This is a genomic window from Wolbachia endosymbiont (group B) of Lycaena phlaeas, from assembly GCF_947251875.1.
Taxonomy (GTDB): Bacteria; Pseudomonadota; Alphaproteobacteria; order Rickettsiales; family Anaplasmataceae; genus Wolbachia.
Genome location: NZ_OX366392.1, coordinates 288,358 through 519,043, shown reverse-complemented (window position 1 = coordinate 519,043; position 230,686 = coordinate 288,358). Strand labels below are relative to the sequence as shown.

The 230,686-nt window shown below is 33.8% G+C and carries 174 protein-coding genes, 2 tRNA genes and 25 pseudogenes (2 of these 201 running past the window's edge); 106 read left to right on the top strand and 95 right to left on the bottom strand.

Annotation, left to right across the window (positions count from 1 at the left end; translation table 11 throughout):
* The 11 genes from OPR37_RS02345 to OPR37_RS02295 form a co-directional block, all read right to left on the bottom strand.
* Positions 1 to 897: the 5' portion of a phage portal protein gene (locus tag OPR37_RS02345; protein WP_264377057.1), read on the bottom strand. It extends 510 nt beyond the left edge of the window; only the first 897 of its 1,407 coding nucleotides appear in the window; its start codon is at positions 895 to 897; the stop codon falls past the left edge of the window.
* Between the two features lie 128 nt (positions 898 to 1,025).
* Positions 1,026 to 1,223: a type II toxin-antitoxin system RelE family toxin gene (locus OPR37_RS02340; RefSeq protein ID WP_237350101.1), complete on the bottom strand. Its 198-nt coding sequence runs from the start codon at positions 1,221 to 1,223 to the stop codon at positions 1,026 to 1,028.
* Positions 1,224 to 1,316: 93 nt separating this feature from the next.
* The gene (locus OPR37_RS02335; RefSeq protein ID WP_265016894.1) at positions 1,317 to 1,502 is read right to left on the bottom strand and encodes a hypothetical protein; all 186 of its coding nucleotides are present in this window, start codon (positions 1,500 to 1,502) and stop codon (positions 1,317 to 1,319) included.
* Between the two features lie 39 nt (positions 1,503 to 1,541).
* Entirely contained in the window at positions 1,542 to 1,775 is a 234-nt protein-coding gene (locus tag OPR37_RS02330; RefSeq protein WP_143688830.1) for a gpW family head-tail joining protein, read from the bottom strand.
* Position 1,776: 1 nt separating this feature from the next.
* On the bottom strand, positions 1,777 to 3,606 hold the full coding sequence (locus tag OPR37_RS02325) for a phage terminase large subunit family protein (protein WP_264377056.1): 1,830 nt from the start codon (positions 3,604 to 3,606) through the stop codon (positions 1,777 to 1,779).
* The gene (locus OPR37_RS02320; protein WP_264377055.1) at positions 3,603 to 5,075 is read right to left on the bottom strand and encodes an ankyrin repeat domain-containing protein; all 1,473 of its coding nucleotides are present in this window, start codon (positions 5,073 to 5,075) and stop codon (positions 3,603 to 3,605) included. The genes OPR37_RS02325 and OPR37_RS02320 overlap by 4 nt, the downstream gene beginning before the upstream one ends.
* Before the next feature lie 3 nt (positions 5,076 to 5,078).
* The gene (locus OPR37_RS02315) at positions 5,079 to 5,558 is read right to left on the bottom strand and encodes a hypothetical protein (RefSeq protein ID WP_114517343.1); all 480 of its coding nucleotides are present in this window, start codon (positions 5,556 to 5,558) and stop codon (positions 5,079 to 5,081) included.
* 29 nt (positions 5,559 to 5,587) lie between these two features.
* Positions 5,588 to 6,799, bottom strand: coding sequence for a DNA modification methylase (locus tag OPR37_RS02310; RefSeq protein ID WP_265016893.1), 1,212 nt, complete (start codon positions 6,797 to 6,799; stop codon positions 5,588 to 5,590).
* A gap of 120 nt (positions 6,800 to 6,919) precedes the next feature.
* Positions 6,920 to 7,369 (bottom strand): crossover junction endodeoxyribonuclease RuvC, encoded by a 450-nt coding sequence (locus OPR37_RS02305; RefSeq protein WP_026097221.1) that lies wholly within the window; start codon positions 7,367 to 7,369, stop codon positions 6,920 to 6,922.
* A gap of 938 nt (positions 7,370 to 8,307) precedes the next feature.
* On the bottom strand, positions 8,308 to 9,726 hold the full coding sequence (locus OPR37_RS02300; protein WP_264704355.1) for an AAA family ATPase: 1,419 nt from the start codon (positions 9,724 to 9,726) through the stop codon (positions 8,308 to 8,310).
* Between the two features lie 886 nt (positions 9,727 to 10,612).
* Complete coding sequence (locus tag OPR37_RS02295; protein ID WP_265016892.1) at positions 10,613 to 12,682, bottom strand: AAA family ATPase; 2,070 nt, start codon at positions 12,680 to 12,682, stop codon at positions 10,613 to 10,615.
* A gap of 230 nt (positions 12,683 to 12,912) precedes the next feature.
* Here OPR37_RS02295 and OPR37_RS02290 point away from each other — a divergent pair, with 230 nt between their 5' ends.
* Genes OPR37_RS02290 through OPR37_RS02270 form a run of 5 tightly spaced genes read left to right on the top strand, consistent with a single transcriptional unit; the run spans position 12,913 to position 15,845 of the window.
* Positions 12,913 to 13,407 carry an RNA polymerase sigma factor gene (locus tag OPR37_RS02290; RefSeq protein ID WP_265016891.1) on the top strand — a complete coding sequence of 165 codons (495 nt, stop codon included), beginning with the start codon at positions 12,913 to 12,915 and terminating at the stop codon, positions 13,405 to 13,407.
* 54 nt (positions 13,408 to 13,461) lie between these two features.
* Positions 13,462 to 14,271, top strand: a complete 810-nt coding sequence (locus OPR37_RS02285; RefSeq protein ID WP_265016890.1) for an ATP-binding protein — start codon at positions 13,462 to 13,464, stop codon at positions 14,269 to 14,271.
* Between the two features lie 23 nt (positions 14,272 to 14,294).
* Positions 14,295 to 15,101 (top strand): helicase RepA family protein, encoded by an 807-nt coding sequence (locus OPR37_RS02280; RefSeq protein WP_265016889.1) that lies wholly within the window; start codon positions 14,295 to 14,297, stop codon positions 15,099 to 15,101.
* Between the two features lie 32 nt (positions 15,102 to 15,133).
* Entirely contained in the window at positions 15,134 to 15,631 is a 498-nt protein-coding gene (locus tag OPR37_RS02275) for a hypothetical protein (RefSeq protein WP_265016888.1), read from the top strand.
* 49 nt (positions 15,632 to 15,680) lie between these two features.
* Positions 15,681 to 15,845: a hypothetical protein gene (locus tag OPR37_RS02270; protein WP_265016887.1), complete on the top strand. Its 165-nt coding sequence runs from the start codon at positions 15,681 to 15,683 to the stop codon at positions 15,843 to 15,845.
* 97 nt (positions 15,846 to 15,942) lie between these two features.
* On the opposite strand, the gene OPR37_RS02265 is transcribed toward OPR37_RS02270, so the two are convergent.
* Together OPR37_RS02265 and OPR37_RS02260 are read right to left on the bottom strand one after the other, a co-directional pair.
* Positions 15,943 to 17,013, bottom strand: a complete 1,071-nt coding sequence (locus tag OPR37_RS02265; RefSeq protein ID WP_265016886.1) for a hypothetical protein — start codon at positions 17,011 to 17,013, stop codon at positions 15,943 to 15,945.
* The gene (locus OPR37_RS02260; protein ID WP_264375672.1) at positions 16,973 to 18,208 is read right to left on the bottom strand and encodes a hypothetical protein; all 1,236 of its coding nucleotides are present in this window, start codon (positions 18,206 to 18,208) and stop codon (positions 16,973 to 16,975) included. The genes OPR37_RS02265 and OPR37_RS02260 overlap by 41 nt, the downstream gene beginning before the upstream one ends.
* A gap of 146 nt (positions 18,209 to 18,354) precedes the next feature.
* Between OPR37_RS02260 and OPR37_RS02255 the strand changes: the two genes are divergently transcribed.
* The 14 genes and pseudogenes from OPR37_RS02255 (at position 18,355) to OPR37_RS02190 (ending at position 30,783) form a co-directional block, all read left to right on the top strand.
* Positions 18,355 to 19,038: a hypothetical protein gene (locus tag OPR37_RS02255; RefSeq protein ID WP_265016885.1), complete on the top strand. Its 684-nt coding sequence runs from the start codon at positions 18,355 to 18,357 to the stop codon at positions 19,036 to 19,038.
* A 16-nt stretch (positions 19,039 to 19,054) separates the two neighbouring features.
* Positions 19,055 to 20,980: a DUF4815 domain-containing protein gene (locus tag OPR37_RS02250; protein ID WP_265016884.1), complete on the top strand. Its 1,926-nt coding sequence runs from the start codon at positions 19,055 to 19,057 to the stop codon at positions 20,978 to 20,980.
* Positions 20,981 to 20,994: 14 nt separating this feature from the next.
* Complete coding sequence (locus OPR37_RS02245) at positions 20,995 to 22,179, top strand: hypothetical protein (RefSeq protein ID WP_265016883.1); 1,185 nt, start codon at positions 20,995 to 20,997, stop codon at positions 22,177 to 22,179.
* Positions 22,180 to 22,183: 4 nt separating this feature from the next.
* A complete protein-coding gene (locus tag OPR37_RS02240; RefSeq protein ID WP_265016882.1) occupies positions 22,184 to 22,378 on the top strand; it encodes a hypothetical protein in 195 nt (64 codons plus the stop codon).
* A complete protein-coding gene (locus OPR37_RS02235; protein WP_265016881.1) occupies positions 22,375 to 23,751 on the top strand; it encodes a hypothetical protein in 1,377 nt (458 codons plus the stop codon). Before OPR37_RS02240 ends, OPR37_RS02235 begins: the two co-directional genes overlap by 4 nt.
* A 316-nt stretch (positions 23,752 to 24,067) precedes the next feature.
* A pseudogene (locus OPR37_RS02230) lies at positions 24,068 to 25,252 on the top strand (phage tail sheath subtilisin-like domain-containing protein).
* Positions 25,253 to 25,263: 11 nt separating this feature from the next.
* Complete coding sequence (locus tag OPR37_RS02225) at positions 25,264 to 25,770, top strand: phage major tail tube protein (protein ID WP_264707795.1); 507 nt, start codon at positions 25,264 to 25,266, stop codon at positions 25,768 to 25,770.
* Positions 25,771 to 25,806: 36 nt separating this feature from the next.
* A complete protein-coding gene (locus OPR37_RS02220; protein ID WP_264374861.1) occupies positions 25,807 to 26,061 on the top strand; it encodes a phage tail assembly protein in 255 nt (84 codons plus the stop codon).
* A gap of 115 nt (positions 26,062 to 26,176) precedes the next feature.
* Positions 26,177 to 28,438 carry a phage tail tape measure protein gene (locus OPR37_RS02215; RefSeq protein WP_265016880.1) on the top strand — a complete coding sequence of 754 codons (2,262 nt, stop codon included), beginning with the start codon at positions 26,177 to 26,179 and terminating at the stop codon, positions 28,436 to 28,438.
* On the top strand, positions 28,438 to 28,794 hold the full coding sequence (locus OPR37_RS02210; RefSeq protein WP_265016879.1) for a phage tail protein: 357 nt from the start codon (positions 28,438 to 28,440) through the stop codon (positions 28,792 to 28,794). The genes OPR37_RS02215 and OPR37_RS02210 overlap by 1 nt, the downstream gene beginning before the upstream one ends.
* Complete coding sequence (locus OPR37_RS02205; RefSeq protein WP_265016878.1) at positions 28,791 to 29,000, top strand: tail protein X; 210 nt, start codon at positions 28,791 to 28,793, stop codon at positions 28,998 to 29,000. The genes OPR37_RS02210 and OPR37_RS02205 overlap by 4 nt, the downstream gene beginning before the upstream one ends.
* Positions 29,001 to 29,936: a contractile injection system protein, VgrG/Pvc8 family gene (locus tag OPR37_RS02200; RefSeq protein WP_265016877.1), complete on the top strand. Its 936-nt coding sequence runs from the start codon at positions 29,001 to 29,003 to the stop codon at positions 29,934 to 29,936. It begins immediately after the preceding gene.
* A 55-nt stretch (positions 29,937 to 29,991) separates the two neighbouring features.
* Positions 29,992 to 30,516, top strand: a complete 525-nt coding sequence (locus OPR37_RS02195; protein WP_265016914.1) for an ankyrin repeat domain-containing protein — start codon at positions 29,992 to 29,994, stop codon at positions 30,514 to 30,516.
* A gap of 48 nt (positions 30,517 to 30,564) precedes the next feature.
* Positions 30,565 to 30,783, top strand: a complete 219-nt coding sequence (locus OPR37_RS02190) for a hypothetical protein (protein ID WP_265016876.1) — start codon at positions 30,565 to 30,567, stop codon at positions 30,781 to 30,783.
* Here the strand turns inward: OPR37_RS02190 and OPR37_RS02185 are convergent.
* Positions 30,774 to 31,280 (bottom strand): annotated as a pseudogene (locus OPR37_RS02185) (phospholipase D family nuclease); the annotation flags it as partial. The gene OPR37_RS02190 and the pseudogene OPR37_RS02185 overlap by 10 nt on opposite strands.
* On the opposite strand from OPR37_RS02185, the gene OPR37_RS02180 reads away from it, so the two are divergent.
* Entirely contained in the window at positions 31,279 to 32,193 is a 915-nt protein-coding gene (locus OPR37_RS02180) for a patatin-like phospholipase family protein (RefSeq protein WP_265016875.1), read from the top strand. The pseudogene OPR37_RS02185 and the gene OPR37_RS02180 overlap by 2 nt on opposite strands.
* Positions 32,194 to 32,613: 420 nt before the next feature.
* Here the strand turns inward: OPR37_RS02180 and OPR37_RS02175 are convergent, their stop codons facing one another.
* The 6 genes from OPR37_RS02175 to wmk (OPR37_RS02150) all read right to left on the bottom strand — a co-directional run bounded on the left by OPR37_RS02175 (position 32,614) and on the right by wmk (OPR37_RS02150) (position 38,922).
* A complete protein-coding gene (locus tag OPR37_RS02175; RefSeq protein ID WP_143688889.1) occupies positions 32,614 to 33,513 on the bottom strand; it encodes a DMT family transporter in 900 nt (299 codons plus the stop codon).
* A gap of 447 nt (positions 33,514 to 33,960) precedes the next feature.
* Positions 33,961 to 34,854, bottom strand: coding sequence for a WO male-killing family protein Wmk (gene wmk, locus OPR37_RS02170; protein WP_262986400.1), 894 nt, complete (start codon positions 34,852 to 34,854; stop codon positions 33,961 to 33,963).
* Between the two features lie 49 nt (positions 34,855 to 34,903).
* Positions 34,904 to 35,830 (bottom strand): WO male-killing family protein Wmk, encoded by a 927-nt coding sequence (gene wmk, locus OPR37_RS02165; RefSeq protein ID WP_264376254.1) that lies wholly within the window; start codon positions 35,828 to 35,830, stop codon positions 34,904 to 34,906.
* Positions 35,831 to 35,908: 78 nt separating this feature from the next.
* Positions 35,909 to 37,084: a hypothetical protein gene (locus OPR37_RS02160; protein WP_264376255.1), complete on the bottom strand. Its 1,176-nt coding sequence runs from the start codon at positions 37,082 to 37,084 to the stop codon at positions 35,909 to 35,911.
* Between the two features lie 99 nt (positions 37,085 to 37,183).
* Entirely contained in the window at positions 37,184 to 37,846 is a 663-nt protein-coding gene (locus OPR37_RS02155) for a JAB domain-containing protein (RefSeq protein WP_264376256.1), read from the bottom strand.
* Positions 37,847 to 38,010: 164 nt separating this feature from the next.
* Positions 38,011 to 38,922, bottom strand: a complete 912-nt coding sequence (gene wmk, locus OPR37_RS02150; RefSeq protein WP_264376942.1) for a WO male-killing family protein Wmk — start codon at positions 38,920 to 38,922, stop codon at positions 38,011 to 38,013.
* Between the two features lie 89 nt (positions 38,923 to 39,011).
* Here wmk (OPR37_RS02150) and OPR37_RS02145 point away from each other — a divergent pair, with 89 nt between their 5' ends.
* From OPR37_RS02145 to OPR37_RS02115, 7 genes and pseudogenes are all read left to right on the top strand, one after another.
* Complete coding sequence (locus tag OPR37_RS02145; RefSeq protein WP_265016874.1) at positions 39,012 to 39,944, top strand: Rpn family recombination-promoting nuclease/putative transposase; 933 nt, start codon at positions 39,012 to 39,014, stop codon at positions 39,942 to 39,944.
* Between the two features lie 115 nt (positions 39,945 to 40,059).
* On the top strand, positions 40,060 to 41,535 hold the full coding sequence (locus OPR37_RS02140; RefSeq protein ID WP_019236549.1) for a hypothetical protein: 1,476 nt from the start codon (positions 40,060 to 40,062) through the stop codon (positions 41,533 to 41,535).
* A 53-nt stretch (positions 41,536 to 41,588) separates the two neighbouring features.
* Positions 41,589 to 45,113 carry a C48 family peptidase gene (locus tag OPR37_RS02135; protein ID WP_320157417.1) on the top strand — a complete coding sequence of 1,175 codons (3,525 nt, stop codon included), beginning with the start codon at positions 41,589 to 41,591 and terminating at the stop codon, positions 45,111 to 45,113.
* A 1,084-nt stretch (positions 45,114 to 46,197) separates the two neighbouring features.
* Positions 46,198 to 48,813, top strand: a complete 2,616-nt coding sequence (locus OPR37_RS02130) for a TomO hydrophobic C-terminal domain-containing protein (protein ID WP_264684979.1) — start codon at positions 46,198 to 46,200, stop codon at positions 48,811 to 48,813.
* Positions 48,814 to 48,959: 146 nt separating this feature from the next.
* Positions 48,960 to 49,660, top strand: a pseudogene (locus OPR37_RS02125) (IS6 family transposase).
* Positions 49,661 to 49,833: 173 nt separating this feature from the next.
* Positions 49,834 to 50,427 (top strand): hypothetical protein, encoded by a 594-nt coding sequence (locus tag OPR37_RS02120; protein WP_264684980.1) that lies wholly within the window; start codon positions 49,834 to 49,836, stop codon positions 50,425 to 50,427.
* Entirely contained in the window at positions 50,355 to 51,104 is a 750-nt protein-coding gene (locus OPR37_RS02115) for an ankyrin repeat domain-containing protein (protein WP_406717930.1), read from the top strand. Before OPR37_RS02120 ends, OPR37_RS02115 begins: the two co-directional genes overlap by 73 nt.
* Positions 51,105 to 51,237: 133 nt before the next feature.
* On the opposite strand, the gene OPR37_RS02110 is transcribed toward OPR37_RS02115, so the two are convergent.
* On the bottom strand, positions 51,238 to 51,996 hold the full coding sequence (locus tag OPR37_RS02110; RefSeq protein WP_007302888.1) for a cell division protein FtsQ/DivIB: 759 nt from the start codon (positions 51,994 to 51,996) through the stop codon (positions 51,238 to 51,240).
* Entirely contained in the window at positions 51,977 to 52,930 is a 954-nt protein-coding gene (locus OPR37_RS02105; protein WP_012481821.1) for a D-alanine--D-alanine ligase, read from the bottom strand. Before OPR37_RS02105 ends, OPR37_RS02110 begins: the two co-directional genes overlap by 20 nt.
* 564 nt (positions 52,931 to 53,494) lie before the next feature.
* On the opposite strand from OPR37_RS02105, the gene OPR37_RS02100 reads away from it, so the two are divergent.
* Positions 53,495 to 53,761, top strand: a complete 267-nt coding sequence (locus OPR37_RS02100) for a hypothetical protein (protein ID WP_007302779.1) — start codon at positions 53,495 to 53,497, stop codon at positions 53,759 to 53,761.
* Positions 53,762 to 53,790: 29 nt separating this feature from the next.
* On the opposite strand, the gene OPR37_RS02095 is transcribed toward OPR37_RS02100, so the two are convergent.
* Positions 53,791 to 54,168, bottom strand: a complete 378-nt coding sequence (locus OPR37_RS02095) for a ferredoxin family protein (protein WP_254229739.1) — start codon at positions 54,166 to 54,168, stop codon at positions 53,791 to 53,793.
* 61 nt (positions 54,169 to 54,229) lie between these two features.
* On the opposite strand from OPR37_RS02095, the gene dprA reads away from it, so the two are divergent.
* The 3 genes from dprA (at position 54,230) to OPR37_RS02080 (ending at position 56,632) form a co-directional block, all read left to right on the top strand.
* Positions 54,230 to 55,315, top strand: a complete 1,086-nt coding sequence (gene dprA, locus OPR37_RS02090; protein WP_264684982.1) for a DNA-processing protein DprA — start codon at positions 54,230 to 54,232, stop codon at positions 55,313 to 55,315.
* Positions 55,316 to 55,580: 265 nt separating this feature from the next.
* The gene (locus OPR37_RS02085) at positions 55,581 to 55,721 is read left to right on the top strand and encodes a hypothetical protein (RefSeq protein WP_019078789.1); all 141 of its coding nucleotides are present in this window, start codon (positions 55,581 to 55,583) and stop codon (positions 55,719 to 55,721) included.
* A gap of 662 nt (positions 55,722 to 56,383) precedes the next feature.
* Positions 56,384 to 56,632 carry a transposase gene (locus tag OPR37_RS02080; protein WP_265016873.1) on the top strand — a complete coding sequence of 83 codons (249 nt, stop codon included), beginning with the start codon at positions 56,384 to 56,386 and terminating at the stop codon, positions 56,630 to 56,632.
* On the opposite strand, the pseudogene OPR37_RS02075 reads toward OPR37_RS02080, so the two are convergent.
* A pseudogene (locus OPR37_RS02075) lies at positions 56,604 to 57,048 on the bottom strand (transposase); the annotation flags it as partial. The gene OPR37_RS02080 and the pseudogene OPR37_RS02075 overlap by 29 nt on opposite strands.
* Before the next feature lie 251 nt (positions 57,049 to 57,299).
* On the opposite strand from OPR37_RS02075, the pseudogene tnpA reads away from it, so the two are divergent.
* Positions 57,300 to 57,718: pseudogene (gene tnpA, locus OPR37_RS02070) on the top strand (IS200/IS605 family transposase).
* On the opposite strand, the pseudogene OPR37_RS06280 reads toward tnpA, so the two are convergent.
* A pseudogene (locus tag OPR37_RS06280) lies at positions 57,715 to 58,676 on the bottom strand (IS5 family transposase). The pseudogenes tnpA and OPR37_RS06280 sit on opposite strands and share 4 nt — an antisense overlap.
* Positions 58,677 to 58,759: 83 nt before the next feature.
* Here OPR37_RS06280 and OPR37_RS02055 point away from each other — a divergent pair.
* Positions 58,760 to 59,140, top strand: a pseudogene (locus OPR37_RS02055) (transposase); the annotation flags it as partial.
* A gap of 67 nt (positions 59,141 to 59,207) precedes the next feature.
* Here OPR37_RS02055 and OPR37_RS02050 read toward each other — a convergent pair.
* A complete protein-coding gene (locus tag OPR37_RS02050; RefSeq protein WP_019078870.1) occupies positions 59,208 to 60,188 on the bottom strand; it encodes an IS481 family transposase in 981 nt (326 codons plus the stop codon).
* A 62-nt stretch (positions 60,189 to 60,250) separates the two neighbouring features.
* Positions 60,251 to 60,457 (bottom strand): annotated as a pseudogene (locus OPR37_RS02045) (phage tail protein); the annotation flags it as partial.
* A gap of 221 nt (positions 60,458 to 60,678) precedes the next feature.
* Here OPR37_RS02045 and OPR37_RS02040 point away from each other — a divergent pair.
* Positions 60,679 to 61,623 (top strand): IS110 family RNA-guided transposase, encoded by a 945-nt coding sequence (locus tag OPR37_RS02040; protein ID WP_264336326.1) that lies wholly within the window; start codon positions 60,679 to 60,681, stop codon positions 61,621 to 61,623.
* Between the two features lie 81 nt (positions 61,624 to 61,704).
* Here the strand turns inward: OPR37_RS02040 and OPR37_RS02035 are convergent, their stop codons facing one another.
* The 6 genes from OPR37_RS02035 to OPR37_RS02010 form a co-directional block, all read right to left on the bottom strand.
* A complete protein-coding gene (locus OPR37_RS02035; protein ID WP_265016872.1) occupies positions 61,705 to 62,664 on the bottom strand; it encodes a phage tail protein in 960 nt (319 codons plus the stop codon).
* Positions 62,665 to 62,768: 104 nt separating this feature from the next.
* On the bottom strand, positions 62,769 to 63,518 hold the full coding sequence (locus OPR37_RS02030) for a hypothetical protein (RefSeq protein ID WP_019236525.1): 750 nt from the start codon (positions 63,516 to 63,518) through the stop codon (positions 62,769 to 62,771).
* Between the two features lie 162 nt (positions 63,519 to 63,680).
* Positions 63,681 to 64,472, bottom strand: coding sequence for a baseplate assembly protein (locus OPR37_RS02025; protein WP_265016871.1), 792 nt, complete (start codon positions 64,470 to 64,472; stop codon positions 63,681 to 63,683).
* A 2-nt stretch (positions 64,473 to 64,474) separates the two neighbouring features.
* Entirely contained in the window at positions 64,475 to 64,810 is a 336-nt protein-coding gene (locus tag OPR37_RS02020) for a GPW/gp25 family protein (RefSeq protein WP_096097272.1), read from the bottom strand.
* A 7-nt stretch (positions 64,811 to 64,817) separates the two neighbouring features.
* Positions 64,818 to 65,855, bottom strand: coding sequence for a PDDEXK nuclease domain-containing protein (locus tag OPR37_RS02015; protein ID WP_265016870.1), 1,038 nt, complete (start codon positions 65,853 to 65,855; stop codon positions 64,818 to 64,820).
* Positions 65,856 to 65,892: 37 nt separating this feature from the next.
* Positions 65,893 to 66,147, bottom strand: coding sequence for a PAAR domain-containing protein (locus OPR37_RS02010; protein ID WP_230609252.1), 255 nt, complete (start codon positions 66,145 to 66,147; stop codon positions 65,893 to 65,895).
* Between the two features lie 134 nt (positions 66,148 to 66,281).
* On the opposite strand from OPR37_RS02010, the gene OPR37_RS02005 reads away from it, so the two are divergent.
* Positions 66,282 to 67,262: an IS481 family transposase gene (locus OPR37_RS02005; protein ID WP_019078870.1), complete on the top strand. Its 981-nt coding sequence runs from the start codon at positions 66,282 to 66,284 to the stop codon at positions 67,260 to 67,262.
* 54 nt (positions 67,263 to 67,316) lie between these two features.
* Here OPR37_RS02005 and OPR37_RS02000 read toward each other — a convergent pair.
* A pseudogene (locus tag OPR37_RS02000) lies at positions 67,317 to 68,441 on the bottom strand (IS4 family transposase); the annotation flags it as partial.
* Positions 68,442 to 68,521: 80 nt separating this feature from the next.
* Here OPR37_RS02000 and OPR37_RS01995 point away from each other — a divergent pair.
* A pseudogene (locus OPR37_RS01995) lies at positions 68,522 to 69,380 on the top strand (IS256 family transposase); the annotation flags it as partial.
* 192 nt (positions 69,381 to 69,572) lie between these two features.
* Here OPR37_RS01995 and OPR37_RS01990 read toward each other — a convergent pair.
* A complete protein-coding gene (locus OPR37_RS01990; protein WP_264376892.1) occupies positions 69,573 to 71,807 on the bottom strand; it encodes a coiled-coil domain-containing protein in 2,235 nt (744 codons plus the stop codon).
* A gap of 972 nt (positions 71,808 to 72,779) precedes the next feature.
* Between OPR37_RS01990 and OPR37_RS01985 the strand changes: the two genes are divergently transcribed.
* The gene (locus OPR37_RS01985) at positions 72,780 to 78,689 is read left to right on the top strand and encodes an ankyrin repeat domain-containing protein (protein WP_265016869.1); all 5,910 of its coding nucleotides are present in this window, start codon (positions 72,780 to 72,782) and stop codon (positions 78,687 to 78,689) included.
* Positions 78,690 to 78,952: 263 nt separating this feature from the next.
* Entirely contained in the window at positions 78,953 to 86,737 is a 7,785-nt protein-coding gene (locus tag OPR37_RS01980; protein WP_264684975.1) for a tetratricopeptide repeat protein, read from the top strand.
* Here the strand turns inward: OPR37_RS01980 and OPR37_RS01975 are convergent.
* Positions 86,731 to 87,540, bottom strand: a pseudogene (locus OPR37_RS01975) (IS982 family transposase). The gene OPR37_RS01980 and the pseudogene OPR37_RS01975 overlap by 7 nt on opposite strands.
* Positions 87,541 to 87,637: 97 nt before the next feature.
* On the opposite strand from OPR37_RS01975, the pseudogene OPR37_RS01970 reads away from it, so the two are divergent.
* A pseudogene (locus tag OPR37_RS01970) lies at positions 87,638 to 87,811 on the top strand (transposase); the annotation flags it as partial.
* A 510-nt stretch (positions 87,812 to 88,321) separates the two neighbouring features.
* On the opposite strand, the gene OPR37_RS01965 reads toward OPR37_RS01970, so the two are convergent.
* Together OPR37_RS01965 and OPR37_RS06275 are read right to left on the bottom strand one after the other, a co-directional pair.
* Positions 88,322 to 88,591 carry a hypothetical protein gene (locus tag OPR37_RS01965; protein WP_019236515.1) on the bottom strand — a complete coding sequence of 90 codons (270 nt, stop codon included), beginning with the start codon at positions 88,589 to 88,591 and terminating at the stop codon, positions 88,322 to 88,324.
* Between the two features lie 241 nt (positions 88,592 to 88,832).
* Positions 88,833 to 89,741, bottom strand: a pseudogene (locus OPR37_RS06275) (IS5 family transposase).
* A 192-nt stretch (positions 89,742 to 89,933) separates the two neighbouring features.
* On the opposite strand from OPR37_RS06275, the pseudogene OPR37_RS01950 reads away from it, so the two are divergent.
* The 5 genes and pseudogenes from OPR37_RS01950 to OPR37_RS01930 all read left to right on the top strand — a co-directional run bounded on the left by OPR37_RS01950 (position 89,934) and on the right by OPR37_RS01930 (position 99,422).
* Positions 89,934 to 90,428: pseudogene (locus OPR37_RS01950) on the top strand (ankyrin repeat domain-containing protein).
* 90 nt (positions 90,429 to 90,518) lie between these two features.
* Positions 90,519 to 93,080: an ATP-dependent chaperone ClpB gene (gene clpB / locus OPR37_RS01945; RefSeq protein ID WP_149168911.1), complete on the top strand. Its 2,562-nt coding sequence runs from the start codon at positions 90,519 to 90,521 to the stop codon at positions 93,078 to 93,080.
* 27 nt (positions 93,081 to 93,107) lie between these two features.
* Complete coding sequence (locus OPR37_RS01940) at positions 93,108 to 97,778, top strand: NAD-glutamate dehydrogenase (RefSeq protein ID WP_264684977.1); 4,671 nt, start codon at positions 93,108 to 93,110, stop codon at positions 97,776 to 97,778.
* A 5-nt stretch (positions 97,779 to 97,783) separates the two neighbouring features.
* Positions 97,784 to 98,074, top strand: coding sequence for a Sec-independent protein translocase subunit TatB (gene tatB / locus OPR37_RS01935; RefSeq protein WP_007302915.1), 291 nt, complete (start codon positions 97,784 to 97,786; stop codon positions 98,072 to 98,074).
* Positions 98,046 to 99,422 (top strand): PleD family two-component system response regulator, encoded by a 1,377-nt coding sequence (locus OPR37_RS01930; protein WP_007302914.1) that lies wholly within the window; start codon positions 98,046 to 98,048, stop codon positions 99,420 to 99,422. Before tatB ends, OPR37_RS01930 begins: the two co-directional genes overlap by 29 nt.
* Positions 99,423 to 99,444: 22 nt before the next feature.
* Here the strand turns inward: OPR37_RS01930 and recO are convergent, their stop codons facing one another.
* Complete coding sequence (gene recO, locus OPR37_RS01925) at positions 99,445 to 100,173, bottom strand: DNA repair protein RecO (RefSeq protein ID WP_019236521.1); 729 nt, start codon at positions 100,171 to 100,173, stop codon at positions 99,445 to 99,447.
* A 196-nt stretch (positions 100,174 to 100,369) separates the two neighbouring features.
* Here recO and OPR37_RS01920 point away from each other — a divergent pair, with 196 nt between their 5' ends.
* A complete protein-coding gene (locus tag OPR37_RS01920) occupies positions 100,370 to 100,918 on the top strand; it encodes a hypothetical protein (RefSeq protein WP_052265027.1) in 549 nt (182 codons plus the stop codon).
* Between the two features lie 49 nt (positions 100,919 to 100,967).
* Positions 100,968 to 101,061: pseudogene (locus OPR37_RS01915) on the top strand (IS200/IS605-like element ISW1 family transposase); the annotation flags it as partial.
* Between the two features lie 103 nt (positions 101,062 to 101,164).
* Here OPR37_RS01915 and OPR37_RS01910 read toward each other — a convergent pair.
* A pseudogene (locus OPR37_RS01910) lies at positions 101,165 to 102,012 on the bottom strand (IS256 family transposase); the annotation flags it as partial.
* 80 nt (positions 102,013 to 102,092) lie between these two features.
* Between OPR37_RS01910 and OPR37_RS01905 the strand changes: the two are divergent.
* The 5 genes and pseudogenes from OPR37_RS01905 to secA all read left to right on the top strand — a co-directional run.
* Positions 102,093 to 102,896: pseudogene (locus OPR37_RS01905) on the top strand (IS4 family transposase); the annotation flags it as partial.
* Between the two features lie 62 nt (positions 102,897 to 102,958).
* Positions 102,959 to 103,787 (top strand): annotated as a pseudogene (locus OPR37_RS01900) (IS630 family transposase).
* 41 nt (positions 103,788 to 103,828) lie between these two features.
* Positions 103,829 to 104,630, top strand: a pseudogene (gene tnpC, locus OPR37_RS01895) (IS66 family transposase); the annotation flags it as partial.
* Between the two features lie 661 nt (positions 104,631 to 105,291).
* Positions 105,292 to 105,992, top strand: a pseudogene (locus OPR37_RS01890) (IS6 family transposase).
* Positions 105,993 to 106,153: 161 nt separating this feature from the next.
* Complete coding sequence (secA, locus tag OPR37_RS01885) at positions 106,154 to 108,805, top strand: preprotein translocase subunit SecA (RefSeq protein WP_264376958.1); 2,652 nt, start codon at positions 106,154 to 106,156, stop codon at positions 108,803 to 108,805.
* 105 nt (positions 108,806 to 108,910) lie between these two features.
* Here the strand turns inward: secA and OPR37_RS01880 are convergent.
* Both OPR37_RS01880 and ligA read right to left on the bottom strand, forming a co-directional pair.
* A pseudogene (locus OPR37_RS01880) lies at positions 108,911 to 109,611 on the bottom strand (IS6 family transposase).
* Positions 109,612 to 109,792: 181 nt separating this feature from the next.
* Complete coding sequence (ligA, locus tag OPR37_RS01875) at positions 109,793 to 111,748, bottom strand: NAD-dependent DNA ligase LigA (protein WP_265016868.1); 1,956 nt, start codon at positions 111,746 to 111,748, stop codon at positions 109,793 to 109,795.
* Between the two features lie 154 nt (positions 111,749 to 111,902).
* Here ligA and OPR37_RS01870 point away from each other — a divergent pair, with 154 nt between their 5' ends.
* Entirely contained in the window at positions 111,903 to 112,703 is an 801-nt protein-coding gene (locus tag OPR37_RS01870) for a hypothetical protein (RefSeq protein ID WP_264684970.1), read from the top strand.
* A 352-nt stretch (positions 112,704 to 113,055) separates the two neighbouring features.
* Here OPR37_RS01870 and pyrE read toward each other — a convergent pair whose 3' ends face one another.
* The 4 genes from pyrE to hemC form a co-directional block, all read right to left on the bottom strand.
* Complete coding sequence (gene pyrE / locus OPR37_RS01865) at positions 113,056 to 113,646, bottom strand: orotate phosphoribosyltransferase (RefSeq protein WP_264684969.1); 591 nt, start codon at positions 113,644 to 113,646, stop codon at positions 113,056 to 113,058.
* 1 nt (position 113,647) lies between these two features.
* Positions 113,648 to 114,826 carry a dicarboxylate/amino acid:cation symporter gene (locus OPR37_RS01860; RefSeq protein WP_264684968.1) on the bottom strand — a complete coding sequence of 393 codons (1,179 nt, stop codon included), beginning with the start codon at positions 114,824 to 114,826 and terminating at the stop codon, positions 113,648 to 113,650.
* Between the two features lie 68 nt (positions 114,827 to 114,894).
* A complete protein-coding gene (gene murB / locus OPR37_RS01855; protein WP_213863766.1) occupies positions 114,895 to 115,779 on the bottom strand; it encodes a UDP-N-acetylmuramate dehydrogenase in 885 nt (294 codons plus the stop codon).
* Positions 115,770 to 116,648 (bottom strand): hydroxymethylbilane synthase, encoded by an 879-nt coding sequence (gene hemC, locus OPR37_RS01850; RefSeq protein ID WP_213863767.1) that lies wholly within the window; start codon positions 116,646 to 116,648, stop codon positions 115,770 to 115,772. Before hemC ends, murB begins: the two co-directional genes overlap by 10 nt.
* A gap of 119 nt (positions 116,649 to 116,767) precedes the next feature.
* Between hemC and OPR37_RS01845 the strand changes: the two genes are divergently transcribed.
* Together OPR37_RS01845 and secD are read left to right on the top strand one after the other, a co-directional pair.
* Positions 116,768 to 117,142: a hypothetical protein gene (locus OPR37_RS01845; protein ID WP_007301917.1), complete on the top strand. Its 375-nt coding sequence runs from the start codon at positions 116,768 to 116,770 to the stop codon at positions 117,140 to 117,142.
* A 72-nt stretch (positions 117,143 to 117,214) separates the two neighbouring features.
* Positions 117,215 to 118,729: a protein translocase subunit SecD gene (gene secD / locus OPR37_RS01840; RefSeq protein ID WP_012481842.1), complete on the top strand. Its 1,515-nt coding sequence runs from the start codon at positions 117,215 to 117,217 to the stop codon at positions 118,727 to 118,729.
* A 279-nt stretch (positions 118,730 to 119,008) separates the two neighbouring features.
* On the opposite strand, the gene OPR37_RS01835 is transcribed toward secD, so the two are convergent.
* The 3 genes from OPR37_RS01835 to OPR37_RS01825 all read right to left on the bottom strand — a co-directional run bounded on the left by OPR37_RS01835 (position 119,009) and on the right by OPR37_RS01825 (position 121,983).
* Positions 119,009 to 119,923 (bottom strand): outer membrane protein, encoded by a 915-nt coding sequence (locus tag OPR37_RS01835; RefSeq protein WP_052265030.1) that lies wholly within the window; start codon positions 119,921 to 119,923, stop codon positions 119,009 to 119,011.
* Positions 119,924 to 119,982: 59 nt separating this feature from the next.
* Positions 119,983 to 121,209, bottom strand: coding sequence for a tRNA (N(6)-L-threonylcarbamoyladenosine(37)-C(2))-methylthiotransferase MtaB (mtaB, locus tag OPR37_RS01830; RefSeq protein ID WP_007301920.1), 1,227 nt, complete (start codon positions 121,207 to 121,209; stop codon positions 119,983 to 119,985).
* 219 nt (positions 121,210 to 121,428) lie between these two features.
* A complete protein-coding gene (locus OPR37_RS01825) occupies positions 121,429 to 121,983 on the bottom strand; it encodes a hypothetical protein (RefSeq protein ID WP_265016867.1) in 555 nt (184 codons plus the stop codon).
* 363 nt (positions 121,984 to 122,346) lie between these two features.
* On the opposite strand from OPR37_RS01825, the gene OPR37_RS01820 reads away from it, so the two are divergent.
* Entirely contained in the window at positions 122,347 to 122,595 is a 249-nt protein-coding gene (locus OPR37_RS01820; RefSeq protein ID WP_007301923.1) for a hypothetical protein, read from the top strand.
* Positions 122,596 to 122,967: 372 nt separating this feature from the next.
* Here OPR37_RS01820 and OPR37_RS01815 read toward each other — a convergent pair whose 3' ends face one another.
* Positions 122,968 to 123,921, bottom strand: a complete 954-nt coding sequence (locus tag OPR37_RS01815) for a hypothetical protein (RefSeq protein ID WP_264684967.1) — start codon at positions 123,919 to 123,921, stop codon at positions 122,968 to 122,970.
* Between the two features lie 144 nt (positions 123,922 to 124,065).
* Here OPR37_RS01815 and recG point away from each other — a divergent pair, with 144 nt between their 5' ends.
* Positions 124,066 to 126,105: an ATP-dependent DNA helicase RecG gene (gene recG / locus OPR37_RS01810; RefSeq protein WP_052265032.1), complete on the top strand. Its 2,040-nt coding sequence runs from the start codon at positions 124,066 to 124,068 to the stop codon at positions 126,103 to 126,105.
* 329 nt (positions 126,106 to 126,434) lie between these two features.
* The gene (locus OPR37_RS01805; protein ID WP_007301926.1) at positions 126,435 to 126,623 is read left to right on the top strand and encodes a hypothetical protein; all 189 of its coding nucleotides are present in this window, start codon (positions 126,435 to 126,437) and stop codon (positions 126,621 to 126,623) included.
* Between the two features lie 212 nt (positions 126,624 to 126,835).
* Here the strand turns inward: OPR37_RS01805 and ykgO are convergent, their stop codons facing one another.
* Positions 126,836 to 126,964, bottom strand: coding sequence for a type B 50S ribosomal protein L36 (ykgO, locus tag OPR37_RS01800; RefSeq protein ID WP_006015378.1), 129 nt, complete (start codon positions 126,962 to 126,964; stop codon positions 126,836 to 126,838).
* 61 nt (positions 126,965 to 127,025) lie between these two features.
* Positions 127,026 to 127,844 carry a pyruvate, water dikinase regulatory protein gene (locus OPR37_RS01795; RefSeq protein WP_265016866.1) on the bottom strand — a complete coding sequence of 273 codons (819 nt, stop codon included), beginning with the start codon at positions 127,842 to 127,844 and terminating at the stop codon, positions 127,026 to 127,028.
* 142 nt (positions 127,845 to 127,986) lie between these two features.
* Here OPR37_RS01795 and ccmC point away from each other — a divergent pair, with 142 nt between their 5' ends.
* The 4 genes from ccmC (at position 127,987) to guaA (ending at position 133,398) form a co-directional block, all read left to right on the top strand.
* Positions 127,987 to 128,697: a heme ABC transporter permease CcmC gene (ccmC, locus tag OPR37_RS01790; RefSeq protein ID WP_265016865.1), complete on the top strand. Its 711-nt coding sequence runs from the start codon at positions 127,987 to 127,989 to the stop codon at positions 128,695 to 128,697.
* A 300-nt stretch (positions 128,698 to 128,997) separates the two neighbouring features.
* On the top strand, positions 128,998 to 129,594 hold the full coding sequence (locus OPR37_RS01785; protein WP_264684966.1) for a hypothetical protein: 597 nt from the start codon (positions 128,998 to 129,000) through the stop codon (positions 129,592 to 129,594).
* A 562-nt stretch (positions 129,595 to 130,156) separates the two neighbouring features.
* On the top strand, positions 130,157 to 131,608 hold the full coding sequence (locus tag OPR37_RS01780) for a type II secretion system protein GspD (protein ID WP_264684965.1): 1,452 nt from the start codon (positions 130,157 to 130,159) through the stop codon (positions 131,606 to 131,608).
* A gap of 227 nt (positions 131,609 to 131,835) precedes the next feature.
* Positions 131,836 to 133,398: a glutamine-hydrolyzing GMP synthase gene (guaA, locus tag OPR37_RS01775; protein WP_149168946.1), complete on the top strand. Its 1,563-nt coding sequence runs from the start codon at positions 131,836 to 131,838 to the stop codon at positions 133,396 to 133,398.
* A 220-nt stretch (positions 133,399 to 133,618) separates the two neighbouring features.
* On the opposite strand, the gene OPR37_RS01770 is transcribed toward guaA, so the two are convergent.
* The gene (locus OPR37_RS01770; protein WP_026097226.1) at positions 133,619 to 134,311 is read right to left on the bottom strand and encodes a TerC family protein; all 693 of its coding nucleotides are present in this window, start codon (positions 134,309 to 134,311) and stop codon (positions 133,619 to 133,621) included.
* 282 nt (positions 134,312 to 134,593) lie between these two features.
* Between OPR37_RS01770 and OPR37_RS01765 the strand changes: the two genes are divergently transcribed.
* The 4 genes from OPR37_RS01765 (at position 134,594) to lepA (ending at position 138,956) form a co-directional block, all read left to right on the top strand.
* Positions 134,594 to 135,970, top strand: a complete 1,377-nt coding sequence (locus OPR37_RS01765; protein ID WP_052264917.1) for a malonyl-CoA decarboxylase — start codon at positions 134,594 to 134,596, stop codon at positions 135,968 to 135,970.
* Between the two features lie 156 nt (positions 135,971 to 136,126).
* Complete coding sequence (locus tag OPR37_RS01760) at positions 136,127 to 136,543, top strand: hypothetical protein (RefSeq protein WP_264684964.1); 417 nt, start codon at positions 136,127 to 136,129, stop codon at positions 136,541 to 136,543.
* Positions 136,488 to 137,078: a hypothetical protein gene (locus OPR37_RS01755; protein WP_265016864.1), complete on the top strand. Its 591-nt coding sequence runs from the start codon at positions 136,488 to 136,490 to the stop codon at positions 137,076 to 137,078. The genes OPR37_RS01760 and OPR37_RS01755 overlap by 56 nt, the downstream gene beginning before the upstream one ends.
* An 81-nt stretch (positions 137,079 to 137,159) precedes the next feature.
* Complete coding sequence (lepA, locus tag OPR37_RS01750) at positions 137,160 to 138,956, top strand: translation elongation factor 4 (protein ID WP_007301936.1); 1,797 nt, start codon at positions 137,160 to 137,162, stop codon at positions 138,954 to 138,956.
* 239 nt (positions 138,957 to 139,195) lie between these two features.
* On the opposite strand, the gene OPR37_RS01745 is transcribed toward lepA, so the two are convergent.
* A complete protein-coding gene (locus tag OPR37_RS01745) occupies positions 139,196 to 140,068 on the bottom strand; it encodes a hypothetical protein (RefSeq protein ID WP_007301937.1) in 873 nt (290 codons plus the stop codon).
* A gap of 95 nt (positions 140,069 to 140,163) precedes the next feature.
* The gene (locus tag OPR37_RS01740; protein ID WP_006015443.1) at positions 140,164 to 140,535 is read right to left on the bottom strand and encodes a glutaredoxin; all 372 of its coding nucleotides are present in this window, start codon (positions 140,533 to 140,535) and stop codon (positions 140,164 to 140,166) included.
* Between the two features lie 68 nt (positions 140,536 to 140,603).
* Here OPR37_RS01740 and ribF point away from each other — a divergent pair, with 68 nt between their 5' ends.
* Genes ribF through OPR37_RS01720 form a run of 4 tightly spaced genes read left to right on the top strand, consistent with a single transcriptional unit; the run spans position 140,604 to position 144,651 of the window.
* Positions 140,604 to 141,536, top strand: coding sequence for a riboflavin biosynthesis protein RibF (ribF, locus tag OPR37_RS01735; protein ID WP_019236620.1), 933 nt, complete (start codon positions 140,604 to 140,606; stop codon positions 141,534 to 141,536).
* On the top strand, positions 141,533 to 142,009 hold the full coding sequence (gene lspA / locus OPR37_RS01730; RefSeq protein ID WP_265016863.1) for a signal peptidase II: 477 nt from the start codon (positions 141,533 to 141,535) through the stop codon (positions 142,007 to 142,009). The genes ribF and lspA overlap by 4 nt, the downstream gene beginning before the upstream one ends.
* Before the next feature lie 4 nt (positions 142,010 to 142,013).
* On the top strand, positions 142,014 to 143,342 hold the full coding sequence (locus OPR37_RS01725; protein WP_026097227.1) for a M16 family metallopeptidase: 1,329 nt from the start codon (positions 142,014 to 142,016) through the stop codon (positions 143,340 to 143,342).
* Complete coding sequence (locus OPR37_RS01720) at positions 143,329 to 144,651, top strand: M16 family metallopeptidase (protein WP_213863774.1); 1,323 nt, start codon at positions 143,329 to 143,331, stop codon at positions 144,649 to 144,651. The genes OPR37_RS01725 and OPR37_RS01720 overlap by 14 nt, the downstream gene beginning before the upstream one ends.
* Here the strand turns inward: OPR37_RS01720 and purN are convergent.
* Positions 144,645 to 145,211 carry a phosphoribosylglycinamide formyltransferase gene (gene purN / locus OPR37_RS01715; RefSeq protein ID WP_007301943.1) on the bottom strand — a complete coding sequence of 189 codons (567 nt, stop codon included), beginning with the start codon at positions 145,209 to 145,211 and terminating at the stop codon, positions 144,645 to 144,647. The genes OPR37_RS01720 and purN overlap by 7 nt on opposite strands.
* Positions 145,212 to 145,477: 266 nt before the next feature.
* Here purN and OPR37_RS01710 point away from each other — a divergent pair, with 266 nt between their 5' ends.
* Positions 145,478 to 145,894, top strand: coding sequence for a hypothetical protein (locus tag OPR37_RS01710; protein WP_007301944.1), 417 nt, complete (start codon positions 145,478 to 145,480; stop codon positions 145,892 to 145,894).
* Here OPR37_RS01710 and OPR37_RS01705 read toward each other — a convergent pair.
* Positions 145,887 to 146,408 carry a Na+/H+ antiporter subunit E gene (locus tag OPR37_RS01705; protein ID WP_052264653.1) on the bottom strand — a complete coding sequence of 174 codons (522 nt, stop codon included), beginning with the start codon at positions 146,406 to 146,408 and terminating at the stop codon, positions 145,887 to 145,889. The two genes, OPR37_RS01710 and OPR37_RS01705, sit on opposite strands and share 8 nt — an antisense overlap.
* A gap of 103 nt (positions 146,409 to 146,511) precedes the next feature.
* Here OPR37_RS01705 and OPR37_RS01700 point away from each other — a divergent pair, with 103 nt between their 5' ends.
* The 3 genes from OPR37_RS01700 (at position 146,512) to lgt (ending at position 148,759) form a co-directional block, all read left to right on the top strand.
* On the top strand, positions 146,512 to 147,423 hold the full coding sequence (locus tag OPR37_RS01700; RefSeq protein WP_007301945.1) for an ankyrin repeat domain-containing protein: 912 nt from the start codon (positions 146,512 to 146,514) through the stop codon (positions 147,421 to 147,423).
* A gap of 88 nt (positions 147,424 to 147,511) precedes the next feature.
* Positions 147,512 to 147,961: an SsrA-binding protein SmpB gene (gene smpB / locus OPR37_RS01695; protein ID WP_007301946.1), complete on the top strand. Its 450-nt coding sequence runs from the start codon at positions 147,512 to 147,514 to the stop codon at positions 147,959 to 147,961.
* A gap of 6 nt (positions 147,962 to 147,967) precedes the next feature.
* Complete coding sequence (gene lgt, locus OPR37_RS01690; protein ID WP_007301947.1) at positions 147,968 to 148,759, top strand: prolipoprotein diacylglyceryl transferase; 792 nt, start codon at positions 147,968 to 147,970, stop codon at positions 148,757 to 148,759.
* A gap of 214 nt (positions 148,760 to 148,973) precedes the next feature.
* Here the strand turns inward: lgt and OPR37_RS01685 are convergent, their stop codons facing one another.
* From OPR37_RS01685 to OPR37_RS01670, 4 genes are all read right to left on the bottom strand, one after another.
* The gene (locus tag OPR37_RS01685) at positions 148,974 to 149,516 is read right to left on the bottom strand and encodes a hypothetical protein (protein ID WP_007301948.1); all 543 of its coding nucleotides are present in this window, start codon (positions 149,514 to 149,516) and stop codon (positions 148,974 to 148,976) included.
* A gap of 84 nt (positions 149,517 to 149,600) precedes the next feature.
* Positions 149,601 to 150,128, bottom strand: coding sequence for a phospholipase D family nuclease (locus OPR37_RS01680; protein ID WP_007301949.1), 528 nt, complete (start codon positions 150,126 to 150,128; stop codon positions 149,601 to 149,603).
* A gap of 40 nt (positions 150,129 to 150,168) precedes the next feature.
* Positions 150,169 to 151,656, bottom strand: coding sequence for a UbiD family decarboxylase (locus tag OPR37_RS01675; protein WP_052264652.1), 1,488 nt, complete (start codon positions 151,654 to 151,656; stop codon positions 150,169 to 150,171).
* Between the two features lie 47 nt (positions 151,657 to 151,703).
* The gene (locus tag OPR37_RS01670; RefSeq protein ID WP_007301951.1) at positions 151,704 to 153,587 is read right to left on the bottom strand and encodes a DUF3857 domain-containing protein; all 1,884 of its coding nucleotides are present in this window, start codon (positions 153,585 to 153,587) and stop codon (positions 151,704 to 151,706) included.
* 339 nt (positions 153,588 to 153,926) lie between these two features.
* Between OPR37_RS01670 and OPR37_RS01665 the strand changes: the two genes are divergently transcribed.
* The 3 genes from OPR37_RS01665 to OPR37_RS01655 all read left to right on the top strand — a co-directional run bounded on the left by OPR37_RS01665 (position 153,927) and on the right by OPR37_RS01655 (position 156,732).
* A complete protein-coding gene (locus OPR37_RS01665; RefSeq protein ID WP_149168950.1) occupies positions 153,927 to 154,667 on the top strand; it encodes a DsbA family protein in 741 nt (246 codons plus the stop codon).
* Between the two features lie 191 nt (positions 154,668 to 154,858).
* Positions 154,859 to 156,085 (top strand): OTU domain-containing protein, encoded by a 1,227-nt coding sequence (locus OPR37_RS01660; RefSeq protein ID WP_264684962.1) that lies wholly within the window; start codon positions 154,859 to 154,861, stop codon positions 156,083 to 156,085.
* A gap of 53 nt (positions 156,086 to 156,138) precedes the next feature.
* Positions 156,139 to 156,732, top strand: a complete 594-nt coding sequence (locus OPR37_RS01655) for a TIGR02217 family protein (protein ID WP_213863777.1) — start codon at positions 156,139 to 156,141, stop codon at positions 156,730 to 156,732.
* A 73-nt stretch (positions 156,733 to 156,805) separates the two neighbouring features.
* Here the strand turns inward: OPR37_RS01655 and OPR37_RS01650 are convergent, their stop codons facing one another.
* Both OPR37_RS01650 and OPR37_RS01645 read right to left on the bottom strand, forming a co-directional pair.
* Positions 156,806 to 157,579, bottom strand: a complete 774-nt coding sequence (locus OPR37_RS01650; protein WP_213863778.1) for a hypothetical protein — start codon at positions 157,577 to 157,579, stop codon at positions 156,806 to 156,808.
* A 194-nt stretch (positions 157,580 to 157,773) separates the two neighbouring features.
* Positions 157,774 to 160,443 carry a 2-oxoglutarate dehydrogenase E1 component gene (locus tag OPR37_RS01645; protein ID WP_007301957.1) on the bottom strand — a complete coding sequence of 890 codons (2,670 nt, stop codon included), beginning with the start codon at positions 160,441 to 160,443 and terminating at the stop codon, positions 157,774 to 157,776.
* A gap of 392 nt (positions 160,444 to 160,835) precedes the next feature.
* Between OPR37_RS01645 and OPR37_RS01640 the strand changes: the two genes are divergently transcribed.
* Complete coding sequence (locus OPR37_RS01640) at positions 160,836 to 162,203, top strand: hypothetical protein (RefSeq protein ID WP_007301958.1); 1,368 nt, start codon at positions 160,836 to 160,838, stop codon at positions 162,201 to 162,203.
* Positions 162,204 to 162,210: 7 nt separating this feature from the next.
* Here OPR37_RS01640 and trpS read toward each other — a convergent pair whose 3' ends face one another.
* From trpS to OPR37_RS01615, 5 genes are all read right to left on the bottom strand, one after another.
* Positions 162,211 to 163,209, bottom strand: coding sequence for a tryptophan--tRNA ligase (gene trpS, locus OPR37_RS01635; protein WP_019236630.1), 999 nt, complete (start codon positions 163,207 to 163,209; stop codon positions 162,211 to 162,213).
* 15 nt (positions 163,210 to 163,224) lie between these two features.
* On the bottom strand, positions 163,225 to 163,785 hold the full coding sequence (locus OPR37_RS01630; RefSeq protein WP_007301960.1) for a nucleotide exchange factor GrpE: 561 nt from the start codon (positions 163,783 to 163,785) through the stop codon (positions 163,225 to 163,227).
* Between the two features lie 62 nt (positions 163,786 to 163,847).
* On the bottom strand, positions 163,848 to 164,834 hold the full coding sequence (locus OPR37_RS01625) for a polyprenyl synthetase family protein (protein ID WP_214303271.1): 987 nt from the start codon (positions 164,832 to 164,834) through the stop codon (positions 163,848 to 163,850).
* A 10-nt stretch (positions 164,835 to 164,844) separates the two neighbouring features.
* Positions 164,845 to 165,159, bottom strand: coding sequence for a 30S ribosomal protein S16 (rpsP, locus tag OPR37_RS01620; RefSeq protein ID WP_006015540.1), 315 nt, complete (start codon positions 165,157 to 165,159; stop codon positions 164,845 to 164,847).
* A gap of 134 nt (positions 165,160 to 165,293) precedes the next feature.
* On the bottom strand, positions 165,294 to 167,093 hold the full coding sequence (locus tag OPR37_RS01615; RefSeq protein WP_052264647.1) for a peptidylprolyl isomerase: 1,800 nt from the start codon (positions 167,091 to 167,093) through the stop codon (positions 165,294 to 165,296).
* A gap of 189 nt (positions 167,094 to 167,282) precedes the next feature.
* Between OPR37_RS01615 and OPR37_RS01610 the strand changes: the two are divergent.
* The 3 genes and pseudogenes from OPR37_RS01610 to rho all read left to right on the top strand — a co-directional run bounded on the left by OPR37_RS01610 (position 167,283) and on the right by rho (position 170,365).
* Positions 167,283 to 168,055 (top strand): annotated as a pseudogene (locus OPR37_RS01610) (IS5 family transposase).
* 103 nt (positions 168,056 to 168,158) lie between these two features.
* A complete protein-coding gene (locus OPR37_RS01605; RefSeq protein ID WP_007301964.1) occupies positions 168,159 to 168,764 on the top strand; it encodes a cell cycle transcriptional regulator TrcR in 606 nt (201 codons plus the stop codon).
* A gap of 194 nt (positions 168,765 to 168,958) precedes the next feature.
* Positions 168,959 to 170,365, top strand: a complete 1,407-nt coding sequence (gene rho, locus OPR37_RS01600; protein ID WP_264684961.1) for a transcription termination factor Rho — start codon at positions 168,959 to 168,961, stop codon at positions 170,363 to 170,365.
* A gap of 265 nt (positions 170,366 to 170,630) precedes the next feature.
* On the opposite strand, the gene guaB is transcribed toward rho, so the two are convergent.
* Positions 170,631 to 172,118, bottom strand: a complete 1,488-nt coding sequence (gene guaB, locus OPR37_RS01595; protein WP_213863782.1) for an IMP dehydrogenase — start codon at positions 172,116 to 172,118, stop codon at positions 170,631 to 170,633.
* A 123-nt stretch (positions 172,119 to 172,241) separates the two neighbouring features.
* Positions 172,242 to 173,036: a 16S rRNA (adenine(1518)-N(6)/adenine(1519)-N(6))-dimethyltransferase RsmA gene (rsmA, locus tag OPR37_RS01590; RefSeq protein ID WP_019236635.1), complete on the bottom strand. Its 795-nt coding sequence runs from the start codon at positions 173,034 to 173,036 to the stop codon at positions 172,242 to 172,244.
* A gap of 77 nt (positions 173,037 to 173,113) precedes the next feature.
* On the opposite strand from rsmA, the gene OPR37_RS01585 reads away from it, so the two are divergent.
* The 6 genes from OPR37_RS01585 (at position 173,114) to OPR37_RS01560 (ending at position 178,444) form a co-directional block, all read left to right on the top strand.
* Positions 173,114 to 173,186, top strand: a tRNA-Thr gene (locus OPR37_RS01585).
* Positions 173,187 to 173,210: 24 nt separating this feature from the next.
* A complete protein-coding gene (locus OPR37_RS01580; protein ID WP_264684960.1) occupies positions 173,211 to 173,921 on the top strand; it encodes a triosephosphate isomerase in 711 nt (236 codons plus the stop codon).
* A gap of 150 nt (positions 173,922 to 174,071) precedes the next feature.
* Complete coding sequence (gene murD, locus OPR37_RS01575) at positions 174,072 to 175,604, top strand: UDP-N-acetylmuramoyl-L-alanine--D-glutamate ligase (RefSeq protein ID WP_264684959.1); 1,533 nt, start codon at positions 174,072 to 174,074, stop codon at positions 175,602 to 175,604.
* An 18-nt stretch (positions 175,605 to 175,622) separates the two neighbouring features.
* A complete protein-coding gene (locus tag OPR37_RS01570) occupies positions 175,623 to 176,213 on the top strand; it encodes a COQ9 family protein (RefSeq protein ID WP_052264643.1) in 591 nt (196 codons plus the stop codon).
* Between the two features lie 301 nt (positions 176,214 to 176,514).
* Positions 176,515 to 176,994, top strand: a complete 480-nt coding sequence (locus OPR37_RS01565; RefSeq protein WP_250147192.1) for a helix-turn-helix domain-containing protein — start codon at positions 176,515 to 176,517, stop codon at positions 176,992 to 176,994.
* A gap of 109 nt (positions 176,995 to 177,103) precedes the next feature.
* Positions 177,104 to 178,444 (top strand): ankyrin repeat domain-containing protein, encoded by a 1,341-nt coding sequence (locus OPR37_RS01560; protein WP_010406927.1) that lies wholly within the window; start codon positions 177,104 to 177,106, stop codon positions 178,442 to 178,444.
* A gap of 914 nt (positions 178,445 to 179,358) precedes the next feature.
* Here OPR37_RS01560 and OPR37_RS01555 read toward each other — a convergent pair.
* A complete protein-coding gene (locus OPR37_RS01555) occupies positions 179,359 to 180,387 on the bottom strand; it encodes a class I SAM-dependent methyltransferase (RefSeq protein ID WP_029237556.1) in 1,029 nt (342 codons plus the stop codon).
* Positions 180,388 to 180,469: 82 nt separating this feature from the next.
* On the opposite strand from OPR37_RS01555, the gene OPR37_RS01550 reads away from it, so the two are divergent.
* Positions 180,470 to 180,862, top strand: coding sequence for a hypothetical protein (locus OPR37_RS01550; RefSeq protein WP_264374965.1), 393 nt, complete (start codon positions 180,470 to 180,472; stop codon positions 180,860 to 180,862).
* Complete coding sequence (locus tag OPR37_RS01545) at positions 180,863 to 181,144, top strand: DUF2610 domain-containing protein (RefSeq protein ID WP_007302102.1); 282 nt, start codon at positions 180,863 to 180,865, stop codon at positions 181,142 to 181,144.
* On the opposite strand, the gene dapD is transcribed toward OPR37_RS01545, so the two are convergent.
* Positions 181,145 to 181,987: a 2,3,4,5-tetrahydropyridine-2,6-dicarboxylate N-succinyltransferase gene (gene dapD / locus OPR37_RS01540; protein WP_264684957.1), complete on the bottom strand. Its 843-nt coding sequence runs from the start codon at positions 181,985 to 181,987 to the stop codon at positions 181,145 to 181,147. It abuts the gene before it with no gap.
* A gap of 38 nt (positions 181,988 to 182,025) precedes the next feature.
* Here dapD and OPR37_RS01535 point away from each other — a divergent pair, with 38 nt between their 5' ends.
* Together OPR37_RS01535 and sdhA are read left to right on the top strand one after the other, a co-directional pair.
* Positions 182,026 to 182,436, top strand: coding sequence for a zinc-ribbon domain-containing protein (locus OPR37_RS01535; protein WP_007302100.1), 411 nt, complete (start codon positions 182,026 to 182,028; stop codon positions 182,434 to 182,436).
* A gap of 208 nt (positions 182,437 to 182,644) precedes the next feature.
* Positions 182,645 to 184,444 (top strand): succinate dehydrogenase flavoprotein subunit, encoded by a 1,800-nt coding sequence (gene sdhA, locus OPR37_RS01530; protein WP_012481881.1) that lies wholly within the window; start codon positions 182,645 to 182,647, stop codon positions 184,442 to 184,444.
* Here sdhA and OPR37_RS01525 read toward each other — a convergent pair.
* The 4 genes from OPR37_RS01525 to OPR37_RS01510 all read right to left on the bottom strand — a co-directional run bounded on the left by OPR37_RS01525 (position 184,416) and on the right by OPR37_RS01510 (position 190,077).
* Positions 184,416 to 186,464, bottom strand: coding sequence for an ankyrin repeat domain-containing protein (locus tag OPR37_RS01525; RefSeq protein WP_213864019.1), 2,049 nt, complete (start codon positions 186,462 to 186,464; stop codon positions 184,416 to 184,418). The two genes, sdhA and OPR37_RS01525, sit on opposite strands and share 29 nt — an antisense overlap.
* A gap of 244 nt (positions 186,465 to 186,708) precedes the next feature.
* Positions 186,709 to 187,317 carry a guanylate kinase gene (gene gmk, locus OPR37_RS01520; protein ID WP_007302097.1) on the bottom strand — a complete coding sequence of 203 codons (609 nt, stop codon included), beginning with the start codon at positions 187,315 to 187,317 and terminating at the stop codon, positions 186,709 to 186,711.
* Positions 187,318 to 187,352: 35 nt separating this feature from the next.
* A complete protein-coding gene (locus tag OPR37_RS01515; protein WP_012481880.1) occupies positions 187,353 to 189,119 on the bottom strand; it encodes a pentapeptide repeat-containing protein in 1,767 nt (588 codons plus the stop codon).
* Entirely contained in the window at positions 189,103 to 190,077 is a 975-nt protein-coding gene (locus OPR37_RS01510; RefSeq protein WP_264684956.1) for an ankyrin repeat domain-containing protein, read from the bottom strand. Before OPR37_RS01510 ends, OPR37_RS01515 begins: the two co-directional genes overlap by 17 nt.
* A gap of 195 nt (positions 190,078 to 190,272) precedes the next feature.
* On the opposite strand from OPR37_RS01510, the gene OPR37_RS01505 reads away from it, so the two are divergent.
* Positions 190,273 to 190,467, top strand: a complete 195-nt coding sequence (locus OPR37_RS01505) for an ankyrin repeat domain-containing protein (RefSeq protein ID WP_264684955.1) — start codon at positions 190,273 to 190,275, stop codon at positions 190,465 to 190,467.
* Positions 190,464 to 191,453: an ankyrin repeat domain-containing protein gene (locus tag OPR37_RS01500; protein ID WP_264684954.1), complete on the top strand. Its 990-nt coding sequence runs from the start codon at positions 190,464 to 190,466 to the stop codon at positions 191,451 to 191,453. Before OPR37_RS01505 ends, OPR37_RS01500 begins: the two co-directional genes overlap by 4 nt.
* A 494-nt stretch (positions 191,454 to 191,947) precedes the next feature.
* Here the strand turns inward: OPR37_RS01500 and OPR37_RS01495 are convergent, their stop codons facing one another.
* The 5 genes from OPR37_RS01495 to rpmE form a co-directional block, all read right to left on the bottom strand.
* Positions 191,948 to 192,835, bottom strand: coding sequence for an aspartate carbamoyltransferase catalytic subunit (locus OPR37_RS01495; RefSeq protein ID WP_149168670.1), 888 nt, complete (start codon positions 192,833 to 192,835; stop codon positions 191,948 to 191,950).
* Positions 192,836 to 192,915: 80 nt separating this feature from the next.
* Positions 192,916 to 193,932 (bottom strand): Fe(3+) ABC transporter substrate-binding protein, encoded by a 1,017-nt coding sequence (locus OPR37_RS01490; protein ID WP_007302093.1) that lies wholly within the window; start codon positions 193,930 to 193,932, stop codon positions 192,916 to 192,918.
* A 123-nt stretch (positions 193,933 to 194,055) separates the two neighbouring features.
* The gene (locus tag OPR37_RS01485) at positions 194,056 to 195,207 is read right to left on the bottom strand and encodes a hypothetical protein (protein ID WP_063630573.1); all 1,152 of its coding nucleotides are present in this window, start codon (positions 195,205 to 195,207) and stop codon (positions 194,056 to 194,058) included.
* A gap of 83 nt (positions 195,208 to 195,290) precedes the next feature.
* Positions 195,291 to 196,076, bottom strand: a complete 786-nt coding sequence (locus OPR37_RS01480; RefSeq protein WP_017531835.1) for an NAD kinase — start codon at positions 196,074 to 196,076, stop codon at positions 195,291 to 195,293.
* Between the two features lie 21 nt (positions 196,077 to 196,097).
* Positions 196,098 to 196,310 carry a 50S ribosomal protein L31 gene (gene rpmE / locus OPR37_RS01475; protein WP_006013575.1) on the bottom strand — a complete coding sequence of 71 codons (213 nt, stop codon included), beginning with the start codon at positions 196,308 to 196,310 and terminating at the stop codon, positions 196,098 to 196,100.
* Between the two features lie 125 nt (positions 196,311 to 196,435).
* Here rpmE and fabD point away from each other — a divergent pair, with 125 nt between their 5' ends.
* Entirely contained in the window at positions 196,436 to 197,401 is a 966-nt protein-coding gene (fabD, locus tag OPR37_RS01470) for an ACP S-malonyltransferase (RefSeq protein WP_012481879.1), read from the top strand.
* A gap of 55 nt (positions 197,402 to 197,456) precedes the next feature.
* Positions 197,457 to 198,203, top strand: a complete 747-nt coding sequence (locus OPR37_RS01465) for a hypothetical protein (RefSeq protein WP_007302088.1) — start codon at positions 197,457 to 197,459, stop codon at positions 198,201 to 198,203.
* Here the strand turns inward: OPR37_RS01465 and gpmI are convergent.
* Positions 198,198 to 199,706, bottom strand: a complete 1,509-nt coding sequence (gene gpmI / locus OPR37_RS01460; protein WP_007302087.1) for a 2,3-bisphosphoglycerate-independent phosphoglycerate mutase — start codon at positions 199,704 to 199,706, stop codon at positions 198,198 to 198,200. The genes OPR37_RS01465 and gpmI overlap by 6 nt on opposite strands.
* A gap of 195 nt (positions 199,707 to 199,901) precedes the next feature.
* On the opposite strand from gpmI, the gene OPR37_RS01455 reads away from it, so the two are divergent.
* Positions 199,902 to 200,639: a leucine-rich repeat domain-containing protein gene (locus tag OPR37_RS01455; protein WP_213864013.1), complete on the top strand. Its 738-nt coding sequence runs from the start codon at positions 199,902 to 199,904 to the stop codon at positions 200,637 to 200,639.
* A gap of 87 nt (positions 200,640 to 200,726) precedes the next feature.
* Here OPR37_RS01455 and OPR37_RS01450 read toward each other — a convergent pair.
* A tRNA-Asn gene (locus OPR37_RS01450) sits at positions 200,727 to 200,798 on the bottom strand.
* A 203-nt stretch (positions 200,799 to 201,001) separates the two neighbouring features.
* Positions 201,002 to 203,641 (bottom strand): alanine--tRNA ligase, encoded by a 2,640-nt coding sequence (gene alaS / locus OPR37_RS01445; protein ID WP_096097200.1) that lies wholly within the window; start codon positions 203,639 to 203,641, stop codon positions 201,002 to 201,004.
* 218 nt (positions 203,642 to 203,859) lie between these two features.
* Here alaS and OPR37_RS01440 point away from each other — a divergent pair, with 218 nt between their 5' ends.
* The 6 genes from OPR37_RS01440 to fmt all read left to right on the top strand — a co-directional run bounded on the left by OPR37_RS01440 (position 203,860) and on the right by fmt (position 208,121).
* Positions 203,860 to 204,816 carry a hypothetical protein gene (locus OPR37_RS01440; protein WP_264684953.1) on the top strand — a complete coding sequence of 319 codons (957 nt, stop codon included), beginning with the start codon at positions 203,860 to 203,862 and terminating at the stop codon, positions 204,814 to 204,816.
* Between the two features lie 289 nt (positions 204,817 to 205,105).
* Positions 205,106 to 205,855, top strand: a complete 750-nt coding sequence (locus OPR37_RS01435; RefSeq protein WP_007302083.1) for a hypothetical protein — start codon at positions 205,106 to 205,108, stop codon at positions 205,853 to 205,855.
* Positions 205,856 to 206,066: 211 nt separating this feature from the next.
* On the top strand, positions 206,067 to 206,510 hold the full coding sequence (locus OPR37_RS01430) for a PAS domain-containing protein (RefSeq protein ID WP_019236701.1): 444 nt from the start codon (positions 206,067 to 206,069) through the stop codon (positions 206,508 to 206,510).
* 98 nt (positions 206,511 to 206,608) lie between these two features.
* Positions 206,609 to 206,815: a 50S ribosomal protein L35 gene (gene rpmI / locus OPR37_RS01425; protein ID WP_006013548.1), complete on the top strand. Its 207-nt coding sequence runs from the start codon at positions 206,609 to 206,611 to the stop codon at positions 206,813 to 206,815.
* Positions 206,816 to 206,836: 21 nt separating this feature from the next.
* On the top strand, positions 206,837 to 207,202 hold the full coding sequence (rplT, locus tag OPR37_RS01420) for a 50S ribosomal protein L20 (protein WP_007302081.1): 366 nt from the start codon (positions 206,837 to 206,839) through the stop codon (positions 207,200 to 207,202).
* Between the two features lie 19 nt (positions 207,203 to 207,221).
* Complete coding sequence (fmt, locus tag OPR37_RS01415; protein ID WP_096097199.1) at positions 207,222 to 208,121, top strand: methionyl-tRNA formyltransferase; 900 nt, start codon at positions 207,222 to 207,224, stop codon at positions 208,119 to 208,121.
* A gap of 87 nt (positions 208,122 to 208,208) precedes the next feature.
* Here the strand turns inward: fmt and OPR37_RS06270 are convergent.
* Positions 208,209 to 208,349 (bottom strand): annotated as a pseudogene (locus OPR37_RS06270) (WPE palindromic element domain-containing protein); the annotation flags it as partial.
* Between the two features lie 152 nt (positions 208,350 to 208,501).
* On the opposite strand from OPR37_RS06270, the gene purH reads away from it, so the two are divergent.
* The gene (purH, locus tag OPR37_RS01405) at positions 208,502 to 210,022 is read left to right on the top strand and encodes a bifunctional phosphoribosylaminoimidazolecarboxamide formyltransferase/IMP cyclohydrolase (RefSeq protein ID WP_007301976.1); all 1,521 of its coding nucleotides are present in this window, start codon (positions 208,502 to 208,504) and stop codon (positions 210,020 to 210,022) included.
* Between the two features lie 476 nt (positions 210,023 to 210,498).
* A pseudogene (locus OPR37_RS06265) lies at positions 210,499 to 211,384 on the top strand (IS5 family transposase).
* 141 nt (positions 211,385 to 211,525) lie between these two features.
* Here the strand turns inward: OPR37_RS06265 and nth are convergent.
* The 3 genes from nth to icd form a co-directional block, all read right to left on the bottom strand.
* Complete coding sequence (gene nth, locus OPR37_RS01390; RefSeq protein WP_007301977.1) at positions 211,526 to 212,164, bottom strand: endonuclease III; 639 nt, start codon at positions 212,162 to 212,164, stop codon at positions 211,526 to 211,528.
* Positions 212,165 to 212,185: 21 nt separating this feature from the next.
* Positions 212,186 to 213,487 (bottom strand): molecular chaperone DnaJ, encoded by a 1,302-nt coding sequence (locus OPR37_RS01385; RefSeq protein WP_213864012.1) that lies wholly within the window; start codon positions 213,485 to 213,487, stop codon positions 212,186 to 212,188.
* An 82-nt stretch (positions 213,488 to 213,569) separates the two neighbouring features.
* Positions 213,570 to 214,988: an isocitrate dehydrogenase gene (gene icd / locus OPR37_RS01380; RefSeq protein WP_264684952.1), complete on the bottom strand. Its 1,419-nt coding sequence runs from the start codon at positions 214,986 to 214,988 to the stop codon at positions 213,570 to 213,572.
* A gap of 137 nt (positions 214,989 to 215,125) precedes the next feature.
* On the opposite strand from icd, the gene OPR37_RS01375 reads away from it, so the two are divergent.
* A complete protein-coding gene (locus OPR37_RS01375) occupies positions 215,126 to 215,617 on the top strand; it encodes an RDD family protein (RefSeq protein ID WP_026097229.1) in 492 nt (163 codons plus the stop codon).
* 74 nt (positions 215,618 to 215,691) lie between these two features.
* On the opposite strand, the pseudogene OPR37_RS06260 reads toward OPR37_RS01375, so the two are convergent.
* From OPR37_RS06260 to serS, 3 genes and pseudogenes are all read right to left on the bottom strand, one after another.
* A pseudogene (locus tag OPR37_RS06260) lies at positions 215,692 to 215,757 on the bottom strand (WPE palindromic element domain-containing protein); the annotation flags it as partial.
* A gap of 183 nt (positions 215,758 to 215,940) precedes the next feature.
* A complete protein-coding gene (purD, locus tag OPR37_RS01370; RefSeq protein WP_213864009.1) occupies positions 215,941 to 217,212 on the bottom strand; it encodes a phosphoribosylamine--glycine ligase in 1,272 nt (423 codons plus the stop codon).
* 33 nt (positions 217,213 to 217,245) lie between these two features.
* Positions 217,246 to 218,526: a serine--tRNA ligase gene (serS, locus tag OPR37_RS01365; protein ID WP_264685027.1), complete on the bottom strand. Its 1,281-nt coding sequence runs from the start codon at positions 218,524 to 218,526 to the stop codon at positions 217,246 to 217,248.
* Positions 218,527 to 218,653: 127 nt separating this feature from the next.
* Between serS and OPR37_RS01360 the strand changes: the two genes are divergently transcribed.
* Positions 218,654 to 220,141 carry a hypothetical protein gene (locus OPR37_RS01360; RefSeq protein ID WP_213864008.1) on the top strand — a complete coding sequence of 496 codons (1,488 nt, stop codon included), beginning with the start codon at positions 218,654 to 218,656 and terminating at the stop codon, positions 220,139 to 220,141.
* 12 nt (positions 220,142 to 220,153) lie between these two features.
* Positions 220,154 to 221,104 (top strand): tRNA dihydrouridine synthase DusB, encoded by a 951-nt coding sequence (dusB, locus tag OPR37_RS01355; protein WP_010402373.1) that lies wholly within the window; start codon positions 220,154 to 220,156, stop codon positions 221,102 to 221,104.
* Positions 221,105 to 221,138: 34 nt separating this feature from the next.
* On the opposite strand, the gene OPR37_RS01350 is transcribed toward dusB, so the two are convergent.
* The 4 genes in view from OPR37_RS01350 to rplA are tightly spaced (at most 58 nt apart) and all read right to left on the bottom strand, a layout consistent with a single transcriptional unit that may run on beyond the window.
* Positions 221,139 to 229,658, bottom strand: coding sequence for a DNA-directed RNA polymerase subunit beta/beta' (locus OPR37_RS01350; RefSeq protein ID WP_082241855.1), 8,520 nt, complete (start codon positions 229,656 to 229,658; stop codon positions 221,139 to 221,141).
* A gap of 58 nt (positions 229,659 to 229,716) precedes the next feature.
* The gene (rplL, locus tag OPR37_RS01345; RefSeq protein ID WP_007301986.1) at positions 229,717 to 230,118 is read right to left on the bottom strand and encodes a 50S ribosomal protein L7/L12; all 402 of its coding nucleotides are present in this window, start codon (positions 230,116 to 230,118) and stop codon (positions 229,717 to 229,719) included.
* A gap of 26 nt (positions 230,119 to 230,144) precedes the next feature.
* Positions 230,145 to 230,663 (bottom strand): 50S ribosomal protein L10, encoded by a 519-nt coding sequence (gene rplJ, locus OPR37_RS01340; protein ID WP_007301987.1) that lies wholly within the window; start codon positions 230,661 to 230,663, stop codon positions 230,145 to 230,147.
* Between the two features lie 12 nt (positions 230,664 to 230,675).
* A protein-coding gene (gene rplA / locus OPR37_RS01335) for a 50S ribosomal protein L1 (RefSeq protein WP_007301988.1) crosses the window boundary here: on the bottom strand, positions 230,676 to 230,686 show its end. It continues 643 nt past the right edge of the window; the window shows 11 of its 654 coding nt (coding positions 644-654); its start codon lies beyond the right edge, outside the window — the gene reads right to left on this strand; its stop codon occupies positions 230,676 to 230,678.

Here is a 230,686-nt window from a genome sequence, read left to right as displayed (position 1 = left end):
TGAAAATTTTATATCTTCTCCTGGGTCTAAAAGCTGCATTGTTCCAGGTTCCAGTCCAGATAGTGCTACTCCTTGCTCATTACTTTCACCTTCTCCTAAAATATTTGCCTCAGGATCAAGTCTTGTGATAAACCCTGCAAACATCGCTGCTGTTTTCTTTCTTACCAGCTCTGCATCATCGTATTGATCAAGTTCATAGAGCTTTAGCAGTATACTTGAAAGCCATGGCTCTCCTCTAATTTGCCCAGGTCTTAATGGTCTATAGATATGTAAAACATCGTTTGCTGGTACTCTCACTGATTCTCCAAATGAGCCTTCTCCTGGATGTTCTCTAAATAAGTAATATGCTTCTCTTTGCCCAAGTCTATTGAACTCAATCCCGTTTCTTATTACATTACCATTTGCTAAAGTTTTATTTGTTTTATTGTCTAAATGTTCAGACTCAAGTACTTGCAATTGCAACGGCACACAAAGACCATCTTCTCGTTTTCTTGTTCTTAATCTTACAAAACATTCTCCTCCCTCTATCATACTTCTGCATACTAGAGCTTGTAATCCATAAAAATCACTTATTCCACAGCTATCTGCTTCATCTGTCCATCTTAGCCATAATTCTTGCACCTTCTTTCGAAATTCTCCATCTTTTGATTGTGGTTTTATTCCTGTTCCAATAGAGTTACTTACTATCGTATCAATTATATTTGCAGCGTAAGGATTTTTTCTCACCATATCACGTGATCTACTACGTAAAGTTTCAAGGCTTTGAGACAGCAAATTGTTTATACTTCCTAACTCTGGTTGAAAGTGAAAAAATCTTCTTCCTGAGCCTGCTGCATCCCACGCTGAGCTTTTGATTTTTGGCTTACTAAATAGTTGTTTGAACGATTTTAATAGCATTTTGCCTCTTTGATTATGCAGCAGTTTGTTGCGCAATTTGACATTAAAAAATTACAGCAAGCTGCTGGAGAGTCTGGCTGTTAACACTTTATAAATTATGCATGAGGCTCTTGCACAAATACCAACGCTTATTCTGGGCTGCGTTCATAAATGTCCTTCCGATGTCCCATTGCAGTAATAGTTACTGTGTGTTTTGAGTAATTTATCCTATAAATTACACGATAATCACTTACTCGTATCCTAAAATACCCTTTGAATTCATGCGATAATGCTTTACCTATTGCTTTAGGGTTGGTTGCAAGACGACTATCTACAGCTCTTCTCACTCTAGATCTTATCGTTGGTGGTAATGCAAGAAAGTCTTCCTCAAGAACTTTTTTTGAATAGATAATATCGTATCTCAGCTTGTATCTCCACCTTTAGACTGTTTTTGCAGATAATATTCTATTCCAATCTACATCCTCACTTCTAATTTCTTCATCACCTCTAGCATCACGCTCAAGAGAAAGCTTAGCCAACTTTATATCTACTTCATCTATTTCATCATCTTCTTCAGATAATTTACTTGCTTCAATAACATTAAGCCTTTCTTGACTTTGATCCATATTTTAACTAGAAAATACCAATTTTAAACTATAACATTTTTACACAATTTTGTCAATTCCCTTACTTGTCGCAATCACAATTCTTCTCTTCGGTCTCACACCTGCAACTTTCAGTTCAGCCTTAATACGTTGCCGTAGATTCAGCAGGTCATTTATCTGAACTTCAGCATATCTCACCACATGGTCACCATATGCAATTGATACTACTCGCTCTCCGCTTTGCAGTTTTTTTATCGCTTCTTCGACTTGACTTAAATATTCCTGATTGTACATTTTACTTCTCATTCAACCATTTACTTTGTCTCACTTTTTTAGGCTTTTTACTTTCCATTTTTCCACTCAAACTATTCCACTTACTCTCTGGCCATCTGTCTATTCCCAGTGCTATCGATGCTGCTCTTGCATAAATCCTACAGTCTAATACTTCATTTCTTTCTCTTACCTTTTGCCACTCCTGTTTGGTGTATCCTTTTACTACCTTGCTGACTAATTGCTCTGCCGTTAGCTGCTTAAAATATTCAGGTGCATACTCCGGAAAATGACAATATCCAGGTAGAGCTTTTCCCTCTTCTTCTTTCAAAATATTAAGTAATTGAAAAAGCTCTGACTTTAATATCGATACTCCCACTGGCCAGAGCTTTATTCCTCTCTTTAGCTTTTGACCACCAACTGTTATATCTACTCTACTTGGGCTGCTAAGTGGTACTAGTGCTTTATTTACACCTTTGACTGCCATTACTCTTCCAGATCCTTGATGACCTCTTACCCAGTTGTATACTTCTTGCGTTGCATATCCAGCATCTACCGCCATCATGCTTATCATATATTCAAGCCCATTTTTACCGATAAAATGATGACTCAGAAGCTCCGAAAGTTTTCCCCATACTTCTCCTCCTCCTGTATCTCCTTCAAATACTCGGTAGTCTATTGACCAACTTTCACGGCTTTTTCCCCATGCTACAACTTCTACTTCTAAACGATCTTTTTGGACATCAACTCCTGCTGTGAGAACTACTTCGCCTTTTGGTACTGTGCCAATTTGAAAAAATTCTCTTCTGTTAAATAATTGCTTCCAGTCTGGTACTTCTCCTTTATCTACCCAAGTTTCTCCAAGCGTAGTATTTATCCAAACCTTCAGTAATTGTTCACTTTCTTTGGCATGGAGAAAATCTTCTACTGCTTGTTGCCAACTATACCAGCCAACTGGACTATAAAGACTTGAAAGATGAAATCCTTTTTTCTCACCTTTTACTCTATTAGTAGGTCTCCATTCTCCACGATCTAGCATCTCTGTCTTTTGATGATTTTCTATCTTTTCACCACATTCTATACATATATAGTGTGCTGTTCTTGAGTCGTTATTTTCCCATTTCATTTGTGACCATTTTAGAACTTGATAGTAATTACAATGCGGACATGGTACAAAAAAATATCTCTTATCTGTTGCTTCAAATTCTTTCTCAATTCTGCTTATTCCATGAATCGTTGGCGTTGATACTAAAAAAATCTTTCGCCGTGCAAATGTATTAGTACGGGCTATGCTGAGTAAAACTGGATCTCCTTCACCTCCCGAATCTCCTGGATAGGCATCTATCTCATCAAGAAAGAGATATTTTACTGGCATGGACCTGAGACCTACACTGCTATTTGCTCCGGTTATTACTACTATTCCACCTGGAAATTCCTTACTTTGTACAGTATTCCCTGAATCTCTTGATCTTGGGTCTTTTACTTTACTTTTTAAACATGGTGTACTTTCAATCAGTGGCGCAAATCTTCCTTTTGACCAACGCTTTCCCATTTCAACTGTTGGCTGTACTACTAACATTGGACCTGGTGTTTGATCTATGATATAGCCTATCCAATTGTTACCAGCTTCTGTTCCACCAATCTGCGCTCCTTTCATGAATACTATTTTCTCCGCTGGAGAAGATGGAGATAGTGAATCCATGATTTCTTTTAAATAAGGAGTTCTTTCCGTTCTCCATTTACCTGGCTCTGATGCTGCAGTTGGCGCTAAAACTCGATACTCATTCGCCCACTCTGATACTTTAAGGTGCGGATCTGGCCTTAAACCTTCAGAAAAAGATGTAGCGTATATCATATTGCTAGCTCTTCACCATCATTAGATGATACTTCAACATCACTTAAAATAGAACTGCACTCACTTGTTTTCTCACTTTCGAGTTCAATAAACATTTTCTTTTCAAGTGCTTCTTCTATATACTTCTGAATTAAATTACTCATTATTATTGCAGCTATGAGCGCAACTATTCCCACCATTACCGCAGCTATAATGTTAGCCACTATCGCTATTGCGCATATTGTTATAGTGACACAGATGATATTGGTATATTTCTTTATTTTTTTGTCTGCTATTTTCCTTTCTTCAAAATATTTATTGCTCAATAAATGAAATGTTGGAAAGTTCTTCTGTCTTCCAAATAACACTATTTCTTTCTCTTTACTCAGTAGTTCTATTAATTTTGCATTGTTCGTTATTATTGCATACTGAAAAACATCCGTGGCATCTGCTCCTCTCTTTAGCAACAACTTTACTACGTTAAAGTGACCATGCTTTGCAGCAACATAAATTCCCGTTTTTCCACTCTCATCTACAGCATCTATTTCAACTCCTTCACCAAGAATACCGTCTATTAGGTCTTCATATCCTTTTCTGGCAGCTAAATGAAGCAAACTGTTTTTATCAGCTCCGTATCTATTACTTGCTAAAATCTTTACTATATCTAATCTATTTGCTTCTTTTGCATAACAAAATGGTGTCTTGCCATTATCATCCTTAATTAAAGGATCTATATCCTCTCGGGTTAGTAATACTTCTACTGTTTTAAGTCTTTCAGCGTAATGTAGTGGTGTTTTATTTTCATAGTCTTGTAAATTAACTCCAGCATTAGGAACATTTATTAAGCATCTTACAATATCTAAACATAAGTCTCTTTCGTCGTAATTACTGCTACTTATAGCTACGTGCAAAGGAGATAATTTCATTGCATTTCTGCCGCTACCAGCTATATTGACATTCGCACCAAGATTTGAAAGTAATTTTACTACTTCTAGCTTCTTGTTGTTTACTGCATAATGCATTGCTGCATGATTTCTCACGTCAAGAACATCTTTATCCGCATTTCCTTCTCTAATTAAAATTTCTACTATTTCTTCATGTCCAGCTCCTGCCGCTAAGTGTAATGGTGTATGTAGTAAAGCATTCTGCTCATTAACATTAACTCCTTTGTTGAGTAAAAACCTTACAGCATTTGCTTCATTCAACATCGCAGCTAAATGAAGTAAGCTATCTTTCTCCAATCCATATTTGTGATTGATTAGTGCTTGTAATATCTCTTCTCTTGCACAAGAGAGCGCACTTTTACCATCATCATCAGTGATCAGTGGATTAATATTTTTCCTGTTCAGTAAGAGTGCAACCATACCAAACTCGTTAATTTCTACTGCATAATGCAGCGGTGTCTTTCCATTTAATCCTCTAACATTTACATCCACTCCTTGCTGATTAATGAGACACTTTATTAATTCTAAACTTAAGTTAGCAGACATTATTTAAAACTTAATATTAGATAATTCTTGTAATGAGTTTGTAATCTCTTCAGTTAGCGCCATATGAATCTTTTCAGTGTCACTCAGTGATGCAAGTAGTGCTGAAACTCTATTTGGAATATTAAGCAAATTATTACGGACAACTCTTGCTACGTTAAATGCATCGCGCTTTACTTCCTCTACTGCTACAAGTTCTCCTATCTCAGCCTTAGCTTTCGCCTCAAGTAGTTTACCTCGTTCCATTTCATTTTTTATTCGAGTTTTTAGCAACATCGTGGAAAGGTTACTTGTATTTTCGTTTTCTGGATTTTTCCTCCTCAGTGGCTGACTTGGATCTCTTATTGCCGCTACTGCTTCATTTGCTTGTTCTCTATTGATCAAACCATCCTCCAACTCAACTATTCCTTTTTTTACTAAATAACAGACATATTGCTTTGAAACTCCTAGTTCTTTTGCCCATTCCGTTTGTGTGATTTTTTCCACTCTTTTCCTCCTCTCTTTATTGCTCCTTTTTACGAATTTTCTTCTTGAATTTCTGCAAAAGTTTTACCAGTACTGGCTAAAAGGGCATCTCTTCCGGTATATATTTGCCAACGTTTTATGGTTACATCTACAAATTTTGAATCTAACTCTATTGTCCTACAAATTCTTCCTGTTCTCTCACATGCAATCAGTGTACTTCCAGAGCCGCTAAATGGATCAAGAACTATGTCTCCTGATCTGCTGCTGTTTACTATCGCTCTCTCCATTAGCTCTACTGGCTTCATCGTTGGGTGCAGTGAGTTATGTGTTGGCTTATCATAAAACCACAGGTCACTTTGATTTCTACCTCCATGCCACTCACGTTTATTGCCGCTTTTCCATCCATAGAGCATTGCTTCGTATTGTCTTTGATAATCTGATCTGCCTAGCGTAAAATGATTCTTTGCCCAAATGATAAATGTTGACCATTTTCCTCCTGCCTCCTCAAATACTTTTTGCAACGTTGAAAACTCTGATGATGATATGCAGATGTAAATTGCACCTTTCGTATATGCTAAAATGTGGGAACAGATATCGTAGAGAAAAAGTTCGTACTTTTCACCTTGATTATCGTTTAATATTTTTTTATCTTGGCTACCACCATAATCAACGTTATATGGAGGATCACAAACAGTAATGTCTGCCATTTTATCATCTAACAGCGCTTTATATGATTCAACTACAGAGCTATCACCACAATAGATTCGATGATCACCTAAAATCCAAAGATCACCTGGTTTTGTTATTTCTACCCTTTTTTCATCACCAACCAAGTCAGAAAAATCTTCTTTTTCACTATCTAAATCATCAAGGAAATGTTGAACTTTTTCTAATTCAAATCCTGTCATTTTAAGGTCAAACTGCAAATCTTCTAATTCTTGAATTTCCACCTTCAAAAGATCATCGTCCCACTTTGCCCAATTAGCTGATTGATTTGCCAGTAATCGAAAAGCTTTGGTTTGTGGTTCATTTAGATTATCACTTAAGACCACTGGTATACTTTCCATACCAAGTTTTCTTGCTGCTTTAAGTCTTAAATGACCATCAACCACAGTTCCATCGCTTTTTGCAACTATTGGTATACGAAAGCCAAATTCCCTGATTGAAGCACACATTCTATTTACTACGTCATCATTTTTACGAGGATTACGCTCATATTCAACTAGGTTTCGAGTAGGATAGTAGTGGATTGCTAAATTCATATAATTGCTATACTAATTAAAAAGTTAATATTCAAAATATCTCTGACGCTAAAGAAGGCCTGGGGTCAGCACCACCAAACCCGCCATTATGGCCGAAAGGACCCACTTTTTATGAGCTTATTAATATCTTTCCATAACATAGAACATCAAAGCTAAAGCATCTGCTTGATTATCATCTCTAGGTGAAAAACCTTTTTCACGTATCGCTTCAATAACTTCACTCTTACTTGCATTGCCTTTGCCTGTTATAAAGCGTTTTATAGTCTTAACAGGAACACTCTGATAGGGAATATGATTCTCTTCACACCAAGCAGAGAGAACTGCAAGAAAACCACCATAACAATGCGCTGCATCAGTTCCAAGGTGTCTTCTCACTTCCTCAAAATAAACTGTTTCAATACTTGGAAATTTTTCTTTCATTTCATTCAACCACTTACGAAAATTTAGAAATACCATGCCACCTCCACTGAAACGACTACCATGAAAACTTTTGCTTCCACTTTCAATTACTCCATCTGTTAGAATTGCCCAGCCTGTTTGTTTGCCGAGGTCCAGTGTTAGGATTGACATACTACTTTCTAAAATTAAAAGGACTTATCTATAGCTTGCAGACAAATAAAGTCTTTTGTGGTATAAATTCTTTATATGAAAATGAGTTCTTTAAAGTTGAAAAATCTATTGCTTTTATCATAAAACCACTAAAACATTGACTATAAGTAGCACTGATTCCAAAATATCGTTTGGTTCCTGCAAAATACACTAGCAATTCATAGGTTTTTGTAGTCCAACAACGAGAATTATGTGCTACTGCAGAAAGTTGTTTTCTTGTTATATATATTCACCAAAATTACGAAAACTGTTCACTTTTTTTTGCAAAGGATAAAAACCTTGTTAAACTTGTCTGCAGGTTTGTTTTATAACAGTAGAATTACTAAGGATAGCTTTTATTTGAGTTTAAAGGCTATTATAGACGTTCTTTGGTGAGCAGTGATAGTTTTTTCCCTAAAGCCATATCTAGCTTTAAAACACAGTTTTTGCCTTATTTAAAAAAATATAAATTCTCAATTACGTAAAAGCCTAGATTTCTTTTGCTTTCTGTTTTCCAACTTTTCTGTTTGAAGCACATCTACACTCAATGCCCCTATACTAAATATATACCGGATTTCTTACTACTTTTTCCGGGATTTTTTGAAAAAAAGTTAAAATAATTTTAAATTACCAAAAGAATTAAAGAGAGCCTAAACTTTAAGAACCCACTAAACGTAAGTCCGACCTCCTAGACACCTTACTATTTGAGTTGAGAGGAGACTACACGAGCTTTTGATCCCCCTATCTAGATCATCAATAACTCTATAATAGCCCTTTAAATGGTTTAAAGAATTATGTTGCAGTAGAGAGATTGTTTTGGCTCCATCCCCTTTTTGTAAAGCTAAAGATACTAATGTTAGCAAACTCTATGAATTTAAGAATAACTGTAGAAACTACCATTGTTTAAGTCAGGAAAAATATTACTTACAATTTAATAATTTTCCAAAATCAATTATGTTTGAAAAGTAATCACTATCTATAACATCATCACTTACATCATTGACGTGGATAAGGACTGGACGACATGAAAAGCCTTTTGGACGATTTAGTGCATCTATTTTCTTTTGTACCTCTTGTATTATTGAATGACCAATTTTATCTTTTGAAAATTTGATTTCGCAAATGTAGAGAGTATTAAACTTTGTTTGAATCATATAATCAATTTGACAGCCTGCGCTATTACGCGTTCTTTTCTGAAAAAATGGATTTTCGCTTATTATTCCATCAATTCCTAAGATATTATGTATACTCTTTCTATTGTTCAGCACCAAATTTTCAAATTGAAGCCCAATAATTGTATACCACTCTGGTAAGAACCCTATAGAATAGGTGTCACGACTAATTTTCCCTAGATCTTTTTCGATATATTTTAGATAAAACCTTAAATAATTATCTTGAAGTCTGTATCTCCTGAGTCGTGAATCAGTACCAGTTTTTATACTCCAAGTATGATCTTTTGCAATAAAACCAGCAAGCTCAAGCTCATGTAGATACTCAGAAATGCGTCCATGTCTTACGATATTTAAAGTAGCACAAATTTCTTCTTGTTCTTTAGCTCCAGTAGAAAGAGCTCTGACTATTTGCTTATAAAAAGCCGTTTTTCGCATGAATAAATCTGAGAATATTTGATTAAATTCTTCAACTAAAAACCCACCTTTTGTAAAACAAAGCCTTTTAATATTTTCTTCAGCGCTATGTTTAAAATTTACCTCCTCTAAATACTTTGGAATTCCGCCAGTTACTGCAAGCACCTTAAATTTTTCATATGCTGAAATATTTTTTGGCCAAAATTCGTTGCAATCAGAAAGTGATAATTCTCCGAGTGTTAAAGTCAACGATATTCTCCCTACGAAACCAGTACTACTAAGTATATTTTTCTCGATCCAGGATGAAGCTGATCCACAAACAACAAAAATTAGCTTGTTATTATTTTTTAGCTGCGTATCCCAAAAATTTTTTATTTTTCCTAAAAAGGTTGGATCTTTTGAGCCCATCCAAGAAATTTCATCAAACAGCACTAATGTTTTTCCTGATAGTAGACGTTCACCAACTGCCCATAGTAAATCGCTCCAGTCATCATACCTAGCAAAAGATGTATTAAATTGTCTAGCAACTTGTCTAGAAAATTCATTAAGTTGGTAGGACATTGTAGTATGCTTTTCTGGTGGCAAACCTATAAAGGAGTAATATTGTTCAAAATACTTACCAAACTCTTGAATTAAACGACTTTTTCCTATACGACGCCTTCCTTTGACTACTACAAAAGATGCAGTATTTTTTTCTGTAAGCTCCAGTAGTTGTTTTAACTCAGTTTGCCTACCAATAAATGATGGAGACATAAAATACGAAATATAAATCTTTGTCTCCGTTATACTAGATAAAATTGGAGACGTAAATAAATAAATTTAGATCTTTGTCTCCATCTTGAACTATTGAGAGGGTTTTGTAGCTTATGTTTATGGCAGCAACTTTTTTCCTTTAGCTTCATCTACAAATTATTTATAGAGATTACCTAAAGACTCAACTTAAGAATTTTAGATAAAAGTCGTTATATCTCAATAAGACCTCCAAAACCAGCTCTTGTTTCACCTAAATTACAAAAACTTTTCACTTTTTTGAAAAAAATGTTTTACAACGAATAAAAAGCGTGATAGGGTACAATAAGGGTTTTTTTATAACAAGTAAAACTTTAAAGCAAGAAATAATTTAGAAATGCCTCATAATCGAGTTTTAAGCTACCCTACGTGAGTAACTTAGGTCTTGGTGGTATAATTGTACCCTGAGGTTGTAGAATCGCTTTAAAATCCAATTACGGTTCATTTGTTTTTTCTGAGCATTGTCTTTCATTTCTTTTATCAGATAATTTTGAAAGAAAGCTTTATACGTATCCATAGCTTATTATTGTAGACTGGTTAGTAACCGAACAGAGTAGTATGTTTTAAAGTCATACTACTATATTATTATTATATAATAATAGGAAATTTTGGAAACTGGAGACTGGTCAAAACTCCTCAATACTCCTAAGCTTTTTGCTACCTAAACCAGATTACAGCTCAGAAATCTGTCAACCATTAAACCATTGAAAATCTAGCATTTTTTTACTACCAGAAAGTACCAGATCTCATAAACTGCACCAGATTCTGCCAAGACTGAAGAGTTCTGGAGTCTGAAATAATCAATATACTTCGTAAGTAACCTTATTACTGTAAATGATATAGAAGAGATCTAATTATAGTAAAGCCAAATGTTTGAATCTTCAACTGGCATAATACTGCCATATTCTGGCGATTTATAATCGGTTGGTAAAATCTTCTCATATACTGTAATATCCTTATTTAGTTGGTTTGTAACTTTCTTTTCCATATCTTCAACACAAAGTATCCCATACTTACTTCTTTCAGCATTTTTATCATTCCTGTTAAACTTAATGTAACCTTTTGCAGCAAGAACATCAATGCGTTCACGAATGGAGTTTTTACTACCAAGACCTGCTTTATTTTCAAATACCTCACAGAATGTATTGATTGTATATACTTTCCCTCTATTTCTCGCCTCGTCGTAAATTAATTGCAGTATAATATCATATCTACGAGAACGCTCTGCATCTAATTTTTGTCCATAATCTTTATGTATCAGTCTCTGTGACTCATAATCAAGTATTTGCCAGCAGTTATCGATTTTATCAACACATTTTGATAGAATAGCATGACCATTACGTAATTCAAACATCAGTTGACGACTACTTTGCCGTTCATCTGGCTTAAACATTATCATTCCTGTAGTATAAAAGCTTCTTAACGAACCAGCACCACTGAAACTCTGAAAAGGATCTTCTTCTAATGATTTCTTTTGCATCTTCTTCGTGTGATGTACTAAAATGACTCCTGCATTCGGATTAACTAACGCTCTCAATTTTTCAACTCTTTCTTGCAGGAAAAATAGCATAGCATTGTTATCATTTTCACTACTGTTCTCGCCAGCATCAAAAACGTTACGTAGTGGATCAATAGCTATAACATCAACGATATTTGAACCAAATGATTTCTTTATTTCACCAAGAACTTCATCTATACTATCATCATTCAAGAGTAGCTTTGTTTGAGGTGTAATGACTAAGTTATCCAAAGCAATCTCAAGCAGTTCTTCATTGATTTTTAGTTGCTGTAGACGTTCACGCATATAGTGATAGCCAATTTCAGTTTGAAGATAAAAGATCCTCAAAGGCCTTTTAGGTACCATATCAAGAAATTGAACTCCTGCTGCCATGTAAATTAGCCAAGAAATTAAAAAGTCACTTTTTCCTACTTTAGGTGCTCCAGCAAACACTAAAAGTCCACTTGGAGTTAAAATTCGAGGAGCAACTATATCTTCTGGCATCGGTGATTTATCGTTAAAGTATTGCCTTGCAGAAAATGAAATCAAACTTTTTGTACTTAGAGTATTAGTAGTAAGTGCAGTTGAAGCTAAAAATTCTTTAACATTTATTCCTTCCTCTACACAATCAGCAGCATCCCAGCCTTTTGTTTTATTTTGTGGAATATTAAGAACAACAAGTGATTCAACTCCGATTTCTAAAAGCTTTTTTTCAGCATTTTTAGCATATTTCTTACCTGCTTCATCATTATCTGGCCATATAATAATGTGTTTACCTTTTAGCGGAGTCCAATCAGTTTTCTCAATAGGTGCATTTGCTCCAGACATCGCTGTTGTTGCAGTTATTCCTTTCTCTATCAGCACTTCTGCACATTTTTCCCCTTCCACCAGAACAATTTTATCAGACTTTAAGATTCCTGGAATGTTGTAGATTGGCCTTATCTCTGGTGCTGCAAACTTAGATTGTTTGACATCAAAAGGCTTGTATATTTTTTTCTTTCCAGGAGGATCAGAACGATAAACTTTTACAATCACCTGACCATTTTCATCATAATAATTCCAACTTTGGGTAATAAATTTCTCGAAGTCTTCATCAACATATTCTCTGTATTTTTTATTATTTCCGAGCCATTCACTTATTGAAGCCATTACCTCAGGAAACTCTGTCCTTGCATTCTTTCTATGCACAGCTGCCCAAAGGTCGATAATGTCACCACCTTCTCCAATTGCAAAATCATTCCATAATCCTGCTCTACTGCCACTTAGTTCTACTCTTAAACTTTGTCCTTTGTTACCATGCACATCACCTATTCGAAATTCATCACCATGGAAGGTACCATTGGGGAAAAGGTAAGAAAGACAAGATCTTAAATTCAACAATAGTTGTGCTTTAATCTCTGGAACATTGTATGAAACACTCATAATTAACCTTTAAATTCGGAGCCTTGTTCTATATATTCACCGGATTTACAAAAACTGTTCAGTTCGTAGGTGCATTGTCTGATCAAAGTTTTGAGTGTCTGAGGTTTGAAAAAAGATTCCAGGTTTTCAGAGGGTAAAAAACTCATGATTGTCTGAAGTATTTTTTTTATGTCCTACAATATTTACTAAGAAAGTTTCATCCTTAAGTCTTTCATTTAAGGATACATCTTATGAAATCTCGAAACTCTTATTCAGGTATTGATCCTAAAGTTGTTAATTTAATAAAATTTTACGCAAAACATTATAAGTCGCTTACTGATCAAGATATTGAAGACATAGAACAGGACCTCTTCTATGAGTTTCTTTCATGCATAGATCAGTATGATAAAACTAAGGGCAGTCTTTCAACTTTTGCTAAGCAAGTTGTTAAAAATCGTATTAATAATCTAGTCCGTAAACACTCACGTACTACTCCTAAACTTGAAAATAATGTGCAACAGGAAAGTTACTGTTTTGAAGATGAAGCGATACTACGTATTGATGTTGAGCAAATTATTTCAGAATTACCAAAGAAATGGCAAGTTTTATGTGAACAATTAAAACACCACAGCATTGCTGAAGTTGCAGATATGAACAATATATCACGGACTACTTTGTATAACATACTCAAGAAAATGCGATCTAAATTTGCACCTGTTTGCAGAAAAAAGCATAAGAAAAATTGAACAGTTTTTTGAAATTTGGTGAATTTATATATAGTGGCAAATTAAGGTAAAAACATGAAAATAATAAACAGCAAAGAAAGAGCAAAAATGGTCACAGGTGTGAAGATAGTAATCTTTGGACCTTATGGGATTGGCAAGACCAGTCTGCTTAAAACCCTCGATGAATCAACAACACTTTGCCTTGATTTTGAAGCAGGACTTCTAGCTGTACAAGACTGGAAAGGAGATTCAACTGAGATTCGTACTTGGAGTCAAGCTCGTGATATTGCTTGCCTAATTGGTGGTCCGAACCCTGCACTAAAATCTGATCAGGCGTATAGTCAGAAACACTATGAGCATGTCTGTAGCAAGCACAAAGATCTTCTTTCTGAAATTTCTAAATATCGCTCTATTTTTATTGATAGTATAACTGTTGCATCACGTTTATGTCTTTTATGGGCAAGAATGCAACCTGAGTGTTTTTCTGATAGATCGGGAAAAGAAGACAAAAGAGCTGCCTATGGATTACTTGCGCAAGAAATGATAGCCTGGCTCAATCAGTTTCAACATATCAGAGACAAAGACATCATCATAGTTGGCACATTAGGTCAATATCTTGATGACTGCAATCGTTCAATTTGGCTACCTCAATGTGAAGGGGCTAAAACTGCTAGTGAGATTCCAGGGATAGTTGATGAAGTAATCAGTATGGTTGGAATCAAAAAAGATGATGGCACGGAGAAACGTTCATTTGTCTGTCAGACCATTAATTCCTGGGGATACCCTGCTAAAGATCGAAGTGGCTGCCTCAATATGGTTGAAGAACCGCATCTGGGAAAATTACTTACGAAAATTAAAGCCAAAACTTTGGCTCCTATTGTTTAATTAAAAATTGGAGAATAATTATTATGGAACAAAGCTTTTTCAATATCGGTCAAAAAATCCCTTTCTTCAGCGTAAAGGAGTATTTAAGTGATCAAACGCCAATACCAGAAGATATAATCTCACCAAGAATTTTAACGAAAAGAGGTCTATTGGTACTGGGCGGCCCACCTAAAATTGGCAAAAGCGATTTTCTAATTTCATGGCTCGTCTACATGGCTGCTGGTAGATCATTTCTTGGTATGACACCAAGTAGACCTTTGAAAATCTTCTACATGCAAACTGAAATTGAATATGAATATATGAAAGAACGTTTGCAACAACTTCAACTTGATAAAGAACTCTTGAATGTAGCTGCTAACAACTTAATTATCACGCCAAGAGTACAATTATCTTTCAGCAGTGAAGAAATAGATGAAATTAAAAATACTGTCAAAGAACGTTTTAAGCCTGATATTATTGCGATTGATCCTCTTCGTAACATTTTTAACTCAAGTGAATATGGCAATGAAAACGACAATAGCGCTATGTTATTCTTCTTGCAAAAAACACTTGAGAGATTGAGAAATATTATTAATCCAGATTCGGGCATAATACTCACCCACCATACAAAAAAACTGTCTAAAAAGATGCTAGAAGAGGATCCATTTCAAGGGTTAAGCGGTGCTGGATCTTTACGTGGATTTTATAGCACTGGCATGGTGATGTTTGCTCACGATGAAGAAAGCACTACCCGTCAAATAGTGTTTGAGCTGCGAAATGGTGAACGTGTGGCAAGCAAGCTTGTCGATAAGATAAATGGTCGTTGGAAACTTGTAGACCAATGGAGTTGATTCTTTTTTTTACTTAATTTATAGGGAACAATATGCTAACAGATTTTTTAACTGATTTTAATAACGCGAAACTGCAAAGCAGTTTAATACCGAAAGGTATAACAGTCAAGGTAAAAATGGCAATAAAGCCTGGAGGTTATGAGAATTGGTTCACGAAAAGCTACACTACTGGCAGCATCTATTTAAACGCTGAATTTACTGTCACTGAAGGTCCATATGCAAAACGCAAGATTTTTCAGATTATAGGTGTCAAAAGTGGCAAAGCAAGCGTTGAAGGAGAAGATGTTTGGGGAGAATCTGGACGTTCTATGCTTAGAAGTATTTTAGAGTCAGCACGGAACATTCATTCAAATGACAGTTCAGAAAAAGCAGTTATTGCTAGAAAAGTCAACTCTATAGCTGATTTTAATGGGTTAGAGTTTACTGCAAAAGTTGGTATTGAAGCTGATAATAGGTATGGAAACAGGAATAGAATTGATACGATCATTACTCCTGATGAACCTCAGAGGGATGACTGGATACCTTTCTAAGCGAATAAAGAACCATATTTTTATCATAAATTATTGAAGGGCACCTTTTATGAATAGATCTCTAGAAGAAATAAAAGCGTTAGTAATTGATAGAATTGAAGAATACCTACTCTATTTACTACCTGGCGGTGAGTTTTACATTGGAGATTCACGTGGAGATAAAATAATAGTTGAGACAACAGGAGAAAGAGCAGGAGATTGTAGCCAAAATTAAAGGAGACGTAGTTGAATTTTTTACTTTCATTGCAGGTAAGCGCTGAACCGGTATATTTTAGAGAAGTATCCTTCTGCGTTTTCTGTCCAACATTAGCTTAGCTAGCACTTAAGTTAATGGTAGATGGATTAAGCCGATAGCCTGACCAGTTACATGCTTGTATCACATCATCGCGTTTTATATTTAGTCCCAAGGTGCTAGCTAGCTTTTCTGCTATTGTTTTTTGCATTCTGTTAAGAGGTCTGCGTACTTGCTGTTCTGGGTCTTCAATACCTAAACTATCTGCTATTTGAATGATACTAAGAAATTTATATTCTTTAACTGCTTCCAAGTCACGCAAAAATTGTTTAAGTAATACTCTAAAGATGCGGATGCTCGAAATTGCTTGTTTGCCTATAATTTCAATGTCATTAACATAAATAGTATTATCTTCAACTTTTAATCGCAGTATCTTTTTTTCTGGAAGAGTTGTTTCTTGCAGTGGAACATAAGGGAATGCTTGAAAAGAAACATTAGGTAATAGCTCTGGTACTCCTTTTTCAACTGCTTCGCTTAGTATTTGATTTAGAGTTTGATGTTTACAAATTAAATCAGCCATGGAAACAGTGTATAGGCTTAACAATATTTTTAAGTCTTCCTTTCCAAAAGTTATAAGAACGGCAACATTAGTTCTTAACCTATCTACAGTTAAATATGACTTATCAGTACATAAAGTTGGTATGATAATGCTTACTATTTTACTTTTAAAGCTTATATGATATATCCCATTTGCTGCCTTTTCCCATATGAGCCCTGTCAATAATTTTTCAAACCAATTTATAATTTTTTCCGTATTAAGTTTAATTGAAAGCACAAGATAACGCTGTTTTTTATAAGTATTAGGAAAAATATCACGACCACAATCCTCGCAAGCTAGATCATCATACTCTTCATCAAAATCATGAGAAATGATAACCTCGTTTTTGCAATAAGGATTTTGTATATTTGGAAAATCAAGATCTAAATCATTAGCGCAAATAACGAAGTAATGCTTCTCAAGTTTAACAAAATCAATCTGGTTGAGATACTCTGCAGCATCTATATAGTTCTCATCAGGATCTACCCAGGACCTATTTACTAACATAGTATCAATATCTTGAGAGTGTTTTCGACAAAACGGTAATTCCATAGCTATCTCTAATTAAAGACTTAAAATCATCTCGTTCTTTTCTATTGAGAACATATTCTGAGTAATCAATTTCTATATAATTTGCGTATTGCGTGTCTGTCTGAAAGGATAAAGTAACTTTTTTACTTTTGAACAATACTTTGATATGCTGAACAAGCGAAACATCATGCAGTACACTACCAACCGAAGGCTCTATCTTCTGCAACCACTCTTCAATATTATCCGTGTTTAACGTAAGATTAGTTTTAGATTTAGATGGACCAAATTTCAATTCAAATAGGCGAATATCAGGTACATGTTGTTTTACACAGTCATTCAAAAAAGTACTCACTTGTGCTGTTGTATTTTGGTGGCGCATGTTAGTAAATGAACATTCTCGTTGAAAATAACAGCTTGCTATTCTATTTGCTATTTTTAATCCTTGATCAAAACTTTGAATAGATAGATTTACTTGGTTAGCATTTAAAGCAAAGTCAATAATAATTCTACTAGGTTTATAACCGTGTATTACCTTATTTGAACTCATTACCAAATCTTCATCTTTACTAGCACGTCGTATAAATAAGTAAATACTATTTTGGTAGTAAAAGAGTTCTTGAAACTGACTTTCAAAACTATCATTTTCGAATAGATCATGCTGTTTTAATATTTCCTGTATCGTACTTTTTGATAAAAAATCCTTAAATGAAGTGGACTTTTGTCTTGGAGGATTTTTTAATACGAAAGGTAAAAAACCTTTTTTCTGCACTTGATTAAAGCAGAAAATTTGTTTCAGTAAGTTATGATTAATTATAAAGAGAGTAAACAACAAGGACTTTTTGTCATATTTGTTATTTTGCAACAGAAATGATTTCAGAAGATCTTGGCTTAATACAGACTGTGCTACTTCAGCTATAGTTGTTTCTGATTTTGCACGACTAAAACGATTGACTAAGTAATAATCAAACAGAGATTCAGAAATTTTAATAAGCATCTTACGCTTTTGCTGAGTTGAAATATCATCGGATTTTTCGTAGTCTTTAAATAATTGCCTATTTTGCTTATTCTGAAAATAGTGGTTAAAAATCACACTTAATTGTCTACCAGAAAGAGAATTAAGCCAACTTTCACGTAAACTTGGATTTTGAAAGTCCTTAAGCAGAAAGGATACTGGCATTTCTAAATTATTTTCCCAAAATTCCTCACTAGCTATCATATATCTAAAAGTAAATATATTATGTCTAAAATAGATTAAAGATTAGTCAACAAAAATTTATTATGAAATAAAAGAAGAATTTTCCTAAAAAAACTGAACAGTTTTTGTAATTTTGGTGAATATATATACAGGGGTCAAACTTTAAAATGTCAATACTCACACAATCAGGAAGAGCAGCAATAGCAGCAAGTATAAAAGAGCAGTCTATCCACCTTGCTTGGGGAACAGGTGATACGAGCTGGGAAAGTAGCCATCAGGTCGAAAAAGTTTTTATTGAGGGTGAAATAGCTCTAGATCACCACACTATTAAAGACGTAAGGGTTTTTACAGGACAAACAGTGTATAAATCCAGTATTGACTATATAGTTGATAGCAGTAGTGGTGTAATAAAACGTACGGAAAATAGCTCTATCACGGCAAATAGTGCAGTTACTATAGAGTATACTGAAAGCACACCACCAGAGCTGATAACTTCTGAAAAACTGCTCAATGAGCTTGGTAGACGTACTGCAGACGAAGTTCTCTTCTGCACAGGTGATGAGAATGGAGAACTTGTAACTCCTTCTGGAAGGTTTAGGTCCTCAAATGTACCAACCAATAATTTGTACCTTAAATTTACTTTCGATTTCACGGACGCAGCAAATCAAGTGATAAGGGAATTAGGGGTTATGGTTGGTACTAAAATAAAAGAAGGATTACCTGAAGGACAGAGATATTTTGAACCAAAAGACGTGGAAAATCCTGGAATTTTGTTAGTTTTAGAATACACCGTACCACTTATCAGAACATCTGCAACTCGGGAAACTTTTTCATTTGTTGTAACTTTTTGAATTTTTCTAGCATAAAATGACTTTAAACGCCTATTACAATCGCTTTAATCCTGACAAAGAATACGAAAAAAGCTTATTTCTTGCTGGAAGAGGTTTACAGTCTGCAGAACTAAACGAGACTCAGGAGTATGCTCTCTCTAAGCTTAAAGGCATAGGTGATGCAATATTTCGTGATGGTGATGTTATAACAGGAAGCAATTGTATTATAGATAGAGAAACTGGTAAAGTTACACTTGAATCAGGAAAAATCTATCTTCGTGGAGCGGTTAGAAAAGTTGAAAAAGAAGAATTTGTTATTCCACTGAGTACCACAGTTCGCATAGGTGTTTATTATGTAGAATCTACGATTACAGAACTTGAGGATGAAAACCTTCGTGATCCTGCTGTTGGTACACGTAATTATCAAGAAGTAGGCGCTGCAAGGCTTAAAGTTTCCACCACTTGGAGTTATCAAGCTGAGGGTGTGACTACTAATGCTTCAGGAGAATTTTATCCAATTTATAACATTGAAAATGGAGTATTAATAGAAAATTCACCGCCACCACAAGCAAACATAGTAACTACAGCTCTTGCTCGTTATGATAAAGAAGCAAATGGTTCCTACGTCGTAAATGGTCTTGAAGTAATGTTCCTGCAAAAGGAAGAGGGGGAAGGAGGAAAAAAAATATTTGTAATTAATGAGGGCAAAGCTCATGTTGATGGTTATGAAATTGAGTTACCTCACAGTATTCGTGTTTCCTTTGATGAAGATCCGGATATAAAATCAGTTGAATCAGAACCACATACTTTTCAGCCAAATAGCCAAAGAGTAATGGAACTGAAGGTTAATGATTTTCCAATAAGTGAAATTAAAAAAGTAGATATAACTGTTCAAAAAACCATTACTGTTACTCACGGTTCATATTCTGGAGCTATTGATCCGATACCTGACTCTGCAGTACTTGAGATTATTCAAGTTAAACAAGGCAATGTTATTTATGAAAATAGTATAGATTACAAACTAAACGCAGGAAACGTTGATTGGTCATTACCTGGTAAAGAACCAGCTCCTGGGAGTAGTTATCAAATAACCTATCGCTGCCGCACTCATATAAGCCCTGAAGATATAAGCGAAGAGGGATGTAAAGTAAAAGGAGCAGTTGATAACAGCTTGGTTCTGATTGATTACACCTGGAAAATGCCACGCTATGATTTAATTACTATCGATAGCAAAGGAGCAGTAAGGAGAATAAAAGGTATAGCTCACCCTTGGCGACCATCAATGCCTAAAGCACCTAGCGGACAACTTTTGCTCTGCTACATTCATCAGACATGGAAAAACGGAGAAGGGGTAAAAATAGTGAATAATGCTATTCATGCTGTACCGATGAATGAGCTTGAAGCAATGAAAAAAGGAATAAATGATCTTTATGCTCTTGTTGCACAGGAACGTCTACGCAGTGATGCAAATTCAAGAGAACCTACCACCAAAAAAGGAGTATTTGTTGACCCATTCTTTGATGATGATATGCGTGATCAAGGAATTTCGCAGTTTGCAGCAATAGTAAATAGAGAGCTAGTTCTGCCAATAGATGTAGAAGTTGCAGATATTGAAAAAGGTGGGGAAAGATATCTTTTGCCTTATAAACTTGAACCGGTACTGGAGCAGCTTTTACAGACTAAAGGAGAAAAGATTAATCCATATCAAGCTTTTGATCCAGTCCCGGCACAAATTACTCTAAATAAAAACATTGACCACTGGACGGAGGTTACCACGAATTGGAAAAGTCCAGTAACTAGAGAATTTAATACTAGAGAAACAACAGAGCTGCTGTCAAGTACTTCATATGAAGCTGAATTTATGAGAGAAGCAGTACAGAATTTTGAGATCGAAGGTTTTGAGCCAAGTGAGAAGCTTAAAGAAATAAAATTTGACGGAATAAACATTCAACCTATAACTTAAAATTGGAAAACCAAATGTTAACAGCCAACAACCAGGGAAAATTAAAGGGAAAGATAAAAATCCCAGCAAATATTCCAGCAGGTACTAAATTAGTACAGTTTTATGGGGATAAAGGAAGCTATGGAGAGGCAACTTATACTGGTAAAAAAACAATTACCATAGAAGAAAGAAGAAGAGTTATTGCAGCAAGAAGAATTGATCCTTTAGCCCAGACATTTACACTAAATGAAAGCAGACACATAGGAGGTGTAGAGCTATGGTTCACAAATAGCGGCAAAAAACGTGTTGTTGTGCAGATTAGAGAAACAGCAGTGGGAATGCCCTCGCAGACTGTCATTGCTGAAAGTTATATTGAGCCAAAAGATATAAAGATAGATGGCACAGCAACATGTATAGAATGGCCACCAGTGTTTTGCCATGCAGGAGAGGAGTATGCAATAGTACTGCTTACTGATGATCCTGGTACTGCAGTAAAGATAGCAGAACTTGGCAAATATGATGCAGTAAATAGCCGTTGGGTAACAAGTCAGCCATATCAAGTAGGAGTATTACTGTCATCAAGCAATGCAAGCACCTGGACTCCACATCAAAATTTAGATTTAACGTTTCGACTACTAGCTGCAAAATTTAGCGAAAATTCTCACGTTATTGATCTTGGCAAAGTCACTAGCCGCAATACTTCAGATTTAATTGTTTTGACGAACGTCGAAAAAGTAGCATTTGATACCAATGTGGAATTTATCTTAACAGATGAAGAGGGAAAAGAGAACTTTTTGTCTGATAATTTGCCACTTGCACTGCGTGAAAGACTATCTGGAGAGCTAACAGTAAAGGCAAGCCTAAAAGGAGGGCGAGAAAAAAGTCCAGTGCTATATCCTGGGTTACAGCTAGTTATGGGTAATATAGGGGAAAAAGGAGATTATGTTACAAGAAGTATTACAGCAGGAACTAACACTAAGATAACAATTACCTATGATGCGCTAATACCTGGCACTGCAGATGTTAAAGCATATGTACAAAAAAACGTGGATTGGCAATTAGTAAATTTAACATCAGGAAAACCAATTGGAGAAAATTGGGTGGAGAGAACTCATGTACTGACAAACTTTAATGGCAATGAGACAAGGATAAAATTAGTTTTAAGTGGAACGGTTGTCTATCGTCCTAAAGTCAAAAATCTACGAATCATTGTTACATAGAAGAATGTCAGATGATAAAACAAGTAGAGGGTATTCACTACCTCATCCAGAAAATATTGCTGTGCAAGATGTTGTTCGTATCCGTACCACAATTAAGAAAATAGATGAAGATATCGCTAAAAGAGAGAATGAGCACAATAAGCTTAAAAAAGCATTTGAACGACTGAATTTTGAGACTTTTTTGAATTTTTGGGAATGAAAGAAGCAATATACCAAAGGATAAAGGATTTAGCAGTAAGTAGCACAGCTGATCAACTGGCATATCTTGCAAAATCGCTGGAATTGATAGCAGATAAAAAAGCTATTTCCAACGTTGTGCAGATGACTGAAGTAAAAGGAATAATTGATGCACTACAAAAAAGACTTAAGGATTTAGCAGAAAACAGTACTCCAGATCAATTAGCATATCTTGCTAAAGCATTGGAATCAATAGTCGACAAAAGTGCAGTTTCTGAAATTGTACAGATGACTGATGGTAAGCTAAAAGAACTTCTTGATAGTGCAAAAAAACACTTAACTGATCTGGATAATAAAAAAGCTAGTTCTTTAGCAGTGATCTCTGAATCAGAGAAGCAGTTATTAAAGAGAATTGATGAAAAAGGAACAACAAATTTATCGCTACTTGATACGAGAAAGAATGCCAATATTGCAGCAATAAACAGTGTTGGCAATGATCGTAAAGATGGTCTTAAAGGTTTAGTGAATAACTTCCGTACTGTTAATGATGTACCAAGTGGCTCATCAATCATGAAAGAAGTAAGAAATCGTCACATGATTGAACCTGGAGCATTACCTTTTTTATTTGGTGTACTAAATAGAAAAAATAATTACTTTGGTCACGGAACTTTTACAACTGAGCTTGGTCAGTGGAGTAGTGATATAACAAAAACAGACTATATGTTACAACTACTAGCAGGTACTCACACATATGATACAAGCTATGTTAGTTTTTATCGGCCAAGACAATTGTGCTTTTTAGAGGGAAGCAAAGGTACATTTATCTATGGAGAATCATACCCAAGATTCATGTATGATGGATTTTCTGAGCAATTTAATATGCTGAAATACCCTTATGCTGCATTGGGAGTAATATTCGTAAAAAACACAAGCAATGTAGATATAAGTAAAACTATAAACTTTGTTGGATCTGCAATGTGGTATAAAGATGAAGTTAATTATGGAGGAGCAGGATTATTTATAGGTACACCTGATAAAACTAATACAAGGAAGTCAGAGATTTCGAGAATTACTTGGACACGTATTTACCAGCATGAAATTAGCAGTTCTGAATTTATTGGATCAGGTAACATAGTCATTCCAGCAGGAAAAACTGTTACAGTGTTACTTTATACGTCATCTAATCTTCATTCAGAAGGTGAAAGAGTTGGTGAGACACCTGAGTTCTTTGCAAGTGAGCATGCGTATAGCACAATCTATGGTCAATTTATACAGTGGGGAATTTATAACATACGTAGCAATTTTCTCACCACAGGACTTGAGGTGGACGTAGAGAGAACACTAAGAGCTTGGCAATGTCCAGGGTTAGATGCAACATATAAACTTTGGCATTAAAAAAATATATAAGTTGAAACCAAAATACTTGTATCTTTCACTACGTAAGATATAGAGCTTAAAAACAAGCCATAGGCACCAAAGAATTTTTATTGGTAAAAAAAGTTACTATTTAACAAAAGAGTATTAAACGAAGTGAAAAGAATATTCAAGAAGACTTATTACAAAATGCGTAGTTTTCTATATTTTCTAGTTTTTGTCTTTATTTTAATAAATATACTAAATCTTAAAAAGTAGTAATCAAAAGAAAATCAAAGAGTTTTCTTAACAATTTTAAAAAGCAAGTGAAGAATTCTTTAGAAAGTTTATAATAGCTATGACAGAACAATTTTTACATGGGGTAAATGTTATTGAGGTTACCTCAGGGACAAGATCAGTGCGTACAGCTAAATCATCAGTGATAGGTGTAATTGGTACTGCACCTGAAGCCGATGAGCAAAAATTTCCGCTAAATAAACCAGTGTTAATTGCAGGAAGCTTAAAAGAAGCGGTAAAACTTGGCAAAAAGGGGACTCTTTTTTCAGCAGTAAATGGAGTATTTTCCCAAATTGGTGCAACAGTAGTAGTTATTCGAGTTAAAGAAAGTGAAAACAGCGATTCAAAGCTCAAAGAAAGTGAAACTATCCAAAATATAATTGGCGGTGTTGATAAAGAGACTGGAGAGTATCAAGGGATAGAGGCATTCCTCAGTAGTGAAAGCATAGTTCATGTTGCTCCAAGAATATTAATTGCACCTCAATTTACTCACTAACTACCAGAAGATGGCAAAAATCCAGTGGTTGCAGCATTAATTCCTATAGCAGAAAAGCTGAGAAGCATAATAGTAGCAGATGGACCAAATACTAATGATGAAGAAGCAATAAAATGGCGAAAGAGCATCGGCAGCTCAAGAGTTTACGTGGTTGACCCTTGGGTTAAGTTATTTATTGAAGGAAAAGAAGAAATCTTGCCAGCAAGCCCATTTGTAGCTGGTTTAATAGCTAAAATAGATAGCGAACAAGGATTCTGGCATTCACCTTCAAATAAAGAAATAAACGGTATTGTTGGAACAAGCAGGCCTATTGATTTTACGCTCGGTAATACAAATTGCAGAGCAAACCACTTAAATGAAAATGAAGTAACAACGATAATTCATCAAAATGGCTACAGGCTTTGGGGAAATAGAACATGTTCAAACGATTCGAAATGGGCTTTTTTGTCAGTGAGAAGAACGGCTGATTTAATCAATGATAGTTTACTTCGAGCTCATTTATGGGCAGTTGATCGAAATATTACCAAAACTTATATAGATGATGTGATTGAGGGGGTGAATTCCTATCTGGCAAGTTTAAAAGCACAAGGGGCGATTATTAGCGGAAAATGTTATGCAACTCCAGAACTCAACACACCGGCAAACATTGCAAGCGGGAAAGTATATTTTGACTTTGAGTTTACACCACCATATCCGGCTGAGCAAATAACATTCAAATCTCATCTCATAAATAATAGTGTAATAAGTTAGGAGAAAGCAAAGTGTTACCGAAAATACTGAGAAATTTTAACGTATTCGTTGATGGTCGTGGTTATGCAGGAAAAATAGATGAAATAACCTTGCCAAAACTTACCATAAAAACAGAGGAATACAGAGCTGGTGGTATGGATATTCCAATAAATATTGATATGGGCATGGAGAAGCTTGAAGCAGATTTCACTTTTTCTGAATACGATACAGAACTCTTTCGGCTATTTGGCTTGATAAATGGAAACTCGGTTTCTTTAACGCTTCGTGGAGGAATGCAAGGAAGTGGTAGCAATGATATTGAAGGAGTAATTATCAACCTCAGAGGAATATTCAAAGAATTTGATTTTGGTAACTGGAAACCTGCTGAAAAAGCAACGCTGAAGTGTACTGTAGCTGCTCATTACTATAAACTTACCATAGGTGGTAATGAACTGATAGAGATCGATGCTGAAAATATGATTAGAAAGATAAATGGTGTTGATCAGATGGCCTTGCTACAAACGGTTTTAGGAATATGAAAACTTATTTGAAATTTTATTTTTTTAGAGGAAAATATGAAAACAATTACACTTAGTGAATCAATAACAGTTGATAGTATCTCTGTCTCAGAGTTATCGATGCGTGAACCTAAAGTAAGAGATTTACTTGCTATAGAACGCATAGAAGGGGAAGCTTTGAAAGAAGTAGCTTTAATTGCTAATCTAGCATCTGTCCCAAAAGAAGCAGTTGAAGATTTATGTATTAAAGATTATGTAGAAATACAAAAGGTGCTAAAAGATTTTTTGTCGCCGCTGGAACAGAGAACTTAAAGTATAATGTACTACTACTCAGTTCTATTTCAGCTAGTGGAATTGAGCAGATTACTAATATGGATGTAAATGAATTTTTATCCTGGATAGAAATAAGTAAAGGAGTAGCAAAAAAATGTCAATGCTTTCAATAAAGATCGGTGCAACATTAGATGGCAGTTTTAATAGTGCAATGAAAGGTAGTGCAGCAAAGCTTTCTAAGTTGGGTGATAGTATAAAGCAGCTTGATTCGTCAATGAAATCTGTTTCCAAATTTAAGCAACTAAATCATGATGCCCTTGAAGCTATGAAGAATTGGAAGGAAGCGGAGAAGAAAGCAAAAGAATCAGCTGCAGCAATTGCTAAAGAAAAGAAGGAAAAAAAAGAACCAAGCAAAGCACTGAAAAATGAATTTGAAAAATTGAAAGCATCGGCATCAAGGGCAAAAGAGTCTTATATCAAAAAGAGAGATGCACTTCACACATTAAATGAAGAAATAAGGAAAAGTGGAAAGGATATTAAATCTTTAGTGAGGGATCAAACTAAACTTGGTTCATCTGTTGAAGTACTCAAAGGAAAATACAGTAAATTAGGATCTATAATACAAAAACAGCAAAATGCTTTGGCAAAAAAAGCGCATTATAGATCACAAGTAATGGAGACTATAGGACTAGGACTTTCACTTGCAACGCCAATTAAAGTTGCTATTGACTTTGAAAGTGCTATGGCTGATGTTAAGAAGGTAGTAAACTTTACTCAGAACACAAATGAGGCCGAAGAATTTGCTCAAAAATTAAAGAAGTTATCTCGTGAAATACCGCTATCAGCTGCAGAGTTAGCACAAATAGCTGCAAGTGGTGGTCAGCTTGGTATCGACAAAGATAAGCTACTTGAATTTACCACAACAGTAGCTAAAATGGCCACAGCATTTGACATGTCTGCTGAACAAGCTGGTGATTCTATTGCCAAACTCGCTAACATTTATGGAATCGCAGTAGAGAAGATGGAAGAAGTTGGTGATGTTATAAATTACCTATCAGATAATACTGCAGCTAAGGCGAACGATATGATTGAAGCACTCGCTAGAGTGGGTGGTAATGCAAAACAATTTGGTTTAGATATTAATCAGACAAGTAGTTTAGTAAATGCCTTCGTTAGTTTAGGTAAACAACCTGAAAAAGCAGCAACTGCTGTCAATGCTCTGCTTTCTAAACTTCAAACTGCTGAAGGGCAAGGAAAAGAGTTCAAAGCAGCATTGGAATCGATAGGTATCACTGCAGAGGAAATGTCACAAAAGGTTGCTGAAAACGGGCAAAACGCTCTACTTCATTTTTTTGAAATTTTAGAAAAAGTAGGACAGGAACGTTCACAAATCCTTCTCAATCTCTTTGGTCAAGAATATCAAGATGATATTGCATTGATAGTTGGGAGTTTGGAAGAATATAAAAAAGCAATAGATTTTGTGGCTGATAAAGAAAAGTATAATAAATCTATGCAAAAGGAATTTAATAACCGTGCAAGTACTACAGCAAATAATTTGCAGCTACTTAAAAATACAATAGCAGAGCTAGGAATGAACTTAGGGTCAGTTATGCTACCTCCTTTAAATTGGATAAGTAAGATTTTGAGGTCAATATCTACAGGTATAGCTTGGTTCGCAGAGAAGTGTCCAATTTTAACTACAGGAGTTATGAGCATAATTTCAGCTCTTATTATTGGCAAGATTGCAGTGGTAGGTTTTGGTTATGCATTTGCATTGGCTGGAGGTGGAATACTAACTTTTAAGGCTATTTTGCAGGGAACACTTTTGCCAGTATTAACTTCGTTATCAGCGCGAGTAATTCCAGCAGTAATCATGGGACTGAAAGCTTTAACGCTAACCAATCCTATAGGAGCTGCTATTGCTGGACTATCAGTTGGTGCAGCGCTTGTAATTGCTAATTGGCAAAAGGTAAAGGACTTTTTTTCAAGTCTCTGGAAATCAATTACAAAATCTATAGAAAATTGGATTGGTATAGGAAAATTTTTTAATGATAGTCTAATAAAAGCATTAGAGAAACCAGTAGAAGCAAAAATAGGCAGTGCAACTAGTGAAAATAATGTTTTTAGTAAAGGAAATCCTTTATTGAATAATAATGCTTTTAGTAGAATTTCGAATAGTAGAACGAATATTGAAAGTGTGATTACAGAAAAAAGTTCTGTAGCAGATAATTCAGAGAAAGTTTTAAAAGACTGTGAAAAGTGTGAACAAAAAATTTTCAATCAAACTTTTACATTTAATATAAGTATAAAAGCAGAACCTAACCAAGATGTACGTAGTCTTGCTGATGCAGTGATAAAAAGAATAAGAGAAAAATCTCGTGATGTTTTATTTGATTCAATAGAGCCAATTTACTAATGCTATCACTTGGTCAACATAAGCTTTCTCCAACAAGTGTAAGGTATAGTAAAGAAAATCGTTGGAGTACTATTGAGTCTATTGGTAAAATACCTTCATTACAAAATATTGGCCAAGGTATAGAAAATATAGACTTAGAAGGAATAATTTATTTCCATAATCTTAATGATTTAAATCGATTAAAAAGTATGAAAGAAGCTGAGAAAAATCAGGAACCAAGTATCTTAGTAGACAATTTAGGGAATGTTTTAGGAAGATTTGTTATTGTGCGGTTAGAAGAAAAGCAAACGTCGTATTTTCCCTGTGGATTGCCAAAAAAGGTTGAATTTAGCTTAAGTTTAAGGCGTTATGCATGACAGTATATTATGTAGTCCGAGAAAATGAAATGTTAGATTACATATGTTTTAAACACTATGGATATAGCTCTGGAGCAGTAGAAATAGTATTGGAGGAAAACCCTGGACTTGCGGAGTATGGAAGTTTTTTGTCTGCAGGATTAAAAATTAAGTTACCTACAATACAAAAGCAATTGGAAAAATCTAAAGTAAAGGTATGGGAATAAATGAAACCTGAATTTAGCATTGAAGGAATAAAAGATCATGTAATATCGGTGCATCTTACTGATGAATCTGGTACTATAGATGATGTCGCAGAGGTGTGTGTTGATTATGGTGATGAAAATGTAGAAGTTCCAAATGAATTGAACATATCACTAGGTTATAAGGAAACTGGAGTCTTTCCGATGGGTGTCTATACAGTCAACGAAGTTACTATACAAGGCCCACCTAAGACCCTACTAATCAAAGCTCATGCAACAAATCTGAGAATATCTTTGAAGGCAAAAGTATCAAGAGAATGGCACAAAATTACCATAGAAAACTTAGTAAAAGAAATAGCCCAAAAACATGGATATGGATACAAAGTCGCTGAGGAATTTAAGAATGTATTAATACCCCACATTAATCAGGTAGATGAAAGTGATATAAGTCTGTTAACAAAGATCGCAACAGAGCGTGAAGCAATGGCAAAATTAGCTGGTGGGTATATATTATTTATTTCAAAAAACATGGCAAAATCAGCAACAGGAAAAGCTTTAGGAACGACGACTATTAGACCTCAAGACACGATAAATTGGAAAGTGCATTTTACCGTACGCGATAAATACAATTCAGTAGTAGCAAAATGGCATAGCTATGAAAAAGGTGAAACTATTAAAGAAATTGTTGGTAGCGGCGAGCCAAGTTATATTATGCTAGAAATCTATCCAAACGCAGAGTCAGCGCTGAGTGCAGCAAATGCCAAGTTGAAACAATTGAAGCGTAACAATGAAACTTTAGATATAACTATGCCTGGTAATCCTCAGATTTTTGCAGAAGCTAAACTTAATCTTACAGGCTTTAACCAAGAAGTAGATGGTGAATGGATAGTTAACAGAGCGGAGCATACTTTAAATACCTCAGGTTACCTTACTGTGTTGTCAGCATCTTTGAGTAAGTAATGTTAATAAAAAATGAGTAATAATCTGTTTAATATGAAGAAACTGTATGTCAAGTATGAATAAACTGAAGTGTAATGAAAAAGATAAATTACATTTTGTGTGGTTTATACTGTTAATAGTATGCGTTGTTATTACTTATTGCTACCAAAAATCCAAAGCTACAGATAATTACAAAAGAGTGTTACAGATCGCGTCTGAAAATTGTAATCTAGATGTAGTAAAGTTTTCAGTAAAGAACCTATTGAGCATTAACACACAAATTCCTAGATTAACGGCGCTACATTGTGCAGCAGAAGGAAAATGTCTAGAATTAGTAAAATTTCTAGTGAATGAAGGAGTTGATATAAATGATACAGGTAGATATAAAGGATGGACAGTATTACATTCTGCCGCATACGGAGGCAATTTAGAGATAGTTAAGTTCTTATTAGAAAGAGGTGCTAATCCTAATATTAGAGATACAGATGGAAAAAACCCTCGGGATGTAGCTGTAATAGAATCAAGGCACAACAAAGATAAACCTTACAGAGAAATTATTAAGCTACTTGCAAATGCAGAGGAACAGCATAAATCAAAATAGTAGTTACTAAAGTAGCTATCCACAATAAACTCACATTTTTAAATCATTATGCAAAATCAAAAAATCCCAATTACAGTAATTATCACGTTATTAATCCAAACCGTAGCATTCATATGGTGGTTATCCAAGTTAGACTCAAGGGTACAATTTCACGATAAACTTATTGAATATGGTTTAATGGAAAAAGTGTTAGTACTTGAGGAAAGGGTAAAAAATCTTTCTGAGGAATTAGATGAATTCAAAGATAACTTAAAGTCTGGTGTATAATGCTTAGACTGCGATTGGCGATTTTTCCAATTTTTGACGTATTGTTCAACTAGTGGAGAATCTCCTGTTATGATCAGTAGGTTTTCAGCATTTCTTTGCTGAGCGGCATCTGAAAAGTTAAATGATCCGGTTATGATTTTTTGCTCATCAATAATAATTACCTTGCTATGAGCAATAGCGGGTTTAAAGTCAATCCATATCGGGATTTTGTGCTCAAATAATTCGTTAATTACACTATGTTTTGAACTAGTTTGTGATTCGTCGAAAATAACCTTAACATCAACACCCCGTTTCTTAGCTTCGATTAGCGACTTTGCAATAGGTTTAGAAGTAAATGAATATGCCTGAACCAACACAGAACTTTTAGCATGATCCACGGAATCAATTATTAGGTTGGTGCAATTTTCTCTAGGAGTAAAACATACAGTAGTACTAGGACAAGAAACACAACCTGATAAAAGAGAACAAATTAATAAAATTATTAAATATCTAAACATGATTAAATATATCCTTTCAGTTGATGGCGGAGGCATAAGGGGCATAATACCAGCCATCATTCTAGCAGAAATAGAAAAAAGAACAAGAAAGAGAGTAGCTGAAATCTTTGATCTTATGGCAGGAACCTCAACTGGTGGAATTGTTATAGCAGGATTATGTAAAAAAGATAAACCTCAATATTCTACTAATGATTTAGTCGAGTTCTATCGGGAATATGGACCATATATTTTTAAGTCTTCATTTTTTAGGCGATCAATACTATCTTGGTTTAACTGCGCACAATATCCACATAAAAATATTGAATTTGTACTGGATAAATATTTTGGTGATGATACTTTACAAAGCACCTTAAATAAGGTACTGATTGCAAGTTACGATATTCACAATAATTGCCCATTTTTCTTCAAAAGCTGGAAAGAAGGTAATATTAAGCTGAAAGATGCACTCAGAGCTGCAACGGCTGCACCTACTTATTTCATACCAAAACATCTAAAAATTGACCAGATAAACAGAGTATTAGTGGATGGCGGGGTGTTTGCCAATAATCCAGCGGCTTGTGCATATGCAAGTGGTAAGAGGTTATTTCCAAATGATGATATTCTACTGTTATCGATAGGTACTGGCAGAACAGATAGAAGCATAGAGTATGCCAATTCAAAGAGATTTGGAAAAATAGGCTGGATAAAACCTTTGTTAAATGTGATGTTTGCCTCTGGACTGGACTGCGTAAATTATCAGATGAATCAAGTAATAGGCAATAGATACGTAAGAATACAATCGCAATTGAAGCTAGCGTCGGCTGACATGGATAACATTACATCAAAAAATATCAAATTTCTTCAACAGGAGGCAAAGGCAATGATAGAGGACAATCAGAAAGTGATAGAAAAATTCTGTGATATTTTATCTTGATACGTAGAAATGCCAAAAAAGTTCTGTAACAAGGGATATCTCTTCTCCAAAAAAATGTTTTAAAAAGCTAAGCCAAAAACACTACTTAGAAAAAATGATTTACTGATATTTGCCATACTCGTTAAGTTAAGAAGTGGCATAAAAAAAAGAGAAACGGTAAAAATTATTTTAGATATTAAATGATAAAATTAGTAATTTATAGACTATTTAAAAAAAATTATCTCATTTCAGATCAAAACTTCTCAAAAAAATAAATAAGATACCTACTTAAAATGGTTGCTATATTGGGTTTATTCTTTTAACTTAACCCGTATGCTTTTTTGGACATTTCTGAAATATTCAAAAATTTCAAATTCAAGTTTATATGATAGCGATAGTTCAAAACTTTAAACGGATAATTAAAATTACCTTCTTATATCTTTATTTGTTACTACCCAAAAGTATTACACTATTTTTCTTAATTGCCTTACCTTCCGAATAAGCTATAAATAAGGTTGATGGTATTAATATCAAAGTACCATATAAAGCACTTTTATCAGGTAATTCATTAAATATAACGTATGCTACTATTGCAGAAATTATTAGCTCTATGTATCTATACGGTGCAAGTGCAGTAGCATCAGTAAGAGCAAAAGCTTTTAACATGAAGAACAGAATTAGGTTTGAACTTATTCCTAAAATCAGCAGTAATATTAATTCTGACAAGGAAGGCATATGCCAATAAAATAACAAAGATGGAGTGGAAAAAACTGTTGTTGTTAGAGCTGAGTAAAATAATATACTTATTATTGACTCCTTCATTACAAGCTTCTTATTAAGTACATCCAGTGTAGCGAAGATTAATGCGGATACAATAAAAATAAGAATTTTAGGATTAAAATCCTCACTATAAGCTTTAGTAGTAATAGCAATACCAATAAAACCAATGACAGCTACTACCCATCTTTGCCAAATTATATTTTCTTCCAGCAAAGGAATTGCAAGAAGCATAACAAATAATGGTATTGAGAAACCTATAATTGTTGCAGTTACTATTGGGCAAATAGTCAACCCGTAGGTCCATAAGGTCATTCCACAAAACAACAATGCACCTCTAGTTATTTGAATAGATATTCGACTTGTTTTACAAACTCCTATTCCATAGTAAAATATAAAAGGTATAAGAGTAATAGTGCTAAATAAAAAACGGAAAAAGATTATCTCAAAACTTTGAAGGTGTAAACCGAGACACTTTGATATAGTATCATTAACTACACTACTAAGTAAACTGAGTATAAACCAGGTAACTCCAAGCAAATAAGCTCTTAGTCTGTGATCCATAAAACTCCAAATTTAATATTTTATGAGATAACTTTACTGTACAAAAGATCAATAATAGAAAAGGTTTCTTCTATCTACTGTTTAACCATATTCATAAATATTTAGTAGAAATAATTTGAGAAGTGTTATATAAAATGCAGCTTTATTGCATAATTTTAATAAACAGAAATGCTAACTAATTTTTTTGTAATATATGATAATACTTGCGAATACTATCACATTATCAGGAAAAGTAATAGGGAGTACTGACGGCTGTGCCAACTAGCTCCTCTGCTAGCATTAGCAATATGTGTTTTCAGCATCAATTTTAAAAGCATTAAATTTGAAGTTTATCAAACAACACGAATTAGCAGCAAAACTTTATGAAAATGCTTCAGTTGAGTCAGCTAAACAAGGATTTAGAATGGTTAATATATTGACTATTTTTACTTGTATCTTAAACACAATTCAATTTTCACACTCATCGGCAGTTAGGCCACTTGCTCGCAAAATAACATCAGTAGAAACACCCGCCTTCACTAGATTTTTCGCAACCTTGATCTTTTCTGTTTTTTTAACTTTCTCTTTGCTATTCTTCATATCCCTAGATAAAAATTTCTTCACTAATTCTTGCTCTTCAGTTTTTCTTAGTAAATTAAGTAGTTCACTATCTTCATTTGTTTTAGGCAGCAGAACTTTAATATTCACTGATAATCCTTCTGCTATTTGATATAATTTGTCAAATGATATGGCAGTGTATCCTATTTCATACTCGTGTATTTCCTTGAGTGTTAAACCAACTTTGTTTGCTAAATCTTTCTGAGTATACCTTTTTATCAATCTCCATTCTCTTATTCTTTGCCCTATTCTGTAGTATATAGAATCAGTGCAGACTTCTTTCTCTGTATTATCATACTCGTAAATAGATAAGCCGGTTGCTTGGGAAATTATGTCAACTGAAACCCCTTCTTTCACTAGATTTTTTGCTATTTCCAACCTTGCCTCTTCTTGATTAATTTTTTCGCTAATATGAACAAACCTGACTAATGAAGGTACTATTTTGCCTAACTTTTGATTCTCGTATATTTTCGTTAGATAGAGTATTTCCTCGTCTTCATAGCTGTCTTCCCTTACTATTACTGGTTCAGGTAATAAATCTACAACGTCAACTGATAATACTCTTGCTATTATATATAGTACTTCAATTGGAATAGGAATATACCCATCTTCATAGCTGTTTACTTCTTGGTATGTTAAACCTATTTGACTTACTAATCCTATTTGAGTATGCCCTCGCATTAACCTACAATTTTCTATTCTTTGCCCTATTCCGTAACTAACATTGCTTGCAGAAACAAACATTTATCCTCCATTTAAGAAAAAAACTTTATTGCTATAATTTTTTTACGAGCTATCCATCTAAAACCATATCAATAGATAAACCTACCGCTTGCAAAATAGTATCAATAGAAATTCCCCCTTTTACTAGATCCTTTGCAACTTTAATCCTTTCTATCTCTCTCACTTTCTCCTCACAAATACGTATCCCTTCAAACAAAGATTTTATTAGTGCATGACGTAGTTCTTGGCTCTCAATTTCTTTGTATTCTTTAATCAAATTCGGTAGCTCATTTTCCACTTTACTACCTTCATCTTCCTCTGTTAGTAGATCTGTAATACTAATCGATAATGTTTCTGCTATCTCATATAATTTTCCCAGTGGAGTAGCTACGCGTCCTTGTTCATAGTTGCTTATTTCGTCACGTGTTGTACTCATTTTCTCCGCTAAATCCTTTTGAGTATACTCTCTCACTAGTCTCCATTCCTTTATCTTTTTGCCTATTTGGTAGTAGATAGAACCAACTTTTTCTTCAACACATTCATCAGCAGACAGACCAATTGTTTTTGCAACAATATCAACAGAAACTCCTGCTTTAACCAGACTCTTTGCAATTTTTATTTTTTCCGATTTTCTACTACTTTTCTCACTAACTTGGACAAATTTGGTTAGCAAACAAAACATCTTACGTAACTCCTGATCGTTAATCTTTTTATATTCTCTTACTAGATTTAATATTTCTCCTTCCTCATTTTTAAAGCCGATTTTCTCCTTTGATGCAGGAATGAGATCGGTAATACTTACTGACAATGCATCTGCTATAGCGTACAGCCTTTCGATTGAAATTCTACGGTTCCCTTTTTCATATTGCAGTATTACCCAGTACTTTACACCAATTTTCTCTGCTAAATCTTTCTGAGTGTACCCTCGCTCTAACCTCCAATTTTTTACTTTTTGCCCTACCTCACAGTCTAGACTTTTTTCCACGCAAAAAACCATATATATAATATTTTCTACTATAGCTCAGATATAACGGTAGAAAAAACCTCTGGAACCTTAAAGTTTGCTGTAGACGCATTAAAGTTCCCTAAAGGTTTCTTTACTACCTCCACATACCCTATTTACCCATGAAGACAATACTTCATCATTGCTAATCTCTTTTATAGCATACTTTTCACTCCATATGCCACATCTAGTGAAACTACCTTTTTCTACTGCTTCTTTAACCGTTATTCCAGCAAAAAGACAATTTTTTCCTATTTCTTCGCCTCTTTTTTCTAACTCAGCCCACATTTCCTTATTTGCTATTCTCACTTGCACCTGATTTGCATCTTGGTACAATATGATATTTAGCTTGCCAGCGCTTGTAGGAAATTCTAATACAATAGAGCTTCCATCTGACATATCGGTATAGTTTCTTATACCTCCCTTCTCACTTTTAACCTCAACTGCATTATTACCAATTTTTAAAATATTACTTCCTAACTCTCTCAGTATTTTTGCTACCTCTACCTTGCTATTATCAGAAAATTCTATATACGATGTTGTATTGTCTATCTCGATATCTATTAATTCTCCTTCTTGAACAGCACTTTCGCCAGCCTTCTCTAGTTCTTCTAGCTGCCTATCTATCTGTGGCTGAACTTCTGGTTGTAGCTCATTATAGATTTCACCTATCAATTTATTCTCCAATAAAGTATCATGAAACTCTGCACCGTTTAGCATTAATTTACGTATTAGCTTTTTACGATCAGCCTTATCAAATTTATGAAAATGTGTGCCCAATATTACATACTCAGCAAAGCTCCATTCCCCATCATTACATGCATTTAGCCTTCCTCCAGATGCTAATACTTGGTCTATGGCTTTATGCAATTCATTTACGCTTTTTGCCTCTACTACAGAACTCTTAAACCAGCTTAACTTTTCACTTTCGCTTGCATTTGGCTTTATTTTTTTCAAAGCTGAAGTAAATGGATTTAAATATTCTGCTTGATCGTTTAAAGGTTTTGTACCATATATATAATCAAGCCCTTTTCCATAGTTGATTTGAACGTCTCTATTAGAGGAGGGCACTTCTCCAGGTTTTTTAGCCTTATTAATTTTGCTTACAAAAGTAGGCTGCTGGCTAGTACGACCAATTCCTACAATAGCATTTAACATCTCACCTTTTGATAATTTATCAAGATCAATGTTTAATTCGTAAGTACCTCCCTTTTTATCATTAAAAGGTACAATTATCTTATTACCCATATTAGCCTCCGCTATTAAATATACTTTTTAAGTGTATAGTTGTTATACACTCTACTACTCATTATAAATTATAGTGAGTAGATTTACAAATACTTTCTACTATAACAATCCGTTTTCTCGAAAGCTGAAATAGCCTCCACTTGTGATGATAATATGGTCAAACAATTTTATGCTTACAGTACTACATGCTGCTGCTAAGCTCTTTGTTACTGCTTGATCTTCTTCTGAAGGTTCTAAACTTCCCCCAGGATGGTTGTGTGACATTATTACTAATGTTGCATTCTTTATTAATGCTTTTCTTATAATTTCCTTTATGTATACTGGTGCTTTTTCCATTTCACCAATATAGGATTCTTCTCCGATTAGTTGGCGCCTTTTATTCAAGTACAGTATTTTTACACATTCCCTCTCTGCATGACCTATACTTACGTTCAAGTATTCTACTAGCCCTTGTAAGTCCATGATTGGTTCTCCCTTGAGCTTTTCTCTCAGTACCCTTTCTAGTGTTTCCTTAACGCACATAATCATTGCTACTGCAGAATCAGTTACTCCTTCTATGACTTTCAGGTCATCCATTTCTCGACCTAAAATCCTTCCTACTCCTGCATAAGTATTCACCAGATTTTTAGCAATTTCTTGAGCTTGTGGCCTTTCATGTACTGCACTTAAAAATGTTTCCATTATTTCACGATCAAGTAGTGCTTTGCCTTTGCTTTCTAATATTCTGAATTCGATTTCTTCTTTATTCTTATTATTATTCATATAATTTACCCTTCACTAACAACAAACTTTTTTTTAATATTTACTGCTTTATCAGCATTGGCATAGAGCCATAGCTTCCGAGTGAAGTCAAATCAATTTTTCAATCTTTTTTACTTATTTTTTCATCAAAAAGTAAAGATATTAATAGATACTGATTTTTTATTTTAAATTTGTTGAATTTCGTCTAAAGAGATGCCTACTGTTTTTAAAATAATATTGATAGAAATTCCTTCCTTAACTAAATCCTTTGCAATTTTCATCTTTTCTGCTCTTTTCACTTTCTCTTCGCAAATTTGTATGCTTTCAAACAGAGATTTCATTAGTGCATGACGTAGTTCTTGGCTTTCAATTTTTTTGTATTCTTCAATTAAATTAGGTACCACTTTATCATCTGCATCCTCTGTTAGTTCAAGTAGGTCCATGATATTAATCGATAACGCCTTTGCTATCTCATATAATCTTCCCAGTGGAACAGCAGTTCTTCCTTGTTCATAGTTGCTTATTTCATCACGTGTTGTACTCATTTTCTTTGCTAAATCCTTCTGAGTATATTCCCGCACTAGTCTCCATTCTTTTATCTTCTTTCCTATTTTGCAGTATATAGAACCTATTTTTTCTTCAACACATTCATCAGCAGAGAGGCCAATTGCTTGTGAAACAATATCAACAGAAATCCCTGCTTTAACCAGGCCCTTTGCAATTTTTACTTTCTCTGCTTTTTTACTACTTTTCTCACCAACTCGGGTAAATTTTGTTAGCAAGTAAAACACCTTGCGCAACTCTTGATCATTAATCGTTTTATATTTTCTTACTAGATTTAATATTTCCTCTCCCTTATCTTCAAAACAGATTTTTTCATTTGATACAGGAATAAGATCCGTAATATTAATTGATAACACCTTTGCTATAGCGCACAACTTTTCAATCGAAATTTTTCGTGTTCCTTTTTCATATTGTAGTACTATTTGATATGTTACGCCGATTTTTCCCGCTAAATCTTTTTGAGTATAGCCTCGCTTTAACCTCCAGCTCCTTACTTTTTGCGCTATTTTGTACCTTATCGAGATATTTGTCATAGATATTATACAAGTTAACATAAATCAAAATTGTTGAACATTTCTTCAAAATTGTGTATAATTATTAATGTTTTCTAGGTTAACCCGTCATGGCTCTTTCGAAGTTTCTCGATCCAAAAAATGATATATCGTTCAAGCGCATCTTTGGCACTGAAAAAAACAAGGACATTCTTATTCACTTCCTTAATGATATCCTTGGCTTCACTGGCAAAAGTACAATAAAGGATATAGAGTTCTTAAGTACTATTCAAGACCCTGATATTGCTTCTAAAAAACAAAGCATTGTTGATGTTCTTTGTAGGGATGAAAATGGGCTGCAAGTCATAGTCGAAATGCAGGTCGCTAAAACTAAGGGCTTTGAAAAACGTGCCCAATATTACGCAGCTAAAGCTTACTCAAGACAAGCTAGTAAGGGTGATCAATATCATGACCTTAAGGAAATTATCTTTATTGCTATAGCAGATTGTATTTTATTTCCTGATAAGTCTGAGTACAAATCAAAGCATACTATTCGTGATGAAGATACTAATGAACATGATCTAAAAGATTTTTACTTTATATTTATTGAGTTACCTAAATTTACAAAAACCAAGGAAGATCAGCTTTCAAGTATAGTCGAGAAATGGATCTACTTCTTTAGATATGCAGACGAAACTAGTGAAGAAGAGCTAGAGAGAATAATAGGAAGTGATCTAATAATTAAAAGAGCTTATGAAGAACTAAATAGATTCAACTGGTCAGAAAAAGAATTTATTGCCTATGAACAAGAGATCAAACGTATTCGTGATGAACAGGCTGTCCTTGCTCAAAAGCTCGATGATGCTAAACATGAAGGCATCCAAATTGGAGAAGAGAAGGGCAAGAAAGAAGGCATCCAAATCGGCCATGAAAAAGGCAGAAAAGCAGAGAAAATTGAGGTTGCAAAGAATCTACTTAAAGCAGGAGTTTCTATTGACATTATAACTCAAACTACTGGTCTTTCTGTTGATTATATTGAGAAAATTCAAGAAAAGAAGTTTTAGCCATAACGTTTTTTTATTAAACCCTCTATTCTGGTAATTTTAATATTGCAATCCATTCTAATTTCTGTATAATGCCTTTTTTACATGACACTGTTAATACTTAATAGGGGGGATAATGCCAACACAGAAAGAGCTTCGGGCTACGATGTCCAAAAAATTACAGGAAGCTATTAAACATCCAGATCCAGCAGTTGTTGCCGGGAGGAAGTCAGCTATCAAGAGATGGGTGGGAGTCCTTCAAGATAACTTTATGGAGCACATAAAATACTTTAAGGGTGATAAGTTGAAGTTTTTGCACAATGTATTTCAAGATGAAGGTTGCTGGTCAGGTGTAAGGTTGGATAATGCTGCTTTAGGTCAAAGGTTTACTGAAGAAAAAATAGGTGGAATAGATAATCCACTTCGCAAATATGAGATGGCTTGTAGTTACTGTGTAGTGGATAAAATTCATCCTCTCTTTCAAAAAAGATTTGAATCTTATAGGAACAAGTTTCCTCCTGGTGCATTTGATGGTAAAACTGAAACTGAATTTGGCAAATACGTACGAAACTCGTTACTAGATAGCATAAAGAGGAAAGGTCCTGTATTTGATTTCTGGATCGATAGAGAATCTGGGGAATTAAAGAAGTATGATGCAGTAGAAGGTTTTGACAGTGCTGTAAAACTTAAGTGGAGTGAAGGGGTAGAGTATTTTTATAATCATTTAAAAGAAGAAGATAAGGAAAAGAAGCTCACAGAAGCTATTCTTGCTCTTTCTCGCGTTCAATCTGTTGAGAAAGACGCCCCTATTTTAGATTTTTGTGTAAATAAGATAGTCGATAAAGATACTCTTTTACAGAAATTATCACAGAAAGATAAAGGAGTATATTCCCTTTTTGCTGAATTAATAGAGTCATGTTTTTTTGATACGGTTCATGATTTGGTACAGTGCTGGTGTTATAAAGAAGTTTCAGCAAGAGGAGACTGTTCGGACAAAATATTCTCACAGCGAGACTATGAGCTTTTTCTTTCCTCTCTTTCAGATGTGATGTTGAAAAATCCTGAATCAAATGTTCAAGCTAGATCTCTTATTATGGAATTTTGGGAATGTGGTAGCTTGTATCAATACAGAAAAGCTGCTGTTAATACTTCTAATTATACAGTTCCTACAAGTGGTGTATTTGCAGAGTTAATAGTCAATTGGAGACGAGAAGACATTTATAAGACTGATGAAGAAAAAGAAATAGAGAAAAAAGAAATATTAGATATGATGTCATTTGCCAAAGATTGCTTTCCTGAAAAGTTTGAGCTCTTTAAAAAACTAATAATAAGAGACCTTAGATTATGCGGTAGGGAAGGTAAAAGAGTAAATGTAGATTACGGTCTGTTTGCAGAAGAATTATTCTCTGAGTTAGAGAAAACAATTTTACCACCTGGTCCTGTAGGTGATGGTCCTTGCAGTAATTTGCGATCACGATCTAAAGCTCATGGTAGTAAGAAAACAACTTTGCCAGTTGATGATAGTCCGCAGTCTGAGCTTGGAACTCCTAGTGTAAGTGGTGTTTCTTCTTATAAGAAAAAAAGCGTCTTTACGCTTAGTGGTAATAAGTAATCCACTTATGAACTCTTGGTGTTTCTGGTCGTAGTAAATAAGGGGTATTTTGTATGAGTAATGGTGATGGACTTATTAGGAGTTTGGTGGATGGAGATCTTGAAGGATTCAGACAAGGATTTGAATCTTTTTTAGATCAATGTCCATCTTTCTTGTATCATGTAAGTGCAGGTCGTTTCCTTCCTGTATTCTTTTTTAGTATGTTTTCTACTGCACATGATGCTAATATCTTAAATGCAAATGAGAGAGTCTATTTTCGTTTTGATAACCATGGTGTTAATCCACGTAATGGTGAAAATCGAAATACGGCAAACCTAAAAGTTGCTGTTTATCGTGACGGACAGCAAGTTGTCAGATGCTACAGTATTTCTGATCGTCCTAATAGTGATGGGTTGAGGTTCAGTACAAGGGAGAGAAATGCTCTAGTACAAGAGATTAGACGGCAAAATCCAAATTTAAGGGAAGAAGACCTAAATTTTGAGCAATACAAAGTATGCATGCACGGAAAGGGCAAGAGTCAGGGAGAGGCAATTGCAACGGTATTCGAGGTAATTCGTGAAAAAGATCGTCAAGGTAGGGAGAAATTTGCCAAATATTCAGCATCTGAAATCAATCTTATTAGACGGCTCTTAGGAGATCACAGACTAACAATTAAGGAAATAGAAGGAAGACAACTCAATCAAAATCAGCGTAGACAACTTGGTAGGTTGGTCAATTTTGCGCAAGTAGCACAGGGTCAACAAGGAATTGATAATTTTATGGAAATGCTAGCGAGTGATAGAAGACAAGATGTAAGAGATAGAATACGCAGAGAAATTTTGCCATACATAACTGACATCTATAATAATTACAGACAAGTACTGGAAAATAATATTGAAAATCGCAATCAAAGATTTGAGGGTCACGGGTTTTTATTAGGTTTCTTAGCAAATTTTAGTCATCGCTACACAATAGGCATCGATCTTGATTTATCTCCTAGAAACACACATGTTGCATTTCTTGTACGTCATCAAGCAGAAAGAGAAAATATTCCTATTGTTATTAATCTTGCTATATTTGACACACCGTCAGATGTTACATTAAACTGTGCCATAGGCTACGCTGGAAGGTTACACACTTCTTCATTTATACCTATCCATACTGAATCAAGAAATACTGTCTGTGTTGGATTAAATTTTAATTTAGATCTAGATCCTTTTAGTGTTGATACAGTAGAACTTCAACAGGATAGATTTCCTTTAGTACAAAGATTATTTGAGTGTTTGGAGAATGAAGGCATTAGAGAAAATGTTAGAGATTTCTTGCTTCACCATCTTCCTGCTGAAATACCAAGAAATGCAGAGAATTATAATAGAATATTTGATTGCATAACTGGCTTTGCTTTTGGAAGTAGTGCTTTTGATAGGCACCCTTTAGAACTAGAAGAGGAAGACGAAGCACCTATAACAAAGTACATATTTAGACATGGTGATGAGGGTTTAAGATGTTTAACTATGGTCTTTCATGCTGAAGGTTCTGATATAGTTATACTTCATATTAGAGCTCACGATGCGCAACAACAAGGAGCCATCAATTTACAGACTCTTAATGTTAATGGAAATGATGTTCATGTGTGGGAAGTTTCATGCACACTTAATAATCAACTTGAACTAGATATTGATCTACCAAATGACCTTGGTTTATATCACGATTACCAAAATAATAATGCAAATAATTTTCTTGCTGGTGATCTTGTACAAGTGCCCAATACTGAAAATGTACATAATACTTTAAATCAAGTTGTGAATGATGGCTGGAAAAATATAGCTCAGCATAGAGGATTATTTCAAGAGATCTCTGGAGCATTGATGCCGCTTGTGGATACAATAAATGTTAATAGTGAGGATAAGTTCCGTTCTATACTACATGGTACATTTTATGCTAGTGATAATCCTTATAAAGTGCTTGCTATGTATAAAGTTGGTCAAACATATAGTTTAAAAAGGGGGCAGGAAGAAGAAGGAGAAAGGGTAATACTCACAAGAATTACAGAACAGAGATTAGATCTTTTATTATTAAGACAACCTAGAGAGAATGACCTAGATACTCACCCAATTGGATATGTGTTAAGACTTGCTAATAATGCAGAAGAAGTAGGACAACAGCAAAATGATGCGAGACAAGAAATCGGAAGACTTAAGAAACAACACAGAGGATTTATACCTATTACTTCTGGAAATGAGGTGGTTTTGTTTCCTATTGTGTTTAATAGAGATGCACGCGAAGCAGGTAATCTTATACTTTTCCCAGAAGGGATAGGAAGAGAAGAGTATGTACACAAGCTTGATCGTCATGTTCGCGGTTCAAGACCAGGAGGATTAGTGGGACCTGAAAGTGTTATTGATGAGAATCCACCAGAAGGTCTATTATCAGATCAGACTCGTGAAAACTTTAGGCGTTTTTACGAAGAAAAAGCACCAGGACAAAATTCGATTTTTTTGCTTGATATAGGCGACAATCTACATGTTCCGTTTAGTTACTTGCAAGGTACTAGAGCACAGGTAATAGAAACATTAAAGTCAAGAATAAGGGGAGGTGGTACTCCTACAGCACAAGGAATATTACAACAAATAAATGCTATCCTTCGTAGAAACAACGCTCGTGAGATAGAAGATGTGCATGATCTACTTGCACTAGACTTTGCAACAGATAATCAAAATTATCGTTATTGGCTACAAACTCATGACATGTTTTTCGCTGCACAACAATATACTTTCTATGATGATCGATCTAATCCAACTAATAATCGTCATGATTTTACAATAACTTCAGTAGGAGTCGATGGAAATCAAAATGATCCAACAGGTAGGGGCTTATTAAGTAGTCACATAGCTAACTTTAAACAAAAAGTAGATTCGGGTGAAAAAGATAGATTAATTGCTATTATTAATGTAGGTAATCGTCATTGGGTTACATTAGTTATTGTACACCAAAATGGAAATTATTATGGGTATTATGCTGATTCACTTGGTCCAGATAGTGGTATTGACAATAATATTCGAGGAGCTTTAAGAGAATGTGATATTAACGATGATAATGTCCATAATGTTTCCGTTCATCAGCAAACAGATGGCCATAATTGTGGCATATGGGTATACGAAAATGCTAGGGATATTAACCAAGCTATTGATCAAGCTTTACAGGGAAATAATAACTTTGGAGAGAAAGGTGAGGGTATTATAGGTTATATACGTGGTCTTCTTAGTGTAGGCATTGGAAATGACACTAGACAATCTCAAAGAAATGAACAATACTTTAAAAATCGGAGAAGAAATATTTCACAATTATTCCAAAATGATCCTCTATCTTCTCCTAGGGGTAGACTGATTCAAGATCATCCAGGAATTCAACATGAAATTGATCCATTACTATTACAATTTTTAGGACTCCAATACCCACAGCGTGGAGGTGGAGGAGCATTACAATTAGGCGGAGAAAGAGTGATATCAATTGATTTTGGTAACCCGCAGTCTGCATTAGATAAAATTGATGGAGTGAGTAGAGTTTATAACCATAGCAATAGTAGAGGTAGTAGGTAGAAGTTAATAGGTGGATGAAGTTTTCTTTACTCTATATTTACGCATTGGTTGTAATCGGTCTTCTAGGTTGTTTCTGCATATTTTATCTTACTATTACCCACAAATATAAATGTTTGTTGCGTAGCTCTTAATGGCATAACTTTTGCTTGAAATAACTGTTTATATGGTGCAATTTACAGCTTTTAGTTGCTAAAATTATAACTCTTAGTTTAATAATTTTAATCCAATAAGCTTTCAGGTTAATAAAATTAAATTATTTGAGTAAATACAATACTATGTTTTTATTTGTGGGTAATAGTAAGATATTTTATGGTGGTGTTTATTAACAATAATATAGAAGACTATTATTAAGACTCTTGTCCGTAAAGCACCTTCATTTGCTCCTCTCATGAGAGTGATATTTCCTTCAAATCAGCTAGTTTTAGATGCTGAGGTTGTGTGCCGTTTAAAATGGCTTCCTTAATTTTGGGTATCAAATAATTTAAACGTAAGACCCATTGTAAAAGATAAGATTTAATTTGAAAGAAAAATTGATGTGGTTAAAACTTGACCTTGCGCAGTATAGGAATATTTTTTATAAAAAGAACAATATCGATTTGAAATGTAAAATTATCATAAATTTTTCTTTTTATTCTCAAATGAATTACTATTAATTCAGTAAACTATATTATTAATATCTCAAGTAAATCAACCATTTTCAGCGCTCAAAACCAAGTGCGGTGAGAACAAGTTTTTTTGGTATGGATTGGACTACCACTTGTTCTATGCGAACTTTTTTATATGGTAATTTTATTATACGCTAAAACCATCTGTACTCGCTCACTTTCGCTAAATCTACATACGAACTAGTTTGTTTAGCTTTGTTGCAAAAATCTTATACCTTTATTTTCACAACGCTGCTTTTATTTAAGCTGTTCTCACAAAGGTAGGTAGTTTTTTACGATTTTGGAAGGGGTAAATAAATAAATTCGTTGTAATGCTATAAAGTCTAGTATTTTCTATAAATTTTCACTTAATTTTTTAAAAAATTGACAATTATTATAATATATGATAAATTTAATGTAATATGTTAAGGAATATAAAAATGACAATTAATTTTAGCCAATATGTTGAAGGTGAAAAACTTTCATTATCATCTCCTTCACATAAGACGATAGAAGAAAGGACATGGACGAAAGAAAAAAAAGAAGAGGCTCAAGAAGAGTTAAGAAAAAAAGAAGAGCAGTATCACGAATCCTTAAGTGAACTGATAAATTTTTTACAAAGCAACAACTATATTACAGAGCTTGAATTCAAAGGTAGTTTTTCATTTTACAGTCCCATAAAAACTTTAGCTCAATCTTCATGCTTACAGAATCTTAGAAAGCTTGTTCTACCTAGAAATCTTCATGCTAGAGATCTAAAAGCTTTGGCTCAATCTCCACATCTACAGAACATAAGAAAGCTTGATCTACCTTTTAGTCATATTGATGCTGAAGGTGTAAAAGCTTTGGCTCAATCTCCACATCTACAGAATCTCAGAGAGCTTAATCTATCTTTTCAGGATATGAACGTTGAAAATGTAAAAGCTTTGGTTCAGTCTCCATATCTAAAGAATCTTGAAAAGCTTAGTATAGAAAACATTATTATTGATTGTAAAACAATTGAAGCTATAGCTGAACTTTGTGATCCTAGAATCGAGCTTGATGTATTATACAGTGATCCATATCAGAAATTTTATCACTTCTTATTAAATAGAAAATGTTTTACTATGGATGAAAAGGACATAAAAGAAATGATTATGGACTTAGCTCCACGTACTGGTAGTGGAAGGATTATAACACATATATTAAAAAATCCTGATAAATATCCTTTTTTAATTAATTCAAGAGATGAGCAAGAACACACACTAGCTCATTTTTATACTCATAATCCTGAAATGCAAAACTTTTTATTTGAACGTGGTATGATCCCTGAAAAAGTAGTCAATCAGGAAAGAGAGGATGAACGTATTGCACAAGATAATCAATCTGTTCATGCAAGTCCAATAGTTAAACGGACAAAATTTTTCACTAAAAAACTGGTTGAATCCACAAAAGCCAATAAAGAACAGTTAAAACAAGCAGCGGCTTCTTACGTAGAAAGTATAGAGCTACTCAAACAATATCAGAATAATCCAATAAGACTAAGGCTTCTTAGTTTAACTGATAATGAAAAAAGAAGTGTAATGGAGAAAACATTACACAATAGTGATTCTACACCAAATGATAAAGAATTTATTAAGACTGTCATTGATAAAGCTGAACAAGTACTAGTAGATAAGTATTTAGAAAAGAACGAACAAGGTGAATATGCCGGAATATACTCTACATCGAGAATGCAGTATGATTACGCAAGGGATGATGCAAAGATTACTATACCTGAATCTATAGGGTATATAAAACTGCTTATTGATAATTTTCCTATTCCACTAAAAGAAAAAAAAGAATTGCTAGTTACTCTTGCGGAGCAGAACCCAGAATTGGTGAAACAAAAGTTGTCTAGTATAAAATCAGAGCTTGAAAATGATAATATTTCTCAAGAACAAATAACTAATAGAGCAAAGTTTCATAAATTATTAGATAATGTGAATGATGATAAAGTGAATAAACTATTTGAGGAAATTAGTGGCTTAGATATAGAAAAGGTCTGGAGAGAGCAAAAAGAATTTGTTCTTCTAAGACAAATATATATAGCAGCAACAACGTATGGTGACAATAGCAGTGCTTGCATTCAAGGCACATGGAGCCAAATTATTAGTAGTATAAACGAAATTAGCTCCGAAATCGTGATACAATATAATCACTATTTAGAAGAAGAACAAAGACTAGAAGCACAAAAAGATGTTATTAAAGAAAAAAATATTAAGCCATTTCTAGAAGGTTTAGCTGATAAGCTAATTCAATATGTGGAACTTCACCCAGAATTGAAAGGAACCTTAGAAGAGTTTGCTGTAAGCGATGTGGATATTGGTAATCCTGAAAAAATTACCTTTGAACAGCAAAAAATTTTAGCAGAGATAAATAAGTACTTTAGCGAAAATATTAAAAATGTTTTGCCTAATTACAATAGAAATATACCAAATAATGATGAATACAAACTTATCATCGAGAAACTGTCAGAGGTAAAAGAAATGCAAGATTTTGCACAAGAGCCATCTAATCAGCAGGAGAATACCATAAGAGAAACGGAAGCTCAAATTGATGAGAATAGTGAGGATAAGTTTTTTGATGCAGAAAATTATAATAAAAGTCGTGCAACTATTAGAGAAAGCGACACAGATGAAGAATTTAAAGATGTTAATGAGTCAATTTTTCTAGAGGAAAATAATACACAATTAGTTCCAGAAAGATTACACTCAGAAACTTCAGTTGTAGCAACAGATCAAACAAATGGTATTCAAAATAATAATCAACAGCCAGGTAATTTAAATAATGATGCTTCACGAAGTAAAGAAAAAAATAAACGGCCTACTGTATGTGCTTTCACATTAGCAATAGCTGGAATTATTTCAGGAATAGCTATTGCAGTTTACTTAGAAATGCTAGCAGTGGGCGTAGCAGTTGGAGCTTGTTGCTTAGTTGTTGCCGCAATCATACACTATTGTAATAAGCCTTTAAAGTCACTTGAGAATAGCAATGATGAAGCTGTAGTGAATCAAATAACAGTGAAAAATATATAACTTAAGGTAAGAAATATGGTTCTGTCGCATCTATAAATTGTGGTACAAGAAGATCGTTAGGTTCTGTCGCATCTATAAATCCTGGTATGTAACATTTGTAGGAAAGTAGAAAAGAAGTGATATGATCATCTAAAAAAAAAGCAAAGATGTTTCGTATTAGTTCAAAATTATTGCCATATTTCAAAGGATTTAGCTTTTCAGCAGAGATAATAATGTTATCTGTATATATGAAATGTAGATTCTCTTTGAGCTATCGAGATTTGGAAGAAATGCTGAGTATAAGGGGAGCAAAAATTGATCATGCTACGTTACAAAGGTGGGTTATCAGATTTGTGCCACTGATAGATGAAGCGGTAAGGAAAAGGAAGAAGCAGGTTGGCAGTAGCTGGAGAATGGACGAGACCTACGTTAAATTAAACGGCAAATGGGTTTATCTATACAGAGCACTATTGGTAATACTGTAGACTTTCTGTTGTGTGCTCGTAGAGACAAGTCTGCGGCACTTGCGTTCTTTCGTAAAGCCTTTAGAGAGAATAACCTTCCTGAGAAAGTAGTAATTGATAAAAGCGGCAGTAATACTGCTGCTCTTGATGATTTGAATACAGAAATTTCTGAAGATTGTAGAATCATGGTTTTTCAAATAAAATATCTAAATAATATTGTCGAACAAGATCATAGATTTATCAAAAAACGAATAAAGCCAATGCTTGGTTTTAAGAGCTTCCACTCCGCAAAGATTACCATTACCGGCATAGAAAATATTCGTATGATTCAAAAAAGACAAATTATCGGGGCTAATGATAATGTTTCTACTTTTGAGAATTTTGCTATGCTAATTGCTCTATAACTCCCATAATCCCAGTTTAACGATCTTCTTGTACCACAATTTATAGATGCGACAGAACCGAAGATAATGTAAATATTGAGCAAGAAAAATCGAGTCCTGAGGAATGGAGAAAGAAGGCACTAGAGTTAATAGAGAAAGGAAACATAGAGCAAGCAGAACTTATAGCAACAAAATTGCAAAAGGAAGGAAAAAGAGAATATGCTGAAGAGGTTACGAATGCGTTGAAAGCTAATAGAGATCATGAAGAGAATCAGGCCTTAGATAAAAACAAGCGTGCAAATTCAGTGTTAGAGAGTGATATAAGTTCTAGGTCTTCACAAAGCTCAGAACATGAAGGAAAAGATGATGATATTATCAAGCTTCAGAATGAAAATAATCAAAATAAAAAGAAGAAAGCTAAAAAATATCATCAAGTTCAAAAGGTAAAACCACAGCTTTCTTTAGAAGATAGTACTAATAGAAAACACAATAGCAAAAAGCCTCATAATGAAAAGCGTGAACAGAACCAAGGTAATGATCAGGAGAAGGAACCATTAAAGAAAAATAAGGAGTTAATGAGTGTAATATGTAGAGACAATATAAACCAATTTAAAAAAATGGATATATCCCAATATAGTGAACTAGAAATATTCATTTTAGCTTTTTCTAAAGCTAGTTTTAAAATAGTTAAATATTTAGTTAAGGAAAAAAATCTATTATTGATGCTAGGAATAAGAAAGGTTTTACTTTTTTACATCTTGCAGTACGCATGGGTCATTTGGATATAGTTAAATTTCTTGTGAAGGATTGTGAATTTGATGTTAATGCTAAGTCTAAGGAAGATGTGACTCCTTTACATTTTGCAGCAAAAAATGGTCACGTAGATATAGTTAAACTTCTTCTCAAGAACAAGGCTGATGTTAATGTTAAAACTAAGGAAGGTAGTACTCCTTTGTTATTCGCACTAGATTGTAGACATTTCGAAGTGGCTGACCTTCTGCTTGCTGATCCAAATATTAATGTTGGTTCTATAAAAGCTGCATCTATTAACAAGGAAAATAAAGAAGGCAAAGAAAAATTTTATCAAAAATTGCGACAGGATTATAATTTGTTTCAAAAGGTAAAAGAAGCATCAAATGAAAAGGATAAGGGTAAGCTAGATGAATTGCTTGTAGAGATAGAAGAATTACTGGAATCAAAAAATAAACATGGTTTCAAACCAAGCTTAAACTACTCTCCAGATGGTAATAATGAAAATACGACTATTGAAATTGCTATTCAAGCTGGTGGAAAGTTATTAGATCTTTTATATGCTTATGCTAAGAAGAATATAGGTACAGACACTGAAATATTTAAACGACTCAAACATGCTAAAGAAAACTCTCAGTCTAAGAGAGATCTTTGTGATGTTTCTGTTTTAAAACATTCTACTCCAGATCAAGGCTTTTTGTTTAGTAATGGTTAATGCTTCCTTCTATAATGCAAAACCCATACTCACCCAACCTAATCAATTACTTGCAATCTGGATTCCAGTTTTAAGCTACTCGGATGACAGAGAAAGGGCTACTTGCATGAAATGAAAAGGAGCACCGAGCAGATCACTTCTTCACAAAGATCTTATCAGCAACACGCATATCAATTATGCTCCAATTGCTAAAAGTAAAGTCGGTTGTATTTTGCAAGTGGCTTAAATAATCCCATGCGCTATAAGGATTATCTTCAGGCAATTTTACTGTGGAACTGTCATCGAGTATGATATTCCATCTTCTATTTCCTACATAAATACAAGAAGAAATATGATCACTTAATTGAGTTTTTCTCTCTAGTATATCTTTAATGAATTTTAGATTTGATAACGAATTTTGTCCTTTAATTACAACGAGGTTATCTATCGGGTAGTCATTTACGATCACTTTACCTTCAGAATCAATTACTGAAGTTCTGTTATCATCTTTCCAAAGAGCGAAAGGTGTATGTTCATCTACATCAATGTGTAAGGTATTAGGTAAAATTCTATAAATTTTTACATATTTTATCCATTTGCTTACAGATTGTATATTATCTGTTAGTTTTGAGAGTGATACATACATGATAGGTTGCGTTCTATCTACTAAACTTAGAATGTCCTTTTCATTTGTAAATTTGTTTCCAGTAACAGTTACTTTGTCGATTAAAAATCCATTGCTAAGTAATAAGCTCGATAAGCGATTGTTACACCAAGTAAAGTAGTAATTGAATCGATTTGTTATTTTATCAAGTGAACTATAAAGTACTAATGTGAGAAAAAGTGCAGTGATAATAACAAGAGCGCACTTGCGCAAAAAACTTCTTTGGCTTCTAGTAACATTGTTCAACATCGGCTTGATCTCTAATATTCCTGTGGTGTAAACTGTCTTCGACAATAATTTTGACTAATTCATTAAAATCAATTCCTCTTGTCAATTTTGCAATTTCTGGTACTAACGACAATTCAGTAAAGCCAGGATGTGTATTAACCTCAAGCATTTTTAAAGTGTTATTTTGGGGATTATAACGGAAGTCTGAGCGGGAAACAGTTTTACATCCTAAAAATTGATGAACTTTTAACGCGTGTTCCAAGGTTATTCTATATATGTTGTTAGGAATTTCAGCAGGAAATATATGTTCTGCAAATCCATCTGTATACTTTGCTTCATAATCATAGAATTTATTTTTCGGTCGTATTTCCATAGTGCCAATTGCTTCATTCAGTAATACAGCAGTATGTAACTCTATACCCGGTATGTATTCTTCTATGATCATCTTTTCCATTATAGTAGAACTATTATTTTTCAGCTCTAAGTAATCCTCATGTGAGAAAATCATGTGTACTCCAATGCTTGAGCCTTCGTTAATCGGTTTTAAGACGTACGGATAATCAACTTTAATATTATTTTTTAGCACATCTTCTCGACTAATTACATAGCCTCTTGGAGTGTCGATATTAAGAGAATGGAATATATGCTTTGACATCACTTTATTCATAGCAACAGCCGAAGCCATAACTTCTGAGTGTGTATATTTTATACCTAAAATCTCCAGTAAACCTTGAATACAGCCATCTTCACCATAAGGTCCATGTAGGGCAATAAAAGCAAGAGCGGGATTAGTTTTTTTAAGCTTTTGAGCAATGTTGCTATCAACATCTATTTCTATTGCATTATATGAAAGGCTATCAAGCGCCTTCTTTACTGCTTTTCCGCTCATAAGCGATATTTCTCTTTCGCAAGAAAATCCACCACTTAAAATTGCTATATTTGGAACCATAAGCACCCTAATATTTTGCTATATATCATATATAAAAGATACTTTTATCTTCAATAGAAAAAACGCTTTGAAAAATTCCACAGCTGTACAGATATTGAAACTTGCAGATGGTGTCATGCAAACTGGTTCCTTTATGATCAGACACCAGATTGCAAGTAAAACTGGAAGATCTTTTTCAGTAATATTCTTTAAAAATTTAATTTTGTAATCCACTTGATTTCCACTTTACATCTTTGTAATCAACTGTTTCTACACCTTCAATGTCATATTGATCAGCAACTACAGATAGTTCCATTTCATGATCTATTAAATAGTCTTTCTGCTAATTCTTGAGTGGGCTGCTTAGTAAACTCAACTAGCTTAGCAAAATGCTGTAAGGTTTTTTTACTGAAAGATACATTAGCGTTTGCCGTAAGTTTTACCAAAGTTCATGAGTAATTGTACAATATTTTCCTGAAATTTTCAATAAAGTAAACTTATCTGGAAAGTAATTATGCTGATATAAATATTACAATTTTATTAACACATAAATGCTACCGTGGCGTTAGTTTTTTAATTTAGGAGTATATTATGGTTATACCTACACAAAACTCGAATTCATTAACGTTTCAGGCACGTAACCTATCTCATATTTGCCACAAAAACTGTGAAGAGGCGTTCAATGAAACAGACAAACCTCTATGCAAGGCTAGATGTGACGTTTTCTTTCCAGTGCCTGAACCTCGTTCACAAATTAGTGAGAAATTAATAGATATTGCAAACAATCTCCGTTTTGAGAGTGCACAATTATCGTCTATGGCAGATGAAATAGACGCTTACAATTCAATGTCTATTTAATCAAAAAAATGTAAGTCTATTTTTGTACTCTATGACCCTAAATTTTCATCAAAATAAGCTGTCTTATCCTTTTTTTCTTTATACTCTTCTGCTGTATCTAGGGGTTGCTTTTTAGCTGTAATGTTTGGCCATTTTTGCGAATATTCTACGTTTATATTGTAAAATGATTTAAAGATTTTTTGTTCATTATTCAGTAAGCCTTCATCTAGCTCTAGAATATCTTTTATGGAATCATCAGTTACAATTGCATCTACTGGACATTCAGGTATACACACTCCACAATCAATACACTCATCTGGGTTAATCACGAGCATATTTTTACCTTCATAAAAGCAGTCAACTGGACATACTTCCACACAGTCTGTATATTTACATTTTATGCATTTATCTGTAACAAAATGCGTCATAAAACACTGTATATTTACATTATCTTGGGTACACTAAATTGATAAGAAATTCAAGCCTTTTATGAAGATAAATAAATTAAATAACGAAGAATTAGAAATATGGCTAAGCTTGGCTAGAACTGTGGGACCAGTAAAGTTCTTTAGTATACTTAGAGCATGTGGGTCGCTATATGAAGTGCTTAAATATCTTAATAAGTTGACTAACAAGGATTATGGAATTCAAAATGCACGAGAAGAAATTAAGAATGCAGAAAAAATTGGAGCTAAAATAACACCAGCATGTGATCCAGATTACCCTGACATTTTAAGGAATATCTCTGGTTTTCCTCCTGTAATAACTACACTTGGTGATGTATCATTATTAAGTCGTGAGATAATTGCAATAATCGGTGGACGTAATTCTTCAATGAATGGAAGAAATTTTGCCAATAAGTTGGCACTCGATTTAAGCCAAGCTGGTTTCATCATAATTTCTGGGCTTGCAAGAGGGATTGATACTGCAGCAAACAGTGTAATATACAAAAATTACCCCACTATTGCTGTTACAGCAAGCGGAATTGACGTAGTATACCCAAGAGAAAATTTTGATCTATACAAAAAAATTACTGAAAATGGCGGATTAGTAATGATTGAGCTTCCATTTGCTACTAAACCAAAACCTCAGTATTTTCCTCAAAGGAATCGAATTATATCTGGTCTATCGCTGGGTGTTGTAGTGATTGAAGCATCGAAACGTTCTGGCTCTCTAATAACAGCAGATTTTGCTTTAAATCAAGGGAGAGAGGTATTTGCAGTTTCTGGTTTCCCTCTAGATTCACGCTGTAGTGGTAGTAATTATTTAATTAAAAACGGTGCTAAGCTTATCGAATCCGCTGATGACATAATAGAGAGTATTAGGTTTAGTTTACCTCCGCAGCAAAAAAACCTATTTAATGTTGAGCACTATGCTGTTAACCAAAAACAAGAAAAATTGCAACAGGCAAAATATGTTATAGTTGATCATATTAACTCTGTACCTGTTGATATAGATGAACTTATATTAGCAAGCGGACTTTCTGCCAACATAGCTCTAATGGCTCTTTTAGAACTAGAGTTGGAAAACAAAATAGAGCGTTCTCCGGGGAATAAAATATCATTAATTTTCTAGATTGCTTTAGTTATAAGTCCACAACCGTACAAACATTATGGTTTGAGTCCACCAAGAAAGATGTCATTCCAGCGTGTGACGCTGGCTTTCCGTAATCTCACTAAAAACGTTGTATTTTTACATAACTTTTATACTTACTAACTTAATATATAATCAGAATTCCTAGATTCCAGACTCATGCATCAATAGACCTGCTGCAAAAGGTAATGATAAAATGATGGGAGAGAGGTAGAAGAGGAATAAGCAGATAGAGTAAGGTAAAAAAATGAGCTTTAGTTACTACAATATAAAGAAACACCCAAGAAATTTTCGTAATATAACAGGCTTAACTGTAGAAGAATTTGAAAAGTTGATAGAAAAAGTGGGGAACGTTCAAAAAAGTGTGTCAAGCCGAAAAGAAAAGTAATAAATTGATATAAAAAATGAAGGTTTGAAATGAGTCAAGCAAATAGAACTACCGGATTAGTAGACTATAAAGAACTAGAATCAAATATTTTATCATCTATAGCTAACCCAAGAAAGGTTTAGCTATATGGCAAAATTGGTTATAATGGTATAATAAGTAATGAGAAAGAAGAAGATGCCAAGTCCATATAGTGAGGATCTGAAAGAACGTGTTTTCAAAGTAGTCGATAAAAAAACAATGACGATAAAAAAATCAGTCAAATATTCAAAGTGAGCATAAAAACAATATATTTGTGGAGGAAAAGGAAAGAAGAAACAGAAACCATCTTCAGGCTATCACAAAGGATATGGCCATAAGATTAAAGATATGGATAGATTTATCAAATTTCTGGATGGATATTAGAATTGAAAAGATAATTGAAGAATTTTGTAATATGTGTAGAAGCACAGTATATAACTACCTTAGCAAAGTAAACTATACATATAAAAAAACTTTTCTTTATCGAGAAAGAGAAACGCAAAGAGTTCATAAAAAAAGTAGAAGAAAGAAAACTTGATATACATAGATGAGTCTGGAATAGAGGACAATGAATTTTATGAATATGGGTAGTCTCAAAGAGTCAAGAGGTTATTTGCCCAGGGTTTAAAAGAAAGAGGGTAAGCATGATTGGAGCACTGAATGAAGGAAAAGTTAAAGCACCATGGATAATTGATGGCTACTGCAACAGCGAGATTTTTGATGCTTATGTAGAAAATGTACTTGTTCCTGTATTTAAACCTGGACAGACTATTGTTCTCGACAATGCGAGCTTTTATAAATCTGCAAGGACGAAAAATTTGATAGAAAAAGGGAATGTTCAAAAAAGTGTGTCAAACCGAATTTTTAGTTCAACTCAATTTTTAATCTACTAGGGAAAAAAATATAGAGTTGAGATATAGATAATGCCCAATCATGTACAGGCATCGTCCATTTTTCCTCCACCTTTCTTATAGCACAATATACCAGCTTGTACAAGGCATTTATGCTGGTGAATGCGCCCTTGTTCTTGGTAAATTTCCTAATTTGCCTGTGTAGCCCCTCGATGGGATTAGTGGTATAAATTAGCCTTCTAACAGGACCTGAATACTTGAAGTAACCGGATAAACTTTCCCAATTGTTCTGCCAAGATTTCACAACTAATGGATACTTTTCGCTCCATTTTTCCTCTAGCTCAAGCAAATAATTTTCTGCAATTTCTTTACTTGTAGCACGGTATATTTTTTTCAAATCATTCATGAAAACTTTTGCTCGATACGTATTTCAGAGAGTTCCTTATTTGATGCACTAGGGAATGTTCAAAAAAGTGTGTCAAATCGAAAAAAAGTAATAAATTGATATAAAAAAATGGAGGTTTGAAAATGAGTGGCTTTGTTGCATAGCTCCTGATAAGGTAGGTAGGTACAGTAAATTCATGCAGCTAATTCGAACTTAGCCATACCTATATCAGTAAATTTATTGTCCCAAATTTGGGAGAAAAACCCTGGACTTGAAGTCCATCCTTTTAAGAATATAATTTTAAGGTGAAAAATCTGAAAGAATGTGGAATATTATAGAAAAAGCAGTCACTCTGTATATATATCACATAGTGTGGATAACAAAATATCGATATCCAGTACTAGTTGGAGATATTGGACAGAAAGCTAAAGAAGTTGTACAAGAAGTATGTGCAAATAATCAAGTAGAAATTATCAGAGGTAGAGTTGCGTCAAGTCATGTACACGTATACGTTTCTGTACCCCCATACTTAAGTATTAGTAAGTTAGTGCAGTTAATAAAAGGAAAAAGTTCCAGAAAAATCCAGCAAAACTTTCCAGAGCTAAAAAAGAGATATTGGGTTGTGGGCAGTAGGCTACTTTGTCAGGACTAGCGGAAATGTAACTGACGAAATGATAAAAAATTATATTGAAAATCACTCTAAAAAAGAAGATAAATTTGGTGACTTTCAAGTCGAAAGTTAGCATTCTATGCTCTCTCTCAATCTTTGGATTTTAATCCATAGTGGTTGAATAAGCAAATAGCACTTAATTAGTAATTCTTTTTCACGATTTATTTCAGATTTATTCTTGAGACTAAACCCAAACGTTTTTTTCAACCTATAGAAAAAACATTCAACAAAGGATCTTAGTCCATATTTTGTTTCTTGTGTCCATTTCTTTATACCGTTCTCATAGTTTTCACATAATTTAATCACATTAATGTTGCTATTTCTTTCTAATTGATAATCAATTTTCTCATAGATTTTCGCACCTTTTATTGGTCGAATGATTGGTTTTATATTATGTCCTTTACACACTTTATACATACTAGCTTTATCATAAGCTGCATCTGCGCGAACAGATGAAATATTATATTTATCTACTGTTCCCTTTAACATATCGCATGATAATCAAGTGTAGTACCATTAGTGTACTTCATATCTATAACTTTTTTATTATTTATACTTAAAATAATATGTAACTTTCTTACTTGATCATATCCATTATATTTTCTTACTTTTGCATTTTCTTTATTACGTTGATGGGTGTTGTTATAGATACAAATACTGGTGCTATCTATAGCTATTTCAATGTTTTCCATACCATTTTTATCAATTCTACAATCATCAATTTTCAAGTTAAGCTTTTTGAATCTTCTAGAAGCTTGAGTATAGCTAATGACTTTGAGGTCTTTTCCCATTTGCTCTATACAACCTTTTACGAAACCAACTGCTTGTCTTAAGCCAATCCTAAAAAAATGGACTACTATATGTATCAAAATTACAACTTTATCACTATAAATGTTATTGCCACCTGCAACTTTTGGACTATTTTCATACCAATTTTCTATGGCTTGATTAACAAAATGAAAAACATTTCCTCTTTTTTGAAGAAATTTGTTATATTCGTAGCAGTTACTGACCTTCATTTTGACTGGCATATTGGTGGTTAAATACCTGTTTTATAATGATTTCTGTCAGTAACTTCCAGTTTTTTTTACTTGAGCCATGCAACAAAGCCAAAATGAGTCAGAAAATAGTAAACAGAACTAACGGATTGGTAGATTATAAAGAGTTGGAAACAAATATCCTGTCGTCTATACGAGAAGGAAGACCGTTGACAGGAAAGGAGGGAGCATTAACGCCATTTATAAAAAGGCTGCTTGAAGCTAGTCTAGAGGGTGAAATAGAACATCATTTATCTGCTGGAAGTGAAGAAAACAATCGTAGAAACGGGAGGAATGGCAAGACTTTGAAGACAAGCGCAGGTTCATTTGAACTATTGACACCAAGAGACAGAGAAGGAAGTTTTGAACCACAAATAGTGAAAAAAAGGCAAACAAGCTTACATCCGGAACTTGAAGCAAAGGTTTTAAGCACATACGCTAGTGGCATGGGGTATAGGGCTTACTTGTGTGATTCATATAGGTCATAACAACTGATTTGTCAGATTAAGTCTGAATTTTAAATAGTTAAGTAACGTTGTGTTTTTGAATTGACTTTAATCTTTGATCATGCTTGTAATTTTGCATGACAAAAGGCTCCTTTGACGGAATGTAATTTTTTTGCACTTCACTTAAACAAGGAATTGTACTTTCTAGCTCTTTATATTTTTCCCATGGAGTTTTCCCTTGAAGAGAGCTATGAGGACGTTGTCTATTATAATGGTTTTCCCAATCTCTGAGTTTAATTTGTAGGTCAGGATCCTTGATGTTAACACTACTGTAAAATTCATCTAAATCTGTACGCTGAGCTCTTTCCACTTTACCGTTTAAATGCGGGGAAAATGGCTTGATAGGACGAAATTTGATTTTCCATTTTTTCAAATATTCTTGCACCCCATAAGCAAAAAATTCCTGTCCTCTATCGGTTTGAATTCTTTGACAATGAAATGGCATTTTTTCTCTTAGTTGTTCAAGAAAATCTAGAGTGTTTTCTGCAGTACGTCTTGGGTACAATGTAACAACTTTATAACGTGTACAATCATCTATAGCGGTATACTGATAAAGTCCAGAAGCTATTTTGCATACATCCATCTGTATACGCTCTCCTGGTACTTTACAGTTGTAACGCTTTATTTGTTTGCGGTAATGACGTTTAATACGTAAAAGACTTACATCATATTTTTTGAAAACTTTGTGTATAGTAGCCAATGAAAAAGAGAGATCATGTAAACGTTTCAATTCAGTTTGAATACGTCTTGCTCCTAATTTTCTAGTTTTTCTTAAGTGGAGAATAAGTTGATCACTAGATATATTGGTTTTTTGTAAAGGTGAGGTTTTAGGCCTGCTACTAAGATTTTCTAATCCTTTTTCACCAAACTCCTTGTAACGTTTACACCATTTGCGTAAGGTAAAGCGTGAAATATTATAGTGCTGACATACTCTTCCTGCATGACCTAATTTTTTATATAGGTTTACCCAATTCAGGCGTAGCTTAACTTTAGAGTCCATTTACTTGCGGCTTTTATTGTTGATATACTTCCCACCATAATTGTAATAAGGTATATAAACTATCACAAGTACAAATTTCTATTTGATCTTACATTTTTATTGTAATAACCTATATGAATCACACAGCTAAACCTTTCTAAAATTGGCTTGTGTTTTAAATTCCAACGTTGCCCTGAAAGTTTATCGTTTCCCAATACAAATTTATTTCCTCTTTCTTCTACGCTACTAACTGGAAAGCACGTATTTATGTCTCCTAAATCACAACTGTTGTAAGTTAAAAATATGATATAAAGGAGATAAGAGGGAAGATAACCCTACTCACTATAGGAATAGAGTTATCACGGGCGTGTGCGACCGACCAACTGTTGGTATTATAACCGTTCGGATCAAGGTACACTAGCCCATCTCTCGATACGTTTGAATAGTTGCATGGGACATATGTATGCACCCGTTTACAATCTTAAATTAATTAAAACTAATCGAGGTTATTATGATTACATCTTATCAAAATTTTATTGGCATTGATATTGGAAAATTTAAAAATGTTGTTGCAGTTCACAAACAGAAGAACGCTGTCGAATTCGACAATGATACTGCTGGCTGGCAACAATTGTTTCAAGATTTTTCAAATATCTTACCTAATTCTTTAGTAACTCTGGAAAACACTGGAAAATATGAGCTTGGCTTAGCACATTTTCTTGTTGATAAAGATATTGCTGTACATCGAGCTAATACTCGCAAAGTAAAAAGCTTTGTTCTATCTCATGGAACTTTAGCAAAGTCTGATCAATCAGATGCAAGAGCCCTTGCTCAGTATGGGTTTGAACGCTATAGTACTCTATCTCTATTTGCACCTATGTCAAAAGAACAAACAACCTTAGTTGCACTTTGTCAACGTCGTGATGACATTACAAAAATGAGAGCTCAAGAGAAATCTAGGCTTGCAGCACCTGAAAACGACCATATAAAAGAAAGCTGTCAGAAAACTATTGAATTCTTTAATAGCCAGATAGATGAGCTCAACAATACCATACAAAAAATTATTGATGAGAATCCAGAGTTACAAAAGCGCCAAAAAATCCTTAAAACAGTTCCAGGAATAGGTGCAAAATTATCTCAAGATTTTCTGTGTCTAATGCCAGAACTTGGTTATGTAAGTAGGGGAGAAATTGCAAGTCTTGCTGGAGTTGCACCTCATCCGAAAGAAAGTGGTAAAACTATTGGTTATCGCAGAATAAGTGGTGGCAGAAGCAACGTTCGTGAAAAGCTTTTTACAGCTGCGATGTCTGCTTCAAGGTCTAAGTCTGCGCTTGGTGCCTTCTATTCAAGGCTTGTTGGTAAAGGTAAAAAGAAGATGGTGGCTATGACAGCTCTAATGCGTAAAATCATAGTAATTGCCAATGCGAGGCTTAAAGAAGCAGTCAATGTGAATTAAAAAAATCTGCATAGAAAATAGGTTAACGAATATGTGGATAAATACGTCTACACACATTTAAAGTATTTATACACATATTCGTTAACCATAAGATCTAAGCAGTAACTGTTGTTTGATACAAAATTTTTCTATGATTAAGTTAGGGTTTTTATTGTCAAAAATGCACTTTTTACTCGAATAAAAAACAAAATTACAAACAAAAGTTGTAATGAAACTAAATTCAAAAAATTTTAAAAAACATAGTTGATCTGATAATACTATCTGCGCTTTTGCAAATTTAATCGATGGTAATAAACTCTGTGGTAATGGATATAGTGCTTTTAAGTTGTACCACAAATGATCTCTTTCATAGATGCCTTTATAATCCCTTGTGTGAGGCTCGGTTTCTCCAAGGATTGCTACATCTAGGCGATATATATCATTGCTTAAAGCTCGTTCATAATGATCGCGTAGATAGTTTTCTATAATCCTAATAACTGGACCACTAGACCTGAAAAAATTTACTCTTCCAAACGATAATACTGGTCCATCTTTTTCAATTTTTATCCCTGAGTAATCCGATAACAAATTTCCAAAAAAGCTTTCATCTAATATAAACCTATCAACGTTATAGTGATCATTGAAAATCCTCATTAGCCGCGATCTTGCTGGTAACGATAGTTTTGCAAGTTCTACTACTGCATCTACAAAAAAGTCATTTGGAACATCTTTTATTCCTATCTGTAATTCAAAAAAGTGCTTGCCAGATGGCTCCTCAATAATTGTAATATCTTCTATATTCGCCCACTTTAGTGCTATTTTGAGTGATGCTGGAGTTCCTCTCAGTCTTTGAAATTTTACTCCTTCTACTACGGCTTTTCTTTTATCCTTTATCCAACGTAGAATTTCCCCCAATTCATATTCCTCAATCAACCACGGCAGTATTTCATCTTTGAGACTAAATTTAAATTCCCTGATGCAACTTGGATTAACTTTGTAGTCGATTGCTTCTACTAGCACTTTTTCTTGCTTTGTTGCGTTTGGCGGTAATAAACTTTTCATTTGCTTTTTCTTGCTCTAACTCTTTTGCTTATATGATACATAAGTAAACAAGAGATAGTTCTGACCTTGGTACGGAAATTTCCTCATTAAAAGTGTATCTGTTACTAAATTTGCTTAACGTAAAAACTGCTTGCCGTTACATTAGACATACTACTTCCAGGCTCATTGAGAGATACTCTGTTTTTTTTATTATCTTCTATTCTATGATTTCTACCACCGAGAGATACAATACCTTTGTTGGCAATGCAAATTATCATATCACCATCAGATTTTGTGAATATCTCTTTCTCCTCGCTTCTAGTATAGTTATGGCTATCATGCAACGCTTTTGCAATACTGTAAATGAGCTTCATATCACCATATGATACTTTTTCAATGCCAGCTCGTGTCAATGCTTTTAGGTCTGAACATATCCTGCTTGCAATTTGGTTAATAATAGCTTTTCTGCCATGCAACCCTCTTTGAATTTCCACAATATCAATCTCAATAATAGCTGTTCTGTCTTCCTTACTAAGCTTGATGTTGGGATGTTCTCTTTGCAGATCGTCAATTTCTTTCTGCTTCAGTTTACTTGAAAAGCACCTGGGTATTGAAAACGCAACAAATCCAGATCCAACTTTCAAGATCTTCATGCCCAACTCTGCACTGCTTCTTAACATTTCTGCGTGTAAACAAACCCTTGGATGGCCATCCACCACTTCTTTTAATGCAACTCTTGCATCTCTTTTAACCTTATCTGATGAATTACACCAATTACATGGATTAAACACATAAACTATTGCATGTAATGGCAAAAGTAGTGCTCTGCCTACAGCCCCGCAAAAGTTTGCATTTGATTGTTGTTCCTGTGCCATTAAAATACCCCCTAATGTTACCTATTTAAGTTTTGTATCCTCCACACATACAATATAATCTGAGGTAATATCGTGTCAATTGATTTACTGCTAATGTAATATATTCAAAAATATTATGAACTTCTTAAAAGTGCTTGCTAGTAAAAGAATACGTTTCAAATCCTATATTTCCTCTAATTTAACATGACTAAGAACTGCACACTCATTACCTAGCACCACAACATTCTCTCTTGGCTCGATTAATTCTACGTTTTCTACACCCTCTACAAATAAATTTGCTATTATCCAAGATTTTGTAACATTCCATCCCAATCTTTTGCTTGCTTCAAACTTCTTGATGAACTGCTTCTTGATTTCCTCCTTTGATATCACAGGACTTATGCTCATTCTGCTGTGAATATCTATTTCCGTAATATTGCAACCAACTACTGTTACTGTATCTGTTAAAACCCTTATATCATCTCTAGTAACCTGCTTTTTTACAATTTCTAGTAGCTCTTCTGACAATATGCCAGTTTGTGTTGATAAGATTGAAATTTGTACTTTTCCTGGTATAGGTGATTCTACTAGTGCATCTTTTACTCTACTATCTGCTGACAGTGCATGATATTTATAATATTCCTTACTTCCTCCTGTTGACCAACCTGCTATTTTTGCTTTTACCCTCTTTCTAAATCTTTCATCCTCTTCTTCTTTTTCTCTCTCTACTACATAAAATTCAGCCAAATTATCAAGATCTTCTCCCTTTGCAAATTTCAGTAAATTACTCTTTACTGCTTCGTTCATCCTTTGTCTGAGCAAAAGTTCTCGCCATGCTGCTACCTCCAGAATCTTTATCGCTGGATCACTTTCCACCAATCCTGTAAAGCTTGCATCCCGACTCACTAACTCTTCTTTCATTCTGAAAAATATTTCCTCAAAGTTCAGTGGTTCGATAATATTTGGCTGCTGCATTTTTAAACAACTACTCCATTAATATTTATGAACTTACCTTCTGAAAGATAGACACCTTCTAAATTCAATGTTACTCTCCCTTCTTTTACTTCTGTTATCTTCACTTTCTCTAATTTAAACCTTCTCTCCCATTTTTCCAAAGCTTCTGCAGTTGCTGCATATATCTCAAGTGTTAAATCTCTATTTATTGGCTTATCCACCAATTCAAATAATCTTGACCCATAATCTCTCCTCATTATTCTACTGTTAATAGGAGTGGTCAGTATATCAATTATCGATTGCTTTAAGTGCTCTATTCCCTCTAATTCTTTCCCTGTTTTAGCATCCATTCCTTTCATATATTTTTCATGGATTTGACTTAATACTTGCATGTTTTTCACGTGCTATAGAAATAGCCTTTCTCAACTTCTTTTCAAGAATTTCTTTAGAAGGAAGCTGTGTTAAATACTGTGCAACATGAATATTAGAGCCTTCGAGTTCAAGATATTCTATATCCTCTTGATCCTTATCAGCACATAAAATAATCCCTAACGGTTTTTCTTCACCTGCTTTTCGTTCATTTTTATCTAACCAATTTAAATACCATTCCATCTGTCCTTTATAGGCTGGTTCAAAGCGACCTATTTTTAGTTCTATTGCTATAAGGCGTTTTAATCCTCTGTGAAAAAATAGCAGGTCCAAATACCTGTCAGTTGTTTTAGTACTCATCCTTTTTTGACGTGTTACAAAACAAAAATCATTTCCAAACTCTTGTAAAAATTTTGTCAATTCATCCAAGATTGTATTTTCTAGATCAGTCTCACTATAACTTGATGGCAATTCCATGAAGCTAAGGAAGTATGGGTCATGAAAAATGAATTCTGGTGCTAACATATTTTCTTCACGTAAATTTTTTATACTCCTTCTTATGAAATCTTCAGGTTTTTTTGCTAGTGCTGTACGTTCATACAACATAGTATCGATTTTACTACGTAGTGCCCTAACACTCCACCTTTCAATACGACACATTTCTATATAATAATTACGCTTCAGCTCATCAGAAATTGCAATAATTTCTACAAAATGTGACCAACTCAATTGTTGTGACAGTGTCGCGACAATCTCTTGATCAGGAAAGAATTTAGAAAGTTGTACCATACGAAATAATGACGCTCTATCAAATCCACGTCCATATTTAATCTGAAGTTCTTTTGCAAGTTGAGAGATGATTTGCTTCCCATAATCTGCACGTTTGTGCTTTAGGATATCTTGATCAATTCTGGAGCCAATTTCCCAGTTTAACAATACTAGAGTAGAGTTGAATTGAACAGAAAGATAATTCTTTGCTCTATCTATTAAATCACTAATGTCTCCTAATAGGCTAGTAGTTATACCCATGTTCATAACCTTACTTTTGGTAAGTATAACAGATGGTTTATTTTTATCCTGAAAAAACATTATTACTTCCACTTATTACCTTGAAACCACAAGATACTGAATCCCCAACTCTTCCCACTCCAAACCCATTTGCAAACACTGTTTTTGATCCTTCAGTTAATACTCTACCTTCTGTAAAATTATCTCCTTTCCGGCAAACTGGCTTACCATTTACAAAAACATTGTTACTGCCACTAACGCAAAAATGTAGTGTTGCTTCTGCACAATAATCTCCTACTCGCACAACCGATTTATTCATCAATTAAGGTGTGTGATTCATATAGGTTATTACAATAAAAATGTAAGATCAAATAGAAATTTGTACTTGTGATAGTTTATATACCTTATTACAATTATGGTGGGAAGTATATCAACAATAAAAGCCGCAAGTAAATGGACTCTAAAGTTAAGCTACGCCTGAATTGGGTAAACCTATATAAAAAATTAGGTCATGCAGGAAGAGTATGTCAGCACTATAATATTTCACGCTTTACCTTACGCAAATGGTGTAAACGTTACAAGGAGTTTGGTGAAAAAGGATTAGAAAATCTTAGTAGCAGGCCTAAAACCTCACCTTTACAAAAAACCAATATATCTAGTGATCAACTTATTCTCCACTTAAGAAAAACTAGAAAATTAGGAGCAAGACGTATTCAAACTGAATTGAAACGTTTACATGATCTCTCTTTTTCATTGGCTACTATACACAAAGTTTTCAAAAAATATGATGTAAGTCTTTTACGTATTAAACGTCATTACCGCAAACAAATAAAGCGTTACAACTGTAAAGTACCAGGAGAGCGTATACAGATGGATGTATGCAAAATAGCTTCTGGACTTTATCAGTATACCGCTATAGATGATTGTACACGTTATAAAGTTGTTACATTGTACCCAAGACGTACTGCAGAAAACACTCTAGATTTTCTTGAACAACTAAGAGAAAAAATGCCATTTCATTGTCAAAGAATTCAAACCGATAGAGGACAGGAATTTTTTGCTTATGGGGTGCAAGAATATTTGAAAAAATGGAAAATCAAATTTCGTCCTATCAAGCCATTTTCCCCGCATTTAAACGGTAAAGTGGAAAGAGCTCAGCGTACAGATTTAGATGAATTTTACAGTAGTGTTAACATCAAGGATCCTGACCTACAAATTAAACTCAGAGATTGGGAAAACCATTATAATAGACAACGTCCTCATAGCTCTCTTCAAGGGAAAACTCCATGGGAAAAATATAAAGAGCTAGAAAGTACAATTCCTTGTTTAAGTGAAGTGCAAAAAAATTACATTCCGTCAAAGGAGCCTTTTGTCATGCAAAATTACAAGCATGATCAAAGATTAAAGTCAATTCAAAAACACAACGTTACTTAACTATTTAAAATTCAGACTTAATCTGACAAATCAGTTGTTATGACCTATATGAATCACACAACTCATGACTGTTAGATATCGCATTAATCTTTCTGCTGTTACCAGTCTACATTCTTCAACTTTAAGGCCAGATTTTAAAATTTTATGTAAGACTTCTATTTTCCACCTAAGACAATACCAATTAACTTTTTCAATAGCTTCATCAAAAGTATTAACTGAAAGATTCGTTAAAAGCATCCACTCTAGTGGTGTTGATTCAGGAGGAGGATTTTTCTCAATAACTTGAACTACATAGAGCGGTAGGTCAGGTAGCTCTTCTTTATGTCTTAATCTTATATTGCCTCTATCTGGGTTCATAGTAAATTTTCCAAATCTAACTTCTAAAGATGCTATCCTTTTTGGCTTGTTATCTCTAGCCGGAATTTCAACTTCTACTTTTCCAGTACAAGGAACCCTTTCTATAAATTGCCATAATTTTTCTTCTCGAGAATACCTAGATGTTTTATTTACGTTTCGGTTTCTACAAGCTCTTATCAAAACCGCTGAATTAAGACGGTAAGCAAGCTCAAAAAAATCATAAATATCTGCTTCTCTATCACATACCGTTATAGTTTCTGTTTGAGTTGAATCTATAATTTCATTTGTTTTCTTTAAACTTTCTAGCCACTTTATGCTTTCTTTATCTTCAATACTAACGTTTCTACAACGTCTTCTTTTTTCTAGCTCTTGGTCTTCTTTAGATATAGATGGTCTCGAGTAAAGCTTTTGGTCTAGTATTCCTAATGTCAAGCCTTCTGTACTAATCGCAAAAGCTGTGTGCATCATAATACCTTTACTTTGTTTTTTTGAAACAACTGCCAATCCTCTTATTTTTTCATGTCCCATATATGAAATGCAACTTGTATCCTGAATCACAAGAATCCTTTTATGAGTTTTTGTTCTTTCAACAGTTTTTGCAATATGCGATGTTAAGATATCACTTCCTTTTACATTCTCATTTTGAAAAAAACGATAAGCTGCTTTTGCTTCTGACCAACTTCCACATGCTTGATTGATTGAACTTTCAGGTAAACTTATTAAACTATCAGCAATATTTACTAATCGATCTGTCAGTCTTTTATCTCCAAGTGCAGCATCCCCCAATTCATTTCTAGCCCATTCATTACCCTTGTTTGCCATTTTTATACCCTCAATATTCACAAACTTTAATATTCTAATCCTTTATTTATAAGTCCATTTACATTTGTGGGTAATAGTAAGGGTATAGGGACATAGCATCGCATGTAGAGGAGATGTATGACCACAAAATATCTGCAGCAGAAATATCCAATATCACCGACAAATTACTGCCGTTAATCAATGAATGGCGCAGTCGTCCACTGCAATCTGTATATCCAATAGTATTCATGGATGGCATGTTTTTCAAAGTCAAGGAGGACGGGCATTGCGTAAGTAAATGCATGTATAATATATTAGGCATAGATCAAAATGGCAGAAAAGAAGTACTAGGCTTTTATTTAGCCGAAAGTGAAGTTCTGGTTAGGAGTGTTAAATGACCTAAAAGAGAGAGGGGTAGAGGATATTCTGATTGCATGTGTTGATGGTCTAAAAAGTTTTCCTGCGGCTATAAATAGTGTATTTCCCAAAGCAGAAGTACAAATATGTATAGTGCATCAGATAAGAAATTCATTGAAATATGTATCCAGCAAAGATGTGAAAATTTTCATGAATGATTTGAAAAAAATATATCGTGCTTCAAGTAAAGAAATCGCTGAAAATTATTTGCTTGAGCTGGAAGAAAAATGGGGTGAAAAATATCCTTTGGTCATAAAATCGTGGCAAAACAATTGGGAAAATTTGTCTGGTTATTTTAAGTATTCTGGCCCTGTTAGAAGGCTAATTTATACCACCAATCCAATTGAGGGGTTGCATAGACGAATCAGGAAATTCATTAAAACCAAGGGCTCATTTACCAGTACAAATGCCTTGTATAAGTTGGTATATTGTGCTATAAAAAAAGTGGAGCAAAAGTGGATTATGGCTCTCCCTAATTGGGCTTTAACTATGTCTCAACTTGACATCTTCTTTCCCAACAGATTGAAAATTGAGTTGAACTAAAAATGCGGCTTGACACGCTTTTTTGAACATTCCCGATTAAGTCTAAACTATTACAGATAAATTAATCTTTTCTTCATCATTTATTTTAACAGTTACAAGCTTATTTTTACCATCACAAAAAGCACCTCCCGGCTCTAAATTAAAACGCATCTTCATCCCCCTTATTTTTATATCTACAATGTACAGCAACTATCATAATCCCCGACCATAAGCTCTTGCATTTACTCTGAGTAATTGATTTTTATTCACCCCCTCTAGAAAGCTAGATGGATTTTCCATTGTACACTCTGACTGTTTAATAGTCTTACCTGACTCTTTAAAAACACTACTATTTCTTTCGAAATATCCATTTTCTATAGCTGTCAAAACACTTTTTCCCCCTAACAGACAACTCTGCCCTAAACTTGATTTATTCTCTAACTTGTTAAATCTTACTTCATCGACAAGCCTCACCTCTATTTTATTACTATCTTTCTCACTAGGACATAGATGAATACTGATTTCTCCTACTTCGGTAGTAAAAGACATTCTAATGCTATCTCCTGATACGTCTGTGTAATTTCTACTTCCTCCTATATTTTCAACTCTAATTATACTTTTTCCAACTTGAAGTACACCAATGTTTAGATTTAAATCTTTAGCTTTTTGATTATTGAATATCTTTGCAACTTCAATAGTACTATTTTGTGGGTAATCTATACAAAAATATCCATTATCTATTTCTAGTTCAAAGTCATGTTTATCAATTTGCTCATTTTTACTTATAATACTTTCAAGTGCTAACTCCTTCAGCTTTGAAAGGTTTGCTTTTCGCTGACCTAAGGTATCTTTATCTGAACAAATTACGTTTACTACATCTCCATGCTCTTCATCGCTAAATCTGTTTAAAGATGCACCTTCTGATATTATCTGAAATATTTTTTTCTTGTGTAAAAACTCATAAATTCGAGTAGTGTCAGCAGATAAATATAGCTTTGGGAATGTGTCAGCTATACGATCTATCAAGGACATATCAGATTTATATGGAAAAGTGAACATTATTCCTTGTTTCAGTGCTTCGTTTATAACTTTATCAAGTTCTTTTTCGCACTCCTCATAATCTTCTTCGCTACCAGAGTAACCTAAAGTGTCCAGATAATCATGGATCTTATTTATTTTTTGCCAAATACTTTCATACTTTTCTTCTTCTCTTGTATTCGGTTTTACTTTCGCTAAAGAAAAAGAATCTTTTTGACGAATTAAAACAAAAGTATCTTTTTCTTTATGAATTATGGCTTCATCATAGAATAGTTGACTGTAACGCCTACCAAAACTTTCATCATAATCAGGGCAAGGGCTAACATTGTCACTTTCACTATCCGTTTCGTTCCATACTTCAATTGGGAAATCATTATTTTCAAGGTTTTCATCTTCACTTGTTCGGCAATTTTCTGTTTTTCCATATAGCCAGGTTGATTTCTGGTCATCGCTACTTTCATCGTCAGCTTCATTCCATACTCCAATCTCGAAATCAGTATTTTCAAGGTTTTTATCTTCACTTGTTCGATAATTTTCTGCTTCTCTATCTGGTAAGGTTGATTCTTGGTCATTATTATCAATAATATGTTTAATTTTCACTTCAGGTACAAACTGAAGCTTTGCTATTTCTTCTCTTACGTTTTCTTTGTTTATTTCATCTGCAAGAGACACTTCATTACTAATATAGAAATTTTTCTGTTTTAAACTTTCGTTTTCCTTCTGCAGTCTATTGAATTCTGCAAATAGTTCTTTATACTCTGATAAATAAATACAAAATTGATCTCTTACATCATTAAGCTCCTTCTCTTTTTCTAATATCTGATTTTCATAATCACCTTTCAAATCCTCTATACTGTTTATCAGCACTGTACTTTCTTTTCTTACTCTATTTAACTCATCTTCAGTCAAAACCAGTTTTTGCTGTAATTCTTCATTTATTTTGTCTGTTAACTGAATTTCATTCTTTGCCTCTTTTAATTGATTATTTAAGTTCTTAATTATATCACTTTTGTTCTGAGTTTCTAATAATAATATTTCTACTTTCTGTTTTAGCTGTTCGATGTCTTGATCATTTTCAGTTAAATTTCTCGTCCTTCTTTGTAATTCAACTTCAAGCCTTTTAATTTTCCCTTCTAGGGTTTGCATTTCTCTGGTAAGTTCACTTACTTCTTCGTAATACTCTTCTACTCTTTTCTTATAGTGTTTTTGTAACTCTACATTTTTTTTAAGATCAAAATTTTCTTGTTGTAGATTTTCTATTTTACTTTTCAAACTATCTATTGCTTGATTTTCTTCATTGCTAATCTCAAATACCTCTTCAGGAAAATCTTCAAATTCACAAGATGAATTGCCTTCAAGGTCGTTACTACCAAATAAATTATATTGTACTACCTGCTTTAAACTAAACATACCTATACCCCCTACTAAAATAAACAAGTAATATATTGTATGCGCTATATATCATAAATACAATCAATTTGAATATAATCTATTTACTAATTCGTATTGTGAATTTTTATAGAGTAGGTTTAGGTGTAAAATATTATAATACCATTAAAGCAGGTGAATAAAGCACAGTCTTTTTGAGAGGATAAATTTAATGAAAAGACCATACTAATTAGTGTTATAAGGAATTGAATTATTTACTTTCTCCAAAAAACATAAAAAGATCGTATATTTGTGAGAACAATTTAAGCAAAAGCTGCGTTATGAAAATAGAAGCTTGAAATTTTTGCAACAAAGCCAAGTAAATTGGTTCGCATGTAAATATGGCTGAAGTAGGCTAATATAGCTGCTTTTACTATATAATAAATTGATATAAAGAAAAGTTCGCACGGATCTAGCGGTAGTCCAACGCATCCCAAAACAAACTCTTCTCTCACTAGCTAGTTTTGGGTTCTGGAAATGGCTGTGTCGTTTAGGTTTTTAGTGATGTGTGAGATTAAGTGGGTATTAATTTATTTAAAAGTAGAAAGGATCAGTTAGTACATTAAAGTAAAAAAATAGAAGTATTTTTGCAAGCACTGGCTTTAGTTTTAAAAAAATATTAAAACATGAAAAAAGTTCTTGTTCTGCTAGATTTCTTTAGCTATAGTCGAGTTTAACATAATAAATACATGGGGTATTGAGTCAGATGCATTGTATTATGTACATCATTCAGAAAGCAATCCTGGCTTTTTTAAGAATATATCTAGTTTAGTAAGAAATCAAAAGAAAAGCACACTGTTACTCAGCAATCAAAGTTACTTGAAATTAACTTAAGGTTTCTACAGCAAATTGTTTTGGTACAGCTGTATAAGAATCAAATGTTGAAACCAATCTTTAGAAAAGAGGTTTACGACAAAATCATCAAAATATGAATATTAAAATATAGGGGGCTTTATGTTAGGTAAAGAAAATACAAAGGAACAAGTAATAGATAATCAATCTAGGTTAATAAGAATGCAAAAAGAAGACACACTACTATCTAGCAGTCAGCAAATATTAAAGCTGCCAGAAGGTTTTACAATAGGAAAAGCAATTGGAGGAGGAGATTGTTTCTTTGATGCAGTTGCACAGGGACTTAGACAGCTTAGGCCTGGCATGGAATTTACTGTTAAGTCTTTACGTCAGGTTTGTAAGAAGCTAACTTTAAATGATCAACAATTAAGAAAGCAAGTTATACAGGATGCTAGAAAGCTTGAGGGTTATGGAGTAATACTTCCGCAGCCTGGTATTAATGATGATGAATTATGGAGTGCTTACTTGGATAGCATAGAATATACTGTTGAAGATATAGAAAAAATGAAGAGCACAAATCTACCCTTGCATCAAGCATTAACTGGCTCAAAGTATGGAAGTACATTACAAGCTCCTATATGGGGTAGGGTTGAGATTGAGGGAAGGCTAATTTGTAAAAAGTATAATGTCAAGCTACATGTTATAGAGAGCAATCCATGGTATACTAATGATAATCAACAAGAGCCTTTTTTGCATCAATTAATAGATGATTCAGGTTTAAGAAATATAGGTGGATATGATAAAGTTGATTATAACGATGGTAGTATCTTGCATATAATAAATGGAGGATATTCTCATTTTGAGCCAATACTCAGAAAGGAAGTTCAGCAACCATTACCTTATTCTGACCTAACTCAAGTTCAGAGTATGTTGAAAGAACTGTCCTTGGAGCAAATATATGAAGAACTTATTAATACTATAGAGGACTGTAGTCTTTTAGAAATGGAAAAGCTTGAAAAGCTAAAAGTTTTTTTTAGAGCACATCCAAGGTTGGATGTTAATTGTCAGGTTAATCAACGTGGTGATACACTGTTACATATTGCTGTTTGTAATGACGAGTTAGAAATTATCAGGTTTCTATTGAGAAAAAGAGCTAACGCTAATATTTTAAACATGGAGGGTAAGACTTCCATAGACATCGCTAGAAGTAATAACAGGAAGGGTATTGCTAAGATACTGCAACCACTTGTTTCGTATAAAAGAATTGATGTCCCAGGAGATGGTAGTTGCCTATTTTGGTCTGTTGCTTTAGCTTATTTAACTCCTGTAAAATTTGACAATAATAAATTCTGCAAGAGATTTTACCAATTATTTGGAGACGGCCATGATGTACAAACAATCCAAAGGCTAATCCAAGGTGATGTACATATTTGCCAAAATGATATGCTAAGGTGGTTAGTAGAGAAAATATTTCGTGAAAGAGTTGTTGAAAAAATGCGTTCGTTTCAAGAGGAATTGAAAGACGAGATTAGTATGATAGACTTTTTTGAGAGTAAAAATGAAGGTTATATAACAAATGGTAGCTTTAAAGAAAAATTTCTTTCTGATTTTGGCTCTGAAATTGAAGTTAAGCAGCAGTATGGAATCGAGTCTAGTAAACTCCAGCCTAGCCACTTCAATAGTAATGCAGTAGATGACATTTGTATTGAGCTTGAGAAGATACATAACCCTAAAAAGGTTCGTAAATTTCAATTTGAAGCATATTTAGAATGTATGAGGAGTCCTAAAGCTTGGGGTGGTACATATGAGATAAAAGCAATGTCCCAGCTATTAGAAACTGCAATAACAGTATGTAAGGAAAATTCATCCGAAACTTATGGTAAACAAAGAGAATGTCATAATAATGAAATACGCTTGTTTTATAAAAATAGGAATCACTGTCAATTTTACCAAACAGAATATTCAGATTTAGTAAAGTTTGTTCAGAGCTTTGTACAATCATTTGAAATGAAGCTTATTATATATTCTACATTTGGAGAGATGATAAGAAGGAAAAAAGAAGTGCTTCCACAAGAAGTAATTAACAAAGATTTCGTACGAAGCATCTTTGGATTTTCAGTATGTAGAGGTGTAAGGACAATAGGTGGTGAGAGAGCATATAGGAGCAGAAGTTTTTCTTGTCTATCAGATTTAATAGAAATGTTTGACAGTTGTAAGCTCATTTTTAGGAAAGTGTTAGTAGATGCTGGGTGTGATATTTTTCAAAGCTTTGAAGCACAACTTGAGAAAATTGGTTTTGATCAAGTTTCAAGTGTAGTAGAGGATATTGTGGATAAGATAATTCAATATTATATTCAAAAAGAATATGATAGGAGTGTAGATGGTGCAAGCATAGTTGAAGCTCTTGTTCTAGATAAATATTCACAGAAAATACATGGTAAAGTGGCACAGTATGGAAAGAGGAGTTATAATATCATAGATCTGTATGAAAATATTGGAATTGTAACGGGGAAAGAAGACTCTCTTATCTATTATGAAAAAAGAGATAAATCTAGTCAGTATGGTTATCGTCGTCTTTTTATATGTGAGAAGTTGAGAAAAGTGTATGATGAAGTAAAAACTACAAGTACGGAATTTGAGGATTACGTATATACTTTAGATCAACAAAGCTTTGTAAACACTGTGGAAGAGGTGTTCTCTATTGTTAATGAAGAGATTCAAATACCAAGTAGAGGAAAATGGAATAATCTTGTCGAACAGGTTAGATCACACATTGAGAAAGAAGCAGAGTCTTTATTTAAGGAAATTAAGTTTCTTCATAGAAAAAGAAAAACAAGCCTACTCTGTCGTCAAGAATCTTTAATCACAGCAGAAAAAAGAAAGCCCATTAGTGCTCGAGATACGGCAGCAAGCATAAAGCGGCTAAAAAAATCTGAAAAAAATCTTGAATATATGTCTTTAGTAAAAGACAGTCTAGTAAAGTTACAAGATTTAGCTTATTATTCTAAGCTAGAAAAAATATTTAAAAGCCATACTGAGGAAATTTTTCAAGAGTATAAGAAATCCTTTGAATTACATTATAATGACACAAAAAAAACTGATGGATTTCAGCTTAGTATAAAGGGAATTAATCAATCTTTCTTTTCTATAAAAAGATTTAAATCTAAATTGAAGAAACAGAAGCTTAAAGATGTGTGTCCCGCAGTAGATGACTTTACAGGAAGGCAAGAGCAAGTAAAAAGGATATGTCAAGAACTGCAAAAGGAAAAAGGAGCAGTGGTAGTAATAACTGGTAAATATGGCATGGGCAAAACTCAACTGGCTAGAAAGTGTGCTGAGGAAAGTAGAGAAAGTTATAGCCATATCTATGAGATAGAAGACAGTAACATGTTACCTATAGAGAGGCGTTTTTCTTCTTTAACCAAAAGGAAATTAGGTATATATATGGAAGAAAAAAAATCACTAATAGGAAGTAAAAAATGTCTAATTATTTGTCATAATGCTAAAAGAGAAGACATAGAAGAGGTTCTAGAGGTAGAGGATCGAGTAGGTTTTGATTTTTTATTCACTTTTCCTGATCAGCCTTGTAAAGGCGTAGTAGAAGTCGCTTTGGATGCTTTTGAAGAAGATCAAGCTGTACAACTTACTAAAAGAATTTTAGGAATAGTAGATAAATCACAAGACGAACAAATAAAAGTATTTGTAAAAAGGCTTGAAGGTTTTCCATTAGCTATAAAGCTAGCAGCAGCTTATATTAGAAATAGTAAGTTAAGTAATTCAAAAGAAGCATTTGGAATTCATGAATATTTAATAAAATATGAAGATCTTGATCAGGTAATTCCAAAAAATAATAAGCAGGACAAATATGATAGGGTTTTATTAGTAACAACAGGCATTTCCATGGAGGTAATGGAAAAGAAAAATGGTGGAGTACCTTTTAGGTGTTTGAAAGTTATGGCTCATTTGGGTAATAGCTACATTGACCCTGATATGTTTTTAGTTTTGGTTGAACTAGAGTCTACTTTCAAATTGATGGAAAATTATTCTCTGCTTGATATAGAAATGATAGGCAGAAAAAAAATGTATGTTATACATGAATCGATAAAAGAAGCCATACGTTCGCAAATCGCTGAAGATCAAAAGGAGGATATACTGCTAACTGCTGTGGAAATATTTGAAGATGAATTTAGCAATTTGTTGGAAAAAACTGATACTTTGCATCTTATAGCCTTAGTCGATTACCTTGGAAACTATAACACTTTTAAAGAAGAAGAGCCTTTTGTGATTAGATCTATCACACGTTTACATTTAGAGGGCGAGTATAAGGAAGTTGTCAGGCTTTCAACAAGAATATTGCCGATTATTGAATCTTCAACGGAAAATTCTTTAAAAATTAGATATTTACGTGCCCTTGCGTTAGTTGCATTAGAAGATTGTTCAGGGTTAAAAGAGCTTTTTGAACTCAGAAAAAGCAGCTACAGGGGTTATTTTGAGCAAATGCTTCTAGATCATTTTATAGTTATTACTTACACCATAGAGGAGAAGTATGATTGTGCATTAGATTATTTACGAAGTTGTGCTTCTCTACTTTCTGTCAGTGATAACTTATCAAGTAGATTGGCAACTCTATCAATTGATTTGGCTAGAGTATTTGTAATGAAGGAAGAGTATCTATGTGCATTTACAGTATTGTACTACGTTGAACATTTTAAAGTAGAATTTAATTCTACGGGAAAAGATAATTTCTATCAAGATTTTTTTAAAAACCATGACTTATTGTATTTTTCATACCTCAAATACACCCGGACCTTAGGAAAACTTTATAGCATTCAAGATGAAAAATACTTCTATCTTACAACAACATCGCCACATATCAACTTACATAAATTGAATTCATCGATTTTACAAGAATGTTTATTTGATATTCTAAAATACCAAAAGCAAAGTCCTTTCATACTTAGAAGTCCTTTTATTGAAAAAATGATAAGTATGAAAGATAAAAGAAATCTATTAGATGAAGTGTTAACGGAGTTCAACAACTTGATTAGCTCAGGTGAGTTGTATGAAAGCAATCATATAGGTTTTTATAAAAATCTTATACAATTATCTGTTGGGTATGCCTATCTTGGAAAAAAAGGGGCATCACAAGAACTTAAAAACATGCAAGAGTTACAGGAGAGAAGAATAGGGTTAAATCATCTTGGTACTACACAAAAAATGTCTACTGAAAGTGAAAGAAAAAAATGTTTAGAAAAGGAAATAGAGAAAAAATCATTTCTTCCACAATCCAAAGTAATTGATTTTGCTGTTGGTAATACTTTATATGAAGATAGTGTAAATCTATATTGTAGAAACAGTATAAGCTTTTTACACTATGTTGTCACTGCTAGCTCAGATATTATTGAATACCTTACAGATAAATGGGCTAATATGAATCTAAAATTCAGTAGTCTCTTAAATATTATTCCTAGCCTTTTAGAGCGAGGAGCTTGCATAAATCTACAAGATAAGCGTGGTAGGGGGGTTCTGCACTATGCTGTTATTGCTGGTCACCTAAATATTGTTAAATACTTTGTAGAAAAAGGAGCTAATGTAAATCTACAGGATAGAAATGGTGTTAGTCCTCTAGAATACGCTGTTATCGCTGGTCGCTTAGATATTATTGAATACCTTTTAGAGCAAGGGGCTACTATGAATCTAGAATACAAAGATCTTTTGCGTTATTGTATTGCTATTCATGACCAAAATGTTAAAGCGCAATCAATTATGTCCTCAGGCCCTTGTTCTTCAGACTTAAAAGTGCAATCACATAGAAAACAACAGAAGACAACTATACATTTAGGTAAGTCTAAGAAAAGAAGATTAGAAAATACAAGTGCAATATCTAAGGAAAATACGCCGAATATACAACTGCTTCAAGATAACGTATCAGACACATCAATGCAATTTGAAGATCTTGATCATAGAATGCAAGGTGACATTTGTAATAAGTTAGAGGAAAAAGTTAATAGTCAATTGGAAAATAGTGACTCACAGCAGTTAGTTGACAATAGGTACTGGTGCATGCAATAAAATGAAGGAGCATAAGTGATAAGGTATCCGTACCTTCATTTAACAGAATGGCGCTAGATCAACACATTCCAAGAAAAACACTTCTCACGTCTCTTGATTTTGAGCGCTGGAAATGGTTATTTTATTGTCCCAAACTTGGGACAATAAAATAGCCTAAAGATACAATATCTATAAAAGTTACTTGTATTATCGATTTCATTTACTAATATATAATAAAATCTAATATGATCTTAAATTTAAATATAAAATAAGTAATTAACTTTATGGTGAAGGTAATAGATTATCTCAGGACAGATTCACAAGCAGTTAAGTTAGATAGGGAAGAAAAATCTTTTCAATTTAAAAATAGAATAAGACGTCAATATAACCCTAATGATATTAATATTGCCAAGTTGTTTCTTGCGATACGTGAGCATAGAACGGATAATCCTCAGCTAAATAAGATTAGTGAAATTGAAGGGTTACTTACTCAAGTAGAAAATATTAATGATATTGATCTCAATGATGGTGGTAATACACCACTACATGTTGCTGTAAGCAAAAATCATCAAGACATTGTTGAACTTCTTTTGAATGTGTCTGGTATAGACCCAAATATTAAAAATAATCAAGGTAAAACTCCACTAGATATTGCTAAGCAACAAAATAAGGGAGAGATTATTAGGACTCTAGAAGAACATTTAAAAAAATTTTCTGATCAAGTAAAAGGACTTTCTGCACAGGAGGAGGAAGTACATGAAAAGCTAAGAAAGTTTGTTGAAGATTTTGTTTTTATTTATGAACGCTCTTTATCAGAGTACTATAAGAGACTAGAAAATCAAAGAGGAAAGCAAGGTAAATGGGCTGATTTTGTTAATATGATAATATATATAGGAAAAGGTGGAACAGAACAAGGAGAAGCGGAATCAAAAGTAATTCCTCTTATTGGAATTAACATTCTTCGAGCAACAATATCCAGCATTGGTAGTAGTTATAATAGAGCAGAGCTTAAAAAGCTGATAGATCAATTGTATATATTTAAAAAGGATCCAATCAAAGTCAGGGAAGAGTTAGTAAAATCTGGTATTGAAATCTTTCAAAGTTTTGAGAGCCAATTTATACAAGTAACAGCAGAAGGAAGTTGGCGGAGAGCAATGACAAAATTAGCAGAAGATGCTGTGAATAGAGTGGTTGATTACTATAGAAAAAATACTGAAAAAGAGCTTTGTGCTTCCTCAATTACTGAGGGTATTATTTTTGGAAAATCAAAAAGATATAAACAAACCTACACTGGTGTTCCTCATATTAAGCTAGGACATACTTTAGAAAGTAAAAATTCATGGAATACTGCAGAAATATTTGATAAAGCGGGATTAGTAACGATAAAGAGCGATGGTCGTGCTGATAAATACTATAGGAGAATAGACGGAAAGAGTGATACTAGCAAATATGGCTATCGTCTTCTTTTGAAGTGGGAGTTGGAAAATAAAATAAAAAAATTCATGAAAGAATACAGTGAAGAAAATCCTCCCAGAGAAGAGTATAGGTATGTTTTAAAGTCAGATGGGAAAACAAATGAAGAATGGGAAGATGAATTATTGAATGAGATTAATAAGCAAGATCCGAAGTTAGTCGAAGAGAGGTTACTAAGCAAATTCAAAGGAGAAATGGAACAGGAAGCTGAAAAAAACTTCAATGAATTAGAGGATTATATAGGTAAGAATTTTAATGAGTTATCAGGTTACATAGAAAGTAATCAAAATGAGATTAAGGGAGTCTTTGATGAATTAATGAGTCAATATCAGGAAGCCAGTAGGCAACGTCACAAGATAGCAGATTCTATTGTAGAAGGAAGGAAAGAAAGTGAAAAAAGTTTCGAGAAAATAGATAAAAAGCTTGATAAGATATATGATGCAGTTGTAGCAAGAGAGCAAGTAAGAAAGCCTATTTGGTTTAATGTGAAAAAGCCAGTAATTTTGTTTGCTGGAAGAAGGGAAGAGTTAATTGACCTACATAATAAGATACAACTTAATTCAGAAAAAGTAACAGTAATATCACAAATAACCTCAATTAGCGGTTTAGGAGGAATAGGAAAAACTGAGTTAGCTAGACAATATGTTCAAGAATATAGTAAAGATTGTTATGACAACGTTATATGGATCAATGCTGAAAGTGAGATAGCTCTTGTTGAATCATTTACTCGATTAGCGAAGGATAAGCTAAAAATTGATACAAAAGATGCAAATGGAAAAGAAAAGGATATAAGATCTATCGTAGAAGAAGTTTACAATTTTTTTAGTAATAGTAAAAGCTTGTTTATTTTTGATGATGCCGAGAAAAGTAATTATTTGAATAAGTTTTTACCAATTCATGATTCATTACCGGGTGGTAATGGACCTTATATTTTAATTACTTCTCGTAATCGAGAGTGGGAAAGGGGGATAGAAGTTATTAATCTGAACGAATTAAAGTCAGAAGAAGCGATAGAATTTGTAAAAAAGGGCTTGATTATAGAAGATGAATCTCAAAATGAAAAGATAAAAGCTTTGGTAGAGAAATTACAACACTTTCCTTTAGCTATACAGCAAGCAATATCATATATTGAAGATCAAAGAGTTACTAGAAAATTTGATATAGATGATTACCTAAAGGAATATGAGAAAAAAGCGAAAGATTTGCTTAATTATGAAGGATTTAGAGGAATTGATAATAACTATGCAAAAACAACTTTCACAGCTTGGAAGATTACAACCGATAAGATAGCAAGCAATGAAAAGTATGGAAAATTAGCTTTAAGGATTCTTGATGTTATGTCTTATCTTGCACCTGACAATATTAGTAGAGAATTCTTTTTAGATTTGACAGGAAATAATGAAGAGGAATTAAGGTCTGCTGTTCGTTTACTTATAAAATATTCTATGGTTAATGGTGAACAAGAGCAAGGTGTGTTGAGTATTCATAAATTAGTTCAAGAAGTGACAAAAATAGCGTTAGAAGAAGAGGGTAAAAGCGAAGAAGTTATGAAAGAGACTTTCGAGCTACTCAGAGCAAGTTTCCCTTATGGTAGTGATAAACTAGAAGACTATTTAAAAAAACGAGAATTATTACCGCACTTAGAGGCATTTTTATCACGTATAGATAGTTGGTTAAAAAAGAACCCTCAAGATAAAGAAAAAATAGAAAAGGATTATCTTGAAAATTTGTTGACATGGATGAGTGATGGGTATTTTAATTTGGGTAATCCCAAAAGAGAAAAGGAGTTGCTAGAAAGGGTTTTGCCTATTTTAGAAAAGCATTACGGAGAAGATCATTTTGAAGTATTTAAAAGACTAGTAAATCTAAGCAACAGTTATCTAGTTTTAGGTGATTACCAAAGAGCAAAAGATTTGCTAGAAAGAGCTTTAAAAATTGAAAAGCAAGATTATGAAGAAGAGCGTTTTCAATTAGTTAGAACACTGGTAAATCTGAGTATCAGCTATCGAGCTTTAGATGATTATCAGACAGCGAAAGAGTTACTAGAAAGGGCCTTTCCCATTTTAGGGAATCATTATCGGGAGGATCATTCTTCATTAGCTCAAGTACTAATAAACCTGAGTATTGCTTATGGATCTTTAGGTGATTATGAAAGAGCGAAAAAGTCAATAGAAAGAGTATTCTCTATTTTAGGTGACAATTATGAAGAAGAGCACTTTGAGTCAGCTAAAATGTTAGTAAATCTTAGTATTGCTTGTAGAGGTTTTGGTGATTATCAGACAGCAAAAGAGTTACTAGAAAGGGCACTACCTATTTTAGAAAATTATTATGGAGAAGATCATTTTCAGGTAGCTATAGCTAAAACAAATCAAGGTATCACTTATATAGCTTTAGATGATTATGGAAGAGCAGAAGAGTTGCTAGAAAGAGCTTTGCCTATTTTAGAGAAGCATTATGGAGAAAATCATGTTGAAGTAGCTAAAATATTAGTAAATTTAAGTACCATCTATAGATACTTTGATAATTATCAAGGAGCAAAAGAGTTGCTAGAGAGAGCTTTACCTATTTTAGAGAAGCACTATGGGGAAGAGCATTTTGAAATAGGTATGATTCTGGAAAGTTTAGGCACTGATTATATAGCCTTAGGTGATAATCAGGAAGCAAAAGAGGTGCTAGAAAGAGCTTTATCTATTTTAGAGAAATATCATGAAAGAGATCATGTTGAAGTAAGTAAAATATTAGTAAATTTGAGTATCGCCTATAGAGGTTTAGGTGATACTCAGGGAGTAAAAAAGTTGCTAGAAAGGGCTTTACCTATTTTAGAGAAGCATTATGGAGAAAATCATTTTGAAGTAGCTATAACCTTAGAAGATTTAGCTATTGCCGATGGAGCTTTAGGTAATGTTCAGAGAGCAAAAGATTTACTAGAAAGGGCTTCTGCAATATATCAAAGGAGTAAAGTTGAAGAATGTTTGCCGAGTACGAGTTCATTAAGGAACAGAAGAGAAGCAAAAATTGGGAAATGTGAACTGTCTTGGGAAGACGTAGATGAATTCAATACAGAAAAAGATGAGAAAAGAGATTTTAGTAAAATTAAAATAGATAGTAAAAAGTTTATTGACTATATAAAAGATATACCAGAAGAAAAACGTTCTCAGCTAATTGAGCTAGCAGATAAAGTGCAAGTTAAGGGTAGGTTTAGCAATTTGGTCAATAGGCTTACCAGTAATCAGAAGGTCATGAATCATTTAAATAGAGTAAAGAAAATCTCTAGCATAACTATGCATGGAATGATAGCTAAAAATATTTTAGCTGACTTTTTAAACAGAGATTATCAAGGTGTAGCGATTAATGTTGGCTTTATTGCCGGTGGTCAAGGGTTTGCTAAAGTTGCTGAAGTTGCATCTCGTAAAGGATTAAATTTGCTCTCAGAAGAAAAGGTATTACTTGGTAGGTCTTTAAGAGTTGCATCACCTTTTCTTGCTCGAGGTACTTCTGCCTTTATTATTTATGATTTAGTAAATCAGGTAAAAGCATTTAAAAATGGTACAGAAGGAGCATTGGTTGGCGTAGTAGGAGATAGCATTTACCTGGGAGTTGACGCTGCAGAGATTGGGATTGAAGTTGCTGAAGGTTTTGAAGTATTAGAAGGAGTTTCATCTATTACTGGACCTATTGGAGCAGGAGTCGGCACTGCAGTATTTATTTACACTGATATTTATATGGCAGTAAAGAGAGTTGATAAAACTGATGAAATTATTCACTTAACTAGAGGAGAAAAATTTATTGAAGGTTTACGTGTATTTATAGGTATGCAACCTGAACAATATATAGAAGAGTTAATGGAAGAAAAACAACTTTATAACCAATTAGTTAAGCAAGGATTTGAGTATTTAAAGGAGTATAGTGATATTCAAAGCTATGTATTCCCTACTGGTAAATCAGTTGTGAATTCTTGTCGTACAGTGCCACACCAAGTAAGGCAGTGTGGTGGTGCTGGATTTGGAGAATTATGCATGAGAAGAATTAATGTTACACTTTACACTGAAGAATGCAAAGTTAAGTTTAAGATAGACTTAGACAGTAAAGTACTGCTTGATGGAAAAGGAATCGATATAAAATGGAGTAGAGCAAGGCCGAATAATCCAAGTGGTGGAAAATTGTTTTGTTTCTCGCAGGGAAATGACGAACCTGCTCCAAATTATGGGTCATATTTATGCGAAAATGCGATTGGTTTATCTAATAACAAGATAGAAGGATATAATCTAATTAATTTAGGAGAAGGTGAAGATTATGCCAGGGGATTTAAGGATAGTCCGAACGTATTTGTAGTGAATGATGGGTCTAAAGAATATTATGGGGGAAATAAGAATGATATCTTTGTTTTACAGGGAGATCTGATAGAAGGGTCCTTGTACGGAGAAGATGGAATTGATACCTTAGATCTGACTGGATTTGCTCAAGAAGCTGTGAGTGTGAATGTGTATTTAAATACAAATATTGGCACTATTGTGTACAACAGATATGGTTATTCTGGATTTCAAATTAATTCAGTAGAAAGAGTGCTTGGTAGAAAAGCTAAGGCAGATCATATATTTAGTGCATGTGAAACTAAATTCTTGGATGGTAATGGTGGTAAGGAAGATCAACTTGATTATTTGGAAATAAAAGATAATAACTGTGTCTATGATATACAAGTAATAGTTAGAAATTACACTGAAGTAAATAATCTAGCACTCAAAGGTAACTTTAACTATATTGTACCATTTCAAAAAGGTAGTGCATCTGTTAAATTACTTGCTAATTTCGAAAATAACCATAGGTTTATATTCGACTACTTGCTTGCTGATATTCAGAGTATTGATATTAAAGATCACAATAGTATAAAGTTCGATTTTTCCTCAAAAGTTGCAAATAGTAACTTTAGTATATCTATCTCATATAACATAATGAACAATATAATCTATCAATTAAAAGACAGTGCTGAAATAAAAGTAGGTAAGGAAAGAAACTTGTATGCAATACAGAATACTAATAAAACTATTGATGAAATTATAGAAAGTTACCCAGCTATAGCAAATAAACTCAATATGACTATCGCTGTTCAAGATGGTGATGAATCTATACTTGTTGGCTATGGGAAGTGTGAGGTAATTTACAATAATCCAATCTATAACAGTCACTTAATTGGAAATGGTGGTAAAAACATATACGTAATTACTATAGCCTCAGGTGAGCAAAGATATGAACATAATATTTTTTCTATGCCACAAATAAACATCTACAATCCTGATCAAGCAAGTTCTATAGATACGTTAGATTTACGTAACGTGATAAAAATAATACAAGATGATTTGAAAATACATATTAATCTGCCAAGAATTTTTCAAGATGGAAATGATTTGCTAGTTAGGTTAGAAGCAGAAATGGGACAAAGTTTTTTATTAGAAGTGCTAACAGTAAGATTAAAAGACGGTTTGGATTGGTATGAAAATCTTCATATTATCTCAGATAGTGCGCCTATGAAAATAAGTTCTGAATTAGAATTAAAGCCACTACCTTTGATCTTTGAAAAGGATAAAGAAATTATTGTGGTAACGGGTCAAGATGTGGAGAAAGATGCTGAGCTTATCACGCCTAGAAAAGGAGGAAACAATACGTTTGTTCGTAGTAATGGTCATGATCTAATAATAACTAATGCTTTTGATTCGACTATTACTAAAGATGATTTTTGCAGTATTACACTTAGTAAATTCTATAAAACACCTAAGATGAAAACGTTATCAATAAAATTTACTGATAAAGAGATAGTGTTAAAAGATTATGAGAAAGAAATAAGTACAGCAAGAGACGTTAATGTTGTGAAAAAAGAATATAAGGATCAAGTGTACGATGATGTGTTTACAGAAGTCATGTTATCTGATCAACCTCATAGACATAGGCAGCACATTAGAAACCGTAGAATGGTGAGTAGCAGTGCAAAACCATCTTCGTGGATAAATCATTTATTTGGTTGGGTAAAAAGCTCTGTGAGTGGGTTATTAGATTCGAGAGCTGCTCTACCTGAAACTTCAGCAAATTATTCTAATACATCTGGTACTAGCCAATTTAGTAGTGAAGTTTGTATCAGTAACAATTTTGGTTTAGGATTCTTCTTATTACAAAGTTTCCTAGATAAAAAATATCCTCTTCCTAAGTTTTGTTCTGCTACTCATGAAGAAGTGCTGGCTGATACACTTAATATAATGGAAGAATTTAAAAAGACACTTAAAAAAACAGCTAAACAATCTGGTGTATCAGTGAAAGGTTTTGACTTTTTTAAAGTGTATTCAGATATAGCAGGTCATGTAAGGAACGAAAGATATTCTAAAATACCAAGTACATTATATTCAGCCGCAGAAGAAGCCTATCCGGAAAATGAGAAGTTTTTGAGTATTTTAAAAGGCAATATTGAAAAGATGTTTGATAAGCAGCAGATAGTTAATGGTGGATATCAACCTAATGACATTGCTGATAATAAACCTAGAAGCTATTTTAATAACACAACAGTGGACAAAAAGCTACAAACCCCAGTTATGGATTATCCGAGTCAATAAAGCTTAGAAATAGAGGACTTTTTCGACTGCATGGAATACGAAACTAATGTTGAAAAAGTATGTACCAAAAAATTTATGGGGGATCTGTGCCGAAGCTCAAATTTATTTTTCAAACAACCAAAAACTGTCTCAATAATCAATTTTTCTCAATAGAATCTTCTCTTTTAAAGAAATCAGTGCGTTTTTCATGCCTTTTTTCACTTGAGTGACGAGTTTTAGACCTCTATCGAAGAGTTTCTCAAAGAGGTCCTTCTTCTTTATCTCTGAACAAAAGTCCTGTCAATTTTTTAGTCAAATTTGGTGTAGGTTTTCTGTCGTCAACGCTGCCTTTAGTTAGCGTAATAACTTGAACTTCGACTATTTCATTGATTACCAGATGCAATTTAAAACCGAACATAGGTAGTCTTTCCTATATTTGCCAACTCTTTGAAAACTTTATTTTTTGCGATCCTTTTTGTGTGGCAAACAGCGATTGCAGTTGTATCAATATAGAGTGATTTTTGCTTGCTCGCAGAACCACTGCAAAAGCATTGCCAAATACCATAAAACCCTGAGTTTTAGAGCAACAAATCTATGATACGAAGGGAGTTTTGAAAACTCAGAACTGTACAATAATTTAAGATAACTCAAGTAAAAAAACTTGAAATTTTTGCACAGCGATTGTGGTAAAGTAAGATTATAGTAAGTATTTCTGGCACGGTAATTTCAGGTATTCTTTTTGTTTTTTTGCCACTTGATAGAAGCTTTTCTGAAAGTTTTTCATCAGCAATGTGACAAAAATCTTCTATAAAACAGTAAAATATCTTTCTTCATGGATAACCTCTTAATTTTTGCTAAAATACCTGAGTTTACCCTATTCCTCTCTTTATTAATTCTACTTTCTAATCCATAACTGGGGTTAATAAGATTACTGAACTTGCTAAAGGAGTTGGTGCAGAAATTTTATATCTACCTCCTTATTCTCCAGATTTTAACAAAATTGAGCATAATTGGTTTGCTATAGAAAATAGAATTAGGAAAAACATTCCTCTATTCACATCTTTTCGTCATGCTGTCGATTCTTACTTCTTATGATTTTTTTGGACTATTATGGGAAGGGCTATATTTTAACAGTTTTAAAGCTGAAATAAAGAATATAGGTGTAACCACCGAAAAAGACTTTTTCTTATCAAAAAAACACCGTAAAACCCCATCCTTCAGGGCGGGGATATAAGGCGGAAGCGGGTGTTGACACCGAATATGCACAAAAGCATAATAGATTTAGCGGCAGGGCATGCCGTGTTGTGCCTGTGGAGGGGATAGTGCATTTAGCCTCCCGATGAAGCAGGAACCCACCGAGATGATTCAGACTTCGGTCTGAACGTGGTAGGAATCCTTGCCCTTTAGGGCGGGGAGGATGTCAACACACGAAGGCACCTCCCCTTCCTTTTTAATAAAAAATATCTATATACCTATTATAATATACGTAAATGTATATTATGCAAAATATAAGCAAGGTTATGCGCTGCTTAAACTTCTCTAATTAGTGACACTCAACTATAAGAGTAGCTTGCATAGCAAAGAAGATACTAAGTATCTTCTTTTTTATAGTTTCATTAGATTTAGATCTGATGACAACTCAGATAAATCGTTCAGCCCTTCCTGGAGCTGAGACGTAATAGAATTTAATTGATCACTAAATTTTACATCCTGTTCAAAGCTCCAATCACTTTCCCTACATTTACTAATGCATGCACTACGTAGTTCGTTATTATCCTGATGACTTTTAGGACATGCGCGTATGCAATGGTAATATTGTTCATACGCTTCTTCTCTAGTATTATACGCAGCAGCACTTTTTGTATTACTTTTCATAATATTCTCCTTAATTAAAAAACTAGTATAATATTAACATGTAACTATGAATTTTATACTAAATATAGTACATCTTCTTTTCAGAACAACATAAAAAATCAAACTACCCATACCCTCTCCTAGCATTTGGTTAACCAGCAATCATTTATCGCTCTGCCGTAAGAAGTGTAGCCACTGCCAAGTATAGCCCTTCCCAGGTTTTGTTGAATGGCAAGGAATAAGGAGGAGTAATGAAAGGAATTTACGAGGCAAATTTGAAAATAGGCATACCTATATCAGTAAAGTTATTAATAAAATAGCATTTTAAAAGCACCTCTTGAGAGCGATTTACCTCAGATTTATTCTTAAAACTAAATCCAAATGTTTTTTTGAGCCTCAGGAAAAAACTCTCGATACGTGAACGTATTTCATACCTTGTCTTCTTTTTCCAGTGGGTAAGTTTTCCTTATACTAATGTTGTTGTTTCTTTCTGATAGATAATCTATATTGCTGCAGATTTTTGCATTTTTTCTTGGCTTTATGATGGGTTTCAAATTGTATTGATTGCACAACTTATATAAATTATCTGTATCATAAGTTCCATCTGCACGCAGAGACTTAATCTTATAGATATCACCCATTTCCTTTAGTATTTTAGATGCTATCATGTGAAAGAAAATTAGTATATCGAACTGCTATTGCCTTTTTGCTGTTTACGTCCAAAGCAACATATAGCTTTCTTATTTGATCTGTACCATTATACTTCCTTATCTTGGCGTTATCTTTGTTATGTTGAGTACTGTTACTATAAATATGCATTACAGTACTATCTATAGCAATTTCAATATTCTCTATGTCATTTTTATCTGTTCTGTGGTCACATAGTTTCAAATTAAGTTTGACGAGAAGCTTGTGAATACTTGGAGATTCTTCACTATACTTTGTAAATATCCTTTTATAAATCCAACTGCTTGCCTTAAGCCTATTCCAAATAGATTAACGACTATACGTACTGCAATAACAACCTTATCGCTATAAATCTCCAGGAATTTTTTCTGAACTTTCGTACCAGTTTTCTATAGCTTCATCGATAAAATGAAAGACATTTCCTCTTTTTTCTAAAAATTGATTATACTCTTTAATGATTACTGACCTTCATCTTCTTTGGCATATACTCTACACAATGTTCATTTCTTAATAAAGTAACCACTTTCTTTAGATTTTCTCCCTTTTTTCTCCCATCTCTACTCGCTATGCAACAAAGCCAACTCAGGTTACCTTACTATGTTGTCATCATCTTTGAGTAAGTAATGTTAATAAAAAATGAGTAAATGATCTATTTAATATTAAAAAGATGTTGAATATGGATAAATTGAGTCAAGATACAAAAAAAAAGCTGCATTTTTGGTGGCTTATAACATTAATAGTATGTATTATTGCTACCTATTACTACATGAAGTCAAAAGCTGCAGATAATTATAAAACGATATTACGCATTGCTTCTCAAAATTGTAACTTAGAAACTGTAAAATTCTCAGTAAAAAATTTATTAGATACTGATACACACATGCCTAAGTTAACTGCGTTACATTATGCTGCAGAAGGGGATATTTAGAGATAGTTAGGTTTTTAATAGATGAGGGAGTTAACGTAAACATTATTAACAAGTATGTAAGCACAGCACTACATAATATTGCATATTATGGTGATTTAAGGATTATCAAATTTTTGCTAGAAAAAGGCGCTAATCCTAACATTATAAACGATGATGGAAAAACCTAGAAATGTAGCTGTGTTAAGGTCAAGGCATAACAAAGATAAGCCCTACGATCAAATATTCAACCACTATGGATTTTAATCCATAGTGGTTGAATGCTGAATGACTTTAAGTTTAAAATTGAGAAAGTAGTTGTTATATATATCAGCAAGTATGAGTTAAATTTGTATTATGGACTTGAATAAATTTACCGAAAAAGCAAAAAGCCTAATCCAGAGCGCTCAAATGAAAGCATTGGGAGCTGGGCATCAGATTTTTATGCCTGAACATTTACTTAAAGTAATGCTTGAAGATGAGTCAGGTTTAGTTCAGGATTTGATAGGCACCTGTGGTGGAAATGTTCAGAATATTTCTGATGCTGTGAGTAGTACAATTAAAAAGTTTCCAGTGGTTGGAGGACCAGGTAGTGTTGGACTTCAGCTTTCAAGAGAGGTAGCAAAAGTTTTTGATGATTCAATTGGTATTGCGAGGAGAAATAAAGACACATTTGTTACTGTTGAGCGGTTGTTGCAGGGCCTTGCTGCACAAAAAGATGAAATTGTAGGTAAAATTTTAGCAGAAGGTGGTGTAACACCGCAAAAATTAAATTCAGTTATTGCAGAAATGAGAAAAGGTGGCAGTGCAGACTCTCCAAATAGCGAGGAAAAATTAAATGCGGCAAAGAGGTATACAAAAGATATTACAGAGCTTGCTATGCAAGGTAAGCTTGATCCTGTAATTGGTCGTGATGAGGAAATCAGAAGAACTATGCAGGTATCGTTGAGGCGAACAAAAAATAATCCAGTACTGATAGGTGAACCTGGTGTTGGAAAAACTGCAATAGTTGAAGGTTTAGCAAACAGAATTGTTGCAAATGATGTACCACTTGGTTTGCGTGATGCAAAAGTTTTAGCTTTGGATCTTGGTGCATTAATTGCTGGAACAAAATTTAGAGGGGAGTTTGAAGAGAGACTAAAAGCAGTGATTAATGAGATTTTAAAAGCAGAGGGCAAAGTTATTTTGTTTATAGATGAGCTTCATACTTTAGTGGGAGCAGGAGCGACAAGTGGTGCGATGGATGCTTCAAATTTGCTCAAGCCTGCTCTTGCGCGTGGAGAAATTCGCTGTATAGGGGCTACAACTTTGGATGAGTATCGTCAACATATAGAGAAAGACCCTGCGCTTGCAAGGCGTTTTCAGCCTGTGTTTATTTCTCAACCGACTGAGACTGATACTATTTCAATACTGAGGGGTTTGAAGGAGAGGTATGAGGTGCACCATGGTATTAGAATCACAGATGGTGCAATAATCGCTGCTGCAACGCTTTCTAATAGATATATAACAGATAGGTTTTTACCTGATAAAGCGATCGATTTAATTGATGAAGCAGCAAGTAGGGTTAGAATTGAAATGGACAGCAAGCCTGAGGTTGTTGATGAGCTTGAAAGAAAGATTATACAGCTGAAAATTGAGTCAGAGGCTTTGAAAAAAGAAAGTGATGAAAACTCTAAGCAACGTTTAAAAAAGATAAATGAGGAAATTGAGAGTCTAAACAGTAAATTTGCTGACTTAAGCAGTAAATGGCAGATGGAAAAGAATAAAATAGCTAAAATACAAGAAACTGCTGAAAAATTGGATAATGCGAGGAAAGAGCTAGAATTGGCTCAGCGGAATGGAAATTTAGGAAGGGCAGGGGAATTGATGTATGGTGTGATTCCTCAACTTGAAAATGAGTTAAAAAATCAGGAAAAAGTTACTGATAGTTTCCTAAAGAAAGAAGTTACTGAGAGTGATATTGCAAATATTGTTTCAAAATGGACAGGCATTCCAGTTGATAACATGATGCATAGTGAAAAGGAAAAGCTCCTTAACATGGAAAATGAAATAGGAAAAAGAGTAATAGGGCAGAGAGATGCAATTGAAGCGATAAGTAATGCAGTAAGGCGCTCCCGTTCTGGTGTTCAGGATACTAATCGACCTTTTGGTTCATTTTTATTCTTAGGTCCAACCGGAGTTGGAAAAACAGAGTTAGCAAAATCTCTTGCCGAATTTTTGTTTGATGATCAATCAGCACTTCTACGCTTTGATATGTCAGAGTATATGGAAAAACACTCCGTTTCAAAGTTAATTGGTGCGCCTCCAGGATATGTTGGTTATGAACAAGGTGGCAGATTAACCGAAGCAGTAAGGAGAAGACCATATCAGGTAATTTTGTTTGATGAGATAGAAAAGGCAAATCCAGATATATTTAATATACTACTGCAGATTTTGGATGAAGGTAGACTAACCGATAGCCATGGCAAATTAATTGATTTTCGTAATACCATACTAATTTTAACTTCTAACCTTGGAGCTGAGATGATGCTAAGAGGAGCTACCGAATCTGTGAAAGATGAGGTGATGAAAATAGTTAAGTCAGCGTTTCGTCCAGAATTTTTAAATAGACTGGATGAAATTATTATATTCCACAGCTTAACCAAAGATGACATTGATAAAATTATAGATGTTCAATTCTCTTATTTACAAAAGATGCTTGCTAAGCGTAAACTGAGTATTAGTTTATCGCAAGAAGCTAAAGGACTAATAGCACAAACTGGATATGACCCTGAATATGGAGCGCGGCCTCTGAAAAGGGTAATACAAGAATGCATTCAAAATAATCTAGCTAAGTTAGTTTTATCTGGGGAAATAGTAGAAGGAGATGAGCTAATAGTGTATACTTCTGGTAACGAAATCTTAGTTAAAAAGATCTAGATTCGCTGTGTATTTTTGTTTTGAAAAATGTGTATAAATCATAATGTTAATGTTGAGTCTTTATTTAAGCTAGTTGATCAAGGGAATAAAAAAGAGAAAGAAAAAATTAAAGAGTTTATACAGTACTTTTATAATTTTGTTTATAATAGTGACCTAAAAGTCAACGATAAATTTCTTTTATACATTGCAGAAGATGCATACAACTTCATTCTTAAAAAAGAAAAAGAAGAAAGTAAATTGGCAGTAAGTAATGTAAATGATATTTCAGGAATAGAAGGCAATTTCACTATAATTAAAATCACAAATTATGACATGCCCTTTTTAGTGGATTCTGTCATTTCCACTATTAAGTCAAACGGTTTAACTATATGCTATTATAGTAACAGCATAATTAATGTTCAAAGAAAAAATAGCCTAATAGATAAAATTCATCTTTTAGAAGAAAGTAATGGAATCAAAGAGTCAGTAATATATGTAATTATTAAAGGCATAAGCGGTAGCTTTGTTGATACACTAGAAGAATCTCTACGAAAGACGCTAAAAGCAGTTAACTGCGTTGTAAAGGACTGGCAATTGATGCTCAAGAAGCTTCTTGAGCATCCGGCATTGGATGCTGGAGGCAGAGATTTTCTAGCTTGGTTGAAAAATAACAATTTTGTATTTTTAGGTTATCAAGAATACATTACTAATAAAGAAGGGAAGCTTGCTCTAAGTGGTAAGGAGAGCCTCGGGTTAATGAGAGCAAGTGAAGAGTACCAAAATTCATCAATTTTTTCTGAAAGCTTGAATTCTTTATACATACTAAGATCAGACCTAATCTCAATAGTTCATCGGCGTACCTATATGAATTGTATAGGAGTGAAAGAATTTAATGATCAGGGTGATGTAATAAGGGAACAGCATTTTTTTGGGCTATTTACTTCTATAGCAGAAGTGCAAGATATTCGAACTATTCCGGTAATAAAGGATAAGGTTACAACAATAGAAAAAAAGGCAGGATTTGTTCCTGGTGGCCATAACAATAAAGCTTTAATTTCCATTTTACAGGCATTTTCTTGTGACGAATTATTCCAATCAAATGAAGACGAGTTATTTGAAATTTGCACCTCGATCATGTCTCTTGCGATTAGACCAAGAGTCAAATTATTTTTGAGAAAGGTAGGGAACTTTATTAGTTGCATAGTATTGATACCGATGCGTTATGCTAGTGCAAGACTAATGTTTAAGATACGCGATATATTGAAAGATGAAACGAATGCAGAAAGTTCAGATATTTATAACAATCACATTATCAATGAATATGATTTGATGAAATTACACGTGGTGCTAAGAACCAAAAGCGCTAGCATTTTTGATGATGAAGTTTTGCGTATCGAAAACAAGTTAAGAAACATTACAGAAAAGTGGGAAGATCGTTTTATAGACAATTTATATAATACTTTTAGCACTGTTGAGGATATATTTATCCGCTATTGCAAGGCATTTCCGATAAGTTATCAAGAGAATTTTGAACCTCATGATGCGTATTATGATATGAAAAAATTGGAGATAGTGAGAAAGAAAAAAGTCAGCGAAGTTGATTTGAGGCTTACTCGTGACAATCTCAACTATCAATTGAAGGTTTACACTCCAAGCAACGGAGGCCTTGAATTGTCAAAGATATTAAAGGTTACTAAGAATTTAGGGGCTAAGATTCTATCTCATAATGGTTATTATATAGAAATCAACGGTGGAATATGGATACATCATTTTGTGTTGTCAAGAGTTGATGAATTAATAGACAACATTACTTTAAAAGAGCAGTTTGAGGTAACACTTGTAAAAGTGTTCAGCAAGGAAATAAAAAATGACTATTTTAACAGCTTGATCATTATTGCTGGGCTCAAGTGGAAGGAAGTGCTTCTGATTAGAGCGCTAAGCGCCTACCTAAAGCAGACATCATTTAGCTATAACCCAGAATATATCCAGAAAGTAGTATCAGAGTATCCAAAAGTAGTAAGGTATTTAGTAGAATTATTTCATTCAAGATTTGATACTAAAATAGATATTGATAGGGCAGAAACTACTAGCATTTTGATAGAAAAAATTGAAGAACTACTAAAAGAGATCAGCAACGTTTCAAATGATTACGTTTTGCGTTCGATATTTAACTTGATAATGGCAATTTTGAGAACCAGTTATTATCAAGATGATAAGCCATACTTATCTATCAAATTTGATTCAAGTAAAATAAATGGTTTACCTGACCCGCGCCCATACCGTGAATTGTATGTTTATTCAAACCTTTTTGAGGGAATACATCTAAGAGGAGGGAAGTTGGCTCGTGGTGGTTTGAGATGGTCGGATAGAACGGAAGATTTTCGCACTGAAGTTTTGGGACTCATGAAAGCCCAGATGACAAAAAATGCGGTCATTGTACCTGTTGGCGCAAAGGGTGGGTTTGTAATAAAGCAAGTTTATAAAGACAAAAACATTTCAAGGGAGAAAGGTGTTGAATGCTATAAGAATTTCATCAGAGGAATGCTTGATATTACTGATAATGTAGTTGATGGCAAAATAACTCCACCAGAAAATGTGATTAGGTATGACGAAGATGATCCATATTTGGTAGTTGCAGCAGATAAAGGCACTGCTTCATTTTCTGATTATGCAAACGAAATATCCTCTGAATGTAACTTTTGGCTCGAAGATGCATTTGCATCTGGTGGATCAGCAGGTTATGACCACAAAAAGATGGGTATTACAGCAAGAGGTGCATGGATTGCAGCACAACGCCATTTTTGGAGAATGAATAAGGATATTTACCAGGATACAACTGTTATTGGAATTGGAGATATGGCTGGCGATCTATTTGGGAACGGCATGCTGCTTTCAAGAAATATGAGTTTAATTGGAGCATTTAATCATATGCATATTTTTGTTGATCCAAATCCTGATGCGGAAAAGAGTTTCGTGGAGCGTAAACGGCTCTTTGAATTACCGTTTTCCACTTGGATGGATTACAATAGAGATTTGATTTCTCATGGTGGCGGGGTATTTGAACGTAGTAGCAAACAAGTAGAAATTTCTCAAGAAATGAAAAAGTGCTTTGATATAACGGAAGATACATTATCTCCAAATGATTTGATTCGATATTTGCTCAAGGCAAAAGTGGATTTCATATGGAATGGAGGAATTGGCACCTTTGTTAAGGCAAAAAGTGAAAGCCATGGCATGGTTGGCGATAAAGCAAATGATGAATTAAGAGTAAACGGTCATGATATTAGAGCTTCTATGTTTATAGAGGGTGGCAACCTTGGTTGCACGCAGCTTGGAAGGGTAGAATACGCTAAAATAGGTGGGTATATCAATGCAGATTTTATTGATAATTCAGCAGGAGTAATATGTTCTGATCTTGAAGTTAACATCAAGATTGCTTTTGTTGCAATTATGAAAGAAGGGGGAATTTCCTTGGAAAAAAGGAATGAAATACTGGCTAGCATGATAGATGAAGTTGCATCTAAGGTACTTGAAAACCATAACAGGATTGAAACAAAAGCATTGCTTCTTGAGTGCTTGCAAGCTAAAGAAAAGTTGGAGCAGCACCATAAATTATTACTCAGTTTAGAGAAATTTGGGCTGCTAAACCGAGATGTAGAATTTCTTCCAGCTGAAGAAGAGGTAGCAAGAATGTTAACTGATGGAGAAGGTTTCTGTTCTCCTCAGCTTTCTGTTCTGATGTCTTATGCAAGAACAGCAATAAAAAATGAAGTTATACACTCTGAGCTACCTGAAAAAGATTTTTTGTGCCGTGATTACTTACTAAATTACTTTCCACAAAGGATGGTAACAGAGTTCAAGGATTCCATATTGAAACACCAACTTTGTAGGGAAATTATTTCTACTTGCATTACAAACGATGTAGTAAATAGGATGGGCTGTATATTTATTAATAATTTGGTTGAGAGTACTGGAATTAAAGTACATGAAGCAGTTAACATATATATCGTTGTTAATCACCTATATAATTTAAGTAGCCTTTGGCAGAAAATTGATGAATTGGATGGAAAAATTGATGTTGATTCATATTTGCAAGTAGTGAGAAGTGTGCAAAAATTTATTGGTAGGGTATCATTTTGGTTAGTAAAAAATCTTGGTAAGCTTAATCTTGTAGAACTAGATGGTGTTACAAAATTTAGGGGTGCAATTGAAACTTTAGGCCATGATATTTTAGATGATCGCCTGTTAAAGATCTATAATCATGGATTAACCTCTTTGGTAGAGCTTAACATAAATAAAGATCTAGCAAAAAAGGTTGCTGATTTACGTATTCTTATTTATGCGCTGGACGTTATATCTATTGCTGAACAGACATCTTTATCAATCTTTGAAGCTGGTAGAATATACTTTAAATTAAAGTCGCTGCTAAGGTTTGATATGATTAGAACAATTGCTGTCAAGATTAAAAGCCATTCTTCTTATTGGGATCGCAGCTTAATTAATGATTTATTAGATGATTTAAGCAATTATCATCATAAGCTAGCTGTTAAAGTTATAAAAGCTACTGATAATCATATAGATAAGGTTCAAACTTGGGCTCTTAATGATAAGGATTATATAGAGCGTTACAATAGCTTTTTAGATGAGATGGTTGCTTCTAAACTTGATTTAAGTAAATTAATACTCATAATCAGGAGAATTAAAGTACTTGCTTCATAGGAAAAATGTTTAATATAGGTCTTTCAGAAATTTTAGTTGTAGCTTTAGTGAGTATAATTGTTTTTGATAAAAGTAAAGTACCTGTATTTCTTAATCTTATTAAAAATATATATAGGTATTTCTGGGTTGTAAAATCAAGAGTTAGGAAATTGTTGAAGGATACCGGAATTAAAGAATTATATGAAGGGCATAACGTTGAAAAAGTCAATTACATAATTGGTGAAGATGGCAAGCTTTATCCTACTTACAATGTAGATAGTACAAAAAATGACAGCAAAAATCCTAGTAGTAGATGATATACCATCTAATGTTAAGCTTTTGGAGGCTCAGCTAAAAGCAGAGTACTATACAGTTATTGTAGCTTATGATGGCGAGGAGGCGATAGATTTAGTAGCGGAACAGCAGCCAGATATTATCTTACTTGATGTCATGATGCCAAAAATGAGTGGTTTTGAGGTTTGTAAGAAGCTAAAGAATGATCCCTTAACGACTTATATTCCAATCATTATGGTAACTGCGCTGCATGACACTCATGATAGAGTGGAAGGAATTAATGCTGGTGCGGATGACTTTCTAACTAAGCCGATAGATGAAACTGCTTTATCTGCAAGAATTAAGTCTCTTGTGCGCTTAAAGATGATAATAGATGAGTTGTGCTTGAGAGGAGAAACTAATGCTGAGATTGGTGGAGTAGCAGAAAGCAGTATTATGGATTATTCTAATCAGATTTTTGATGCTAACATACTTGTTGTAGATGAGGACACCTTTCAAGCAGAGCAGATACACAATGTTCTAAAGCAACGCTTCAGATCAATTAAAATACTGCACGATCCAAAAGAAGCATTAAAGGTTGGTATTAAGGATAATTACGACCTGATTATTTCTGACATGCAGTTTTCAAAAACTGACGGCCTACGGTTGTGTTCTAAGTTTCGTAGTAAAGTAGAAACACGTTATACACCAATTCTGATCCTTTCTGAAGATTATGATAAAAGCAATTTAGTAAAGGCACTTGATGTAGGTGCTAATGATTATTTAACAGTACCTTTAGATGAGAGTGAATTAATAGCTAGGGTTAATTTGCAAGTGAAACGCAAAAGGTATCAAGATGCCTTGAGAATGAATTTATTTAATAATGTAGAAATGTCTATAAAGGATCCATTAACTAACTGTTATAATAGAAGATATTTTGATGCACACTTAAGAAATATTGTTAAGGATTCTGTGGAAAAAGATAGAAGTTTATCTCTTATGATACTTGATATAGATTATTTTAAGATGGTGAATGATAACTTTGGGCATAATGCTGGAGATGAACTTTTAAAGGAAATACAGAAAAGAATTTCTGAAAATATCAGAGTGACAGATTTATTAGCTAGGTTTGGTGGTGAGGAATTTGTTGTTGTAATGCCAGATACCAATGTATCAGATGCGTATACTATTGCAGAGAGAATAAGGAAAATTATTGCCAAAGAACCTTTTATACTTGTGGGTAAAAATACAACCCATAATGTAACTGTGAGCATTGGAATTTCAGCAATGCAAAGATCTGACCTTGATGATGTTAAAAAATTTATAGTACGTGCTGACAAATATTTATATAAAGCAAAAAACAGTGGTAGAAATAGAGTGGTTACTGGTTGAAGTTCTTTCAAATAAGTAGTAACTAAGATTCAAATGATAGCATAAAATTTCTCAACTCCGGAAATTTCGCATTTAACTGCAGAAATAGATATTTATTTAAAAAATACCCTGTAATTTTTAACCCTAGTCTGAATTCTTGATATGAGTAGCTATTTTGTAGGTTGTTATTGTATACATCATGCAACATCTGTGGAAAAGGTAGTAATTTATCTGCATAACAGTCACCTACTTTTTTTGACACTGCTCTACCAGTTTTTGGAGAAATAAATTGTAGATTTTCTTTCACACCTGTTACAGCACATTTTGATAGGTCTAACTTAAATCCAAGTTGCGTAAGAAGCAGAAGCTCTAAGTTAAGGTAATGACTTTGCCAAAACTGGCTATTATGTTTTATTACATCGATGAAGTGTCTCAAATTATCATATAACTTGATGCAGGATTCACTTTCTGGAAGCACTTTTTCTAATATAGACGAGAAAGAAACAATAGCAATGCTTTTTAACCTATCTTGAAAGAAATGATGAAATGGAGATTCAATCAATTCGCACTTTAAAAAACCTAGATTTTCAGGTAGCTTAGCACTCCATTCTGCATGTAATAGATTACTTATTTGAAACTTATAATTGCTATTGTTTGTTAACCTAGTTAATCCTCTGCACTTTCCATGATTTTTTGTAAATAGAGAAAGAATTAAATTTTTATCACCGTATTTTTTAACAGCTATAATAACACCTTCATCTTTCCATCTCATTCAGAGTATATTGACCATATGATATTATAGAGATAATAAAATTAGTGTAGCAAATTTGAGTTTAAGTCAACTGAAATATATTGACTTTATGTGCAATATTAGCTTTAAACCAGTAAAACAAGCTGCTTAACATATGCGCCCTCTCTATTTTAATTATACTCTTCTTTTGTTTCTATGTTGTTTTTTGCTTTTTTCAATGAAAGCCCAAACGGATGATTCGTCAGTTATTCCTATACCACAAAGAAAAAAAGAATTAGTTGAGTTAGTACAACCGAGGCAAATTATTGAAATACAGGAAATTGATGAGGGTATTCCAATTCCCAAAAGAAAAAAGGGTGTAGAAAGAAAACTAAGAGAAGACATCAAAGAGGTGAAAAATGAAATAAGAGATAAGAAAAATATTGAGAACAAAGATGATGAATTGGCTGTAACAGAAATTATTAATTCTATAAGGGATAAACTGACAGAGTGTTGGAGCATTCCTGAGAGCATAGTTTATAAAGAAAATTTTAGTATAAAAATTAACTTATTATTATCCAGTAAAGGCGAGATCGTTGTAGCCAACGTAGCAGATAGTAGTTCTTATCAAAATAATCCTCTTTTTAGATCAGCAGCAGATAATGCAATGCGTGCAGTATATAAATGTAGCCCGTTAATTGGCTTACCTGCTGAGCAGCATCACATTTGGCGCGAAGTCACGTTAGATTTTATTGTCCCAAATTTAGGAGAAAAACACTGGACTTAAAGTCCATCCTTTTAAGAATATAATTTTAAGGTGAAAAATCTCAAAGAATGTGGAATATTATAGAAAAAGCAGTCACTCTGTATATATATCACATAGTGTGGATAACAAAATATCGATATCCAGTATTAGTTGGAGATATTGGATGGCTTTGTTGCATGGCTACCAATGAGAAGGTGTGATGTAAGGGACTTACGAGGCAAATTCGAATAGGCGGGAATGTTCAAAAAAGTGTGTCAAGCCGCATTTTTAGTTCAACTCAATTTTCAATCTGTTGGGAAAGAAGATGTCAAGTTGAGACATAGTTAAAGCCCAATTAGGGAGAGCCATAATCCACTTTTTTTATAGCACAATATACCAACTTATACAAGGCATTTGTACTGGTAAATGAGCCCTTGGTTTTAATGAATTTCCTGATTCGTCTATGCAACCCCTCAATTGGATTGGTGGTATAAATTAGCCTTCTAACAGGGCCAGAATACTTAAAATAACCAGACAAATTTTCCCAATTGTTTTGCCACGATTTTATGACCAAAGGATATTTTTCACCCCATTTTTCTTCCAGCTCAAGCAAATAATTTTCAGCGATTTCTTTACTTGAAGCACGATATATTTTTTTCAAATCATTCATGAAAATTTTCACATCTTTGCTGGATACATATTTCAATGAATTTCTTATCTGATGCACTATACATATTTGTACTTCTGCTTTGGGAAATACACTATTTATAGCCGCAGGAAAACTTTTTAGACCATCAACACATGCAATCAGAATATCCTCTACCCCTCTCTCTTTTAGGTCATTTAACACTCCTAACCAGAACTTCACTTTCGGCTAAATAAAAGCCTAGTACTTCTTTTCTGCCATTTTGATCTATGCCTAATATATTATACATGCATTTACTTACGCAATGCCCGTCCTCCTTGACTTTGAAAAACATGCCATCCATGAATACTATTGGATATACAGATTGCAGTGGACGACTGCGCCATTCATTGATTAACGGCAGTAATTTGTCGGTGATATTGGATATTTCTGCTGCAGATATTTTGTGGTCATACATCTCCTCTACATGCGATGCTATGTCCCTATACCCTTACTATTACCCACAAATGTAAATGGACTTATAAATAAAGGATTAGAATATTAAAGTTTGTGAATATTGAGGGTATAAAAATGGCAAACAAGGGTAATGAATGGGCTAGAAATGAATTGGGGGATGCTGCACTTGGAGATAAAAGACTGACAGATCGATTAGTAAATATTGCTGATAGTTTAATAAGTTTACCTGAAAGTTCAATCAATCAAGCATGTGGAAGTTGGTCAGAAGCAAAAGCAGCTTATCGTTTTTTTCAAAATGAGAATGTAAAAGGAAGTGATATCTTAACATCGCATATTGCAAAAACTGTTGAAAGAACAAAAACTCATAAAAGGATTCTTGTGATTCAGGATACAAGTTGCATTTCATATATGGGACATGAAAAAATAAGAGGATTGGCAGTTGTTTCAAAAAAACAAAGTAAAGGTATTATGATGCACACAGCTTTTGCGATTAGTACAGAAGGCTTGACATTAGGAATACTAGACCAAAAGCTTTACTCGAGACCATCTATATCTAAAGAAGACCAAGAGCTAGAAAAAAGAAGACGTTGTAGAAACGTTAGTATTGAAGATAAAGAAAGCATAAAGTGGCTAGAAAGTTTAAAGAAAACAAATGAAATTATAGATTCAACTCAAACAGAAACTATAACGGTATGTGATAGAGAAGCAGATATTTATGATTTTTTTGAGCTTGCTTACCGTCTTAATTCAGCGGTTTTGATAAGAGCTTGTAGAAACCGAAACATAAATAAAACATCTAGGTATTCTCGAGAAGAAAAATTATGGCAATTTATAGAAAGGGTTCCTTGTACTGGAAAAGTAGAAGTTGAAATTCCGGCTAGAGATAACAAGCCAAAAAGGATAGCATCTTTAGAAGTTATAGCACTTCTCATAATAGTCCAAAAAAGGTAAGATATGGATTTATAGTAGTGATGGTAAGCATGCCAGCAGCATATAGTTATGACTTAAGAAAAAAGGTAATGGAAGCATTGGATGAAGGAGAGAGTGGAGAAACTGTTGCCAAGAGATTTAAGATTGGAGAAACAACTTTATATGAGTGGAAGAAAAGACGTGAGAAAACGGGAGATTTTCAATCAAAAAAGCTTGGAAGCGTGGCATAAAATTACCGACTGGAATGCATTTGCCGAATTTGCAAATGAGCAAGGTGGCAAAACTCAGTCAGAGATGCTGGGGCAATATTAGTAGACAAACAATTCATCGAGCACTTAAAAATATAGGATTCACAAGAAAAAAAAGACCTACGGATATAAAGAAAGAAATGAAGAAAAGCGAGCTCAATTTTCAAAGGTTATAGCAACAAAAGAACCTAAAGAATTAGTGTATATAGATGAGTCTGGCATTGATAACACTGAACCTATGGGTATTGCCAGAAAGGACAGCGGTTTTATGCCCTAAAATCTGGAAAGAAAACTCAACGAATTAGCATGGTTGCAGCCTTAAGTGGAAGAAAAATAATTGCTCCGTTAACCTTTAAAGGCCACTGCAATATGGATATCTTTAATAAATGGTTTGAGCAGTTTCTGACACCGATTTTGGAACCTGGACAAACTGTTATCCTTGATAATGCTACTTTTCATAAGTCTAATAAGATTTGCTAAAGGAGTTGGTGCAGAAATTTTATATCTTCCTCCATATTCTCCAGATTTCAACAAAATTGAGCATTATTGGTTTGCTATAAAAAACAGAGCCAGGAAAAACATTCCTCTATTCGAATCCTTTCGTCGTGCTGTTGATTCTGCCTTCCTATGACCTGTTCGGACTATTATGAGAAATGTTATAACCCCAGCATTAACATGAGTATAAGTGTTGGTAGTGTGTCCAACAGCGAAGCAAGGGTCTCATCAAAATGTAAAGAAGTCTATGAACAAATAGAGGAAGAAATGAAAGCAAGCGAAATTTTGCATATTGATGAAATCAGTCACTACAACAAAGGCAAGTTGGGATGGTGCTGGATGTTTGCCAACAATAACGCAAGTCTTATGAAGTTAGCAGATACAAGAGGAATGAGGTTTTTAAAGAATAGTGCATTTTGTGATTACAAAAATCGTGTAATTACCGACAGATATGCAGTTTACAACTACTTCAGTGATGAAAAACGACAAATTTGTTGGGCTCACTTGTTGAGAAATTTCGAGAGGTTATCTCATAGCTGGAATAGTGAAGTAATGAGACTTGGCAATTGTTTAAAAGATGCAGCTAATGGATTATTTGCATTAAAAAATGCTTTGTCAGAAAATGAAATTAGTATTTCAAAGTTCACTAAGCAATCTAAAGAGTTGCGAAGATTTATGCAGTACTGCATGATAAAAATATCTTATATACTTGAAGCAAAAGGAGCTTCACGAACGGTAAAGGGTATTATAAAATCCGAGCCAATGATGTGGACATTTTTGGATGACCCAAAGAATATTCCATTAACGAATAATCATGTTGAACGACAAATACGGCGTTATGTTGTCTATCGTAAGAATTCATATTTTGCACAGTCAGAGCGAGGGAATAGATTCCTTGAGCGGATAATTTCTCTGTATCTCACTTGGAGACAAAAAAAAGTTAAATCCATTTCAAAACCTTTTATCTATTGTCTCTTAAGCCGCACCTCTGAACGGATACCCGTAATTGGGTTTTAAAGCGATTCTACAACCTCAGGGTACAACTATTACCACCAAGACCCAAGTTACTCACATAGGGTAGCTTAAAACTCGATTATGAGGTACTTCTAAAGTATCTTTTACCTTAAACTTTCACTTACTAGAAAGAGCCCTGTTCAATTTTATTATGTTTTTTATTCCTTGTAAAATATTTTTTCAAAAAAGTGAACAGTTTTTGTAATTTCGGTGAAACAAGAGCTGGTTTTGGAGGTCTTATTGAAATATAACGACTTTTATCTAAAATTCTTAAGTTGAGTTTTTAGGTAATCTGTATAAATAATTTGTAGATGAAGCTAAAGGAAAAAAGTTTTGCCATAAACATAAGCTACAAAACCCTCTCAATAATTCAAGATGGAGACAAAGATCTAAATTTATTTATTTACGTCTCTAATTTTATCTCGTATAATGGAGACAAAGATTTATATTTTGTGTTTTATGTCTCCATTATTTATTGGTAGAAAAACTGAGTTAAAACAACTACTGGAGCTTACAGAAAAAAATACTGCATCTTTTGTGGTTCTGTCGCATCTATAAATCCTGGTATGTAACATTTGTAGGAAAGTAGAAAAGAAGTGATATGATCATCTAAAAAAAAAGCAAAGATGTTTCGTATTAGTTCAAAATTATTGCCATATTTCAAAGGATTTAGCTTTTCAGCAGAGATAATAATGTTATCTGTATATATGAAATGTAGATTCTCTTTGAGCTATCGAGATTTGGAAGAAATGCTGAGTATAAGGGGAGCAAAAATTGATCATGCTACGTTACAAAGGTGGGTTATCAGATTTGTGCCACTGATAGATGAAGCGGTAAGGAAAAGGAAGAAGCAGGTTGGCAGTAGCTGGAGAATGGACGAGACCTACGTTAAATTAAACGGCAAATGGGTTTATCTATACAGAGCACTATTGGTAATACTGTAGACTTTCTGTTGTGTGCTCGTAGAGACAAGTCTGCGGCACTTGCGTTCTTTCGTAAAGCCTTTAGAGAGAATAACCTTCCTGAGAAAGTAGTAATTGATAAAAGCGGCAGTAATACTGCTGCTCTTGATGATTTGAATACAGAAATTTCTGAAGATTGTAGAATCATGGTTTTTCAAATAAAATATCTAAATAATATTGTCGAACAAGATCATAGATTTATCAAAAAACGAATAAAGCCAATGCTTGGTTTTAAGAGCTTCCACTCCGCAAAGATTACCATTACCGGCATAGAAAATATTCGTATGATTCAAAAAAGACAAATTATCGGGGCTAATGATAATGTTTCTACTTTTGAGAATTTTGCTATGCTAATTGCTCTATAACTCCCATAATCCCAGTTTAACGATCTTCTTGTACCACAATTTATAGATGCGACAGAACCGAATCTTTTCCTTAGTTTGTAAATAAAGATTTTCTGAATCTAATTGCCGCAGGTTACGTTTAGTAATATAATCTCATATTAAATAAAACTTTACCTAAGTTTATGCCAGACTCTACGTTAGTTTTAACAACTATTCTTATATTCTTCATCTTTACGTTGTCACTTTTTTTTATAAAAAGGATATTTGGATCAACGAACAAGAAGATAATAAAATCCTTCAGAAAAATTGCTCAGCAGATTAATGCGCTAGAGCAAGAAATGCAGAGCTTATCTGATGAGGATCTTGCTAGTAAAACTGCGGAATTAAAACAAGAACTGAAAAATGGAAAAACACTAAATGACCTTCTCGTACCTGCATTTGCGGTTGTACGAGAAGCATCACGAAGATTCCTTAACATGAGGCATTTCGACGTTCAGCTAATTGGTGGCATGGTTCTCCATAATGGCATGATATCAGAAATGAAAACAGGAGAAGGAAAGACACTCGTCGCAACTTTAGCTGCATATCTAAATTCTTTAGAAGGAAAAGGTGTGCACATCGTAACTGTTAACGACTATCTTGCAAAACGAGATACAGAGTGGATGAGTAAATTATATAATTCTCTTGGAGTTTCTGTTGCATTTATTACAAATAATTTGACAGACGACGAGAGAAAAAAGGCTTATAGCGCAGATATCGTATACTCAACAAATAATGAACTTGCCTTTGATTATCTACGAGATAATATGAAATTTTCTCAAGAAGATATGGTTCAGAGAGGCTTCAATTACGCGATAGTAGACGAAGTAGACTCTATACTGATTGATGAAGCGCGTACTCCGCTCATTATTTCTGGCCCACTTGAGGAAAATAATCAGATATATAAGCATATCAATAAAATAGTAATCAAATTAGTTGATTCTGACTATGAAGTCGATGAAAAGAGTAGAGCAGTGTTCCTCACTGAAAATGGCATTTCACGAGTGGAGGAATTACTAAAATCGTATAACATCATTCCTGAAAATTCCTCGCTCTATGATACTAGCAATATTATACTGACTCATTATATAGATCAAGCACTTCGTGCACATAAGCTGTTTACTGCTGATAAAGATTATATAGTGAAAAACGGTAAGGTGGTAATTATTGATGAGTTTACTGGGCGCATGATGGAAGGTAGGAGATATTCTGATGGTCTTCACCAGGCATTGGAGGCAAAGGAGAATCTTGAAATTCAGCATGAAAGTCAAACTTTAGCATCAGTCACATTTCAGAACTACTTTCGTATGTACAACAAACTTTCTGGTATGACAGGAACAGCAGTAACAGAGGCAGAGGAGTTTCATGATATATATAGATTAAATGTAGTAAAAATTCCAACTAATGTGTCTGTTAAAAGAATAGATGTTGACGATGAAATTTATGGCACAGAAAAAGAAAAATTTAGTGCTGTATTGAAGTTCATAGAAGAATGCCACAAACGCCTACAACCAGTCCTTGTTGGTACGGTAAGTATTGAAAACTCTGAAAAACTTTCTGCGCTTTTGCAAAGCTATTCTCTTAAGCATTCAGTACTAAATGCTCGTTATCATGAACAAGAAGCGTACATAATAGCGCAAGCTGGAATACCAGGCAGCATTACTATAGCAACAAACATGGCAGGACGTGGAACTGATATTCAGCTTGGTGGAAATGTTGAAATGATTGCAAAAATAGAGCTCGAGAAAATAAAAAATGCTGATGAAAGAGAAAAAAAATATCAAGAAATAGTCGAAAGAGTAAAAAAAGATAAGGAAATTGCTATAAAAGCTGGTGGCTTATGTGTTATCGGAACCGAAAGGCATGAAAGCAGGAGAATAGATGATCAACTGCGTGGCCGTTCTGGTCGTCAGGGTGACCCTGGACTTTCTAAGTTCTTTCTATCACTTGAAGATGATTTAATGAGAATATTTGGCTCTGATAGAATGAGGAATTTTTTACAAAAAGTGGGACTAAAGAACAATGAAGCTATTCATCACCCATGGATTAATAAAGCACTTGAGAAAGCACAGAAGAAAGTTGAAGTTAGAAATTATGATGTGCGGAAGTCTTTGCTAAAGTTTGATGATGTAATTAACAATCAACGTAAGGTTATTTTTAAGCAGAGAAATCATATTTTAAACAATGAAATCAATGATTTAGTTGAAGTATATAGTGAAGTAAATGAGGATATAATAGAAGGTATAGTACAAAGTGGTTATTACGAAGATTATGTTGAAGATATTGCAAAAGAATTCCACATAAGATACGGGATAACGCTTAATCTAGCAGAGTTTTTGAATAAACAAGAAGCCTTGGATTATATAAATGACAAAATACAAGAATTTTTTACTGAGAAAGAAAAATATTTCAATAGTCAACAAACTACAGATTTGTGGAATACGATAGTGAAACAAGTGATGATCATGACACTTGATCATTTATGGAGGGAGCACCTTTCGGTCTTAGAGAGCCTAAGACAAAGCATAAATTTGCGTGCCATGGGGCAAAAAGACCCACTGAATGAATTTAAACGCGAAGCTTTCTTAATGTTTGAGTCGATGCTTGAAAAGTGGAGGGAGCTTACCATTCACCGCCTAGCGCACTTTAAGTTGCTAGACAATCAAGAAATAGGCAATAGGTCACGCTCTACTAAAAATAGCAGACTTCCAAAAGTTTCAAGAAATGACAAGTGCCCTTGTAACTCTGGAAAAAAATACAAACACTGTCACGGTGCAGTTGCCGTAGTGAATTAGTTGTTGCAAGCACATTATAGCTGCTATAGCTAACCGAAGTCAGATCGGTTCTGTCGCATCTATAAATTGTGGTACAAGAAGATCGTTAAACTGGGATTATGGGAGTTATAGAGCAATTAGCATAGCAAAATTCTCAAAAGTAGAAACATTATCATTAGCCCCGATAATTTGTCTTTTTTGAATCATACGAATATTTTCTATGCCGGTAATGGTAATCTTTGCGGAGTGGAAGCTCTTAAAACCAAGCATTGGCTTTATTCGTTTTTTGATAAATCTATGATCTTGTTCGACAATATTATTTAGATATTTTATTTGAAAAACCATGATTCTACAATCTTCAGAAATTTCTGTATTCAAATCATCAAGAGCAGCAGTATTACTGCCGCTTTTATCAATTACTACTTTCTCAGGAAGGTTATTCTCTCTAAAGGCTTTACGAAAGAACGCAAGTGCCGCAGACTTGTCTCTACGAGCACACAACAGAAAGTCTACAGTATTACCAATAGTGCTCTGTATAGATAAACCCATTTGCCGTTTAATTTAACGTAGGTCTCGTCCATTCTCCAGCTACTGCCAACCTGCTTCTTCCTTTTCCTTACCGCTTCATCTATCAGTGGCACAAATCTGATAACCCACCTTTGTAACGTAGCATGATCAATTTTTGCTCCCCTTATACTCAGCATTTCTTCCAAATCTCGATAGCTCAAAGAGAATCTACATTTCATATATACAGATAACATTATTATCTCTGCTGAAAAGCTAAATCCTTTGAAATATGGCAATAATTTTGAACTAATACGAAACATCTTTGCTTTTTTTTTAGATGATCATATCACTTCTTTTCTACTTTCCTACAAATGTTACATACCAGGATTTATAGATGCGACAGAACCCAATTTATAGATGCGACAGAACCTTAAATAAGAGTCTGATATTAGTTTTCAATTCTTCTATCAGTTAATTCATTCCCGTCAGATTAAGTTGTGTTTAGCACAATCTGTTCCACTGTTCTTCATCTAAAATTTCCACACCCAATTCCATTGCTTTTTTATATTTTGAACCTGGATCTTCTCCTGCAATTAAATAGTCAGTTTTAGTAGAAAGGCTTGAACTGATCTTTGCCCCTAAAACTTTAGCTCTTACTTTTGCCTCCCCTCTGCTCATAGCACGTAGCTTACCAGTAAACACTATAATTTTGTTATTCAAAAAAGAATCGCTAGAGTTGGAGCTCACGGGAAGAATTTGCAGATATGCAGTAAGATCATTTAACATTTTAATGTTACGTTCCTGAGAAAAAAAAGATTTTAAAGATTCAGCTACTTTTTCTCCTATACCATCTATACCTACCAACTCAACATCATTTGATGACATCGAATTATACCAGTTATCATAAGATACATAATAATTTGCGAGCAATTCTGCTGCAACTTGGCCGATAAATCTGATACCCAAAGAAAATATGAACCTATCTAGAGTGATTACTCTTCTGTTTTGTATAGCACTTAATAGATTAGCTATTGACTTCTCGCCCCAACCATGATGCTCTTTTAAGGAAAACTCTTTTAATCTTTCCTCTAAAATAAAAATGTCTGGAATTTGTCTTATTAGGCTAAGATCATAAAAAAACTTTATTTGTTTTTCACCAAGGCCAACAATGTCAAATGCATCTTTTGACACAAAATGTTTTAGTTTTTCTACTATTTGAGCCTTGCAATTAAATTCTTCAGGACATCTTACTGCCACTCCTTCAATCTGCACTTTACTACCACATTCAGGACATATGTCAGGAAAAACAAATTCAGGCATATTTGTATGACGAGAACCTTCATCTACTTTGACAATTTGAGGAATTACATCTCCAGCTCTTTTAATTGTTACAACATCTCCTTCTCTTATATCTTTACGTTTTATCTCATCTTGGTTATGTAGACTTGCTCTGCTAACTAGCACTCCGCCAATATTAACTGGTACCAAATCTGCAACTGGAGTTAAAACCCCCGTTCTACCCACCTGTATAAATATTTTATTTAACTTTGTCTTCGCATAAATCGCAGAAAACTTATATGCAAGCGCTGAGCGTGGCGCTCTGTGTGTACTTCCCAGACGACTTTGTAGCACCAAATCATTCACTTTATAGACTATCCCATCGATATCATAATCCAAGTTATAACGACAATCATAGATCTCGTTATAGAACTTTAGCATTCCATTCAAACTACTTGTTAAGGAACGATGCTCATTTACGCAAAAACCAAGTTTCTCAAGTTTTTCTAGTATCTCACTTTGACTTTTCTCTATTCCACCAATTAAAGAATAAGCAAAATATCTAAGAGGCCTTTTTGCTGTAATGTTCGCATTCAATTGCTTTAAAGAACCAGCAGCTGCATTTCGAGGATTAGCGAATTCATTATTTTCATTTAACTTTAAAAAGTCGCTGTTACTGATATATATTTCACCCCTTACTTCTAGTCTTCCTTGCACATCTTGTAAAAACTTAGGAAAGCCTTTTATTGTTGCAACATTGTGAGTTACATCCTCTCCTACAAAACCGTCACCTCGAGTTGCAGCTTTAACAAATTTCCCATCTTCATAAATTGCAGAAAATGACAATCCATCAATTTTTGGCTCACATAATATCTCTATTTCATCTGCAATTAAAAATCTCTTTATTTTAGACAAAAATTTTTCTACACCTTGTTCATCATAAGCATTCTCAAGAGAAAGCATAGGTTCTTGATGTTCCACCTTAGAAAATCTCTCATCAGGCGGAGCACCAACACTATCTTGTGTTGCATAAGCTTCTGGCTCTATTGCAGCTAACTTTTTTTTCAGTTCATCATATTCAGCATCACTTATCTCTGGCTTACTTTTTTGATAATATAAGATATTATGATAATTAATTTGATTTTGCAGTTTTTCTCTCATCTTTTCCAAGTCAGTCATGATACCAATATAATGCTCTTTGCCGTCAAGTCATGAATTTTTTCAAAAGGTACTATAAATTTATACTACTGCCCTGAAAAGCAATACTAATATTAATATAATTTTTATACTTGTATATTAATGTTAGTATAGTTTTTAAATTAAGGAGTACATTATGAAAGAATACAATTACAAAAATTGGAACGATCAACCAAGTTACGACACACAGAATACAGTATGGAAAGTACACAGGAACCAGCCACAAAATTCAGAAGGTCAATTGAGTTCTGAAACTTTAGCATATGGTGTGAGTGGTAAATTAGGAGAATGGTTGGGCATAGATAAAGCAGCAAAAAAAGCAGCAGAACAAGTAATATCTAAAATGGGTAACGATTTAAAACTAGAAGCTAGAAAAGCAGCTCAAGATGAAGTAAAAAAAATAGAAGGAAAAATGCTAACTTTAGCTGAAGAGAAAGCTAACAAAATAGCTACCGAAAAAGCTAATCAAATAGAAAAAAAAATATCGACTTCAATTGATAAAACAGTAAAGTCAGTAGAAGCAAATGCTGAAAAAGCAGCAAAAAATGCAGCTGAAAAAGCAGTGAAAAAAGTAGGACCAGAAGTTGCAGATTTGCTAAAGCCAGAAATAAAAACTCAGGTAGAAGAAGAAGTAAAAAAATATACTGAAGAAAAGATTGAAAGCCTTATCAAACCTGAGATCACAAGCAAAATAGGTGATTTTCTCACTGAACAAAGTGAAGAATCAAGCAAATTTCTAGAATATGAAATGAATAAGTTAATCGAAAATGCACATAGGGATTTGGATACAAGAATAGACAAGATTGAATGCGAACTCATAGAAGCAAAATCTGAGGTTTTAAAAACTGCTGCAAATAGTTTCAATGAGAGTGCAGAATTATTGTCTCTTATGGCAAAAAATGAAACATGTGCAAACCAAGATTTAGTGTATTTTTAGTTATAACAGGGTTTTTATGGGCAAAATTCATAAAAACCTTAGCTAAATCAAGAGAAAAGTATTTGTCAAGTTGCATGGCTACTGTGCAAAATATTGAAGCAAAAAGGTTTCATCCCAGTGCTTCCTACCTTGTCATCCCAGTGCTCAGACACTGGGATCCATTGTTCCTTTCTGGATTCCATCGTCACGCGCTGGAATGACACCTATTATTGTTTTACTTTATATCTTTATTTGTCTATCTTATTTTGCCATTCTGCTGAACGAATACAGGGAAAATAAACTGTAATATCTAACTTTGGTGAAAAAAATATAACACGTAAAAGTTACTGAACCACTTGAGCCATATATAGAATTACTTTGTTAAATATTCTCTACTTCCAGGTTTCATTATAGGTAATTGTTTTAATTCACTTGGCAGTTCTTTCTCGCTATAGTTTTGAATGTTTAGTTCAATCAAAGATATAACAGAAAAAGGTAGTTTTGTCTCACTACTTCTCTTTATCAAAGAAGCTTCAGCAACAACTTTACCTCCCTTCTCTTCTCCACATTTTACTGCTTCAAGTGAAGATTTACCTGTGGTAATCACATCTTCAATTAGTAAGATTTTCTCACCTTGTTTAATCTCAAATCCACGGCGTAATTCAAATTTACCATTAACACGTTCGCAAAATATTGTTCGGATTCCAAGCTGTCTACCAATCTCATAACCCACAATTATTCCACCAATTGCAGGAGATAGTATTAAGTCTATGGGTTCAACAAGCTCTTTTCTTATTTTATTTGCCAATAGCTCACAAACCTTCATTGCTCTGCTTGGATTTTCAAAAATTTTAGCGCATTGTATGTAAGTGTTGCTGTGCAGCCCTGACGAGAGTACAAAATGTCCGTGCAAAACCGCACCAGCCTCTTCAAACTCTTTTATTATCGGATTGTCTAGTATCATTCTAAGTTTTACATTCTTTATTAATTATCTGCGTTACACAGACATCAGACCAAACATTTATTGCAGTTTCAAACATATCAATGATTGTATAAATAGGTAAAATCAGCCCCATAATGTACAAAGGAACGTTCATTGATACCAAATAACTAGTTGCCATAAAATAGCACCCCATCGGCACTCCAGCGTTGCCAATTGCAGCTCCTGTAGCTAAGAAAATCCATATGAACATCTCACTTAAGGAAAATGTGTGCCCATTCATCTCCGCAACAAACATCACTGTGATTAAAATAAATGCAGCACACGCATTCATATTGATAGTTGTACATATTGGTAGAATAAAAGATGACAATTTCTTTGGCACTTTTAGCTGATTTTGCACACAGTCTATGGTTGTCGGTAGTGTCGCACTGGATGATTTAGAAAAAAATGCCAGTATGAGTGCCGGCATAACACCTTTCATCGTTTGAATTGGTGATATACCTTTATACCACATGAGTAGTGGCAAAATCACAAATGCTTGCACGAAATTTGCAGACATTATGCAAGCAAAATACCAAAAAAGACTATGGAATTCGCTGCCACCTTTTAACTCGTATAAAAAACATGTGATAAAAGACCATACAGCAAGAGGAATAAACTTTAACAACCCTTGAGCAATTTTAAGAAGTGTATCAAACAGTGCAGAGAATATTTGGTGTAATATATCCTGTTTTTCTTTTGAGAGCGAAATAATAGCTCCACCCATCAAAAAAGCAATCAATATGCTGCCAATAACGTTATTTTCAAGAAAAACTTGCACAAAATTTGATGGAATGAGTGATTTTAAGTATGAGAAGTAATTGTGGTTGCTGTCACTCACACTTTCTATTGTGTTACTTATGAAATTTTTTCTTACTGGATCTATGAATAAATAGAAAGATAGCGCAACAAATGCAGCTATAATGGTTGTAAGCAGCGTATAAAACAGCGTCTTCTTAAGTAATACTTTAATTTCAATTGAGTCTTTAAGCCCTGAAATTGTGGATACGATAGATAGAAAAACCAAAGGTAAACTGATTAATTTCAACAAACTGATGAATATATCACTAAATAGCTTTGCTACTTCAAATATCACTTCATTATTTAAATAGTAAGCGACAACTGCAAACAGTATAGAAAAGAATATTGCAAGTTTGCGCATTGAAAATAAAACCTCAAAATAATATTATACAATAATTTTTGGAATTAGGTTAAGATAATCAGCAGCAGCTATCTACCTAACACTCTTATCTCCCACTCAAGTTCAATGTTAAATTTATCTTTTACTGCATCTTGTACTCTGTTGCCAAGGTTTTCTAAGTCAAGTGCAGTTGCATTATTGTAATTGAGTAGAAAATTACAATGTTTCTTAGAAATTTTAGCTCTACCGTTACTTAATCCTCGGCAGCCAGACTCATCAATCAGTTTCCATGCCTTGCAGCCTATTGGATTTTTGAATATACAACCAGCAGTTTTTCCTCTTACTGGTTGACTTTTATTTTTTTTATCAATAACTTCTTTCAATCTTTGCAATATAAGCTCATACTCTGAACTTACTCCTTTAAATTCAGCTTCAATAAAAATCCACCTGCCTTTTAGACTATGTCCACGATAAAAATATCCCATTTCTTCGCTGGAGAATTCATATAAATTTCCATCTTCTAGATTCACTGCCCTTATAAATTTTACAACACTCGCAATATCACTACCATATGCACCTGCATTCATCTCTACCCCACCGCCAACTGTTCCTGGAATTCCAGCAAGAAACTCAAGCCCACTAATTTGCTGTTCTCCGGCAAAGTATGCAAGGTTACTAAGCAGTGCAGCACCACCTGCAACTATGGAGCTATTATCTTTACATTTAATATACGCAAATTCCTTACCTAATTTCACCGTTATTCCTCGAATGCCACTATCTTGCACTATTATGTTGGATGTTGCACCGATAACGCTAATTGGTAACTCCGCATCTTTTATCAAGCACATTAGATCTTCAATGTCACGTGGCTTAAATAGTACATCAGCTTGGCCACCAACATTTAACCAAGTCATTTTAGACATTAAAACATTATAACGGTAGATTCCACATACTTTAGGTAAGCTTATAAGCATTTTGATTTTAACTCTAATCCTGCATCCATACCCATTTTTTCTGCATCTTCTACAAACGAAGTGCGTTCAGTAAAGTATATAACTCTCTCGCCCGCTAACATACAATAAAGATGTAGCATGTTTTCACTCACATATTCTGCTAAAGCTGCAAGCGGCGTAAAGCATGAACCATTTACTGTCTTCATGAAACTGCGCTCTGATTTTGCCCTTATAAAAGACATATTATTATTAATTTTCTCTAAAAGATCGATAACTTTTATATCATTCTTTCGGCATTGAATGCAAATTGCCCCCTGCCCTACTGCGCTTAACATGACTTTTGGTGGCAATACCTCTGTAATTAAGTAATATTTTTTTAATCTTATCAGCCCTGCTTCAGCTAAAATCATTCCATCAAAATTCTGATTTTGCAGTCTAGTTGTCACATTTCCACGCAGTGGCACTACATTTAAGTCTGGCCTGAGATTTAACAGCTGAACTTTTCTTCTTATTGAAGAAGTTGCAATTGTAGCCTGCTGTGGCAAAGTTTTTAGGCTCTTATATTTATGAGAAATAAATACATCACATGGACTTAGCCTCTCTAAAACACAAGGAATTGTTAAGTCCTTCGAGAAAAACGCAGGTACATCTTTTAGCGAATGAACCGCCATATCTATATTATTTTTGAGTAATTCAGCCTCAATCTCCCTGAGGAACAGTCCTTTACCTCCTATTTCAGCAAGATTTACATTAACATACTTATCACCAGAAGTTTTGATTTTAATGATCTCAACGGATAGATTAGGAAAAGACTCTAATAATCTTTGTTTTGCTTCCAAAGCTTGGATGAGCGCAAGGTCGCTTCCTCTCGTACCTATTTTAACTAGCATATATCCTTCATATTATATGTCTATATTCTATGCCCATTTTTTATTATCTCCAATTTAGTTATTGAACATTTTACAATTAGCCCTTAGTATCACGAACATTTAGTAATCTAGGAGTATGTATGTTTGATATTTTAAAAGATTCTAATGGCAGATTTAATAAAAAGAATATTTTACCTCTTGTATGTACTACTGTCGCTATTATTCTAACAGCATTAAGTGCAGTAGTAGCAATTCCCAGATTTTCCTCTCATCCTTCTCTATCTAGTCCTCTCGGTTGGAAAGATCCAAGTTATAGTGAATTTCTTGCTATTCACATACCAGCTACCATAGTTACTTTCTCAATACTTGGTTTATGCATTTACCTTCCGATTGATAGCATTAGAAAAAATAAACAAATAGAGAATCTTAAAGCTACCTCTGAACCTCATTCATGGATTTATAATGATATTTTAGAAAAACAAACGCAGACCATCAATTATAGATCAGGGCTTTAGGCGGTCCTAATCTTTTAGGTGCTTGTGATTAGCAACTATTCGGTCTACAATGCACTAATATAGTTTAAATTTATGCCAAACAAGATAATAGTTAAATCTCTTTCAGTGTTACTAATTTTTTTGCTGTCCTTATATATAATACTGCCAAATTTTATTGATAATAAGTTCTTTACCTCAAAAAAGAGAATAAATTTAGGGCTTGACCTGAAAGGTGGATCATCTCTGCTTCTAAATGTAGACTTAGATTTTTACTTCAAAGAGAAACTAAGCATGCTAACCGATGAAATAAAAGAAGGTCTGTTAACACAAAAGATTGAATTTAGCGCAAAAAACGATAAACAAGTGGTTGTAACTTTAAATAATATTGATGATTACAAAAAAGTTTCAACGTTAATACATAAAATAAACCCAAATTTAGAATTGAGTAGAAAAAATACTGCAATTTTCATTTCATATAAACCGCATTATAAGAATTCATTAATCAATGAAGTAGTTTCAGAGTCAATAGTTAATGTTCAAAGACGCTTAGATAAGCTTGGTACTAAGGAAGTAAGTGTGCAAAAACAAGGACAAAATAAGATATTAGTCCAAGTTCCTGGAGTAGAAGACACTCAGCAGATAAAATCTCTGCTTGGCAAAACAGCCAAGCTGGCCTTCCATTTGGCAAACACCAATGTAGCTAAAATGCAAGATATCGATCATGACACTACGATTATGCTCAAGGATTCTTTGGGTAATTCCTACCCGATATTCCGCAAAACTGAAATAGGCGGTGATTCATTAGTTAACGCATCAGTTAGATTTGGCAATTTAGGTAAACCAACAGTACATTTCAAATTCGACAGCATAGCAAGTAAAAAATTTGCAAAAATTACTAAAGAAAATGTAGGAAAGCCTTTTGCAATTGTTTTAGATAACACAGTCTTAACTGTACCAACAATACGTGAACCTATTCTAAATGGAGAGGGAGAAATTAGCGGTAATTTCACTGAAAAACAAGCGAGTGAACTTGCAATACTTTTAAAATCAGGTGCACTACCTGCACCACTTAAAATAATTGAAGAAAAAAACATTGGTCCAAGCCTTGGAGAAGAGTCAATAAAAGCAGGAGAAATTGCAGCAATAATCTCTATCATAGCCGTTGGTTTATCTATAATCATTACTTACGGCAAATTAGGCTTATTAGCGTCTGTTGCACTCGTTTTTAATGTAATCTCTATACTACTCATTCTTACCTTACTTGAAGCAACTCTTACTCTCCCTGGAATTGCTGGAATTGCGCTAACTGTTGGCATGTCAGTGGATGCAAATGTTTTAATATTTGAACGCATCCGCGAAGAAATAAGAGCAGGAAAAAGAACAGCTCGTGCCATTGAAGAAGGATTTAAAAACGCAATAAAAACAATTCTTGATTCAAACCTCACTACACTAATTGCTTCAGGAATAATGTTCATTATTGGTAGCGGAGCAATTAGAGGATTTTCTATCACTTTATCGATAGGAGTTTTATGCTCGATGTTTTCTGCAATTATAGTCACAAAACTTCTGATAGAATTGTGCATCAACCCACAAAAGCTAGTACTTTAGTATCTGTTCAGCAGAGTGACAAAATAAGATAGACGAGAAAAGACAACTAAATGGTTGTCATGAAAGTAGCTATCCAGTCTTTTCGTCGTCAAAAACGTTGTAACATGCTCACCAATTTAGTGAGCATAAAACCAATATATTTGTGGAAGAAAAGGAAAAAAGAAACAGAAACCATCTTCAGGCTATCACAAAGGATATGGCCATAAGATTAAAGATATGGATAGATTTATCAAATTTCTGAATGGAAATCAGGATATTAGAATTGAAAAGATATTATTACTAAAAATTAAACATCAAACCAACTTCAATATTATGAGTGGATATATCGTCTGCAATAGGTGTTGGAATATTAAAGTAACGATAGCCGAGAAAGGTTTTAACTTCTGGAATTACTGAGTAATCAACACCAAGCTTTATTTGATAAACAAGCCAAGGAACATTCAGTGGCATTAAATTTTTAGATGATTTATCAATCCTTTTTAATCTAAAAACTGTTGATCCTATACCAAGACCAATATACGGAGCAAATTGAGTATTTTGAACATTAGGGTTATAGTAAAAATTTAATAAGAATGCAGATACACTTGCTGATTTATCAAATACCGGAGGAGAGTTACTATCTTCAATATTGACTTTAGAATACATGGTCTCAAAATCAACTCGGCCATTTTCTCCAGCATAGTAACCTACAGATATGCTGCTAAGCCACTGAAAATCAATTTTACCGTTAAATTTTTTTATGTTTTTAATTTCATCTCCTAAGAATAGGTCTAAAAGAAAACCACCATAACGGCCCTCAGCTAAAGCAAGAATTCTTTTTCCTATTGCACGTATACCCTCCACAAATACTTCTGAGCTATCAGAATATATCTTACCACCATTAGCACTAACATAGAAATCAAGTTTTTTTGATTTTTCCTTTGTAGGTTCAGCTTGATCTGCAATACTTGGCCATATATTTTTCTGATTAGCTACTTGGAAAACAGAAGGTGAACTACTTTCAAGTTCTTGACATTTTATTGGCACTTCTTTTTCAGTAACTTCTTCAGAATGTATCACACTTTCATTATTGTCCGTTTCTAATTTTAAGGGCTGCACTTGCTCAATGTGTGTATTGTTACTGATATAAGTAATAAAAAAATAGACACACGGAACGAAGATGAAAAATAAAGCAATAGATATTCTAATTATCATAAATGAATTATCACTTATAGTATAACTACTATATCATATATTCCTTTAATGTACAAAAATTAAGAAATAATATTTCCAATTAAACAATTATTTTCTATTCCTTTAACATGAGCTTTCACAATACTTTTAGCTTGAACTCTTGATGTAAGTTTTATTAATGCAAAATTTTCTGTTCTACCAATATTATTCTGCTCAACCAAAACGCTTTGCTCAGTGCCGAGCAAAGATTGATAAAAACTGCTCATCATTTCTTTATTTATTTCTCTTAGATGCTTTACTCGTTCTTTACGTACATTCTCTGATATTTGTGGCATCCGTGCAGCAGGTGTGTTTTTCCGCTCTGAATATGGAAAAGCATGTAGATAAACTACATTTATTTTTTTCAGTAAATCAACTGTATCCTGAAACATTTCATCAGTTTCTGTTGGAAATCCAGCAATAATATCAGCGCCAAATGCTATATTAGGTCTTAAGCTCTTCATTTTATGACAAAATTCTATCACTTGTTCTCTATTGTGACGACGTTTCATTCTCTTTAGTATTAAATTATTACCAGACTGTAGACTCAAGTGTAAGTGAGGCATAAGTCTTGACTCATTAGCTATTAAATCCATTAGTTCATCATCAACTTCAGCAACATCAATAGAGGAAAGTCTTAGTCTCTTTAACTGTGGTATATCCTTTAAAACTCTCCTAACCATCGAACCAAGTGATTGCTTACCAAACAAATCTGTACCAAAGTCAGTAATATCAACACCTGTAAACACCACTTCTTGATACCCATTTTCTATAAAAATCTTAATTTGCTCTATAATATTGTTTACTGGCACAGATCGATTATTTCCTCTTGCCTCAGTAATTGAGCAAAATGTACAACTATGATTACAACCATTTTGAATTTCAATAAATGCCCTTGATTTATCTTCAAATCCATTAATGAGAATAGGTTCTACTTGGTTATCACTGACTAAGATTTCATCATTATTTAGTAGATAATTTTCAGCTCTTAGCTTGTCTTGATTACCTAGCACTTTACTTACACCAGGAATATCACTATATGATTTAGGATCTAATTGAACGGCACAGCCAACTACGATAATTTCTTTACTTGGGTCGTTTTTATAGATCTTACGTATTTTTTGCTTCACTTGGCGTTCTGCTTCGTTTGTCACTGCACAGCTATGCACTACAACAACATTTTCTCTCTTTGCTTTTTTTAATGCTTCTTTGATTAACTCACTCTCGTAGAAATTTAGACGACAACCAAATGTTATTACTTCATTCATGCTTTTGCTTTAATAGATCTAAATTATATCAAATATCCAAGCAAAATGACTATTTTTTTGGTAGATATTATAATTTAAGCATAACCTCTAGAGTTGAAAATCACAGGAAGAATTTGTAGATATACAGTAAGATCATTTAGCATTAAAAAAAGCTTAAGGCCAATGATGTTAACCTCAAGCGAATATAAACCAAAAAACATTTTGCTAAACCTTGAAGCTCTACCATGCAAATTCATCTATATCATTTGGTACATAAGTGTCAGAATAAGTTTCATCCAAACTTTCTGCTTTCCATGGAAGCCATGAAGAAGGTTTTATCTTCTCTAAAACTTTACCTGGTATTGATGTTATCTCTTGCTTTACGTCTTCTTTTAATTTTTCTATTTGTAACCGAGCAAAATCTTCCACGCGAACCATGAGTTTATCTGTTAGCTCTTTTATCATGTCTTGATTTTGTTCTGCAACTTTCTTTGTAATAGGTACGACAATTTTACTTATAATCTCCGTTCCTAATGGAACAACGATTTGCTTTGCAACCTGATCACTAACAGGTTTAATAAGGTAATCTGCTATACTCTTTGCTGTATCTCCAGTCAGATTTGTTACTTTTTTTAAACTATCACCAATAATACCATAGTTTTTTTGGTACATCATATCTTCATCAGCAACTTCATATCTTCCTAAATCATCATACATTCCCATTTGTTGGTGAGACAATCCATTTGCATCAGATACATATCCGTATTTATTAAGTGAATTGGAATTAGACCGCATAACATTCTCCTAATTATTTATATATGCCTATTTTAGTATGAAACAACTAACAAAACATTAACTTTTAAGAACTCTTCTCAATTAATACATCAATAAAGGTAAGACCATATAATTTTCTCCTTTCTTGATACTATTCTCCTCCGAACTTAGTTCACACAGTTATTCAGACACTTCTGAATTTACCACCCCAAATTCCACTGCTTTTTTATATTTTGACTAGGTCTTCTCCTACAATTAGATAATCAGTACTCTTATCTGAAATGTACCATATAACTACACCAAGCTACAAATATGACACAAGAGTTTAGATTATTTTAGTTATTCTCTTGTATAAGATACTCTTTATATCAAAAAGAGGACCATATGAGTGAAGCAACTTTTTCTGAAAAAAATCAGCTTTCTAGAGAAGACATAGCAGAGTTAACAGAACTTATGTGTCTTGAACGAAGTGAAGTAAGTGAAAGTGGAACAGGGCTATTAGAACTTATAGCTGAACAGGAGCAAATACTTGAGGATTTAGGAATAGAATCAAAAGAGCTTTTATGTTCTCAGCATACAGGAATGTATGAGAACCTTAGTCAGCCCTATTCTACGGATCTCGAGGTTTTATAGCAGATATATAGATTATCATTATTATTGATACCTACTCAAGAGTTGCTATGGCAAACAGAGAAAACTGCAATTACTGCCGCTAATCTTTTTAATATATCTTTCTTTGATGGTGCTATTATCGCGCATTTTGACTGATATGGGCTATGATAAACCAGAAAATCACAGCTATATTTAGGAATTGAGACAAGGCCTCATTTAGGTAAATATTGCTATGCAGACTTTTCTTGATAGCAAGCATATTGCTTTTTAGAAAAATATTAGTAGCATCAAACATAGAGATTGATATTAGTTTTTCTGTCAGATTAAGTTGCGTCTAGTACAACTGACTATGCAAATAAGCTAACAGAACTTGAGATATTTTAATTGTTAGTTTTAGAGTGTATTTTCGTGTTCATTGCTATGAATGGGTGGCTGCACACTTTCCAGATGGCTATTCACTTCGATTGAATCGCCTAAATCATGTTCTATTTTTAATTTAAATCCTAACTTCTCGCAGAATTTATAGAAATATTCTTTAATAATATCAAATAAACTTATGCCATCAGTTTTATAATCTCTCAATTTTCGAGGCACAGTAAGTGACAATTTGCCATCTTTATATATCACATCATCTTTCCCATCTTGAGATTCAAGTGTAAATTCCAGTGAGCTGGATAGATCACATACCTTATCACCGAATTGACCATTACTCTCGTGGAAGAATATAGGTAGTTTCATATCAGACCTAATACTCACATTATTTTGGTTAACATAATCAATATTTATAACTTTTTCAGGGGAAGATACTATAAGTGAATATTGTTCAAGCGCAATTTGAGATTCTATAGATACAATAGCTTCATACCCTGCCTGATTACAATTGGTAACCAATTCCTCTAAGATAGAGTCACTTGGAACCTGAGCGTTGGCATATTCAAATATTTCCTTAAAAACTTCTTTTGCAAATGCACGATAACTCTTGTTTTTATCTCCTTCTTTCGGTAATAGATGCGTGTGTTCTTTGCCTAAATCGTAAAATCTTTTAATCTCTTCTTTATATTGATCAGTTTTTTTATCACTAGGGATTTCCGGATCTTCACAATATTCTTCCCAAATCTTATCAAATCCTTCCTTATTTCTGTTTACCAGCGCTTTAATTAAGATTTTGTCTATATTTCTGTCTTTAATAACAAAGTCCATTCTGTCAAAATCTTTATATATAGCTTCACCAGAATTTGCTGCTTTATTATCTCTTGGAGCTCTTAACTTACTGAAATCAAACTTTTCTGCCTGAGCTTTTAGTGTAACGACTGGATTTTCATTTTTTTCCTGTGTAGAGTTGTTCATTGTTAATACTTTGATATGAATTGCTGATAGTATAATAATACATAAAAATAGTTAATATGTCAATAATATACTTAACATAGACAGTCATAATAGGGTGACAGGATTTTAGTAAGGCTCTATTATGAATAAACGGTTTTACACAGTATGAATGTTGATGAGCAGTCAAGTGTGCTGACTTTTCTAAATAGTAAAATTGAGAATATACCAAAGTTTCATTCCGCAATATTGCCTAAACTTTGCGGTGGAGACAGAGTAATGGACTTGCTGTTTTATAGGCCGCTCAGTTATGTGGATAGAAGTAAATCACTACCTGATGCTCAAGTAGGAGAATTTACAACTTTTATGGCAAAAGTGTATGAGCACCAGCGCCCCACTGTTAGAGGTAGGCCATATAAAATAATCGTTGAAAGTGAAAGTCAGTATTTATTTATAGTTTTTTTTAATTACTCAGTTAAATATTTGTATAAATTATTTCCAGTTGGAACAGATATAGTAATCAGTGGTAAACTTGAAAAGTTTGCCGAACATTGGCAAATTACTCACCCAGATTATATGTTATCTGATATCAATCAATTTAAAGAAATAGCCTGCATAGAGCCAGTTTACCAATTATGTCGCGGTATTACTAACAAGAGCATTAGAAACATAATAAGTTCTAATCTAAAAGATTTGCCTGATTTGCCAGAGTGGATAGATGAAACATTAATCAAGCAAAAGAAATGGCTGAATTGGAAAGAAAGCATCATAAGATTGCACAGACCGAGCTCACTCGCAGAAGCAGAAGTTTGCAGAGAAAGACTTGCTTATGATGAGCTATTTGCGTACCAGTTGGCACTAAAGCTTGCAAGGGAAAATCATGTAAAAAAAGAGGGAAAAGAATTTATAATATTGAGTAAATACAAAGAGCAGGTCTTAAATGAATTACCGTTCCAATTAACAAATGATCAAATTCGAGCGATAGATGAAATCTCAGAAAGACAAAAATCCAGATACCGCATGGTAAGTCTGCTGCAAGGTGACGTTGGGAGTGGCAAAACTGTAGTTGCACTCTTTGCGATGCTGAATGTGGTAGAAAATAACATGCAAGCAGCTCTAATGGCACCAACTACTATCTTGGCTGAGCAACATTATAATTGGATCGAAGAAGCTCTATCTTGTACTGATATAAAAGTTGCTTTGCTTACCGGTAAAACTGCGCGCAAGGAAAGAAAGATTATTATGAACGAACTTGCAAGTGGTATTTTAAATATAGTAATTGGTACTCATGCATTATTTCAAGCTAACGTTACATTTAAAAATTTAGGACTCGCAGTCATAGACGAACAACAGCGATTTGGAGTGATACAGAGGAATCGGTTGGTAGGAAAAGGAGAAAATACCGATATACTTTTTGTTACTGCAACTCCCATTCCAAGAACCTTGCAGCAAGCTATGTATGGTGATGTTGAATGTTCTATTTTAAGGGAAAAACCAAAATCTAGATTGCCAATAAAAACCGTTATTATGAACGTTAAAAAAGTATCAGATATTATTCAAAGACTGAAAAATGCTATAAATAGAGGCGAAAAAGCATATTGGATTTGTCCATACATAGAAGAAAACGAAGAACTCAATATTGCCGCAGCAGAAATGCGCTTTCAGGAACTACAAAAGACATTTTTTGATAGAGTCGGAATAATACACGGAAAACTAACTCAAGAGCAGAAAGATCAAGTGATGTTTTCCTTCAAGAGAAATGAATTTTCTCTGCTTGTTGCAACCACTGTGATAGAAGTTGGCATAGATGTACCAGATGCAACTATTATGATTATAGAGAATGCAGAGCAGTTCGGGTTATCGCAATTACATCAGTTAAGAGGTAGAGTAGGACGAGGAAATAAACCGTCTTTTTGTGTACTGTTATATGACAATCTCAGTAAAAGTTCGTATTCAAAGTTAAAGATTATGTGTGAGTCACAAGATGGATTTTATATTGCTGAAAAGGATATGATGCTGAGGGGTAGCGGAGATATTCTAGGCACAAAACAATCAGGGTGCATGGAGTTTAAATTTGCTGATTTATATGAGGACAGAGAATTGCTCAACCTTGCATATAATAGTGCAAAAGGTACAATAGCTAATTTTGAATTACTGCTTGATATATTTGAATATAGAAGTAGACTACATTTTTCAAAATTTCAGTAATCTTCCAAGCCATAACCTTCATGAGTAGAAATTCCTTGACAGACGGGAGTATTTAACAAACCATATGCGTCAAGTTAAGGAAAAATAAGAGTGAAGAAGAAGTTTTTACCATAAGAATAAATTGTGCAGAGTTAATAGCAGGCCCTGTAAACAAAATGTTAGCAGGTCAAATTAATCAAGGGCAGGAAGTATAAAAATGGAAAAAAAGCGGTAACTTAGCCTAATGACAATAAATATATATATAGAAGGTACCGTTTTAAAGAGCACAAAAGGAATACACAGTAAAAGCGAGAAGAAGTTGAGAATATGTATGGAAGCAGTGTGGAGAAGTGGCTGCCAATGATCAAAAATTTACCACAATTACAGAAGTATACACAAGAGGTTTAAAAGGTGATGCAAAAAGGGAATTTTGGCAAAATGACTTAAGTATGCACAACAAGATTTGCATAATTGATGATCAGATGTCATTCATGCTCAGCCTATATATAGAAAAAATTCTCAAGCTCAAGAGGGCTTAGGGTGGAACTAAAATTCATGGACTTGTTGACGCACGTAATTAATTTCTTTTTTTTAAGTTAATTAATGTTAACAAGCCACGTCTGCCTGTAATCATGTTAATACCAAAATATAATGTAAGAGAAGAAATGGGCAGTGCTATGCAACAGTTTTTGTTTCTTTCTAACCATGCTTCCATATGAAAAACATATGACATAAAAAGGAAAACAAAAAGCTAAGAACCTTGACGCGCTTTACATCTTGGCTTTACCTTATTTATAATATAAACCTTACCACCCCTTTTCACAACTTTACAATTTTTATCTCTGTTACGATGAGATTTTAGCGATCCTTTAACTTTCATATCTACAGTAAGAATAGAATTACCTTACATTATTATCACTTACAGCGAGTTAGTCAATTGATTAAATTTTATTAAAATATTGTATAATTGTTGCTGATACTTCTTCGATCGACCTTTGCGTAACATCAATAATTGGCCAGTTATTTTGCTTAAAGAACTCCTCTGCTTCTTTAATTTCCTTTTCTACTTTTCTAGGGTCAGCATATATATTATTACCTTCATTATTAATTGAAGTCAGTCTATTTTTGCGTATTTCTATTAGCCTTCTTACGTCTATTGTTACTCCTATAGTCAGTTTATTTCTTAATTTTGCTAAGTCGACGTAAAAGGGTATCTCGCTAACAAAAGGAACATTTGCAACTTTATAGCCTCGGTAAGCTAAATACATACTGGTGGGAGATTTTGATGTGCGTGAAATTCCAACCAAAATTATATCGGCTTTATCAATATCTTGAATATTTTGTCCATCATCATGATTAATGGTATAGTTTATTGCCTCAATGCGCTGAAAATACTCGTTATTTATTTCAGTATACAGGTCAAGTTTTTCATCCTTTTCAATTTCAAGATAGGATGAGATTTCTCTAATAATATGTGATAATATTGCTCGATATGGAATTTTTAACTTGATACAATTATCTTTTAGATATTTTCTGAGCCCATCATCAGTAATAGTGCATATAACAAAGTTATGCTCATCACTTTTTCTCTCAATTTCCTCCAGAATTTTATCGATCTGCTCTTCTCCTTTTACAAAAGACCAAACATATTCGATAGTTTCTACAGAACGAAAATGTTTCAGGGCTGATTTTGCAACTGATATAACAGTTTCACCACTTGAATCTGACACTAAGTGTAGGTTAAGCTTTTTAAGGGTCATCAACGTTATACTAAAAATAATAGCAAGCAATCTGCTACTGAAATTGTGCTAATTTATTATACTACGTAAATATAGAAAAACTATCTTGTTGATAAAACTCAAACTAATTGATAAATTCTTAACACAATTATTCTCAAAACAAATGTTTTTATTAAAGCCTACAAATTTCACTTCTTTTACTAAAAAAGCTCTACCTTGGCTTGGGGTTATTTGTTTCGCATGTTTTTTAATTGGAATGTTCTTAGCATTATTCTTCTCCCCAGGAGATTATAAACAAGGAGAAATCGTACGAATTATGTATCTTCATGTGCCTTCTGCATGGCTTGCTCTTGGAATATACGGACTCATTGCATCACTCAGTTTCATTTCATTGGTGTGGAACAATAGCGTTGCTAGTGTTTTGGCACATGCTGCTGCTCCTGCAGGGACAGTCTTTTCGGCAATATGCTTAATCACAGGTAGCGTCTGGGGAAAAGGAACATGGGGTACTTGGTGGGTATGGGATGCAAGGCTTACTTCAATGCTGATTTTGTTCTTTCTGTATGTTGGTTATCTTTCATTGTGGAGCGCTTTTGATAATCAAGCAAGAGCAGAGAAATCATCAGCAGTATTTGCCATTTTTAGTGCTATAAATATTCCCATAGTAAAATTTTCTGTGAATTTATGGTCTACTCTTCATCAGCCAGCAAGTATTTTTAGAAAAGGTGGAGTAGCAATAGAAGGTTCTTTACTGCTGCCACTCATTGCAATGTTTATATTTTGTACCACACTTTTTTTAGTAGTGTGGATACTTAATGCCCTTCATTTAATTAATTTGCAGAAGATAAAGAGAGAAATCAGCATGCAATATTAGGTATATAGTTCCAGAGTGTAATGTTGTGAACAGCTACGGAAATTAAAATGTAGAGCAATCATCAGCAGAGACTGAGTGGTATAAAAAATAGCTGAAGAATGTAAAAAAGGAAGTGGTACGGGCGAACCTGTTACCGATGAAGGAGAGAATGAAAATGGAGAAATTACATCTCGAAAAGTAACCTCAGATTGTTCCAAGTATGAAAATTGTGGGCCGTATTCTCATTTTTATAAAGTTGATAATAAGATAGGTTGTCAAGGTTTTAGTTCATCTGATTTACTAAAGGAATTATATCCTGAGATGTACAGTAATCCTAAGATTGCAAAATATATAGAAGAGGGAGCAAATGGTAATTATGGTGCAGTAAATTTTAAATTTGCCTTTACAGAGGATCTTAATTCAATATCCTGGCTTGGTAATATAGAATGTGAAAAATGTGTGGATGATCAAATAGAGTTAGCGTGTCAAGAAGAAGAGATTAAGAGTTTCTGTTACCCGAACGTTTACCATAGTAATCCAGAATTCAACAAAAGCTTTTTTTCCAGAGGAGCATGTCCTAATCTCTTTAGAGAGTCCAGTGAAACAAGTGTTGTAAAAGCAAAACAAGTTGCACCATTGATACTTGTTAATACCTTAGGACAAATGATAGATAAAGAGGGTAATAACACTAAAGTATACTATGATGCATTGAAGCGTTATCTAAATGATGATAGTAAAATCAAGGATTGTGGAGATAATCAAAAGTGTAAGGATTATATTCCAATTATGGAGAAAGTTGCATGGAATAGTGATAAGGAAGTACTATTAAAAACTGCTGTTAATAATACGCAAGAAGCAAATCCTTACTATTATGGAAATGAGGATAATTCTACTTTCGTTGAATTTGGTTCTATATAAGGCTGAATTTGTCTAATTCTTTCTACACTAGACACAATTTAGTCGTATCTGAACAAATACATAATCTATATAAAGAGGACGTAGGTACCATTTGTCCTTTTAAGGCATTTATGTCAATGATATGCGTAATCCATGATTTTAAACATGATGATCCTCCTAAGTAATACAAAAAAACTCAGAAAAATGTATATAGCTATGATAGAAGTTATCTATACCAATATACTTTAACTAGAGATTATAAATTAATGAAGTTGAAAAGTCTGCAGACGAAGATAGATTTCGAGCTCTAGAATATCTTCACTATCAAAATAACAAAGCTGTCAAAATTTGTCAAGTAATTTTTATCGCAACTGTACAAACATTGCACAGGACAAATTTAAAATGCTGTCTGTTCAGACGCATGTGAAACCAGTGCTTCTTTTCATCCCACTTCCATGCGGCTAAACCCTTTTCATAATCTCCTATCTATCATTTCTTAAACCACTCCCCTGAACGGATACAATTAAATACATTTTTAACATTTTTATAGAAAACTATTAGTATAGATTTGTATGCTGCCCTCATGGCTATTTTAAAATGTTTAATACTCCTTTTCATTATTTCTTGTACACATCTACCTAACAAGCAAAATTCTGTTAATATAGACAATTATAAGCACGATTATTCGTTGCAACAATATAATACTCCTTTGAAGAATAACGAACCAGCAATACCAGAAATGATACCTTTACCGGTAGAGTTTCCCGATCTTACAACCAGTAATCAGTTTCTTTCGATTAATGTTGATGAAAAAGTACCAGTAAAGGATTTACTGATTGAGATAGGAAAACTTTCTGACATTAACTTAGACATAGATCCCAAAATATCAGGTAATATTACTTTAAAGCTAAAAGATAAGAACATAAACGAAGTAATTCAGAATATAGCCAACAGCGCCAAATTGCGTTACTCAATGAATAATGGTGTAATTAGAATTGAACAAGATTTGCCATATGCACAAAATTATTACGTAGACTTCATCAATATTCAACACTCTGCTCAAAGCAATTTTGTCGTTAGTGGCAATGTTACAAGCAGCGATGCTGACAGGAATGTTAGAAAGTCTCAATATAGCAGTGACTTATGGAGTTCATTAGAAAAAGGCTTAAATGCAATAATGGATGTTAATGGAGTGGATGATGGTGAATTTCTTTCATCCAACAGAGAAGCTGGTGTCATTATTCTAAATGCTAGAAAAGATATTCACAAAGCTGTTGAAGAATATATTAATAAAGTTAAGAAATTGGCGTCTTCTCAAGTAATGATCGAGGCCAAAATAGTTGAAGTTGTATTAGACGATAAATACCTTTCTGGTATCAACTTAAATGATTTGCATAATGAAACAAAATCTATAACAAATCAAGATAGTTCCATTACTAGCCTGGTAATGAACTCTGATTTAGAAAATTTAGTAAAAACTTTAGACAAGTTTGGCACTTCAACCGTAATTTCAAGCCCTAGAGTACATGCTATAAATAATCAGCAAGCAATGATTTCATTTACTAAAAACCATATCTATTTTACTTCCGATATACAGAAAGATACCGGAAACTCCAATCATGCCTTAATTACCAAGATGAATAGCACTCCAATAGGTGTGGTGTTAATAATCCACCCAAGCATTAACATTGATACTAACGAAATATTTATGGATATACACCCAACCTTATCAAGAATTAACAATTACACTAAAGACCCAAATATAGAATATGTCGCACAACAGAATAAAATGAAATTAAATAGTGACATTCCAATTATTGAAACCAGAGAAATGCACTCTACGTTAAAAATTAAGAGCGGCGAAGTTATGGTAATTGGTGGGCTTATAGAGCATAGAAAAGATAACCAAAACTTATTGCATCAAAAGTCAAAAAAACTGGCTAAGACAGTAGAAACCGTCATCTTCCTGAAAGCAACAATCGTACCAACACTTGGTTTATTAGATATAAAAGATAGGAATTTATATATATATTAAACGTATCCGTTCAGGCAATGGCATCAACTTAAGGAAAGATGTTGGAGTTGCTATTATGATAAGAAGAGAGTATCAGAATGATAATTAAGACAGCTTAATCATAAATCTGTTGCAGTAAATTTAAGTTACTTTAGTCATATATTAAAGTTTTTAAACAGGTCTTAGTTTACTTACTTTATTGTTTTCTTTATTATCAAATATTGCTTTAAATAATATGGAGGAGCACATTGTCAGCAATTGCCGTTATTGATTTTGGTTCACAGTTTACACAGCTTATTGCAAGACAAATCAGGGAAATGGGCGTTTACTGTGAAATATTTCCAAGCAATATCGATTTCGAAACAGTATCAAAATTCAATGGATTTATTTTTTCTGGAGGACCGCAATCTGTAAATGACAATTGCTCTGAAGTAAGTGAAGTAGCACATAAAATTATAAAACTTAACGAAACAATAAACACTCCTATACTTGGAATATGTTATGGACAGCAACTCATTTGTCATTATTTCGGGGCAAAGGTAAGAAAAGAATTCAATCAGGAATTTGGCAAAACTAAAATCAAGATACTAAAAGAATCCCCAATTATAAAGGATACTTGGGACGTTAATTCCGAAGTCGATGTGCTAATGAACCATGCAGACAGTGTCGAAACTATACCGCAAGGATTTACTGCTATTGCCTCAGGTATAATAAATCAAACAATCGCAATAATTGCCAACGAAGAGCGGAAGATTTACTGTACTCAGTTCCATCCTGAAGTTAAGCCTACGACAAATGGTAGTAAACTTCTCTCTAATTTCTTAGATATTGCAAATTGTGAGAGAGATTGGACAATGAAGTCATTCATTGAAAAACAGAAGGAAAAAATTCAAAACTTAGTAGGGGAGAAAAAAGTAATTGCTGCAGTAAGTGGGGGGGTTGATTCAAGTGTTGCAGCAGTTCTTACACACAAAGCTATAGGAAAACAATTAAACTGTATTTTTATCGATACTGGGTTATTGCGTAAGAGCCAGACCACTGCTATGTTAAAAGAAATTCCAATAAATTACGTTGATAAATCAAACTTGTTTTTAAGTAGGTTAAAGGGAATAACTGATCCGGAAGAAAAGCGAAAAATTATCGGCAATACTTTTATCGAAGTATTTGAAGAAGAGGCAAAAAAAATAGGTGATGTGGATTTTTTAATGCAAGGCACCATTTACTCTGATGTAGTTGAATCAGGGCACGCTTCAGGAAACACTAGTACAATTAAATCTCATCACAATGTTGGTGGGTTGCCAGAAAAAATGAATCTGAAATTAGTAGAACCTTTACGCTATCTCTTTAAAGATGAAGTAAGGCTGCTTGGCAAAGAAATTGGGCTTTCAGATGAGATAATATTTCAACATCCATTTCCTGGGCCTGGACTTGCAGTGAGGATCATAGGTGAGGTTGATGAAGAAAAGGTACGAATATTGCAAGAAGTAGATGAAATATATATCAACACAATGAAAAATTATGATCTGTATGATAAAATATGGCAGGCTTTTGCTGTACTGTTACCAGTAAAAACTGTGGGAGTTATGGGAGATAATCGTACATACGGATATGTTTGCGCTTTAAGGGCTGTGACTTCATCTGATGGCATGACAGCTGATGCATTTCCATTTGAAAATAAAGATCAACATTCGTTAGTATTTTGGAGGTTTTTGCAAGACGTCAGTAGTATAATTGTTAACAAAGTTTCCGGAGTAAATCGAGTTGTGTATGATTTAACTTCCAAGCCACCAGCAACTATTGAGTGGGAGTAGCAATAATTTCATTCCAGTTTCAGCTACTCGAATCACACCAAAGAGGCTGGTTGCATAACTCAAATTTTAAGGAAAACTATTTAATGTCATTCCAGCGCGTAACGCTGGAATCCAGAAAAAAAGAACCAGTGTCAGCTACTCGGATGACATCGAAATGTTCGTACAGATATTCGTCACACACCGGAATAAAAATTAGACTTTTGCCTTGTGCAAAATAATTTCAAGGCCGCATTGTCTTTATTTTGCTTATAGCTTCCACAAGCACTGCAAACATAAATGAAGAATACAAATATGCTTTTGGTAGTTCTATGTGAAGCCCTTCAAGTGTTAGATATACACCGACGAGTAAAATAAATAGAATGGCAATTACTTTTAAGCTTGGGTTGGATTTTATTACCTGAGCGGTATAATTTGATGAAAATAGCATCGCTAATATGGAAAATGTAAATGCTATGGCAATGATTATCATATTGTGAGTTAATGCTATGGCAGTTAATATTGAATCAACCGAAAAAACTAAGTCTATTAATATAATTTGTAGCACAACTAAAAAAAATTGTGATTTAACATTTGCCTTTGTTTTGTTCTCCTTATGTACAAAAATTTCGCTCCATAACTCTATAGAACTTTTAACAATAAGGAATAACCCTCCTGCAATCATAAGTAAATCCTTTACTGAGATATCTAGCGATACAGCGTGAAATATAGGCTTTTGCATTGATAGTATATATGATGTAAAAAATAGTATTACAAAACGCATCAATAGCGCTAAGCCAAAACCTATAAGGCGGGCTCTTTCTCTCAGCAGATTTGGCACCTTATCTATTGCTAGAGAAATAAAGATTAAATTGTCTATACCAAGTATAGTTTCAAGTAGCGTAATTATCAATAAAGTCCAAGCATCAGCTAGCATTTTCATTCCAAAGTCAGATTTTGTACTTTACAATAGATGTGTAAAAATTAAGTAACTTCGACTAGGTAATTAAAAAATCAGCCTTACCCGGAAAAGAAAGAGGCAAAAGGGCATTTTTATAATAAAAGTACTTTTGTAAGAGAAATAATGAAATTAAAAATCTAACTCTCTTTACGAAAATTTTAAATAGATTGTAAAATAGTTGTACCATAAAAATATATGCCTTCTTTATAGACTAAGATTTTTCTTTAAATTAAGATAGATACACGATAAGAGGAACATATGACAAAAGAATCATTAGCAAAAACTGATATAGTAAAAGTTGAAGATAAGAAAGCAACAAAGGGATTTTTTAAAATATTAGGTGAAGTAGCAGATGCTGTAAGGTCATGGGTTGGCAATATTGGCCCTGATTTAAGTAGTAGTCGCGATGTCGATAGTTTAGTCTTGAAGATGAACGAATGCTTAAACCCAAAGGGGGGTGAAGTCTCAGCACGTAAGAACACCGTATCTCTTGGTAATTTGTACTTGAGTTTATCAGAGGCAGGTCAAATAAAATTTTTACAAACCCTGGCAGAAAAGTTCAATCCGGATAAAACGAAAATAGATGAAGAAATGAAAGTATATAAGAAAAATCAAGATTCTGAGTCGAGCTATAAGTTTGAACAAGACTTAATAAAAGTCCTTGAATCACCACGCTCTAAAATATTGAAGCAGTTTATCTCCTTACCGGAGGGCCTTAAGTTTATTGTTGATATGCGTTCTGATGTACTCAAGCTGAAGAATCAATATAAAAGTCTAAGTCCACTAGAAAACGAATTAAAAAGTATACTTTGTACTTTGGTTGATGTTGATCTACTTGATCTTCATCAAATCACCTGGGATTCACCTGCATCATTGTTGGAAAAACTTATAAAATATGAAGCTGTACATAAAATTTCCTCTTGGGGTGACTTAAAAAACAGACTAGATTCTGATCATCTCTGTTTTGCTTTCTTTCATTACAAAATACCAAATGAACCTTTAATTTTTGTAGAGGTTGCACTGATGAATGAGATTGCAGATAGTATTCAACACGTTTTGGACGAGTCAGTTCCTTCAAGTGACCCAAGCAGTGCAAGTACTGCTATATTCTATTCAATATCAAACACTCAAACTGGTTTATCTGGAATTAGCCTCGGTAACTTTTTAATAAAGAGAGTCGTAGAAAAACTATCGCAAGAATTTAAAAGCGTAAAAGTGTATGCAACTCTTTCTCCAGTTCCTGGATTTACAAAATGGCTAAAAAATCAAGACGTAGCTTTATTAGGTAAGCTTAATATAAAACAATCAGGTACAGAAATTTTAGAAAGCATAAAAACTAACATTGAATGCGAAAAACAGTCCCTACTGAAACTTTGTACACATTATTTGCTAAAGGTTAAAAGCAGTGGTGGAGGTGCTTATGATCCAGTAGCACACTTTCATTTAAGCAATGGTGCATCAATCAAACAAATCAACTGGATGGCTGATACTTCTGAAAAAGGCATTAGTCAGTCAGCCGGAATAATGGTGAATTATCTGTATGAGCTGCCTAAAATAGATAACAATCATGAGAATTATATGATTAATAAAGTGATTTCTCATTCAAAAAAAGTGTCAGCTATGTTAAAGGAATAATAGGAAGTGCGCAAGCATATAGAAAGTGCTAACATTCCCTAATGTTTATGTATATAATATTGAATAGTTTTATGAGGTAAAATGTATGAATAGTGATGAATTAGAAGAATTAAAGAAACTAAAACAAAAGATACAAGATGCAGTAGCACATAAAAATTGTATGGTGTATTATTTGCAGATTCTAAAGAGATAGAGTTATTCAATAATTGTATTAGCAGTATTAAAAGTAATGGAATAGGCGAAGAGGAATCAAATGAATTGATAACCATTTATAAAGGACTTAATTCAATATTTGATAACATTAGTTCTGACTGGGATGGCAATAAGGGTAGCCTAAATGCTCAAAAAATTATTATACATTATCAAAACTTAGAGTCTATCTTAAAGATAGTAAACATAATTAAAGAATTGAAGACAAGATTGGGCCAAGCATTCGTGATCTTCGACTTTGATGAATCCGGGTTAATCCAGGATATCGAATCACTCCAAAAAAAAAATGAAAGAAGTGCTAGAAAACATGCAACAACAAGAACAAAGTGCAGCAAGGAAAAAAGAGTTAGAAGAGAAAGCTAAAGCAGAGTTTAGCAAGTATATAGAAAACAGCACTATTGATGCGATGTCAATCAAAAGGGATAGTAATTCAGATCTTCTTTATACAATAATTAAGCTAAAAGAAGACAATAAAAGCACAGATATTAAAGTAAGCGAATTTTTAAATAGTGATTTTTGTAAAGAAAACAATATTGCCGGTTTTCTTCTTTCAAGTGGAGATCAAAAAGAATTTATCAGTGGTAAAATACATGAGGGGATTAGATATTATCATATAGGTACCACAGTTCAATATGGAATAAAGTTTAACTGGTATGTAGACGGAAAGGAATGTAGCATTACATTAGGTGCTAACAGTGATGATAGTATTAGAATAATAAGTGATAGACCAACTGATGCGGATTTAGAAAAAAATAAAGATGTAAAGATTAAAGTTGGTGATGCTTACCTAAGCCTTGCTGATGCAGTAAAAACGTGTAGACAGCAAGAAGATCCAAGTAGCACAGTGAAGCAAGCATCAGCTAATGAGCATTGCCGTCCATTGGCAAGGACAGCTTAATGTTTTTAGCAAAGAGAGATATAAGTAATTGCTCTTGTAATACTTAAAATGTAAAATAGATCTACTTAAATAAGTAGATCTATGAACAATATAAGAAATTTTGCAATAATAGCACATATAGATCATGGGAAGTCAACTCTTGCTGATCGTTTGATAGAAGAATGTAACGGTCTTGAGACAAGGGAAATGACCAATCAGGTACTTGACTCAATGGATATAGAGCGTGAACGCGGAATCACAATCAAAGCACAAACGGTAAGACTCAATTACACTGCAAATAATGGTAATAAATATTGCCTCAACCTCATGGACACACCAGGTCATGTTGACTTTTCATATGAAGTCAGCCGAAGCTTAGCCGCATGTGAAGGCTCACTTTTGGTAGTAGATAGCAGCCAAGGAGTTGAAGCTCAGACTCTGGCAAATGTCTACAAGGCAATTGACAATAATCATGAGATAATAGTTGTGCTTAATAAAGTCGATCTTCCTGCTGCAGATCCAGAAAGGATAAAGCTTCAGATTGAAGAGGTAATCGGAATTGATGCAACTGAGTCAATTTTGATATCGGCAAAAACTGGTCTTGGGATAAAGGATGTACTTGAAGCTATAGTGACAAAACTTCCCGCTCCTCAAGGTGATACAAATGCTCCACTGCAAGCAATTTTAGTTGATAGTTGGTATGATCCTTACCTAGGAGTAGTAATTTTAGTGCGAGTTAAAAATGGAGTACTAAAAAAAGGCATGAGAATCGTTATGATGTCTAATAATGCTACATATCAGGTCGATAATATCGGTATTTTCACTCCTAAAAAAGTTATGACTGGTGAACTTTCAGCAGGTGAAGTTGGTTTTATAACTGCTTCAATGAAAGAAGTAGCAGACTGCAAAGTAGGAGACACTATTACTGAAGAGAAAAGGCCGTGCAGCAAGGCATTACCTGGCTTTAAAGAAGTACATCCTGTAGTATTTTGCAGTATTTTTCCCAATAACACAGATGATTTTAAATATTTAAGGGAAGCACTAGAAAAATTACATTTAAATGATGCTAGTTTTACATTTGATGCTGAAACGTCAAATGCCCTAGGTTATGGATTTCGTTGCGGTTTCTTAGGAATGCTACATCTTGAAGTCATTCAAGAAAGACTCGAAAGAGAATTTGATTTAGATCTAACAGCAACTGCACCGAGTGTTATATATAAAGTTGAAACACAAAATGGTAAAGTTTTAAATATCCATAACCCAAGCGATATGCCAGACCCTACAAAAATTGAAATAGTGGAAGAACCGTGGATCACTGCAACTATAATGGTACCTGATCAATATTTAGGAGAGATTCTATCTCTGTGTGAAGAGAGGAGAGGAGAACAGCAGGATTTATCTTATGTTGGTAATACGACAACAGCACTACTGAAGTATAAATTACCGCTGTCTGAGGTTGTTTTTGATTTTTACGATAGACTAAAATCAATTTCCAAGGGATATGCAAGTTTAGATTGGGAAATATCCGATTATCAGGAAAGTCAGATAGATAAATTAAGTTTTTTAGTTAATGGAGAACCTGTGGATGCGTTAGCCTGCATTGTTCATAAAAGCAGGGCAGAAAAAAGAGGCCGTGAAATATGTGCACGTTTGAAAGACTTGATACCACGCCAGCAATATAAAATCGCGATTCAAGCGGCAGTAGGCGGAAAAATTATTGCTAGAGAAACGATTAACCCGTATAGAAAAGATGTAACAGCCAAGCTCTATGGTGGAGACGTTACACGAAGGATGAAGCTGCTTGAAAAGCAGAAGAAAGGTAAGAAAAGATTGCATTCTGTAGGAAACATAAACATCCCACAAAATGCTTTTATTGAGGCTTTGAAAATAAATGATTAATATATATTCAAAAACATAAATTTAAAGAACTAAGTGATATTTTCTCAATAAATTTACTGACATTGATATGGGTAAATTTGAAATAGCTATGTGAATTTGTAAAACACTATATAAGATACCATACAACGAAATCATCCCAGTGTTAAACGCTGGGATGACAGAGAGCAGCTCAATTGCTCCACTCAATCAGTAAAAATCAGATATATGTAGACATTGGCTAAAACCATTCCAACAACATTTTAGTGAAACTTAACAAGCTTATCTATAGTTTTAGTGATGATTCTTGGAGTATTTGGAGAGACTTCTGAGCCCAGTCTATTTAACCGCTCTATAGCAAACCCGCTGTTCTCATTTATTATGAAATCACATAAAATATTTTCTATATCTTTAATAACACTTTCATGCTTTCTCAGAGGATGGTTATTCGGATATCTATGAATGGTTTTGATGCTAGAATACTCAACGAAAGCTTGATCTTTAAAAGCAAGTTGTCTCAATTTCTCTTTGAATTTTTCTTCTTCATCTCTTGCTAAAAGGCAAGACTTTATCAGTGATTTTATAATCGAGTTTATAGCCTGATGTATTTCAGAATGCACTATAACTTTGATGATATTTTCTTCCACTATGCAATCATAAGTGCTTTTTTCGCTCTTTAATGACTCTATAAGCATTTTGCTATTTTGCGAATTCAATTCCAGATTCTCTTCACTTATAGGAGTCATTATAAAGGTATTCTTATTTACCCTGATGTAAAATTGTGGCAACCCTTTAGAACAGGCAAATGCTACATCCTTAGACTCAAGTGCGTGATTGTATGAAGAAGAAAGGGTGCTTGCTATAACGCTACTTGGTACTTTCATTCCATGATTACTTAGGTGATTTAACACATTCTCAACATCATGATATGTAAAACCTGTATCTTTTATCAATTCAACAACTTCTATGCAATTGTGTTGTTTATACTCTATTGTCACTTCTTCTGTAAAAAGAGTTTTAGCTGCTATATGCTTATCAAGCACTGTGAAAATCTTGATGAAACTCTCTAAATCTTGTTTGTTAATTAATTCAATACTAATTAAGTTTTTGCTAACAATTATAATATTTTTTATCATTTTTTCCCACTAAAAAAACTCACTAGATGAATTGTATTTTTAATTCATTAAAAATTGTTTAAAGTGGGTATGCCAGCAACAGTAAGACAAAAAAATCACATAAAATCTTCATTATGTATTATATTACATCCCTCGTGTTCATCACTGCCGCTTGTGTAAGCTGTTGCATTAATGCTATCTTCATTGTTATTTAACATATTATCCAACTTTCCTTCTTTTTCAAGATCCATCAATTTGTCACATCCAGCAATATGATGTACATAATCACCATTTTCATCAGTAATAAAAATTTGTGGAACTGTCCTGACGTTATATTTTGATTTTATACCGTCAAACAAATCCGAGTTTCTAAGTACATCAATTTCTTCGTATTTCACACCTTTTTCATCCAATAACTCTTTTGCTTTCTTGCAGAATGGGCAGTACTTCTTCACATATATTACAACTTTTCCTTTAGTGTTTTTCACGATTTATCTCCATAGTTCATAAAATACAACTATTATATATAAAAAATATATATAAAATATCAAATTGTATGAAAATTATTTACAACTGTGAGCAAGGGATAAAAGATAATGTGGCACTAACTTTCGGAAATTTCGATGGCGTTCATTTAGGACATAAGTTTGCAATTTCCAATCTAAAGAAGGTAGCACAAGAAAGAGGATTACCCTCTGCAGTTTTAACTTTTGAGCCTCACCCATCAACTGTTTTATTTAGTAGGAACAATTTTAGGTTAATAGACCAAGAACAAAAAAAGGAACTAATCAGCAGCTATGGTATAGATTACTTGTATATTATTAATTTTAATAGAGGTTTTTCTGAGGTTAGCTGCGATGACTTCATTGGTAAGATTTTGGTAAAGAAGTATGGTGCTAAACATATAACTGTTGGAGAAAGTTGTACTTTTGGTCACAAACGATTGGGTAACATATTAACTCTAGAAAAATATTCTCAGATGTATGAATATTCTTTAACTAAATTAGAGCCATTGATAATCGATAGAAAAATTTGCTCTTCTTCCTCAATCAGAGAGTGTTTACAAAAAGGCGAAATAGAAATTGCTAATAAATTGCTTGGTAGGTCTTATCAAGTTTCTGGTATTGTAACAAAAGGTGCATGTAGAGGTAGAGAAATAGGGTTTCCAACCATAAACATTCCGATAGAAGATTACATGATAAAACCTAAGCTTGGTACATATTACGCCAAAGTTGCATTTTCTGAAAATAGTTCAAGTTGGCTATATGGAGTAGTCAACATTGGTATGAGACCTACATTTAAGGACTTAAAAAAACCTATAGTAGAAATGCATATATTTGACTTCAACGAAAATGTATACAATTTTAAGGTTGACATACAACTTTTAAAATTTATTAGGGCAGAAAAAAAATTCCATAGTATTAACGAGTTAACAAAACAGATAGACCGTGATATAATGAAGGCTTACCAGTTAAAGATAAACTTATGAAAAGGATATGTTTAGTTATTATATTGATTATAGTATCATTCGATCAAACAAGTAAATTGTATATAAACTCTTTGATTGATGAGGGGGAGTCAATCGAGATTACTAGTTTTATGAAATTAGTTGAAGTTTGGAATTCAGGAATTAGCTTTGGAATGTGTAGTACTCTGCCGCATGGCAGCTTCTTTTTTTCAGCATGTTCAATATTAATAATTGGTATACTTGCATACTTGATATATAAATCTAATGATAAGTCAATTTACCTTAGTTTTTCTCTGATGATTGGTGGAGCGATCGGAAATGTAATTGATAGAATCTATTGGGGAGCTGTATATGACTTCATATATTTTCATATCAATGATTGGTATTGTCCAGCCTTTAATTTAGCAGATCTATCTATAGTTTGTGGAATGTGTACATTGTTATATAAGTGGTATATATATGATAGGTCTATCTCTAAGCAAAATGAGGAATGAAATAATGCTTCGCAAATTCTTTAGTTTTTTTATACTATCTGTGTTTTTTTTCATTTGTCCGATTTCTTTGGAAGCTGAAATCATAAAGCATGCTAAGCTCAGTAACGGATTGGATGTTTATGTAGTACATAATCACCGAATTCCAGCTGTTTTTCATGCAATAATATATAAAGTTGGGGGAATGGATGACCCAATTGGCAAAGCAGGATTGGCTCACTACTTTGAACACTTAATGTTTGAAACTACAGGAAAATTTAAAGACATAGAATCCACTTTGGGCAGCATTGGGGCCCAATTTAATGCTTTTACCACTAAAGAATACACCTGCTACTACGAATTAGTTCTCAAAAAAGATTTACCACTAGCAATGGAAATTGAAGCAGATAGAATGGGCAATTTTGATGTTACTCAAGACAAAATAGATAGAGAAAAAAATATCGTATTAGAAGAAAGAAAGATGAGATTTGATAATAATCCTGAAGCTTTACTATGGGAGGAAATGAACAGTGCATTTTATCGTAATGGTTATGGTAGGTCTGTTATTGGTTGGGAGAGCGATATTAAAACTTACAATCAAGATGACATAACAAGGTTTCATGATAACTATTATCATCCAGGTAATGCTATACTGCTCGTTGTTGGTGATGTAGAATTTGAAGAAGTAGTGGGATTAGCAAAGGAAAAATATGGTGCAATTAAAGCTGAGCCTGTAGTGAAGCATTATCCGAACCAAGATTCAATACATAATGCAGATATATCGGTAATTTTAGAAAGCACTGAAGTAAAAGAGCCAGTTTTATACTTTCGCTATAGTGTTCCTTTATTTGAGCAAATAAGTGAAACTTTTCCTGTTGATTTGGCAGTTGATGTTTTGGGGAATGGCAAGTCTAGTAAGCTATATAAAGATTTAGTTCTAGATAAGAATGTAGCAGTAGAAGTGTTTGCTTATTATAATAGCTTAGCTTTTAGTAATGGTTACATTGAGATTCGGGTAACTCCAAAAAGCGGGGTGAATTTGGATGCTGTTGCAAGAGAGTTAGAAAATTCTATTAATCACTTTAACTCTGAAGGAATAACAAGTGAAGAGTTGCAAAGTACAAAGTCTAAATACAAAGCAGCACAGCTTGATAATCTATCTGATTTAACTAATATAGCAATGTTTTATATACCACGTCTAGCACTAGGTATTCCACTTGATGAAATAGACATTTCATATAGCAAAATTAATGATGTCAATCTAGAGGATGTAAATAATAAAGTTCACGCTATCTTTTCTACTAATAAATTAGTTGGTCGTTTGCTACCAAAAGGAGGTAATAATGAAGATAAGTAAATATGTATTTCTATTTTTTTTCTGTCTAGGCTTTAATTTGCAAGCAAGCAGTCACTTAAATATAGAGGAGGTTACTACTAATAAAGGATTTAAGTTTTTATTTGTTGAAAACCATGATCTACCAAAAGTTTCACTTAATATATCATTCAAAGATGCAGGTTGTGTGTATGAAAGTGCAGAAAAGCAGGGGCTTGCTTGGTTTACTTCTCTTGTAATTCAAGAAGGAGCAGGAAAAAATGATGCCAAAGATTTTGCGAAAAAGCTTGAGGATAAAGGAATTAGTTTAAATTTTACTGCTGGTTTAGAAGCATTTAGGGTTTCATTAAACACTTTATCTGAGAATCTAGAGGATGCAATTTCACTACTGAGTGATGCTATAATGCGCCCTAAAGTTGATCCTGAGGGGTTAAATAGAGTATTCGAAAAAGCCAAAGTAAACTTTAATAATTTTGAAAAAGACCCTTATTTTATTGCTGCAAAAGAGTTAGATACATTGTTGTTCAAAAAACATCCTTACTCAAGAGATCCATATGGAACTCTAGACACTATAATGAACATTACTAGAGACGATGTTTTAACATACATAAAGCGTAGTTTTACTAAGGATAATATCGTTATTAGTATTGTTGGTTGTGCAACAAAAGAAGAAGTTAGTACGCTGCTCGATAAATATTTATCTAAGTTACCATCAAAAAGATCGAAAGTTAGGAAGGTATCTGTAAAAAATGAATTTGGGCCTGCAGAAAGTAAGAGCGTTTTTATGGATATACCACAGAGTGTAATACTTTTTGCTCAAAAAGGCATAGCATATGAAGACCCTAATTACTATAATGCTAGTGTTTTGATTAATGCGCTTGGTGGTATGAGTCTAAACTCAATACTGATGAAAGAGTTGAGACAAAATCTAGGTATTACTTATGGTGTTAGTGCACGTAATGTTCCTAATAAGCATGGAAATATTATATCTGGATTTATGAGTACTGATAGTTCCACTGCTAGCAAAGCTATATCAGCAGTAAAAGATACATTTAGCAGAATAAAAGAGGAAGGAATTGACGAACAATTATTCAAGGATGCAAAAACCAGTTTAGTAAATAACCTTATCTTCTCTTTTCTATCCAATAATGCGAATACAGCAACGTTACTGGATAGTATGCAGATAGATGATCGTGATATTAACCATATAAATAATTATGCAAATATCATTAATGATGTTCAATTGGAAAAAGTAAACAAGCTGGCAAGTTCTTTACTGAATCCTGAAAATTTATTTTTTGTTGAAGTTGGAAGAAACGCTCAAGGTCAATAGTTAATACCTTCTACTATTGATCTTACTGCTTTTACATAACACTTATGCTCTTCAGCTAGAATGCGCTCTGAGAGACTGTGAACATCATCATTTGGTAACACTGGAACAGTAGCTTGAGCGATTATGGCTCCAGCATCAATTTCAGGAGTAACATAATGCACAGTACATCCTGTAATTTTTACACCCGCTTTCAGAGCTTGCTCCTGAGCATTTAGGCCCTTAAATGACGGAAGTAAAGAGGGATGAATATTTATAACTTTGTTATGCCATTTATTCAGGAAATTGGCCTTTATAATTCTCATAAACCCTGCAAGGCAAATTAAATCAACCTTATGTTGAACAAGTATTTCATGAATTTTATCAGTATCAAGTGGCTTATCTTCAACAACAAACGCTGAAACTCCTGCTTGCTTTGCTATTTTAAGGCCTCCAGCTTCACTATTATTTGTGATAACACACACAGTTTCAGCAGGGAAATTCTGATCTTGACATGCTTCTATTAAAGCCTGCATGTTTGATCCTCTACCTGAAATTAGTATTCCGAGTTTTATCTTTTTCATTTTAGTGCAGCCGTAAGAATGGATATTAATAAAATAGCTCAAAAGGAAAGTTTATTTTAGAATAAATACTATTGTGTAGCAATATTTTACACTGCTGAATAACATGGAATTAAAGAAATCATTCAGTTTGAAGTAACTTTAACATTTCATTTTAGGAATATTATACAATTTATGGTAAATAAATGCATATTTTTATGGCTGCGTTATTATTTATTTAACAAAGTATTAGTATAATTTACTACACTGAATTAAATGGAGAAAATTCAATGAATAAATTACCAAGCAATGCAAAAACAAGCAAGTCTCAGGTTACTCAGTGGGAGGTAATAAAAAATTGTGAATATTCTGATAATTGTTTATCAAAAGTAGTAACTTTATACGTCATTAAAATGGCAGAATTATCAGATATTTATACGAGTAATGAACCTGAAATTAATACTATACTTACAAGAATAAGCATAACAAGTGAAAATGCATTTTTAAATAAGGTTGTTGATATTGAAATTATGGAGGGCATTTTTCCGTACAAATTCAACAGCAAGAAGAAAAATAACATATCAAGGCTAGAAGATTTGTACAATTATTTATGTTCTACTGTTATTGATAGCCTTCCAAAAGAAATGCTTGAAAGCCTAAGAAGAGAATACAGAGACGCTGTTAACTTATTTAAAGCAATTACTTAACTAGGTGTAACATTTTTAAGACTTTACCTTCTATTTCAGAAATGCCACTTTCAAGATCTTTATCTATCAAACATATGGTAGATAAATATGTTTTCTGCTTCTTTTCAACATTGATAGTTAAAGTTCCAGGAGTAATCGTAACCGAGTTAGCAAATAATGCAATGGTCTTATCATTATGTCCTATGCATTCTCTTACAATAACAATTGGCTCAACTGTAGATTTGAATCGTAGCACCTTTTTTGTTACATAAATACTTGAAAAAATAATTTGGTAAATTAGCCAAGGTATATAACTTATAAGCTGATAAAGTAACAGCCTACCACTATCATTTAGAATTTGACTAAGGGCACTTTCAGCATCAATTAACCTTTTAAAGATAATCAATGTGAACACAGAAGAAAATACTCCACAGAGAATAAAAAAAGGCTCAAAATAACCAGACAATGTAATCCATAGAGAAGACAAAATCACAAATGATAGAGAAAAAAACTTAATATTTTGCCTGACTTTCATGATTTGGAGTATAACTTAAATGATTTTTTAGAAAAATAAAAAGTTCTTGATTTTTGTGTCAAAGAACATAATAACCAAGTTATTTTAATAAGTAGTGGAGATTATGACGCTTGATGATTTTCTAAAAATGCTTGAAGAAATAAATGATACTTCAGGTTTAAGCAAGAACAACATAGTTGAACGAATAAAAATAAAATTAGAAAGAATTGATTTACGGAGGTGGGAAGATAGTGGATTTAATATCAATCATATATTCACTACACATAGTGATCTAGATCCTGTAGAAACTACATTGTTGCATTTTGCTGCTAAGAGTGGCTATGAGAACATAGTAATAGCTCTAATTGAATATGGAGCATATGTTGATGCATGGGACAGCGATGGATGCACTCCTTTACATTTTGCTGCTGAATGGAACCACAAAGGCATATTAGATATTTTAATTGAAAGTGGAGCAAATGTTAATGCGTGGGACAATGATGTATGTACACCTTTACATCTTGCTGCCGAAGGTGGGAATGAAAGTGTAGTAAGAGCTCTAATTGCATGTGGAGCAGATGTTAACGCGCAGAACAATGATGGACACACTCCTCTACATTTTGCTACTAAGAGTGGCTATGAGAACATAGTAATAGCTCTAATTGAACACGGAGCATACGTCGATGCGTGGGATAATTATAGAAGCACTCCCTTGCATTTTGCTGCTGAAAGTGATAATGAAAACATAGTAAGAACTCTGATTGAACATGGAGCATGTGTTAATGTGTGGGATAGTTGTGGACGCACTCCTTTACATTTTGCTAGCGATCATGAAAGTATAAGAGATATTTTAATTGAAAGTGGGGCATATGTTAGTAAACAGAACAATAATAGATATGCTCCTTTACACTTTGCTATTGAATGGGGCTGCAAAGATGTGATAAGTTCTTTGTCAGGTAATGCTAGTCCTAGGGCTGAAATGGCAGTAGGAAGAGTGGAACAAATTACACTTGCAGGAAGATTGGAGCTTTTTTAACCAAACTTGCATTTACTGAGATAATTGTTTTGTTATGAATTAAACCAAAAGTTCTGTAATATATTGAAGCTTAAAGATATCTTTAGATATGGAAGTTATTGCAGAAAATAGAAAAGCAAGGTTTGAATACTTTATCTTAGAAGAATTTGAAGCAGGTATGATCCTCTTAAGTAGTGAAGTGAAATCACTAAGGGAAAGAAAAGCAAACATTTCTGATGCTTACGTTACTGAAAAAAAAGGTGAAATATGGCTAAACAATATGCATATCGCAGAGTATAAAGCTGCAAACCAAAAGAATCACAAGCCAAAAAGAGAACGAAAATTGCTTTTGCATAAAAAAGAGATAAATAAGCTAATTGGTCAAATCAAAACCTCTGGAATAACTGTTGTGCCACTTTCTATCTATTTTAATGATAAAGGGTTGGCAAAAACTAAAATTGCCATTGTGAAAGGAAAAAAACTCTATGATAAGAGAGCAACCATAAAGCAGAGAGAGTGGGAACGTGAGAAAAGTAGATTGTCTAAGAATAATTTGTAGTAAAATATGTCTTTAAGTCCAGTTATTTTTAGCATCGGTCCTGTTTCTATATATTGGTACTCTTTAGCATATGTTTTGGGTATAGTTTTTGCATATTGGTATTTACATAAGCTAGACAATCAAAAAATATTTACTAAGAATTTTTACGATTCGTTATTAACAGCCGTTATTATAGGCATTATCCTTGGAGGTAGGCTTGGGTACGTATTGATATATGATCCAGTTCTCTATATAAGCAATCCTATCGAAATACTAAAGACCTGGGAAGGAGGTATGTCATTTCATGGCGGTGCTATAGGAGTTTTGCTTGCAGTAATAATCTCCTGTAGAAGACATAACATTCCTATATTTTACACACTGGATCTAATTTCTTGTGGAGTTCCGATAGGTTTACTTCTAGGCCGCATAGGTAATTTTATAAATGGAGAGTTATTTGGCAGGGTTACAACTATGCCGTGGGGTATGGTATTTCCAGAAAGTGGTGATAATTTATTGCGCCATCCAAGCCAACTTTATGAGGCATTTTTTGAAGGAGCGCTACTTTTCGTAGTTGTAAATTCACTATTTTACTTGAACAAAATGAGATTGTATTATGGTGCAACAACTGGAGTTGCAGTTATGTTGTATGGAGTAGCACGTTTTATGGTTGAATTTTTCCGCGAGCCAGACTATCAAATTGGCTATTTATGGTTCAATTTAACTATGGGACAGTTGCTTTCTATACCTATGATTTTGTTGGGAATGCTTATATATTTAGGTGCGTTGAATTTTAGGTTTAATACAAAATCTATTCAATAGACAAGAGGTAAGTTGAATAAAAAAATATAGTAGAAGTTTATCTACTACATAGCATGTACAACTGTACGAACTTTTCGTGTTGCAGAGAATAAACGTGAGGGCACAAACCTTTTGTTGCATAGCTATGAAACAAACTTAGTAGCTACTGACCAAATTCATTATTAAGTAGATATTCATTTTTCAACAAAATCCCCTTGATTTAGAAGCTACTCTATTAAAACATATTTTTAAACTTTTGCCAAAACCCTGGTTTATTATCATTAACCTTTGTGAAGGCTATGTTTAAACTGTATCTTGGATCGTTTGGCACATCATATCTAATATTCAGTATTGAAACTTCGTTTTTATTATGAACAGAAACATCGTCATATGATAACTTTGTCGTGTAGCACTTTATATGCTTTTGCTTATCATATACTATATCACCTGATTCCCCTTCTAGTTCTACAAATTTAGTTTTTTTCTGACATTCTTTTATTTTTATTAGATCCTTGTCTAGTGATATTGAAACCGGTAGTGTATTACCAGCATACTCTTTAGCTAAAAGCTCACTTTGAGGATACATTTTTATTTCCCTTCCAAAATGTGAGTCTATAAAATTATTGCTCCAAAATTTGTCTCCAGAATGTACATATTTGTCAGTAGCATACGGTACACCACCATAATTGCATTGAACTTTGTAATCTCCAACACCATTATTTTGAAAAAAATCATGAATGGCAGCGTAACTATCAGCAGCATCATTTATGTAATCCATTACCTACCCCTTAAAACCTTTTAATTTATTATATCACAAGAAATTAAATCTATCAATAAAAAGACTTTTTTTGATATCAAGTATCTAGGGAGCATATTGATAGGATTGTGACATTCGTATTTCCCAGTTCTTCACATACTGCTGGACTAATTCAGGATAATTTTCAATAATTAATAAATTTTCAGCGTTTCCCTTTTCAGCTGTCTTACTGAGGTTAAACGATCCTGTGATGACTTTTTGATTATCAACAATTATTACCTTATTATGAGCAATTTTTGGCTTATTATCGATCCAAATCGGTATTCCATTTGAAAACAATTCGCTTATGACACTATATTTTGAATGGAGTTGTGATTTATCTAAGACGACTTTAACATCAACACCACGCTCTTTGGCGTTAATCAAAGATTTTGCAACTGTTCCAAGAGTAAATGTATATTCTTGAACTAAGATAGATTCTTTAGATTGGTCTATCTCGCTGATTATCGGTACAGCACAGTCTTCTTCAGGTGAGAAGCAAACTGTTGCTTTTGGGCAAGGCGAGAATGTAGGACCCACATAGTAATACAGAGAAAAACATGCCGACAAAAATAAAAGATATAAAAGCCTCACAAACCACACCTAAATACACGGCGGTAGTCTACATCATAGTTTAATCATCTGTCAACCCATATTCCTTCCACTTCTCTGTAACTTTCTTTATTATTTCCTCGCTCATTTCAATTTTTCTTCCCCATTCTCGTTTGGTTTCAGGTGGAAGTTTGTTTGTTGCATCAAACCCTATTTTACCTCCGAGACCACTTTCAGGGGAAGCAAAATCTAAATAATCAATTGGGGCATTCTCTATCGTAATTGTATCACGCACAGGGTCCATTCTTGTTGACATTGCCCACATCACCTCTTTCCAATCACGTATATTTATATCATAATCAACAACTATAATAAATTTCGTGTATAAGAACTGTTTGAGAAAAGATAGTGTGCCCATAACAATTCTTTTTGCATGCCCTGGATAAGCCTTTTTTATCGACACTACCGCTATTCTATATGAACAACCTTCTGGGGGCAGATAAAAATCTACTATTTCCGGAAACTGATTGATAAGAATCGGCACAAAGATTTCGTTGAGTGCTTCACCAAGAATTGATGGTTCATCAGGTGGTTTGCCAGTAAAAGTGCTGAGATAAATTGGATCTTTGCGCATTGTAATTGCAGTGATGTTAAACTCAGGAAACTGTTCAACAGCATTATAGTAACCGGTATGGTCTCCATATGGCCCTTCATCTTGGTAATTATCCAAACTTACATATCCTTCCAAAACAATTTCTGCATGAGCTGGAACCTGAAGAGGAATAGTTTTACAATTTACAAGCTCAAGTGGTTTTTTTCGCAGCAGCCCGGCAAATTGGTATTCTGATAAAGTCTCCGGCACCGGAGTTACCGCAGCAATAATTGTTGCAGGATCGCTACCAATCACAGCAGCCGCAGGAAACTTCATATTTTGTCCCCTCTCCTTCCACCGTTTATGGTGACCTGCACCACCACGATGTGCAAGCCAGCGCATGAGAGTCGTTTTTTTATTCACAACCTGCATACGATATATTCCAAGATTGAAATTATCTTGCTTGTCTGCTGTTGGTCCTTTTGTTACCACAAGTGGCCAAGTGATAAGCGGTGCAGGCTCGTTTGGCCAGCATGTCTGAATAGGTAGCAAACTAAGATCCACCTCATCCCCAGTTAGCACCACCTCTTGACATGGGGCTTTGCTCACAACTTTGCTCCGCATCGACAATACAACTTTTAGTAGAGGAAACATTTTCACAGCATCTTTGAAGGTTTTTGGTGGCTCAGGTGATCGCAAAAATGCTAGAAGTTTACCCAGATCCCTTAATTCATCAGAATTTATACCAAGTCCGAATGCAATTCTCTCAATAGTACCAAATAAATTCACTAAAACGGGAATTGAATTTTTGCCATTTTCTGTGACAACATTTTCAAAGATGATAGCTGGTCCCTTGTTTGACAAAACCCTACGATGAATTTCTGTCATTTCAAGAATAGTTGAAACTTCTTTTTTAATTCTAATTAGATCTTTTTTTTCTTCTAATGCTCTGATGAAGTCGCGTAAGTTATTGTACATATTTTAAAAATTTTAAGCCTTTTAAGAAGTGCTTTTCCCAGCACAACTCATTCACTTATTATTATAGAGGCTCTAGAAAAATTATTCTCCAATTCGCTTTTTAAGTTTTTATATTCAGCAGTCTTTAATTCTTCATTGGTAATAAAGCTTTTCTTTATGGTTATTAAATTGCTAAATTCGGTTCCATCATTTTGATATTTACAGAACCTATTTACATATAACCAAGGAGAATTTATTTCAAAATTCAAATTTTCACAATTTTTAATTTTGATATCTTTTATTATCATATGGCTTTCCTTAGTTTTAGGAACACCAATAAAAAGATCTGACACTTGGTCAGAAGCTGTATTGACAACATCATTAAGCCAATTATCTCCTAAATTCAAAGCAGGTCCTAGATTTGTCTTAAAAATCTTATTTTTTTGCTGAAACTCATATTTGATTGTAAGATCTTCTACATTACGTAAAGTAAGGTCAGGCAATTCTAAGAACTTCTTTTCTTCTTCATCAAGATATACTCCACTAATCATACGAAAAACAGAATCCCTTAATTGCTCATTTGAATAATACAATCCAACCCCTGTTAAGCCTAAGGCTGCTTCCCCTTGCACGGTAAGCTGGCCATATTCATTTACAACATTATCTTCTATAGTTAATTCACTATGGGATATCACTTTTGAATTTTCACCTTGTACAGCAGGAATCTTTATGTAATCTGCTTCCTCAGAATCGAGTACTAGAGCGTTCCTATCAGCAATGTCTGGAAAAATACCCTGTGCCATACTGACGGTATTAGTTGGATCGATCCAATATATTTTTCCATCTCTATTTGTTACTTTGAGCATCACATGATTAAAATTACCCATATTAGGTAATGCTTCAGGATTAGAAGTGCTAGTAGTTCCTCTCATAACTAAAATAGGTTGAACTTTATAACCAAGTTTTTGCAGAATAGCAGCCGTGCTAGCAGAAAAGTCTTTGCAATCCCCGACTTGAGAATCAGCAATTTTCTCCAAATCTCTCGGAAAAAATTTTCCTGACACTGTACGCCAGTCTCCCATGTACTGAACTTTTTCATTCAATAAAGAAGTGACTGCATTAATTTTCTCCTCATCGGTACTCTCATTGTCAGCAAATTCTGCTATAGCTTCAAAAGTTGCAGGAAGCGGCTGATTGATAACGCTATGATATCCAGGAGCTAATTTTTTAGCTAAATCCTCCCATTCAGATAAGCTTGAAAGTGATACCCAAGTGTTGTGTTTTATGTTCAATATTCCATTATGTGGTTCATTTGTTGTGTTTTCATAAACTGCTTTCTTTAAAGCAATGCTTATAGAGTGTATATCATCATTTTTTTCCTCAGCGATTTCTAATACTTCTCTTGGATCATTAACTTTAATCTCCAGGGGTAATTCAGAATTGATTTTAGTATTTTCTGCTTGTAAATAATCCCCATGATAAGAAAAGCTCAAGCCATAAAAGTTATCAACAGGAACCTTTTTGTTAACTTGTTTATACCTTAAATATACTTCTGTACCAATTTCTATTTTAGGAAACGATATAGTTACTTGCCTTAGCTGATCGAAGCCTTTACTAGGACTAGCTAGCGGTTTATCCTCTATCATGTCTTCAGTGACTATATATTCCTCTCCGTTATAAGCTGTTTTAGCTTCTAAAACAGTCAAATCTGCACTATCATCATTGTAGATTAAACTATACAGAGAAAATCTATCACGCCCAGACTCCTTGAGTATTTTTGCTTGTAGTTCTACTTCCGTTTCGTAGGTACCATCTCTATTAACATTAATGTTAACATTAGAAAACTTAACCTCGACAGAAGCATCTTCGTACTTACTCCACCTTGCTTCAGCTGTCGAAGCTACAAAAAATGCTAACATTGCTAAGTTAAAGACAGCTTTTAAAAACCTCATTTTTTACTTACATTTATTGAAAAATCATTCTATTATATCCGAACAACACTATCGGAAATGTAAGACTTAGTGTGTTCATATTACTTAGCGACGCGCTTACCGATATTATATGCAGCGATTACAAGATAATCAACTTTTTTGCTTACAATTTGCTAGAAATAGCGGTAAAGACTATCTAAATCTTTATAAATGCCTTACTTTGCAAAATTTTTCATCACCAAATCTTATGATGAACTTTACAAAAATATCTTAAATTTCATTTTATAAAGTTTGCATTTCTTGATAAAAATGTTTTAACATTAAGCATTTCTTTAATATTTGTATTCTTTAAGTAAGTATATGTCTAAGATACCATTTTTATTGATTTTTATACTTGCAGTAGCAAGTTTACCAGTAATAAACAATTGGCTTTCACACCGCAGTCAGAACTTAAATGATGATTATATAGGTGAGAGATTGGATAATTACATCAGTAAAAATTTTGATAGAGTTCTAAAAGCTCTCCAGGAAGAGTCAGCTAAAAATAGTTATGCTAATGCAACCAAAAATAAAATTTCTCAGCATAAAAATGAAATATTCGACTCTACTTATCCTTACTCAGGAAATGAAAATAGCAATATCATAGCTGTAGGTTTTTTTGACTATTCTTGTGGATATTGCAAAGCTATAAAGAACGATGTAAAACAATTGATCAATGATGGCAAAGTTAAGTATATCTTTAGGGATGCTCCAATACTTGGTAACAATTCTTTAAAGGCAGCAAAAGGTGCTTTAGCAACTTATTTTATCGATAAAGAAAAGTACTTAGATTTTCACTATGCTGCACTAGATCACAGAGGAGAATTTTCAGACGAAACTATATTAGATATAGTAAAAAATATAGGGATCAACGAGAACGATTTTAATAACTCTATGAAAAATAATGCAGACAAAATTGAGCAAATGATAAACAACAGCAAACTTTTAGTAAGGGATCTAGGAGTAGGCGGTACACCTTTTTTGATAATTGGAGATAGTCTTTTTGTAGGAGCAACTGATTTAAATGTGCTACGCAAAAAAGTGGATGAGTTAAAAGATTAATAAATTCCCTGCTTGACAGCATAAGAGAGTTTAAGTATAGTTAAGATATACTAAGTAACAATATGTATAGGCTACATATTAGTTCAAGAAAAGTAGGTGATGTTTGCTTGCAACACAGCACGACCTTAAGTAATTAGCCTTCCTAGGCTGATTAATCTATTAAAATACAATCATTATTTTGGAGTTATAACATGAGAGATTCTAACTATGTAAGAGAGCCAATTGCTCTTTTTCAACAAATCAAAGAAAATAAAAAATCAAGTGATTTATTGCATAATCTAAAGAGCGCTCATCCTGAAAAGCTAAAAATAGGAGCTGCTATAAAGACAGGGGATTGCTTTTTTGACTCTGTGGCTCAAGGATTGAATGAATTAAACATAAAACCTGATTATCGTTTTACTGCAAAATCATTAAGAAAAGACTGCGCAGATTATGCTAGAGCAAACAAAAAGCCAGATCAGTGGGTTTATAAAGCGGTAATAAGAGATGCCGGAGAGTATTTCGTACCTCAAAAAGATCCGGATGGAGAAGTAATAAGCGAAAATGGACTTAATAAGCAAGACAAGGCGAAGTCTTTTTTCAAATATTTAGAGTATATTACTAATACACATACAGCTGACGCACCTATATGGGGTCGTCCAAACATTGAAGGTAGAATGATATGCGACAAGTACAAAGTGGAACTTTATATTTATTCAATAGAGGAAGATAGTCAAAAAGTTACGGTAACTAAAATTACAGCACATGATGATGATCCAGAAGTTTTTATACAAGATATAAATCTCAATCAACTAGAGATAGATAGTAGCAAAAAAACTGTAGGAGTAGTGAATTACATGAGGCATTTTGTGCCACTTCTTAGCAAAATCCCTTCTGATATAACAGAAAATCAATCAGTTTCTAATGAAGAAATCTTTGGTGAGGTTACAGAAGCTTCTGCTTCTGATCAATCAGAGCAAGAAGAACAATATAATATCAGAACTAGCAAATCAGCAATTGTGCAAGATCATGAAACACAAAAAGAGAGAATTAATACCAGCGCTAGTGAGCCAATTCATACAGATACAGTAATTACTATTTCTCATCAACAAGGGCAAGAAACACAACAAGAGGAAATAGAAAAGAAATTAATCAATAGTTACAGAAGAGAAGCTATTTATAGCATAGCTGCTGTAATAACAGCTATAGCATTCACAGCATCTGCTATAGCTGCTGTTTTTACTCAACCAATGCCTTTAGCATGTCTTGCTGGAGTTGCTTTAGCCATTGCATGTGTTTGTGTATATCAGTTAACGCAGAGTCATCAAGACATTAACGAACTGAAAGGTAAGGTAGGAGAAAACAACACCTTTACTTTTCTAGAAGAAACGGGATTTAAAATTTATAGCCTGATTGATAAAGCAGCTTCAAAAATTTAAGATCTTTCCTACTTCATCTATATCAACTCAACTTTATTTTTACAGGAGGGCATATGTCATTTACAGAAATTAGATTTCCAGAAAATATATCTTATGGCTCTACTGGAGGACCTGAATTTTCCACTGACGTTGTAACAACTCATAATGGTTGTGAGCAGCGCAATATCAATTGGTCTCGTGCACGTGCCAGGTATAACATAGCTTATGGAGTTAGGTCAAACGAGCAGCTAACAGAACTCATAACATTTTTTCAGGCACGAAAAGGTAAAGCAATAGGATTTCGTTTTAAGGATTGGTCAGACTTTACCGTTATCAATCAAGAAATTGGCATAGGAGACGATAAAAAAACGATCTTTCAACTGATGAAAACTTACATAAGTGGAAAAGACAAGCATACACGAACTATTAAAAAGCCAGTGCATGATACAATAAAAATTTACCTAGATGGTGAAAAGACAGAAAAATATTCAGTGAATTATTCAACTGGAGAAATAGCATTTATGAAACCACCAGCAAAAGGCAGAATAATTACTGCAAGCTTCGAATTTGATGTACCAGTACGATTTGATACAGATTACCTAAACGCTTCTATTGATAACTATGGCAGCAATAGCTGGAACAATATTCCCTTGGTGGAAGTGAAATAAAGTTAAAGTATGCTCCATAAAAGTTAAGCGATACTGAGGCTCATATTTAAATGAGCCTTGCACATTTTAAAGTCTATCGCCCATTACAATGTTCCACACTCGAAATTTGAGGAAATTCTAATGTAGTGTTTTCTCTTTCTTGTAAAATAGAAAGTTTTAATAATTCTTTTAGAACTAACTTTACAAGTGTTGTACCATTTTCCTTAAAGAGGTAGTCCATCCTATTGGTTTTCTGTATGTGATTGACAAAATTTCTAGCTTCCTCATTAAAAGCCTCGATTGTGTTGATACAAGATAATACTAAATCCGAGCTATTTATTGCTAAAATTCCATTTACGAAAATATCTAATTTTGTTTTATCTTCAGTCAAATCTTCAGCTAACCTATTTCTAATATCATCATTCTCAAACAAAATGTACTCTAGGTACGAAGCAGACTCAATAAGTATAAAGTCTTCTAAAGGTACTGATTCTAAACATTCGTCAATATAAGTAAGTATTCCAAACTCAGTAATACACCCTTCTTTTCTCACAACATAGCACTTAGGAAGACCACGATACATTGATAGCAAAGAAAAAAGACGTATTATACTTGTACCTCTATCTTTCATTTCCTCGAGAAGCTTTCTATCATTTATTAGTTTGTGCAAAATGTAATCCGTAGCAGGACCTGGTTTACGAAAACGAAACATATTATTTTCTGCAAAAATAGCCTCAGCTAATTCGATAGACTTTTTATCCTCATCTATAAAAGCCTTTTTGTCTCTATTTAACCGTATGATTTTAGCCTTGCTATCGCTGCGTAGTCTAGTTTGCCCTATTAGCCTCTCAAATATTTCTGTCTTCATATATATCTTAATATAGTTAATATTAATATTAACTATATTAACTATATTAAGAAAAATAAATGAAAATGTTAATAAATATTATACTTTTATAAAAAAATAAAAGTCTTTTTATATTTGTATAAGTATATAAAAGGTTTGATTGTTGTAAGTTATCTAAGTGCTAGAGTCTAATTAATAAGTCTGCTTGAAGCCGCTCAGTGTTTGTACAGTTGTACCTGCGCAACTTGCTTCAAAATTTCTGCTTGTTGCTGAGCATGGATATTAGCATAACCACATGCAGGAGATGCAGCAGCAGGTCTTGCAATGCACTTAGGTCTTTTTGCTTGAGCATTGAGGCCAGACAATACCTCTTCTATCAATGGGTTGACAAAGAACCATCCTCCCATATTTTTTGGTTCCTCTTGACACCATATAATTTCAGCGTTCTTATATTTTTCGAGTTCATTGTTTAGTTTATCGGCCGGGAATGGATAAAATTGTTCTAAACGCACTACTGCTATATCGTTTATTTTTTGTGCTTCAAGCATTTCAATTATGTCGTAATAAACTTTACCACTACATATTACAACTTTACGTATTTTATCACTTGCAACTAAACCTGTTCTACACTCTGGAATTACCGTAAGAAATTTTCCTTCAAAGTCAGAAAGGTTAGAAACTGCGCTTTTATGACGCAATAGTGATTTAGGTGTAAACACCACTAAAGGCTTACGAAAATCTCGATTAATTTGTCGGCGTAAAGCATGAAAATAATTCGCAGGAGTAGAGCAATTAACCACCTGCATATTATCCTCTGCACAGAGCTGCAAAAACCTCTCTATACGAGCAGAACTATGCTCAGGCCCCTGCCCTTCATAACCATGAGGCAAAAGTAGAACTAGACCACTTGACCGCAACCACTTTGTTTCTGCAGATGAGATAAATTGGTCGATCATAATTTGCGCGCCATTTGCAAAATCACCAAACTGCCCTTCCCAGAGCACAAGTGAATAAGGAGAATCAAGGCTATATCCATATTCAAAACCCATCACAGCATACTCAGATAGTGCGCTATCTATAACTTCAAAGCGAGCTTGCTTCTCACTTATGTTGTTCAGTGGAATAAACGTTTCTTCTGTTACTTGATCAACAAGTCTTGAATGACGGTGCGAGAAGGTACCGCGACCAGAATCTTGTCCTGACAAGCGCACTCCTATTCCTTCTTTAAGCAATGACGCGAATGCAAGACTTTCACCAGTTGCCCAGTCTATGTTGCTACCGGAATTTATACTGTCTATTCTGCCATCAAGTATTCTTCTGACTTTATTATTGAGATTAAAACTACTTGGAATATTGCTATTTATGTGTACACCCAATTTTTTTAGCTCATCTGGTGAAACACCAGAGTCCGTATAATATTCACTCAAATCGTTCAACTTTGCTCTCCTGAGTTTTAACCACACTCCATCAAACCAGTCAGCTTTCTTCGGAGTATAAGTCGTTGACTCAGTAAGGCTTTTATCCAATCTTGTTCTAAATTCGCTGCGTAATTTACTTACTTCATCGCTACCTAGCACTTTCTCTGCAGTCAGCTTCTCTTCGTACAGCGTGCCTGGAGTTTTATGCTTTGATATTGCTTTATACATAAGTGGCTGAGTAAAATTTGGCTCATCGCCTTCATTATGGCCATATTTGCGGTAGCATATTATGTCAATCACCACATCCTTTTTAAATTTCTGCACATACTCCATTGCCAAATTCGCAACAAAACTCACAGCTTCTGGATTATCTCCATTAACATGAAATATTGGAGCTTCTATTGATTTTGCTACATCAGTGCAATAAAAAGATGAGCGTGCACAATTAGGATTTGCAGTAAAACCAACTTGGTTATTAATGACAATATGCACGATACCACCAACTTTATAACCTTCAATGTTGCTCAAAGTCAGGGTTTCAGCAACCACTCCCTGCCCGATAAAAGCTGCATCACCATGAATTGATATGCCAAGCACAGATCTCGTATTTTGTTTTGCTCTTACTCTTCCAGCTAGAACCGGATTTACCGCCTCAAGGTGAGATGGGTTAGGACATAAACTTAAGTGTATTTTTTTACCACCAGCAAGTGCTCGATCAGAAGAGTAACCAAGGTGATATTTGACATCACCAGACACCTCAAGACCACTTGGATATGCAAGGTTGCCTTGAAATTCAGACAGCATTGCCGCATAATCTTTTCCCATCACTTTGGTTAGAACATTGAGCCGTCCTCGGTGGGCCATACCAAGAACTATTTCTTCAATACCAAAAGCTGCAGAATCACTAATAACTCTTTCAATTGCAACAATGGCTGACTCCCCACCTTCGATAGAAAAACGCTTATATCCAGGAAATTTCATATGGAGAAATTGCTCGAACATCTCAGATTCAATCAAGTGCCTTAGTATTTCTTTTTTATCCTGAGGGCTTAGCGTATAGACCTGATTTTCAATTTTCTCCTGCAGCCAAACTCTTTCCTCATAAGAGGAAATATGCATAAATTCAAAACCGATATTCTTGCAGTAAATATCTCTGTAGATTCTAGTGTCACTTGTAGGAGAAAGATTCAAGTATTTTTGATAATCTATTTCCTTATTTACATGCGGTGATAATGGATTTAAGTCTGCAAAAAAGTGACCATAAAATCTGAAAAAATTTGCTAAATCATCAACATCTACCTTAGCTTCATTCTGTGCCCTGCAGGGTTCTGCTTTATTAACTTCTAAATTGCTCGAAAAAATTCTGTGCCAATCTTCTCCAATTGATTTATCGCCTTGCAAGTAACGGCTATAAATTTCTTCCACAAATTCGACATTATCGCCATAAAGGCAGCTTAAATTCGACATAATCACTACAAAAGATATCAAATACTTATAAGTATAACTTAAGTTTTTTAAAAAAGAACTCCTTTAGTTTCTAATTATTAAGTTATACAAACACTGTAATCCGAGTTTTCCAGAAAGGGTGTCATTCTAGACTGACATCTAATCTTTCCATAAATGCTGTATTTCAACATAAAACAACTATACTCATCAACTTGTGCCCAATCATAATTCCTAGATTCCAGTGTTAGCTACTTGTTTTTTGGATTTCTATACTATTGCTGATTGAAGATTATTGAAATTTTTTGCACATTAAGGAACGCAAGCGTTTATGAGTCAGAGGATAAGTCATATAACATTTACTCGGTCTTAATACTTTGAATTTATATTTAAGTAAACGATAAACAGTAATTGGTATGAGTGATCTATTTAAAAGTGACAATTATGATAAAAATCTCAATTCTTTGATAAGAGTCATAAAGCTGAAGGATACAAAAAAAATTAATGAACAATATGATGAAACACTGAAAGATTTATCTCAAGCTCTGAAGAATTTTACAAACAACGCAAAAGATGTAGCCAAATTTGTTATATATAGCGACTTGAATAATTATGTAGAACCTTTGAGCACAAAGCCACTCGGTTTTATTGGAACATTAAAAGGGATATTAGATAGAGTCTTGGGAAAAGATATTCCAACTAATGATAATGACATAAAAAATTTTGTTGGTGATGAATTATCAGGTTTCACTATAGAAAAAGCAGCCGAATACACAAATATTTTAAGTACAATTAATCTATTCAAGAAAGGACTTAAAGAAATTTTAGATTCGAAACAGAGTGGAAAAGGCAATAAAGAACATAAATCATACGAAGTAAGCACGGAAAATAAAACGACATCAAAGCAGAAGGAAGATACTCCTAAGCTGCAAAAAGGAAAACAGCCGGCAGGAAAATCAGGTATGAAGAAAATAAAACGGCCAACAACGGCACCTCCGCCACCTCCTACTGCCTCAAAAAAGGTACACTTTAAACCAGAAATAGAGAATGTATCTCCTGAAGATTCAGGCTATGAAAGTTCATTAAGTGAAGAGTCTGGAAATGAGGAAATATCAAATTATCAAGAGAAAAGTAGTAAATCTTCAACAAAAGATTCGGAAGACTCAAAGTTAGCTAAAAAGGAGCCAACTCACAAAACGAAACCTAAGAAAAATGCAGGAACAAGAAGAGGATATAAAAAGAGACAGGCTCCAGAGCCACCAGCGCTAAACGCTACCAATCAAGAAATTAAGCAAGAAACTAAAGAAGATAAATCTGAAATACTGTCAAATCCTAAAAGGCTAGATATTGTTGATCAACAAGTGAGCACGAAACCAATAATAGTAGAAGTGACTTCGCAAAAATCAGCTGAAAGTAAACCAATCCTGAAAAAATCTGCTGATAAAGCATCATCAGAAGTAAAAGCGGTTATTATAAAAGAAAAAGTAAATAGCAAGAAGGACGGTAGAGTAAAGTCAATAGTAGGAAAGTTTGAGCAAAATCAAGTTGCTAAGAGCAAAGCCACCCCTGCAACACAAGCAGATATCGGTATGAAGAAAGATCCTGCACCATCGCAAGAAACTGCCTCCCAATCTCACTCATTTCCGGTAGGAAATAAAAGATCTAAAATGAACCCCATAACAGCAAAGTCCGATTCTAAACTTCCGGTTAGTAAAAAACCTCTTCTCACTCATGTTAGTGTAAAGAAAATAGCTGCACGATTTGAAAGCCATGGGAAGAAATAGTTGTAACCTATTGAACAAACCCTATAATATCCTTGATCTTTTTTATATTGTTATTTGCAATCTCTGCTGCTTTTTCTGTACCTTCTTTTAATATTTTATGTAAATGGAGCTGATCCCTCAAAAGACCGTTCAACTTCTCACGTATGGGTGATATAACACTGATGATTAAGTCAGCTAACTCTTTTTTAAAGTGTTTCATATCATGTTTATTCACTTCTTCACACACTTTTTCCACATTTAAATCACTAAGCACTGAATAAATGTTTACCAAATTGTTTACTTCTGGACGGCACTTTAAAGTAGCAAAATCAAAGCCTAGAATTGAATCTGTTTTTGCTTTTTCTATTTTCTTGACAATCAAGTCATCTGTATCGTCAAGGTTAATGCATGAGTATTCTGAAGAATCAGATTTGCTCATCTTGCTTGCTCCATCTCTTAAGCTCATTATTCTTGATGTGCAATCCAAAGTTAAGATTTCAGGTATGATGAAATGACTACATTTATAATGATTGTTAAAAGCTGATGCAATATCACGTGCAAGTTCTAAATGCTGTTTTTGATCATCGCCAACAGGAACATATTTAGTTTGATACAGCAATATATCCGCAGCCATAAGTACTGGGTAGCTATATAACCCAAGAGAAGCTTTTTGTCTATCGCTTCCAGCCTTATCTTTAAATTGAGTCATACGATTAAGCCAACCAATTGGTGTATAGCACCCTAGCAGCCAGCCCAATTCTGCATGACCACTAACTGCGGATTGATTGAAAATAATCGACTTTTCCGGATCTATTCCACATGCAATATAAGTTGCTGCTGCTTTAAAAATATTATTTTTTAATTCATTTGCGGGAAGCTTATTTGCTGTGATTGCATGCAGATCAACAACACAAAAAAGAGATTTATATTTATCCTGCAAGCCTATCCACTGCTTAATTGCACCAAGATAATTGCCCAAGTGTAATACTCCACTTGGCTGAATACCTGAGAAGACAACTTCTTCCATACCTTGAGTGTTTTATTAGTTACTTTCGCAATCAGCAGATTTTTTAGAAAGAATAACCATTGCAGGACGAAGCAACCTATTTTTAATGGTATAACCAGTTTGTAGTACTTCTACAATAGTGCCAGGCTCTTTTTCATTATCTTCTCTTTCCACAACAGCTTGATGTAAATTGCTGTCAAAAGAGTTACCTATTGGATCTATTTCTTCTATTCCATGTTTTTTTAGATCACTCACAATCTTTTGGTGCGCCACTTTTATTCCTTCATGAATAGGATCACCATCTTTCAAGTTTTCCATTGCTTTTTTTAAATTGTCACAAGAGTCGATCATATCACGTGCAAATTTTGTGACTGCATAATCACTTGCATCACTAATTTGCTTTTGCATTATACGTTTAACGTTTTCATTATCCGCAACAGCGCGACGTAAATGATCTTCAAGCTGAACTGCACGTTCTTTTAATATATTAAGCTCTTCACTTAAATCACCTGTTTGCTGATCTTCTTGATCATCCCCTTTTCGTTTACTGACCATATCTGCAAATTTCTTTTTTTTCTCTTTATTACTATCTGACATATCATTCACCCTTACAAACTTAATAAATATATAACAATCAATCTAAAAATATCAAGCGTTAGCTATCCTTGTCTTTCTATGCTTGCATTTAAAAAGTCAATCAAAGCAGTTTTATAAAGAGAATCAGAAAAAGTATCAATATTACTTTGCGCCATATTAATATAGTGTTTAGCTTCTTCCATAGAAACATGAATGGCATTATGATGATTAATATATTGTAATGCTTGGTCAAAATTGTGTCTAGCTGAAGAAAAAGATTTCTCCCAGAATTTTTGTTCTGATGGACTGCCTTTTTCATATGCTATAATAGAAGGTAAAGTAACTTTACCTTCAAAGAAATCTTTTCCAAGTTGCTTTCCTAAAGTGCCTTGATTAGCAGTATAATCTAGCACGTCATCAATTATTTGGAATGCCATACCAAAATTAAACCCGAAATTCCTTAGCCTCTCTGTTTCGTCACTTGTGGCTCCAGATACTACTGATGCAGCCTCGGAGCATGCAGAAAATAAAGATGCTGTCTTTTCTCCAATGATATTAAAATAATTTTTCCTAATTGTGTTAGGGTCAAAACGCGTTGTCATCTGCTTTATCTCACCCTTGACAAGCAAATTAGATGCCTTAGATAAAATAGAGAGAACACTTAAATTCCCACATTCTATAAGCCATCTAAATGCTAAGGTCAATAATAGATCACCAACTAAAATGCTTGATTTATTCCCCCAAATTTTATTTGCTGTTGCAACTCCATGGCGTGCCTTACTTTCATCAAGCACATCATCATGAAGTAAAGTAGCGTTGTGTATAAATTCTACCGATGCAGCAATGTTGACCCTACTCTCTCCAGAGTAATTCAGCATTTTACACATAATAAAAATGAGCTTAGGCCTTATCTTTTTTCCTCCTGAATTAATAAGATGAGATGTAATATCGGTAGCAAGCTTAGTACCTTCATCATTGACATTTTTGAAGATAAAGTCATTCATAGCCAATAAATCAGAAGATACAATATCATCTAATTTACTACTTTTTGTTAAATCAGTGTTTAGCATTTAAGAGGACTTATGCTTCTTGCCCTTGTACTTTCTCAACTTTTTTCTTTTCTATTTTTTTCGATTCTGTTTCTAAATCTACTATGCCTTTTTTAATGAACCACATTACCCTTTCAGTTGCTTGCGCTCCTACACTTAGCCAATGTTTTAATCTATCAGCTTTTACCACAACACGATTTTTATTGTCTTTTGGCAACATTGGATCATATTGTCCTATTCTCTCAATAAAGCGCCCATCTCTTGGTGCTCGTGAGTCGGCTACAACTATCCTATAAAAAGGACGTTTCTTTGCCCCAAACCTTGCTAACCTTATTTTAACTGCCATGTCAACCTTTATTCATATATTAATTACAATTTAAATACAATAAACAGCTCAAGTCAAACTAATTGTACCTCTTTTACCTAAAAATACAATATAGCCCCCTCTAATCACTCATAAAAGGAAGATAATAAACTTTTTTATATATCATCAATCATAGCATGATTAACTTCTACTCTATACTTTGATTTTAGATAGCTAATTAACTGTTCCTTTAGCGATATCATCACACGTTTTCCGGTGTCAAGCATGTTTAATTTACCATTTGATGAATGCATTTGTTTTAGAACGCCTATTATAATTTCATTATTGTATTGAATAGGATCTGTTACCGAATTAGTTGTTTTCATATTGAAAATCTCTTCTATGAAAGAAAAAGGGTAGTTTTGTTCATTGCGTTGTATTTGCCGGCCTTTAACCAATTTTATACCTTGCATTTCTTCCAAATCTGTCTTTTCTCTTAGTTGAACTGCTACTTCTTGTCCCATTTTAAACATTCTTTCTTTTATAAATTCACTACGCCAAAGCTTTATGGCTGATTCCCTACTTTCTTCAAAATTTTGTAATTTAGGAGGAACGATATCACTGATTTTTACACCAACAACAGTATCTCCAACACCCTTAAAATAACTCTTCTGATCTTTCTCGCGTGAAAAAATGAAAGAAATGAAATCACTGGAATTTCCTACTTCATTACCACTTTGGTCTTTTCCACTAGCATCTACTGGACCAATGGTTTGTATAGGTAAATTGTAATTATTGGAGATTTCTTCAATCGTTGCACCATTGTATATCTTATAATTCACTTGATTTATGAAATCATTGACTTTTTCAAAAGACTTTTGATTGGTTAAAACTGACCTTATGTCTTTTTTTAAATCAACCAAGTCTTCATCAGAGATTTGATGTATGCTTTCTACCTTTATTACGTGCCATCCAAAATTGCTTGTTAAAACTTCACTTACTTCACCTGTTTTGAGAGCAAATACCTTTTCTCTCATATTTTCAGGTAAGAAATCCTTAGTTATATTATTTACTCTGGTTTCATCGAGTTTCACTTTATTAAACTCTTCTATTATTTGTTCAAAGCTTGCTTTACTTTCTTCAAGTGCTCTTCTTGCTATTTCAGCTTTTTCTTTGGTAGGAAATATCACATTGAATATGTCTCTTTGATTTTTAAGTTCCTGATGTTCTATTATACTATCAACCTCTTCATCTGAAATTCTGATTTGATCTTCAAAATATTTTTGATCCAGAGAAATGTATTGCGCAGTTCGATACTCAGGGTAATAAAAATTGGACTTATTTCTTTCATACAAATCAAGTAAGGCTTGATCATCTGGTTCAGGAACGTCTGTAATTGCATTCTCAGTTATTTTAACAATATCAACTACTCTAGTTTGGTAGCGATTTTTGTATATCTGCTCATCAACACTCTCACCAAAAGTTACCGGATAATTATCTTTAAATAACGAAGTCATGAACATCATTGCAGGCAGGATTTTCTCTAGTTTTTCTATATATTCCTTTTCTGTTATATGCAGGCTATTTAGAGTTTGATGGAATTTATTATGGTCAAATTCTCCTTTATCGTCCTGAAAGTACTTGGTATTTTTTATGTGGCTTTTGATAGATTCTTCTCCAACTTTTAATCCAAGTTCGCTAATTAGGTTAAACAATAGTTTTTGCTCTATAAGTGCGTTAAGTAAATCATATTTCAGCTTTTTTACTTGTTCTTTACTTACATCAGATCCAGAAATTTGCTTTTTATAATTTTGATATAGTAATTTATATTCATCTGATGTTATAACTTCCTTTCCTACTTTAGCTAATTCTTTCCTTTCATCATCATTTGATAAAAGATTGCCAATCCCCATAAAGATTAATAAGCAAACTAAAAGGAGAACGATTGCCTTGGTAAAAAAATTTCTAATACTCATTGTAAACTTAGTTAACTAACACTTAAATTTAGAATAGCAATAATTTAATATTTGTAAATCTATTAACAAATTAGCTAATATATGTAATATTGTAGTGTATTAAATTGAATGGAAGCTTATATTAACCTAAGAGCCTGTAAGTGATCTCTGAATATGGTAAGATGAGGTATAGTTGACATGAGGTAAAGTATGAGGAATACATATCCAAGTGACATAAGTTGTGAAAAATTCGAAAAGATTAGACTAATTTTAGAAAGCGTGCGAAAGAAAACAAAGCCAAGAAGATTAGGTTTATATGAGTTATTTTGTGGTGTGCTTTATGTACTAAAAAGTGGCTGTCAATGGCGAATGCTTCCAAAAGAGTTTCCAAGATGGCGAAATTTTTACGATTACTTCAAGAAATGGAGTAAAAAAACGAATGAAGATAGAGAAAATGTTCTAGAAATTGTCTTTAAAAAAATTGGTTGGAGAGAACAGTGGTCGAAATACCAAAACAAGCTTCTGCATCATTGATGCCCAAAGTGTAAAAAATACCGATACTGCTGAAGAAAAAGGTTATGATGCTGGCAAGAAAATTTCAGTAATAAAGCGTCATATCGCAGTTGATACACAAGGTTTGACACACGCAATTCATATAACAACGGCAGAAATAACTGATCGTAGCAGTGCTTTGACAATGGTTAAAAATGCTAAAGAAAGTCTCTCTGAAGTTAAAAACATACTGGTTGATGCAGGCTACACTGGAGAAAATTTTGCAACACAGATAAAAGTAACTATTGGTGCAACTGTTGAGGTGAAGCACCTTTGCTGTATTGCCAAAAAGATGGGTTGTTGAGAGATCTTCTTTTGCCTGGTTGGAAAAATGTAGGCGACTTTGGAAAAATTGCGAGCGTAAATTTAATACTAGCCTACAAATTTGCTTTTGCTTCTTTCCTCTTCAAAAGATTATGAACAGGTTCTAAGAGATAAGAAATATAAACCAAAAAGCCATTGGATGACAAAGTTAATGCTTTTTTAGTTTTAATGGTTTATATTTTATTTCTATAACAGCAAAGGAATATTAAAATGGGAGATGTTTTTTCGATGTCAATGGAATCTTCTAAAGACAATAAAGATAGAAATGAACAATTTCTCATGCAAGTAGCTGCTTGGTTGGTTGATAACACTAGCTTAACTTTTGATCAAATAGCACAATGTTGCAAGTTATCCCTTGAAAAAGTACAAGACATAGCTGATGAGGAAATAGAAGTTGAAAAGTATGACCCTATTATTTCTGAAATAATTACTGAAAAAGAAATCGATAATTGCAAAAAAAATCCAAATCGTGTACCAAATTTGATTATAAAAAATATGAAAAAAAGGGCAAAGACGATTAGCTTTCTTGCCTTTGCTTCCACAGCAAGGCGTAGAGATAAACCTAATGCGATTTATTATTTGGTAAAAAAATTTCCTATCTTGAACAATAATGTAATAGCTAAGCTAGTTGGTACAACAAATTACACAGTTGAGCAGGTAAGAGATAGATCTCATCATAACATACTCAATATCAAACCTCAAGATCCTGTACTACTTGGTTTATGTAGCCAGGAAAATTTAGAAGCGGAAGTAGAAAAAGCGAAAGTAGAAGAAGAGAAGAAACAAAGATTAAAAAATATAAATAATAGCTATTGATGATTCTCAAATTCTTGTACTTTGTTAATATTAAATTAACTTGACTTGTTAGTTTTTATCAGTATAATGCAAGTAAAGTATCTAGTTTAATAATAATTAAGTCTAAATACGCACTGAAAACTAGCTCAGCCTAATTTATTGTTTTATATTCACATTTTAGGTTAGTAAGCATCAATTAAAATTTTTGGAGGATTATGACAACAATCAATGAAGATGTCTTAGCAAAAGGAGGGGTTGTAGGTCAACCTGAAAAAAGCGAACAAATTCATAATGCTGACGCAGTAAAACAAATGACCAGTGAAGGTGATGAAAAAAACAAGAAAACATTGGACCTGAGCGAATTGAAAGAGAAAACAGCAGAAGAATTGTTAGAGCTAGCTGAAGAAAGAAAAATTTCAACTAGTGGTAAAGGCAATGGCAGGATGCTAAAACAGGAAATGATATTCAGTTTAATGAAGAAAATGAGTGAAGAAGGAGGCATAACCACAGGAAGTGGAGTAGTGGAAATATTGCCTGATGGTTTTGGTTTCTTACGTTCATCAAGTGCAAATTATGCTCCAAGTACCGATGATGTTTATATTTCCAATGGCCAAATAAAGAAGTTTAATTTACGTACAGGAGATATGGCATGTGGAGAAATAAGGCCACCTGGTGATAAGGAAAGATATTTTACTTTAACTAAGGTTCACAGTATAAACTCTACTGAAATCAGTGAATTAAGAAAGTACGTACATTTTGATAATTTGCTTCCACTTTATCCTGAAAAAAGCCTCATCCTTGAAAACAACAGTAGCGGAGATAATAAAAAAGATATAAACATGCGTGCTGTAGATATAGTTACACCTCTTGGAAAAGGACAAAGAGCATTGATAGTTGCTCCACCTCGTACAGGAAAAACGATATTGCTTCAGCAAATGGCTCACTCTATAGCTACAAATCATCCTGAAATAGAACTAATAGTATTACTTATAGATGAAAGACCCGAAGAGGTGACAGATATGATACGCTCTGTAAAGGGTGAAGTGGTAAGCTCTACATTTGATGAACCTGCCTACCGTCATGTCCAACTTGCTGAAATAGTAATAGAAAAAGCTAAAAGAATGGTTGAACACAAAAAAGATGTAGTGATTTTGCTTGATTCTATAACTCGCCTTGCACGTGCTTATAATGCAGTCATTCCTTCGTCTGGAAAGGTTCTAACCGGTGGTGTAGATTCAAATGCGCTGCAAAGACCAAAACGCTTTTTTGGAGCAGCTCGTAATATTGAAAATGGTGGTTCTTTGACAATCATCGCTACAGCCCTTATAGAAACTGGTTCAAAAATGGATGATGTTATTTTTGAAGAGTTTAAAGGCACAGGTAATGCTGAAATTATACTAGATAGAAAACTTGCTGATAAACGTATATTCCCTGCTATTGATATTACAAAATCCGGAACAAGGAAGGAAGAGCTATTAGTTGATAAGACCATACTAAATAAAATATGGGTATTGCGTAGGATACTTAACCCTATGGGATCTGTTGAAGCAATGGAGTTTTTACGTGACAAATTACTTTTAACAAAGAGCAATGCTGACTTTTTTAACTCCATGAATCACTAAAAGTAAGCCAATTCTGATGGAGCAAAAAAGCAAAGCTCTCTTATAGCTAAAATAATTTGGATTTATCAAAATATATTAAGCTGGCAATCTACCTTAAGTTGCTATTCCAACTTATAGCACTGATTTTGATCAAAAATTTTATGTAGTCAGTTTATTTACAATCGATTTTCCAGTGTCAGCCACTTAGATGACATCTTTTTGACTCTTAATATTAATATCAATTGTGTACCAGTGTTGAAATGACCCACTCAAAAGGGGATTGTATTTACTCTGAATCAGATGATAAATTAGATGCTTGGTAAGCGTAATTTGGAGCTTCCTGTGTAATGATTATATCATGAGCATGACTTTCTCTTAACCCTGATGAAGTAATAGTGACAAATTTGCAGTTTTTTTTCATCTCTTCTATATTACGGTTGCCAGTGTAACCCATTGCAGCTTGCAACCCACCAATTAACTGACAGATCACTCCTGAAGCTGGACCTTTAAAAGGAACTCTTGCTTCTACTCCTTGTGGGACTAAATCAAGTTTTGAATCTTGAAAATAACGGCTAGCTGACCCTCGTTTCATTGCACTAATAGATCCCATTCCTCGATATTCCTTATATGCTCTACCCTTATACATGATAATCTCACCTGGGCTTTCCTCAGTACCAGCAAAGATTGAACCTATCATCACAGTATCAGCACCAGCTGCAATAGCTTTTGCAACATCTCCCGAATATTTTATTCCACCATCAGCAATTAGTCTGACGTTTTTTGTTTTACAAACCTCTGCAATATTCTTGATCGCAGAGAATTGTGGCATACCAACGCCTGTAACTATTCTGGTAGTACAAATTGATCCTGGCCCTATTCCAACTTTCACTGCATCAACACCAGCATCAATCAACGCTTCAGCAGCCTCCTTTGTTGTAATATTTCCGCCGATTAATTGCGTATTCGGATACATCTTTTTTATTTCCTTAATAGTGCTGACAACGTTCTCGGAATGACCGTGAGCGGTATCTACAATAACCACATCAACTTCTTCTTCGACCAAAGCTTCACATCTTTCTATACCGTCTTTTTTACCAGTACCAATTGCAGCGGCAACTCTGAGTCGACCTTTACTGTCTTTACATGAATTTGGATATCTATTGTATTTTTCGATGTCTTTAACTGTGATTAGACCTATGCAACAAGAATTTTCATCAACAACCAAAAGCTTCTCTATTCTATTTGCATGCAACAATTTCATTGCTGAGGCGCTATTTACTGCCTGCTCTCGAACTGTTACTAACTTATCTTTTGTCATTACCTCGGAAACTTTTATATTCATGTTCTGGTCTTCAATAAACCTCACATCTCGATTAGTTAAAATTCCCACTAACTTGCGTTGATCAACTACAGGAATGCCGGAATAATTATACTCTCTCATTAATGAAACTGCTTCTGCAACTGTTTTATCTGGGGAAATTGTAATTGGGTTATACACGATCCAGCTTTCATATTTTTTCACCCTTCTTACTTCTAACACTTGTTCATCTATTGATAAATTCTTATGTATGCAACCTATTCCACCATGTTGGGCAATAGCTATTGCAAAGCCTGATTCAGTGACAGTGTCCATTGCAGAGGATATGAGAGGGATATTTAGTTCTATATTATTTGTTAGATAAGTTCTTGTGTCTGCATCACGAGGCAATACATCAGAATAGGCCGGTAAGAGAAGTACATCGTCAAACGAATAACAAGCTTCCATTTTTTTCATATGCTTTATTTAAAGCTTATACGCCAATTAATGAAATTGCAATAGAGCTTTTGCAAAATTAGCCTGGCTCCAGCTATTTTTAGATCAAAATAGGATAGAAGAGGTATGTAGCTCCTAATATATTTATCGCATAATTATATTATTTGCTAGCAAACAGAACTGCTCAATAGTTAAGCTTTCTGGACGTTCGTCTCCACTCAGTTTAGCATTCTCAAGAGTAGTTGAGACATCACTAGTTATACTTTGCAAGCTATTTCTCAGCATCTTTCTTCTTTGAGCGAACACAGCACGTGTTAGCTTTGTTAAGGTTTCTAAATTTACTGCAAATCTCGGAGTGGGTAAAGGTTTTACTGTAATTACTGAAGAATATACTTTTGGTCTTGGAAAAAATTCCTTAGGTTCAATATCAAATTCCTTTTTTATGTCGCATAGTAACTGGCTTAGCACTGATAGGGAACCATAATCTTTAGAATTAGGTTCTGCTGTAATACGCTCTGCTACCTCCTTTTGGAACATTAACGTCAAATTCGTAAAAAATTTTATATTATTTAACCACTTTAAAAATAACGCTACTGAGATATTGTAAGGCAAGTTAGCAATGACTTTGACTGGACATTCTACCAGCTCTTTTTCTACAACATTAAGTGCATCTGCTTCTATAATTCTATATTTTCCCTGATGCTCATTTAGCAATTGTTCGTGATGTTTCACTAAACTACTATCTTTTTCTATAGAAAGTAGAAACTTTGGATTATATGCCAATATTTCTCTTGTTAACGCACCATACCCAGGACCAATTTCAATAACATTAAAATCTTTCAGGCTACCAGCTAAGGCAACTATTCTTTTTATTATCTCATTCGATAAAATAAAATTTTGCCCTAGACTCTTTTTTGGCTTCAGTAAAAATTTTTTCATATGATCTTAGTATGCAGTATTTTAAAAATTAGTTGACGAAAATTCATCAATAATTGTATATTGTCAGTGTATTTAATGCCGGCTTAGCTCAATTGGTAGAGCAACTGACTTGTAATCAGTAGGTTGTCAGTTCAAGTCCGACAGCCGGCACTCTCATTCATATAAGAAAAATTGATGTCTTTTTTAATAGTAGCAAATTGGAAAATGAATGGAACACGTTCTTCATTTGTTGACTTTATAGGCAAACTTAACAACAAGAGCAACGAAATTACCTCTAAATTAGTAATTTGCCCTCCTTTTACATCATTTCAAAGCAATATAGAGTTGAACAACAATATTAAAATAGGAGGACAGAATTGCCATCATAAAGAGTTCGGTTCTTACACAGGTGAAATTAGTGCAGGAATGTTGAAGGAACTAGGATGTAGTTACGTAATACTTGGACATTCTGAAAGGGCTCATGAAAAAGATAGTGAAATAAAACTTAAATCGAAAACAGCAATAGAATCAGGATTACACCCAATCATCTGTGTAGGTGAAAACTCAGAAGATTATAAAAATAAAAAAACAAAAGAAGTAATAGAATATCAATGCAAAAACCGTTTGCCAACACAAGGTGAATATACCATAGCATACGAACCGATATGGGCAATAGGAACAGGAAATGTGCCAAATAATGACGCAATTGCTGAGGTGATAGAGATAATAAAATTGTGTACTGGTAAAAAACACATTATATATGGTGGCTCAGTCAGCTCAGAAAATATAGGAAACTTGCTCAGTATTCCAAATCTGTTCGGAGTTTTAATTGGTAGTGCAAGCTTAGATTTTGATCACTTTTATCAAATTATACAACAAGTCAAGAAAAAATTTTCTCTTAATTAATTCTAAAGGATAAATACTCTTATTGTCATGGCAAGGGAGTTGGCAAAATGTGTCAAGGAGTTTTCTATTGGCTAAGGTTGTGACAATAAAGTTAAGCACTGCCAAAAACTATGGAAGAAGTCATTATAATTTGTATTATATCTTTATAAAATGGTTCGCATAAGTTATCTAGAAGTGCAACTAAACAAATACAAAAATCAAAGTGTTGCGGTTTTCGGCCTTGGTAAAACTGGTTTGTCCGTTATTAATGCTCTAACAAAAAGCAGTGCAAAAATATATGCATGGGATGATAATAAAGAGCAAATAGCAAATGCAAAAAAGATATATAAAGAGTGTAACTTTACTCATCCCAATGGGTATAATTGGCATGAGATAAGCACACTAATTTTGAGCCCTGGAGTGCCAATACCAACGCATTGGGTAGTAAAACTTGCAAGAAGCTTTGACTGCAAAATAAAATCAGACATTGAGCTATTTCTTGAAACTAAAACTACAAATCAGAAGGTTATAGGCATTACAGGAACAAATGGCAAATCAACCACCACGTCACTAATAGGGCACATATTAAAATCCACAGGGAAAAAAGTAGCTATTGGCGGGAATTTAGGTGTGCCTATTTTGGATTTAGAAAGAGATGCAGAAATTTATGTAATTGAATTCTCCTCTTTTCAATTGGAGCTAATAAATAAAATTAATGTAGACATTTCTGTATTGCTAAACATCACACCAGACCACATAGATAGACATGGAAGTATGAATAACTACATAGCAACTAAATTAAAACTGATAAACAGTAGCAAGATTGCCGTGATAGGATGTGATAACAAAATTACCGCTGATGTATTCAATAAATTCACTGGGAACAAAATTCCAATTTCAGTAACATATTCCCTGGTGTCATTCCAGCGCGTGACCAGAAAAGAAAAACCATTGCCAACTACCCAGATGACAGAGGGTAGTGCAAGAGATCTAATATCATTGGCAGATAACAATTTGCTTGATTATAGTGAACAGATTACTGGTATAGATCGAAATTATCTGGATCCCAGTGTCAGCTACTTGGATGACAAAAGGAGTGCTGAGATTCAGGAGATCTCGCTAAAACTAGAGAATCACAACTTATCAATGAGTGATATGAAAGTAAACCTAGTATCCAATGTAGAAAATATAGTAGCTGCACACGCTGTGTGCAAGTTACTTGGAGTAGATAGCAGCACTATTGTCAATGAAATCAAATCCTTTCCAGGGCTAAGACACAGAAATGAATTTCTTGGCAAAATACATAATGTACTTTTTATCAACGATAGCAAAGCAACCAATGCAGAATCGACCGAAAAGGCAATTTTATCTTATAAAAACATATACTGGATTGTTGGCGGAAAAAGCAAAAAAGGCGGAATAGAATCATTAAGCAAGCATTTCACCAAGATTAGAAAAGCTTTTCTTATTGGAGAATCAACTGAAGTTTTTGCAAACATTATGGAGAACAAAATAGATTATATGAAGTGCTATAATCTAGAAAACGCATTTAAACTGGCTTTTGAAGAGGCCATAAATAGCAAAGAAGAAGTAGCGATATTACTTTCTCCTGCATGTTCTTCTTTTGATCAGTGGAAAAATTTTGAAGAGCGCGGTGAAGCATTTTGCAGAATGTTTGAAAATCTCAGGTATAATTATATGTGATGTTTAGTATAATATTGTATGGAACAAAAGTTAATAGTAGATGAGCTGATTAAGGTTGTTCCATTTGAAGGAATAAGTGATGCAACCTTATTGAAAGTGTGCACGAACCTTAACCTAGCCAATAGTTTTTGTAAATTTCAAAATGGAATATATAGTGCTTTGGAGTACATAGCAGAGGACTTAAATAGCTCAATGGAAACTGAACTTTGGAATTCCAATTTAGAAGATATGAAGGTAAGAGAGCGGATAAAGTTAGCTGTCCAAATACGCCTTTCAAACTATGCTAAGTTACAAAATTACAGAGAGTTTTTAAAAAATGTTTTATCATTCTCTATATTACCCCAAAATACATATTTTTCTAGTAAACTCTTGTACAGAACTGTTAGCGCGATTTGGTATGGCATTCATGATCAATCAACAGATTTTAACTACTATACAAAAAGAGCAATATTAGCTGGAGTGTACTTAAGTACGATACTTTTTTTTATCAATGATTATTCAGAAGATTTTGCAGATACCCTGTCGTTTCTTGACAAACGTATCAACAATGTCATGACATTTCAAAAGTTTAAAACCCGTTTGAATAGAATGGTAAGAAACTTCTTATAGCCTCTTTACTTATACGAGTTACTCGTATTTATACCTAAAGCTGCCTTGATTTTTATGTTAAGATAATTGACATCCACTAACAGTGAGCTTAACAAAGAACTTGATTGAAAGCAATACATTAGAAAGTAGTTTTGCTGGAAACTTGAAGTAGACAGAATTGATACACATAAAGCTGATCCATGTACAAAAGTATCTGTTCAGATACACGACTAATGCTGTGTGATCCATAGAGGTTATTACAATAAGAATGTAAGATCAAATAGAAATTTGGATTTGCAGTAGTTTATAGACCTTATTACAATTGCAAAGGATAAATTCTAGGGTTAAACTACGTCTGAGTTGGATAAAACTATACAAAGAGTTGGGTCATGCAGGAAAGGTATGTCAGCATTATGGTATTTCACGTTTTACCTTACGTAAATGGTACAAACGTTATGAAGAGTTAGGTGAAAAAGGATTAGTAGATCTCAGTAGTAAGCCTAAAACTTCACCTTTGCAAAAGATCAATGAATCAGATGAGCAGCTTATTCTTCATCTAAGACAAACTAGAAAGCTAGGGGCAAGGCGTATTCAAACCGAGTTAAGACGTCTATATGATTTATCCTTGTCATTGGCTACTATACACAAAATTTTCAAAAAACATGATGTAAGTCTTCTGCATGTTAAACGTCATTATCGCAAACAGGTCAAGCGTTATAACTGTAAAGTACCTGGAGAGTGTGTGCAGATGGATGTGTGCAAAATATCGTCAGGGCTTTATTCAGGAAATTGTGGACTTTAATATATCGGATTTAGTAACTTCAATAAATTGTGATATCTCTCTTACAGATTCATTCAAACTTAATTAAGTGGGAGTATTGTTAATGCGAAAAGGGTTTAATTCAAATGGTATGGCGTGTGAGGAAGACATACATCAATTGGTAGAAAGTGGATTTGATATTAACTCAAAAGATGTAAGCGGAGTCACTCTCTTGCATAAGTTTACAAAAGAAGGCGATTTAGTTGGAGTAAAATCATTATTAGAGCACGAAGCTGACTTTAATGTTGTGGACAATGAAAATAGAAATCCACTGCATTATGCTATTATGCATGGACACAAAAAAATTGCTAAACTTCTTGTTAATCAATTGACAATTAATTCTAGAGATAAAAATGGATTTACTCCACTTCACCTTGCTACACTACAAGATGACACAGAATTAATGGATTTTTTAATAACAAAAGGCGCAAAAATTAATGAAAAAGATGCTGAGGAAGGCTATACTCCTCTTCACATAGCTTCATTATACGGTTCTAAAAAGAGCGTCCAGATTTTAATTGATAGCGGAGCAAATCTTGAATGTGAAGATAACAACTTTCGTACTCCTTTATTTTTGACCATTTATCAATGTACTACACATTATGAAAGTAGAGCAGAGATTATAGAATATCTGATAAAGAAAGGTGCAAACATAGAAGCAAAAGATGCAGAAAATAATACTACGCTTTTTCTAGCAGCATATAACAACAAAATGCAACTGGTAAAGCTTATTGTAAAGCAAGCAAAAGCTAAGTTAAAAGAGTTTATTTGCACAAAAAATAAACATGGTTTTGATGCACTGGATTGCGCTATTAAGCATAATAATAGGCAAATGGTAACATTTCTTGTTTCAAAGGGAATAGAAGCAGATGACCAAGATTGTAGCGGTAACACCAGGTTACATAAAGCTAGCTATAATGGTGATACTAAAGCAGTTAAGTTCTTATTGGAGCTTAAGGTAAACGTTAATGCCGTCACTAGATGCAACAGAACTCCTCTGCTACTTGCAGCTAAAAAAGGCCATGTAGAAATTGTAAGAATGTTGTTAGCAGTAAAAGCCAATATGAATATTTGTGATCAACAAGGTTTTACACCTCTGCATCTTACTATTCAAAAGGATTATTTTGATATAGCTCAGCTATTAATAGAAAAAGGGGCAATTAATTGTAGTAATGATTATACTGCAATAGATATGTTTATTGACAAGGCTCATAGCAAAAAAAATATTGAAGAAAATTACAAAAAATTTTGTAGGTTTTTGATGCTTTACTTGAAAGAGCTACATAGTAAACACAAAGCCTTTTGTGTACTTTCAATCCTAGCTCTAAGCTTAACAATTATAGGTTTACCATTTATTTTCAAGCCTATTATTAAATATAGAGAAAGAAGTAAAATATATAAAAAAATTAGGGCTATGCTGATTTATATTTAAGTATAACAGGAGAACTAAGCTAATATATGACAATTATCTGCTCGATAAAAATGGAATTAAATGTATCCGTTTAGCAGAGTGGCAAAATAAAATAGACAAAACCATAAAAATAAATGGTGTCATGCAATTTGAGCTTCGGCATAGATCCCACATAAATTTTTTGGTACATATTTTTTCAACATTAATTTCGTATTCCATTCAAAGAATATTAATATTGGCATATAAGTATGAATATTATGCTAATATAATTACTTTTTAGGTATACATGGCAAATTTATGCCTGGAAACAGTTTTTCCTACACTTTCTTTATAAAAATCACAGGCGCCTGTTATTAGCTAAAGTAAAGGTCAAGTATCTGGAATTCTGGACATAAAATCCTCCTGTATAAAAAGATTAGAAAAAAATGCAGCGCACATATGACAGACCGCTGAAAAAGATACGCTACGTTTTTTATTGAAAAGTTAACTGAAAGTCTGCAGACAAAGATAGATTTTGAGCTCTTAAAATATCTCTAATTGTCATTATAATCAGATTCAAAATATGCGGAAGTAATTTTTTTTGACAATAGATTTCTTGCATAACCAAGTGTCATTCCAGCTGGGATCCAACTAAACACTTTACAACGTTTTTTGCGCGAAAAGGCTGGATGCCAGTGTCAGCTACTTGCATGACATCGTCTTGGATGAAAATCAGTACGTGATGCACCAAAAATTGTGCATCAAAAGGGTGTCATTTGAGTAACTTTTTTGTTGTCGTGCCAGTGTCAGCTACTTTCATGACACCTATTTGTTCCTATGATAGTCTTATCTGTCTATCTTATTTTGCTACTCTGCTGAACAGATACGTTTTTTTTACCTTTTTTATTCTGTAAATTTTTTAGTATTTGTATGTTTAACATAAGAACTACACAAGACTACAAATGGTGAATCAGCATTACCTTAAAGAGAGTACCCATATTTTCAGTTAACCTTAAAAATTCACTGAAGATCTTATTCTTCTGTTCATTACTTGCATTTTTCATTAAAGCTTGTGCTCTTTCCTTTATACCAAAAAGGTGTAAAAATTCTCTTTGAGTCAAAATCTCACAATTTACGTGCCTTAATGAATCTTTTAATGATTGAAAGTTCACAAGTGCAGTGATGTCACTATTACCGACGTTTTCAAGAAAATTAGTATATTTATGCTGCCTTATCGATTGCAAAGTGCTCTTATATTCAGGATATACATAACCATAATCTATAATCAGGGCAGCTCCTCCGTTATTGACTATCTTATTCTCAAGTTTCTTTAATATTTCGATTCCGGCTAGGCATACTTCCACTACTGCACCATTGAAACCCCCTGTCATTCCAGTCTGGAATCCAGTTTTTGGTCTGGTTAAGCACTGGAGTGACAATGAAAGACTGCCATCATCTTGTTTTATTACTCTATTTTCATACCACTGCTCATCACGATAAATAAATTGGTCAATTGGAAGGGCGTCAAATAACTCATTTGCAAAAAAAATAGTTGGCTGATTTGGTAAGTTGTCGACATCTGTGTGCCAATTAATATCTAATCCCTTTAATTTTTCCTTTTGTATTTTCTGTAAAAGAGGACTTATTTCAACTAGGTGAATGTTCATTGAGCTAAAAAAACAGCTGTATTTTTTAGTAACTCTTATTATATCGTGAATGAGTGTTCCTTTACCTGGTCCAAGTTCAACTAGAGAAAATTTTGATGGCTTTCCTAATTTTTCCCATGTATTCATTATCCACACTGCAATTGTTTCACCAAATAGCTGACTAATTTCAGGTGCAGTAATGAAGTCACCATCTTTGCCAAGTGGTAATTTATTCATGTAATAACCGTACTCTTTATGATATAGAGCAGCACTTATGAAATCGCTGATAGATATTGATCCTTGGCTTTTATCAATTAATTCGTGTATATAAGTGAGCATATTATTAATAAACATTTAACTATAGCGTGCCATACTATAAAATAGTGGAGTATTTATATATATAATATAAGTTTAAAAACATATGAGTAGTATTGCTTTGGTTATGGACAATCAAGATACGGATTATGTTACCCTTATACCTCAAGATGATGGTATTGAATATAAATTTAAAGAAGCTATCAATTTTGTAGAAAATAAGGTTGTAAGTGCTGATGGATTAACTTTAGCGGAGGTATTTCAAGCATTGGTTCAAATGTTGAATGGTGATCTAGAGTTAGTAAAAAAAGTGTTAGCATATACTAATATTATGGTAAAGCATGGAATGAGGGTAGCAAAAGAGTCACAGCTAAGCAGAGCCGATGTTCGTCGAGCTTTAGAAGGCAAAGAAAGTGTGTTTAATAGGCAAGATTTTATCAAAAAACCACCTCTTGTATCTTCTATAAAATCGGTTAAAAAGAAAAGTAGAGGTCTTTAAATGGCTGAGTCTATAAAAAAATTTACTGTACAGTGTGATTTCAAAGGACAGAATGCACCTTTTGCAGTATATATAGGAAATCCAAAGGGTGATACTCATCCAATTCACCATCAAGATTCATGGCTTGCAAAGGAGCGTGGAGGAAACATTCCTAATAAAGTTAAAGAAAGTTTGCAAAAATTATACAAGTTGTCTCAAGAAAACGGGATCTCTTTTCCAGAATTATGCGCATATGCCATTACTATAGTTAGTAATAATGATAAAAAAAGTGACGGTAAGTAGTTAGATTCTCAATATTTCATTTATAGAAGTTTTTGATCTCGTCTTCTCGTCCACTTTTTTTACTATAACTGCGCAATAGGTTGAAATGTTGTTTTTAGGTGGAGTAGATCCTGATACAACTACAGAGTAAGGTGGTACTTCACCATAAAATATCTTGCTTGTTTCTCTGTCAATAATTTTTGTTGATGCTCCAATAAACACCCCCATACTAAGGACTGATCCTTCTCTTATTATGACACCTTCGGCTACCTCACTGCGCGCTCCAATAAAGCAATTATCCTCTATAATGACTGGAGAAGCTTGAATAGGCTCAAGAACTCCTCCTATTCCCACTCCACCGGAAATATGACAGTTTTTTCCTATTTGTGCACAACTACCAACTGTTGACCAAGTGTCTATCATTGTGCCAGAATCAATGTATGCACCAACGTTGATAAAGCTTGGCATTAGAACAACATTTTTACCTATGTAAGCAGATTGGCGGACAAAACATCCAGGGACTGCTCTAATTTTTGACTGGTAAAATTTTTCTTCATTCCATTCACTAAACTTACTACCGATTTTGTCAAACCAGCAATTGGTGTTGTCTATTATTTTGCTTTCCTCAGTGAGGAAATGTAATAATATTGACTGCTTTATCCACTTATGTACTATCCATTCTCCACTTGATAGCTTTTCTGCTACTCTAATTTTACCACTGTCAAGTAACTCAATTACCTCTTTGATTATTAATCTTGCTTCGTGTTTTAGATTATAGTCGTTAAGTTTTTCTTTATCTTTCCAAATATTTTCTATCTCATCTTGTAATTTTTTAGTTGCAAATTTTTCATTTATTATATACATATTGATATCAAATTTATATTATTTTATACGTAAGCACTATGAAAATACAATGTCATAATTGTACTAAAACTTACTTAGTATCTCGTGGGCAAATAGGTGAATCTGGAAGAAAAGTGAAATGTACAAACTGCAATCACATGTGGCATGAGTATCTAAAAGAAATGTCAAGTGAATTGTGCCCTGCTGGTATACAAGAAAAAAAAGCTAACTGGAGGCAAAGTTTAACTCTAGCTTTTGCAACAGTTGCAGGGTTATGCGTTATAATTGTTGGTGGTATCTTTCCAGGAGAGGTAAGTAAGATATATAAAGCAGTTAGTTCATATAAAGATTCAATAAGCCATAAATTAGGATACAAAAAAGTGCAAACGGAAAATTCAAGTGCGAGAGAACTTGTTGTAAATGAGTTTTATCAAGATTACCTTTTTCTATCTAATTTTAGATCTAATTAAATAGGCATAAGTCATCAATGTTATGCAAATAACTACACTTATTCCTTTATGATAGTGTCATTCCAATTTCAGCTACTTTCATGACGCCCTATGGTTGTTATTACATCGTTTACTATAGATTTGTTTCAGAAGCTTACATCCAGAAAACTTGTATAGATTTTTTCTACTTCTGTGATATTATAAGCCTGTGATGATAAAATAAGTGGATATGGATAAGTCAGCGTATGAAATCATAGAGCATGAGTATGATGTGGTGATAGTGGGTGCAGGTGGAGCAGGGCTTAGAGCAACACTTGGAATGGCTGCAACTAATTTTTCAGTTGCCTGTATTTCTAAGATTTTCCCTACACGGAGTCATACAGTTGCAGCACAAGGCGGAATTAGTGCAGCCTTGAGCAACATTGCTGAAGATGATTGGCGCTGGCATGCGTATGACACAATAAAAGGTTCAGACTGGCTTGGCGATCAAGATGCAATAGAGTATATGTGTAAAAATGCTGCCAAAGCTGTGATTGAACTTGAAAATTTTGGTGTACCCTTTTCTCGTACGGAAGATGGAAAAATATATCAGCGTGCCTTTGGTGGAATGACAACTCACTTTGGTAAAGGAAAATCGGCTCAGCGTACTTGTGCAGCAGCAGATAAAACTGGGCATGCAATTCTTCATACTCTATATCAGCAATGTCTTAAATTTAACGCTGAATTTTTTGTCGAATATTTTGTAATCGATTTGATTATGGACAAAGGGACATGCTGTGGGGTGATAGCTTGGTCGCTGTGTGATGGTACGTTGCATAGATTTCGTGCACATTTTGTGGTAATAGCAACAGGTGGTTATGGACGTGTTTATTTTTCTGCAACAAGTGCACACACCTGCACAGGTGATGGTAATGGCATGGTGGTAAGAGCTGGGTTGCCACTTGAAGATATGGAGTTTGTGCAATTTCATCCAACAGGAATATATGGCTCAGGGTGCTTGATGACGGAAGGATGCCGCGGTGAAGGTGGGTACCTCGTTAATTCTCAGGGTGAGAAGTTTATGGAACGTTATGCGCCAAAGGCAAAAGATTTGGCTTCTCGTGATGTAGTAAGTCGAGCAATGACAATTGAAATTAGAGAGGGAAGGGGAGTTGGGCCAAAGAAAGATCACATGTACTTGAATATATCGCATCTTGATCCGGAAGTGATCAAACTCAGATTGCCAGGTATTAGTGAAACAGCAAAAACCTTTGCAGGAGTTGATGTTACTAAAGATCCGATACCTGTTATTCCAACTGTTCACTACAACATGGGCGGTATTCCGACCAACTATCATGGGGAAGTGATCACGTTGCAAAAAGGTAAAGAAGAAGTGGTAGAAGGATTATTTGCAATAGGAGAGGCAGCATGTGTTTCTGTACATGGTGCAAATCGACTTGGCTCTAACTCGCTTCTTGATCTTGTGGTTTTTGGTAGAGCTGCCGCGCTTAGGGCAAAAGAAAAATTGAAACCTGATACACCACATAAAAAATTGCATTCAGACTGCACAGACTGGATAGTAGATAGATTTAATAAAATGAGATTTGCTTCCGGAGAGTTCAAAGTAGCAAAAATACGAAGTGAAATGCAGCACACTATGCAGAAATATGCATCGGTATTCCGTGTTGCTGAAGTTTTAGAGGAAGGTAAAAAAGCTATAAAAGAAGTAGCAAAAATGATGCCTAACATTGCAGTTGAAGATCGTAGTATGATATGGAATAGTGATTTGGTTGAAGCTCTGGAGCTTGCCAATATGATTCCACAAGCAGTTATTACCATGGAATGCGCAGCTAATCGCGAGGAAAGCAGGGGTGCTCATGCTCGTGAAGATTTCCCTGAACGTGATGATAAAAACTGGATGAAGCATACTATAGCATGGCTTAAAGAAGAGAAAAGCCAAGTTAGTGTAGAAATTGACTATAAAAAAGTTGCTGAAAAAACTCTGAGCGATGAGATTGATTTCATCGCCCCGGAAAAGAGAATTTATTAGTTAACCCATCTGGTTTATTTATAAATTGACGTAGTATTGATACATAGCTCATTTGAGTAGCTGGGCTTTCTGTATGCTCCGATTGATTTGACGATCTTTGTACTTCTTGCTCTGCTGAGTTGTTAGCTAAATTTTGTTGTTCAGTAATATTTTCAGGTTGTTTTGCAGCTAGGTGATCATCTTTACGGCTTTGCTTATCGTTGGTTAATTCCTTAACAGACTTCCTAATGCCGCTAAGTCCCAAAGTGAATATCAGACAGACCACTCCTGTTATAGCTATGATGGGTAACGCTGCTCCAATTGCAATTTGTCCTTGAAAGCAAGAAAGTGTTACCATTGTAATAATAGTAGTTGCTACTGTGATTGCTAACAATACACTAGCTCTCCTGCCCGGATCAATGCATTTCCATACAACAGATGCTCCTTTTTTTACACCAGAACCTAGCTTTTTAATGCCTGATTGACATTTTTTCGAAGCAGTTCCACAGTGGTATTTTTCCTCAAGCTTCTCTTTTAGTTCTTTAGCTTTCTCCTGTGCTTTCTGTGGAGTGCTTGAACAATCTTTTAGATCTCGTAAAGTTAAATAGTACTTTTTAGTATGGAGTTCTGGATCTTCTAACCATAAAGAATCAGGGTTAGCACCGTTTTGTAATAATGCTGCACAAAACTTTGTTGTATTATCATAATTAGTTGCTAAATCAAAAATTGTTTCTTGCGATAGGTATTCGATACTTTTTTTTTCTGCTTTTTTCTTTAGTGCTAATTCTAGAGGTGTATTTCCTTGCCTGTTAGTTGCTTTTATAGCTTCATCTAATTTATCTTCAGATATTTTTCTTTCTTTTACTAAGGCTGATATTAATTTCAAGCATGTAACTTTTTGCTTCCCTCTCAGCAAGGCAATATGGTGTAAAGCATTATTGCCATTTGCATCTTTAAGGTTAATATCTGCTCCTTTTTTCAATAATTCCTTAAAAGATTTTTCATCTTTATCTTTAATTGCTAAATGTAGTTGATAATTATCATTACTATCTGGAGTATTTATGGTATGGGCTATAACTTCTTCAACTTTTGTTTTTATTTCTGGTTTTCGCTCAGCCAATTTCTCTAAAAATTTAAGATAGTATTCATTTTGCTTTTTAGATAATTTTTCTAAATCCTCTGTAGGTAAGCTTAGCTTGGCTCCATACTTTAACAATTTTGCAAGAAACTTAAGTGTGTTATCGTTATCTTGGATTGTGTGAGAATCATGTTTCCCTTTTATTATCTTGTTAATTAGTGCTACCTGAAAAGGAGTCTTTCCTTCTTGATTTTCACTATCAACAAGTTGTACTAAATTTTTCTCGTTAGCTATTTTTATCAAGGTATCTAGAAACTTAAGCTTTTGTTTCTTTTTGAGCGATGCAATAAGGTGTAAAATATTATTTACTTTTTCATCTGTTATGCCACTGATATTTGTGCAATCTTTTAGGTATTTTCTAAATTTCCTGTTGTTTCCATTTTGGATTGCATTTAGTAATTGAACGTCATTATCAGAATCCGATATTCCGTTTATTCCATCTTCAAAATCGCTATCAGAATCTGATATTCCGTTTATTTCATCTTCAAAATCGCTACCGTAGCCACTGTCTTGTTCGCTGTACCTACTAAAACAACTTTTAGTGACTTCAGAAATTACTTGTTTTTTTGTTTCATTTGATATTCTTTTCGATCGTTCTATTACTTCACCTAGCACTGGAAGGAAACATTGGACATAATATCTGTGATATTTTTCCTGTTCTCTAAGCGATTCTTCTAATTTAGTTAATACTTCAGGACTAGCGCCTTCCTTAAATAACCTTTTACATTCCTTGAGTGTTCCATCTCGACTTCTTGGTTTTTCATGCTTATGTTTTTCTTTTTTTACCTTTCTCTCTATAATATTATACAATTGCTTGTCTTTTTTATCTTGTTTTTCATTTTTGTTTATACATTTGTCTAGTTTATTTGCATTACTAACTAATACACTTGAATCTATACTCATATTAAAACCTCAATATTAAAAGCTATTTGGCGTTAACGAATTGTATTAAACTTTTAAATTGAGCTAGATGTTATCGAAATATAGGTGAAAAGGCAGAAAACTAGTTTCTATTAGAAAATCTATTGTCATAGTCAAATCCCCACTTTAGCACTTGTCTACTATTTTAACTATTTTATCTTAAAAAATAATAAATGTGGCTAAACTGTGAAACGTGAATGCTGCTAAAAGAGATAAACAAATATTTTTATAGATCTTTCAAACTTGATTTTTCTTCTAATTTTTTAAGCATTCCTTTACTTAGTATTGATTTTATCTCTTCTACGCTTTTATCAAGATTATCATTAATTATTACGTAATCATATTTATTACTTTTACTTATCTCTTTTTGCGCTTCGGCTAATCTACGCTCTATTTCAATTTCATCATCACTATTACGCCTTTGTAGACGCAGTCTAAGCTCTTCCATTGAGGGAGGTAGTATAAAAACACTTACAACTTTTTCTCTTAAGATTTCAAACAAATGAAATGCTCCTTGCCAATCTATATTCAGTAAAACACTTATTCCACTGCTCAGGTTTTGTTCTATAAAATCTTTTGGTATACCGTAAAAATTCTCAAAAACTTTGGCATATTCAAGCATTTGACCAGCCTTACATAGTTCGTGAAACTTTTCTTCAGTAACGAAAAAATAGTCTTTTCCGTTTACTTCACCGGGACGAGGTTTGCGTGTAGTCATAGAAACAGACATAACTAAATCAGTTGATTGCTCAAGTAATTTTTCTGATATAGTAGTTTTTCCAGCTCCAGAAGGAGAGGATAGAATCAGTAGTATGCCCTCATTTTTTACGGTCATTTTTCTTTATTTAACAAGTACATTATAGAGCTTTTTTAAGACTTTGTATTTTTTAAATCAAAGTTTAAAAGACTAGAGCCCTCTAAATTAGAATTTGATAAATTGGCATCAATAAGAGAGGAATTATCAAAGACAGTATAACGTAAATCGGCTTTTTCAAGATTTGCCTTATTCAAATTAACGTTTACAAACTTTGCTCTGCTTAATATTGAATTAGAAAAAATAGCATTTTCTAAATTCATATCTTTAAACTCAAAGTAAGAATAATTTACATCAAATTTTTCACCCTGCGATATTTTCTCTTGCAGATCTTTAATTGAAGTTATAGCACTCTCTAGACCTGTAATTTTGCTCTGTCCCTGATTGTCAATCATAATTGAATTATCAAATTTGCAATCTGTTAAATGAATATCAGCAATTGAACTTTTATATATGCTTGAAGAGAGGAAAGAGACATCACTCACTGTTGAATTATTCAAATTGCTAAGAAAAAAACTAGTCTTTCTAAAGGCATTATCATAAAACACGGAGGATTTGAAATCACTTTCAATAAAGTTTGAATTAGTGACTTTTGACTTAGACCAGCTCGAATTATCAGCTAATAATTTGAAGAATATTGAATTTTCTATCTCACTCGAATCCATATTATGGTGGGAAAGAGTACTATTATAAATTTGAGAGTCTTTAATTTTTGTCTTATAAATTGAAGTTCTAGAAAGATCTGAATCTTCTATTTTTGCAGAGGTAAACAATGAATGATCAAAGAACGAACCACTCATGTCAGAATTCACAACTTTAGTATTATGAAACTTTCCATGACAAATGTTAGCGTTATAGGTATTAACTTTATACAATTCACTAAAACTAAAATCAATATTAGATAAATCAGCATCCTGAAGGTCTGCTTCGAAAACATATGCATGTTTTATCTTGGAACCATTTAGTATAGATTTAATGAAGTTTGAATTATCCCCTTTCACATAGGAAATTTGTGAATTGCTTAAATTGGCTTTTTCGAAATTACTGTTGACTATAATGGAAGAATTAAAATAGGCGTTTGAAAGATTGCTACCTGTAAAATCCGATTTTTTTATTTCTGCACCATATATGTTAGCATTTTTTAATGAAGAAAATTGTACCTTGAGCTTATGTGCATCCACTCCAAAGAAACTTGCGTTGTCGAAATTATTTTTCTGCATAACAGTGTCGTTTATTTCACTATCACTAAAATTGATGTAGCTTGCACTTGAGTTTGATAAATTGGAGAAATTCATTTTTACATTCAAAAACTTGGTATGCAAACCAATTATATTACGCATACTTACTTTGTTGAGATTAGAATTGATAAAATCAGCATAACTGATATTAGACTGATCAAATATGATATCTGTTAAATTTGTAGAAGCAAATTTTGAAAAACTTAAATTTGTGCCTTTTATTTTAACGCCATGTAAATTAGCATTGGAAAAATTGGCACCACGCAAATCAACATCGATAAAAGACACATCTGATAAATCGGTGTTAGAAAAATCGGCACCAATTAAACTTACTCCATCAAAAATAGATTTGCTTAAATACAATTGACTAAAATTAGCACCATTTAAATTAGGACCAAAACCTTTCTTAAAATCTTGTGGTATGCTGGCTTTATTACACTGTACTAAAAATTTAGCAAAATCTTTTGTATTGTAAGATATGTATTTTACATCGTGCAGAGCACTTAAAAAATCATTGATTGCATCATCTCCATAGCATAAATGACCAACTAAAATTAATATCAAAAGTCTAATTATCTTTTGCATCACACGTGTTTTCTTTTGTTTTTATAGCAAAGTTATACATCTCTGAGTTTTCTTGATTGTTTATTTCTTTATCCTCTAAAAGGTATGGCATCATTTCGGCAATTGCGTTTATTATGTTGATCTGATTCCTTTCGATTGCTATTTCAATAGGGGACTTAAAATTATTATCAACTACTCTAGGATCAGCACCTTGTAATAAGAGAAAGCGAACTGTGTCTATTTGACCTTGTTTCACTGCATAAATTAGAGGAGTATCACCCAATTTATTTCTAAATCTTAGTATTTCTTGAATTGTTAATCCAATTTTTTCTAGCTTATTTATTACTCCTCTTAGACAAATTAAGTTGCCCTTCTTGATGCAGTAAAAAAATTGCTTACTGTAATCATCAGTAAATATAGTTTTAGGAAGGTGCTCATTTAGGCTATCATATTGTCTTTTATATATAGACTTGCTTTTATGTTTTTTTATTTCTTTGTTTAGCTTTGTCCATTTTTCGCTTTTTTCATTTTTTTTGTTCACAGGTGTTATATTGTCAGGCTGTTCTTCTTTCTTTTTCTCTGTTAATTGGCTTGTTGAAAGTTCGGTGTCTTTTTTGCTAATCTCCTCTTCAGGCTGTAGGTTTGTTTGATTATTGTGACTGATTTTCTTCTCTTCAGGTTCTTCTTTTTTTTCTTCTGATAAAGGACTTGTTAGAGCTTTGGTATCTTTTATATTAGTCTCCTCTTCAGACTGTAGGTTTGTTTGATTACTTGAAGGTACTTCTTTATTGATTACATTTGTTGGGTCTGTGATTTCTTTGAGTTCGCTCAGAAGCGGAGAAGTTTTTTCAGCATCAGTGTTGCTTTTCGATACGTCTTCTTGATTTATACTGCTTTCATTTTTATTTTCTTCAGGCTGTTCTGCAGCAAGCAGGTTAGATATAACAATTAATAGTATGAAGAATGCTTTATATTTCATAAACATTGCAAATATAGGCTTAATTAAAATGATACTATAATCAAATGATTAATCTACAGTAAAAAATGCCTTAGGGTTTTATTTATATTTGCTAATAGAAAATAAAATGCTAAAATTAGATAGGCTATTTCGAGTGAAATTAATACTTTTTCTTACTCAAGCTTTTTAAAATTATATAATTTTTTTAGGGGGTATATGTTACCACAAAATAAACAATTACTAGATGCTGCTGAAAGCGGTCAGCTAAATCTTGTTAAGCAGGCTATACAGGGCGGAGCAGATATTAATGCTGCAGATGAACATGGAAGTACTGCATTAATGTTAGCTGCTGTATTTGGTTATCCAGATGTAGTGAAGTTTCTGATAGGAGTAAAACAGATGTTAATATGAAAGATAAAGAGGGAAACACTGCTCTAATTTGGGCTGCTAAATCGGGTAATTTAGGTATAGTAAAGTATCTGATAGGAATAAAAGCAGATGTTAATATGAAAGATAAAGAGGGAAACACTGCTCTAATTTGGGCTGCTAAATCGGGTAATTTAGGTATAGTAAAGTATCTGATAGGAATAAAAGCAGATGTTAATATGAAAGATAAAGAGGGAAACACTGCTCTAATGTGGGCTATTAGATTAGGTGAGGTGAATATAGCAAAGTGGCTGATACACGCAGGAAAAGCAAGGATTGATGAAAAAGATACCTGTGAATACACTGCATTAATGTTTGCTGCTGGATTCGGTCATTTAGGTATAGTAAAGTATCTGATAGGAGCAAAAGCAGATGTTAATGTTATAAGTCGAAATAAAGGAAGAACAGCACTAATGCTTGCTGCTGTAGGAGGTCATTTAGATATAGTAGAGTGCCTAGTAGAAGCAAAAGCAGATGTTAATATGAAAGATAAAGAGGGAAACACTGCTCTAATATGTGCTACTAAAGAGGGTCATTTAGAGGTAGTGAAGTACCTGGTAGAAACGGCAAAAGCAGATATTAATACAAAAGACAATAATGGAAACACAGCACTAATTTGGGCTGCTAAAAATGGAAAACCAGATATAGAAGAATATCTTAAAAATTATATACAAAAAAAAAGTTACATACAAAAAAAAGAACTTTTGCAGGAATATATCTATGTTGGTGTTGGTAGTGCAATAGGCTTAGCTTTAGGTATGGCAATAGCATATTATGCAGGAGCAGCTATTGGAGTTTGTATAGCATCAGCTGTCGTTGGTCTAGCGCTAGGTGGAGTAGCTGGTTACGTAATTGCAGAAGTGAAAAAAGAAAAGGATAGAGATCCAAATATAGACGTAGCTACCGCACTTAAAAATGTTTTCACTACTCAACCTTTAAGTGAAAATGTGATAGCTTTAAAGTGGAAGTAGTAAACTAAAGCTGGCTTTGTGTTTATAGTACTTTTTGCAAATAAATGCTCAGTGGTAATTTGCGTACTAAACGGTGTCATCTAAGTAGCTGACACTGGTTTCTATCATTATCAGAAACGTTATATTTTAGCATAACTTTTATACTTGCAAATTTAACTCGATGCCAGTGTCAGGCTACTTTCATGACATCTATCACTTTGCGTTTATAGTATTTTTAGCAAATAAATATTTGCTAAATTAAGTGCAAAAATTACTTGACACATTTTGTAGTTTGATTATTATTAGTGAAAATGAGGGTATTTTAGAGCTCGAAATTCACCTTATTCAAGTCTGCAGACTTTTCAACTAATCTCTCAATAAAAAAATATAGCACAGTCTACTTCAGTGCGTACACGTACGCTTAATTTCTGTCATAAGGTGTGTTATATTTTTCTAAATCTTTTCTTTATAGGAGGGTCATTATGTCTAAAATTCCTTAAACATTAATTTTTAACTTAAACATTTATTAAATAGTGCAGTACTGCCTTACGCGTTGCTAATCCAAACTTTACTTGCTGTAAAATAACACAATCTGCTATATCATTGCTAATCTCAATGCCTCTATTTATTGGTCCTGGGTGCATAACAATTGCATCGGGTTTTGCATGCGATAGTTTTTGTGCATCAAGTCCATACAAATGAAAATATTCTTTTTCTGAAGAATTATTATTCATGCGCTCTTTCTGCAACCTCAAGAGCATAATTACATCAGCATCCTTTATACCTTCAGTTAATGAATAATGAAGTGAATCTACTTCAGGAAGATGCTTACAAATCAAAGCTGGTGGTGCAACTAAGCTTATTTTTGCTCCAAACATTTTTAGCAATCTTATATTTGATCTTGCAACTCTACTGTGCAAAATATCTCCACATATCACAATTTTGAGGTTTTTTATTTGCTTTTTATGACTGATAATTACGAGATAATCTGCAAGAGCTTGAGTTGGGTGTTCACTGCTTCCATCGCCTGCGTTGATTAGCGAGCAGTTGACATGCTTTGCCAATGTATTAATAATACCACTACTTTTATGCCTGATTATCATATAGTCAGGATTCATTGCATTTAGTGTTTTTATCATATCTTTTAGATCTTCCCCTTTGTTAATAGAAGAAGATTTTATTGGTAAAGTTATAACATTTGCTCCAAGGCTCTTTGCTGCTATTTCAAAAGATGCGAGCGTACGTGTTGAATCTTCAAAGAATAGGTTTATGACTATTTTATTTTTCAGAACATGACTATTTTCAACTTTTTCTTCAAGGTATTGATTGGCTAATTTAGTTATATTTTCTACATCACCGATTGTGAGGTCTGAGATATTTAATAAATTCCTTCTCTTGTCCATAGCTCCTTTTTTGAGCTTATTCTACTTTCTTAATTTCAATTACACAACTGTAAAGTAAAGTAGAAGGAAGCTATAAAATTTTATTTCCACTTACATTCATCTGCTATCATAACAGCCTCAAAGAGATGCTTCTCAAGCTCACTTATAGGCAGAGTACTTTGTAGGTAATTTCCCCAAGATTTTAACACATCAGAAGTTTCAATACCTTCAACAATAGGATATTCTTGATTTTTTTTAGCATATAGCTCTTGAGCCTGTTTGCTTACAAAAAACTCCAATAAAGCTATGGCATTTTCTCTGTGTTTTGCGTTTTTTGTTACTGCTGCACCACTAATATTCACCATTACACCATCACTCGGAAAGAAAGCTCCTAACTTTTCTGTGATATTCTTTTTATTTTCTGATGAAAGGATTCTTGCAAAGTAGTAGCTATTTACTATTGCAACATTGCCTTCACCAGCGGCTACAGCATAAATTTGATCTGTGTCACCACCGCTTGGTTTTCTTGCCATGTTGCTTACAATTCCACTCACCCATTCTTTTGTTTTTTCAAAACCATTTTTTGCAATCATAAAAGCGATCAATGATCGGTTATATGGACTTGTGGAAGAGCGTACTAATATTTTCCCTTTCCATTTTTCATTCGCTAAATCTTCATAGGTACTTAATTCCTTAGGATCTACTGATTCTTTATTGTAAACCAATATTCTAGCTCTTTTTGTGAGACCAAACCAATAATCTTCATTATCTCTAAATTTTGCAGGTATGGCATTTTTTAGAGTCTCTGAATCCACTTGAGATAAGAGCCCTCTTTTTTTGGCTAAAATCAAATTCACTGCATCTGCAGTTAAAAACAAATCAGCTTCACCACCATTTTCCATGCGTGAAAGCAATTGGGAATAATCGTCAATGATATAACGTACCTTGATGCCAGTGGTTTTTGTAAAATCATCAAACAAACTATGTACTAATTCTTCTTTACGAGATGAATAAACGTTTACTACTTGTGAATCATCAATTCCGCTATTTTTATATAAAAAATTAACGACTATCAATAAAGCCGCTACTAAAGATATAAATATTAAACCTTTTTTCATAAACAAACCCCTTCCTTGTCATCATCTCAAGCTATCAAAATAGCAAGGTCTTAGCAAGTGTAAATCTTCAAAACGTTGCAGTTACAGTACTGGAATAGCGATAAAAAGAAGTACGAGCCAGATTTAATTAATAATATAAGTAATATCTGGATGGCCACATCGTTCAGCAACTACTTGTAACAATTTTGAACTAATCTTTTCTTCACTCTTTTTGATAGTTCTAATAGCTGTTTCATTGGGCTTTCCACTACTAGCATCTTTTGTATCTAATAACAAGTAATCTTTAAAATCAGTTTTGCTCCAATGATGAATTGTGCAAGCTAAAGTGAAAAGCAGTAGAGTGCCTGAAATTGCAACGATTGGCCAGTAAATAGTAGGATTTGTGTATGAACTTACTATGTTGCTCAAACCACCTGTTGAATAAAGTGCTAAAGGGAAGGTTATGTTTCCAGTAATAAGAACTGTTCCTAAGATAGGAAGCCATATTCTATCATTGATTAATGAATTTACTTTACTCTTGTAATAGATTGGCTGGCCTGTAAGTTCTACGATGTTCGGATTACTTTTTGCTTTTTCTGGAAGAGAGTGAAACGTAAAGTAAACACGATTACCGTTGCTATATTTTAATACCAAAGATTTGATGCATTCCTCGTCTTTTGAAAGTGTATTTGATATCTCATCTAAAACTTCTTGAGTATCTCTTTTTGTGATCTTGTGCTCCTTAGTACGTACTGCTTGCATAAATTCCCACATAATTCCCAGGGCTAAACAAGACGCTAATACTCCGACAAATATAGTAACAGGATTTATGCTGCCGATGAATCCAATGAATTCTCTTTGCTTCACAGCTAAAACGATTGACGTAATACAACATGCCGTAATAAGACCTACGAAAGGCATTGTAACTTTCTTCTTTTGCATCGTATATTTTACTTTCTGTAAAAATCTGTTTGTCTTTTTATTATCTCCAAGCAAAGATTTTTCAGAGCCATCTGTTTGATATGATGGTGGAGGAGAAGGTGATCTGCTAACTGATACACTACCTGAACTCTTTTTTGGAGATTTTGTATTTGGATCTATGGATGCATAAATAGGTTCTGTATTTGCACCATTCGATTCTTCTTGCCTTTCTTCATCAGAACTTGATTCGCTAGCCGAATTTGTTTGTAACGCTGTGTTTCTAGGTGCTGGTGTTGGTTGAGTTGCTGCACTATTTTCACTCACCGTTGTATGAGAAACCAGTGTGACGTTATCTTTATTTCCTGATTCAGGCATATTCGCTCCAAAATTAATTACAATGTTATGTTGATTACGCTATAGTTATTAAGATATAGTGAATACTAATTTAAGAATAAATATTAGTATAAGAACTGCTGATCAAAGATCCTTTCATTCAAAGGGCAATCTTTGTCAAAAAGTAGAGTGACTGTATTTTCGTGATCTTTCTGTATTTTTACCTGCGATATGTCGTGAAATTCCTTGTAATCTGATACTACAAGTGCTGGACGATTTTTCACATCATTGATATCAATTTGCACTATTGTATCATTTGAGATTAGCGCTCCATTCCAACGCCTTGGGTAGTAGCTATTAATGGAAGTCAGTGCAAGTAAATTTGAATTAAGTGGTAAGATTGGCCCACCGGCAGAGAAGTTATATGCAGTGCTACCTGTTGGGGTAGACAATATAATTCCATCTCCTCTGAATTTTTCTACTTTTAGCTTATCATTAATGGTAATATTCATCTCCACTATTTGATTTGCATTTCTAAAGACATACACTTCATTTACTGCGATGTAATGGTGTTTTTTGCCATTTATGTCTTTGGCTTCCATTTTTAGTAAAGTTAGCTGAGTAGGAACTGCATGTTCTATATGATCAATTAGATCTTCAAAGCATTTATTCATCAAAAATCCGACGTTACCGGTATTTATTCCATACACATGTATATCTTTATTTCCTATGACGTAGTTGTGCAGAGTGCGTAGCATAAAACCATCACCGCCAACAACTATCAGCAAATCAACTTCAGGCTTACTTGCTTCTGCTATATTGATAAAATTAAGCTCCTGTAGTAGTTTAGATACTTCCTGAGACTTGGGTAGCGAAGAAGCAATATAGCCTACATTTTTATATTTATACATGTTAAATAAAGAGGGGAGGAACTAAAAAAGACTCCCGTATTTATCATTAAACTTAGCTATTTTACTATCCTTCTCCCCTGAACCGCTTGTCAAACTTCCAGTCCATGCAGGATGAGTAAGAGGATCTCTATCAAGCTTTATTCTTTGACCTTCTTTTCCATAAGTGGAATAAGTTTCAAACTCTTGACCATCTGTCATAACTATAGTAACTTTGTGATAGTCGATTTCTGCCATTGTTCTTACAAATTTCTTACCAGCTAAGATTTTAGTGAATCTGGTTCATTTGGTCAATCATTATTGTGAAATATTGACAAAAAATAAATAAAGTAGTATTATCAATGAAGAATGAAAAACTTTTTATGATTTTTGCTTTTCCTGGTCAGGGCTCCCAATTTGTAGGAATGGGAAAGAGCTTATATGATGAATTTTCAGTTGCAAGGAACGTATTTGATGAAGTAGATGACATATTGGGTAGAAAGCTGTCTCATTTGATTTTCAATGGCCCTATTGAGAAATTAACCATCACGGAAAACGCTCAGCCAGCTATAATGGCAGTGTCAATTGCAACGCTACGTGTTATGAAGCACGTATTTGGTGAATCTCTTTACAGCGTTCAGTATGTTTGTGGGCATTCAGTTGGCGAGTATACAGCGCTGTGTGCTGCAGGGGCATTGACGCTTGAGTCTGCAGTCAAGTTGCTAAAAGTTCGTAGCGAAGCAATGCATGAAGCTTCACTAAAATGCAAAGGTGGAATGTTTGCTCTACTTGGAGCAGAAATAAGTGAAGTAGAAGGTATATTAAAATCAGCTCAAATTGATTGTGAAATTGCAAACGATAATGGTGGTGGGCAGGTAGTGGTGAGTGGTACTGCAGAGGCTCTTGAGGTCTTACCTGATTTATTCAAAAACTCAAGTGTCAAGAAAATGATAAAATTACAAGTTAGTGGGCCTTTTCATTCATCTTTTATGAAACCTGCTGATGAAAAACTTCTGGAATTTTTAAAAAGCATCAACATAACTCGCCCTTCGATTCCTTTTGTATCAAACGTTACAGCTAAGGAAGAAAGTGATCCAGAGATCATAAGAGCTTTGCTCGCTAAGCAAGTTGTAAGTAGAGTAAGATGGAGAGAGATGGTTTTATATATGACAAGCCATGGCACTAATAAGTTTGTTGAAGTTGGCCCTAACAAAGTTTTATCTAATCTAGTTAAAAGAATTGACCAATCTATCAATACAAAAAGCATAGGTAGCATTAGTGATGCTGATAACTTCTTTAATGAATCATTAATGTTGACAGCAAAAAATTTAAAAATAAAAAGCTTATAACTAACATAAAGTAAAATTTGTACTATTTTTTGCTTTGATTATTGATAGCAGCGGAATGTCAAACATCGACACTAAAGAATATGATCTAGCGTTGGGTGATACCACGGTTAAGCTTTTTATTAAAAGTAGCGATACAAGTGGGATCAATTTTATTAATGTGCATCAAAATGAAGTAACTTCAAAAGGGGCTGGTGAGCATATACTCCAGCAGTTTGGTGGAAGAATGCTATACATTACTCATGGTGATGGTACTCCGCGTAATGTAGAATTTTACTTAAATGGTGAGCGGTATGAATTCGATCCCAATCGCATGTTTGATGATGTAGGTGCAGAAGCTAGCTTAAGAGAGTTTGGCAGTGTTTCAGAAGATGCTTTGAGAGCTGTTAGAAACTTTGCAGAAAGAATTTTAGATTTTTTACTTCCTGGTCAAGATCACGTTATCGCTCTGCACAATAACTACAATTCTCCCAGCTACTCATTCAAGAGCTATTTTTCTCCACCACTTTCTCATGATGTGCTAAAGATTTCTCCAGAAGTGTGTCCGGAAAGTGGAACGGGTGAGTTTTTCTATACGACAGTTGAAGATTGGTTCGATGCTTTAAAACAGAAAGAAATTTTTAATATAGTATTGCAAAATAACAAAGCAGTTGAAGATGATGGTTCTTTATCTGTATATGTAGGGAAGAATAATATTCGGTACTCTAATGTGGAAGCTGAGCATGATCATTTAGAGCAGCAAATAGATATGCTATCTTCTATACACAGTGTTTTATTTCCTCAACCCTTAACAATAGAGTTATAGCAACATGGAACGCACTAACGAACTACCTGTCATCTCGTTTGGCTTTTTAAGTCCAAGTAGCTGTAAAATAGTAGGAGCAATATCAGATAATTTTCCATCTCTCAGTTTTAAATTTTCACAAGATATAATAAATGGAACTTTATTTAGAGTGTGCGCTGTGTGAGGTGTGTTATTTTCTTCATCGAACATACATTCCACATTACCATGGTCTGCTGTAACAATGAGTGCAGTATTACCCACTTCTTTGACAACGCTGAGTACTTTTGCAAGGCAATCATCTACAGCGAGCACAGCTTGCTCGGCTGCTTTTATATTACCTGTGTGTCCCACCATATCAGGGTTAGCGTAGTTTACAACTATCAGCGCAAATTCTTGAGAATGAATTTTTTTTACAAGCTCTTCTGTGAGCTCAAAGGCTGACATTTCAGGCTGCAGGTCATAAGTTTTAACTTTTGGTGAAGGAATGAGTATTCTTTCTTCACCAGAAAAAGGTTCTTCTCTTCCACAATTAAAAAAGAAAGTCACATGCGCGTATTTCTCAGTTTCAGCAATGCGCAGTTGCCGTAATTTATTGTCTTCTATTATCTGTCCCAAAGTGTTGGCAAAAGATTCAGGAGGAAAGAGATAAGGGATTTTTAAGTCCGCTTTATATTGCATCATACTTAAAATTGAAGAAAATTTTGCTACCTTAGCGTAATCTGTTTTGCCTAGCAAAATACTTGCCAATTGTATCATTCGATCAGCACGAAAGTTAGCCAATAGCAATCCATCTTCTGGTTTTATACCTTGATAATCGCCTATTATTGCGGGCCTGATAAATTCATCGGTTATATTATTTTGATAATTTTCATCAATAAGCGATACTGCATCATCATAACGAGGCGCCTTTGCAAATGCGATGGCTTCATAAGCTTCAATTGTTCTTTCCCACCTATTATCACGGTCCATAGCATAATAACGCCCAGAGACAGTGGCGATTCTTATATCATTTTCCTTTATGCTTTCTGTAAATTCTTGAATGCATCTTTTCCCTGAATTTGGCAATGTATCTCTGCCATCTAAAAATGCGTGTATTACAACTTTAATTCCGCGCTGTGATATCTTGTTTGCTAAAGCTGAAATGTGCTTTTGATGCGAATGAACACCACCATCTGATATCAATCCCATTATATGGCATATGCCATTCTTACTTTTTAGATCATTAATAAAATTCTGTAGATTTGCATTATTTTCTATCGTTTCGATTGCTTGATTAATACGCTGAAGGCTTTGCATTACCACTCTACCGCTACCAATATTCATGTGACCAACTTCTGAATTGCCTATTTGGCCTTCTGGTAATCCAACATCAGTTCCACAGGCAGATAAACTGCACTTTGGATAATTAGAGCTAATATGTTGCCAACAAGGTGGATTTGAATTGCTAATAGCATTGTATTTACTATTTTCTATTCCATTACCCCAGCCATCTAGTATACATAAAACGACTGATTTAAAGTTCATATAAAAGTTAACATCGAAACCCTCAATGGTACCAAAAACAAATTCTTCTCACAACTTTTGTGTTAAAATAAGAGATAGAAAAAGCTGCTTGGAGGCAATGGTATATGAAGTTTTTCATAAAATATTTTATTAAAGTGATTGACAGTTGCTGAAGTGTTTACTAAAACACTTGCATAGCTTTAATAGTGAGGTCAAATGAGTTATAGCCAATATGTAAAGGATAATACTTTAGCAACATCAGGTGCTATAATTAATGTTGATAGATTAGTAAACTTTTTAAAAAGCAATACAAACATTACAAGACTTATTTTACGATGTTCAAAAATTAATTATGAGGTTATAAAAGAATTAGCTCAGCTTTCTCATCTTACTTCACTTGATCTAAGTTGCAGTTATGTTGGTACAGAAGGTGCAAAGATTTTAGCAAGCGGGAATCTTATAAATCTTACTTCGCTTGATTTAGGAGGAAACGAAATTGGTGATGAAGGTGTAGAGGCTTTAGCCAGTGGAAATCTTACAAGTCTTACTGAGCTTAAATTATATGATAATAAAATTGGCGATAGGGGGGCAAAAGCTTTAGCAAGTGGAAACCTTCAAAAGCTTATTTTACTGAGTTTAGGATGGAATGAAATCAGTAATGAAGGTGCAGAGGCTTTAGCAGCAAGTGGAAACCTTAAAAATCTTATTACACTTAAAGTATATGATAACAGCATTAATTACAGAGATGTACAGACTTTGGCGAGTGGAAATTTGGTGCGTCTTACTTCGCTCATTTACAATTATTGCAGTATTGATGAAACATTGCCAAAAAATGTCCTTCCTCAATTAAAAAGGAAATGTAATAAAAGAAAAATAGGAGAGGAGCCAGATAGCAAGCTAAGTGAAGCGCAGACATCTTTGCATTTTGACAGTAAAGGCTTTAAAACTATATAACTTCACACGTTTTGTCTGTTTAAGAGACAAAAAAAAGGTAGTGAATTTTGGGCTAAAAGTGAAATGTACAGATTGTATAAAATAGTGCTCCCCGGGCCGGATTCGAACCAGCGACCAATTGGTTAACAGCCAACTGCTCTACCACTGAGCTACCGAGGAATAAACTGCTTTCAACTTATCACATTGAACGCCGATTGTAAACGATTTTTATGTAGACTTTAGACCTAGATATCATTCCAGTGCATGGAGCTGTAATCTAGTTCTTATTACCTGATATGCTCATTTGACAGTTAAGTCTTCTCTACCCCTATTTGCATAATACCTTCGTTTACGGTTAAAAGATATCGAGGTAGTAGGGTGTATTAGTTTTTGCAAGCTGTTATTTTGCTATGGATTGCTGTAATGGCATCATCTATTTTATTGTTATCACAGCCTGTTTGGGCAAGTTCGGCATTTCCACCGCAATCCCTTCTGGTTACAGTAGATACTAGCTCTTTTGCATTGATCTTATTAGTTAAATCTTTACTTACTTTGACAATCAAAACTGTTTTATCCTTTTCTGTTACCATGAAGGCTATTACAGTTTTCGGTTTTTGTTGCTGTAGAGCAAATTCCCTTATGATACTTCCTGGAACGTCAGTAAAAGTGTGGATTACGAAATTTATTCCATTTATTTCAGTACTTTTTATATTTTCTACACTGATAATCTTTTTATAAAGATTTTTTATTTTGGTTTCAAATTCTTTGCGCTCTTGGCTTAAAATACTGAGTCGACTTATTATTTCATTTACTGGTGCTTTTACGCATTCTGCAACTTTTTTTAAGCTAATTTCGTTATTGCGTACATAATTAATTGCTTCTTGACCGGTTAAAGCTTCAATTCTTCTTACTCGAGATGCAACGGAACATTCTGCTGCTATCTTAAACAAACCAATTTCTCCGGTACGCTCCACGTGTGTACCACCACATAATTCTTTTGAATCTCCAATTTTTACAACCCTAACATTATCACCATATTTTTCACCAAATAAGGCCATCGCTCCTTCGTCTATTGCCTCATCCATACCTTGAACTTTTGTGGACGTAGAAAGATTTTCTCTGATTAGAGAGTTTACTATATCTTCTACTGAAGACAGCTGATCCTGAGTGACTGGCTTATTGTGACTAAAGTCAAATCTTAGTCTATTTGGTGCGACTAGAGAACCTTTTTGAGTAACGTGATCACCTAAGATTTTTCTGAGTGCAAAGTGTAGAAGATGTGTAGCTGAATGATTTCTTCTTAAGTCTTGTCTTCTTTTTTTGTTAATACTAGCTGTAACTGTATCACCTTTACGAACTGAACCAGACTCCACTATACATCTGTGTAAATATAGGTCATTAATCTTGTTGGTATTTTCCACTATGATTACGCCTAAATCTGGTGTCATTCCAGCGCGTGACGCTGGAATCTGGATCCCAGTATCAAGTACTGGGATGACAAGAAGGAACTTTCCAATATCTCCCACTTGTCCACCTGACTCTCCATAAAAAGGTGTTTTATCAAGTATAATAGTTATCTTTTCTCCTTCTTTTGCAGAATCAATTACTTCATTTTTAGAGGAAATTATTGCGAGTACTGTTGCATCCTTTACTTCATCACGTTCATAACCAACAAATTCCGTTTTGCCAAACTGATCGATTAAATTAAACCATACTTGTTCAACAGATTTTTCACCAGATCCAGTCCAATTAGCACGTGCTCTTTCTTTTTGCTCTTTCATTGCATTATCAAAACCTTTTTGGTCAAAATTTATTTTCCTTTCTTTCAAAATATCAAGTGTGATATCCAAAGGAAATCCATAAGTGTCATATAGTTTGAATGCTGATTCTCCAGATAGAGTGTCACCTGATTTTAAATCTGCAGTGAATTTGTCCAAGAGATTAATGCCTTTCATTAAAGTGTCTTTAAAGTTTTCTTCCTCTGATTTTAACGTTGTTTCTATTAAGCTTTTAACTCTGATTAGCTCTGGATAAGCATCTCCCATATAAGCCAAACTTGTGCCATCTATGAGTGCAGGAAAAACAAGGTTCAATAGAGAATCATTATATCCAAGTAGGTGGATATAACGTGCTGCTCTCCTGATCAATCTGCGTAGTACATAATTTCTTCCTTCATTTCCAGGAAGCACTCCTTCTGCGATGAGAAATGCAGCTGCACGAAGGTGATCTGCGATAATCTTATGAGCTACTTTATTTTCCGTATTTCCACAGTACTCTTGCGATTTACTTACCAGAGCAGAAAATAGGTCAATATCATAGTTATCATGAACGTTCTGCATAACAGCTGCTATTCTTTCAAGGCCCATTCCGGTATCGATGCATTTTTTTGGTAATTTTTGTAAATTACCTTCTTCATCTTTATTAAATTCCATGAACACCAGGTTCCAAATTTCAACAATTCTGTCGTCTTCATGTAAAGCGGAATTTCCATGATCGTAAAAGATTTCAGAACATGGGCCACATGGACCAGTATTGCCCATGCTCCAAAAGTTATCATCTGTTGTAATTCTTATGATTTTATCATCTGAAAAGCCACTTATCTTACGCCAAATTTCATATGCTTCATCATCAGTGTGGTAAACAGTTATGGATAGTCTGTTTTTATCAAGAGACAATTCTTCAGTAATAAATTTCCACGCAAATTCTATCGCAGTTTCTTTAAAGTAATCACCAAAGCTAAAATTTCCGAGCATTTCAAAAAATGTGTGATGCCGAGATGTATAGCCAACATTTTCAAGATCATTGTGTTTACCACCTGCTCTGAGACACTTTTGACTTGAGACGGCACGTTTCATTTCAGTTTTTTGCGTGCCGGTAAAGATGTTTTTGAACTGTACCATACCAGCATTTGTAAACATGAGTGTTGGATCATGCTCTGGAATCAAAGGAGAAGAAGGAACTTGCTCGTGATTATTATTTACAAAAAATTTTATAAATCTTTCTCTAATTTCGTTTAGCTTCATCGTTTTTACTGAGGTTATCTATGCATAATAAGTTGTAACAGAAGTAAAATCAATTTATCAATCTAAATATTAATATATACATTACTTAGTATAATAAAAGTAACTTTTACATAAAAATTTTAATAAAAAGATATAGGTTTAAATATTTTATCCACTAACATAGAGAAGTATTTGTTAATTCAAATAATATTTTTGTTAATTAATTTAAGGAGTGTGAAATGCCAAAAAAATTCCAAAACACTAAGAATAGCATGCGAAAGAGAGAAACAACAAATAAGCAGGAGATGGATGGTCCAACAATTAGAATTGTATCTGACTTGGAAAGTATAAAACAAAACAGAAGAGTAGAATTTTTAATTAAAGGAGAGAATTTAATAGTAAAAGACCTCTCTATATCTTCTAGAGCAGCTGAGATAGGCTTGGTTACAGGAATAGTAAATTCAATAGACATTCCTCAAGCAATTCGTGAATCGACAATAGATGGAATTATTTTAGGTCTTAAGAATGGAGAAATAGAAAAAAGTAAAGAATATAATTATAGAGAATTTAAGAAAATATATCTAAAAAACCTTGTAGATGAATTGGGTAAGGATAGTTCAAAAAAGCTAAAAGAAAGAACTGATGAAAATAGCCAATTGAGAGAATCTACTACTGAAGAAATTGATTATCAGATGCAGGAAGATGTAACTATCGAATCAGCTTCTTTAACAAAACAAGAATTCGATTTTGCATCAAGCAAAGTAACTACTAAAGAGATTAATGACGTAATAAATGAAATAGAAGAATCAAATGCTAGTTATGGAATTACTCTTGAAGATATAAGTAGTGTTTCCCGTTTTGATAGTAATTCACAAGAAGTGTTAGATCATTCTATATTTAATAGCACAGATGTGGAAGGGCCTAAATTACCCGAAATAAATGGAGGACAGTATATAGGAATAGCAGGGATTGCTGGTGGTATATTTGGTGGAGTGCTAGCAGTAGCTTTTGCAGGATTAGGATACTTTGTATGGCATAGAAAAAATAGGGAAGGTAGCTACGATGTTGAAAAAGCGATGAAAAACCTTCCTGAACAAGCTCAACTTGAGCATTCCGGATCTACATCAGAAATAGAATCTTTGCTCAGCAATGCTACATCGGTAGCACATCTATCTTCTCAGATTAGTGTCGAGTAAGATTCCAGAGTTTGATGGCACAACAGTGCCATCAACTTAGCTCTTACAGCACTTATATGCTCTGGAACCAAAGGAGAAGAAATTTTCCTGTCTTACAAAAAATTTTATAACTCTTTCTCTAATTTTATATCGTTTTTACTAAGGTATAATAAATTGCAATGAGAAATTCAGATATTAATATATGTATTATTTAGTATAATAAAAATATAAAAATCTTAGTGAAAAGATGTGGACTTAAATAATTTATCTTTTATACATAAGGAAATATTGGTCAGCTTGGGGGTCATATATGTCAAGAAGATTTAAAAATACTGTAGGAAAAAAAAGATCAATCAATAAGGAAAAAAGGAATAGATGGATTAGTATTGAATCAGAATTGCGAGATGTAGAACAAAACAGAACAATATATTTTCTATTGGGAGGAGGTGATTTAAAACTTAAGTATGTATGTATGCTTGACGATACATCTTATCGTATTCTTGTTGCTGAAGGAGAAATAGTGCATGCAGAAAATCCAAAAGTGATGATTGATGATATTGTTTCTGATCTCAAGAGTGGAAAAATACGAAGTTATAAAAGATATAATGCCAAAGAGTTTTATGAAAAGTATCTCAAAGAGTTTTTGAGTAATGAGAACTTGCAAAAGCTGGAAGCTGGTGATATTGAAAATACAACAGCAGAACTACCAAACTTAAAACAAGTAATGGAAGAAATGAAAAAATCAAACGCTAGCAATGGAATTACAATGCGAAATATAGAAAGTGTTCAAAATACGACGAATATTTTGGGTAATCCTATGATTCATGATACAAACTTGAGAGAGTTTAAATTATTGGAAACACCTTCAAACGAGAAAAATAATATAGTGTTCACAGTAGGTATGTTAGCAGTAACAGTAGCTTTGGTAGCAGCTGTACCATTTAAATGTTGGTTTTATAATAGAAAAAATAAAAGCCATAGTAGTGCTAAGGAAGAAACTCCATCTAGTTATTTATTAAGTGCAATAACTTTAGAAAGTGGAACTAATTCTATTCGTTAGCCAAAATATTGCAAAAATAGAATTTTTTTATTATTTTTTTACAGTTTCCTCATTTAATAATTTTTATGCTCTAATTATTATACTTAATTTATCATTACCTGTTGTGTAAACAGGATGAGAATTTTCAATAATCTACATCCTTTAGTAAGAAAAAATCAATACATTCACGATAAATTTACCTCATATCTGTGTTTTATATGTGGAATTTCGAATGGAAAATTATGCAGGCAAAGAAAGAAGAATAGTGAATATAGTTACTCAACATTGGAGTGATATAAAAGGATCAGATAGAGAATGGCCAGAAAGACATGAAATAGACACTGCAGAAATCATGGAGTCATGGCAGCATTGTTTTATCATTGAAGTTAAAGATCGAGGTTATATTTGTGAAAATGCAGGAGAAAAAGCTATTGAATTCTATGGTTTTGAAAAAAAGATGTACATCGATGATAAGTATGCAATTGATGCACCATTTTTGCGGTTATATAAAATAGATGCAGTTATTGATAAACTTGAGACTGTAATAGAGAGTAAATGCTCAATTAACGAAGAGGAAGAAAGTGAAAGTGTTAAAATAAGGCAAGTATTGCTACCAATTGGGAATGAAGAAGGTATAACACATATACTGGGTGTGATTACATTCAAGCTGCTTTAAAATACAATTTTAATTTGATTCTTTAATAAAATTATCTATACTCATACTTAATTACTAATAAAGAACTAAATAGTGGTGTTTGTAAATTTGTTTAGAATATGACGAAAATAAAATTAAAAACAAAATCTTCTGTCAAAAAGCGCTTTCACCTTACAGCTAAGGGTAAAGTCATCTCTACTCAGTCAGGTAAGAGACATGGCATGGTAAAAAGAAGTAAATCTAATATTCGTAATCAACGCGGTACAACGATTCTCAATAAATCTGACTCGCGTATAGTTAAACTTTATATGCCTTATGGTATTTAATAAAATGGAGGTAAGATAAAAATGGCTCGGATAAAGCGTGGAACCGCTACTCATGCTCGTCATAAAAAGGTATTAAAATTAGCAAAGGGTTATAGAGGACGGGCAAAGAATTGTTATAGAATTGCATTACAAAGGGTTGAAAAAGCACTACAGTATGCTTATAGAGACAGAAGAAATCGCAAGCGTGATTTTCGTGGTTTGTGGATAATACGTATTAATGCAGCGGCAAGAGAACATGGACTTACTTATGGTAGGTTTATGCATGGTCTTAAACTTGTTGGAGTTGATTTGAATAGAAAAATCCTTGCTGAGATGGCTGTTAATCATAAGGATGATTTTGCTAAATTAATAGAAACTGTAAGTAGTAAGTTAGCAGAAAATTCCTAAAGCAAACACACCTGAAAATATGAGAATTATTTTCATGGGGTCACCGGGGTTTGCTGTTGGTGCGTTAAACTTACTATTGAAATTACAGAGTGAAGTAGTAGCAGTATATACCAAAGCTCCAAAGCCTTCTGGACGTAGGCAGAGGTTAACAAAATCGCCAGTACACATCGTTGCTGAAAAAAGTGACATAGAGGTATGTACTCCTGCCTCTTTAAAATCTTCGATAGAGCAAGAAAAGTTTGGAAATTTTAAGCCAGACGTTGCAGTTGTTGCTGCGTATGGATTGATACTTCCAAAAGAAATTTTAAATATTCCCAAATATGGTTGTATTAATATTCATCCATCATTGCTGCCTAGGTGGCGCGGTGCAGCTCCGATACAGCACACAATTTTAGCCGGAGATCAAGAAACCGGAGTTAGCATTATGCAGCTAGATGAAGGATTAGATTCTGGCCCTATTTTAAAACAGAAAAAATTTCTTATTGAAAAAAGCGATAATTATAAGACGTTGTATGATAAATTGTCTGAATTAGGTAGTGATTTACTGCTGAAAGTACTAAACGAAATTGAAAAGCAAGTTCCCTTAAAACAGAGCGATAACGATGCGTGCTATGCTGACAAAGTAAAAGACTATAAAATTTACGCAAGTGACACCTGTGAAATTGCTTATAGAAAGGTTAAAGCATTTTATCCAAAAGCATTCATTAAGGTAGAGAATAAACGTATCAAGATACTTGATGCTGAATTTGAAGCCTTCACTTCAGGACAAGGTGAGATCATTAATGATAATATGCATATAAGTTTAAAAGGTGGTACTTTAATTCCTAAAGTTGTACAAATGGAAGGAAGAAATCCTTGCGATATTAAAGATTTTGTTCGTGGCTTAAAATCAAGTTTAACAAAAAAATTTATAGAATAGACTACTTTGAAAGGAGAGTGAGGAGAGCTAAAGCAACTTCTACAATTTGGTATTCCGCTGCTTGTTAGCGGAATCTACAACAAGATACCGCGTTTTGGTGTACGAACATTGCAATTTGCAGGTAATTTGAGTAGTAGATGGTCAGTGCTTGACACTGGAATCCAGTTTCTATTACCTGGTGTGCTCATTTAAAGTGAAGTTTTCTGGATCCCAGTGTCTGGGGACTGGGATGACATCTTTCTTGATCTCTTGTATCACAATGTTCGTACAGCTATGTGCTTGTTAGCGGAATCTACAACGAGATACCGCAGTGGTATGACGTAGTAGCTATATATAGACAAATTTTCTTTTCTTAGATATAATCTTAAGAAACCTTCCATATGAAAATTAAAAGAGCTTTAATATCAGTATACGATAAGACAAATATAATTGAACTTGCATCGTTTTTGATGCAGCAACAAATAGAAATTCTCTCAACAGGGAATACTTATAAAGTGCTATCAGGTGCGGGAATAAAAACGCAAGAAGTTTCAGATTACACACAATTTCCAGAAATACTAGATGGCAGAGTGAAAACTTTACATCCTAAAATTCATGGAGGAATACTCTGTGATCGAAAAAGGCACGAAAAGGAAATGCAGAATCTAGAAATTAAGCCGATAGATCTGCTTATAACTAACTTATATCCATTTTGGAAAACGGTTAATAGCAACTCAAGTGAGAAGCAAATCATAGAACAAATAGATATAGGTGGAGTAGCATTAATTAGAGCTACAGCAAAAAACTTTCATTTCACTTCAGTGATTTCTAGCATTCAAGATTACGAAACACTGAAAGCTGAGATGATCAAAAATAACAATCAGACAACATTAGAATATAGAAAACATCTAGCAACTAAAGCATTTGCTCTGACTGCACAGTATGATTCTAATATTTACAATTGGTTTTTATCACAGGGTAAAAGCAATGAGTTACCAGAGTTTTTTACTTTATATGGATGTAAAGCACAAGGACTCAGATATGGTGAAAATCCTCATCAAAAAGCTGCATTTTATAGCAATCAATTTAGCAAGTATCCACTGGAGAAAATACATGGAAAAGAGTTGAGCTATAATAATATAGTCGACATAGAGTCTGCACTTAACATAATTTCTGAGTTTCAAGAACCTGCAGCAGTGATAATAAAGCACAATAATCCATGTGGCGCTGCTGTTAGTGATAGTGCTTTAAAAGCATATGAAAAAGCTCTATCATGTGATGAAATAAGCAGTTTTGGTGGAATAGTTGCTTTCAATCGGGAGATAGATTTAAAGCTAGCAGAGAAATTAAACGAGATATTTTTGGAAGTGATGATAGCACCATCGGTAAACAATGAGGCACTAAAAATTTTACAAAAAAAGAAAAATTTAAGAGTGATTATTCATCAATCTCTTCAGCAAAATGCAAAATATCAAATCAAAAATGTTGTTGGCGGGTTCTTAGTGCAAGAAAATAATAACCATACAGTAAAAGTAGAAGAAATAAACCGAGTGACAGAATGCACTACAACAAAAAAAGAGAAGGAAGATCTTATTTTTGCTTGGAAAATATGTAAACATGTAAAATCCAATGCAATAGTGATAGCAAAAGACGGTTGTGCTATTGGCATCGGTGCAGGACAAACAAGCAGAATAGATAGTGTGAATATTGCAGTAAAAAAAGCAGGTGAAAAATGTAAAGGCGCAGCGCTTGCTTCAGATGCATTTTTTCCATTTCCAGATAGTATAGTAGAAAGTGCAAAGCATGGAATTACAGCTATAATTCAGCCAGGTGGCTCATTGAAAGATCAAGACGTGATAGCAGCTGCAAATGAGAATAAAATTGCCATGTTTTTCACTGATGTTCGTAACTTTCTCCATTAAGCTTTGTATCCTGTCAAAATTATACCCACACAGGGCTTTGTTGCATAGCAGCTTATAGGTATGAAAATTGTAGTAAATTTATGTAGTTACTTTAAACTCAACTATACCTATCTGTAATTGTAAGCTGTACTCTTGAGCTCCTGATGCGATTTATAGCAAATCCTAAAATGCCTTGCTGTTTTTCCTTATAGACATTCAGCTTACCTTGTACATTAGCCTATCTGGATGACATTTTACTTTTTCTAGAATATAATAATTCCCTAGAAATTACCCTACTCAATTCTATTGTACCTTGTTTAACATTGAAACATGAGTCTGGAATCTAGAAATTTTTTAAGAACAAAAGTTATTCTAAGTTTTTGTTGGTAAGAAAGACTGGATTCCAGTGGGCTTTGTTGCATAGCTCAGATAAAAAGAACTGGAAGTTACTGACGAAATTCACTATAAAACAGGCATTTAACCTACGAAAGAAAAATATGTCACAAAAAATGAGAGTCAGTAACTGCCATGGATATAACAGATTTCTGCAAGAAAGAGGAAATATTTTTCATTTTATTAATGAGGCAATAGAAAATTGGTACGAAAATAGCCCCAAAATGCGAGGTGGAAATTATATTTATAGTAATAAAGTTGTGATTTTAGTGCATATAGTCGCTAGTCTCTTTAGAATTGGCTTAAGACAAACGGTAGGGTTTATAAAAGGATATTTGCAGCAAGTAGTTAGCAGTCATTAGCTATTCGCAGGCTTCAAGAAGGTTTCAATATTAAGATCAATGATTGCAGAGTTGATAAAAACAATATGGAAGATATTGAAATTGCCATAGACAGTACAAGTATCAGATAATACACCTGGTCACAGTAAGGAAAATAGAGAAGTATCGCAGTTATAAACAGGTAAGAAAGCTACACGTAATATTGAGTATAAATAGTAAAAAAGCTATAGCTGCACAATATAGCAATGGTGCCTACTCCGACCATTATGGTGCTTGCGACTTGCTCAGCTTTCAGCATGCTATAAAAGCATTATATGCAGACAGAGCCTATCAAGCTTTATAAATTGTGCAAAAAATATGATATAAAGACAAAATTTTACCGAAAAATCGTGCAGCGGAGCATACAAAATTGGATTATATGGCTGAAAGGAATGCTGCCATTAGATTATGTGGTAAAGACGGTGTGAAAGAGTGGAAGAAGGAAGCAGTTTATGGAAAAAGGTCATATATTGAAGGATTTTTTTCAAGATTAAAGCAAATATTTGGGTTTAGTTTTAGAAATAGATCTGAAGTAAATCGAGAAAAAGAGTTGCTAATAAAATGTTACTTACTCAATAAATTTACTGATATTGGCATGGCTAAGTTTTAGGTAGTTTCATGAATTTTTTATGCTTTACCCACTATCCGATAAGCGATGCAACAAAGCCATCCCAGTGTAAGCTACTCGGTTGACACCATCATAGAGATCAGCTACTTGGATGATAAAAGTAAGAAATATCGAAGTGTTGTGCTAGACTTTATACCTCTTGCATTCAAACTCACATAAATCATGAATTGTGCACGCTTCACACAAAGGTTTTTGTGCCTTGCAAATGTATCTACCGTGTAAAACTAGCCAATGATGAGCATAAAGTAGGTATTTTTTTGGCACTACATTCAAAAGAGACTGCTCTGTTTTAAGTACATCTTTTTCTTTCACAAGCCCAACTCTATTGCTCACTCTAAAAACGTGAGTATCAACTGCCAATGTTGGAATACCAAGCCCTGAATTTAAGAACACATTAGCGCTCTTTCTCCCAACCCCTGGTAAAGATACCAAATCATCGAAATTAGTAGGCACTTTGCTATTGTACCTCTCAATCAATATTTTGCTGAGCCCGATTATATTTTTTGCTTTGGAATTATATAAACCAATACTGCTTATGCATTTTCTCAGCTCACTTTGCCCAAGATTCAACATCTTTTCTGGCGTATCAGCGATACTAAATAGCTCCTTTGTAATTTTATTAACACTTATATCGGTCGTCCGCGCTGACAGAACTATTGCAACTAATAACGTAAAATGATTGGTATAATTTAGCTCTATTTTTGGCGCAGGATTTGACTGTTGAAATTTTTCAAATATTAATTCTACTTTTTTTGAGTCCATGCATAGAGCTAAAAGCTTATACTATACTGTTTGCTGTGCAAATTCAATTGCTTGAGGATTAGATAGTCCTTCAGTATTAACATCAGACATATCAGTTTTTACCTCATCAAAATTCCTCTCAGCAAATTTGCTTGCCACTTCTGCAAAACACTTTCTAACAAGAGGCATAATTATCGGCATTAATAGCCTTCGTGGATCATACCGTCCTAACAGATCAGTCTCCTTTTGCACTCTATCTCTTGGATCCTCTTCTAGTAAATCTTTTGTGTGCTTGTCAGCATATATTTCACAGCCTTTTGAGAAAACAGGAGCTAACATTTCAATTAATACTGCCAATAACAATAGTGGACCAAGTACAGCTCCACCAACAGTTAATCCATTAGCAATGAAATTTATTGTAACTAAATAAACAGAAAAAGCAGCTAAAGGATAGTTGATAAGAAGCTTACTACTTAGCTCGATATAGCTCATTTTACTCATGAATTCATCAGTAGAAATTTCTGAATTTTTATACTTTTCCATATAATAATTCACTAATAAACCAGAGGCTCTACTAATAGCGATGTTAAATGCTATGATCCACCATGAAAAATAGCAACCTATAGTAACTGTAGTTAACAGGCCTAAGGGTAGAACACTAAGAGTCCGAATAAATAGTAAGGCATTTTTACGTTCTATAAATCTTAACGCTAATTCTTTTTTATCCTCATCTACTAGGTTCTTTTTTTCCTTTAGAGGAGAAATATAATTGAATAATTGTATGCTTGGCTTTGCTATATATTGATATAACTCTTGCATTAACTTTGCACTTTGTACACTCCTCTGAAAATTATCTAAATTTGGATTTAGCAAAATCCTCTCTATTTGAGCCTGAAGTTCATTATAGCTTTTTAGGTCTTCTCCAAACGAACAATCATTTCTTTTTAGTATAGCAATCAACCCATCAAAATCTTTACCTACAGCTTCTTCCTCACTGATTTTTAGCTCGTTAAACAACTTTCTCCTATAGTGAAACTCTCTTGCCGTTAAACGTCCATTACTTTCAGCATCAACGCTGACTTTAACACAAGGATTTCCTGACTCCAAAGGTTTAATGTACTTTTTTAGCTCTTGATAAGCTTTATAAATCTGATCAAATCTATTTTTGTTTCCACCTTTGTCAGGATGGTTTACAAGTATCAATTTATTATATTGTTTTTTCAGAAACTTGCTAAGAGCTTGATAATCTTTACCTACAATTTGTTCAGCTTTTATCTCTAGTACGTTAAACAGACCATTACTATCATAAAACTCCTGACCAGTTAACTTAAAATGTTGACTCATTACTACACCTCACATAAATACACGATGCTATTAGTATAATATATTTAATGTTTCACACAAGCATAAAAATATCAAGCAACCACTAAGAGAAGAAACCCTCTTTCCCATCATACAAATACAACTTATCCATTCTCACCACATCAAAATTGTGTTCCTCAAATTTGATTAGCAAGTTATTCACATCACTATTTGTAATTTCATTATTTGCAATAAACCTGCAGATTATTTGGTCACTTGAAGACTTTGAGCCTCCTGGCCAAATTGCAAGTCCTTTTGAGTATATTGCTATCATTTTCAGATTACTCGATTCAAATAACCTAACTATTTGATCAAAATTGTTGGATTTGTCCCAAGCAAGCGTTATATCACTACCCACTAGCTTTTTAACTTTGTAATCTTGTTCGTAATTGTCTTGTACTTTATTTATTTTACTATCCGAATCACTGCTAATTATAAGCTCAGATAACGTTGTGGGTTTTTTCCCTAGATTATCTATAACAGCTTTTGCAAATTCTTTTGTTCCAACCTTTTGTTTACTCTTTTTCTCCTTATATAAATCAGCGGTATGTACTCCATCTTCCAAAGTCTTGAGCCATGCATCGTAGATTAGTTTTGCAGTACTCACTTGACCAATATAGACCAACATATGTACTGCGGCATTTAAAAGACCAGAAGGATTAGCTATATTTTTTCCTGCAATATCAGGAGCAGAGCCGTGAACCGCTTCAAACATTGCATATTCATTACCTATATTGCTACTTCCTGCAAGCCCTACAGAACCTGAGGTTTGTGCTACTATGTCTGATAATATGTCGCCATATAGATTTTCAGTTACTATAACATCGAAATTCTCGGGTTCTGTGGCAACACGTGCCATTCCAATATCAACTATATAATGTTCCGCCTTTATATCCGGATATTCTTTTGCAATACGATCAAACGCTGCATGAAAAGCGCCGTCAGTCATTTTCATTATGTTGTCTTTAGTCAGGCAAGTTACTTTCTTTCTGTTATGTTTTTTCGCATATTCAAAAGCATACCTGCATATTTTTTCTGAGCCAGATCTAGTAATAATTTTAGTGCATTGGTACGAGTCACCAGTGAGCCTATGCTCTATTCCGGTGTAAACGTCCTCTTCATTTTCGCGTATTACAACAACATCAAATTTATCGAATTTATTTTCTATAACAGGGTGATACGAAATGCATGGTCTAATGTTTGCATACAGCCCTAAGTTCTTTCTGAGTGCAACGTTTAAGCTTTTGTGCCCTTTACCTTGAGGGGTTGTTGTTGGAGATTTGAGTAATATCTTTGTCCTTTCGATAGATTCCCAACCACTTGGAGAAATGCCGTGAGACCATTCTTTACTATAAACACACTCTCCTATTTCAATAATATCTATTGAGATCTCTGCTTTCGCTTCACGCAATATCGACAGCACCGCTTCCATAATTTCTGGTCCGATACCATCACCATACGCAACTGTGACTGATGTTGACATAACTTCCTTAACTGTAAATGATTTAATGTTAATTCAAATAATATAGTGGCACAAGCAGCTAGTACTGTACAAGTTGACATATTTACAGTTATTTAATAACATGTTCTTATGTCAGTTAGTAATGCGGGTGGGGTTATATGGATACTAAAATAAGCTATGCAAGAGTTACGAGACGCATTTTTGCATTTGCGTTTGATCATATTTTATTAACGGCGATAAAGTATTTTATTGGATTTAACGTTGGATGTACCTTAGGTTCTTTAACACCCAATGCGGTTAAAATAATTTCAGACAACGCAACAATTCTTAATGTAACAGCGCTAATATTGGCATTAGCATTTTATGCATTTACGATAATAGAATTCGGCGGAACTCCGGGACAATTATTGCTTCGTATGCATATAAAAGACAAAAATACACTTGAAAAAATCACTATAACACAAACAATAATCAGAACAGGAACTTTTGGAGTGTTATATTTTATAATTTTTTATACAATATTGAGTATTTCTAGTCTATTTATAATTTTACCAATTATTATCATATTGTTTGCAACATTTGATAAGCATAAACAGTTCCTTAATGACAAAATTGCAAAAACAGTAGTGATAGACTATAAACCTAGTTGATGTTTTTCTTTAGTTGTTATCACCAAGGGTGTTATTCCAGCGCGTGACCCACATCTGTACGAACATTGCAATTAGCAGGTAATTTGCATAATAGACGGTGTCATTCCAGTGCTTGACACTGGAATCCAGTTTTCCATATAATCTCATCGAAAACGTTGTAACCACTTTCTATGCTAGTGTGCTTTCATCAACCTGGATCCCAGTGTCAGCTACTTTCATGACAAGAAAAGAAGCACTGGTTTCACATGAATCTGAACAGATATCATGTTTTTCTTTAGTTTACTGCTTGCAAAGTGACTTCTTTCGTTTCTGCATGAGCTAAATTAACTACCAATATCATACCTGAAGAACCCACCTGACCATTCTAGAAAATTTAATGCTGAGTACACTTTACTTTTAGCTTCTTCCACAGTGTTTCCTTCTCCTACTATATTTAGTACCCTTCCGCCATCGGAAATCCAATTACCATTTTCATCTAGCTTAGTACCAGCATGAAATACTAGCACTCCAGGAATGTTTTCAATTTTATCCAATCCTTTAATTACCTCTCCTTTTTGATAATCACCAGGATAGCCTTTACTTGCAACGACTACACAAACTGTAGTTTTGTGATTAAACTCCACCATTTTTGTATTTAACTTGCCTTCTGCAACTGATAACATCAACTTTAGCAAATCACAATTTGGATCAAGTCTAGGTAACATAGATTGTATTTCCGGATCCCCAAACCTAACATTATACTCAAGAAGCTTTGGACTATCTTTGCAAATCATTAAACCAGCAAAGAGTACTCCTTTATAGGATGTTCCCATGTTAGTCAGTGCTTGAATTGTAGGATATATTATTTTTTGGATAATTTTTTGCTCCATCTCCTTACTTATAATCGAAGGTGATGAGTATGACCCCATGCCTCCAGTATTTTGTCCCTCATTATTTTCACCAACTCTCTTGTAATCTTTTGCACACCCAAGGGTTACTACCTTCAACCCATCAATAAGAGCAAAAAAACTTACTTCCTCTCCAATTAAAAACTCTTCTATGATTATTTCTTCACCTGACTCACCAAGATTTTTCTCCACTAGCATTGAATCTATTGCTGAAAAAGCCTCATTTTCTGTGTGGCATATTATGACACCTTTCCCTGCTGCAATTCCATTTGCTTTAATTACAAGCGGCAATTTTATTTTATTACTACGGACAAAATTTTTAGCTAACCTTTCATCAATAAAACGTTCATACTTGGCGGTCGGTATACCATATTGTTTACATAGTTCCTTCGTAAAAGACTTTGATGCCTCAAGTTTTGCAGCTGCTTGACTTGGAGCAAAAACGTTTATCCCCTCCGCAGTTAAATCATCAGCAAGTCCATTAATTATCGGTTGCTCTGGACCAATAATTACTAGCTCTATATTTTCTTTCTTGCAAAATTGTGTAACATCCACTGAATCTTGAATATTTATATTCACAAGAACTCCAAAATTCTCCATGGCCGGGCGACCAGGAGTAACATATAACTTAGTCAAGATAGGAGACTTCTTTAGAGCCCAAAGTAAAGCATGCTCACGCCCACCAGAACCTATAACCAAAACCTTCATCTTTATTTCCTCGCTTTTCTATATATGTCAAAATTATTGTTTGCTTATAACAGTATCATTACTCATGTATCTTTGCAACACGTTTGGTATTGTAACTGACCCATCGGAATTTTGATAATTCTCCATTATGGCAACAATTGTTCTTCCTATGGCTAAAGCTGAGCCGTTTAAAGTGTGAACGTATTTTTTTGTTTTTCTGTCATTTTCTAAGAAGTATTTAGTGTTCATTCTTCTTGCCTGGAACGTACCGCAATTTGAGCAGCTTGATATTTCTCTATATTTATTTTGCTCAGGTAACCATACCTCTATGTCATAAGTCTTTTGTGCAGCAAAACCCATATCGCCACTGCAAAGTAGCATTACTCTATACGGTAGTTCTAATTTTTTTAATATTTCCTCAGCAGCATTTGTCATGCGTTCAAGCTCATCATTTGACTGGTCTTCAGTTGTGATGCTTACCAACTCCACTTTACCAAATTGGTGTTGCCTTATCATACCTCTTGTATCTCGTCCTGCGCTACCAGCTTCTTTACGAAAACATTCTGAATATGCAGTAAAACGAATAGGCAGTTCTTTTTCTTCTATTATTTTGTCAGCAACTAAATTTGTTAAAACTACTTCACTTGTGGGAATTAATCTTAATTTATCGGTAGTTAAATATGAATCATCAAAAAATTTTGGTAGTTGACCAACATTATACATCGCCCTATCCTTTACTAAAACTGGATGATGCACTTCAGTATAACCAAATTCATTAACATGTGTTTCCAGCATAAAATTTATTAATGCTCGTCCAAGCTTAGCTAACTGTCCTTTTAGTATTGTAAACCTTGATCCAGAAATTTTTGCTGCTTGTTCAAAATCCATCAAGCCTAACCTTTCTCCGAGTTCATAATGAAATTTTGGTGTAAAATCAAATTTTCTTCTCTTTCCATATTTTCTGATTTCTACGTTGGAGCTCTCATCTTCACCTGTTGGTACATTTTGTGCAGAAATATTTGGTAAGTTAGATAAAATATCCACTAACTTATTTTTTTCTGTTTGCTCCTTGAGGCTGATTGTCTCTATCTCACTTGTGATGCTTTTTGATAACTTTACTTGTTCTTCACATGGGCTTTTGTTCATTTTAAGCCTCTTTATTTCTTCCGTGACCTCGTTTCGTTGCTTATTTAAAGCTTGCAATTTAGTAGTCAGTGATCTTTTTTTATGGTCAATCTCTAATATTTCTTCTGTAGTAAATTCTTTCACCCCTCTGCTTTTTATTGCTTTTTCAAATCCTTTAGGGTTTTTGCGTATATGTTCTATATCATGCATATGTTGTGCTATTACTAACATCATTACTCTACTTCAAAAGCTTTGAATGCTCAATATTTTTACATATAAATGCTAATATTGATTTTACCTTCATAATTTGCTAGAATTGATAAACGTAAAATATAATATGTTAGCCATCATAGAAAGATACAATAAATCTAAAGAGAGTACTCACTTCACTAAACTTAAGGCTAGTGGAAGATTTGCTGTCTACGCTTTTTGTATATATTTGGCGACTACATTTACCATTGGCTGTTTGGGATTAATAATGGGATCTTTCCTCTTAACCTTACCACTTGCTATGCTCATCTCCAACCCTATAGCTTGGATCTTAATGGGAATAGTGCTTGCAGCGACATACAAGATGGTTATTGAACCTTTATTTTACTTGGTAAAAGGTTATGTTGATGAAAAAGGAACTGTAAAGGAAGAAAAGAGTCCAAAAGAGCAAAAATTCACAAGAAGTAAATCACTGGATAGTGGACTAGATACTATATCAAGACAAACAAATGATTCGGATCAGAGGGTACGTAGAAATTCCTATTCTCCATCTACAGATAGTGGTATTGTACCAGGAAGTGAACCTGCCTCAAGTAACAATAGTCGTAGAAATTCTAATGCTTCAGGAGATAGTGGTTTGGGTGGCAAAGAGTTTCATGAAAATTTACAAACTCTTATGCATCAGACAAATAGAGAAAATTACTATTACTGGCTACAAGAACATGATATTTCTCATATTGCAAGAGCTGTATATAACTATTCAGAAAATTCAAGTGGCAATGTAGTTTTTTGTATTCCTGGTGATGTGAGTACTTTAAACTCAAAACTGAAAGAGTATAAAATAGAACAAGGGAACACAAAAAAAATCTTTGCCTCGATTATTAATTTAGGAGGAAATCACTGGGTAACACTGATAGTCACATGTAATGGTAACAGACAATTTAGAGCTTATTATTGTGACTCATTTGGTAATAAATTACCAAATGAGGTTGAAGGAAAGGTAAAAGACGATATAAGTCTTGCTAATGAGATTGCTGAGAAGTGTCTAGTACCCTTAAATAATGAGGTGGGAAGTTTAATACGGAAAAGAGAAAATAATCCAGATAATGCTAGCCTTAAAGAGAAAAAAGATGATGTTGAAAAAACATTAGGTCATGCAAGAGAATATAGAAATAAGTTAGTTAGTAAGCCAATTGATACTAGTTATATAGTGGGCATATTGCAGGAAACCTTAGAGATAGGAAATGATAGCATAAAGAGTTCTGCGGTTGATCAGCAAAAAGATGGCTGTAATTGTGGAGTATTTGCTTTAGAAAATGCTCATAGGATTACGGAAATGCTCAACGAGGATAAATCATTTGATGAAATTGACAGAGAGTTATCAAAGTACAAGCCTAGTCCAGGACAATTGCACGAGAAGAGAAGAGAGTTCGCAAAAGCACTTATGGAGGATGAAGAGTGGAAAGAATCCATTGCTGAAGGTGGAATTTTACATGATACTATACAGCAGCTCATTTCTGAAGATAGTAAGAAAGAGGAGGCACAATCTACCATAAGTTCGATTATTCAAAATGTTACCACAACGTGTGCAAGACGTTTGGGCTTAAGTAATTAATCTATAAAATCTATGTCCCTACAAATAGGAAGTTTGACGATTGATTCTCCAGTTATTTTAGCGCCAATGTCTGGAGTGACTGACTATCCATTTAGGAGTATTGTAAAGAAACTTGGTGCAAGTTTGCTAGTCTCAGAAATGATTGCAAGCAGAGCTATGATCATGCAAACTCGCCAGAGCATGCAAAAAGCAAAAGTCGATGAACTAACCGCTGTACAACTTGCTGGTTGTGAGCCTGATGTTATGGCGGAAGCTGCAAAGTTAAATGAGGGCATGGGTGCAAAAATCATAGATATAAATTTTGGTTGTCCAGTTAAAAAAGTTGTAAACGGTTACGCAGGGTCAGCACTTATGCGTGATGAAAAAAAGGCTGCTGAGATAATAGAAGCTGTAGTCAAGGCAGTGAGTGTGCCAGTTACAGTAAAAATGCGTACTGGATGGAATGACGAAAATCGTAATGCTCCGCGCTTGGCAAAAATTGCAGAAGATTTGGGAGCAAAGATGATTACTGTACATGGAAGGACAAGGGCACAGCTTTATAATGGTCAAGCAGATTGGAAATTCGTTAGAAATGTTAAAGAGCAGGTAAAAATTCCAGTTATAGTAAATGGAGATATTAAGAGTTTGAATGATGTTCAAAGTGCACTTAAAGAATCTGGGGCAGATGGAGTAATGATAGGTCGTGGTGCTTACGGCAAACCTTGGCTGATTAATCAAGCAATAAACTTTTTGAGTGGAAATAAAGTTTCTGAGCCAACAGCCTCAGAGAGATTAAGCATAATACTCAAGCATTATGACAGTATTCTTGAGTACTATGGAAGCGATACAGGAATAAAGATGGCCCGCAAACATATAGGATGGTACAGTAGCGGGCTTCAAAACTCATCTGAATTTCGTGTAAGAGTAAATAACATAATAGACAGCACAGAGGTGAAAGAAAATATAATCGATTTTTTTAGTTAAAAACAGATTAAACATACTACCTCATTAGATATATTCAATTTGACTGATCATAGTGCGATGCCACCACACTCTCTTCTTCATCAGAATGTAATTGATAACTATTATCACTCAGCAATTTTTCGTCATAAGTCTCAATATCAAAATATTTTTCATATTTATCTATATTTTCACAAAGCGAAAGTGCTTTCACCTTATTCATAATCAGACCCGTACCAGCAGGAATTAACCTTCCTACTATAACATTTTCTTTTAACCCACTCAAAGGATCACTCTTTCCGCAAAATGCTGCTTCCGTAAGTACTTTTGTTGTTTCTTGGAAAGAGGCAGCAGAAATAAAGGAATTAGTTTCAAGGCTTGCTCTAGTAATTCCCTGCAGAATAGGAAGATAATGAGCAGGTCGTTTTCCAGAGTTATTCATAGCATCATTTTCTCTATCAATTTCCAGCCTGTCAATATTTTCTCCAATTAAGTACATAGTATCACCAGGATCGGTAATTTCTACTTTTTGTAGCATTTGCTTTAAGATCACTTCTAAATGCTTGTTATCTATGCGCACACCTTGCAATCTATAAACTTGCTGTATTTCAGAAATCATATAGTGTGCTAACGCTTCTAACCCAAGCACACGTAGAATATCATGAAGATCAGGATCGCCATCCATCAATAAATCACCTTTACGCACAAAATCACCTTCATTAACTATTACATGCTTACTTCTTGATACTAAATACTCAACTGGAGAAGCTTGCTTATCTACAGGTTTAATTACTATACTGCGTTTTCCTCTACGGTCTTTTTCAGAGAACATTACATAGCCATCTATTTCACTAACGATAGCATGCTCTTTAGGACGACGTGCTTCAAATAATTCTATAACCTTAGGCAAGCCACCAGTAATATCACGAGTTCTAACCGACTCTCTCGGCGTTCTTGTGATAACATCACCTGCATGAACCTTTTGGCCATCCTGTACATTAAGCACTGCACCAACTGGTATAAAGTAACATGCTTCCACACCACTTGAAAGTGTTATTACTTTTTCATTATCATCAAGCAGTGCAATACGAGGACGTAAATTAGCTACACCAGAGTACAATTTCCAATCTTTTACTACTCTATTTGATATCCCTGTAGATTCATCCATCACTTCAGTGATTGAAATTCCATCTTTTAAATCCTGGTAAGATATTGTACCACTCTTTTCCGTAATAATAGGTAGTGTATACGGATCCCATTCCGCAACTTTATCACCAATTTTTACTAACTCACCCTCATTTACATAAAGTTTAGCACCATAAGGCACACTGTGCTTCAATTTTTCACTACCAAGGCTATCAATTAAAACGACTTCACAGGAACGGCTTATCACAATTTTATTTCCGTTTTTATCTATAATTATATTACTATTGTTTAATTTTATTCTAGCATTAATAGAAGCTATAATATTTGAGGATTCAACACCTCTAGTCATTACCCCACCTATATGGAAAGTACGCATCGTTAACTGAGTACCTGGCTCTCCAACAGATTGAGCAGCGATAACACCAACTGCTTCACCTATTGAAACAATTTTACCAGTTGCAAGGTCTCTTCCATAACACAAAGAACACACACCAGGACTTATTTCACAAGTTAAAGGCGATCTAATTTTTATAACATCAAGACCTGCAATGTTGATTTGCTTTACTTTACCTTCATCAATTAGTTCCCCTGCTTTTAATAATAACTCTTTGGTTACTGGGTTATATATATCATTTGCAGCTGTTCTACCCAGTACAACACTCTCTAGAGATGCAACTATAGTACTACCTTCAACTATAGCTCTTACAATAAGGCCATTTTTCGTTTTACAGTCATGTTTTGTAACTATGCAATTTTGAGATACATCAACCAAGCGACGAGTTAAGTATCCAGAGTTTGCAGTTTTAAGTGCAGTATCAGCTAAACCTTTACGCGCACCGTGAGTAGAATTAAAGTATTCAAATACATTTAATCCTTCGCGAAAATTAGAAATTATAGGTGTTTCTATAATTTCACCAGAAGGTTTGGTCATTAACCCTCGCATTCCTGCTAACTGCTTCATCTGGGAAGTAGAACCTCTTGCACCGGAGCTAACCATCATATATATTGAATTGTACTTACTATTTTCATCATACAGAGATATCGCTTTTAACATATCATTCGCTATTATATCTGTGCACTTAGACCACTCATCTATAACTTTATTATACCTCTCACTTTTAGTGATTAGTCCGTCTTGATACTGTGCAGAAAATTTCTTAATTTCACCCCTTGTATAATCAACGTGTGTAGCTTTAGTTTCAGGTATGACCATATCGCAACGACTAAAAGAAGTACCAGAAAATGTAGCATACTCAAAGCCAAGTGTCATCAATTTATCAGAAAATACCACTGTAGCACTTTGACCGCAGCTACGATATACTAAATCAACAATACTAGTTATTTCCTTAACTGTTAATACCTGATTTATTAAATCGAAGCTTAGATTCTCATGTTTAGGAAAAATCTGCCATAATATTAAACGTCCAGGAGTTGTACAAATAGTTTTATACTGAATGTTTCCATCGCTATTGATGTGTTCCATTTTGTACTTTATATGAGAATGAATATGCAGAGTACCGTTGTTTAAGGAATGCTCAACTTCACAAAAAGCACAAAAAAGTGGTAAATCATCCTTCTTAAGTTGCTGTAAAGTTAGGTAGTATATACCAAGCACTATATCTTTACTAGGAACTATAATCGGTCTTCCATTAGAAGGACTTAAAACGTTATTAATTGACATCATCAACACTCTAGCTTCAAGTTGAGCTTCCAATGAAATTGGCACATGTACTGCCATTTGATCACCATCAAAGTCAGCGTTAAATGCTGTACAAACAAGTGGATGAAGCTGTATTGCTTTACCTTCAATAAGGACTGGCTCAAAAGCCTGAATACCAAGCCTATGTAGCGTAGGCGCTCTATTTAGCAAAACAGGATGCTCTTTTATTACTTCTTCAAGCATATCCCAAACTTCTGGCTTTTCTGCTCTTATTAACTTACTAGCAAATTTAATAGTTGGAGCCATTCCATATATTTTAAGCCTTGAGTAAACAAAAGGCTTGAATAGCTCAAGAGCCATTCTTTTCGGTAATCCACACTGATTTAGTTTCAAAGTTGGACCAACAACTATTACAGAACGTCCAGAATAATCTACCCTTTTTCCTAAAAGATTCTGACGGAAACGACCTTGCTTTCCTTTCAGCATATCGCTAATAGACTTTTTATATCCAGTAGCGCCAGCTTTATTTACCAGAGCATTACGACGACTATTATCAAAAAGAGAATCAACTGCCTCTTGTAACATTCTTTTCTCATTACGAATCATAATCTCAGGAGGATTTAAACTTAACAATTTTCTCAATCTATTATTTCGATTAATAATAGTTCTATAATGATGATTTAAATCAGAAACTGCAGGTCGACCACTTTCAAGCGATACCAAGGGACGCAAGTCAGGTGGTAAAATAGGTATAGCTGTAAGTATCATCCACTCAGGTCTGTTTCCAGACTTGATAAAATTTTCAACAATACGTAATCTCTTTATAATTTTCTTTCTTCTCATTTCAGAAGCAACAGACTCTAACTCCTGTCTTAAATTCTTCCTAATTTCATGTAAATCAAGGCGTATTAGCAATTCTCTTATAGCTTCAACACCTTGCATAGCTATAAAGCTATCGACCCCATAGCTATCTTTAGCTTCATTATAAGCTTTCTCACTAATAATTTCACCTTTTTCAAAAGAGGAAACAAGAGGATCTATTACAACATAATTATCACTATACAAAATACTTTCGATATCTCTAAGAGACATATCTAATAATGCTCCAATTCTTGAAGGAAGTGACTTCAAAAACCATATATGAGCAACAGGAGATGCAAGCTCTATATGACCCATTCTTTCTCTTCTTACTTTAGAAGATGTAACTTCTACTCCACATTTTTCGCATATACGGCCCCTATGTCTTCTTTTTTTGTACTTTCCACATAAACATTCATCATCATTGACAGGACCAAAAATTTTAGGACAAAATAATCCACCTTTCTCAACTTTGAATGTACGGTAGTTTGCAGTTGAAACATCTGTTATCTCTCCATAAGACATACGTTTAATACTTTCAGGGCTAGCAATGGAAATGCTAACCTCATTAAAAGATTGCGCGATGTTAGTATGAGATATATCTTCAATTACTATGTCATTTTGCTTCAAATCCACATTAAAACACAAGGAACGCAACTCTTTTATCATGACATTAAAGGATTCAGGAATTCCACATTCAAAGTTACTGTCACCTTTTATTACCGATTCATAAATCTTAACCCTGCCATTAATATCATCAGACTTCACAGTTAACATTTCCTGCAAAGTGTAAGCAGCACCATAGGCTTGCAATGCCCAACATTCCATTTCACCAAAACGCTGACCACCAAAATGAGACTTTCCTCCAAGAGGTTGTTGAGTAACTAAGCTATAAGGTCCTACTGAACGCGCATGAATTTTACCATCTACTAAGTGATGCAACTTAAGCATGTACATGTAACCAACTGTAACTTTGCGATCAAACTTCTCACCCGAGCAACCATCATATAATACAACTTGCCCAGAGTTATCCAATCCAGCAAGTTCAAATAGCTTTACTATTTGTTCATCTTTTGGACCTTCAAATACAGGTGCAGTAACAGGAATGCCATCACGCAACTTATACGCAAATTCAATGAGGTGATTATCATTAATATCGCGAATGTTATTACAAATAGATAAATTACTGCCACAACTATAAACCTCAATCAGGAAGTGACGTAAACTACTGTGTGCATCTTTACAAGAGTTGAAATAATTCTCTACTAATGTAGTCAATTCATTATTTAATTCATCCTTATTAGGCGTATCTAAAATAGAAGCCGTTATTTCATCATCATTAATATCCTCAAATTTTTTATTATCAAGATATAATGCTGCAAATTTTTCAAAATCATCATCACTGAGAGATCTAATTGCCTCACAAAAAGCACGTTTGATTTTATTGATCTCATCAAGAATATTGCCTACTTTTTCTCCTAATTTTTTACAAGCCCAACCTACATGCGTTTCCAATATTTGACCTACATTCATTCGCGAAGGAACGCCAAGAGGGTTAAGAATAATATCAATAGGAGTACCATCTTCTAAATAAGGCATATCTTCTACTGGAACAACTCGAGAAATCACACCTTTATTTCCATGTCTACCAGCCATCTTATCCCCTGGCTGCAAACTATGTTTTACAGCAATAAAAACTTTTACTGACATCGACACACCTTGAGGCAGATCATAGCCTTCATGCAATTTTTCTACTTTTCGCTTAAAGTTTGCTATCGCATGTGATACTTTTTCATCAAAATCTTTTTTTAAGCTCTCAACTTGCTTAGAAATAGATTGGTTTTTCAATCCTATATCCCACCATCCCTCACGTTCAATAAAATTAATACTTTCTCGATCTTGAGAGCCAGAATTAATAAGAATTTTTCTTAATTCATCATAGAAATATTGATTAATAACATTGATTATATGGTCTCGTTCTTTCTCAAAGTCGTTTGCCTCTTTTTGTTTAATAAGAAACGCCCTTTCGTTTTCTTCTTCCCCTCTGCGTGTAAAGACCTGCACATCAATCACTATCCCTTCAATATCTGGAGATGTATATAAAGAGGAATCCACACAATCAAATGACTTTTCACCAAAAATTGTCATTAACAATTTTGTCTCAGGAGGCAATGAAAGAGAATGCTTAGGTGTAACTTTCCCCACCAAAATATAACCTGGACCAACTCTTGTACCAACCTTTACTATACCACTATCATCCAAGTGATAAAGATTTTCTTCATTAACACCGGGTATGGCACGAGTTATTTTTTCCGACCCTAAAGGAGTGTCATGTACAACACATTCAAATTCTTCTATATGAATAGAAGTAAATAGATCTTTTTTAACAACTTCACTAGAAATAATGATTGAGTCTTCAAAATTATAACCTTGCCAAGACATAAAAGCGACTAGCAAGTTTTGGCCAAGTGCCAATTCACCGTTATTAATAGCAGGACCATCAGCTATCACATCACCTTCCTTAACACAATCACCTACATGCACCAGTGGTTTCTGGTTAATACAAGTATTATGGTTAGAACGCTGAAATTTTCTTAGATGATAAATATCTACATCCAAGTAGTTAATTCCTCCTTTGTCAAAAGCACGTATAACTATAGAGTTACTATCTGAGCTGTCAACTATGCCACCACGTTTTGCTAAAACTACAGCACCAGAGCCAGAAGCTACGAAAGATTCCATGCCAGTAGCAACCAAAGGAGCAGTAGGCTTCAATAAAGGTACAGCTTGACGCTGCATATTTGAACCCATTAACGCTCTATTAGCATCATCATTTTCTAAAAATGGAATTAAAGAAGCAGCAACCGATATTACCTGCTTAGGAGATAAATCAATGTAACTTACTTGATTACTATTTACCATTACAAAGGTACCAGCATACCTACAGTATAACATATCATCAACAAAGCAGTTGTTCTCATCAAGCTTTGCGCTGGTATCGGCTATATAATATAAACCTTCATCTATAGCAGACAGATACTCAATTTGATCAGTAACAACCTTATTAACTACTTTCCTATAAGGACTTTCAATGAACCCATATTTATTAATACGAGCGTATATAGCTAAGCTATTAATTAAGCCTATATTCTGCCCCTCAGGAGTTTCAATAGGGCAAATTCTTCCGTAATGAGTTGGATGAACATCACGCACTTCAAATCCCGCCCTCTCTCTTGTTAAACCACCAGGACCTAACGCTGACAACCTTCTTTTATGTGTTATTTCAGATAATGGATTAGTCTGATCCATAAATTGAGATAATTGGGAAGAGTTGAAAAAATCTCTTAAGACATTGGTTAACACTTTTGGATTTATAAAATCAGATGGAGAGACTTTATCTAAACTAGAAGTAGACATAGAATCAACTACTGCCCGTCCCAATTTTAATAATCCAGTTCTAAATTGATTTTCTATAAACTCTCCAACTGAACGGACTCTTCTATTTGCTAAATGATCAATATCATCTACAGATCCTTGACCATCACGTAACAATACTATTTTTCTTATAATTTCAATAATGTCTTCATGTGTTAAAGTAGTTAAATTTTCCTCATAATTTAACCCAAGGCAAGAGTTAAGTTTTAATCTACCAATGTTAGACAAATCATAATATTCCGAACTGAAGAAAAGATTACGAAAAAACTCCTCTACTATCTTTAAAACAGGAACTTCACCAGGACGCAAAACCTTATATATTTCATATAGAGCGTTCTCATAAGACATGTTTTCATCTAAGAAAAGTGTGTTTAATATGTAAGGTCCAACAGAAACATTATCTATGTTCAACACTGATATTTTATCTATAGATAATAATTCAAGCTTTTTTATATCCTCTAATTTTATAGATTCACCAGCAGATAAGACTTTTGTAGAACTAGCACTATCTATTAAATCTTCTGCAAGAAATAAACCACATATAGAATCATAAGGAATTAGATACTCTTTCAATCCGTTATCATATAGATTTTTAGCTAATTTTGAAGTAATACGAACATTGGCTTTAAGTAACACATTGCCTTCAACATTCTTTAAATCAAAAGGAAGCCTCACTCCCTTGAATTTATCAGGGGAAAAAGGTACTCTCCAGCCACTTTTATGTTTTATATACTCTATTTTTTCATAAAATTTATTAAGTATGTCATTATTTGATAAGCCCAAAGCCTTTAATAAAACTGATATTGGCAACTTTCTCTTTCTATCAATACGAAAATACAAATGATCTTTAACATCAAACTCAATATCAAGCCAAGAACCTCTATAAGGAATAACTCTAGCAGAATAGATCAATTTGCCAGAATTGTAAGTTTTTCCCCTATCACTATCAAAAAACACTCCAGGAGATCTATGCATTTGTGAAACGATAACTTTCTCTACGCCATTGATGATGAAAGTACCTTTATCAGTCATCATAGGCAGTTCACAAAAGCGAACCTCCTGCTCTTCAGCAGATTTTATAACAGTTGCAAGCTTAGAATGATCATCATCTTCTTTAATCTCTTGATATTTTTCAAGAGAAACACCATCCTGCATAATAACAAGACGTATAGAAGCAATAACCTGAGCAGAAAAAGTTATACCACGTTTTATACATTCAGATTCACTATACTTAAGATCATCTACCCTACAATTCAAAAATTCGATAGTAGCCCTATGCAAAGGATCAGATATTGGAAAAATTGTATGAAAGATAGCTTCAAGTCTTTCATTACTCTCATTATTAGGAGTAAAGGAATTATATGACCCCTTTTGGACTTTAACCAAATCCAACAAAGAATCTTTTAAATCAATCGACCTGGAATAAGAAACTCTAGGAACAAAAGCACTAGAAGCACACATATAAGAAGAATCAACCATTAAAATACCTTCACTAATTAAAAGAGCTATATCAACATAAAATTAATATACTAACATTTTATTCAAGCTCAACTTTAGTTGCTCCTGCTTCAATAAGTTTTTGCTTTATTTTTTCTGCTTCGTCTTTAGAAACATTAGCAGTCAAATCTTTGGGTAAAGACTCAACTAATTCTTTCGCTTCTTTTAAATTCAATGTAGAATTAACTTCTCTAATAGCTTTAATCACTCCTATTTTTTTGCTTGCATCAATCTCTTTGATTACAACTTTATATTCAGCTTTTTCTTGAGCAACAGGAGCATTAGCATTATCACTAATAGGCACCCCAGCACCAACAGCTCCACCAAGAAAAGAACCACTAGGCAACCCTATTTTTTCTTCTAGAACTTTTACAAGTTCAGAAGCTTCTAATAGATTTAAAGATAATATTTTATCAACCAAATCACTTGTTACATTATTCATACTGACCACCTTATTTAACAACAAATTTATTTTTTAGAACTATAGTAATCCAAAACTCTCATAAGCCTCATAGAAGATGAATTAATAGACAATGCTAACCGAGCAGGAATATCATAAGATATTAAACGCATAATTTTAACACGCAATTCATCCAGAGAGGGAAGCTTAGCCAATTTGTTAACATCTTCCACTGTTAACAATTCATTTATATGAGCCGCACAAATCACAGACATTTTTTCTTTGTTAGCATTAATAAAATCAACTATTAACTTTGCAGCTTCTACTATAGCACTAGAATATATAATAGCAACAGAACCAGAAAATTTACCTGATAAATAAGAAAATTTACCAGTCCTTTCCAAAGCCAAGCAAGCTAGAGTATTTTTAACTACTAACATCCCACCCATTACAGATTTTAGACTATTCCTAAGAATTAATGAATTGCTAACATTCATAGACTTGAAATTTACCAATATTAAGAAATCATTATTTACAAACACATTCATTATGTTTTGTATAAATTCATCCTTATCTTTACGCTTCACAATTTCGCTCCCTTAAATTATAT

Coding starts and splice junctions, on each gene's coding strand:
- OPR37_RS02335 (WP_265016894.1), bottom strand. CDS start 1,502: ATGGATCAAAGTCAAGAAAGGCTTAATGTTATTGAAGCAAGTAAATTA.
- OPR37_RS02330 (WP_143688830.1), bottom strand. CDS start 1,775: ATGTACAATCAGGAATATTTAAGTCAAGTCGAAGAAGCGATAAAAAAA.
- OPR37_RS02325 (WP_264377056.1), bottom strand. CDS start 3,606: ATGATATACGCTACATCTTTTTCTGAAGGTTTAAGGCCAGATCCGCAC.
- OPR37_RS02320 (WP_264377055.1), bottom strand. CDS start 5,075: ATGTCTGCTAACTTAAGTTTAGAATTAATAAAGTGTCTCATTAATCAG.
- OPR37_RS02310 (WP_265016893.1), bottom strand. CDS start 6,799: ATGAATTTAGCAATCCACTACTATCCTACTCGAAACCTAGTTGAATAT.
- OPR37_RS02305 (WP_026097221.1), bottom strand. CDS start 7,369: ATGTCAATCCTAACACTGGACCTCGGCAAACAAACAGGCTGGGCAATT.
- OPR37_RS02300 (WP_264704355.1), bottom strand. CDS start 9,726: ATGTCTCCATCATTTATTGGTAGGCAAACTGAGTTAAAACAACTACTG.
- OPR37_RS02295 (WP_265016892.1), bottom strand. CDS start 12,682: ATGAGTGTTTCATACAATGTTCCAGAGATTAAAGCACAACTATTGTTG.
- OPR37_RS02290 (WP_265016891.1), top strand. CDS start 12,913: ATGAAATCTCGAAACTCTTATTCAGGTATTGATCCTAAAGTTGTTAAT.
- OPR37_RS02285 (WP_265016890.1), top strand. CDS start 13,462: ATGAAAATAATAAACAGCAAAGAAAGAGCAAAAATGGTCACAGGTGTG.
- OPR37_RS02280 (WP_265016889.1), top strand. CDS start 14,295: ATGGAACAAAGCTTTTTCAATATCGGTCAAAAAATCCCTTTCTTCAGC.
- OPR37_RS02275 (WP_265016888.1), top strand. CDS start 15,134: ATGCTAACAGATTTTTTAACTGATTTTAATAACGCGAAACTGCAAAGC.
- OPR37_RS02270 (WP_265016887.1), top strand. CDS start 15,681: ATGAATAGATCTCTAGAAGAAATAAAAGCGTTAGTAATTGATAGAATT.
- OPR37_RS02265 (WP_265016886.1), bottom strand. CDS start 17,013: ATGGAATTACCGTTTTGTCGAAAACACTCTCAAGATATTGATACTATG.
- OPR37_RS02260 (WP_264375672.1), bottom strand. CDS start 18,208: ATGATAGCTAGTGAGGAATTTTGGGAAAATAATTTAGAAATGCCAGTA.
- OPR37_RS02255 (WP_265016885.1), top strand. CDS start 18,355: ATGTCAATACTCACACAATCAGGAAGAGCAGCAATAGCAGCAAGTATA.
- OPR37_RS02250 (WP_265016884.1), top strand. CDS start 19,055: ATGACTTTAAACGCCTATTACAATCGCTTTAATCCTGACAAAGAATAC.
- OPR37_RS02245 (WP_265016883.1), top strand. CDS start 20,995: ATGTTAACAGCCAACAACCAGGGAAAATTAAAGGGAAAGATAAAAATC.
- OPR37_RS02240 (WP_265016882.1), top strand. CDS start 22,184: ATGTCAGATGATAAAACAAGTAGAGGGTATTCACTACCTCATCCAGAA.
- OPR37_RS02235 (WP_265016881.1), top strand. CDS start 22,375: ATGAAAGAAGCAATATACCAAAGGATAAAGGATTTAGCAGTAAGTAGC.
- OPR37_RS02220 (WP_264374861.1), top strand. CDS start 25,807: ATGAAAACAATTACACTTAGTGAATCAATAACAGTTGATAGTATCTCT.
- OPR37_RS02215 (WP_265016880.1), top strand. CDS start 26,177: ATGTCAATGCTTTCAATAAAGATCGGTGCAACATTAGATGGCAGTTTT.
- OPR37_RS02210 (WP_265016879.1), top strand. CDS start 28,438: ATGCTATCACTTGGTCAACATAAGCTTTCTCCAACAAGTGTAAGGTAT.
- OPR37_RS02205 (WP_265016878.1), top strand. CDS start 28,791: ATGACAGTATATTATGTAGTCCGAGAAAATGAAATGTTAGATTACATA.
- OPR37_RS02200 (WP_265016877.1), top strand. CDS start 29,001: ATGAAACCTGAATTTAGCATTGAAGGAATAAAAGATCATGTAATATCG.
- OPR37_RS02195 (WP_265016914.1), top strand. CDS start 29,992: ATGAATAAACTGAAGTGTAATGAAAAAGATAAATTACATTTTGTGTGG.
- OPR37_RS02190 (WP_265016876.1), top strand. CDS start 30,565: ATGCAAAATCAAAAAATCCCAATTACAGTAATTATCACGTTATTAATC.
- OPR37_RS02180 (WP_265016875.1), top strand. CDS start 31,279: ATGATTAAATATATCCTTTCAGTTGATGGCGGAGGCATAAGGGGCATA.
- OPR37_RS02175 (WP_143688889.1), bottom strand. CDS start 33,513: ATGGATCACAGACTAAGAGCTTATTTGCTTGGAGTTACCTGGTTTATA.
- wmk (WP_262986400.1), bottom strand. CDS start 34,854: ATGTTTGTTTCTGCAAGCAATGTTAGTTACGGAATAGGGCAAAGAATA.
- wmk (WP_264376254.1), bottom strand. CDS start 35,830: ATGGTTTTTTGCGTGGAAAAAAGTCTAGACTGTGAGGTAGGGCAAAAA.
- OPR37_RS02160 (WP_264376255.1), bottom strand. CDS start 37,084: ATGGGTAATAAGATAATTGTACCTTTTAATGATAAAAAGGGAGGTACT.
- OPR37_RS02155 (WP_264376256.1), bottom strand. CDS start 37,846: ATGAATAATAATAAGAATAAAGAAGAAATCGAATTCAGAATATTAGAA.
- wmk (WP_264376942.1), bottom strand. CDS start 38,922: ATGACAAATATCTCGATAAGGTACAAAATAGCGCAAAAAGTAAGGAGC.
- OPR37_RS02145 (WP_265016874.1), top strand. CDS start 39,012: ATGGCTCTTTCGAAGTTTCTCGATCCAAAAAATGATATATCGTTCAAG.
- OPR37_RS02140 (WP_019236549.1), top strand. CDS start 40,060: ATGCCAACACAGAAAGAGCTTCGGGCTACGATGTCCAAAAAATTACAG.
- OPR37_RS02135 (WP_320157417.1), top strand. CDS start 41,589: ATGAGTAATGGTGATGGACTTATTAGGAGTTTGGTGGATGGAGATCTT.
- OPR37_RS02130 (WP_264684979.1), top strand. CDS start 46,198: ATGACAATTAATTTTAGCCAATATGTTGAAGGTGAAAAACTTTCATTA.
- OPR37_RS02110 (WP_007302888.1), bottom strand. CDS start 51,996: ATGTTGAACAATGTTACTAGAAGCCAAAGAAGTTTTTTGCGCAAGTGC.
- OPR37_RS02100 (WP_007302779.1), top strand. CDS start 53,495: ATGGTTATACCTACACAAAACTCGAATTCATTAACGTTTCAGGCACGT.
- OPR37_RS02095 (WP_254229739.1), bottom strand. CDS start 54,168: ATGACGCATTTTGTTACAGATAAATGCATAAAATGTAAATATACAGAC.
- dprA (WP_264684982.1), top strand. CDS start 54,230: ATGAAGATAAATAAATTAAATAACGAAGAATTAGAAATATGGCTAAGC.
- OPR37_RS02085 (WP_019078789.1), top strand. CDS start 55,581: ATGAGCTTTAGTTACTACAATATAAAGAAACACCCAAGAAATTTTCGT.
- OPR37_RS02080 (WP_265016873.1), top strand. CDS start 56,384: ATGATTGGAGCACTGAATGAAGGAAAAGTTAAAGCACCATGGATAATT.
- OPR37_RS02050 (WP_019078870.1), bottom strand. CDS start 60,188: ATGGACTCTAAAGTTAAGCTACGCCTGAATTGGGTAAACCTATATAAA.
- OPR37_RS02040 (WP_264336326.1), top strand. CDS start 60,679: ATGATTACATCTTATCAAAATTTTATTGGCATTGATATTGGAAAATTT.
- OPR37_RS02035 (WP_265016872.1), bottom strand. CDS start 62,664: ATGAAAAGTTTATTACCGCCAAACGCAACAAAGCAAGAAAAAGTGCTA.
- OPR37_RS02030 (WP_019236525.1), bottom strand. CDS start 63,518: ATGGCACAGGAACAACAATCAAATGCAAACTTTTGCGGGGCTGTAGGC.
- OPR37_RS02025 (WP_265016871.1), bottom strand. CDS start 64,472: ATGCAGCAGCCAAATATTATCGAACCACTGAACTTTGAGGAAATATTT.
- OPR37_RS02020 (WP_096097272.1), bottom strand. CDS start 64,810: ATGAAAGGAATGGATGCTAAAACAGGGAAAGAATTAGAGGGAATAGAG.
- OPR37_RS02015 (WP_265016870.1), bottom strand. CDS start 65,855: ATGAACATGGGTATAACTACTAGCCTATTAGGAGACATTAGTGATTTA.
- OPR37_RS02010 (WP_230609252.1), bottom strand. CDS start 66,147: ATGAATAAATCGGTTGTGCGAGTAGGAGATTATTGTGCAGAAGCAACA.
- OPR37_RS02005 (WP_019078870.1), top strand. CDS start 66,282: ATGGACTCTAAAGTTAAGCTACGCCTGAATTGGGTAAACCTATATAAA.
- OPR37_RS01990 (WP_264376892.1), bottom strand. CDS start 71,807: ATGTTTAGTTTAAAGCAGGTAGTACAATATAATTTATTTGGTAGTAAC.
- OPR37_RS01985 (WP_265016869.1), top strand. CDS start 72,780: ATGTTAGGTAAAGAAAATACAAAGGAACAAGTAATAGATAATCAATCT.
- OPR37_RS01980 (WP_264684975.1), top strand. CDS start 78,953: ATGGTGAAGGTAATAGATTATCTCAGGACAGATTCACAAGCAGTTAAG.
- OPR37_RS01965 (WP_019236515.1), bottom strand. CDS start 88,591: ATGAAAAGTAATACAAAAAGTGCTGCTGCGTATAATACTAGAGAAGAA.
- clpB (WP_149168911.1), top strand. CDS start 90,519: ATGGACTTGAATAAATTTACCGAAAAAGCAAAAAGCCTAATCCAGAGC.
- OPR37_RS01940 (WP_264684977.1), top strand. CDS start 93,108: ATGTGTATAAATCATAATGTTAATGTTGAGTCTTTATTTAAGCTAGTT.
- tatB (WP_007302915.1), top strand. CDS start 97,784: ATGTTTAATATAGGTCTTTCAGAAATTTTAGTTGTAGCTTTAGTGAGT.
- OPR37_RS01930 (WP_007302914.1), top strand. CDS start 98,046: ATGACAGCAAAAATCCTAGTAGTAGATGATATACCATCTAATGTTAAG.
- recO (WP_019236521.1), bottom strand. CDS start 100,173: ATGAGATGGAAAGATGAAGGTGTTATTATAGCTGTTAAAAAATACGGT.
- OPR37_RS01920 (WP_052265027.1), top strand. CDS start 100,370: ATGAAAGCCCAAACGGATGATTCGTCAGTTATTCCTATACCACAAAGA.
- secA (WP_264376958.1), top strand. CDS start 106,154: ATGCCAGACTCTACGTTAGTTTTAACAACTATTCTTATATTCTTCATC.
- ligA (WP_265016868.1), bottom strand. CDS start 111,748: ATGACTGACTTGGAAAAGATGAGAGAAAAACTGCAAAATCAAATTAAT.
- OPR37_RS01870 (WP_264684970.1), top strand. CDS start 111,903: ATGAAAGAATACAATTACAAAAATTGGAACGATCAACCAAGTTACGAC.
- pyrE (WP_264684969.1), bottom strand. CDS start 113,646: ATGATACTAGACAATCCGATAATAAAAGAGTTTGAAGAGGCTGGTGCG.
- OPR37_RS01860 (WP_264684968.1), bottom strand. CDS start 114,826: ATGCGCAAACTTGCAATATTCTTTTCTATACTGTTTGCAGTTGTCGCT.
- murB (WP_213863766.1), bottom strand. CDS start 115,779: ATGCTTATAAGCTTACCTAAAGTATGTGGAATCTACCGTTATAATGTT.
- hemC (WP_213863767.1), bottom strand. CDS start 116,648: ATGCTAGTTAAAATAGGTACGAGAGGAAGCGACCTTGCGCTCATCCAA.
- OPR37_RS01845 (WP_007301917.1), top strand. CDS start 116,768: ATGTTTGATATTTTAAAAGATTCTAATGGCAGATTTAATAAAAAGAAT.
- secD (WP_012481842.1), top strand. CDS start 117,215: ATGCCAAACAAGATAATAGTTAAATCTCTTTCAGTGTTACTAATTTTT.
- OPR37_RS01835 (WP_052265030.1), bottom strand. CDS start 119,923: ATGATAATTAGAATATCTATTGCTTTATTTTTCATCTTCGTTCCGTGT.
- mtaB (WP_007301920.1), bottom strand. CDS start 121,209: ATGAATGAAGTAATAACATTTGGTTGTCGTCTAAATTTCTACGAGAGT.
- OPR37_RS01825 (WP_265016867.1), bottom strand. CDS start 121,983: ATGCGGTCTAATTCCAATTCACTTAATAAATACGGATATGTATCTGAT.
- OPR37_RS01820 (WP_007301923.1), top strand. CDS start 122,347: ATGAGTGAAGCAACTTTTTCTGAAAAAAATCAGCTTTCTAGAGAAGAC.
- OPR37_RS01815 (WP_264684967.1), bottom strand. CDS start 123,921: ATGAACAACTCTACACAGGAAAAAAATGAAAATCCAGTCGTTACACTA.
- recG (WP_052265032.1), top strand. CDS start 124,066: ATGAATGTTGATGAGCAGTCAAGTGTGCTGACTTTTCTAAATAGTAAA.
- ykgO (WP_006015378.1), bottom strand. CDS start 126,964: ATGAAAGTTAAAGGATCGCTAAAATCTCATCGTAACAGAGATAAAAAT.
- OPR37_RS01795 (WP_265016866.1), bottom strand. CDS start 127,844: ATGACCCTTAAAAAGCTTAACCTACACTTAGTGTCAGATTCAAGTGGT.
- ccmC (WP_265016865.1), top strand. CDS start 127,987: ATGTTTTTATTAAAGCCTACAAATTTCACTTCTTTTACTAAAAAAGCT.
- OPR37_RS01785 (WP_264684966.1), top strand. CDS start 128,998: ATGTACAGTAATCCTAAGATTGCAAAATATATAGAAGAGGGAGCAAAT.
- OPR37_RS01780 (WP_264684965.1), top strand. CDS start 130,157: ATGGCTATTTTAAAATGTTTAATACTCCTTTTCATTATTTCTTGTACA.
- OPR37_RS01770 (WP_026097226.1), bottom strand. CDS start 134,311: ATGCTAGCTGATGCTTGGACTTTATTGATAATTACGCTACTTGAAACT.
- OPR37_RS01765 (WP_052264917.1), top strand. CDS start 134,594: ATGACAAAAGAATCATTAGCAAAAACTGATATAGTAAAAGTTGAAGAT.
- OPR37_RS01755 (WP_265016864.1), top strand. CDS start 136,488: ATGCAACAACAAGAACAAAGTGCAGCAAGGAAAAAAGAGTTAGAAGAG.
- lepA (WP_007301936.1), top strand. CDS start 137,160: ATGAACAATATAAGAAATTTTGCAATAATAGCACATATAGATCATGGG.
- OPR37_RS01745 (WP_007301937.1), bottom strand. CDS start 140,068: ATGATAAAAAATATTATAATTGTTAGCAAAAACTTAATTAGTATTGAA.
- ribF (WP_019236620.1), top strand. CDS start 140,604: ATGAAAATTATTTACAACTGTGAGCAAGGGATAAAAGATAATGTGGCA.
- lspA (WP_265016863.1), top strand. CDS start 141,533: ATGAAAAGGATATGTTTAGTTATTATATTGATTATAGTATCATTCGAT.
- OPR37_RS01725 (WP_026097227.1), top strand. CDS start 142,014: ATGCTTCGCAAATTCTTTAGTTTTTTTATACTATCTGTGTTTTTTTTC.
- OPR37_RS01720 (WP_213863774.1), top strand. CDS start 143,329: ATGAAGATAAGTAAATATGTATTTCTATTTTTTTTCTGTCTAGGCTTT.
- purN (WP_007301943.1), bottom strand. CDS start 145,211: ATGAAAAAGATAAAACTCGGAATACTAATTTCAGGTAGAGGATCAAAC.
- OPR37_RS01710 (WP_007301944.1), top strand. CDS start 145,478: ATGAATAAATTACCAAGCAATGCAAAAACAAGCAAGTCTCAGGTTACT.
- OPR37_RS01705 (WP_052264653.1), bottom strand. CDS start 146,408: ATGAAAGTCAGGCAAAATATTAAGTTTTTTTCTCTATCATTTGTGATT.
- OPR37_RS01700 (WP_007301945.1), top strand. CDS start 146,512: ATGACGCTTGATGATTTTCTAAAAATGCTTGAAGAAATAAATGATACT.
- smpB (WP_007301946.1), top strand. CDS start 147,512: ATGGAAGTTATTGCAGAAAATAGAAAAGCAAGGTTTGAATACTTTATC.
- lgt (WP_007301947.1), top strand. CDS start 147,968: ATGTCTTTAAGTCCAGTTATTTTTAGCATCGGTCCTGTTTCTATATAT.
- OPR37_RS01685 (WP_007301948.1), bottom strand. CDS start 149,516: ATGGATTACATAAATGATGCTGCTGATAGTTACGCTGCCATTCATGAT.
- OPR37_RS01675 (WP_052264652.1), bottom strand. CDS start 151,656: ATGTACAATAACTTACGCGACTTCATCAGAGCATTAGAAGAAAAAAAA.
- OPR37_RS01670 (WP_007301951.1), bottom strand. CDS start 153,587: ATGAGGTTTTTAAAAGCTGTCTTTAACTTAGCAATGTTAGCATTTTTT.
- OPR37_RS01665 (WP_149168950.1), top strand. CDS start 153,927: ATGTCTAAGATACCATTTTTATTGATTTTTATACTTGCAGTAGCAAGT.
- OPR37_RS01660 (WP_264684962.1), top strand. CDS start 154,859: ATGAGAGATTCTAACTATGTAAGAGAGCCAATTGCTCTTTTTCAACAA.
- OPR37_RS01655 (WP_213863777.1), top strand. CDS start 156,139: ATGTCATTTACAGAAATTAGATTTCCAGAAAATATATCTTATGGCTCT.
- OPR37_RS01650 (WP_213863778.1), bottom strand. CDS start 157,579: ATGAAGACAGAAATATTTGAGAGGCTAATAGGGCAAACTAGACTACGC.
- OPR37_RS01645 (WP_007301957.1), bottom strand. CDS start 160,443: ATGTCGAATTTAAGCTGCCTTTATGGCGATAATGTCGAATTTGTGGAA.
- OPR37_RS01640 (WP_007301958.1), top strand. CDS start 160,836: ATGAGTGATCTATTTAAAAGTGACAATTATGATAAAAATCTCAATTCT.
- trpS (WP_019236630.1), bottom strand. CDS start 163,209: ATGGAAGAAGTTGTCTTCTCAGGTATTCAGCCAAGTGGAGTATTACAC.
- OPR37_RS01630 (WP_007301960.1), bottom strand. CDS start 163,785: ATGTCAGATAGTAATAAAGAGAAAAAAAAGAAATTTGCAGATATGGTC.
- OPR37_RS01625 (WP_214303271.1), bottom strand. CDS start 164,834: ATGCTAAACACTGATTTAACAAAAAGTAGTAAATTAGATGATATTGTA.
- rpsP (WP_006015540.1), bottom strand. CDS start 165,159: ATGGCAGTTAAAATAAGGTTAGCAAGGTTTGGGGCAAAGAAACGTCCT.
- OPR37_RS01615 (WP_052264647.1), bottom strand. CDS start 167,093: ATGAGTATTAGAAATTTTTTTACCAAGGCAATCGTTCTCCTTTTAGTT.
- OPR37_RS01605 (WP_007301964.1), top strand. CDS start 168,159: ATGGGAGATGTTTTTTCGATGTCAATGGAATCTTCTAAAGACAATAAA.
- rho (WP_264684961.1), top strand. CDS start 168,959: ATGACAACAATCAATGAAGATGTCTTAGCAAAAGGAGGGGTTGTAGGT.
- guaB (WP_213863782.1), bottom strand. CDS start 172,118: ATGAAAAAAATGGAAGCTTGTTATTCGTTTGACGATGTACTTCTCTTA.
- rsmA (WP_019236635.1), bottom strand. CDS start 173,036: ATGAAAAAATTTTTACTGAAGCCAAAAAAGAGTCTAGGGCAAAATTTT.
- OPR37_RS01580 (WP_264684960.1), top strand. CDS start 173,211: ATGTCTTTTTTAATAGTAGCAAATTGGAAAATGAATGGAACACGTTCT.
- murD (WP_264684959.1), top strand. CDS start 174,072: ATGGTTCGCATAAGTTATCTAGAAGTGCAACTAAACAAATACAAAAAT.
- OPR37_RS01570 (WP_052264643.1), top strand. CDS start 175,623: ATGGAACAAAAGTTAATAGTAGATGAGCTGATTAAGGTTGTTCCATTT.
- OPR37_RS01560 (WP_010406927.1), top strand. CDS start 177,104: ATGGCGTGTGAGGAAGACATACATCAATTGGTAGAAAGTGGATTTGAT.
- OPR37_RS01555 (WP_029237556.1), bottom strand. CDS start 180,387: ATGCTCACTTATATACACGAATTAATTGATAAAAGCCAAGGATCAATA.
- OPR37_RS01550 (WP_264374965.1), top strand. CDS start 180,470: ATGAGTAGTATTGCTTTGGTTATGGACAATCAAGATACGGATTATGTT.
- OPR37_RS01545 (WP_007302102.1), top strand. CDS start 180,863: ATGGCTGAGTCTATAAAAAAATTTACTGTACAGTGTGATTTCAAAGGA.
- dapD (WP_264684957.1), bottom strand. CDS start 181,987: ATGTATATAATAAATGAAAAATTTGCAACTAAAAAATTACAAGATGAG.
- OPR37_RS01535 (WP_007302100.1), top strand. CDS start 182,026: ATGAAAATACAATGTCATAATTGTACTAAAACTTACTTAGTATCTCGT.
- sdhA (WP_012481881.1), top strand. CDS start 182,645: ATGGATAAGTCAGCGTATGAAATCATAGAGCATGAGTATGATGTGGTG.
- OPR37_RS01525 (WP_213864019.1), bottom strand. CDS start 186,464: ATGAGTATAGATTCAAGTGTATTAGTTAGTAATGCAAATAAACTAGAC.
- gmk (WP_007302097.1), bottom strand. CDS start 187,317: ATGACCGTAAAAAATGAGGGCATACTACTGATTCTATCCTCTCCTTCT.
- OPR37_RS01515 (WP_012481880.1), bottom strand. CDS start 189,119: ATGCAAAAGATAATTAGACTTTTGATATTAATTTTAGTTGGTCATTTA.
- OPR37_RS01510 (WP_264684956.1), bottom strand. CDS start 190,077: ATGAAATATAAAGCATTCTTCATACTATTAATTGTTATATCTAACCTG.
- OPR37_RS01505 (WP_264684955.1), top strand. CDS start 190,273: ATGTTACCACAAAATAAACAATTACTAGATGCTGCTGAAAGCGGTCAG.
- OPR37_RS01500 (WP_264684954.1), top strand. CDS start 190,464: ATGAAAGATAAAGAGGGAAACACTGCTCTAATTTGGGCTGCTAAATCG.
- OPR37_RS01495 (WP_149168670.1), bottom strand. CDS start 192,835: ATGGACAAGAGAAGGAATTTATTAAATATCTCAGACCTCACAATCGGT.
- OPR37_RS01490 (WP_007302093.1), bottom strand. CDS start 193,932: ATGAAAAAAGGTTTAATATTTATATCTTTAGTAGCGGCTTTATTGATA.
- OPR37_RS01485 (WP_063630573.1), bottom strand. CDS start 195,207: ATGCCTGAATCAGGAAATAAAGATAACGTCACACTGGTTTCTCATACA.
- OPR37_RS01480 (WP_017531835.1), bottom strand. CDS start 196,076: ATGTATAAATATAAAAATGTAGGCTATATTGCTTCTTCGCTACCCAAG.
- rpmE (WP_006013575.1), bottom strand. CDS start 196,310: ATGGCAGAAATCGACTATCACAAAGTTACTATAGTTATGACAGATGGT.
- fabD (WP_012481879.1), top strand. CDS start 196,436: ATGATTTTTGCTTTTCCTGGTCAGGGCTCCCAATTTGTAGGAATGGGA.
- OPR37_RS01465 (WP_007302088.1), top strand. CDS start 197,457: ATGTCAAACATCGACACTAAAGAATATGATCTAGCGTTGGGTGATACC.
- gpmI (WP_007302087.1), bottom strand. CDS start 199,706: ATGAACTTTAAATCAGTCGTTTTATGTATACTAGATGGCTGGGGTAAT.
- OPR37_RS01455 (WP_213864013.1), top strand. CDS start 199,902: ATGAGTTATAGCCAATATGTAAAGGATAATACTTTAGCAACATCAGGT.
- alaS (WP_096097200.1), bottom strand. CDS start 203,641: ATGAAGCTAAACGAAATTAGAGAAAGATTTATAAAATTTTTTGTAAAT.
- OPR37_RS01440 (WP_264684953.1), top strand. CDS start 203,860: ATGCCAAAAAAATTCCAAAACACTAAGAATAGCATGCGAAAGAGAGAA.
- OPR37_RS01435 (WP_007302083.1), top strand. CDS start 205,106: ATGTCAAGAAGATTTAAAAATACTGTAGGAAAAAAAAGATCAATCAAT.
- OPR37_RS01430 (WP_019236701.1), top strand. CDS start 206,067: ATGGAAAATTATGCAGGCAAAGAAAGAAGAATAGTGAATATAGTTACT.
- rpmI (WP_006013548.1), top strand. CDS start 206,609: ATGACGAAAATAAAATTAAAAACAAAATCTTCTGTCAAAAAGCGCTTT.
- rplT (WP_007302081.1), top strand. CDS start 206,837: ATGGCTCGGATAAAGCGTGGAACCGCTACTCATGCTCGTCATAAAAAG.
- fmt (WP_096097199.1), top strand. CDS start 207,222: ATGAGAATTATTTTCATGGGGTCACCGGGGTTTGCTGTTGGTGCGTTA.
- purH (WP_007301976.1), top strand. CDS start 208,502: ATGAAAATTAAAAGAGCTTTAATATCAGTATACGATAAGACAAATATA.
- nth (WP_007301977.1), bottom strand. CDS start 212,164: ATGGACTCAAAAAAAGTAGAATTAATATTTGAAAAATTTCAACAGTCA.
- OPR37_RS01385 (WP_213864012.1), bottom strand. CDS start 213,487: ATGAGTCAACATTTTAAGTTAACTGGTCAGGAGTTTTATGATAGTAAT.
- icd (WP_264684952.1), bottom strand. CDS start 214,988: ATGTCAACATCAGTCACAGTTGCGTATGGTGATGGTATCGGACCAGAA.
- OPR37_RS01375 (WP_026097229.1), top strand. CDS start 215,126: ATGGATACTAAAATAAGCTATGCAAGAGTTACGAGACGCATTTTTGCA.
- purD (WP_213864009.1), bottom strand. CDS start 217,212: ATGAAGGTTTTGGTTATAGGTTCTGGTGGGCGTGAGCATGCTTTACTT.
- serS (WP_264685027.1), bottom strand. CDS start 218,526: ATGCATGATATAGAACATATACGCAAAAACCCTAAAGGATTTGAAAAA.
- OPR37_RS01360 (WP_213864008.1), top strand. CDS start 218,654: ATGTTAGCCATCATAGAAAGATACAATAAATCTAAAGAGAGTACTCAC.
- dusB (WP_010402373.1), top strand. CDS start 220,154: ATGTCCCTACAAATAGGAAGTTTGACGATTGATTCTCCAGTTATTTTA.
- OPR37_RS01350 (WP_082241855.1), bottom strand. CDS start 229,658: ATGGTTGATTCTTCTTATATGTGTGCTTCTAGTGCTTTTGTTCCTAGA.
- rplL (WP_007301986.1), bottom strand. CDS start 230,118: ATGAATAATGTAACAAGTGATTTGGTTGATAAAATATTATCTTTAAAT.